Here is a 230,686-nt window from a genome sequence, read left to right as displayed (position 1 = left end):
GCCGATCTTTTCACGCGCCAGTTCGGAATCGCCCACCGTGATCTTGCGCGTGAGATGCCGGTTGAACTCGCTCGCCGCCTCCGCCACGGATTCGTCGAGGAAAACGATCTCGCCCATCCGCCATGCCATCAGCGAGGCCACCTGCTCCGTGCTGCGCGTTTCCAGGCGCGGCGAGCCGTCCTCGACCAGGATGACCGAATCGTTGCGGCGCAAGGTCAGGCCGCTCGCGGTCTGCGGCAGATGCAGCGCCGCGCCGTCCACCAGCGTCAGTTCCGCATGGCCGTCCTCGATCCTGACGTCGAACAGGCCCGGCGCCAGCGGCAGCGAAGCGTCGTTGGCGCGCAAGGTCGCCGCGCCGCCGTGCCGCAAGTCCAGCGCCATCTCGCCGCGGTCCAGCCGGAGTGTCCGCTCGTGGCGGCCGAACCGCCAGGACAGTGCACTGTCAGTATTGAGGTAGGCGACACTGCCGTCGGGCAAGGCCACGCGCTTCGTCTCGCCAATCCCGGTCTTCGCCGAATCCCAGGCATAAGCGCGCTCGGCCAGGAAGCCGGAGCCGAGCACGGCCATCGGCACGCCCACGGCGGCAACCTTGAGCCACTGCCGCCGACTGACGCGCAAAGGCACGGCCGGGGCGACCGGAGCCCCGGCGATGCCCTCCCATTTCGCGACGATCCGCGCATAGGCCACGGCGTGGGCAGGATTGCCGGTGCGCCACGCCTCGAACTCATCCGGACGCGCGGTTCCCGCGTCCAGCGCCGCGAACCAGCGCGAGGCTTCCGCAAGAAGGGCATCCTGACCCAGAGGATCTTTCGAATTCGTCATGTATCGCGGCGTCTGCAGTGGGTTGCGATCGGCTAAGTGTCGGTCCTGAGACCCTCGTCTATCAAGCTGGCGCAAATCAGAGAAGCATCTTCTCCCGCACGTCTTCCGATGGCGCCTCGCAAGTGCGGTCCTGCGGGGTCAAGGCGTGGGTCAGAAGTTCGACCGCGCGCGCCAGGCGTTTCTCGAAAGTGGACACGCTGATGCCGAGATCGCTGGCGATCTCTCGCGGGGTTTCCTCTGCAAAGCGGCGGCGCACCAGCGCGATCCGGCAACGCTCCGGCAGGGTTGCGATAGCTTTCTGGACATGCGCCATCTGCATCCGCGCGGCGACGGTGCGGAAACTGTCGGGCGTATCGTCCGCAACTTCGTGCAGCGACAGTTCGGGCAGCGGCTGCATGGTCACGACCCGGGCCTGGCGGATACGCTCGATCGCCTGGTTGTGGATCATGCGCATCACATAGCCCGGCGGATTGGCAATGGCGCTCCACCCATCGAGCGTGAACAGCTTGGCGTAGACGTCCTGCACGATATCGCCCGCCTCCTCGTCGTTGCGAACGGTGCGGCGCGCATAAGCGAGATAGGCCCGCTCATGCGGCAGGACTTCGTCGACGAACCAACGATCAATCGGGCGAACTTGAGGCGCGGTCACGGCGAATGGCTCGGCAGCGAGAAGAGGACGGCCCGCGACTAAGCGACTATAATGTAAGTTTTGCTACATGGACCGAGAATAGACGCTGCGTCGGTCTGGCGCGAATGGCATTGCACGGTTCTGCAGCCGGTCGAACCGGAAATGCTCTCACCGGCCGGCAGAAAGAATCGCGCCCTCGCGGCAGATCGCCGCGAGGCGCGGATCAGGCTTCGAAGCCCTTCAACGCGGCCGCAGCCTCATCGAATGCCTTCCAGACCGTACCGGCAAGCGCCGCGCCCACGCTGCAGCGGCGGGCGCCCAGTCGCGCGTAATCCGGGATGGTGTCGAAACTGGCGACCAGCACGTTGACCGGCTTGGGCGCGACGGCGGCGATCAGTTCGGCAACGGCGCCATGATCGAGCATGAAAGGCACGAACAGGACATCCGCGCCGGCTTCGCTATAGGCGACCGCACGCGCGATCCATTCGGCGGCCGGCGTTTCCGGCGCGCGGAAGAATTCGCTTCGCCCCACCAGCAGGACATCGGGATCGAGCGCTTCGCGCACGGCCGCGATACGTTCGGCCCCAAGGCTTCGGTCGTAGATCGCGCTACCCGACCAATCCTCGATCGACAGGGCGGCAATGCCGGTGGCCGCCGCGCGCACGGCATTGGCGGCGACCACATCAGGTGCGTCCGCGAACCCGTTCTCGAAATCCGCATTCACCGGCAGGCCGGTTGCCGCGACCAGCATTTCGAGATGCGCGACCGCTTCGTCGCAGCTCAGCTGGCCGTCATCCTTGCCCAGCGCCCAGGCCGCACCGGCACTGGTGGAGGCGATGGCCTGGAAACCCTGGGCTTCAAGCCGTTTCGCGCTGCCGGCATCCCAGGCATTGGGGAGAATGAAGAAGCCATCCTGGTGCAATGCGCGAAAGCGGGCGCGTTTTTCCTCGGTGTTGAGCATGACGATTCCCGTTGAAAGTTCTCGTCATGTTCTACCTCGCCGAACAGGATGCTGCAACCGGGATTGGACGCCGTCATGCTTCCGGCACCGCAATCGCCGCCCCCCCCGCAAGGGCCCGCGGGATTACCGCAGCGGTTCGATGATCGAGGCGATGTCCTGTTCCCCATGTCCGGCCGCCGCCGCATCGAGGAACCGCCCCCGCGCCGCCTCCGCAATGGCGGACGGAATTCCGGCCTCGGCAAGGGCCTGACCGGCGTAGCTCAGGTCCTTGGCCATCAGCGGCACGAAGAAGTGCGGATCGTAGGCCCGGTCGAGCATGCGACGCGAGACGGCCTTGAGCAGCGGACTGCCCGGGGCGCCTTCGGTGAGGACCGAGACGGCCTGCTCCACGTTGAGTCCGCGCTTTTCGAACAGCGCCAGGGCTTCGGCCAGGCTGGCCGCCTGGACGCCGCAGAGGAAGTTGTTGGCGAGCTTCACCGTGGCACCGCTGCCGACCGGGCCGAGATGGACCGTCGCGCTTCCCATCGCGTCCAGCACGGGACGCGCGGCTTCGAGGACGTCCGCTGCCCCGCCGACGAGAAAGCGCAGCGCGCCTTGCGCCGCCTGATCGCGGCTGCCGGTCACCGGTGCTTCCAGGAACCGCACGCCGCGCGCCTCGGCCAGCGCCGCCAGTTCGGTCACCCAACCGCCAGTGAGCGTGCTGGAATCCAGGGCGATCGCCCCTTCGTGCATGGCCGCCAGAGCGCCGTCTTCGCCGGTCCAGACCGCGCGGGACACCGCATCGTCGGCCAGCATGGCGATGACGATCGCAGCCCCGTTTCCGGCATCCGCCGGTGAGGCCGCAATCCGCGCGCCCTCATCCGCCAGCGGCTGCGCCTTGTCCGCGCTGCGGTTCCACACGGCGACCTCGAAGCCCGCTGCCAGCAATTGCCGCGCCATGCCGGAGCCCATGATACCCAGGCCGAGCACGGCCACTTTCATCCTCGTCATCCGATCACCTTGAAGCGCGAGAGGGCATCCTCGTCGATTTCGAGGCCGAGCCCCGGAAGATTGTCGTCCAGGTCGATGTACCCGTCCACCGCCTGCGGCTCACCCTTGAAGATGTACCAGAAGAGCTCGTTGCCGACTTCTACGTCCACCATCGGGAAGTACTCCGCAATCGGAGAATTGAGGCTGGCCATCACCACATGGTAATTGTGCATCTGCCCGGCATGGGGGACGACCGGGATGGAATAGGCTTCCGCCAGCGCCTGGATCTTGCGCGCGGCGGTGATGCCGCCCACCCGGTTGGTGTCGAACTGGAAGTAGTCGAGCGCCCTGGCCTCGATCATCTGGCGGAAGCCGAAGCTGGTGAATTCGTGCTCGCCCGCCGCGATGGGGGTAGTGCCGAAGCGGCGCAGCTCGTGATAGCCGTTGATGTCGTCGGGGATGATCGCCTCTTCCAGCCAGCGCAAGTTGAACGGCTCTATCAGCCGCATCATGCGCTTCGCATAGTCGAGGCTCCAGCCCATGTAGGCATCGGCCATGATGTCGATCTCGTCCCCCACGGTCTCGCGCACGGTGCGGAGCAGTTCGACGTTGTGGGCCATGCCCTCTGCGCCGTCGATGGGCCCCCAGCCGAAGCGCAGCTTCATCGCCTTGTAGCCTTGCGCCTTGTAGCGGGCGGCTTCTTGGGCGAGTTCGTCCAGCGGGACCGAATAGAGACGGCTGGCGTAGACCGGGATCTTCGCCTTGGTGCGCCCGCCCAGCAATCGGAATACCGGCTGTTTCGCAGACTTGCCCATGAGATCCCAGATCGCGATATCGAGCGCGGAAATGGCCACCAGCGCCACGCCCTTGCGCCCGAAGGCCATCGTCTTGCGGTACATGTGCTGCCAGAGAAACTCGCTGTCCCACGGATCCTGCCCGATCAGCAGGGGCGCGAGGTACTGGTCGATCATCTGCTTGGTGACGAGCGGCGCCAGCGCGGCATTGCCGATCCCGACAAGCCCCTGATCGGTGAATATCTCCACGATCAGCCAGCCATGGAACGTGAAGGTGCCCATGGTCTCGGGCGACAGCATGGGGGACACGAGGTCCATGGGATTGGTGCAGAAATGCGGTGGCAGCGGCACGGTATCGCCCTGCCACTGGACGACGCGGGTGCGGACTTCGGTGATCTTCAAGGCAGGACCTTTCCTGAAAAATCAAGTTGCGAGATGCGGGGAATGGTGAGGCAGATCAGCGCGAAGGCGATCAGGTGGAGCATGGCGGCCACGGTCAGCACGGGCGGGTAGCCCAGCCCCATGTCGAGCGCCAAGCCTGCCGCCTGCCCCATGACGATGCCGCCGAAAGCGCCGCCCAGGCCGACCAGCCCGGCCAGCCGCCCCAGCGCGCGGCGCGGAACCAGGTCGGTCGGCAGGGTCATGACCAGGGTGGACCAACTTTGCTGGCCGAAGAAGGCGAGGCTGAAGATCGCGATCACGGCGGCGACCGAAGCGGTCGCCGGCACAAACATGACCCAGGGCATGCAGGCGGCGCTGGCGGCGAGCGCGATCTTGCGGGCGGCGTTGACCGAATGACCCGTCGAAAGCAGGCGGCTCGACAGCCAGCCGCCGCAGAGGCTGCCCACGCCCGAGGCGGCATAGGGAATCCAACCGATGGTGGCGGCCTGCTTGAGGTCGAAGCCATGCGCCTCGAACAGGTACTTGGGCAGCCAGAACAAGTAGAAGTACCACGCGCCGTCGCTGAGGAACTTGGCGCAGACGACGCCGCGCACCTCGCGGCGGGCGACCAGCCCGGCCAGCGTCGGCGCGGGGCCGCTCGTCACTTCCGCGTCCGCGCTCTCGGGCGGCGTGCGATAGGTCAGGAACCACCAGACCGCCCAGGCCAGGCCGAGGCCGCCGGTAAGAAAGAACACCCAGCGCCAGCTCGCCAGGCCGAACCAATGGCCATAGGCCAGCACGCCTGCGATCAGCGGCGGTGCGATGACCGCGCCGACCGCCGTGCCGGCATTGACCAGTCCCATGGCCGCCGCGCGGTGGCGGGGCGCGAACCATTCGGCGATGGCGCGGGTGGCGGCGGGGAAGCCCCCGCCCTCCCCCATGCCCAGCAGCAGGCGGCTGACGACCAGCGCCACGATCCCGCCCGCAAACCCGTGGCTGGCGCAGGCCAGGGACCAGAACACCATGATCGCCAGAAAGCCGGCACGCGTTCCCACGCGGTCGAGCAGCCAGCCACCACCCAGATACATGAGGCCATAGGTGGTCAGGAAGGCGGAATCGAGGAAGGCCTTGGTCTGGTTGCCGATCGGGATATCGGCTTCGATATACTTGATCGCCCAGGGCAGGGTCTGGCGGTCGAGATAGCTGATGGCGATGGCGACGGCGATCATGGCCGCAATCGCCCAGCGTCCCCGTATCGGACCTGATCCTGTCTCAGGCCTTGCCCCTGTCCCGGCCACGGCTTCCACGTCCGCCATCCTCACTGAGCGTCGAGCATGACCAGGGCGACACCCTGACGCGGCAGGCGCAGCGAGACACGGGCATCCTTGCCGCTTGCGCTCACGGCGATCCGCTCCGCCTGCATGCGCGACGCGGCTTCCAGCTGGGCATATTGGTTCTGGTCGGGAGACTGGGGCGATCCCATCTTCTGCCAGGCCGCGAAGGCATTGGCGTGGTCGCGGTCCACCCGCCACAGGCTCGCCCCGGCGGGCGGGACCTTGAGGCCCTTGAGGTTGACGGTCACCTGGGCGTCGGGCCCGGCGACGTCATCGTCGTGATAGTGCCAGAGCAGCAGCGCCACTTTGCCCTCGGCGGTTCGCGTGGCGATGGAGCCGATGTCGGCATTGCCTTGCACGCCTTGCGCCATCACGGCTTCGAGCGGGATCTGCGCGGCGTTGACCGTCGCCAGCTTCGTCTCGCCAAGCTGGGCGAACATGCGGAATACGTTGAGCACCGGCAGGTCGACGCCATTCGTGGAAAGCTGGCGATAGCCGGCGAACCAGGGCTGGTCTTCGAACTCGAAGGACCAGGACAGCACGCCTTCCAGGTTGACCTTGCGCTTCTGCGCCAGTTCCCAGATCCGCGCGAAGCTGGCCGCCGTGTAGCTGGAATACATCGTGCCGTTGCGATAGTCGTTCTGCGGGCCGGGGCAGGCCGCGCAGCCCTCCGGATCGCTTTCTCCGATCACCACCGGCTTGCCCGCCAGCGCAGGGATCGACAGCACTTTGGTGAAACCGCCATCGGTCTCGCGCAGATGCGTGGCTATGCCCATGCGGACATGCCCGTCCACGAAGGAGGGCTTGCCCTTGGCATGGAACGAGAGAAAATCGGTGGGCGTGCCGGTCTGGCCGGTCGCATAGTTCTTTCCCGAGGATACGTGCTTGAGGAAACCGTCCATGAACGTGCCGCCGGGCCCCGCCACATCCGGCCCACCCACGCGCGCGCTCGGCAGGGCCTTGCGGATCGCTGCAATGGCGTAGTCGTGCAGCTTGTAGAATTCCTCGGGGCTTGCCGACCAGTAGAAGTTGGAATTGGGTTCGTTCCAGACTTCGAAGTACCAGCTTTCCACCTCCGCCTTGCCGTAGCGCTCGATATTGTGGAGCGTCCACTGGCGCACCAGTTCCGCCCACTTCTCGTAATCCTTCGGCGGATAGGTCCAGCCGGTGGCGATCAGTTTGTAGTCGAAGCCTGGGCGCCAGCTATGCTGGTAAGGCGTGCCCTTGGGCGCGCTGGACAGGGCCTCCGGCATGAAGCCGATCTGGAGATAGGGCCGCACGCCGCGCGCCAGATAGGCGTCGATGATCCCGTCCACCACCGTCCAGTCGTAGACCGGCTTGCCGTCCTGGCCTTCGCTGTAGGCATTGGTGCTGCCCCACTTGAAGGCCGGCGTGCCATCGCCCGAACTCAGGAGGTTATGAGCGCGGAAGTAGACCTGGCCGGACTTCAGTTTGCCCAGTTCGACCAGCAGCTTGCGGCCGTCCTTCATCGTCGCGTAGTTCGGCTCGTCGGCACCGAAGAACCGCCACACGGGGGGCAGCTTGCCCTCGGCCCGGGCGGTATCGACGGTGACGGTCACGTCCCTAGCGGTATCGGCCAGCGCCGTCCCGGCCTTGCCGGCCGCCGTCTGCGCATGGACCGGCAGGGGAAGCGTCATGAACGCGGCCATTGCAGCGATCGCCCTGGATATCGTCATCGGGTCATCCTCTTGAATGGGAGCATTGCCAAAGTCCTCACATCTTGGCCCGGAAACCGAGCGCGATGGTGCGGGTGTAAAGGACCGTATCGCGCGGGAAGAGCGCCGGGTCGTTGAAAGAGGTCTTGTAAAGGTTCTTCAACACATTGGTCGCGTCCAGCACGACCGTGAAGTCCGGATTGATCTCATAGGAGAATGACAGGTCAAGGTTGCTGATCTGTCCATTGGTGATGAAATTCGGATTGATGCCGGTGAAGTGCAGTCCGGCGTTGTACTTGTCGCGCCAGACGTAGGATGCGCGGCCCGAGAAACCGCCCTTCTCATAGATCAGCGTCGCGCTGGCGGAATACTTGGAGACGTTCTGGAACGGGATGTCCATGTATCCGGTGACGCCCGGCAGGGGAGAGAGCGCCTTGTTCTTGCCGTCGATATAGGTGCCGTTCGCGCTCACGCCGATGCCGTCGAGCCAGGTGGGCAGCCCCTTGGGGAACAGGGTCACACCGCCCTCGATCCCCTGGATCTTGCCCGAGCCCGAGTTTTCCGGCCGGGTAATCTGGTAGACGCCGTTGTCGGCCCCGAGGTAGTCGATATCGAAATTGCTGGTGACGGACTGGATGAAGCCCGTCACGTCGCGGCGGAACAGGGTGGCGGTGATCGAGCTGGACCGATCAATGTACCATTCCAGCGACAAGTCGTAATTGTCCGAGCGGATCGGCTTCAGGTCGGCATTGCCGCTGCTGCCGCGTCCGAAAGGCTGCTGTCCCGGGACGGGCGGCGTCAGCGTCACTGCCGGGTTGAGCTGGGCGAAGCTGGGCCGGGTGATCGTCTTGCTGGCGGCGAAGCGCAGGAACAGATTGTCCTTCAGCTTGTAGCGCAGCGCCAGGCTGGGCAGGACGTCGGTGCTCTCATTGCGGATCGTGACGGGCGAGGTCGCCCCGCGCAGGACCAGGAAGGCGTTCGACGTGATGTCGGTGCGGATAACCCGCAAGCCGATCTGCCCATCCAGCCGCCCCGCCTCGATATTGGCCTGCAGATAGCCCGCATAGTTCTTCTCGGTGATGTCGAAGTGCTGCGTATCCTGGAAAGCCGGATCGGCGGCGGCCAAGCCGAAGGTCTGGCGCAAGTCGCCGATCCGATCGAGCAGGTAGCTGGTGGAAGGCGTCGCCCATTGCCGCGCATAAGGCCGCGTGCCCTTGTAGAACCCGCCGGGAGTCAGCGTCATCAGGCCGGGCAGATCGTCCGCCTTGATGGAGTAGCATTTGACCGCGCCGGTGGCGGAGCAGTTGACGGTCTGCACGAAGGAGTCCGACCTCGCATCCCGTTTGCTGATGCGGGCGCCGGCGTCGATCCCGGAAAAGATCAGGAATGGCGAGCGGTAGGAGACGTCCGCACGCCACGCCAGCTCCTTGCCGTCACCCACGGTGCGCGTCGTCGAGAGGCGCGAAAGATAATAGCGTGACGGATCGGCGATGTCGTCGGCGGGGAGCACGAAAGTCGGCGTTCCCGAACCATTGTTGAACACCGCATCCGTGCGCGCCGCGATGAAATCGACATCGAGGTTGTTGGCGATGTCGGTGGCCTTGGAGCGCGTATAGGAAAACTCGCTCGATGCCTCCCAGTCGCCGCTCTTCCAATCCGCCCCGAGCGCGCCCTGGTAGCGGTCCGCGGTGTTCTGGTAGGCCTGCCCGAACTGCGCCACGCGCCCGCCGGCGATGCTCAGCGACTGCACCAGCTTGGTGTCGTCCACGAACTGGAGCGGCGAGAGCAGCGTGCCGTTCATCGAGGTGAAGTTCTGGTTGCCGTTGCCCTTTTCGCGGTAGCCGTAGAACAGGCCGTCGGCATGGACGCTCAGCCGGTCGTCCGGCGCCCATTGCAGCGCGGCGTTCACGGCGGGCCGCTTGCGCGTGCCGATCCGGTCGAAGGCACCGATGACATCGGTGCGGAACACCCGGGGGTCGGCGGCGCCGGTTCCGCGCGGGTCGAGCGGTACGCCGGGCGTGTAAGGCGCGCGGCTGTTGTCCAGATTGTAGCCGAAGTAGCCGCCGCCGAAGATGGTCTCGTCGCGGTAGCGGGTCTGGTGGAATGAAACGCTCACCAGCGCGCCGATCTCGCCGATGCCGGTGGACCAGCGATCGGTCAGCAATGCGCTGGCATAGGGGTCGATCTTGTCGGCCTGTTCGCTGTAAACCTCACGGCCGGCCAGCGCGAGCTGGAAACCCTTGAAGTCGAACGGCCGCCTGGTCCGCACGTCGATAAGACCGGCGATGCCGCCTTCGAGCTGCTCCGCGGAACGGGACTTGTAGACGTCGACGCCGGCCACCAGATCCGCCGGAACGTCTGCAAGCGAGAGCGAGCGGCCGGTGGTGGTGAAGATGTTGCGCCCATTGATGAGCGTCACCACGTCGGGCAGCCCGCGGATCAGCACGGTGGCGGATTCCCCGCGGGCGCGCGGAGCGACCTGGACGCCGGGCACACGCTGGAGCGCTTCCACGACATTGTTGTCCGGCAGCTTGCCGATGTCCTCGGCCACGACCGAGTCCACCAGTTGCTGGGCGTTGCGCTTGATGTTCTGCGCGGAAGAGAGGCTGGCCCGCATGCCGGTGACGATGATGTCCTGGCTGGAAACGCCCGGGTCCGGCGCTTCGCCCCCGCGCCCGGCTGCCACGGCCTGAGCGGCATCCTGCGCAGAGTCTGGCCCGGAAACCTGTGCGGAGTTCCGCGCCGCGTCCTGAGCGGCGTGGGCGGTGCCTGATAGCGTGAAAAGGATGGCGATCGCGGATGCGCTGCCCAGACCAAATCCAGTTTTCATGATATCCCCTCCGAGTCTGTCTTTTATTTCTCATACTAGATTGCCGATCATTCCCGGCATGACAAGCCTGATTCCGGCATATCGCTGCTTCAAAGCCAAATTTGGTATTTTTTTCTCATACTAGATGTGCGCGACAACGTCGCTCCGGGCTTGACGTCAGCGCGAGGACCGCAGACGAGGGGTGGATGAGCGTTGAAGACGACCATCCCCTGTCGCGGCACGCGACGCAGCCGACACGGGCGATCCATGATCGGATCGCACACGACCTGGCGATCGCGATCGTCGGAGGCCGCTACCAGCCCGGCGAAATGCTTCCGGGGGAAGAGCGCTACAGCGCGGAACAGGGCGTTTCGCGCACCGCCTACCGGGAAGCCGTGCGTGTTCTTTCCGCCAAGGGCCTGGTCTATAGCCGCACCAAGAGCGGCACCCGCATCAACGAGCGTCTGCGCTGGAATATCCTCGACCTCGATGTTCTGGCCTGGATGTTCGAGGCCGGGCCGACGCCGGAATTCCTGCGGGACATCTTCGAACTGCGCACCGTGGTCGAACCCGCCGCAGCCCAGTTCGCGGCGATGCGCCGCGACGGACAGGACATCTCGCGCATGGGTCACGCCCTGGAGGAAATGCGCCGTTTCGGGCTACAGACCTCGGAAGGCCGTGCGGCGGACCAGAGCTTTCACAACCTGATCCTGATGGCCACCCGCAACGAGGCGCTCATCAATCTGGCCACTTCGGTGACCGCCGTGGTCGCCTGGACCACTCGCTTCGCCCGCGACGAACGCAAGGAATCGCGCGATCCCATGCCCGATCACGATGCCGTGTTCGACGCCATCCTGCGCGGGGACCCCGAAGACGCGCGGCTCAAGATGCTCGCCCTCATCGGCAATGCCTCGCGCGATGCGGGAATGTCGGGCGCTTAGAGGCCAGGACCTCTTCTATTTTCCATACGGTATTCGGCGCTTGCGACAGTACCGTCAGCGACCCGTTCCGCTGCCGCCCGACGTCTTGCGGATGAAGGCGGCCACGTTGTCGTGAAGGGCGTGAAGTGACGGCAGGTGCGCGTAGACCATGTGGCCAGACTCGTAATACTGATACTCGACATTCGCCTGCAGGGCGGGTGGCACCGGCAAGTGCCGCATCTCGAACACGCCTTCGAAATAGGGCGTCGAAACGTCGTAATAGCCGCCGTTGACCATGACCTTCATCGTCGGATTCTGCTTCATCGCGATGGCCAGGTCCGGCAGCACATTGGGCAGCGCGATCAACGGCTTCCCGGCGGCGGGCGGCTTGTGCCGATAGTCCCAGCTGCCATAGATGCCGATGCCGGGCTTGAACTGCTTATCGCCGCCCTCGCCCGCCGCGTAATGCAGGGTGCCGCGCGCATATTGGTTGAAAGCGGCAACGTAGGCGCCCTCCAGCGCCGCGCTCTGCGGGTCGTAGTCCGCCACCTTGCTGAGCGGATCGAGCGTCACCCCGGCGAAGCGCGTGTCCAGAGTGCCGGTTGTCAGTCCCTGGTCCGACAGCAGTTCCTTCTGGAAAGCGCCATATTCGATCCTGAGATTGGTCTTCAGGAGATAGTCGGCCGATAGGCCCGTATAGGCCGCCAGTCGGTCCGCGATTTGCCGCCGCTCGGCGTCGGTCAGCGCATTGCCCTTCATCAGCGCCTGGGCATATTCCCCGGTGGCGAAGGCCTCCACTTGCGCCAGAAACGCCTTGAGATCGTCCGGCCGGTCAGCCAGCTTGCGATGATACCATGCCGTCGCCGCGTAAGTCGGCAAGGCGACGATATAGGGCAGATCGACTGAGGGATTGGACTGCGGATCGTCGGGCATCAGATCCCAGTTCAGGATGTCCGACAGCAGGATCACGCCGTTCAGGTCGATCGAACGCGCCTGCAGCGCCAGGGTCATGCCGGCCGCCCGCATCGTGCCGTAGCTTTCGCCGAACAGGTACTTCGGCGAATTCCAGCGACCGTATTTCGAGAGGAATTGCTCCACGAATTGCGAAAAGACGTCGATGTCCTGGTCCACGCCGTAAAAGGCCTTGGCCTTGTCCTTCCCCGCGATGCGGCTGAAGCCGGTGCCGGGTGCATCGATGAACACGAGGTCGCTGGCGTCGAGCAGGCTCGCGTCGTTATTGACGGTATTGTACGGCGCCGGCCCGGTATGGGCGCTGTCGGCGGTTTCCACCCGCACCGGACCGAAGGCGCCCATGTGGAGCCAGACGCTCGACGATCCGGGACCGCCGTTGAAAAGGAAGGTGATCGGGCGTCCGGGCGTTCGCACGCCGTCCTTGAAATAGGCGGTGTAGAACATCGAGGCCTCGGCCTTGCCGCCCTTCTTGTCGTCCTCGTCTTCGGACGAACGGGCATCGAGGGCGTCGGTGTCTTCCCATCCCTTGGCATGAACCACCAGCGTGCCCGCCACGGCGTGATAGGCCAGGCGCGAACCCGCGATCGAAACCGCGCCCGTGGACTGCACCGCTTCGGGCTGGAACAGCGCGGGGTTTTCGGCATCGCCTGCAGGCACGTCCGGCGCGCTGGCCGCAGGTGCGGCAAAAGCGGCAGACGCGGCAAGGAGCGAGGCGAGCGGCAGGGCGGCCAAAGAATACTTCATCCAGCGTCTTTCGGGAAAATGCGGCCGCATCGTCAGGCCGCGATACCATTTTCGATGACACGCCCGCCCCGTTTCCGAATGGCCGGTGCGCCGCAGTCCGTCCGGTGGGAGGGGATCATTCGTAATGCGGATCCTGGAGCGCGTTCATCCAGTCGGGACACTTGTTCTCCGCCTCGCCGCGAAAGGCTTCGCTGTTGAAGGCCATGAAATCGTGAGCGGCGTCCCGCGCCGTCATGTCGGCGGGGATGCGGTAGCTCGCCGCCACCGCGTCACCGCAAGCCGCGGTCCAGCCGGCGACGTCTCTTTCCCGCTGCATCCAGAGCTGGACCAGCCAGAGAAAATCGTGGCGCTTGTCCTGCATCGTCGGCATCATGCAAGTCCTTCAAAAGTGACAGAGACGCTTGGTTGCATGGCGGGATCGCCCGTGCAACCTCCCGCAGGCCCCGCTTCGAAAAATCGGCCTGTTCCCGAAGCCGCGATATCTCAGGCACCATGACCGGCCGCCTCGCCTGCCGCATTGTGCAGGCCCGCGCCCAGGGCGAGAACGGTGCGGGCGTGCCTGCCCGCCACGGCGGCGCGGTCCGCGCCGTAGCCGCCGCCCAGAGTGCTCGCCAGGGGGAGGCCCCGCCGCCGCGCTTCGCGCGCGACCATCCGGTCCCGCGCGAGCAGGCCGTCATCGGACAGCGCCAGTCGGCCCAGTCGGTCGTCGCCATGGGCGTCGACACCGGCCTGCATGAGGATCAGGTCCGGCATGAATTCATCGAGCACACCCGGCAGCGTGCGGCCGAGGGTATCCATGTAGGCGGCATCGCCCATCCCGTCGGGCAGCGCGATATCCAGGGAGGAGCGCGCCTTACGGGTGGGGAAGTTCTTCTCCGCATGGAGGGACAAGGTGAATATGTCGCCGCGACCGGCAGTCAGCGCCGCGGTGCCGTCTCCCTGGTGAACGTCGAGGTCCAGGATCAGGATACGGGCGGCATCGCCCTCCTCGATCAGCCGGTTCGCGGCCACGGCCAGATCGTTGAACACGCAGTAGCCCGCCCCGGTATCCGCCAGCGCGTGATGACTGCCGCCCGCGCTGTTGGCCGCATAGCCGTGCCGCAAGGCGAGCTTCGCCGCGAGCCAGGTGCCGCCGACGGAAAGCTGCGATCTCCGGGAAATGCCCGCGTCCACCGCAAACCCGATCCTGCGCACCTTCGCGGCCGGAACGGTGCAGCTGAGAACTTCCTCGACATAGTCCGGGTCATGGACGGCTTCGAGCCAGCGGCGCGGCATCTCTTCCGGCACGTGCTCGGTCATGGGCGCATGGCTGGCGCGAAGCGCGTGCATCACCAGCGCATACTTGTCGTGAAGAAATGTCCCGGCCGCCCTTGTCGGGACCACATATGCGGGATGGTGGACGACATGCAGCATCGCCCGGCAGACTAGCGGTCCCGGCAGGGGCCGTCGAGCCCGCGCACCAGAGCCGGCGCGGGCCCGCTTGCCGATCGCCCGGCGCTAGAGCCCCGGACTGCCGATTGCCAGCAGGGCAAACGTCGCCAGCCAGTGCTCGCCCATATAGTCGCCCGCGACATGAGGCAGTGCGGCCTCCAGGTGTCGTTCGGCGATCGCGGCGCCTTCGCGGCGGACGAAATGGCCTTCCGGCAGCCGCGCCGCAATCTGGCGCCAGCACCAGGCCCGGCTGAGGTTCAACCCGTCGAGATGCGCGATCTTGCCGTCAGTGCGGTCCGAGACGAAAGCCGGAACCGTGAGAGTCCGGGGCTGCCCCTCGGCAATGTCCGGGAGGAAAGCATCGAACCAGAGCGCGAAGGCGGCCGGGGGCAGGACGCGGCTCATGGCCAGGGCCTCGGTCAGTGTCGGCGAGAGGAACTCGTCGCCCGACGGCTCCCAGGCCTGGGCCGCCCGGTCCTCGGCGAACCAGTCCTGCAGCCGGCTCTCGATCAGACCGGCCAGGTCGGCGCGCCGCGATGCCGCCCATTCGTGGGCCAGGACAAGCGCGAAGGCCGAATTGCTGTGGATGCCGTGGCGGATCGGGTAAGTGAGCTTCGGCAGGTAGCCCGCGAAACGCTGCGCGAAGATATCCGCCAGCGGCGCCAGGGCCTCCGCCCAGGCGCCATCCTCATGCAGCGAGAGTTCGTGATGGAGCGCCAGCAGCCATCCCCAACCGTAAGGCCGTTCGAAGCCCTGCGACAGGGGGCGGGCCAGATAGGCGATCTCGCCGGCGATCTTCCCGGGCACCAGCATCGCATCCGCATGCGCGCGAATGGCCGGCGCTTCCGGGATCTGGGGGAACTGGCGCAGCAGCCGCATCACCTGCCACCAGCCATGGACGCAGCTGTGCCAGTCGAAACTGCCGTAGAACACGGGATGCATCGCGGAAGGCGTCTGCGCGTCCTCCGGCCCGGCTAGCACATGGTCGAGCTTGTTGGGATATTCGCGGCCGAGGTGGCCAAGGGTGAGCTGCGCAAAGCGCGAGGCGTGTTCCGCCGTCAGGATCGTGGTCATCGCGAGAACCCCAGGAAGTAGAGAAGGAATATATTGGCCACCAGCATGGCCAGCGCGGTGGGCGCCTGCGCGCGAATGACGCCGTAAGTGTCGCGCAAGTTCAGAAGGGCCGCCGGCACCAGGTTGAAATTCGCCGCCATGGGCGTGAGCAGCGTGCCGCAGAACCCGGCCAGCATGCCGATTGCGGCCACGGCTGCCGGGTCGCCGTGCTGCACGTTGACCAGCAGAGGCGCGCCCATCGCCGCGAACATCACCGGAAACGCGGCCAGGGCATTGCCCATCAGCACGGTGAGCAGCGCCATGCCCGTGCAATAGAGCGCCACTTGCGCCAGCAGGCTGCCGCCGGTGTCGACGTAGTCCAGCAGGTGCCCCACCGCCGAACCCATTCCCGCCGCGGCGTAGATGATGCCAAGGCTGGCGAGGAGCTGAGGCATCAGGATCGCCCAGCCCAGGCCGTCGGCCAGCCGCACGCCTTCGCGCAGCGGCGCCTGCGCCTTCGTCCGGAACCAGACCATGCAGATCACGGTCGAGACCACCGCCCCCAGCGCCAGCGAGACCAGGGTGGCGTCGGAAGCCTTGACGATCCCGGGCACCGACTTGAACAGCACCGTTCCTCCCAGCGCTATGGCCGGGATGGCCAGAGCGGGCAGGAACAGGCGGTTGCCGTAGCGCCGGGCAGAGGCTTCCAGCGCGGTTGCGCTCGCGGTGCCGTCACTCTCGGGCGGCGCGGCTCCGGTACGTCCCGAAGCCGCGACGACGACGATGACGATGGCGAGCAGACCGTTGGCCATGTCGCCGATATAGTCGCCCAGCAGGAAGCTCAGCGCGATCAGCCCCCAGAGGAGCGCCGTGGCGCGGCCCTTGCGGTCCCGGCGGTGCCACGCCGTGACCAGCGCGAAGCCAAGGAACATGGCGCCCGCCAGCGCATAGACGAGTTCGAGGCCGATCACGCTGCTGAATCCGTCGATGAATCTGCAGCAGCATCCGCACCTGGGCGCTTCCGGCGATCCAGCAGCATCACCCGCGTGCCATGGATCAGCAAGGCCGCGATCGCCGTCGGCACGGCCCACATCGAAAGCGCGAAGGGCTCGGCCTTCATGCCATAGCCTTCCATCACGCCTTTCATCAGCAGGATGGAGCCGATCGCGAGGAAGATGTCCTCCCCGAAGAACAGGCCGATATTGTCCGTCGCCGCCGCGAGCGCTTTCGCGCGGTCGCTGTCGTGCCCGGATCCGTCCTTCTCGGCCGCCGCTTCCGCCATCGGCGCCAGCATGGGGCGCACCATCGTCACTTGTCCGCCAAGTTGCGTCAGGCCCACGGCGGAAGTCAGCTGGCGGGCGAGCAGGTAAGCCAGCAGCAGGCGGCCCAGCGTGATGCCGCGCAAACCGCGCATGAGCTGTTTCGCGCGCTCCTGCAGCCCGTGGCGTTCCAGCAGCCCGATGGTGGGGATCACCAGGAAGACCGCCGTGACGAACTTGTTGGCATTGAAGGCGGCGCCGAACCGGGCGAGCAGGTCGAGGAACGGCAGGCCCGCCGCCAGCCCCGCCGTAGCGGCCGAAGCCAGCACCACGGCCAGCGGATTGACCCGGACGACGAGCCCGGCGACCAGGACGACGACGGCTAACAGAACCAGCATGTCATGCTTTCCCCTCGAAGCGGTTCAGACCGCGGCGTCGGAATCGGCCGGCGCCCCGAAGCCGCCGCCGCCCGGCGTTTCTATGACGATGGCGTCGCCGGGTGCCAGCGGCGTTTCCGCCGTGCCGGCCAGATCGCTCCGCGATCCGTCCCGGCGCTCCACCCATTGCCGGCCCGGCTGCCCCGCCGCGCCGCCGTCGAGACCGAACGGCCCTTCGCTGCGCCGCGACGAAACGATGGTGGCGGTCAGCGGCTCCAGCGCCATGATCCTGCGCACCACGCCGTCACCGCCGCGATGCCGCCCCTCTCCGCCCGATCCCTTGCGGATCGCGAACGTTTCGAGCCGCACCGGGTAGCGCATTTCCAGCACTTCGGGATCGGTGATGCGCGTGTTGGTCATGTGGGTGTGAACGGCAGAAGCCCCGTGCGCGCGCGGACTGGCCCCGGCGCCTCCGCATATCGTCTCGTAGTACTGCACCCGCTCGTTGCCGAACAGGAAGTTGTTCATCGTCGCCTGCGCGCTGGCCGTGGCGCCGAGCGCGCCGAGCAGGGCATTGCAGACCGCCTGGCTCACCTCGGTATTGCCGGCCACCACCGCCGCGCCGGGATGGGGCGAGAGGAAGGTTCCCTCCGGCACGACGATGTCGAGCGGCACGAGGCACCCTTCGTTGAGCGGCAGGTCGGCATCTACGAGGCAGCGGAAAGCATAGAGCACGGAAGCGCGCGTGACGGCAGGCGGGGCGTTGAAGTTGCCCGGCCGCTGTGCATCGGTGCCGGTAAAGTCGATCGTGGCGCTGCGGCGCGCGCGGTCCACCGTCACGCTCACCCGCAGGCGGGCGCCGTCGTCCATGCGGTAATCGAATGCACCGTCGCCGATGCGGTCGATCACCCGGCGCAGGCTCTCTTCGGCATTGGCCATCATGTGGCCGACATATGTCGAGACCGTCGGCCAGCCATAGCGGCGCATCAGGCCCAGGATCTCGCGGATGCCGGTCTCGTTGGCCGCCACCTGGGCCTTGAGATCGGCGACGTTCATGTCGGGATTGCGCGCCGGATAGCGGGCAGAGGACAGCAGTTCGCGCAGGGCCGCCTCGCGGAATGCACCGCCTTCGAGCAGGAGGAAATCGTCGATGACGACGCCTTCCTCCTCCAGGCTGGTCGAATCCGCTGGCGTGGAGCCCGGCGCGATGCCGCCGATGTCGGCATGATGGCCGCGGTTGGCCACGAAGAAGCGGATGTGCTCGCCCGCCTCGTCGAAGACCGGCGCCACCAGGGTGACATCGGGCAAGTGAGTGCCGCCGCGGTAGGGATCGTTGAGCGCGACCATGTCCCCGGGCTGGAGGCTGTCGCCCCGCGCGGCCAGCACCGCACGCACGCTCTCGCCCATCGCGCCGAGATGGACCGGCACATGCGGGGCATTGGCGATCAGCTGGCCGCCCGCGTCGAAGAGCGCGCAGGAGAAATCGAGCCGCTCCTTGATATTGACGCTGGTGGAGGTGTGCCGCAGCACCGCGCCCATCTGCTCGGCAACCGCCATGAACATGTTGTTGAACAGTTCGAGCATCATCGGATCGGCCACGCCGCCATCGTCGCGGCGCTTGCGGTCTGCCGATGCGCCTCCCTGCCGCAGGACGAGGTTGCCCCAGTCGTCGGTCGTTGCCGTCCAGCCGGGTTCGACCACCGTGGTGGCCAGCGGCTCGCGAACGAGCGCCGGGCCGACGATGCGGTCCCCCGCCAGCAAAGCCGCGCGGTCATGAACGTCGGCCAGGGCCTCCGCGCCGTTCGCCCAGAGCGGCATGCGCGTGAGCACCGGCGGCAGCGCGCCGTCCGGCCGCCGCGCCAGTCGCGGCATCGCCGCCGGTTCGCCCGGCAGGATCACTTCCACCTCGATACTGTCGATCACCAGCCCGCGACCCGGCGTGGAGAACCCGAAACGCGCGACATGCGCCGCATCGAAGGCCAGGGTCATGGCGGCGTCATCGTCCAGCGCAACGGCAATGCCGGTATCCGTGCCTTCGTAGCGCAAGTGCACGCGGGCCTCGGTCCGCAGCAGCGCTTCGTCGCCGGACTGCACGATCGAGCGGGCCAGGTCCGCCGCGATCTGCCGCGCATCCGCGCTTGCCGCGGCGGCCGCAGCGCCATCGAGCGGACGCTCCACGGCCACGCGGCGCACTTCGCTGCGGTCGGCCAGGCCCATGCCATAGGCCGACAGGACGCCCGCGAAGGGATGGATGAAGACCGTGGAGATGCCCAGTTCCTGCGCGACCATGGAGGCATGCTGGCCGCCAGCGCCGCCGAAGCACTGCAAGGTGAAATCGGCAAGGTCGTGCCCGCGCTCGGTGGAGACTTCCTTGATGGCGCGCGCCATGGCGGCCACGGCCACGCGCACGAAGCTCTCTGCCACTTCGCGTGGGTCGGAAGACCGCCCCGTCGCCGCCGCGACCTCCTGTGCGAGCGCGGCAAAGCCCTGTTCCACCACCTCGCGGTCCAGCGGCAGGGTTCCTTCCGGCCCGAAGATCGCCGGGAAGAACGCGGGCGCGATCCGGCCCAGCATGACATTGGCGTCGGTTACCGTCAGCGGGCCGCCGCGGCGATAGCAGGCCGGCCCCGGATCGGCCCCGGCACTGTCCGGCCCGACGCGGTAGCGCGCGCCGTCGAAGTGCAGGATCGATCCGCCGCCCGCCGCCACCGTATTGATCGCGATCATCGGCACGCGGACTTTGGCACCTGCCACTTCGGCGTCGACCACCCGCTCCAGCGCCCCGGCATAAAGCGCCACGTCGGTGGACGTGCCGCCCATGTCGAAGCCGATGATGCGATCGAAGCCTGCCGCCTGCGCGGTCCGGGCCGCGCCGATCACGCCTCCTGCCGGGCCGGACAGGATCGCGTCCTTGCCGTGGAACTTGTCATGCTCGGTGAGGCCGCCGTTGGACTGCATGAAATAGAGCGGCACATCGCCCAGCCGGTCTACCACGCGGCCCACGTAGTCGCTCAGTACGGGCGAGAGATAGGCATCGACCACGGCCGTCGACGCGCGCGGCACCAGGCCCAGCAGCGCGCTGGTGCCGTGGCTGGTGGAGACTTGCGTGAAGCCGGCCTCCCTGGCCAGTTCCGCCAGCCGCTGCTCTGCCGCGGGGTATTTCCAGCCATGCGCCAGGGCGATGGCGCAGGCCGATATCCCCTCGGCCCGGTGGCGGGCGAACATCCGCGCCGCCGCGTCCTCGTCCAGTTCCGAGATCGTCTGGCCATGTACGTCGCAGCGCCCACCCACTTCCTCGACAGCCGTATAGAGCTGCGAAGGTCGCCGGATATCCAGCGCGAACAGGTCGGGACGGCTCTGGTCGCCGATCTCCAGCAAGTCGCCGAACCCTTCGTCGAGGACCAGGAGCAGCGATGCGCCCTGCCGCTCCAGCAGGGCATTGGTGGCGACGGTGGTGCCCATCTTCACCTCGGCCACCAGTCCGTGGGGCAAAGGCTCGTCCGCCTCCAGCCCCAGCAGGCTGCGAATGCCGGCAGTGGCGGCGTCGCGGTAACGCTGCGGGTTTTCGCTGAGCAACTTGGTGGAAACGAAAGTGCCGTCCGGCCTGCGGCCGACGATGTCGGTGAACGTGCCGCCACGGTCTATCCAGAACTGCCAACCCGACGACATCGCACACTCCGATATTTTATCGATAAATTATCAATGAGGGGTCTTGGCCCCGCCTGTCAAGCTGGGTGCAGGCAGGCCCGGCATCATTGACAAGCGCTCCGCCGGGATTTCATAAAACCGCATGAGCGCCATCGAACCGGGTCCGATCATTTCCTCCGCCCATCTGGCAGATGGCGCGTCTCCCGCCCTTTCCGAGCTGGAATTCAGCCTGACGCTGGCGGCCAATGCCTACCAGAAATGGATCGTGCGCTGCGCCGCCGCCGCCGGCCAGCAACTCGCGCCCCTGGAAGTGCTGGTGCTCCACTCCGTCCGCCACCGCGACCGCCCGAAGCGGTTCATGGACCTCATGCTGGTGCTTCATGTCGAGGACGCACATCTGGTGAACTACGCCGTGCGCAAGCTCTCCCGCGCCGGACTGGTGGAGACGCGCAAGGTCGGCAAGGAAAAGGTCATCGAAGTGACTTCTGCCGGCATCGCATTCTGCGACGCCTATCGCGCAATCCGCGAGAAAGTGCTGGTCGGCGACGTGAAGTCCTCCCTCAGCGAGGAAAAGCTCTCGCAGATGGCCGAAGCGCTGCGCATGCTCTCGGGAGACTACAGCCAAGCCGCCCGCGCCGCCGCCACGTTGTGACCGGCTGAACCGGCCGGACGCGCTGCATCCGCGTCCGCGGGATCCGTCTCCGAACGAAAATGCTGATAATGCGATTGATTCGCATATGCAAAATAGCCTATTGCGCTGCAGCATTTTGACAGGGGCGCGACATTTCCAGGTTAGCAATTCTGAAGTCACTGGCGCTGGCGGCGCCGGTCCTTTCCACTGCGGCATGGGCTGCCGAAGAAAACGGCCCGATCGTCGTGAATGGACGGTCCGAAGGAATCTACGGCATTTCCACCGCAAGCACCGGCATGAAGATCGACGTGCCCGTGCTGAAGACGCCGCAATCGATCACGGCGATCTCCAACGCCGTGATCCTGGAGCAATCGGCCGAAACGCTGACCGACGTGCTGCGCAACGTCAGCGGCATCACCGAGGCCAATTCGTTCGGCAACACCGGCGACAATTTCATGATCCGCGGCTTCGAGAGCGGCCAGGGCTCGGTCCTGCGAGACGGCTACCTGAGCGTGCAGGTGCGTGCGCTCAATGCCTCGACCGAGCGGGTGGAAGTGCTCAAGGGCCCGGCTTCGCTGCTTTACGGCCGTTTCGAGCCCGGCGGCCTGGTGAACGTGGTGACCAAGAAACCGCTCGACAGTTTCCATTACAACATCAGTGCCAATGCCAGCACGCGCGGACAGAGCCGGCAGATGGCCGACGTTACCGGCCCGCTTGGCGGCGGCTTCGCATTCCGCCTGATCGGCGAGCGCGAGGACAGCGACTACTGGCGCCCGCACGGACATGACATCGAACGCACGTTCGTGGCCCCCAGCCTCTCGTGGAGCGGCCATGGCTTCAGCCTTCTGGCCACTTACGAATATACCGACAGCACCCAGCCCTTCGACCGCGGCCGCGTATACTACAACGGCAAGCGGCTCGACACGCCCGCCACGCGGTACTTCGGAGAAGCGTTCACCACGCTGAAGCAGAGGCTTCATTCGGGGAACGTCCTGCTTGGCTACGCTTTCGCGCCGGGCTGGCGAATGGAGGCGAAGTACGCCATCCAGCGCACTTCGGGTTCCGACCTTCAGGTGCGCCCGCGCAGCCTGGTGGTCGGCGACGATGGCGAAGCGACCGGCGAACTCATCCGCAGTCTCGACGGCAACCGCGACCTTCACGACAACCGTGACTATCTCTCGCTCAACCTGCACGGCGATGTGCAGATGCTGGGCATGCGCCACAAGCTGCTGTTCGGCGCGGATTACGAGACTTACGAAAGCCTGCGCGGCTTCCAGGTGGATTCGCCGCGACGGGGCGGTTTCAACATATACGATCCGGTCTACGGCCTGCTGGACCAGAACCTTGCGGAGCTGACTGTCACCCCCAATTCGGCAACGGTCGATCGCTACAGGACGGCCGGTCTCTACGTTCAGGACCTGGTGATGCTGGACGATGCCTGGACACTGGTGCTGGGGGGCCGCTACGAGACCTTCCGGGACTTCACGCAAAGCGGCTCGAACGTCAGCGACCGTTCGAAGACCGATACTTTCCTGCCGCGGCTGGGACTGGTCTTTCAACCTCGCCCGAACATGTCGGTCTACGCCAGCTATTCGCGCGCCTTCGCGCCGAACCCCTCGGTTCCCGCCGAGGGCAGCCAGCCGGCCTCCGGGCCCTTCCCGCCCGAGCGCAGCCGCAGCTACGAAGTGGGGCTGAAGGCCGAGCTGTTTTCCGGGGTCACCACCACTCTGGCCGTCTACGACATCCGGAAAAACAACGTCCTGGAAACGGTGGATATCGGCGACGGCAATACGATCACCGAAGCCCGCGACAAGGTCACCTCGCGCGGGGTGGAATTCGATCTCGCCGGTGAGATCACGCGCCGCCTGAGCGTGATCCTGTCCTATGCCTATACGGACGCCCGGGACCCGCAGAGCACATTCCAGGACAATGTCGTGAACGTGGCGCGGCATACCGGCAGCCTGGCGCTGTCCTACCGGCCCGGCGGCGCGCTGGACGGTCTTTCGCTCGGCGGCGGCGCCTATCGCGTCGCCCGGCGTTATGGCGGGCTGTCCCAGGCCCCGAACGGATCGACGAGCGTGCCCTTCTTCCTGGACGGCTACACGACGTTCGACCTCAACGCCGGCTACGCCTTTGAAGTCGCCTCCGGACACAGCGCTTATGCCCGCATGACGCTGCGAAACCTGACCAACCGCAATTACGACCAGTCCGCCGGCAATGCCCTGCGCGTCGTTCCCGGGCAGGCGCGGACGCTGTTCGCCGCGATCGGGATGCGGATGTAGGGGCCTTGAAGAAAGGGCCGCGTTCGTTCCGGCGCGGCCCTCTCACGGTTCGATCGGAGCGCCCGCTTACCAGACGACGATGGGGTTGCGCGCCTTCAGCTCGTCGATCCGCCGCTTGGCCGCGAGCATGCCGGCCATTTCGGATGCGCCCTTCGGATAGGCCATGGCCTGCCAGTTGCTCACCCCGCCCCGGGATGTCGGCGGATAGGGCCCGTCGATCCAGTAACCGGGAATGCTCGCTTCCAGAGCATCCAGCAGTTCGCGAAGGGTACCGCGGCTGATGGTGTCATTTGTCATGACTCAGAAAACGATGAGGCGGCCGAAGGCTGCCTTGCCCTGCCTCGCCTTGTCGATAAGTGTGCCGGGCAACAGGAACCCGCGGTTCGTCCGCTCCGGGGCGCGATCGTCCCGCTACCGTAAAACCTCCGGGTTTATCCGCGCCTTGCGATCTGCCACAGCTTGCGCCGATGACTGCGCTCCCACACCATCATGACCGCCGGATAAAGGGGCGAATGATAGATTTGCGGGCGAGCGATCTGCCTCTGCTGGTCCTCTACGCGCTCGCGTTCGCGCTGCTGCACTGGACGGCCAGCCCCTGGAGCGGTGCGGGCTTCTTCTCGCTATGGTACCCGCCCGCTGGTCTGCGTTTCGCGGTGCTGTGGAGCCGGGGCGCCCGCTTCGCGCCCTGGCTGGTCCTTGCCGAACTGGCCGCAGACTTCAGCGCCGGCGTCATCGACATCGGGGCTCCGGGCCTGCTTCAGGCGGTGATCGGCGCGATGCGGCCGGGGCTGACGTATGGCTTGGCGCTGGCCGTCACGCGCGGGATTGCGCGGAGCAAGGACGACACCTTTTCGCTGCCGCCGATGATGATGGGGCTGGCCGCGGTTGCGGCACCGGCGCTCAATGCCCTGCTCGTGGCGCCCATCGACGCCCTGCTGCCGGCCGATGCCGGGCGATACCGCATCGGTGTGGACATCGCGATCTCGCTTACCGGGCTAGCCGTGGGAGACCTGCTCGGCATCCTCGTGCTGGCGCCGCCCCTGCTGTGGATCGCGGCGTTGACGGGCGGCCCGCGGCAGGCTCTGCCCCGGCCGCCCGCGCGGCGTGCGGTACTGGAGGATGCGCTCGTCCTGTCGGGCTGCCTGCTGCTGACGATTGCCCTGTGGCGCGCCGGGCTGGGCGCGCAGCCGGCGCCGGGACTGCTGGCGGGCGCCTGGATCGGCCTGCGCCACGGCCGCATTGCCGCCTGGCTGGCGATCGTGGCGCAAGTCCTGGCCTTCCTTCCCTATTCGTCCGGCCGGTTGGACGATGCGACGCGGCTGGAGCTGCATCTGGGCATTGCCGCGGTCGTGCTGGTCACCTGGCTCGCGGGGAGCTTCTCCGACGCGCAGAAGACCGCGCGGATCATGCTGGAGAGACGCAACCGCCTGCTGTTCCAGGCCGAGCGACTCAAGACCCTGAGAGCGATGTCGGTGGCGGTGATCCACGAGATCAGCCAGCCGCTCTCCACCCTGGCCATCGAGGCCGGCCACCTCGCCCGGGCGACCGAACATCTTGACGCCGACATCGCCGAGAGCGCCGCGCTGGTCGATCGCAAGGCGCGCGACTTATCCGACCTCGTGCGCCGCCTGCGCCGCTTCGGCGGCCGCGACGTGGACGAGCCTTCGCTGCTGCCCGTTTCGATGTTGCTGCAGACCGCCTGCCAGATCGTCGCGGCCGAGTTACGCGCGTCAGGCGGCCGGATCGATTGTCTCGGCATCGCCCCGGACCTTGCCGTTCAGGCGCAGGAGATCGAACTGACGCAGGCCCTTGTGAACCTGCTGCGCAACGCCGTCGCGGCCAGCCCCGGCGAAGCGATCGCGCTGCGCGCCGGGGCCGTCGCCGACGAAGTCCGCATCGAAGTGACCAATCCGCTCCTGGCCGCACGGAAAACCGACGCTCAGCCCCTGGGGGCGGGCATGGGGATCGGTCTCGTCATTGCCCGCACCATCGTGGAGGCGCATGGCGGCACGCTCGTCCGGCAGGACGACGTCGATACCGCGCGCTTCGTTCTGTCCCTGCCCCTCGTCGCCGGACCCCTGCCATGACCGACCCCGCCACCTCTCCCGCCGCCCCTCTCGTCGCCGTGCTGGACGACGATGCCGATCTCGGCGCCAGCGTGGCGCGATTACTGGCGCGCAACCGGATGGATGCGCGGGCCTTCACGGACCCCCGGGCGCTTCTGGCCATCCTGCCCGATTGCGCATTCGGCTGCGTCATCAGCGACATCCAGATGGGCGAGATGGACGGCTTTGCCTTCGCCGACGTCTTGCGCGCCCGCGATCCGGCCGTGTCGCTGGTGTTCATGACCGCCTGGCCGACGACCGCCCATGCCGTCGATGCGGTGCGCCGCCACGGCGGGATCGACTATCTCGAAAAGCCGATCGACGAACCGCGCCTGATCGCCGCCGTGGCCGAAGGCCTGGGCTGGTCCGCGCGGGAGCGGCGCATCGCCGCCATGACCGCCGCCTTCACCCGGCGCGAGCGCGACGTGTTCGACCTGCTGGTGCGCGGCCACTCCAACAAGGAGATCGCCGAGCGCCTGGCGATCTCCGCGCGGACGGTGGAAGATCACCGCGCGGCCATCTTCACCAAGACAAGGACCAACGGCCTGGCCCAGCTCATCGCTCTCAGCCGCGGGGAAGCGGTCTAGGTTTCCGGCCCCCAATTTCGGAACACCGGGAATTTCCCGGATCGACCCGGCACTTGCCCCGCGCCAGTTTCCCCATGCGACCCGAAGGCCTGTCCGAATTCCACAATGGACCAGGCTGCCCTGGCCGGCCAGGCTCCCGAGCCTGCGCCGGCCTTTTCGCAAGCTCCCGGTCCATCGTGAAGTCCGGTTTGCCGAAGGCGCCATCGCCGGGCCGGGCGATGGTGCCGTCAGTAGGGTCAGGCCGCGTTCTGCAGACCGGCGGCACCGTCCCGCGCCAATGCCTGCTGGGCGGCGGGGCGCTTGCGGCACCGCGCGACATAGGCGTCCATCGCGGCATCCTCGGGGAACGCCCGGCGGGCGAAGTTCAGCGCGCTGCCGATGAGAATGTCGGCAGCCGTAAACTGCTCGCCCATGACGTAGGGACCCGCCGCAAAGGCACTGGCCAGCTTTCGCAGCACCGCATCGTAGCCGCGCCGCTTCTCTGGCGATCCTTCGAGTTCTCCCGTAAATCCGGCAAAGAGAGCCGGCTCCATTTCCGCCACATACCAGGCCATCCAGGTCAGGTATTCACCGCGGCGCGGATCGCCGGGCTTCGGCGCCAGGCCCTGCTCGGGAAAGGCATCCGCGAGGTAGAGGGCGATGGCCTGCGATTCTGCCAGAAAGACACCGTCGTGGTCCAGCGCCGGCACGCGCTTCTCGGGATGGGGGTTGGATGCGTCCGGAGTGCCCTCTCCCGTCATCGGGCGAAAGATGGTCACTGGCCGGATTTCGTAGGACGCGCCCAATTCCTCCAGCATCCAGACGATGCGGGAGGAACGCGAATTCGGCGCATGGAACAAAGTGAGCATCGGTAGGTCTCCTGGAATTCTCGCGGTGCATGGTCACGCCGCGAAGTTCCCGATAGAGAAGCCCTACTGACAGCATATTGTCAGTAGGAGGCATGCGATGCGACGGGCGGACCGACTTTTCCAGATCATCCAGATCCTCAGGCGGTCGTCGCGGGCGGTGACGGCGGGAGAGATCGCCGGCGAACTCGAAGTCTCGCAGCGCACCGTCTATCGCGACATCGCCGACCTCGTCGGGCAGCGCGTGCCGATCCGCGGCGAGACCGGCTTCGGCTATATCCTCGACGACGCGTTCGACATGCCGCCGCTGATGCTGACGACGGACGAGATCGAGGCTGCCGTGCTGGGCGCACAATGGGTGATGGGCCGCGGCGATCCGGTGCTGGCCCGCGCCGCGCGGGACCTCATCGCCAAGATCACCTGCGTCGCGCCCGAACGCTTGCGCTCGGTCATCGCCACGCCCTCCATCGGCACGCCGTCCAGCGGGCAGTGGCCGGGCCGGTCCATGGCGCCTGACGGCATCGACCTGGCCCGCACCCGCACCTGGATCCACGAGGGGCGCAAGATCGTCCTCGACTATCGTGACGAGCAGGGCCGGACCTCCCGGCGCACCATCTGGCCGGTGATCGTGGGCTTCATGGAAAATGCCCGCATGCTGGCAGCCTGGTGCGAAATGCGCGAGGACTTCCGCCACTTCCGCGCCGACCGCGTGCTCCAGGCGGAGTTCCTGGACGATCGGCACGGAGTCCGGGCCAGCACCCTGCGCCAGCGCTGGAAACGGCACATGGCGGAGGCGAGCCGCGCCCGTCAGCGCGCGGCCGCCGAAGCGTGAACCCGTGACAGCTTCGGTCCGCGCTTATTGCCCGGGCATGGTGCCCGGCCGGAGGTAAGGGAACATGTGCGCGACATAGTCCGCCTTGCCCAGGTCCACGCCTTGGGCGCGAAGGATGGCGTAGGCGGTCATGACGTGGAAGTAGAACTGCGGCAGCGCCCAGTCGCGGACATATTGGGCCGCGTCCAGATCGAAGACCATGCCCTGCGGCAGGGCGTGAGCGATGGCGGCTGCCGGATCGACCTCAGGCATGCCGACCGCCGCCTGCTCCACGATCGCCACGGTCTCGGCGATCCTGGTGCGCGCCTCGGCAATCGAGCCGGGCTGCTCTCCCCCTTTGCGTCCTTCGTCGAGCAGTTCCGCGATCGAGGGCGGAAGAGGCTCCCCGCGCAGCCTGAACATGCCTTCCTGTGCCTGGACGCAGGCGAAGCGGACCTGGGTGGACAGAGGAAACATGTCGGGAGCCAGGCGCGCCGCCATCAGCGCATCGGCCTGATCGCCGGCTTCGGCCTTGCCGAGCCATGCCGACAAGGCGCCGAGCATCTGGAGGTAGGTAGGCACTAGGATATCCGGCAGCGTCATGATGGTCTTTCCGATCGTTGGGGCCAGGCGGCACGGCTTGCACGGGCGCTGGCGGCAGGACATAGTGAACGCCATCCGGCCGCCTTTCGACGCGATATCGAACACTTGGTCATGGACGAACAAGCATGCGGCGAGACAATGAACAATAGCAAAGCGGGCAACGGCGGCACGGATCGCAGCAAGACCGGCGACAAAGGCGCCGTGAAGCTCGGACCCAGGGCGATCCCGATCCCCCGGTCGATCAGCGAAGAGGCGCAGGCGGCGCTGGCTCGTCTCGTCGGCGAGGACGGCATCCCCCTCCATGCCCACTACGAGATGCCGCAACCGGACGATTTCGCGGGCTGGATGCGCATGAAGGCCGCAGCGGACGCGCAATACGCCGCCGCCGTGCAAGGTCTCGCCGGCAGCCTGCGCGCCGCCGCAACGACCATGGAACAGGGCGGTGCCACGATGCACGTCGCGATGCCGGAGGCTCCGGCCGAAGACAGCAGGGCTTTGATCGACTTCCACGGCGGCGCCCTCGTCGTCGGCGGCGGAGAGGCCTGCCGCATCGGCGCGTGCCGCCAGGCCGATCAGCATGGCATCGCCTGCTACGGCGTCGATTACCGGATGCCGCCCGGGCATCCCTATCCGGCCGCGCTGGACGATTCCCTGGCGGCCTATCGCGTCGTTCTGGAACGCCATGCTCCGGGCAGCATCGCCATCTGCGGCCGCTCCGCCGGAGGCAACCTGGCTGCGGCCATGCTGCTCAGGGCGCGGGAGGAAGGCCTGCCGATGCCGGCCAGCCTCATTCTGCTCTCGCCGCAAGTGGACCTGACCGAATCCGGGGACAGCTTCGAGACCAACCGCATGCTCGACGTGGTGCTGCCACGCCCGCTGCCCTCGAACAACCGTCTCTATGCAGGCGGCGCCGATCTCGCCGATCCCTGCCTCTCCCCGCTGTTCGCGGACCTGCAGGGCTTCCCGCCGACATTCCTGCAATCCGGCACGCGCGACCTTTTCCTGTCGAACACCGTCAGGATGCACCGCGCGCTGCGGCAGGCGGGCGTGGCGGCCGAACTTCACGTCTTCGAGGCGATGCCGCATGGCGGCTTCATGGGCGGCACTCCGGAAGACGCGGAACTGGAGGCGGAAATTCGGCGCTTCATTCAGGCGCATTGGAACGAATAAGGGGGTGCTGCTTGCGCCTGATCCCATGATGACTTGACTGGAGAGGAAGCAAACGTCGCCCCGCCGATCATTGGCTTCCGGTCGATTGACACAAAATGCCTGTCCACCAACCCTCGCCGTTCATGTGCGGCGGAGAGAAGACGATGGACAGGCAACAACTGGCGGTGGGCTTTGCCGCGGCAATTCTCGGCATATCTCTCACCTCGCCTGAAGTCCGCGCCCAGGAAGCGCCTCCCAGTGCCGCCGCTGCCGGATCGGGCGAGATCATCGTCACGGCCCGCAAGCGCAGCGAACGCCTGCTGGACGTCCCGGTCGCGGTCTCGGCGCTGTCCCAGGAGCAGCTCCAGCGCTATGCCACGGTCACGCTCACCTCGATCAGCCAGCAGGTGCCGCAGCTCGTCATCGCGGAATCGCAGAACCAGGTGGGCGGCTCGATCAACTTGCGCGGTATCGGCTCCGGCATTTCCAATCCTTCGACCGAAACGGCAGTCACCCTCAACATAGACGGCATCCCGATCAGCTACGGAAACGCGATCCGCCTTGGCCAGATCGACCTCTCCCGCGTCGAAGTGCTCAAGGGGCCGCAGGCCCTGTTCTACGGCAAGAACAGCCCCGGCGGCATCATCTCGCTGGTATCCCAGGATCCGGGCTCCAGTTTCGAGGCGAAGCTGCGCACCGGCTACGAATTCGCAGCCGACCAGCGCTTCGTGGAAGGCTCCGTCTCGGCGCCGCTGACCGAGACTGTCGGCGCCCGCGTGGTGGGCTACTACTCGAAGGAGGATGGCTGGTTCCGCAATGTCGCGGTGCCGATCGCCGGCGTCACGCCCGGCCCGGCGGCAGACAGCTACAATGCCGAAGACGTGTTCGTGCGCGGCACGCTGTCCTTCCATTCGCCGAGCGGCGCCACCAGGGCCACCGCCAAAGTCGCTTATGGCCGCCGCACCCGCGACGGTGTGGGGCCGACCGGCGGGTCGCAGATCGTCTTCTGCCCGGGCGGCGTCAGCCGGCTGTCCGGCGCCATCGACTGCAAGCTGAACCGCAAGTTCTACAGCGTGATCCTGCCCGCCCGGATGACGGCGCTGGACCCGACGCTGGGTGACGGCGTCCCCTTCGTGAAGTCGACCCAGTTCCTCGCCTCCCTGTCGATCGACCAGGACCTTACCGACGAACTCACGCTGTCGTCGGTAACCGGCTATTACCGCCTCGGGGAAAAGTCGGTCGATCCCTTCACCTTCTCCAATGTCCCCTATTTCGGCGCATCGAACGACATCGTCGCGGACGGGGTGAGCCAGGAAATCCGCGTCGCGACCGACTTCGACGGGCCGTTCAACCTGCTCTTCGGCGGTTTCTTCCAGGACGCGCACTTCAAGATCCGGCAGGCCTTCGCCGTCGACTTCGGCGGGACGACCCGGCCTTTCCTCGTCGGCTCCACTTTCTATGACGTGCATACCAGCGCCTATTCGGTCTTCGGACAAGGCCGCTACAAGCTGGCCGACGACCTCGAACTGGCGGCGGGTGGTCGCTATTCGTGGGAGGACAAGTCCCTCCAGGGCACTTCCTTCGCCAGCCCGATCGACGTGCTGAACCCGCGGCGGACTTACGAGGACTTCTCGCCGGAAGTCACCCTCACCTGGCGGCCGAGCAACGACCTCACGCTCTATGCGGCCTATCGCGAGGGCTTCACTTCCGGCGGCTTCAACACAGTGCCCACGACACTGCGCTCGCAGGCGAACCCTTCGCTTCCCCGCGTGGATTTGTCCTATGGCCAGATGACCGCGAAAGGCGGCGAAGCCGGGATCAAGGGATACCTCGCCGGACGACAAATCCTGTTCGACCTCGTCGGCTACTACTACAAATATTCCGGCCTCCAGCTTTCGCGCTACGACAATGCCTCCTTCACGCAGCTGACGCAGAACGCCGGGGGCGCGGAGATCGAGGGCGTGGAGGCCAGCGTGACCCTGCGGCCGGACGCGCTTGCGGGGCTCTCGCTCAATGCGGCGGCGGCCTACAACCACTCGCGCTACACCGACTTTATCGGCGGATGCTACGCCGGCCAGTCCGTGGCCGCCGGCTGCAATCTCAACCCCCGCAATCCGAGCCTCGCCGCCTCCACATACGGCACGGCAGCGAACCCCTATCAGGATCAGGACCAGACCGGACAGCGGCTGTTCCGCGCACCGCTGTTCACGCTGACCGCGGGCGCCGCCTACGACCACAGTTTCTCCGAACGTCTGGGCGGCACCCTGGCCGTCGATACCAGCTATTCGAGCAGCTACATCACCCAGACGGAAGCCAATCCGCTGAACCGCCAGGGCTCCTACTGGCTGCTCAACGGTGCGGTAACCCTGAACGGCGGGGAGGACAAACCGTGGGAACTGGCGCTGATCGGCCGCAATCTCACGAACAGGCTCTATGTCGTCGCCGGCTCGGTCGTGGGCGCCACCGCCAGCGGGACGGGCACCGCCGCGACGGTTCAGGGCGACGTGCTGGGCACGGCCAGCCCCCCGCGCTCGGTCACGTTGCAGCTGACGCTCAAGAGCAGCCTGCTGCAGGGCCGCTGACGGCAGGCGCGCCCCTTCAAACGGCGGGCGGTGCAGACCGGCTCGCGGCCTCCTCCTCGGGAAATGCCATGCTGCGCCGCCCATCCAGCATCGCGATCCGCGCCGCGACGCGCTCACCGTCCAGGATCGCATCGAGCGGCGCGGCCATGCGGCGGCGCCAGTTGGGGTGTTCGTCCACGGTGCCCGGAAGGTTCGGCTGTTCCTCCAGGCCGAGGATATCTTCCAGCGGCACGATAGCGAGGTCGGACCCCGCCCGCGCAATCTCGCGGATCGCCGCGTCGACGGCGTCGGCCGGTTCGCTCGGCAGAGGCTGAGGCTTTCCTTCGCCGATCGTGCGCCACAGCGCCGCCCGGTCGGCGGATCGCCGGTCGTCCGCAGCCTCGCCTGCCGCGCCGCGCCCGAGGGCACGGTTCCATTCGAGGTCACGGCCGGACCACCAGCCTGCCACGGTCGCCGTGTCGTGCGTTCCGGTCATCGCCGCACTCGAACGGTCGTAGCGGGACGCGGCCTGGAAGCCTCCGTCGTCGTCACGTTCGAACCAGAGCACGCGCATGCCCAGAAATTCCCGGTCGCTCAGCAGATGGTCGAAGCCCGGAGGCCGCGTGCCCAGGTCTTCCGCCACGATCAAGGCCTGGGCACGGTACGATTCCAGCGCGACCAGGCGCGTCAGGTCGTGAATGGGATAGTTGAGGTAGGCGCCCTTGCTGGCCGGCTCACCCTCCGGGATCACCCATAGTCGCGCCAGCCCGAAGGCATGGTCGATCCGCAAGCCGCCCGCATCGCGCAGCCCCGCGCGCAGCATGGCCAGCCACGGTTCGAACCCGCTGGCCACCAACCCACGCGGCGAGAAGCTGGTCAGCCCCCAGTTCTGCCCATCCGGGCCAAGCGGGTCCGGCGGGGCGCCGATGGTCAGCCCGGAAAGGACACTCTCCTGCATCGCCCAGGCATCGCTGCCTAGCGGATCGATCCCGACCGCGAGATCCTTGACGATGCCGATCTTCATCCCGGCCTCCAGCGCGGACTGCTGCACGCACTTCATCGACCGCGCGGCAAGCCACTGCGCGAAGAGGTGGAACCGGATCTCCTCCGCATGGTCCCCGGCAAACCGTTTCGCCTCCCTGCCGGAGGGATCGTGATAGCCGGAGGGCCAGTTCTTCCAGCCCCGGCCATGCGCCGCAAAATGCAGCGAAAGCGCATCGAACAGGGCATGACCATAGGCACCCGCTACCTTTGCAGCCCAGGCATCGACTTGTTCCCGTACCTCGCTGCCGCAAGCGGCATGGAGCTTTCGCATCGATGCCAGGCGCCGCGGCAGGGCTTCGTCCCAGTCGATCAGGGCAGCACCCTCCGGCTCCGCGTAAGGCTCCAGGCCCGCGAGTTCGGGCGCAGCCAGCGCGGCGTTCAGGAACAGGCGGCTCGATGGGGCATAGGGGCTGAACCCACTCGACTGACCGGCGAAGACCGCATGTACCGGACTGATCGCGAGCGCGTCGGCGCCAAGCCCTGCAAAGCGGACCGCGGCATCCGCCAGCGCCCCCAGGTCGCCGAATGGCGCGGGGCCGTGCTTCCTCAGCGAAGGGATCTGGATGGCCGCCCCCCATGTCCTCAATCCATGAAGGTCATGGCCGAGCGAGAAGGCACGGTGCGGAGCGACCGCCAACCGAACCGACTGGCCACCGGCATGGAGGTGATAATAGCCGGGCTCCTCGATCGCCATGACCAGCCCATCGTGCGCAGGCAAGGCGCGCGAAGTGCAGCTGTCCTCCGAAACGAGATCCACCCGGTGCAAGTGGGCAAGCGCCTTGGGCAAGCGGACGGGCGATCCTTGCTCCGCCGTTATCAGACCGGGAAGCGCCAGAGCCTCTTCCCGCCAACGGGAGAAGCTCTGCCTGATCTCGTCGTCCGACCCGGCCGCATAGCCCAGCGCACCCAGCACCGAGACGAGCACTTCGTCGGCAACCAGACACTCGGTTCCCTCGGCGCTTCGCCAGGCGCGCATGACGCCCACTGCTGCGGCAAGATCATGGAGCGGGGTGCGCGGCTCCCACTTCGGCGCGGCGCCGACGTCTAGAGACAAGGGGGCACCTTCAAACGCCGAACCCTTTCCGGTCTCGGACCTGCACCGAAAATGTTCCGTCGCATCTCGCCTCCTCGCTCAAAGGCAAAGCCGCAAGACCGGCAAGGTTCCGAACCAGGTCCCGGCGCCGAAAGAGAGCGTGTGGTTCGGGCGCCTTCCCGGTCGCCCGCTTGCCCGGCCGCCTGTTTATCGCGGTAGCTTCCCGGCTTTCACAGACGGCGGTGCTCTCGCCAGCGCATGGTTTGGACAGGTCGAACGGCTTGCCGGTTAAAATGCAAGTTCCGACGCCCACCGCGCTCTCGCCCCGGCCGCGCAGGAACTTTTTGCCCTTTGCCAACCTTAACCGTCGAAATTTTAACCAGAATCACGCTTTACCGGTTGCGTGCAACGACATCCGGTTAGCTGGAGCCACGTATGAAGACCTATACCTTGAAGTTCTCGGACGATGATATCGGCGTGGCTCGGCGTCTCGAATTCAAGGCTTCGGACATGACCGGCGCGCTCGTCATCGCGCACCGCGAGGCTTCGAAGCGTTCGGCGGAACTTTGGGAAGGCGCCCGGAAGCTCTGCTCCATTCGCCGTCCCGCGAACGACGTGTGGATGCCTGCCAGCCTCAAGGCCTGACAGGGCGGGCTGCGGTTGCCCTCAGGCGGCTAGACGGTCTCCGCCAGCTTGAGCATCATCGCCCCCGCCTCCGCAGCCGGAACCGCCCGCGAATAGTGGAAACCCTGTCCCAGCAGGCAGCCGAGCGCCAGCAGCTCGCGGGCCTGGTCGGCATTCTCGATTCCTTCGGCCACCACCTTGATGCCCAGCCGCTTGGCAATGCCGATGACGCCCTCGACGATGGCGGCGCTCGGGCCTCTCGAAACGAGGTCTTCCACGAAACTCCGGTCGATCTTGATGATGTCCACCGGCACCGTCATCAGATGGGTGAGCGAGGCATAGCCCGTGCCGAAATCGTCCAGCGCCAGCCGGATGCCCCGCGAACGCAGCGCCTGCATGGACTTGCGAACGATCCCCGCGTCGTCATCCATGCAGACCACTTCGGTCACTTCCACGATCACATGCTTCAGCGGGACATTCTCCCGGTCGAAGCTCTCGGCTAGCACCGCGTAGATCGTGCCGCTGTGAAAGTCGGCCGACGAGACATTGATGCCGACATGCTGGAATGCGATCCCCAGATCGAGCCAGCCACGGACGTCCCTGGCCACTTGTGAGATCACCTGCCTGGTCAGCGCCGTCGCCACGCCGGCGTCGGACGTCGCCTCATGGAAGGCGGAGGCCGACACCAGCTGGTCGCCGCTGCGCATGCGGCAAAGCGCTTCCACGCCGACGATCTCACCGGTCTCGATCAGGACGATCGGCTGATAGAACGTCTCGATGCGGTGCTCGCGCAAGGCGACGTCGACCTCGCGAACGGCAGCGAGCCTGCGGGTGATGCGCGATCCGATTTCGTCGGAGTAGGGAACGTGGGAACCGCGGGCGGTATCCTTGGCGTGATAGAGCGCAAAGTCGGCCTTCTGTCGCACGCGCTCCGGCAGCAGGTCGCCCGGGGCCAGTTCGGCATAGCCGATGGTGGCACGCGGCACGATGGGGTTGTCCACCTGCCCGCCGGCGCGGGCCAGCGCCGCGAGGTAGCCGGCCATGGTCTCATCCAGCGCGCGCAGGGCGGCCGGGTCCTGGACGATCACGGCGAACTCGTCCCCGCCGATCCGGAACAGCGGCTCCGGCGCGGCTGCACGGGAGAGACATTTGGCCACGAGTTGCAGCAGGCTGTCCCCAGCCTGGTGGCCGAAGGCGTCATTGGTGACTTTCAGGTTGTCGAGATCGATCACCGCCAGTGCCCAGGCGCCCGGGATCTCGCAGCTCAGGCCGGAAAGCGCGGCATTGAAAGCCGCCCGGTTCGGCAAGTCCGTCAGGGCATCAGTATGGGCGCGGCGGTTATGGTCTTCCACCCGCCGTTCCCGGTCGAGCGCGATGGCGCACAAGTGGACGCATTGATCGACGATCTCCCGCTCGCTCTGGGTCGGCCCGCGTTTCTCTCCGAAGTAGAAGGCAAAAGTGGCTATCGGCTCGCGGTTCGCCCCCAGGATCGGGCTCGACCAGCAGGCGCGTATTCCCAGCGGCAGGATGAGATCGCGAAAGCCCTCCCAATGCGGATCTTCCGCAATGTCCTGGGAAAGCACCTCGGTCCCGAAATAGAGCGCGGCCCCGCAGGCCCCGATGGTCGGTCCGATTTCAACGCCGCTGACCAGATCGCAAAAGGCAGGAGGAAGCCCCGGACCCGCCAGCGGACGGAGGCATCCATCGGCATCAGCAGTCACAACGGAGCAGATTACATCCGGCGCCAGGCGATTAACTTCACGGCAAAGACGATACACCGTCTCGGATAGCGGCTGACCCTTGGCAATCATCTCCAAAATAGTGCTTTGAAAGTCAATCACATGAGACATCCGCTGTTTTGCACGCAAGGCCACTGTATCTATGGAAACTTAATTTCCCCGTGATCGGGCATGAAGGGAAACAGCCGATCCGGTTGCTTTCCCGTTTCTGCCGCCCGCTCGGGGACGTTCTCCACCCCTTAGGAAGGGCTCCGCGCAGTCGAAGTTCCGCTGGCCGTGACAAAGTCCATGAACATCGCGGGCCACTATCCAAGTAACGTGCCACTGCGCGCGCCCGGCATCATGGCAGGATCAAGACCTTGACGAGAGGGCCAAAGCGCTACTTTAAGGGCCTCATGAAATTGCGCGGCGCCGGTTCCTCGCGGTTTCGCTTTAGGGGGTTTAATCCATGAAGTTTGTGCTGGCTTCCGGCGCGGCCGCTCTTGCCGCCTTCCTGTCGCTGCCATCTGCAGCCCAGACCTCGACCTGCTACCTTCTGGGTAATGTCTCCAGTTGCAGCGTCCGATCCGGCGGGGCCAGCGACAACCCGGCCTGGCAGCGCTATTCCGCCTTCCAGGAACTGGAGCGGCAGCGAAACGAAAACCAGCAGCGCCGGGAGGACGAGGAAAATCTCGCGCAGGCCCGCAAGGGGCAGGAACTTCGCGAGACGGTGGGCGCACTCGTGGCCGATGGAAAATGTGCCAGCGCGAAGCGTGCAGCGCTCCAGGCCGGTGACTTCGCGCTGGCCGAGCAGGCAGCTTCGCTTTGCGAGCCGCCTTCCCGCGCCGGACACTGAGCCGCCCGCCAGCGGCGGGAACCGGCGGCCGGAATTTCGCAACGCTCCGCAGGCTCTCGGCGCCGTGGCACTTTAGAAAGGGAAATTCACGCTTGCCGTCAGGCGAATTTCGGCCTCTCAGAGTTGCGACCAGGATCTCCCCGATCCGCCGAAAGGATATGCGCCTTGCTTGACGGCCCCCGCCTTGCCCCCCTCTCCGGCTCCAGTGCCGATGCGCTCGTGGTCCTGATCCACGGCTATGGCTCCAACGGCGATGACCTCATCGCGCTGGCGGCCGCGATGCAGCCCATGCTTCCCGGCGCGGCCTTCGTCGCGCCCAATGCCCCCTCTCAGCTGCCGCACATGGCCGCCGCCTACCAATGGTGGCCGATCGAGACCTTCTCGATGGCCGAGCGCGCCGCGGGTGCGGCGGCGGCCGCGCCCGGGTTGGACGCCTTCATCACGGCGGAACTGGAAAAGGCCGGCCTTTCCAGCGACCGCCTGCTTCTCGTCGGCTTCAGCCAGGGAACGATGATGGCGCTTCACGTCGGCCTTCGGCGCCCCGATGCAGCAGCCGGCATCGTCGGCATTTCCGGCATGCTCGTGGCGCCGGAAAGCCTGCAGGCGGACATCCGCAGCCGCCCGCCGGTCCTGCTCATCCACGGCACCGAGGATGAAGTCGTGCCGTTCCGCTCGATGGAGATGGCCGCCACCGTCCTCACCGAAACCGGCGTGCCGGTAGAGACGCATGTCTCGCCGGGGATCGGCCACGGCGTGAGCCAGGACGGTCTCGTCGCAGCCACGAACTTCGCGCGGCGCGTCCTGACCTGACTCCGGCACCCGCTCAGGCGAGCGCGCCGAGCCTTCGCCATCTCGGCAAGTCACGGTCCAGGAATGTCCGCGCGCGGCTGCGTGCCTCGCGGCGTTCCTGGACGCCTTCGAGCGGGCTTCCGCCGCGCTGCAGCGTCCTGCCGGATCCGGCGAGCGAAAGGACCAGCCGTTCGGACAGCGCCGTCTCGTCGGCCAGGCCGCCAAGCGCGAGCCAGGCATCGATGAGCATGAGGTCGGCAAAGTCGACAGGCACGGCGCCGCCGATCGCCGGCGCCGCGAGATGGTCGTAAGGCATGCCGCGTACCGCTTCGCGCGCTATGGCCGCATTCAGGCGCTGGGCGGGTGCGTGGTCAGTGCGCGGCGCCTCAATGCCGAGCGTTCCGGCATGTAGCAGCATCAGCACCAATTGCAGCACTTCCGTCAGATCCTTGCCGCCGGCCTTCGGCAGCACTGCCAGTTCCGCCAGTGTCAGCGATCGTTCCGCCAGAGCCTCGACGATCCCGGCATAGGCAGGCGGTTGCAGCGCGAGTTCGCCGAAGGGCGTGCGCACCGACAGGGTTGCCCCGGGTGCAGGGGCATCGAGCAGAAGGAAGCGGGTCTGCGCCGCCCGCTCGCCGGGCGTGGGCGTGAGCGTGGGCGTGGGCGTGGCAGGCGCTTCGCCGCGCCGGTAGACGTCGCGCCGATAGAACTGGTTGATGACGAAGTCCTGCACGTCCTGCCGCAGCAGCGGATCGCCCTGTGCCAGGATCGTGTCGCGCAGAGCCGAAGGCAGGAAGGCGGGCAGCAGCGCTTCGGGCAGCGTTGCCGAGCCCGCAAAGGCCAGCCCGGCCCCGGCCACCTCGCGGGCGACTTGCGAATGCCACATCGGCTCCCACCCTTCGTGCAGATATTCGTGGGCCAGTTGGGCAATGTCGCGCTTGCGCAGCGAATCCAGCCTCGCGCCGAGCCCGGGCAGCAACTGGAAGGTGGCAGCGCCCCCGCCGCGCAGCTGTTCGAACAGGGAGATCGAACGGTCCAGCACTTCCGCCACCGGCGCCGCCCCTTCTTCGTGGATAAGCCGCGCCATGTGCCGGAAGGGCATCGTCGCCAGCCAGCCGGGCTGCGCATTGTAGCCGATGTAGACCAGCGCCCCGGGCGCGCTCGCCTGCCCGATGCACTGCAGCAGCGCCTGGCGCACCGGCGCCGTGACCCAGCTGTAGACGCCGTGGAGCGCGACATGATCGAACCGGCCCAGCGCCTCCGGCCAGGATCGTGCCAGCTCGACGAAGTCTCCCTGGACGAATTGCACATTGGCAAGACCGGCCGATGCCGCGATCCCGTTCGCATGGTCGACATGCTCGGCCATCAGGTCGATGCCGACGAACGCCCTGCCCGGATTGGCCGCCGCCAGCAGGCACAGTCCGAAGCCCTGCCCGCACCCGAGTTCCAGGAAGCGCCCGCCCCCTGCCGCCGAAGTCTCGCCCGCTCCCGCGGCAAGATCCATCCAGGCAGGCGCCATTTCCCGGCAATAGCCGTAAGTGTAGCCTACCGAGACGTCGTAGCCATGCGTCCGGTCATCCATCTGTCGCACCCCGATCATAATTCGCCAGTGCCCGGCTTGGCACGCCAACCGTGACGGTTTGACGAAACGGACCTTGCGCGGCCTGGGGCCGATCGGCGGCCTGCTTAGGGATAGCGGTCGCCTCGCGGCGCCTCGCCCGTGTCAGCGCAGGTTCGCGGCGAGGAAATCGACGAAGACGCGGATGCGCGCCGGGGTGCTGTAGCCGCCGACGAACACGGCGTGGATGAACTCCACGTCTCCGGGATTGAACGCCTCCAGAATGGGCACCAGCCGCCCGTCCGCGATCTCCCGCTCCACGCTGAACCGCCCCACCCGCGCCAAGCCGACCCCTGCCGCCGCGAGCTGCCCCAGCGTCTCTCCGTTGTTGGCCTCGATGCTGCCTTTCACGGACAGCGCGAATTCGCGCCCCTCGCGCAGGAACGGCCAGACCGGCTCGGCCCTGCGAAAGTTGAAGTTGAGACAGTTATGGCCGTGGAGATCCTCGGGTTCCTGCGGCGTGCCGTTCCGCGCGAGGTAATCCGGCGCGGCCACGATCACCCGGCGCGTTTCGCCCAGCTTCCGCGCCGTCAGCGTGCTGTCGGCCAGCGGTCCGAACCGGATGGCGATATCCGCCTGCCCTGCCGCCACGTCGACCAGTGTGTCGGTAAGCGCAATGTCCACCAGGATATGCGGATGACGCGCTGCGAACGCGCCGAGCAAGGGCACCACGCATAGCCGTCCGTGCGAGAGTGCGGCGCTGATCCGCAAGCGCCCGCGCGGCGCGCCCTGATCGGCGATGAGCTGTTCGGCATCGTCGAGATCGGCCAGGATACGGCGCGCCATCTGGAGATAGGACTGACCTTCCGACGTCAGCGCCAGCGCCCGGGTCGAGCGCAGCAGCAGCCGCACGCCCAGCCGCGCCTCGATCCTGTCGATCGCGCGGCTGACGGCGGAAGGGCTGAGGTCCAGCAGCCGGCCGGCACCCGAAAAGCTGCCCTGCTCCACCACCGCCACGAACAGTTCGAGCGCACGGGCCCGGTCAGTGCCGCCCGCGAGCTTGGCTTCGCTCAGCATCTTTGCGTCACAGTCAAAATTCCTTCGCGTTCGCGGGCAGTACCGCCTTCGGTATTTTGCCGTCATCTATGCGCCTGCATAGCAAATTCACCGCTGCCGCGAGAAGGATTGTTCATGGAATATCGTCAACTCGGCTCATCCGGCCTGCGTGTCCCCGCCCTGAGCTTCGGGACCGGCACTTTCGGCGGCCAGGGTCCGCTCTTCGCCGCCTGGGGCAGCAGCGATACCGCCGAAGCGCGGCGCCTGCTCGACATCTGCCTGGAGGCCGGCGTCACGCTGTTCGACACGGCCGATGTCTATTCGAACGGCGCCTCGGAGGAAATCCTCGGCCAGGCGCTCAAGGGCCGCCGCGACGACGCCCTGATCTCCACCAAGACCGGGCTGCCCACCGGGGACGGACCGCAGGACTGGGGCGCCTCGCGCTCGCGCCTGATCGGCGCGGTGGAGGCCGCGCTGCGCCGTCTCGATACCGACCGGATCGACCTGCTGCAGCTCCATGCCTTCGATGCCCATACGCCCGCGGAAGAGCTGATGATCACGCTCGACCGGCTGATCGCCGCGGGCAAGGTCCGCTACGCCGGGGTCTCGAACTATCCCGGCTGGCAGGTGATGAAGGCACAGTCCGTCGCCGACCGCCACGGAATGCCGCGGCTGGTGGCCCACCAGGTCTATTATTCGCTGGTCGGCCGGGCCTACGAGCACGAACTCATGCCGCTCGCGGCGGATCAGGGCCTGGGCGCGCTGGTCTGGAGCCCGCTCGGCTGGGGCCGCCTCACCGGCAAGATCAGCCGCAGTCGCCCCGTACCGGCGGGGAGCCGCCTGCACGATACCGAGCAGTTCGCGCCGCCGGTCGAAACGGAGCTGCTCTACGCCGTGGTCGACGTTCTGGAAGCCATCGCCGGGGAAACCGGCAAGAGCGTGCCGCAGATCGCCCTCAACTGGCTGCTGCGCCGCCCGACCGTCTCCTCGGTCATCATCGGCGCGCGCAACGAGGAACAGCTGCGCCAGAACCTCGGCGCGGTCGGCTGGTCGCTCACTGCCGAGCAGGTCGCCCGGCTCGATGCCGCCAGCGAGGTGCTGCCGCCCTATCCCCACACCCCCTATCGCCAGCAGGAAGGGTTCGCTCGGCTGAACCCGCCGCTGGTCTGAGGACCATCCGATGAAGCTCAATCCCGGCCTTCTGGCCCTGTCCGTCGGCGCTTTCGGCATCGGCGTCACCGAATTCGCACCGATGGGCCTGCTGCCCGTCATTGCCGGAGATCTGGGCGTCTCCATCCCCGCCGCCGGGCTGCTGATCAGCGCCTATGCGCTGGGCGTGGTGCTGGGCGTGCCGGTGATGACGCTCACCACCGGGCGGGTACCGCGCCGCACGCTGCTGATCGCCCTGGCCGGGATCTTCACCCTGGGCAACCTGCTGGCAGCGGTATCCGGCAGCTACGGCATGCTTCTGGCCGCCCGCGTGCTGACCTCCTTCAACCACGGCGCCTTCTTCGGCGTCGGCTCGGTGGTCGCCGCCAGCCTGGTCCCGCCGCACCGCCAGGCCGGCGCGGTGGCCGCGATGTTCATGGGGCTGACGATCGCCAATGTCGTGGGCGTGCCCTTGGCGACCTGGGCGGGCGAGCACCTCGGCTGGCGCGCCTCGTTCTGGGGCATCGCGGCGCTGGGCGGTGTCACGATGGCGGCGCTGCGCCTGACCCTGCCTCCCTTGCCCTCTACGGACGGCGGCGATGTGGCGGCCGAACTGCGCGTCCTGATCCGCAAGCCCGTTCTCGGCGCGCTGGCCCTGACGATCGTGGGTTCCAGCGCGATGTTCACCGTGTTCACTTATATCACCCCGATCCTGCGCGAGGCGACGGGCGCCTCTCTCGGCTTCGTCACGGCGATGCTGGTGACTTACGGCCTCGGCCTGACGGTGGGCAACTGGCTGGGCGGCAAGTTCGCGGACCGTTCGGTCGATCGCACGCTGATCGTCACCCTGGCCTCGCTTGCCGCGATTCTGATCGCTTTCGCCATGACGATGACCCATGCCGCGCCTAGCGCGATCGTGATCTTCCTGTGGGGCATCGCCAGCTTCGCCCTGGTGCCGCCGCTCCAGGTGCGGGTCATGGACGCGGCCAGCGACGCGCCCAACCTGGCATCGTCCATGAACATCGGCGCCTTCAACCTGGGCAATGCGCTGGGCGCGGCGCTGGGCGGCGGCGTGATCGCTCTCGATCTGGGCTATCCTGCCGTAGCCCTGGCCGGCGCGGCAACCTCCGTCATCGGCCTGGCGGCGCTGCTCCTGACGAGCGGCCGGAGCGCGGCACGCCAGAGCGGCGAAATGGCGGCCGAATGCACCGGCGGCGCACGGCTATCGTGAGATCTACCAGGCCGTAGCCCCTGCATCCACGGCAATGTCCGCTCCGGTGACGTAACGCGCCTCCGGGCTAGCAAGCCAGGTCGCGGCCCAGGCGATGTCCTCCGGCTCGCCCAGCCGCTTCAGCATGTTTCCGGCCAGGACCCGGCGCCCGAAGTCGGGATCGGCCTCCAGGTGCCGGGCCGTGGCCGCCGTCCTGATGAAACCGGGCGCAATCGTATTCGCGCGAATGCCGTGCGGGGCGCCTTCCATGGCAAGTTGCCGCGTCATCGCCAGCACGCCGCCCTTGCCCGCGCAGTGCGCCAGCGCCGGGGAACCCTCCAGCGCATGGCGCGCATTGGCCGATGCGAAGTTGACGATGCTGGCCGTGCCGCTCGCCTTGAGCCAGGGCCAGGCCGCGCGGGTTGCCAGGTAGACGATGTCCAGCTCCCCCGTCAGCGTCCGTTTCCAGTCGGCATAGCTCAGGTCCTCGATCCACGAGAAGACTGCGAATGCTGCCGCGTTGACGAGAACGTCGATCCGGCCGTGCTCCGCGCCGATCCTGGCGAAGAGCGCGCGGGTGGCCGCCTCGTCGATGAGATTGCAGGCCTCGTCGGTTCCCGAAAGGTCGACGCCGATCACCCGCGCGCCCTCGTGCCGGAAGATGCGCGCGACGCCTTCGCCTATGCCGTTCGCGGCACCGGTGACCACGGCGATCCTGCCCGCAAGACGATCAGCCATGCGCCATCGCCCCATTGCCGCCGTGCGATGCGCGCGAAGCGATCAGCGCCACGACGACCCCGCCCAGCGCGGCGAGCGACAGGACCGAAAAGGCCCCCAGCAGGCCGCCTGTGTGCCGTCCCGCAAAAGTCACCACCAGCGGGGAGAGGAACTGCCCGAACGCGAAGGCCGATTGCCAGAAGCCCGTCCCCCGGCCGCGAAATTCGAACCTGAGGATCGACATCGACCAGACCAGCAAAGTCGGCAGCAGCAGCCCTGCCCCGATCTGGTTGACGAAGCATCCGGCAAGGAAGCCCGGAACGGTGCCGGACCTTGCCATCAGCATGAAGCCGATGGCCAGCAGGGCGAATTCGAGGAGCAGCAGCCGTCCCACTGCCAGCCGCGTGCCAATGCGCGAATAGATGAAGGTCCCCAGCGGCACGCCGATAGAGGCGATGGATGTCAGGAACCCCCGCTCCGCCGGACTGGCCAAGCCGAGTTCGGCCAGCCCGCTGGGCGCCTGGATCTGCACCGTATAGAAGAACACCGAGCCATAGACCGTGATTACCACGATCATCGCCATCGTCACCCAGGGAAAGCCCGCCCAGGAGCGGTTGTGCGGCGGCGCATCGGCCTCGTCATCGGCGGTGCCATCGCGCGATGGCTCCCATGTGAACTTCCAGACGAGCGCAAACATGACCAGCGCCGAGGCATAGGCCCAGAACGGCGTCCGCCAGCCGCCTTCTCCCAGCACCCCGCCGAGGTTGAAGAACAGCAGCGCCGACATCGAGGCGAAGGCCGTCTGCGCAGCCAGCCACTTGTCCCGCGAGGCACCCTTGTAATAGTCGCCGATCATCGTCGTCGAGAGCACGTAGATCAGGGCCTCGGCAATGCCCACGCCCACGCGCGAGATCAGGATATGGGTGAGATCGTCGAGAAACACGGGCATCACGCCGACGACCGCATAGAGCAGGAATGCCGCCAGCAGCAGCCGGCGCCGCCCGAACCAGTCTCCCAGTATCCCCGCCAGCGGACAGAGCAACGCCACGCAGAGCGAAGGCAGCGTGAGGATCATCGGCACCCAGTATTCATGGCCCGGCACCGCGGCGTAGTGTGCCATCAGATCCGGGATGATCGGCGCCAGCAGCACGATGGCCATGGTCGTCAGCGTGATCGGCAGCAGCAGCGATATGCCGGTCAGCAGGCCCGGCTCGGGATGGCGTGTCATTATCTCCCTTTCTTCGGCCGCCTGTCTCCGGGCCGATAGAAACACAGTTTTCAGCTTCCGTCGGTGATGAGCGTACCCCCGTCCACGACGAGATTATGTCCAGTGACGAAAGCCCCGGCATCGGAGGCGAGGAACACGGCGGCGCCTGCCACTTCCGGCGGCGTGCCGGGTCGGCGCAGCGGAGTCATTGCCATGCGGCGGGCCATGAAAGTCTCGTCCGCCAGCAAGGGTGCGGACAGTTCGGTGGCGATGAAGCCGGGCGAGATCGCGTTGACGCGCACGCCGCGCGGCCCCCACTCCACCGCCAGATTGCGCGCCAGTTGCGCCACGCCCGCCTTGGCGAGGGCATAGGCATTGATCCGCCCATTGCCCCTCAGGCCCGAGAGGCTGGAAACCAGCACCGCCGCGCCGCCGCCCTGCGCCGCGATATGCGGCAGGGCAAGGTTGCAGAGCGCAACCTGACTGGTGAGGTTGATCGCCATGACGCGGGCATAGTCGGCCATGTCGAGATCGGCGAAGGCTCCCGCCTTGCCGGTGATCCCGGCATTGCAGACAAGAATATCCAACCCGCCGAACTCCGCCACCGCGCGGTCCACCAATGCGGCCAGCGCGGCATCGTCGGTCACATCGCAAGGCTGGCCGGGCATACCGAGTTCGGCGGCGACGCGCGCGGTATCCCCTGCATCCTCGCTGGAAATCACCACGCGCGCGCCTTGGGCGATCAGCCCTTCGGCAATGGCGCGACCGATCCCGCGCGTGGAGCCGGTGACGATCGCGCTCTTGCCGGTAAGGTCGAACATCAGGCCTTACTCGCCGCCTCGTTGTAGACCGGGTCGACCTGCTCGGGCTTGGCCTCATCCAGCGGCACGCCATCGTGGAGGTAAGCGGGCGCTTCGATCAGAATGAAGGCGATGCGGCAGACTTCTGCGGTGGTGTTGCGCCAGAGGTGGTTGGTGCCGCGCTGAATTATGATCCCACCTTCGCGCACCGTCTTCTTGCAGCCGTCTTCCAGTTCCAGTTCGATCTCGCCCTTCAGCACGATGCCGTAGTCGATCGAGTTGGTGCGGTGCATCGGGCTCTGCTTGCCCGGCAGCATGTCCACCACCCGGATCACCGAGCCGCCTTCCAGCGTGGTGCCGGTAGGGCGTTCGCGGCCCTCGGTCTCGTCATTGTTGTCGGCAGGGACGGTGGCGGTGGTCCAGATCGTCAGGAACGAGGCATCGCCAGAGGGCACCATCCTGGTCGGCGTCACGTCTTCGGAGCGGAACACGGCACGGCCATTCTCGTCATGTCCGGTGACGACGCGCTGGACCGGCGGCAGACCGGAATCGGAAAGAACCTCGCTCATGCCTTCACAACCTTCTGTTCGATCACGCCGAACGGCGCGCGGCCGTCGGCAAGGGTTCCCTGCATGCGCACACTGTCGCCAAAGCGCATGAATTCCGTGCGCGGCTCACCGAAATCGACCAGTTCGATCCCGCGCCGCTCGGCAATGCAGGAGGAGCCGATTTCGCGGTAATTCTCGTTGGAGACGGTACCGGATCCGATCACCGTGCCCGCCACCAGATCGCGCGTGGCGCAGGCATGGGCGACAAGCTCGTGGAAACCATGGCCCATCGGCTCGCCATTGGCGGCGCCGAAGCGCTTGCCGTTCCAGTCCACCAGCAGGTCCATGCAGACGCGGCCATCGCGCCACTGGTCGCCCAGTTCCTCCGGCGTGACCGCGAAGGGCGCCATCGAGCAGGGCGGCTTGGCCTGGACCCAGCCGAAGCCGGTCTTCATCTCCGGCCCGGCCAGCTTCCGCAGCGACCAGTCGTTGATCTGCACGATCAGGCGAATGTGCTTCATGCAATCCTCGGCGGAAGTGCCCATCGGCACGGCATCGACGATCACGCCGAACTCGCCCTCGAAATCGATGCCGTTCTCTTCGGTGAGGTAGCGCACATCCTCGGCAGGACCGTAGAACTTGTCCGAAGTCCCCTGATACATCAGCGGCTTGCCGGTCTTCACCGGCACCACGCCCAGCGCCTTGTCCATCAGTTCCCCGTGGCAGGCGAAAGCCGAACCATCGAGCCACTGCCACGCACGCGGCAACGGCGCACGCAGCAGCGCGGCATCGAGCGCTTCGGGAAATTCGGAAATCTCGGCCAGTACGGGCGCGACGAAAGCCCAACTTTCCATCGCCTGTTGCAGCGTATCCACCGGCGCGTGGGCATAACGATCGCCTTCGGGCGAAACGACGACGAGGCGCCCGTCCGGGGTGCCGTCATCGAGAGTGGCGAGGCGCATTGTTCCTTGTTCTCCCAAGAATGCCGTGTCGAAAGCTTTGTGCTTGGGAACCGGGCTAGCGAAGCCCCCGTGCGGCAACAACGGCATAGGATCGATAGCAAGGCATCGATAACATGCGATGGTCCCCGCTCGCTCCCCGGCGCTAGGTCCGGTGAAAATCACGTCACACCGGATCGGGAGAATATCATGGCCATCTGGCTGAAGCGCGGCGCCACTGCCGAGGCAAAGGCAGACGCAGACCGCAAGGTCCGCGACATCGTCGAGGCGGCGCTCGCCGATATCGAGAAGCGCGGCGATGAAGCGGTGCGCGACATGTCGATCAAGTTCGACGGCTGGGACCGCGACGACTATCGCCTCAGCCAGGCCGAGATCGACGCCTGCGTCGACAGCCTGACCCCGCAGGAACGCAAGGACATCGAGTTCGCGCAGGCACAGGTGAAGAACTTCGCCCAGATCCAGCGCGATTCAATGAAGGATGTCGAAGTCGAGACGCTGCCCGGCGTGGTGCTGGGCCACAAGAACATCCCGCTGGGTTCGGCCGGTTGTTACGTGCCCGGCGGCAAGTATCCGCTGCTCGCTTCCGCGCACATGTCGGTGATCACCGCAAAGGTCGCGGGCGTGAAGCGCGTCATTACGTGCGCCCCGCCGTTCCAGGGCCAGCCGGCACGCGCCATCGTCGCCGCGCAGGCCATGGCCGGGGCCGATGCGATCTATGCGCTGGGCGGCATTCAGGCGGTGGGCGCGATGGCGATCGGCACGCAGAGCATCGATCCGGTCGACATCCTGGTCGGCCCCGGCAATGCCTTCGTCGCCGAGGCCAAGCGCCAGCTTTTCGGCCGCGTCGGCATCGACCTTTTCGCCGGACCGACCGAAACCCTCATCATTGCCGACGAGATCGGCTGCGATCCTGAAATCGCCGCCACCGATATCCTCGGGCAAGTCGAGCACGGCCCGGACAGCCCCGGCGTGCTGCTGACCAATTCCGAGAAGTTCGCCCGCGCAACCATGGCCGAGATCGACCGCCTGCTCCAGATCCTCCCCACCGCCGACCATGCGCGCAAGGCGTGGGAAACCTTCGGCGAAGTGATCGTGGCCGACAGCTACGAGGAAATGGTCAAGGTCGCCGACGAGATCGCCAGCGAGCACGTGCAGGTGATGACGGCTGACCCGGACTACTTCCTGAACAACATGACCAACTACGGCGCGCTGTTCCTGGGCAATCGCACCAATGTCAGTTTCGGCGACAAGGTGATCGGCACCAACCACACCCTGCCCACCAGGAAGTCCGCGCGCTACACGGGCGGCCTGTGGGTCGGAAAGTTCCTGAAGACCTGCACTTACCAGCGCGTCACCACCGATGAGGCTTCGGCGCTGATCGGCGAATACTGCTCGCGCCTCTGTGCGCTGGAAGGCTTCGCGGGGCATGGCGAACAGGCCAATATCCGCGTGCGCCGCTTCGGTGGCCGCAACGTGCCCTATGCCGGGCAGGCCGAACCGACACCCGAAACGGCGGCGTGACCGTGAGACTTCCGAAGACGCCAAGCCTGCGCCTTGACGGGCGACGGGCTGTGGTGACCGGAGCGGGCCGGGGCATCGGCCTCGGCGCCGCTGCCGCGCTGGCCGCCGCGGGTGCCGAGGTCACGCTCGTCGCCCGCACCTCGGCCGAGATCGAGGCCGCCGCCGCCGAGATCGGCAATGGCGCGGAGGCCGCGACGCTCGACGTCTCCAACCTCGACGCCGTCGCCGCGTTCTTCGAAAGCCGAGAGCCGTTTCACGTCCTCGTCAACAACGCCGGCACCAACCGGCCCAAGCCGATGTGGGAAGTGAGCGAGGACGATTACGACGCCGTGCTCGATCTCAATCTCAAGTCCGCCTTCTTCGTGGCGCAGTCCTGCGTGAAGCGGATGCTCGCCACGGACACCAGGGGCAGCCTGATCCACATGGGCAGCCAGATGGGCCATGTCGGCGGGCCGAACCGCTCACTCTACTGCGCCAGCAAATGGGCGCTGGAAGGCATGAACAAGGCCATGGCGCTGGACCTTGCCCCCCACGGCATCCGTTCCAACACCATCGCTCCGACTTTCATCGAGACCCCGCTGACCAAGCCGTTTTTCGAAGACGAAGCGTTCAAGGCCAGCGTCCTTTCCAAGATCAAGCTGGGCCGCATCGGTCAGGTGGAGGATCTGATGGGCGCGGTGCTGTTCCTCGCTTCCGACGCTTCCGCGCTCATGACCGGCACCAGCCTCGTCGTCGATGGCGGCTGGACTGCCGAATAATCATCTCAAAATCGCAGGATAGATCATGTTCGAACCGTTTCCCGGAAACTACGTCTGGAACCTCGCCACCAACCTCGCGCTCGCCTGTGGCGGCAACTATGGCGAGATCGACGAGGCCAACCGCCCGATCATGGAAGCGAGCAAGGCCGGCGCCGATGCCGGCTCCGCGCAGATGTTCGATAGCTGGATCGCCGTGGCCGATCAGGTCTGCGCCAATGCCGACGCCGACGAGGCGGCAGGCTACCTGCTCTCCGCCGGCACCAAGTACCTGCGCGCCTCTGGCTACTATCTCGCTGCCGAGCGCATGCAGAGCCGCGACTACGCCCCGCGCTGGGCGGCTTACGACAAGGGACTGGAACTCTTCCACAAGGGCGCCAGGCTGCGCGGACTGCACATCGATAAAGTGGAAATCCCCTACGAGGACGGCGCCTATACCGGCATCTTCGTCCACGACGGTTCCGGCACGCCGCGCCCCACGCTTGTCTCGGTCAACGGGCTCGATTCGATGAAGGAGCAGGTCTGCATGGCGGGCCACGGCCAGTCGAACCTGGAGCGGGGCATGAACACCCTCTTCGTCGACCAGCCTGGCACTGGCGAGGCGATCCGCAAGCGCGGGCTTCCCGCCGTGTTCGACGGCGAACGCTGGGGCACACCCGCGCTCGAATACCTGCTGACGCGCGATGATGTTATCCATGACCGGATCGGCATTTTCGGCCTCTCCTTCGGCGGCTACCACGCCCCGCGCATCGCCGCGAACGAGCCGCGCTATGCGCTTTGCGCGGTGATGGGCGCCAACCACGTCTGGGGCCGTCGTCAGCGCGAACGCCTCGCCAACGAGGGCGAGAACCCGGTGCCGCATTACTGGGACCACGTCATGTGGGTGTTCGGCATCGAGGATCGCGACGCGTTCCTCGAATATGCCGACCAGATCACGCTGGACGGTCAGGTGGAGAAGATCCGCGTCCCCTTCCTCATCACCCATGGCGAGAACGACCGCCAGATCCCCGCCTTCAATGCGCAACTCAGCTACGATCAGGCGGTGAACAGCCCCAAGCGCAAGCTTCGCGTCTTCACCAAAAAGGACTTCGAAGTGGAGCATTGCGGCGCCGACAACGGCACCGGCATGCGCGACTACATTGCCGACTGGTGCGCGGAGACTTTCGCGGAAATGGGCTGACCCGTTACGCCTGAACAACGATAAAGAGGTCTGGGGAGAGGCCGCGAATGGAACGATATCTGCGCAATTGCTGGTACATGGCCGGCTGGTCCGACGAAGTAGGCGAAACCGGCCTGTCCCGCCGCATTCTCGACCGGCCGGTCTATCTTTACCGGCTGGAGGACGGTTCGCTGGCCGCTCTGCTCGATCGCTGCCCACACCGCTTCGCGCCGCTGTCGAAGGGATCGCGCGAGGGGGACGTGGTGGTCTGCGGCTATCACGGCCTCGCCTTCGCGCCGGACGGGCACTGCGTGCGCAATCCCTTTGCCGACCGCATCCCGGCGGGATCGACCATACCCCGCTTCGCCGCCGCCGAACGCGACGGCATCGTCTGGCTCTGGGGCGGCGATCCGGACACGGCCGATGCAGCGCTGATCCCGGACTTCTCCTTCGTGCCCGATACCCCGCACAGCCGCACCGTACGCGGCTACACGCTGATGAAGGCGAACTACGAATACGGCACCGACAACCTGCTGGACCTCTCCCACATCGAGTTCGTCCACAAGGGCACCTTTGCCGGGCAAGGCGTGATCTTCGCCGGCAAGCACGCGGTGGAAGTTGAGGATCGCACGCTCCATTCCAACTGGTGGATGCCCGATATCCCGCCGCCCTCCGTCGCGCGGCCGTATTTCCCGGCCGATGCGAAAGTCGACCACTGGCTGGATATGCGCTGGAACGCGCCCGCCGCGATGCGGCTCACGGTCGGCGTCTGTCCGCATGGCACGGAGCGGGAGAGCGGCTTCGAAGTGCCACAGGCACATATCCTGACCCCGGCAAGCGAGCACGAAACCCACTATTTCTGGTCCTCTACCCGCTACGACGATCTCGATTCCGAAGAGACGGATGCCGCGCTTCGCGCCCTGTTCGGAGAGGCTTTCGATTTGGAGGACAAACCGATGATCGAGGCCGCCTACGCCAACGTGAAAGGCCGCGATTTCTGGAGCGAGAAACCCCTCTCGCTCGGCATCGACCAGGGCGGCACCCGCGCGCGGCGACTGCTGGAACGCTTCATTTCACAAGAGAAGAGCCATGGCTGAATTCACTTTCCACCACGGGGGCGTCTCAGTCCCAAGCCTTGACGAGGCGATCGACTGGTACGGCCGCGTGCTGGGGTTCGAGGTCGAGAAGACGTTCTACATAAAGGCGGCAAAGTCCCGCACTGCGATGGTCCGCAAGGGGCCGCTGCGGTTCGAGATCTTCGAGGTGGAGGGCGCCGCAGCCCTCCCCGAAGACCGCCGCTTCCCGCCGCGCGATCTCAAGACGCACGGCAACAAGCACGTCGCCTTCCGGGTGGAAGACCTCGAAGCATTCCTGACGGAGATGGAAGAGAAGCAGGCCGACATCGCCTTCGTCGTGCGCGAAGCTTTCGGAAAGGGTTGCTTCATCCGCGACTGTGCGGGCAATCTGATCGAATTCGTCGAGGAGCCGAACCTGTGATCCACGAGATAGCCACTCTGACCATCGACCCTGCCCGCGCCGCCGAATTCGAGGCTGCCGTGGCAGAAGCCCGACCGCATTTCGAAGCGGCAAAGGGGTACGTCTCCTTCGCGCTCCATCGCTCGGTGGAGAATCCCGAACGCTATCACCTCGTCGTCGGCTGGGAGAGTGTGGAGGCCCACATGGTCGACTTTCGCGAGTCCGAAGGTTTCCAGGCCTGGCGCGCGCTGGCGGGGCCGTTTTTCGTCGGCACGCCCTCGGTCGAGCACTTCGCGTTGATTTAACGCGGTTCTGCCCTCGCACTTCCGCAGGCCGTTCCTACATGGCGTGCGGAGGTCGCCCCCGCATGCCAGATCGCAATCGCTACTATACCGGACCCGTCACCGACCATTTCGACGGAACGCGCTTTCTCAATCCTGCCGGTGAACCGGAAACCGATCGTTCCTTCAGCGATATCCTGCGCTGGCGCCGTACCGCGCCCGCCACGAAATGGCCCAAGACGATAGCCGTCACCCCCGTCGTTCCCGAAAGCCGGGTGGAGGGCCTGCGCGTCACCATGGTAGGTCATGCCACGCTGCTGATCCAGGTCGGCGGGCTCAATATCCTCACCGACCCCGTCTGGTCCGACCGCGCGAGCCCGGTCCAGTTCGCCGGGCCGAAGCGGGTGACGGCGCCGGGTATCCGCATCGAGGACTTGCCGCCGATCGATGCGATCCTGCTTTCGCACAACCATTACGACCACCTCGACATCCCGACGCTCAAGGCCCTCCATGCCCGGCACGCGCCGCTGATCGTCACGCCCCTGGGCAACGACAGCACCATCCTGCGCCACATTCCCAAAGCGCGGGTATCGGCCGGCGACTGGGGCGACGCCTTCGACATCGCCCCCGGCGCACGGGCGCATATCGTCCCTGCCCTGCACTGGTCGTCACGCGGGATGGGCGACCGGCGGATGGCGCTGTGGGGCGGCTTCATGCTGCGCGTGGGGGAGCGGTTGATCTACTTCGCGGGCGATACCGGATACGGCACCGGCAATATCTTCCGCCGCCTGCACGAGGAGTTCGGCCCGCCCGATCTCGCCCTGCTGCCGATCGGCGCCTATGACCCGCGCTGGTTCATGGCCGCGCAGCATACCGACCCGGAAGAGGCGATCCAGATCATGCGCGACCTTGGCGCCCGCGCTGCCGTGGCCATGCACTGGGGCACCTTCAAGCTGACCGACGAGCCCCGCGAAGACCCCGCGCTGCGGCTGCGCGCGGGGCTGGTGGAACGCGGGATCGACCCGGCCGCATTCGTCCCGCTGCTGCCTGGCGAATGGGCCGCGTTCGACCATCTCTTGGTCTTGTGAGCGCCGTCAGAGGGCGTGCTCATCGTCCTCGGTCAACTCGCTCAGCTTGCCTTCTATCGGGCGCTTGCCGGGCCTGTCCTTGCGGAACGGTTCGAAGCTGGCGCGGTCGGCGTCGAAAGCCATGTCCCAGGGAATGTTGTCGCCCCTGAAGATCGGCGGCGCATTGTTCGACCAGAGCAGCGATCCGAACCGGAAGTCCCAGGCCCGCGGCACCCAGTTGTCATCGAGATAGTCGGTATCGGCGTGATACTCGGCCTCGCCCGCCTTGCCGGGCATGTCGCAGTAATAGTAAATCGCGCTGGAAATGCGGTGGCGGGAGATACCGCCCGAGCTGTTCATGCTCTCGTTCTTCCAGCCCTTTCGCTCCATGATGTTGGCGCCCAGCATCACTTCGTCGATATCGTCCATGCCGAAGGCAATGTGCATGAACTTGAAGTGGTCTGGTGCGATGGGCAGGTCGCAGTTCACCCAGAAGATCGAGTGATGCTCGTAAGTCCCCCCGGCCCGGGCGAAGATGCCCGATCCCTTCGAATGATCGACGTAGCGGAAGCCGAAATGGCGTTCGTAGAATTCGAAGCTGCCGACATAGTCGGGCGAGAAGAACACGACATGGTTGATCGTCTTGGGAACCGCCTTGCTGCGCCAGATGCGGTGCTGGTTGAAGCGCGGATAGCTGGCGGGGGTATTGACCGGGCTGGCTGCCGAATGGAACGCGCGCTTGTCCCACACCCGCAGCGCCAGCGGCTGGCCGTCCGGGCAGACGGCATGGATGGTGCCGTCCGCATCCCGCGTCACTGGGACTTCCGCCGCCAGGCTCGCCGTGATCGTCTGGAGATTTTCGGCGGTATCGACGCCCCAGACGGTCTCCTTGAGGCCGTCTCCCGGGAAAGGATCCGGACTCGGCAAGCGGGCATCGCCGTGACGCAGGACGATAACCCGGCTGCCCGAGGCCAGGCGGAACACCGCTTCGTCCGCGCTGGCGCTTTCCAGCGGCAGGCCGAAATCGGTCCAGAACCGCGTGTGCTCCGCGACGTCCGCGACGCCGAACAGGACGCTCTCAACTCCCAGAATGCTCATGCTTGTTTCTATCCCGGCTGCTTGAGCCTTCCTTATGGAGGCCGCGGGCCGCGCCGAAAAACGCATGGAATGGGATCGGTGCTATCGAGCGGGCCGATGCGGCCAGCCTTCACCGGCGCCTGCGGAACAGCAGACTGACGATAAACAGGATCGTCCGCGCATCGAGCAGCTTCAGCGCGGCGCGCGCCTCCTCGGGCGTCACTTTCGCCACCATCGGCATGGCCCCGAAGATCTTGCCGCGAATGACGAGGTTCTCCCCGTCCCGCTCGATCCGGCGCACCGCCATCAGTTCCTTGTCCTGCGCGTCGAGGATGCGCATGACCGGCGCTTTCTTCTTGGCATCGGCCATCACACCCGCTCCCCGCAGACCTTGTCGAATTCGATGTCGAGGTCGTCCATCATCTGGATCGCCGTTGCCCGGCCCGCGCCGAACACGCCGCCGCCCGGGTGCATGAACGGCCCGACGAGGTAGAGTCCGTCGATCTGCGGCACCCGGAACGAGCCGAGATCCGGCGTCGGACGGTGGCCCACCGACTGGTAGAAGAACGGCGCGCAGCCGTGGATATCGCCCTTCAGGAAGCTGGCCGGGCTGTCGCGTTCATGATCGACGGGGGATCGGATCAGGCGGCCGGTGATGTTGTCGTCATCAAGGTTCGCGTAGAACTTGCGGTACTGCGCCAGCGCCTTGTCGGCGATCTCTTCCTTGCGTTCGTCCCACGAAGCCGGTCCGCCGGGCCAAAGATCGTAGGGAGCGAAGTTCACGCCGTAGAACACGCCCGCGCCTTCGGGGGCGCGGCTGGGATCGAAGATCGTGTTGTCCCCGCCCGCGATCAGCCGTTCGGACACTTCGCCGCGCCGCAGCTTGTCGTACTCCAGCAGCATGTCGCGCATGGTGTAGAAGTCCATCAGCTCGGTCATCATGGCATTGGTTTCATTGCCGACCTTGAGCCTGAGGCGCTCCTTCAGCGTCAGGTGCGTGAGGTTGATCGAGAAAGTGGACTGGGTGACCCGCTCCGCCCGCTCAAGCACCGGCTCGGGCGTTTCGGCCACGAACTTGCGCAGGACGTGCGGGTGGATCGCGCCGATCACGCCGTCCTTCGCCATGAAAGTCTCGCCGTCGATCAGTTCGAGGCCCGTGGCTTTGCCACCAGAGACGATCACCCGGCGCACTTCGGCATTGCAGCGCACTTCGCCGCCGAAATGCCCGATCGCGCGGATCAGCGCGTGGCTCAGTTGGCCGGAGCCGCCCTTGGGCATCGAGCAGCCATAGGCATGGATGATCCCCGGCATCAGGAAAGCGCCCATGCCGGTGCCCAGTTCATCGGGCATCTGCAGGTTCTCGGTGACCATGCGGACGATGTGAATGCGCAGCAGGTCGCTTTCGAAATACTGGTTCACCACATCGAGCGCGGAACGCTGCATGACGTCGAGCAGGAAGCGCCCTTCGTCCGACTGGTCCATCATCGCCACGAAAGCGCCCATCGGGAACGGCGGGGCGTAGAGGCCGGACATGAACATCGGCAGCGCCGCCATCGATGCGGTGGCGAACTTGCGATAGGCCTCCGCATCCCGGGGCGAGAACATGGCGATTTCCTCGCAAGTGCGGTCCAGATCGCGCCAGGAACGCACCATCGTCCCGTCTTCCCAGATCGAGGCGTGGGGCAGTTCGGGGTAGATGTATTCCAGGCCGAATTTGCCCAGCAGGCCCAGCTCGTCCTCGCGCAGCATCGGGTTGCCCTGGATCATGATGTGCACGTTGGAGTGCTCGTCATGCCAGAAGCCGGGCTGGATCAGTTCGCGCGTGGAAACGCCCCCGCCGTAGTGGGGCTTACGCTCCAGCACGATCACCTTCTTGCCCGCCTTGGCCATGTAGGCGGCGGCGACGAGGCCATTGTGGCCCCCACCCATGACGACGATGTCGTACTGGCTCATCACTGTTCTCCCGAAAAGAAGGCCCGGAACTGTGCGATTCCGGGAACGTGGCTGGCGCAGCCGCCATCGGCGACGAGCACTTGCCCGGTAATGTTGCGCGCCGCGTCGGAGGCGAGGAAGGCGACTGCCTCGGCAATGTCCTCCGGCTCACCCAGACGGTCGCGCAGGGTTTCGTCCTCCACCGCCTGGCGCAGCACGGGCGGGAACGCTTCGCGCAGCGCCGGGGTCATCGTCATGCCGGGGGCGACCGCGTTGCAGCGCACGCCGTGGAGGCCGTGGCTGGCGGCGATGGCGCGGGTCATCTGGATCACCGCCGCCTTGGACGAGGAATAGGCCGCCTGGATCATGTGGCCCTGCAGCGCCAGGTTGCTGACGGTGTTGACGATGTTGCCGCGTGTCTCGCGCAAGTGCGGCAGGGCGGCGCGGCAGGCGATCATCGTGCCGCGCACGTTGACCGCGTAAGTCCGGTCCCAGAGCGCGGTGGCCATGTGCTCCACGTCGCCATCGGCCTGCGCGATGTCGGGGCCGAGCAGCGCGGCGTTGTTGTGCAGCACGTCCAGCCGGCCGAAATGCGCGAGCGTCCGGGCGATCAGCGCCTCGATCGAGGCTTCCTGCTCCAGATCGAGAGGCACCGCAATGGCACCGGGCAGTTCCTCGGCGAGCGCCGCCGCGGCCTCTTCCGCAATGTCCGCGATGACGACCCGCGCGCCGCGCGCCGCCATCAGCCGCGCTGTCGCCGAGCCGATCCCTCCTGCCCCGCCGGTGACGACGGCCACTTTCCCGTCGAGGCGGATGGCGTCGATGGCCATGTTTCTCTCCCGTTTGCGAGCCAGCGATTGACCCTGTCCTCACTGGTCATAAAGTGGCCTTCGATGGTGAGAAGACGGCACTTTTTTGTACCCTCGGGCGGACCGGCGCGATGATGGCAGAGGCGGAGGACGACCTGCCCACGCGGCCGGGCATCGTCGCGCTGGCGGCCGACATGGCGGCGCATGGCACCGCCCGCGATGCGCCGGTGCGCAATGTCATGGGGGCGCTGGGAGACCGCTGGACCACGCTGGTGCTGCTGGTGCTGACCACCGGGCCATGCCGCCATGCCGCGCTGCGCCGGTTGCTGTCGGACTTGTCCAACGAAGGCGACGTTTCGCAGCGTGTGCTGACGCAGAAGCTGCGCGCCCTGGAACGCGACGGCTTCGTGGAGCGGAGCATCAGTGCGGACGTACCGCCGCGCGTCAGCTATGCCCTCACCCCGCTGGGGAGGGCGCTGGCCCTGCAGGCGCGGGCGATGATAGACTGGGTCAATGCCAACGAGGGTTCCATCCTTGCCGCACGCGTCGCTTTCGACGCGCGCGAGGCGGAGGACTAGGCCGTCAATTCCTGGACCGCAGGCCGCTCAGCGCGGCGGCTGAGGGTGGTTCATCCGATACTCGACTTCCAGCGCGTCGCGGTCGATCCGCTGCGCGGCGAACGCCACGACATTGCCGGGTTCGTCGACCTTGCGCGCGGCGATGAGCTGGAGGCGCTCGACGATCCAGCGCAGGGCGCGGTCGTTGCTGTTGGACAAGTGCCACTGCAGAGCCTCGCGGATCGGCGGGAAATCGAACGGGATCTCCCGCATGATGAGAGGCATGTTCTGCACCACCTGCTCGGCCAGGCGCCGGTGGATCGTGGCGATCCGGTTGGTATTGATCACCAGGCCCGAGATCGAGAGGAACGTCGGCGCCACCACCTCGACGCGCCGCTGCTGCTTCTGGCGGCGCACGAACCAGTCGTCGAAGGCGGGGACCCGCGCCTTGCCGAACCGCGCCGTGACGTGGCCGAGTTCGAAGTAGACGTCCTTGGTCATCGGCCCCTGCATCGCCGGATTGCCCTCCCAGCCGACCACGACATAGTCGTCCTCGAACAGGATCAGGCTGGGGTGATCGGCGGAAATCGCGTAATCGATGGTCAGCAGGAGATCGATGTAGCCGCGTTCGAGCGCCTCGATCGGAAAGTCGTTCATCGGCTGGATCTCGAAGCGCATCTGCGGGGCATCGCGCTCGAATTCCGACAGCGCCTCGGCCAGCAGGACCTGCGTGGAATAGTCGGAGGCCATGATCCGCACTTGCCGGTCGGCGGTCATGGGATCGAAGGCCGGGGCGACCGAGATGGTCGTGCGGATCTGCTCCAGCACCGCGCGGACCGGTTCGATCAGTTCCTCGGCGCGGGTGGTGAGGATCATGTTGCGGCCCTTCACCACCAGCAGATCGTCTGCGAAATACTCGCGCAGGCGGCCCAGCGCGCTGGAGGTTGCCGATTGCGAGAGGCAGAGCCGGTCCGCCGCGAGCGAGACGCTCTTCTCGCTCAGCAGCGCATCGAGCGCGACCAGCAGGTTGAGGTCCAGTCTTCCAAAACGCATTGCCATCTCCCGCTCCCCGTTTCGCTAGTGGTTATTCCAAAGTCGAAAGGGCGCTGGCGACGAGACTAGCAGCATCGCCGTCATGCGCGAAGCCCGCATGATCCGCCGCCGGCGTGGCAAGCGGCGGCTGCGCGGCAAAGGCGGCCTCCAGCGCAGCGTCAGGCTCGTAGCGCACGAGATCGGCGGAGACGCCGCACTGGCGCGCGATCTCGGCGGCAAGCTCACCCATCGTCAGGCGCAGCGCCGGCAGCGTCACCGCGCGGGTCGGCGGCAGCAGCGCGGTATCGAGCGTCAGGGCGTGTACGAAGTTTCGCGCCGCGCATTCCAGCGATTCCGCCCAGATCGTGCCCGCGGCCGAGACCGGACACGTGAAGGCCTCGCCCGCCTTCAGGGCATGGAACAGGTTCGACATGAAAGCCGATTTCATGCCCGAAGGCCCTTTCGGCCGCGCGAGGATGCCGGGCAGGCGCACCGTCACGCCGTCGATCAGCCCGCGGTTGGAGAACATCGCCACGGCATGCTCCATCATCGCCTTGTGCCCGCCGTAGATCATCCTGGGCGAAAGCGGGGTCCGGTCGTCGACATGCGCCGGCAGCGGATCGCCATAGACCGCGATCGAGCTGGCATAGGCGACCCGCAAGCCCGGCGTGCGCGCGCTTGCCTCCAGCAGCAGGTCGTACATGGCATCGATGTTGATCCGGCGCGAAGCCAGAGGATCGGCCTCCGCCGCACCGCCCGGCACGGTCGCGAGGTGGACGAGCGCGTCGCAGCCCTCCGCCAGAGCTTGCGCCCGCACGGCGGCATCGCCCAGATCGCCTTCCACCGCCTGCGCGCCGGCGGGAATGGCCCCTGCATGGCTGTCGATCCCCACGACCGCGTGGCCCGCATCCAGCAGGCGGCGAACCAGTTGCCGGCCGACGAAACCGCCGGCGCCGGTGACGAGCACTTTCACGTTCTTCTCCTAGTATCTGTCCGAGTACGCCTTGCGCACGTCCTCGGAATATCCATCGACGCGGTAGGGCAGCATCTGGGCATTCCAGCCGTCCCAAAGGCTTTTCAACTCGGCCAGCTTGGCGGGCTCGGCAGCAGCGCGTTCGGCGCGTTCGTGCTCGTCCTCGGCCAGGTTGTAGAGGTGTTCCTTCCCGCCGAGTTTCACGTATTTCCAGTTGCCCTGGCGCACGGCGGCCTGCTCGTTCGCCTTGAAGCGCCAGAACAGGGTGCGCGGCACCGATGCCGCCTTGCCGGTCAATTGGGCGGAGAGGTCAACACCGTCGAACTTGCCCGCCTTGGCCACGTCACCCCCGGCCATCGTCAGGAACGTCGGCAGGAAATCCATCGAGGCCATGACCTGATCGGAGATCGATCCCGGCGCGATCTGCCCGGGCCAGCGCATCAGGATCGGCACGCGAATGCCGCCTTCCAGCACTTCTCCCTTGTGGCCGATGAAGGGCCAGGTTTCCGAGAAGCGCTCGCCCCCGTTGTCGCTGGTGAAGACGACGATGGTGTTGTCCGCCTTGCCGGTGCGTTCCAGCGCGGCCAGCACTTTGGCGACGTTCTGGTCCATCGCCTCCACCATTTCCTTGTACTTGGCGAGATTGCCCCCGTCATAGTGGAAGGAATTGGGCAGGACTTTGGCCACCGCCGCATCCTCGCGCCCTTCCCAGGGCCAGTGCGGGGCGTTGAAGTGGAGGGACAGGAACAGCGGTTTGTCGCCTGCCCCCTCGATGGTCTTGACCGCCTCGTCCCCGAACAAGTCGGTGAGGTAGCCCTCGCGCCGTTCGGGCGCATTGTTCTGGGCAAGGCCCACGCCGACGTCCTTGCCGCCCATGACCATGTGATGCCGGAAATAGTCCGCCGCGCCTTCGACGACGCCGAAGAACTCGTCATAGCCGTGCTGGAGCGGGCCGTGTTCGGGCGGCTCGCCCAAGTGCCACTTGCCGATCAGCTTGGTGTGATAGCCCCGGTCGCGCAGGACCGAGGCGATCGTCGGACGGTCCAGCGACACCCCGATATGCGGCGGCGCGCCGGGGCCCAGCGGTTCCTCGATACCGATGGCGAAACGCTGGGCGTAGCAGCCGGTCAGCAGCGCCGTGCGCGTGGGCGAGCAGATCGGCGTGCTGGCATAACCCTGCGTCAACCGCACCCCGTCACGGCCGAGACTGTCGATGGCCGGCGTGCGGATCGCATGCGATCCGGTGGCGGAAAGGTCCGCATAGCCGAGGTCGTCAGCCATGATGTAGACGATGTTCGGCAGGCGTCCCGAAGGAGGGGCCGGGCGGGCAAGCGCCCTTCCCGGCCCGGCAAGCGCGACGAGTGCGGTCGTCGCGCCCAGCCATCCCAGCACCCGGCGGCGATCGGCAGGCATCCTCGTTTCCTCGGCCATATTCTCAGAAGCTCGCCGAGAGACGCAGGCCATAAGTGCGCGGCGCGGTATAGCGCGCCACGGCGAAGCCGATGGGCGAAGACTGCGGCGTGGCGATCCTGCGCTTGTTCTCGATATTCTGGATATAGGCCCCGATCGAGAAGCCGCCGTCCGCCATGCGCAGGGTCAGGTTGGCGTCAGTCAGCCAGTAGGGCCGGATCTTCTCGAAATCGAGGTACTCGAAGGCGCCGTACTGCGAAGAACGCCAGGACGTGTTGACGCTGCCGACCAGTTCGTACTTGTCACCCAGCGGCACGATCTGTTCCGCGCCCAGGTTGATCGTCCACTTGGGCGAATAGAGCAGCGGACGTCCCGAACAGTCGAACGCCAGGATCGGGGTGCTCCCGTCGCTGAGGAAGTTGCCCGTGGCGGTATAGGGACAATTGATGTTGTTGCGCGGCGATGCGGTTGTAAGCGTCAGCTCCTTGTACTCGGTGTCGAGATACTGGACCTTGGCGGAAAGCGTGGTGCTGCGCATCGGCTTGACCATGAGATCGACGTCGAAGCCCTTGATGTCGGCACGGCCGGCATTGTCGATGGTGTTGATAAGGACGGAATCCGGCGAAACCGTGAAGTAGTTGATCTGCTGGTCCTTGTACTTCCAGTAGAAGGCTTCGAGGTTGAGCTGGACACGGTCGTTCAGGAAGCGGTTCTTCGATCCGATCGTATAGGCCGTGATGAATTCGGGATCGTAGCTGGGATTGCCTTCGGAGAGCTGGAAGCCGCCGGCACGGTAGCCGCTTTCCACCGAAGCATAGAGCAGCGATTCCGGCGCAATGTCGAATTCGGCACCCGCCTTCCAGGTCACGCGGCTGAACTTGCCGGAATCGACCACAGGATAATAAGTCTTCTGGATGATCCCGGCCCCGTTCAGCAGCGGATAGAACTGCCCGTTCGCATCGTCGGTGCTGCCGGGCGCGATATAGCCGTTTTCGATCAGCCAGTTCACCGTCTCGCCCGTCGTGGTGAAATTGGGGAAGTGAGGGAGATTGCCCGGCACCGCGCAGCCCTGCGCGAACGATCCCGGCGGCGTGACGGGCGGCAGCCCGCCGCAATAGGCGATGAAGTTGTTGATGATGCCGTTGATCGACTTCTTGTCGTGCGTATAGCGCAGGCCGCCGATCAGCCGGAACTGGTCGGTGACATGGGCGGTGAGCTGGCCGAAGGTGGCCCAGCTGGTGGTCTTGTGGGTATAGCGCTGGATGGGCAGCACGAATTCCTGGTTGTATTCGCCGACGTTGCGGATCTTCTCGTCGAAATAGAAGCCGCCCACGACGTAATCGAACATCCCCACTTTGCCCGCAAGGCGCGCTTCGAGACTGGCCTGGCGGTCCTGCTCGTCGTTATAGGCAGTGTTGAAGGCGGGTCCGTAGAAGTAGGTCGTGAAGTCCGTCTTGCGATAGGCTGGCAGCACCGTCAGCGTGCCGATTCCGGTTTCCAGCGTGACTTCGGCATTGAGCCCCCAATAGGTCGCGTCGATCATCTGCTGCCGGTTAAGCGCATTCAGGAAGCCGAAGCCGGGCGCGCCGAGCTGGGTCTGGCGATAGGCATTGGCCGCATCCGTGTTGAAGCCCTCGGACGATCCCAGCCCCGTCGCGGGCGCGAAAGTGAAGCCGTTGGGGCCGGGCGTGAAGGCGCCGATATAACTCGATCCCGCGCCCACGCCGCCGACATGGGTATAATCGCCGCCGAAACGGATGCTGAGCTTGTCGGTAGGCTCGAACAGCAGTTGCGCGCGGATGCCGCTGCGGTTGGCATCGTCGCTGCCGTCGCGATTGTAGCCGTCGTGGTACTGGTGGGTGGCGGCGACGCGCAAGGCGGCGTTGTCGCCCAGGCCAAGGTTGAAGAACCCTTCCGCGCCCACGGCGTCGTAATTGCCCACCGAAAGCGTGAAACCGCCGGAATTGCGGCCGAGTTCGGGACGGTTGGGAATGATGTTGACCGCGCCGCCGGTAGCGTTGCGCCCATAGAGAATGCCCTGCGGCCCCTTCAGCACTTCGACGCGCGCGAGGTCGTAGAAGGCCGAGCCGAAGGCACCGGCCGCCCGGCCCAGCACCACGCCATCGTAGCTGGGGGTGACGGCGGGATCGTTGTAGCTGTTGTTGGTGATATTGCCGACGCCGCGCAGGAAGATCGAGGTGTTGGATCCGCCGCCATTGGTCACGGTCAGCGCGGGAACCGCCTTGTTCAGGGCGTCGGCCTGGGTGATGCCCTGCCGGATCAGGTTCTCGCCGCCCACGGCATCGATGGCGATGCCCGCGCTCTGGAGCGTTTCCGAGCGGCGCTGCGCGGTGACGATGATGTCCCCGATTCCCGCGTTGTCCGGCGCCGGCGGGCTCGCGGCGGGTGCCGCCTCCTGCGCCGCGGCCGGCGCGGCGGCTGCGGAAACGGCGAGCGCCAGGACGGCCAGACTCGATGAATGGATAAGTCGATTGCGCATGGCGCTCCTCCCGTTGTGTTTGTTCTTGGCCACAGGGCTAGCCAAGCCATCGCTCCCGGTCACACCGATTGTATCGATGGCCAGGCATCCACAGTTCGGATTTGTCTGGCGGAGCGGGCGCGCTACCTCTCGTCGTCATGATACGGGAGAGCATCAGCAGCATCGCCACGGCACTGGTCGTGGGCGGGGGGATCGGCGGCATGGCCACGGCCATCAGCCTTGCGGAACGCGGCGTCAGGGTGGACCTGATCGACCTCGATCCGGAATGGCGGGTCTATGGCGCGGGCATAACCATAACCGGGCCGACCTTGCGGGCCTATCGGCGGCTCGGCCTGCTGGAGGAGATCAAGAAGGCCGGCGCCATCACGAACAAGACCCGCCTGTTCCGCCATGACGGCACGCATCTCCACGATCTCGACGAACCCGTGATCGAGGAAGGTCTGCCCGCAACCGGCGGCATCATGCGCCCGGTGCTGCACCGGATCATGCAGCGCCGGGTGCAGGACCTTGCCATCCCCGTCCGCCTGGGGCTGACCGTTACCACGCTCGAAACCGACGAAACCGGCGTGGACGTCACCTTCTCGGACGATAGCACGGGCCGCTACGACCTCGTTGTCGGGGCCGACAGCGTCTATTCCACCGTACGCGAGATCGCTTTCCCCCACATGGCCCCGGCGCAGCCGACCGGCCAGGGCTGCTGGCGCATCTCGATCCGCAAGCCCCCCGGTCTGGAGGCGGGGGAATTCTTCCTGGGCCACGACAACCCCTGCGGCATCACCGCCTGCAGCCCGGACAGTGTCTACATGTGGATGCTCACGCCTCACGAACCGCGCGAAACCTTCATGGACGAAGAGGAACTCTATACCACCCTGAAGGGGCTGCTCGCGGACTTCGGCGGCAATGCCGGATGGATCCGCGACAACATGACGCGGGGGGACTGGATCAACTACCGCCCGCTCTCCGCCGCGCTCCAGCCCCGGTCCTGGAGCAACGGGCGGATCGTGCTGGTGGGCGATGCGGTTCACGCCACCACCCCCCATCTGGCCTCCGGCGCCGGGATGGCGGTGGAAAGCGGCGTCGTCCTGGCCGAGGAACTGGCCCGGGCAGACACGGTCGCAGAAGGTCTGGCTGCCTACGAGGAACGCCGCTTCGAACGGTGCCGCGATGTGATCGAAAGCAGCGTGGGCATCGGCAGGTTGCAACTGGAGCACGGCTCACCGGACCGGCACAAGGCCTTGCTGGAAGGCGCGCTGGCCCGGCTCAACGAGCCGTTCTGACCGCGCGCGCGAGGGATGGGGGCGCTTCGGCGCCCCCCTTTCGCACAGGCACGCCCGGCCAAGCCCGGGCGCCGTGGGTCAGGCCGGGATCGGCGGCAGCTTCATGGTCGCCAGCATCGCGTCCTCCAGCAGGGCGGGAAATTCGTCGCTTTCGAGGACGAAAGGGCCGGGCCGGTTGATCAGGGTATTGTTGAGCACCCCGTACATCACCTGGAAGGCGAAGCGCACCCGTTCCAGGCTCACGTGCTCCGCGTCGATTGCCGGCAGCGCCAGCAGGCGCTCGATATAGGCGCTCGCCAGGTTCTGGGCATTGCGGCGAAACGGCTCCCACGCCTGTTCGGCATCGAGGCTGACCTTGAAGGCAGACCTGAAGAAGGTCGACTGGCGCAGATAGCGGTCGACTTGCGCCTTCACCAGCCTGGGCAGGATCTCCTCGAAGGGCGCCTCGCGCACGATGCCTTCCAGAAGCGGGCCCGATTCCGCCGCGGCGAAGACCATGACCGCCTTGAACAGCGTGATCTTGTCTGGGAACCGCGAATAGAAGGCCCCCGTCGAGCAGCTTGCCGCCGCGCAGATATCGATGATGCTGACATCATCGAAGGGCTGGTTGCGCGCGATGGCAAGCGCCTCGCGAATGAGGCGATCGCGCAAGGCGCGGCTGCGCGATTGCACGGCGGGCGTCACCCCTACTTTCGCCAGGTCATCCTCGATCTCGATCGCCACCGCCGCCTCCGTCATGGACAGAGGCATTGCCGATAGCGCGCCGCTTGTCCACGTTTCCATAAACCGAATGAGATTCGCATTCTGGTTGACTCGCTCTGCGGGGCGATGTTAGGCGAAGGCCAACAAGCCCGATCAGGGCTGGATCCCAGAGTGGAGAGGAGTTCCATGAATTTCGCGTCGCGCATCCCCATGCTCAACCGCCGCGGCCTGCTGCAGGCGGCCATGACCACCGCTGCCGGCGGCCTGCTGGCCGGTTCCGCCTTTTCGCTGCTCGCCCAACCGGCCAGCACCGCCAAGGCCTCGGCAAAGGGTGCGAAGCTGGTGCTGCTCGGCACCAAGGGCGGTCCCCGCGTGGGCGGCACCCGCTCCAACCCGGCCAATGCCCTGGTGGTGGACGGCAAGGTCTACGTCATCGACACCGGCATGGGCGTGACCGCGCAAATCGTGAAAGCCGGGCTCGGCCTCGCCGATATCCGCGCGATCTTCATCTCGCACATGCATTCGGACCACCAGCTCGAATTCGGCAATCTCGTCTACAACATGTGGGCCGCAGGCGCGCTGCGCAGCCCGGTCGACGCCTATGGCCCGGTGGGCATAGAGGCGATGGCGGCGGACTTCTGGCGCCTCAATCACATGGACATCGCCACCCGCATGTCGGACGAGGGCCGCGTCGATCCCGCCACGCTGCTGCGCGCGCATGATTTCGCCCCGAAGCAGGGGCCGGTCATGTCTGACGGCGGCGTGAAGGTCTCCGCCTTCACCACCCCCCACCCCCCGCTCGACAACCTGGCCTATCGCTTCGAAACGCCTTACGGCAGTGTCGTCTATTCGGGCGACACCGCCTACAATCCCGCCCTGGCCGATTTCGCCAAGGGCGCCGACGTGCTGGTTCACGAAGTGCTCTACGTCCCCGGCGTGGACGAACTGGTGAAGCGGGCCAACGGCACTCCCACTTTCCGCAACCACCTGATCGAGAGCCACACCACCGCCGAACAGGTCGGCCGGATCGCCGCCCGCGCCGGAGTCGGGAAGCTGGTGCTCAGCCACTTCGTGCCCGGCGACATGGAGTGGATCACGGACGACATGTGGCGCAGCGAAGTGGCCAGGCACTTCAAGGGCGAGATCGTGGTCGGCCGCGATCTCATGGAAATCCCCCTCGGATAAGCCGCGAGAGGACGATCATGCGCAACCGGACTTTTCCGCTGCGCGATCGGGGCCTCACCGGATGCGTGACGATCGGACTGCTCTTGCCGGGCTGCGCTTTCGCAGCCACGGGCGATGACGTGCAGCCGGTTCCCGCGCAGACGGTGGTCGCCGCGTCGCCGCAGCCCGTCATTCCCGCCGGCACCCCGGCACGCGATCCGCTGAAGTCGCCCTATCCGGCCGAAGCGGACGGACAGGGGCCGCGCACCGGACCCAACTACATGATGCTGCGCGGGGCGGAAGACTGGCGCTTCCTGCGAAGCCAGAAGGCGAAGCGGGAATGGGCCTCTCCGCTCAAGTTCATTCCGCTGGCGGCGGACGGCGACGTCTCGCTGACCCTGAACGGCGACCAGCGCGCCAGCGTCAGCCTTTCCACCCGGCCCCTGCTTTCCGACACGACCAACCGCGTGGAAGTGCTCTCGCGCACGACTCTGGGCGCCGACCTCAGGATCGGCCCCGCGGTACGCTTCTACGGCGAACTGGCGTCAGGCCGGATCTTCGGGAAGAACGAGAACCGGCACATTGCGATCCAGCAGAACGACCTGATCGTCCAGCAGCTCTTCGCCGAAGTGCGCGCGCCGGTCGGCGCGGGCACGGCACGGGTGACGGTGGGCCGGCAGGAGTTCTTCGACGGCCCCCGCTTCATCATCAGCCCGCGCGAAAATCCCAACATCCGCGTCTCGATGAACGGCGCCCGCCTGTCGATGGACTGGCGGCGGTTCCGCTTCAGCGCCTTCCACTTCGTGCCGACCGAGCAGGGCACCGGCCTGCTGGACGACAAGATCGGCAACGGCGAGACCCTGAGCGGTATCTACTCCAGCTTCGTGGTTGCCGGCGGCGCGCCCAAGGGCCGCACGGCGGTCTACCTCGATCCTTTCTACTATCACTTCGAGGACGACGACCGCACCCTAGGCCGCCTTTCCGGCAAAGACCGGCGCGAGACCTACGGCGCGCGGCTCTGGGGCCACCTCGGCCCGGTCGCCTTCGACTGGACGGCGATGAAGCAGGACGGCCGTTTCGGCGCCCGCGCCGTCGATGCCTGGGCCGTGAGCACCAACCAGTCGGTCGCGCTGGCCAAGGGCGCCTCGTCGCCCCGGCTCGGTTTCCATGCCGATTATGCCTCGGGCGGCGGCACTTTCGACAGTTCGGGCAAAGTCGGCTCGTTCAACTTCCTCTATAACGCCACGATCATTTTCAGCGACGACAATTACCTGGGCGCGGTCAACCTGATGGGCGTGGCGCCGACGCTGGTGGTGCCGGTGACGAAGACATTCTCACTGACCGGCGAAACCGGGTTCTACTGGCGCCCGGACCAGAACGACGCCGTCTATCGCGGCAACTCGCAAGTCTACGCCGGCACGCAGAACGTGGCGGGCAAGCATGTCGCCAATGTCGCCCGCCTCAAGGCGAACTGGGCGCTGAACCCGCATGTCGCACTCACCGGCTTCGTAAATTACGTAGACGCCGGAAAGGTCTTACGCCGCGCGGGTTATGGCGATAACCTGTTCGTCCAGACAATGATGACCCTGCGGTTCTGACGCGGTGGCCGGTTCCGCTTTCCCGATGGTCGCATCTGCCGGGACGGGGGCCTGCCCCCCGTGGCGCGGCCGGGCGGCGGGAGACGGTGTGCGGGTGGTGCGGTCCAAGGGACGCGAACGGCAAGTGGTCCTCTACTGCGCCATGGCCCTGTTCGTCAGCGGCTATGCGTTCCAGGCCCTGAGCTTCTCGATGCCCGGACTGGTCCACGACTGGCAGCTCGAAAGCGCGCTGATCGGCCCGTTGCTGTCCTCCGCGATCTTCGGACTGCTCCTGGGCTACATCTTCGTCGCGCCGTTGGCCGATCGCGTGGGCGAAAGGCCGGTGCTCTGCGGGGCCATGCTGGGCCTGGCGCTGGCAACGATGGTCTGCGTGGTCGCGCCGGGGTTCGAAGTGCTGTTCCTCGGCCGGGTGCTGACCGGCATCGCCATAGGCGCCGCCCTGCCCAGCGCGGTTTCCATCGCCAGCCAGCATGGGCGCATGCGCTGGCGCGGCGCGCAAGTGGTGGGGATCTATGTCGCCTTCTCGCTCGGCTTCCTGGCGGCAGGGCTGGTAAGCGGCTGGGTCGTCCCCCGCTCCGGCTGGCGCGCGCCCTGGGGAGCGACCGTGCCCCTGGCCCTGCTCATCGCCGCGATGCTCAGCGCGGCGCTGCCCGTCGAGGAGATCAAGCCACGGAGCGCCAGCCCCCTCGCCGCCCTCTTCGCGCCGCGCCTGCGCGCCGGAACGGTGCTGTTCTGGATCATGTTCTCGATCGGGCTGGGCCTGTTCTACGCGCTCCAGTCCTGGCTTCCGCTGCTGACCGCGCGCGAGGGGCTGTCCTATTCCAGCGCCGTCGCGGCAACCAGCATGTTCACGCTGGGCACCGCGCTGGGCGCCTTGCCGATGATCTGGTGGGCGGACCGCATGGGCCCGTTCCGCGCCCTCGTGGCGATGAGCGCGGTAGGGCTGACCGGCATCGTCTTCCTCGGCACTTTCGCGGCCAGGGGCGGCGCACCGTTCCATGCCGCCGCCATGCTGGCCGGGGTCGGCATCGGCGGCGGGCAGAAGGGCATGATCGCCGCCGCCTCGCTGTTCTATCCCCCCGCCGCGCGCGCAACCGGCCTGGGCTGGGCACTGGGCCTGGGACGGATCGGCGCGGCCTGCGGGCCGCTGCTGATCGGCTACCTGACGATGCGCGATGTCGAAAGCGGCACCTCGCTGCTGTGCCTCGCGCTGCCGGTGCCCCTGGTCATGATGGCCGCGGGGTGCCTGGAACGAACCTACGGCCGGATCGACCGCGCCGTTCACCATCCGCCGTCGCTTTAGGGCGTAAACGCGCAAGACCGGACATGACGATGACCAGAGATCCCCAATCCATCCTGTCGCCCCAGACTATCCTGTCCAAGGGAACGATGCGACCCCTGCAAATCGCGGCAGTGACGCTCTGCGTGCTGCTCAACGCGCTTGACGGGTTCGACGTGCTGGCGATCAGCTTCGCCTCGCCGGGCATCGCCTCGGAATGGGGGATCGACCGGGCCGCCCTTGGCCTGGTGCTGTCGATGGAACTGATCGGCATGGCGGTGGGCTCGGTGGCGCTGGGCAACCTGGCCGACCGGATCGGACGGCGGCCGACGGTGCTGGCCTGCCTCGTCATCATGGCGGGCGGCATGGCCATGGCGACGACGGCCAGTTCGGTGGTGAACCTCTCGATCATCCGGCTCGTCACCGGGCTGGGGATCGGCGGCATGCTGGCCTGCACCAATGCCCTGGTGGCGGAGTTCTCCAACGACCGCCATCGCAACCTGGCGGTGGCGATCATGGCGGCAGGCTATCCGATGGGCGCCATCGTCGGCGGCTCGATCGCCACCGGCCTGCTGGCGACCGGCCACTGGCGCGACGTCTTCATGTTCGGCGCGGTAGTGACGGCCGTGTTCCTGCCGATCGCCTGGTTCCTCCTGCCGGAATCGATCGGCTTCCTGCTGCAGAAGCGCGGCCCCGGCGCGCTGGAGCGGATCAACGCCACCTTGCGCCGCCTCGGCCACGAAACGGTCGACGCGCTTCCGCCTGCGCCCCTCACCGCCGCCAGAGCGTCCATCGCAGAGCTTTTCGCCCCCGGCCTCGCGCGCAGCACCGTCCTGCTGACGCTCGGCTACTTCTGCCACATCATGACCTTCTACTTCATCCTGAAGTGGATCCCCAAGATCGTCGTGGACATGGGCTATGCCGCATCCAAGGCGGGCGACGTATTGGTCTGGGCGAATGTCGGCGGCCTGGCCGGAGCCACGCTGCTGAGCCTGCTGACTTACCGGATCGCGGTGCGCAAGCTGGTGATCGTGGCCATGCTGGCCTCCACCGTACTGGTTTCGCTGTTCGGCCAGGGACAGGAGACCCTCGCCGGACTGGCGCTGATCGCCGGAGCGGCGGGCTTCTGCACCAATGCCGGCGTGGTCGGCCTCTACGCCCTCTTCGCCAGGGTCTTCCCCACACAAGTGCGCGCGGGCGGCACCGGCTTCGTCATCGGCATCGGCCGGGGCGGTGCCGCGCTCGGCCCGATCGTCGCGGGCTTCCTGTTCAATGCCGGGTTCGGCCTGTCGATCGTCTCCGTTCTGATGGGCATGGGCTCGCTCGTCGCGGCAGGAGCATTGCTCCTGCTGCGCGAGCGGGACGACCAGCCCTCGGGCGAGCCGTCCGCTCAGGCCTGAGAGGCCTCCAGGCCCTTACCGAACCGATGCGAGGTCCGCCGTGCAGTCCGCCAGGTCCTGACCGGCATGCCGCACCGCATTGCACCGAACCGGCGCGCCGCCCGGCAGCGACACGCGGTATCCCGGCAGGCGCGGGTCTTCCCAGAGATAGTCGGTCGAGATGTACTGCGCGCCGCTCCCCAAGGCCGCGCGCAGACGCGCCAGCGTTCCCGCGCGCGCTTCCCATGTATCGGCATCGGCGCGGGTCCGCACCATGAACCCCGCCTTCACGTCGCGCGCGATGCGGTCGGCCTCGGCGATGGGATCGTTGAGGGTGAGATAGGCGGCAGCCGGTGAGTTCTCGTCGGTGTTCACGAAGAAGACCCGCCCTTCCAGCGACTTGCGCTTGCCGCGGTAGATCGCGACTTTGGCCTCGTGCTCGTCGAGCGCGAAGAAGATCTTGCCCCGCGCCGCGGCAAGGCTGGGCCAGTTTCCGGCCAGCACGCCCTCGCGCAGGGTCGGATAGCGGCCCTGTACGTCGTCAGGCAGGATCAGTTTCCCGCGCGGGATGACCGAGAGAATCTCGCGGTCCAGCGCGTCGAAGGCCTTCTCGTCGAAGCGCAGCGCCGCCTTGCCGTGCTCGGGATCGGCGTCTTCCTTGGCGTTGAACATCAGCATGATCGGCGCATGATCGGGATGGGCGTCGGACCAGTCGCGGATCTCCGCCAGGCAGGTGACGAGCCGTTCGCAGCTGCTGGCCGCATCGCTGAAGGCCATGTGCAGCACCTTGAAGCCCGGCTTCAGCAGTTCCGCGTCGGAAGCGCCCTTGGCGTAGTAGCCGCCCGCGGGATCGTAGTTGACGTCGATCTCCAACTGGCGCGCGCCATGGTCGAGCTGCTCCGACAAGGGGCGGTGGGAATAGTCGAGCGCCATTTCCAGTTTCTCGCTTTGCGCCGCGATCCGGGCGCGGACGGCATCGCTCATCGCCTGCTTGTAGCTATTGTGCGTGCCAACGGCCTGGATATCGTTCATCTTCGGCGCATGTGCAGGAACAGGGGCAGGCTGGGCGGCAATCGCGGCGGCGGCAAGGACGAGGACGGACAGGGTCATGAAGGCTCCGAAAAAATGCCGGTCTGGCGCAAGGCCCCTTCCCGCCTTCGGTTACAGGCATTTGACGAAGCGCGCAGATCGGCGCGACAAGGCGCTGAAATTGCGGATTGCGACAAGGGTGCATCCGCGCACCGGCCCGCTGCGTATATCATGCGAATTCGCCCGGAAGCCCGGGCAGCCAATTGCGCCGTCGGCCGTTGATCGGGGAAGGCTTGAGGTCAGGACGGACGGATGAGAGAGACAGCCGTGGCAGACGAGCGGGCAAGACTGGTTTCGGCCATGGATCTGGCCGCCGCTGGCGATCCTGCGGGTTTGCGCCGAGTCTACGACATGACGTGCGCGAAGCTTTTCGGCATTTGCCTGCGCATCTGCGGAGACCGGGAGGCGGCGGAAGACGTGCTTCAGGACGTCTATGTCAAGGTCTGGCGCCGCGCCTCGGCCTTCGATCCCGCGAAAGCCAGCCCGATCACCTGGCTCGCCGCCATTGCGCGCAATGCCGCGATCGACTGGCGCCGCTCCGACCGGCGCTTCGACGCGGCGCCCGAGGGTGTCGTGGAAGCCATAGCCGATGAAAGCCCGCTGGCGGATGCGGTGATCGAGGGAGACGACGAGCACCGGCGCTTGCGGCTCTGCCTGGAAGGGCTGCAACCGCAGCAGGCGCAGGCGATCCGCCGCGCGTTCCTGGAAGGGCTGACGTATCAGGAACTGGCGGAATGCACGGATACGCCGCTGGGGACGATCAAGAGCTGGATCAGACGGGGAATGCAGAAATTGAAGGATTGCCTGGGCGATGGTTGAGATGCCCGAAGATCAGGATCGCGACGGCCTGGCGGCCGAACTTGCGCTCGGCCTCCTTGACGGCGCTGATCGCGCCGCCGCCTTGCGCCTCTGCCTGAGCGACCCGGCCTTCGCGCGGCGGGTGGAACAATGGCAGCTCCGGCTTTCGCCCATGCTGGCCGCAGTTCCCGCCGCCGAGCCTTCATCCACGGTGTGGAACGCCATTGCGGCGCGGATCGGCGCGCCGGTCGCCGCGGCTCCGCGCGGGCTGCGTGCCTGGCGGGCCGCCGCGCTGGGCGCGGGCGCCCTTGCCGCCAGCCTAGCGCTGTTCGTGGCGATGCGACCGGCGCCCACCGTGCCCGACGGCAGCATGGCGGTGTCGCAGATGTCCGGCGTGGAAGGCGGCGCGATCATGGCCGTCGCGTTCGATCCCCGCCGCGGGGTCCTGCGCTTCGACGCCGGTTCTCCCACCGGCACCGGCAAGAGTCCGGAACTATGGGTTATCCCGAAGGACGGCGTACCGCGCTCGCTGGGGCTCATTCAGGCCGGTAGCGCCGAAATGCCGGTCGCCGATCCCATGCGGCCCTTCCTGAAAACCGGGGCTACGCTGGCCATCACCATGGAGGATCCGGCCACCGCACCGCACCAGGCGCCCAGCGCCGCGCCGGTCATGACCGGAAAAATCTCGGAAATCTGATCGCCTCTGCATCCGGGCCGTGCGCCGTACCGTATCTGGAGCGCATCCCAGGAAACGGAATGCGAAACGGAAGAGAGGATGTCAGACATGCACGCCCTACCCCGCACGCTTGCAACCGCATTCACCGCCGCCCTGTTGCTTTCCGGCGCCGCTTCGGTCGGTGCCAAGGCGCCCGCCGACAAGGCGATGGCCGGCAAGTCGATGGCCAGCAATCCGATGGCCAGCAATCCGATGGTAGGCGGCGCTGCCATGTATTCCACCAAGGACATCGTCGACAATGCGATGAATTCCAAGGATCACACCACGCTCGTCTCCGCCGTCAAGGCTGCCGGGCTGGTGGACACTCTCAAGGGACCGGGGCCCTTCACCGTCTTCGCACCCACCAATGCCGCCTTCGCCAAGCTGCCCGCCGGAACCGTGGACATGCTGATGAAGCCCGAGAACAAGGCGATGCTCACCAAGGTCCTGACCTATCACGTCGTGGCCGGACGGATGACCGCCGCCGACATCGCCGCCAATGCGATGGCGCACGGCGGCAAGGCCATGCTGACCACGGTCGAGGGCGAGAAGCTCACCGCCTGGAAGGACAAGGCCGGCGCCTGGTGGCTCACCGATGCCAAGGGCGGGAAGTCCAGGATCACCATCGCCAATGTCATGCAGTCCAACGGCGTGATCCATGTCGTCGACACCGTCCTGATGCCCTGACACCGGTTTTCCCGCATGGGGCCGACTGACAAGAGTCGCTGCCTCATAACCCTCTCCCGGTCCCATGGCCGGGAGAACCACACCGCCGCAGTCCTTCGGGTCGCACGATCGACATAGCGGCGCAGTTTCAGGCCCGTGACCGAGGTTATTCCCCATAACTTCCGGTCGCGGGCCTGAGCTGTAAGCGGGCCTTGCAAAAGAGACCGGTGGCCGGGACGACAACGGGATCACCTCCGAAATTTAAGTGATGTTGCAACATATCATTGACGCGCGAAAGGCGCACTGACAGAAGCCCCTCGTCAGGAGCGTTTGCGCGCTTCCGCCGCAACGTCACTACCGGGGGTCATCATGTTTCGTTTCGCCAAGGACGGCCGCCTGCTGGCCGGAACCCTGCCGCTCGCCTTTGCGATGGCGCCCTTTCCTGTCTCTGCGGAAACGGTCGAGGAGGAGCAGCGCCGGGAAGAAGAGGTTTCGGGCGAAGAGCGCAGCGGCGCCATTACCGTCACCGGCGTGCGCCAGGCCTATCGCGGCGATTTCGCCTTGTCCGAAATCCCGCAGTCGATTGCCGAAATCGATGCCGAGACCCTGCAACGCAACACCATCCAGCGGCTCAGCGACGCGCTGGACCTCAACGCATCGGTCGCCCGCCAGAACACGCTCGGCGGGCTGTGGGACGCTTTCGCCATTCGCGGCTTCACCGGCGATGAGAACATGCCGAGCGGTTATCTCGTCAACGGCTTCAACGGCGGACGCGGCTTCGGCGGCCCGCGCGACGTGGCCGGGATCGAACGCGTGGAAGTGCTCAAGGGCCCGGCGGCTGCCCTCATCGGGCGCGGAGAGCCGGGCGGCACCATCAACCTGGTGACCAAGCAGGCCGAACTGGGCCGCTCTTACGGCACTGCCTCGGTGCAATACGGCAGCTTCGACCGGCTGCGCGGCGAGGCGGACGTCAATCTGGCGCTGACCGGCGGCCTCACCGCGCGGCTGATCGGCTATGCCGAGGACGGCGACACCTTCCGCGACCATGTCCACCAGAAACGCTGGGGCTTCCTGCCGTCCATCGGCCTCTCGCTGGGCGAGCGCACCCGCCTGACCTATGATTTCGAGAAGAGCCGGGTGGAAGTGCCGTTCGATCGCGGTATCGTGGTTCTGGACGGCAACTTCCACACCGTTCCACGCTCCCGTTTTCTGGGCGAGCCGGGAGACGGAGACACGATCGCACGCGCCACCGGCCACCAACTGCGCCTTCAGCACGAGCTTGGCGGCGGCTGGAGCCTGCTTGTCGGCGGCAGCATCCGCAAGACCCTGCTGACCGGCTTTTCCTCCGATGCGGAAACGGTGGCTTCGCGCCAGGCGGTCTATAGCGATGGTCGCTCGCTGTCGCGCCAACGACGCTCGCGTTACTACGATGCGGACCATTCCGTCGTCCGCGCCGAACTCGCCGGCCTGTTCGATACGGGCAGCCTGCGCCACCGCGTCCTCATCGGGGCCGACTACGACTCCTTCACGTACGACCAGGTGTTCCGCCGCTTTCGGCCGCCGCTCCTGGCATCGAACCCCGGCGCTGCGGCAGGCTACGTGATCGACATTCTGGATCCCGTCTACGGACAGTATCCCCTGCCCGCCACCGCCGTCATCACTGACAGGGTCGACCGGCAACGCGCTGGTGGCGCTTATGTCCAGGACCAGATCGAACTGACCGATCGCCTGCAGGTTCGTCTGGGCGGGCGCTACGACAGCGTGACGCTGGAAACCGACAACCGCCTGACCGCCACCCGGAGCAAACGGACCAAGGGTCGATTCAGCCCCCAGGCCGGGCTTGTCTACAAGCTGAGCGCGCCGGTCACGTTCTATGCCGCTTACGGCCAGGGTTTCCACGCCAATGTCGGGACCGACGCGGCCGGGCTGATCTTCGATCCCGAGACCAGCGAGTCCCTGGAAGCGGGCGTGAAGCTCTCGCTGCTGGGCGGCAAGCTGAATGGAACCCTGGCCATGTTTCAACTCGAAAAGTCCAACGTGCTCGCCAGCGACGCCAACAACCCCGGCTTCTCGGTCGCGATCGGCAAGGCCCGCAGCCGCGGCGTGGAACTGGACCTTGCCGGGCGGCTCCCCGGCGGTTTCGACCTTCTGCTGAGCTATGCCTATATCGATGCGGAGGCCCGTTCGAGCGTTCTCGACCCCGCCTATTCCTTCCAGGTCAATCCCGGCGATCCGCTGGCGAACATCCCGGACCACAACGTCAACATGCAGATCGCCCGCACATTCGCCATCGGTTCGCGCGAAGCGACACTGGGGGGCGGCGTGCAGCATGTCAGCCGGCGGCGCGGCGAAACCGGCACCGATTTCACGCTGCCCGCGCATACGCTGGCCCGCGTGTTCGGCGAACTGGAACTGACGGAAACAGTCGCGCTGTTCGGCAGCGTGACCAATCTCTTCGACGCGGACTGGTACGCCAACAGCTATACCCCGCTGTGGGTGCAGCCGGGCGCCCCTCGCACCGCCACCGTCGGCCTGCGCGCCCGCTTCTGATATCTTCCGAGAGACCCTCCTCATGCTGAAGACTTCCCTCGCCCTCGCGGCGCTCTCCATGCTTGCCTCGCCCGCACTCGCGCAGCCTTCCGCGCAGGCGAGCCACGCGCCGCCCCATGTCCTGCCCCCGGCACTCGCCTGGTCGGGCGCCAGCGAGAAACTGGTCGCGCGCGAAGACGACCCCTGGATCACCCCGGCCGAAGTGTCCGACTTCGCAGCCACGCCGCGCTACGCGGAAGTGCGCGCCTGGCTCGAACGCCTTGCCCAGGCGTCGCCGCTCATCGCACTGGAGACATTCGGCAAGACCGGCGAAGGTCGCGACATGCTGCTGGTCCGCGCGAGCAAGGGCCCTGCCGCCGATGGCAAGTCCAAGCCCGTGGTCCTGGTCCAGGCCGGGATCCACGCGGGCGAGATCGACGGCAAGGACGCCGGCCTGATGCTGCTGCGCGATATCGCCGTGCGCGGCAAGGACCGCCTGCTGGACAAGGTGGACCTGGTCTTCGTTCCGATCCTCAACATCGACGGCCACGAGCGCATGAGCGTCTGGAACTTCCTCCATGTGCGCGGGCCGGACGAAAAGGGCACCGAGGGCAATGCGCGCGGCATCAATCTCAACCGCGACTATGCCAAGGCCGATGCGCCTGAAACCCGTGCCATGATCGCCCTGCTGCGGCGGCTCGATCCGATTCTTTACATCGACTGCCACGTCAGCGGCGGCTTCGACATGCAGTACGACATCACGTTCACTTATGCCGGGTGGGGCCGCTATGCGCGCCACCGCGCGACGGCGAACTGGCTGGAGCAGCGCTTCGGCCCCGGCGTCACCGCAGCGCTTGCCAAGGCGGGCCACACCCCCACGATCTACCCCAGCCCGATCGACACGCGCCGCCCGGAGAGCGGCATCCGCCAGAGCCCGGAAGGGCCGCGCTACTCGACGGGCTATGGAGACTTCATCGGCGTGCCCACGGTGCTGGTCGAGAACCACATGCTCAAGCCCTATCGCCAGCGGGTGCTCGGCACTTACGTCCTGCTGGAAAGGGCGATGACGCTGGCGGCGCAGGATGCCCCCGCCATCGCCGCGGCAAAAGCGGCGGACCGTGCCGCCCGCCCGGAAACCCTGCTGACCCGCTGGCAACCGGCGAAGGAGCCGGTGGGCTGGGTCGAAGGGTTCAAGGGCGTCGCCTTCGAAAGCTATGCCTCGCCCGCTTCGGGACGGATGGAGCAGCGCTGGACCGCCCGGCCGCAGACCCTGCGCATGCCGATCGTCGGCCAGGAGCCGGTGGAAACCGTAACCCTGCCCAAGGCCTGGCTGGTGCCGGCCGCGCAAGCCGAAGTGATCGACCGCCTGCGCCTTCACGGGATCCGCATGGAAATTCTCGAACAGGCCCGCGCGCTGGAACTGGACCGGGTGCGCCTGAAAGATCCCGCCCTCCAGGCCCCGCACGACGGCCGGGTGCCGCTGCAGGCAAGGTTCGAGCATGCCCGGGCAAGAGAGACAGTGCCCGCCGGCACCATCCGCGTACCGTCCGACCAGCCGCTCGGGCTTCTGGCCGCGGCCCTGCTGGAGCCGGAGAGCCAGGACTCGTTCCTGGCCTGGGGCTTCTTCCCCGAAGTGCTTTTCCCGCCAGCGGGAAGCGAGGACTTCGTGCTGGCGCCGATCGCCGATGCGCTGCTGGCCCGCGATGCGCAAATCCGCACCGCTTTCGAAGCGCGGGTGGCAAGCGATGCTCACTTCGCGCAGGACCCCGAAGCGCGGCTGGAATGGCTGATGGAGCGCACGCCCGCGCCCAACCGGGAAACCGGGGTCTATCCGATCCGCCGGGAGACCTGATGCAGCGCCGGGGCCGACGGGTTTGGAGCGCGGACGCGCCCGGCCCTTCGGCCCTGCTCACTGATAGCGCAGGGTTTTCTCGAAGCCTTCATTGGCCTTGGTCATCTTCGCCAGTTTCCTCAGATGACCGCGCACGTTCCGTTCGAACCGCGTGTCATCGTAGATGCCCGTCACCTTGTACTCGTCCTGAGCGATCAGTTCCTTGATACGCTGGGCGAAGGCGGCCTGCTCGTTCGTGCAGTCGGCAGACTTCAACGTGCGGCAGACCCATTCCTCGGCCGCCGCCTTGTCGTAATCGTCCTGCGCTTCATACCCGCGCCGATCCGCCGCGGCCTGATCCAGCCGGGAAGCCTCGAACCGGCGCTCCAGCCATTTGCGGACCTGTTCCCCATCCCATGCCTTCGACGGATCGCTCATCTCTATCTCCAATTCCCGCCGCCCTAGCCAGGTTCGGGGCGAAAGGACAGAACCCAAGGTCGGTCCTGACGGGATCGCAGCCGGTCGGGCACGGAACCATCGGCGGCCCCGCTCGCTATTTTCTCAGAAGGAGACTGTTGAATGCTAGGCAAGATCATCGGAGGAATCGCGGGCAAACGGATCGCCCGCAATGTGGCGGGTGTCGATGAAACCGGCGGCGCGATTGCCGGGGTCGTGGCTGCAACCGTGCTGCGCCGCTTCGGCCTCGCCGGGATCGCCGCCGCGGCCGTGGGCGCCTATGCGGCCCGGAAACTCAGCGAAAAGCGGCGGGACAGCAATCTGCCCTGATATCCTCGCGCCCGCGTTTTCATCGGCGGCGCGCCGGCAGTCCCAGCGCGCCGAACGATGAGAAAAGGGCAAGTCCCGAAACTCCCATTGCACGGCCCATCCGGCCTTGCGCCGGTTGCGGCCATGGCCTCGGCTTCCGATATGGTCGGTCCGGCCGAGCGCGGTTTCTTCCGGCGCCGGCCCCGCCTAAAGGAGTGCAGCAATGGCCTATCCCGATACCCAGCTTTTCATCGATGGGGCGTGGCGCGATGCCGCCGGTGGCCGGACGCTGGCGGTGCAGAACCCCGCAACCGGGCAGGAAATCGGCCGCGTTGCCCATGCCGACCGCGCGGATCTGGACCTCGCGCTCGCCTCGGCTGAGCGCGGGTTCGAAGTCTGGCGCGATTTCACGCCCGCCAGGCGCAGCACGATCATGCGCAAGGCCGCCGCGCTCCTGCGCGAGCGTGCCTCCGACATTGCCGGGGTGATGACGCTGGAGCAGGGCAAGCCGCTGGCGGAAGCCAAGGGCGAGACCATGGCAGCGGCCGACATCATCGAATGGTTCGCCGAAGAAGGCTTCCGCGTCTACGGCCGTCTCGTGCCGCACCGCAGCGACCTGTCGGTCCGCCAGATGGTGATCAAGGACCCGGTCGGCCCGGTCGCCGCGTTCACGCCCTGGAATTTCCCGATCAACCAGGTCGTCAGGAAAATCGGCGCGGGCCTGGCCGCCGGATGCTCGATGATCGTCAAGGCGCCGGAGGAAACCCCCGCAAGCCCGGCCGCGCTCATTCGCGCGTTCCAGGATGCCGGTCTTCCCGACGGCGTGCTCAACCTGGTCTATGGCGACCCTGCCGAGATCTCGGAATACCTGATCGCCAGCCCGGTGATCCGCAAGATCACTTTCACCGGATCCACGCCCGTCGGCAAGCTGCTCGCCAGCCTCGCCGGCAAGCACATGAAGCGGGTGTCGATGGAACTCGGCGGGCATGCGCCCGTGATCGTCTGCGAGGATGCGGACGTCGACCTCGCCGTGCGCAGCGCCGGGCGCGCCAAGTTCCGCAATGCCGGGCAGGTCTGCATCTCGCCGACACGCTTCCTGGTCCACAACAGCGTGAAGGAGCAGTTCGCGCAGGCCATGGCCGAGCTGGCCAAGGGCATCTCCGTAGGTGACGGTCTGGACGCGGAAACCCAGATGGGCCCGCTCGCCAACGACCGCCGCCTGACGGCCATGGCCGAGTTCCAGCAGGACGCCGTGGCACGCGGCGCGCGCCTGCTTGCGGGCGGCGAGCGGATCGGCGAAGTCGGCAACTTCTGGCAGCCCACCGTGCTGGCCGATGTCCCGCTCGATGCCCGTCTGTTCAACGACGAGCCCTTCGGTCCGGTCGCCGGAATTCGCGGCTTCGACAAGCTGGAAGAAGCGATCGCCGAAGCCAACCGCCTCTCCTTCGGGCTGGCCGGCTATGCCTTCACGCGGTCGCTCGCCAATGCCGACCTGCTGACGCGGCGGGTCGAAGTCGGGATGCTCTGGGTGAACACGCCCGCGGCTTCCTCGGCGGAACTGCCCTTCGGCGGCATCAAGGATTCAGGCTACGGCACCGAAGGCGGCCCCGAAGCACTGGACAACTATCTCAACACGCGCGCCGTCGTAGTGGCGAACGTCTAAGCACCGGCTTCGCGCCCGGCATGACCGACAGAAGATCGCGAGAGCGCCCGCCGGCGCTTTCGCGATTGTCGCGTCAGGCCCATTTCGCCGTCACCGGGCAAACGCAGCCACTACCGCGCGGGAGCATCGTCAGCCGAAAGCGCGGCAAGTTCGCGCCGATAGGTTTCGAGCATTCCCCTATAGCGAATGCACCCTCGTGCTCCGAAATACACAGCGTATAATAAGATATTGAACGCCGCTTAATTTTGCGATAGCTGTCGGGACAAGCAGCAGACGCGAGAGGACAGCGATGAACAGCCCCCAAGATTCCGCGATCCCGCAACATGGGGCCGCCTCTCCCGAAGCCGAGGCGGGCGAATGGCCGCTGCGATCCTGGGGCCTTGCCCTGCTGGGGGCAGTGGTGGGCCTGGCGATCTACTGGATCGTCCGCCCGGACAAGCATCACGGCGATTACGACCTGATGCAGACCCGCATGGCCTTGGCCACGTTCCTGGGCATCGGGTCGCTGATCTTCGGTTTCCTCGTGGAGCGCACGCGTATCCATTGGAGCGCCGCCTGTGCCGCGATCGGCGGAGCGGTGGTCGCGCTGACGATCTATTGGAACGGCCCTTTCGGCAGTCAACATGGCGAAGAGCCCTGGCGGATCGTCTGCGCCGTGCTGGCCGTGGTGATCGCGGCGCCCCTCTTCCAGGCCTGGCGGGACGCCCGCCTGATGCCGGGCTCGTCTGCCGATGGGCAGCGGGGACGCCCCCGGTCATTCACCATTCCCTATCCGGAAGCGCATGGCCACGCCTGGACCAATGTGGTGCTGTGGTGCGCGGCATGGGTCTTCGTCGGCGTGGTCTGGGCGATGGTGCTGCTGCTGTCCGAACTGTTCCGCCTGATCGGCATCAGCCTGCTCAAGGACCTGCTGGCAAAGGATTGGGCAGCGCTCCTGCTCACGGGCGCCGCGCTCGGCGCCGGGATCGGCCTCCTGCGCGAGCGTGACGGCATCCTGCGCCTGCTGCAGCGCGTGGTGACGACGATCCTGTCCGTACTGGCGCCGGTGCTCGCGCTTGGCCTGGTCGTTTTCCTGGCGGCGATCCCCTTCACCGGCCTCGCGCCGCTGTGGGACGCGACCCGTTCGACCAGCCCGATCCTGCTCGGCTGCGTGATCGGCGCACTATCCCTGGCCAATGCCGTGATCGGGGACGAGGCACCGCACGAGGCGCGCAGTCCCCTGCTGCGCGGCAGCGTGGCCGCGCTCGGCATCGCCATGCTGCCGCTCGGCGCGATTGCCGCGATCTCCACCGGCCTACGCATCCAGCAATATGGCCTGACGCCGGACCGGCTCTGGGCCGTGGTCTTCACGGCCATCGCCTGCGCTTATGGCCTGGCCTATCTCGTCGTCCTCGTGCGCTGGCGCATCCGCGCGGCACCGCACTTGCGCACGGCCAACTTGCGCCTGGCGGCCGGGCTCTGCCTCGTGGCGCTGGTACTCTCCACGCCGCTGATCAATTTCGGCGCCCTGTCCACGCGCGACCAACTCGCCCGGCTGCAGAGCGGACGGACACCGCTGGCCAGGTTCGACTGGCGCGCCATGCGCTTCGACTTCGGCCGCGCCGGTGAAGCTGCCACCCGCCGCCTCGCCGAAACCGGCCGCACGCCGGAAATCCGCGCCGCCGCGAAGAAGGCGCGGGATGCCAAGAACCGCTGGTCGCTCGACCCGGTCTCGATCGAACCTCGGCAGACGCCCATCGACCCCGCGCGCCTGCTGGTGCTGCCACGCGGCACGGTGCTGCCCAAGGCGCTCCACGACCAGCTCCAGGACTACAATGCCTGCGGATACTCCGGCGCCTGTACCGTTCTCTTCGAGAAGAACAGCGACGAGGCCGTGATCGTCACCAACGACCGGAGCTTCCTCTGGAAGGGCGAGAACGGCACTTGGAACCCCGCACCGGGGCGGCCCAACGTGACCGGCCAGGAGGCCGTCGAGCGCCTCGAAACCGCGCTCAAGGCCGGACGCGTCGAGATCCGCAAGGTCACGCGCCGCCAGGTCTTCGTGGATGGCCAGCCGGTCGGCAGCGAGTTCGAGTGACGCCCTGAACCCGGATCAGCTGCCGGTCTTGCGCAGCCCCCGCCAGGCCTCCCGCACTTTTGCGATGCCGAAGCGTACGACCTGGGCGGGTTCTATGTGCGGCATCGTCGGCAACTCGTCGGGATCGACGATGGCGTGGAGGATGGCCGGCCCCGGCGCCACCAGGAACTGCGCCATCGTGGCGTCGAGCCGCGCCGGGTCGCTGACGGTGAAGCCCTGCGCGCCGCAGGCCCGCGCGAACAGGGCGAAATCGACATTGGGGAAAGTGGTTCCTTTCGCGGCCGGAAGCGCGGCCGCCTCCATTTCGAGATGGACGAGACCCCACTGGGCATTGTCGTAGACCACGATCTTCACCGGCAAGTCGTGCTCTACGCTGGTCATGAACTCCCCGAGCAGCATGGTCATGCCGCCGTCGCCGACATGGGCGATCACCTGCCGCCCGCGATCGAGCAACTGCGCCCCGTTGGCGAGGCCCAGCCCGGTGCCGACCGCTGCATTGTTGAACGAGCCGGTGCCCCGCTGCCGCCCGCTCTGGCGCCACCAGTTCGCGGCCCATAGCGTAACCTCCCCGGTATCGGTGACGATGATCGCATCATCCGCGGCGTGGTCGCTCACGGCGCGTGCCACCGCCGGGGGATGCAACTTGCCCGGCGTCCGCGCCGTGTCCGCACGCTTGTCGAGCATGGCGTTCCAGTCCGCCCGCGCGGCCTGCGCCTTGGCCAGGAACGCCGTGTCCGTCCGCGCGGGAAGCTGTTCCAGCAGCATCGTCAGCGCGGGGCGAACCGATCCGACGATGCCGAGCGCCACCGGAGCCCGGCGCCCCAGCGCAAGCGCGCGTTCGTCGATCTGGATCACATGGCCGTGGCCGGGCAGGAACTCGGAATAAGGATAGTCCGTGCCCAGCATGATCAGCAGGTCGGCCGCGTTGATGGCATCCACACCGGCGCGGGAGCCGATCAGCCCCACGCCGCCGATCCAGTGCGGGTGATCGAACGACAGGATGTCCTTGCCGCGGAAGGTGTGCATGAGCGGCGCCTTCAGCCGTTCCGAGAGCTGCTCCAGCTCGCCCGCAGCGCCGTGACAGCCGTTGCCGCAGAACACCGCGACGGTCTTCGCCTCGCCGATCAGGCGCGCGGCTTCGGCAATGTCGGCAGGCGCCGGCGCGATCTGGGGGCGGGGGCGCAGGGTGGCCAGGCTCTGTACCGGTCCCGGCACGGCCGCGGAGAAGACATCCGGCGGCACGTTGATATGCGCCACGCCGCGCTCGGCATAAGCCGCCGCGATCGCCTCGCGGATCACCGCCGGGGCCTGTTCCGCGGCGGATATGACCTGGCTGTAGACCGACACGTCCCGGAACAGCAGCGCCGGATCGTCTTCCTGCAGATAGTCCGTGCCGCGCTTCTCGGCCGGCACGCCGCCGGTGATCGCCAGCACCGGCGCATGGTCCTTGCGCGCCTCGTACAGTCCGGCGACGAGGTGATTGCCGCCGGGACCGGTGGTGCCGCAGCACACGCCGAGCCGCCCGGTCAGCTTGGCCTGCCCGGCTGCCGAAAGCGCGCCGCCTTCCTCATGCCGCACGCCGATCCATTCCACCCGGTCATCGGCATCGAGCGCGTGAGTGAACGGATTGAGGGCATCGCCGACCACCCCGAACACATGTTCCACGCCAAGCTGTGCAAGCGTATCGACCAGAAGTTCGGCAACGGTTTTCGACATGATGGCTCCTCGAATGACCAAACCTTCCCAACGCATCGCCGCCCCATGCGCTCCTCGAAAAGTGTCCGCCCGGCAGGATAGGGCGCACCGGCCCGAACCGATGGGACAATGGAAATCTTCGGCATGGCTTCAATTGCATTCGTGCGGGCAAGTGGCGTAGGCTTCCGCCGCAACAAAGCGGGAGCCGCCATGATCGACCGTCGCCATTTCCTTGCCACCGCGTCCGCGGGGGCCGCACTCGCCGCCGCCGGTCCGGCATTTGCCCGCATATCCGCGCCCAAGGGCGCCGCTGCCGGTTCGGCCGATCCCGCCCTGGCCGCCTTCATGGACAAGTATTTCGAAGCCCAGGTCGATGCCTCGCCGGAAACCGCGACGCAGCTGGGGCTGGATACCGGGGCCCGCGCCGCGCTGAAATCCCGCCTCACCGTGCCTACGCTGGAGCAGGAAGAGAAGGACCGCGCCCGCGTCCGCGCGGCACGCGCCGAACTGGGCACTCTGAACCGCGCCTCGATGACGGCGCAGGACGCCATCTATTACGACACCGTCGCGGCGAACCTCGATGCCATCATCAAGACTTACGCCATCCCCTATGGGCAGGGCGGATGGCCGCAGGTCTACCGCGTCAGCCAGGGCGGCGGCGCCTATCTCAACACCGGCGACTTCCTCGACAACCAGCACACCATCAAGACTGCGGCCGATGCCGAAGCCTATGTGGCCCGCGTCGGAGACTTCGCGGATGTCCTTGCCGCAGAAACCGACCGGATGAACGAAGACTTCGGCCGGGGCGTGATCCCGCCCGACTTCATCCTCAAGAAGACCATCGGATTGCAGGCGGGCATGCTGGGCACGAAGCCCGGAGAATCCACGCTCGTCCAGTCGATCATGCGGCGCACGCACGAACAGTCGATCCCCGGCGAATGGGGCGCGCGGGTGGAAAAGCTGGTTGCCGAGCGGGTCTATCCCGCCCTTCAGCGCCAGAACGACGCCCTGAAGGCCGTTCTGCCCAAGGCCGGCCACGAGGCTTCGGTATCGCGCCTGCCCCAGGGCGCGCAGTATTACGCCAATAGCCTGAACTACATCACCACCACCCGCATGACTGCCGACGAAATCCATCGCATCGGCCTGGAGCAGGTGGCGGACCTGACCGCGCGTTCGGACGAGATGCTGAAGAAGCAGGGCATGTCGCAAGGCACGGTGGGCGAACGCATGGCCTCGCTGATCGCCAACCCGGCCAATGTCTATCCCAACACCGACGCCGCCAAAGTCGAACTCGTCGCCCATCTCAACGAACAGATGGCGGCGATGCAGGCCCTGCTGCCCAAGGCTTTCGGCCGCCTGCCCAAGTCCGGCGTGCAGATCAAGCGCGTCCCGCCGGAGATCCAGGAAGGCGCCTCGCAGGGGTATTACAATTCGCCCAGCCTCGACGGCACGCGGCCGGGGATCTACTGGATCAACCTGACCGACACGGCCAACTGGCCCAAGTTCGGCCTGCCCACCCTCACTTATCACGAAGCCATTCCGGGCCATCACCTGCAGATCGCCCTGCAGCAGGAAAGCCCCGCCGCGCCCAAGCTGATGAACCTCATGTTCTTCTCCAGCTACGCCGAAGGCTGGGGCCTCTATGCCGAACAACTGGCGGACGAACTGGGCGCCTACGACAACGACGCCCTCGGCCGCGTCGGCTTCTACCAGAGCCTGCTGTTCCGCGCGGTGCGACTGGTGGTCGATACCGGCATCCATTCCAAGGGCTGGAGCCGTGAACAGGCCATCCGCTATTTCATCGACAATACCGGCCGCGCCGAAGGCGGGGCGACCTCGGAAGTGGAGCGCTATTGCTCGTGGCCGGGACAGGCCTGTGCCTACAAGGTCGGGCACAACGAATGGGTCCGCCTGCGCGAGAAGGCGCGCACGGCGCTCGGCAGCCGCTTCGACATTCGGGGCTTCCACGACACCGCCCTGGCCGGCGGCGGCATGCCGCTGACGGTCCTGGAACGCGTGGTCGACAACTGGGTATCGGCGCAAAAGGCCGCCGGCTGAACCCCGGGACCAGAGGGGCAGCGTAAGCTGCCTTCGCTGCCTGCCCGTAAGCAAAGGGGAAAAGCGGCCTGGATGCACATCCAGGCCGCTTTTTCATGGACAGGGCAAGCTGGCCGGGATCAGTCCTTCCAGGTCCGGCCCTTGAGGCGCGCCGTCGTTACCGGGCCGAGATGCTCGGCATCCTCACCCAGCGCGAAGCCGTAATCGCCGGGAGCGAGCACCCAGCTGCCCTCGCGCCAGTCGGCGAGCAGACGCGGGTCGATGGTCATGGCCACTGCCTTGCCCTGCCCCGCAGCCAGTTCCACGCGCTGGAAGCCGACCAGACGCTGCACCGGCTTGCCCGCGCGGGATACCAGGTAGAGCTGCGCCACCGTGGCGCCGGCGCGCTTGCCGGTGTTCGTGACACGGGCCGTCGCCTTCGCGCCGTCGGTCTTCAGCGCGTCAGCCGCGAACCGGGTGTAGCTGAGACCGTAGCCGAAGGGGAACAGCGCCTTCTGGCCCTTGCCCGCGTTCCAGCGATAACCGAGATTCGCGCCTTCGATATTGTAGTCCGCCACCAGCCTCTGCCCGTGCACGTCGGGCGCTCCGGCAAAGTCCGGCTCGACCGTATCGAAGCCCTCGATCGTGGCGCGCGGCAACTGGTCGATGCCGGTGGGGAACGTGATCGGCAGCTTGCCCGAAGGATTGGCCTGGCCGAACAGCACCGCGGCAATCGCTTCCGCGCCCCTTGCCCCGGGGTACCAGGCTTCCAGCACCGCGGCCGTCTTGTCCAGCCAGGGCATCAGCACCGGCCCGCCGGTTTCCAGCACGACGATGGTATTGGGATTGGCTGCGGCGACAGCGGCGATCAAGGCATCCTGGCCGTTGGGCAGCGACAGATCGGGCTGGTCGAAGCCCTCGCTGGACCACTGCGTGGCGAACACGATGGCGATGTCCGCCGCCTTGGCCTGAGTCACGGCTTCGGAGATGTAGCGGCCGCTGCGATAGTTCACCTGGGCCTGAGGCGCGGCGGCGCGGATGGCCTTGATCGGCACCGACCGATGATAGGCTTCGAACAGGAAGGGCGAGAAATCGTCCTCGCCTCCTTGCGGCACGTTCACGGCGGCGCCGCCTTCGCCCTGCACCTGGCTGGAGCCCGCGCCGGACAGAACGCCGCTGTTCGCATAACCGCCGATCACGGCGATGCGCTTGGCCGAAGCCGCCAGCGGCAGCACGCCGCGCGCGTTGCGCAGCAGCACGATACCCTGCCGCGCCACCGCCTCGGCAACGTCGCCGTGCGCCTTGAAATCGATGGCACCGCCCGGCTTCACGGGATTTTCGACCAGGCCGTTGTCGTAGACGGCCCAGAGGATTCGCCGGTTCATATCATCCAGCCGCCGGGCATAGGCCGGGTCCGCCTTCGCCGCAGCGCCCAGCTTCGCGGCGAAGAACACGTCCTTGTCCAGCTCCGAGCCGGACTGCTGGTCCAGTCCGTTCAGCGCCGTGCCGAGCGAAGGCACCGCGCCCCAGTCCGACATGACGAAGCCCTTGTAGCCCCAGGCCTGCTTGAGAACCTTGTTGAGCAGCCAGTCGTTGTCGCAGGCCGAATGGCCGTTGACCTTGTTGTAAGCGCACATCACCGCGCCGGGATTGCCGATCTCGATGCCGATCTTGAACGCCAGAAGGTCGCTTTCGTGGGCATTCGCCGGAGAGATGACGCTGTCGACTTCCTTGCGCGCGGTTTCCTGCCCGTTGAGCGCGAAGTGCTTGATGGTCGCGATGATGTGGTTCGATTGCACGCCGCGAATGGCATGGCCGGCCAGAGTACCGGCCAGGAGCGGATCCTCGCCGAAATATTCGAAATTGCGACCGTTGCGCGGATCGCGCATCAGGTTCACGCCGCCCGCCAGCAGCACGTTGAAGCCTTTGGCGCGGGCCTCCGCGCCGATCATCCGGCCGCCCTGCTCGGTCAGTTCGGGGTTCCAGGTGGCCGCCTGCGCCAGGCCCGAAGGCAGCGCCGTGGCGCCGTCCTTGCGAAGGCCGAACACATAGGACACACCCAGGCTGGCGTCGGTTTCCAGAAGCGCCGGGATGCCGAGCCGGGGGATGCCGGTGATATAGCCCGCGCCGGGAACGGCTTCGGCCGGCGGCTCGGGCGAAGTCGGCGTCAGCTTGATGGGCATGATGCCCACCGTGAGCACGGTCTTCTCTTCCGGCGTCATCGCCTCAAGCGTCCGTTCCGCGCGCGCGGAAGCCGCCGCGCCGCGATCCTGCGCGGCAGCCGGCATGGCCGTGGACGCGGCAACCGCGCCGGCGAAAAGAAACGAATGGCGAAGGGTCATGTCGGCGATCCTGATTTCAAGCGGCGGTGGTCGGCCCGGATGGCAGGACGAACGCCGCCATGGCGTGTCTCGAAACCATCGGTGAAGGCGGAGAAGCGCGCCGAAAGACCAGCCGATCGCGACATCACAAACCCCCTCCCCTGTTTTCGTCCATCTGGACGAAAAGAAATGCGGGCGAACGCCAGCCGCGTCAAGCGGCTTGTTGCGCCGCGCCGCGGGTCAATGGATCAGCTCGGAGATTTCCTTGTCGCGGGGTCGTGAACCGAGCCCGTCAGAAGCCTGACCACGGCCTCGGCATGGGCCTCCACGGCCTCGTCCGTCATGAAGTCGTAACCCATCGCGAGCTGCGCCTCCTTCTGCAGCATGAAAGGCAGCTGGATCATGCCGACCATCGCGTAGAGCAGCGAGGGCAGCGGCATGTCCGGCACCAGGCCGCGGTCCAGCAGTTGCGTCAGATTTCCGGTCGTGGCGGCCTGGTTGGCGCTGACGAACTCCCGCACCATCCACTCCAGCCTTTCGCCGCCCGCAATCGTTTCGGAAACGGTGATGCGGGCATGCTCCGGATGCTCGGCACTGTAGCGGGTGTAGAGGTGGACCAGCTTGCGGAACCGCTGTTCGAAATCGAGTTCCGCCTCGGCTTCCACCGGGTCGATGACCTGACGCTGGAGCAGGGCGAACATGTCGCGCACGGCCTCACGCCAGAGTTCGTCCTTGCTGCCGAAGTGGTAGGTGATCATCGAATGGGTCGTGCCGGCGGCGCGCGCGATGTCGCGCACATTGGCCGCGGCAAACCCGTGCGCGGCGAAAACCTGGCGCGCGCAATGCAGGATGCGCGACCGCGTGGCCTCGGCCCGCGCCTGCGACAGCCGCCGACGGCCGCCCGAAGCTTCGCCCTGTTTCGCCGCCCGTTCCGAAGCGGTGGGCGCGTCCGATGGCTGCTTGTGAATGATGCTCTCCATGCCTTGCCCGATCCGCCGGGGCCCGTGATCGCCCGAAAGGATGCACGAGAGGCCCGACATGCGAAACCCCGCCGCGATGGGCGGCGGGGTCAATTCGGCCGTGACGATGGCAATCCCGATTGCTCGGCGGTCCCTGCGAATACGCGGGGAGGACAGCCAGTCCCGGACGGATCCTGCCTTACATGGCCTCGCCGATAGCTTCCAGCGATCTGCGCTTGGTCTCCGGGAAGAAGGCCAGCACGATCACGAACTGCAGCGCCATCATCGCGCCGAACAGCCAGAACGGCAGCGCGCGGGCATGCGCGGCAGCGAGCGGGAAGCCGAAGGCGATCACCGCATCCATGAACCAGTGGACCGAGGAGCCGAGGCTCTGACCGCGTGCGCGCACGTCGGTAGGGAAGATCTCGCTGATATAGACCCAGATCACCGCGCCTTGCGAGAAAGCGAAGAAGGCGATGAAGCCGATCAGCAAATAGAGCAGCCAGCCCTGATGAGTGCCACTGCCGAAAATCGTCGCCACCCCCGCCAGCGCGGCCGTCAATCCCACGGAACCGATCAACAGCAGGGTCTTGCGGCCGATCCGGTCGATCACGGTGAGCGCCAGCCCGGTGAAGAGCAGGTTGCAGGCGCCGATGACGATGGCCTGCCGGTCCGCCGAAACACCCGTGAAACCGGCAGCAGCGAAGATGTCGTTGAGGTAATAGAGGATCGCGTTGATGCCGGAGAGCTGGTTGAACGCGGCAATGGCGATCGCCAGCAGCATCGGCCGGTGGTGTCGCTTCCAGCTGAGCCGCGGGGCGTGGCTTTGCTCCTCCGCCCGGCGCCAGACGGCCATCTCGCCCGCCACATCGGCATTGCCCAGCTTGCCGAGCACGGCGGCGGCCTCCGCCTCGCGGCCCTTGGCGAAGAGCCAGCGCGGGCTGTCGGGGATGGTTCGCATCATCACCAGCAACAGCACGGCCGGAAGCGCGGTGACGCCGAACTTGACGTGCCAGTCGAGCGCGCCGAGATGAAGGCTCGATACGAAATAGTTGCTGAGATAGGCGACCAGAATGCCCAGCACGACATTGAGCTGGAAGGCGCCCACCATCATGCCGCGCCGCTCGGCCGGGGCGATCTCGGCGATGTAGACCGGCGCCAGTACCGACGATGCGCCCACCGCAAATCCCGCCAACACCCGCATGATGAGCAGCATCGGCCAGTTCACCGCCAGCAGGCAACCGATCCCGGACACCAGGTAAAGCAGCGCGATCACCGACAACGACGCGCGCGCACCGTAGCGGTCCCCCGGAATGCCTGCGAGCAGCGCGCCCGCAAGCGTGCCCCAGAGCGCGCTGGAGACGGTCACCCCGACGCCGGTGGCGTCGAGGCCGAAGGCGGTCCGGATGCCTTCCGTGGTGCCGGCGATCACCGCCGTGTCGAACCCGAACAAGAGCCCGGCCAATGCGCCGACCAGCACACCCCGGAAAAGCGTCGCATTCATCAGGATGTGTCCTTTCCAACCAAACTCACGATTTGGAGCCGAATTTTCCCGCTAAAGTCGAACGCACGCCAATACGCCCCAGCTTCAGCCCATCAGCCACCTCGGGAAAAATCCACGACACCTAAGGAGAGGGCAAATGCTGCGGGGATAACACGGTAATCGCGGATCTGGCGCTGCCCTGGTTCTCGCTCACGATGCTCTCTCCCGGCCAAAGACCAACCGCTTCCGCCTCGTCAGGAATTGCTACGAAGAGGCAGCGCTTAAGTCCATCGTGAATGATGCAGCGATCCGCGATGCGTGCCAAAATCGATCGGCATGGACAAGTTCCTGCGGATCCGGCACGCCCTCCGCAATCCCGGGCAAAGGCTTCCCACGCTTGAGCGTTTCAGGGGCAGCGCGGCCGAACAAGGCAGAATGCGAAGGACACAAGATCATCTGTGCAAACAAGGAACCCGTCCGATCATTGAACCGGACGGGTTAGTGGCTGCAGGCGCGGAAGGTTGAATGGCGCCTGCAAGTCCTCAGAAGCGGAAGCGCGTGCCCAATCCGAAATAGCGGCCTTCGTATCGGATATCCCGCGGGTAGGTCTGGGTCTGGTTGAAGTACCGGTAGTTGTTGAACGGCTTGCCCAGGATGTTGCTGACGTCCGCCGTGATCGTGATGGCCGGAATGACGGTGTAGGAAAGGGAGTAGTCCAACCGTGCGATCGGCTTGGTGCCTTCGCCTACGTAGAGATTTCCATTGGCATCCGGCGAATAGAAATTGGTGAATTTCGAGCGATAGTTGTAAGAAAGGCGGGTCGAGAGCTTACCCCGCTCGTAGAACAATACGGCGTTGTAGCTCCACTTCGACACGCCGGGAATGGCCACCATCTTGGTGTCTTGCCCTAGAGCGTTGGGAAGCTGGTTCTTGCCGTCCAGATAAGTTGCGTTCGCTTGAACGCCAAACCCGGAAAGCCAGCCCGGCAGGAAGTCGAAGAAGCTGTGGAACCCGGCCTCGATGCCCTTGATACGTCCGGAACCCGCGTTTTCAGGGCGCACGACCTGGATCAGGCCATAGACCGGATCCTGTACATCGCGGGTATAGTCGCTGATGAAGCCGTCGAGATCGCGATAGAACACCGAGATCCCTGCCGCCGCCCGGGGTGAGAAGTAGTATTCGATCGTACCGTCGTAATTGCGCGAGGTCAGCGGCGCGAGATCGCGGTTGCCGGCGCGCCCGAAAGCGTCATAGCGCCCCGGCGTGCCCCCGGTGTTCTGCGCGCGCGTGATGTTCACCGCCGGATTGAGCTGGCCGAAAGTCGGCCGGGTTCGCGTTTCGGTATAGGCCAGTCGAACCTGAAGCTTGTCGGTGGGACGAATGCGCATGCTGACGTTGGGCAGGACGTCGACGTAGTTCTGCCGGTTCTGTTCCGGGGTCTGAACTCCGTCCACCAGTGACGTGCCCGAATAGACGCCGTCGGTGTTGACGATGCGCACGCCGACAAGGCCGCCGACATCCACTCCGCCGATGTCGAAAGCATATTTGCCCTGGGCATAGGCGGCATATGTCTTTTCGCTGGCCTCCCACGATGCCAATGGGTCGATCGGCACGTCGGTGCTGGACCAACGCGCGACGTTGTCGGCAAGCCCGGCATCGTTCGGATTGAGAGCCGAGAGTTGCTGCAAACCGGCAAGGGCGATCGCTCGCAGGCCATCGATGTTGCTGCGGATGGCCGACCGTTCAGGGGCAAGCCATTGCGTGAAGCCCTGCACGCCGCCCCGGAAGCTGTCGTCCACCAGCGACATGGCGCCCAGGCCGAGTTCGTTCATGCCGATGCCAAGGTCCATGAGGTAGGCATAGCGCGAACCTGAGCGGACCGAAGAATTGCGCGTGGTCACGCGGCTGCCGACCTGCAACTGCGGAAGAAACGGGATGTCGGTTTCGAGCGAAATGTCGCCCCGCCACTGGATGCCGTTTCCTTTGCCGACATATGTGCGGTCGAAGAACCCGCGGAACTGGTAATGGCTGGGGTCGGTTGCATCGAAGCCAGGCAGGGAGAAGGCAGCCGATCCCTTCACGTCGAACGCAGCATCCACCGTCGGGGCCGATGTCAGGGCGGAATCGAGGCTCCATTCGGTCTGCTTGAAGGTACTGTCGGTATAAGCGAAGTCGGTTGAGATCGTCGCCTTGCCGGTCGTCCAGATCGCGCCGATCGCGCCCTGGTAGGTGTTGGTGTCGCCATTGACGGTCGAACGATAGATGTCCGGGCGCCAGCCTCCGGTCTTGGTCAGACTTGCGACCTTGTTCGGTTCGTCGGGATCGAGCACGACATTGCTGAGCTGCGCGCCGGCAAAGCGAAGCGATGTCGCGAAGAAGTCGTTGGCGTCGCGGCCGCGATAGGCCTGCCACAGGCCATCGACGTAGATTTCGAGATTGGGCGCCGGCTTCCACTGAAGCGAGGCATTGATCGACGGACGCTTGCGGATGCCGCTGTTGTAGAAGACGCCGACGGCCTCGGGAAACACGAAGTCGCGGCCGACCGATTCCGGTTCGACCGTATTGGCGACATCTGGCGCCAATACGTCGGCACTGTTCCACCGGGCAGCATTACGGAACTGTTGCTGCGTATAGGCGAAGTTGATGAGCGCGCCGATCTCGCCGATACCGGTCTGCCAGCGGTCGGTGATCTGGAGATTGGCATTGGCCGGATCGTACTTCTTCGACTGGTCGTTGTAAGTACCGCGAACGGCGCCTGCGATTTCGAACCCCTTGAAGTCGAACGGGCGCCAGGTGCGGACGTTGATGAGACCGGCCAGCCCGGGCTCGACCAGATCGGCCGTGCCGGATTTGAAGACTTCAAGCGCGCGCAACGCGCCCGGAGGGAAGTCCCAGAGCGCGACCCCGCGAGATTCCGCCGTGAATATGTCGCGTCCATTGAAAGTCGTGGCGACATCGGGCAGGCCGCGGACAAGAACCTGGTTGGCTTCATCGCCGGACCGGCTGACCTGGACGCCCGATATCCGCGCAAGCGATTCCGCTGCGTTGTTATCCGGCAGCTTGCCGATGTCTTCCGCAACGATGGCATCGACGATCGCATCGGATTCCCGCTTGATCTGCGCCGCATTGTACAGGCTGGCCCGGAAGCCCGTGACGATGATGTCCTCAGCCGAGACAGGATCCGAAGCCGCAGTATCGGCCTTGTCCTGCTGCGAAGACTTCTGATCCGTTTGATTGGCCTCATCGCGTGCGATGTCCTGACCATAAGCAGGCGCCGCGAACGCGGCACAGGCGCACGATAGATACAGTCCGACTTTAAGCATCTGGCATCTCCCCCGTTTCCCCAATTCCGCTGATCTAACGACCCACTAAAGGTCCGTATGATCGGGAATATCTGTATATTTGAGTTTCATTTATCTTTCTCAAATCGATTCGACAATCAAAAATTAGTCTGAGTATATCGCCTGCGTCAGATAATGTCGCAAAGCCGTGCGCTGACCGGCCATCGAAGTGGCGACAAAGGCGGCGGCTCCGGCTCGGCGGCTGTTGGATTAAATCTTTGAAGGGTAGCGGCCCGGTACTGATGACCGGAATGCCGCCACCCTCTGGAATGTCCCGTCGCCGGACGCACCAACCGTGACAGGCTGCGCACTGTCTGATGAACTTGCCGCTGCGGGGAGATCAGGCGCTTTGCGATTGATCGGGATCAGCGAGCCAGCCCGACCGTGAAACAACGCCGGGGCGAAGTCCCATCGCGCGCTCCGGCGTGGATTGACCTGCGAGGTTTCGGATTTTACGTTATTCCTAATAATGTAAAAGGACTCGATATGGGACGAGTGACAATCGTGACGGGCGCTGCTTCCGGCATCGGCCTGGGTGTTTCGCAGTGGTTTGCCGCCAAGGGGCACCGGGTGGCGATGATGGACCGCAATGGGGATGAGGTGCGGGCAGCCTCGGACACGCTCAATGCGCGGGGCTTCGACACGCGTCCCTTCACCGTCGATGTGGCGGATCGCGATCAGGTGGAAGCGGCTGTCGCCGAAACGCGCCAGGCGTTTGGACCGATCGAACTGCTGATCGCCAATGCCGGCATCTCGGAATACAAGCCCTTCGTCGAAATGACCGTGGCAGAATGGCAGCGCATGCTGGACGTCAACCTCTCCGGCATGTTCCACTGCATCCAGCTGGCCATCCCCGACATGATCGCGGCCAAGTGGGGGCGGATCGTCACGATCTCGTCCATGAGCGCGCAAGTCGGCGCGCCCAGCATGGCGCATTACTCGGCATCGAAAGGCGGCGTCACGTCGCTGACCAAGGCGGTGGCACGCGAATTCGCGGAACTGGGCATTACGGCCAACACGATCCCGCCGGCGATCGTCTATACCGGGCTGAGCCGCCGTACCGAGGTCGACGGCAGCAACCCGCGCATCGATGCGATGGTGCAGGGCGTCCCCCTGAAGCGGATCGGCATGCCCGAAGACATTGCCTCTGCCTGCGACTGGCTATGTTCGGACCATGCCGGATACGTGACCGGGCAGGAGATCAACGTGAACGGCGGCATGTACTCCTGAGCCGGCCGATGACGGGCAGCCTAGTCCAGATGGATCGCGATCGGCCGCGTGAACGCGCGCACGACCAGCGTGTCCAGCAACTTGACCACGTTGCCAACGGGATAGTCCTCGTCCTGGCGCAGCCACCAGCGCAATATGTCGAATATGGCGTTGGTGACGAGTTCGGTAACGAGGTCGGCCGGCAAAGCCGGGTTGGCGCGAGGCCTGCTCTCCGCGATCTCGTTGGCGATGCGCGAGAATTCCGCGCGCATCTTCTCGTTCGCGCCGGCTGTCAGCAGGGTCGACCAGAGTTTGCGATGACCGTTCACGTAGCGGCACAAGTCATCGAGCGAGCTGGTGGCCTTGCGCTCGAACGCGGGCTGCGAATGGCGCAGCAGATGGCGCACCTGTTCGGTCGCGACATCGGCCAGCAGGTCTTCCTTGCTGGCGAATTGCCGGAAGAACACCGGGTAGCTGACTTTCGCTTGCGCCGTGATCTCCTTGATGGTGATGAGATCGAGGGGCTTGGTGTCTATGAGTTCGAGCAGCGCTGTCTTCAGCGCTTCGCGAGAGCGCGTCACGCGGGCGTCGTGCGGTCTGCTGATGCGTTCGCGGGCGCGGTCTGGAATCGACACTCGAACAATCCTCTGTTGCACGCTGACGGTAATACGCGGCGTGCCGAAACGGCAAGGCGGCCTGCTCATTCATCGACGCGGTGGTATCGGCGTCATCATCGAATGGCCCGCCGCGTCAAGGCATTTGCCGGCCTTCATATGCCTAAAATCATTCGAAGCGGCGCCGATGGGCGGCGGTCCTGCCCCGTGCGGACCGAGACCCTGGCCCTATCTGACGGGAGAGCATCATGAACACGACGGAGCGCGACTATTACACCGACCGCACGGTCCTGCTGGATCCTTACGACTGGTTCGAGGAAATGCGCGCCAAGGGGCCGGTATGCCGCATGGCCAACCGCGACCTGGTCCTCGTCACCGGCTTTGCGGAAGCGGTCGAGCTGCTCAACAACGCGGCCGACTGGTCGAACGCGATCAGTGTCAGCGGCCCGCTTCTGCCGTTGCCGTTCGAACCCGACGCCGAGGACATCTCCGGGCAGATCGAGGAGCACCGCGGCGACATCCCGCTTGCCGATCTCCTCGTGGCCAAGGACGGCACGCCGCATGTCCAATCGCGGGCCTTGATCTCCGCCCTCTTCACGCCCTCGCGCCTCAAGGCCAACCAGGCCTACGTCACCGCGCTCGCCGATCGCATGGTTCGCGGCGTCGTCGCGCAGGGCGGATGCGAGTTGATCGGCGAGATCGCCAGCCCCTTCGTCACTTTCGTGGTATCGGATATCCTCGGCGTGCCGGAAGCCGACCGGGACGATTTTCGCCGCATCATCGACCTTGCCCCGCCGCCCGGAAACATGGAGGCCGCGCCGCCTCCGGGCAAGGAAGCGGAATGGGCTGCAAGGCCGCGCGAGACCGAAGAAGTCAATCCGCTCGAATATATGGCCGCCTATTTCTACCGCTACATTTCCGAGCGCCGGGCCCAGCCGCCCCGGGACGACGTCCTTTCCGAGTTCGCCCACTCCCGCTATCCGGACGGCACCCAGCCCGACATCCCGGAACTGATCCGTCTCGCCACTTTCCTGTTCGGAGCGGGGCAGGACACCAGCGCCAAGCTGATCGGCAATGCCATGCGCTATCTCGTCGACGTGCCGGGCCTGCAGCAGCAACTCCGCGACGATCATAGCCTGATCCCGGCGTTTCTCGAGGAGGTGCTGAGGCTCGAAGGCTCGACGAAAGTGGTCAAGCGCCTTGCCAGGCGTGCCATGCGGGTCGGCGACATGGAGATCGAACCGGGGACCAAGGTGGTGATCGCCATTTCCGCCGCCAATCGAGATCCACGCCGGTGGGAGGAACCTCACGCATTCAGGCTCGGGCGGCCGGGCATCAAACAGCACCTCGCCTTCGGCCGCGGCGCCCATACTTGCGCCGGGGCGCCGCTGGCGCGCTATGAGGTCCGCATCATCTTCGAGAAGTTCCTCGAACACACGCGCTGGATATCGCTGTCGGAAGATCGCCACGGCACCGCCGAGAACCGCATCCTGGATTTCGAGCCCACTTATAGCATGCGAGGCCTCGCGAACCTCCATGTCGAACTGGAACCCGCGGTTTGAGTTCGTCCGGCTGAATCACGGGAATCAACCGGCCGCTCATCCTTCCAGCTGATAAGTCATGGGCACAAGGAACTGCCGTCCGGCACGCGGGAGGCCTTTGGGGGGACGCGGATAGGGCACTGCGTCGCGCACTTGTTTCAGCGCGAGGCCGTCCAGGGGCGGATGGCCGCTGGAGCCAACCAGTTCGGCCGTTTCGAGGCGGCCGTTCTCGTCGATCAGCAGGCGCACCAAGGCCGTGCCCTCCCAGCCCTTGCGGGCGAGACGCCCCGGATAACCCTTGTGGCGGCCGATCCATGCAAAGACCCGGCGCGCATAGGAATCCTCGCCCCGGCTACCCGCAGACGGCGGCGCGGCACGGTCCTGCGCGGCTGCCTTGCCCTCGCCGGATGACGACCCCGCCGTCAATCCACTCCCAGGGTTCGAAGACGGCGGCCGAGATGCCGCGAGAAGCGGAACGGCAGGTGCCTGAGCCATGTCGTCCGACAGGCGCAGCGGGGAAACCGGGGCGACCACCTGTACCAGAGGCCTGACGGTCGGCGCGGGCACATCGGTCGCATTCGCTACGGCAAGGGACTTGCGAGGCGGATCCGGCGCGGGCTCGGCCTGCGGCGTCTCGTCCGGCCGGGACAGGTCCACGGAGCGGAACGACACGACGCCCCTGTGCCCGGGTTCGCCCACTTGTCTGGAGGGACCAAACGCCATCCACGCCAGTCCGAGAACAGTCACATGGACGGCGCAAGTCAGAGCAAGCGACGAGATTCGGAACGAATTCATTGCGCGTCGCCTGTTTTTATTGCTATCGTGTCGCAATAGCATATCGGGAAACTGCGATGAAATTGCGCTGGCTGGATACCTTGGCCCTTTCCGTGAATAGCGCTTACGCGCTGCTTTGCCTCGGGTTCGTCGGCAAGTTGCTGTCGCTGCATGCGCTCGGCAATTCTCCCGAGCATGCTCTGGTGGCGGGTTTCGCGCTGCTGGCGCTGCTCTGGCTCGGCAATGTCGCCCGCATCCTGTGCCCGCTTCGCCGCCGCATCGTGTTTCAGACCCTCGTGAACGGCGCCGCGCTGGTTTTCGGCCTGTTCGGCCTGCTGTTCGGCTTTGCCGATCCATTCGCCTGGATCGCACCGGTGGCGATCCTGCCGCCCGCGCTCACTTATCTCGTAGCCAGACGCGCTCACGCTAAAGCGTCCTGAGAAAGGCAGCGAGCGCGGCCTGCTCGTCTCGCGTCAGACCGAGCTTCGAAACCAGCGGGTCGGGTATCGGCGCCGGTGCCTCGCCCATTCGCCTCGCCCGATCCCGTCCGCCCCCGCCGTCATAGAGCGCAACGACATTCTCGAGCGTGGGGAACAGACCATTGTGCATATAAGGCGCGCTGCGGCTTACGCCCAGCAGGGAGGGTGTGCGGAACCGACCGACATCCGCCGGATCGCGCGTAACCTCGTAGCGCCCCAGATCCTCGCGAGACCGCCCATGGAAACTGATGCCGAGATTGTGGAACTGCCCGTCACTCAGCAGCGGCCCATTGTGGCAGGCGGCACACCCCGCCCTCGTTCGAAACAGATGCAGGCCCGCGAGTTCCTGATCGGTCAGCACCGAGACGCCCCGCTCCATTACCCGGCTCCAACGCGAACGCGGGGGCTGCAAGGTCCGCTCGAACGCCGCGATCGCGGCGGCGGCGTCCTGCAAGGTCACGCGGCGATGGCCATTCAATTCACGAAACGCGGCGCGGTAGTCCTTGTCGCGGTTGATGCGCGGTTCGATCAGGCGCGCGCTGCCCGCCATCTCCTTGCCGTCGAGCAGAGGGTGGAGCGCCTGCTCTTCCAGCGTTGCCGCGCGGCCGTCCCAGAACAAGGGCGTCATCCAGGCCGCGGCATAGAGCGACTGGGCATTGCGCCGCCCCCGCTGCCGGTCATGCCCGAACGCGGTGCGCAGCCCGTCCGCCAGGCCCAGTTCCGGGCTGTGACACGAGGCGCAGGCGATCTGGCCGGAACGCGACAGCGCCGGATCGTCGAACATGCGCCTGCCGATCTCCGCCAGCGCCTTTTCGCGCGGAGAGGCTTCGGGGAGCCGGGGAAGCGGGCCGAACTCGGTGAAGCGAGCCCCCTCCCCCAGGCGCGGGCGCGGCCATGTTGCCGGACCGCCCGCATAGAGCGCCCGCAGTGCCCCCACTGCCGGAACTCCCTCCCCGCCCGCCTGCTGCGCGCGGCCCACGACACTCCCCCCGACCGCGAGGATCGCGAGTGTCAGAACGATACGCGGCAGCAGGCGGACACCGGACATCGAGACGATCAGAACCGATAGTTGAGGCCGACCCAGAACGAGCGTCCATATTGGTAGGGCTGCGCGGTCGCCGTGCTGTTCGGCGAGGGAATCCGGTCGAACAGGTTCGCCACGCGCACGTCCGCAGTCAGCACGCCATAGCTGGGGCGGACGAGTTCGGCCTGCGCATTGAGGTTCACGTCGATCGAGCGCGGATACTTCACATAGTCGTAGACATCGTAACTGGCGCCATCGATGGTCTCGTTCCTGCCGGTATCCTCGATACGCTTGAACTTGTCCGTATAGCGCAGATTGACGTTGGTGGTGATCCGGTCGTCCAGCCAGAGCGCGGTCCAGGTCATGTTGGCCATGAACGGCACCGCCATGTCGGGCCGCTGGTTGAGGGCAATGACCTCGGAATAGCTCAGGACCTGTCCCTGGAACGACACCATCAGGTTCGCCAGGTCGTCGTCCACCTCCACCATGTAGTCGTCGTTGGTGGATGTGGTCTTCGAGAAGTTGGTATTGAAGGCGACCGAGTGCTTGCCGAAGCTGCGCGTCCATTCGAAGGAGGCGCCCCGGTACTTGCTGTAGCCGTCGTTAGTGAGGACGTACTGCGTATAGGTCGAGATTTTACCGTTATCGAGAGTCTTGCTCACCTTCTCACCCGCCGAGCGGGTGAACTCGTCATTCCCCTCGCGGTAGATGCCCTTGATCCTCAGGCTGCCGCCCAGCAGGCGTGCCGACAGTGCGGCCGAAAGTTCATCCGAATAGGGCGTCTTCTTCTTGCCGTCCGAATAGCTGGCCGTATGGCTGGTGCTGGACAGATACCAGTCCTCGTCGGAATAGGTGGTGATCCCACTGCTCGTGACGCCGGTGCGCGTATAGATGTAGTTGTCCGGGTACTTCTCGCGCAGCGCATAACCCAGCATGGAGCGTCCGTAATAGCGATTGGCGCCCAGCGTCACGCTCCAGCCGTCCCACGGCAGCGCATACGTCGCGGAAAGGCGCGGGGAAAAGTTGCTATTGCCGAGGAAGCTCTCGTAATCGTAGCGCAGCCCGCCGCGCAGCGTGAAATCGCCGATCTCGGCCGTGTATTCCGCCCATCCCGACACGCTGTCCAGGTTCACGCGGGCGCGATAGGCCTGATAGAGCGAAGCGGTCGTCAGCGCATATTCACCGGTGGTGCAAGTCAGGCTGTCCGGCTGTGCGCAGGCGATGGTCGCCGCGTCCGATTGGTCCGTCGTTCCCCGGTAGGAATAATTGTCCTCCAGGCGGCTGCGCATGGCCTCGATCCGCTGGTAGTCGAAGCCGGCGGCAAGACGGCCCGGCCCCAGCGGCATCGACCAGCGCCCGGTCAACGCATAATTGTTCTGCCATTGCCGGATATCGCCGAAGCTGCCGATCGCGCAGTTGGCGGAGGTGGAACATCCGCTGCCCACTTCGGTCCACGAAGAAATGCTGTAGAGCGTGCCGGGCGCATCGCGGCTCGTATCGCTGTGCGAGAAGCTGGCGGAAAGCGACCAGTTGGTCTCGCCCGATTTGGCCAGTTCAAGCCGGCTGGTCACGCCGCCCCCGTGTGACACCATCTGCGAATCGATAGAGTTGTTCACCTCGGCCTCGCTCTCGTAAGGCGTGTAGGAGAACTGCCCGGTCAGCTTCAGGTCGCCGGCAAGATCCGCATCCGCCTTGGCGAGAAAGTTGTCGCTGGTGCTGGACTGGCCGTAAGGCTTGCTGCCGTAGGCTTCCGCCTTGGTATACGTGACCCGCGACTGCGATCGGTTGTAGCCCAGGAGCAGGCCGATGGCGCTGCTGACGGGAAGGTCGACGGTCGCACCATAGCGCCACTTCTCGAACGAGGGCTTTGCGGGAAGTTCTCCGTCCAGGCTTTCGCGCGATCCCTCGGAGATCCTGAAATGGGTCATCGCGTCCGAACTGTAGGACACTGTGCTGGTAAAGCCGAACTCGCGCTTCGGTGCGCGGGTCTTGATGTCTAGCGCGCCGCCGGTGAAACGGCCGTACTCTGCCGAGACGTTGGAATCACGAAGCGTGATCTCGCCGATCAGATTGGTGTCGACCCAGAGCGCCTGCGCGGACGCGCCCACGGGTTCGGCAAAGTTCGCGGCCTTGCTCTCCGTGATATCCACCCGCGCATTGGCATCGATGCCGTCGAGCGTAATGAGGTTCTCGTAGTAGCGCCCGCCAGAGATCGAGATGTCGGACGGCCGGATATCCTGGATATCCTCGCGCGTTGCCATGTACTCGTCGCGCCGGAACTGCACGGTGGGCAACGCTTTCAGCAACTGGTTGGCATCGCCGGAGCCCGGCGCGCGGGCGCGAATTTCCTTCTCGGTAATCCGCGTCGTCCCGGCCTCCGCGCCGGTGCCCATGACATAGCTTTCATCGGCCCGCTCTCCGTCCGCGACGACTGCCGGCAACTGCTGCTCGACCGTGCCGGAGGCGGACTGGTCCTGCGCCTGCACCGGAATGGCAGGCACGACCATAGCCGTCGCGAACAACGCTCGCGCGAGTGTAATATGCATTGGGCGACCCCTGTTGTTTTGTTGGGGCGGCCTCTAGCCAGACAGGTCAGCTATTGCAACCGATTCTCATTAGCATATTTACTGCGTGGCTGGTGAGCGTCGGGACCGCGCGGTGACGGGGCGACAATCACGCGCCCCTCGTCTCGGTGGGCATCCATACGGGGAAAGCTGTAGGCCCTGCCCTAAACCAGCGCCAGCCTCTCGCGCAGGATCCGGGCAATGGCGGCATCGATCATCGCGCGCTTGCTGCCGAAGATCTGGCTGTCCTTGCGCGTGCAGAGCGAAATCCTCAGCGTGAACAGGGGATCGTCGATCCGTTGCACGCGCATATTCCCGTCCTGCGCGCCGATGTAGGCCAGCGGCAGCAGGGCGTGGCCCATTCCGGAAAGCGCCAGATCCTTGATAAGCCGGGTGCAGTCCGCCTCGAACGCGATCCGGGGCTGCACGCGCGTTCGCATCGCGGCATCGTCTATGGCCGGGCGCATGCCCATATGGTGGGAAGGCACGATCAGGGGGAACGCGAAGGCCGCATCCGGGCTCAGAAGCGTGTCCGGCGCCTGCGACCCGAGTTCGGATGCCGCGCTTGCGCCGAACAGGCAGAACGGCAGATCGGCCAGCGGATCGACCACCAGCTGCTCGCTCTGGGAGGGCTGCTCCAGCACCGCCAGGTCGATCATCCCGCGCCGAAGCCAATCCTCCAGGCTGCCCGTCGGCCCTTCGCTCAGCCGGAAACGGACTCTCGGGAAAGTCGCGTGAAGTTCCTCGGCCAGCGGCCGCGCAATCAGATCGGCGATGCCCGGCGTCAGGCCGAGCGCCACGTTGCCGTCGATCTGCGAAGGGAGCGCGCGCATGTTCTGGATAGCCAGCTCCAGTTCGCGCAACGGCCCGGCAACGGCGGTTCGCAGCTGCGCGCCCTCGCTCGTCAGGCGCATGCCGCGCGGCGTTCTGGCGAACAGCGCGACGCCCAGTTCCTCCTCAAGCAAGCGCATCTGCCTGCTCAAGGCCGATTGCGCGATATTGAGAACCCCTGCCGCGCGGGTCAGCGAGGCATCTTCGGCGACCCGCACGAAGTAGCTCAGGCGGCGCATTTCCATATGACGACCTATCTCATTCTGCGATGACAGGAGCACGTAAATTGAAATGGATGCATGGGTACAGCCATTTTATGTCCCCATGAAACAACACGAGGGGGAGCGGCCTGCCATGGCATTTACCGAGAAGTACGGCCCTTGGGCGCTGATCGCCGGTGCATCCGAAGGAACCGGAGCGGCTTTCGCTCGCGAACTGGCGGCGCGCGGTTTCAACCTGGTGCTGATCGCCCGAAGGCGCGCGCCGCTTGAGGCGCTTGCCCATGAATTGGCGGCGACCCACGGCATCGAATGCACCGCCGAAACGATCGATCTGGCCTCCGACAGTGCCGCCGAACAGCTCAAGACTGTCAGCGCAGGGCGGGAAATCGGCCTGTTCGTCAGCAATGCCGGTGCCGATCCCAACAGTTCCAGCTTTCTCTCGAACGATCCGCAGGCCTGGCTCGATCTCGTGAAGCGCAATGTCGTGACGACGATGCTGGCCTGCCATCATTTCGCGGGGGCGATGAAGACCCGAAAGCGCGGAGGGATCATCCTGGTCGGCTCCGGGGCTTGCTACGGCGGCGCACGGGGGCTTGGCGTCTACTCCGGCACGAAAGCGTTCGACTTGTGCTTCGGGGAGGGCCTCTGGGCCGAATTGCGCGGGCACGGCGTCGATGTGCTGAACCTCTTGCTCGGCCGCACCGATACGCCGGAGCTGCGGCGCCTGCTGGAGAGCCGCGGCGCGCCCGTCCCCGGCGGCCTCGCCTCGCCCGAAGACGTCGCGCGGGTGGGGCTTGAGCGCTTGCCCCATGGCCCCGTCCATAACTGGGGGCTGGCCGATGACGAGCAGGGCTACGCGCCCCAATCGGCGGCAGCGCGGCGCGAGCGCATCCTGATGGTCGAGAAGGCCATGGCGGACATGGCCGGGAGCACACGAAATTGAGGTGTTCGGCATGACGGGGCGCAATGATATCCAGGCCCGCGACATTCAGGCCCTTCTGGACAAGCAGGCGATCACCGAACAGATCCATCGCTATTGCCGGGCCGTCGACCGGCTCGACATTCCGCTCGGGCATTCGGTCTGGCACGTGGATGCGACGGCCGAATACGGCGGCGGCTATTACAGCGGGCGCGGGCGGGATGTGATCGACAGGATCTGCGCCGATCACCGCAAACTGCTACGCCATTCGCACCAGATCGCGAACATCCTGATCGAACTGCGCGGCGACACCGCCGGCAGCGAGTCCTACGTCACCGCCACGCTTCAAGGCCTGCGCGGAGAGACGCCGTTCCAGATCACGACCTGCTCCCGTTACGTCGATCGCTGGTCGCGCCGCGATGGCCGCTGGGCGCTGGATCACCGCATGGCCATTCGCGATTTCGACGAGATGCGCGACATAGGCGGCCTCTCCGCCGACCCGCTGTCCCGGCGCGATGCAAAGGACCCTTCCTACGCGGTGCTCCGCGCGCAGCCCTGATCCGAAAGGCCCCGTCCCATGCGAGCCGCTTACATCCAGAACGGCCTGGTCCGCCTTGGCGACATGCCCGACCCCGTCCCCGGCAAAGGCCAGGCCCTGGTGCGAACGCATAGCTGCGGAATGTGTGCGTCCGACGCACACTTCCTCCACGCCGGCGAGACGATCATCGCCCTGTCCCGGTCGCACGGCGGGCCTTACGCCGGTCTCGATTTCGCGCGGCCCTTCGTGCCCGGGCACGAATATGTCGGCGAAGTCATCGATTACGGTCCCGGCAGTGCATGCAAGGTGAAGCCCGGGCGGAAGGTCACCTCCATCCCGATCATGCGGCAGTCGGGCGCCCATGCCATCGTCGGCTTCAGCCACGACTGCCCGGGCGGTTTCGGAGAATACATGCTCCTCGATGAGGACATGATGCTGGAAGTGCCGTCCGATCTGGACGACGATCTTGCGGCCCTCACCGAACCGCTCGCCGTGGGGTTGGAGCATGCGCGGCGCGGGCGGCCGACAAAGGAGGATGTCGTCCTGGTGCTGGGCTGCGGGGCGATCGGCCTGGGCGTCATCGCCGGGCTGGAGCTTCTGGGCATCGCGCCGGTCGTTGCCGCCGACTTCCATCAGGATCGCCGCGACCTTGCCATCGCCATGGGCGCGGAAATCGCCGTCGATCCGCGCGAGATCTCTCCTTATGCGCCGCTGCCGGATCTTGGCGGCCGGCGCGTGAACCTGGTCTACGAGAACGTCGGCATGCCGGGCATGCTGCAGCAGATCATCTCTTCCGTCGGGTTCGATGCGCGCATCGTCATGGGCGGCTACTGCATGGAGCCGGAACAGCTGCTGGTCTTCGCGGCCCAGAACAAGCGGCTCAACATCCAGTTCGCAGGGGGTGAGGAGCCGCAGGACATGCAGCTTGCCCTGCGCGCGATCGCCGATGGACGCATCGATGTGCGTCCCTGGCTTGGAGAACGGATCGGCATCGCCGGAGTGGCGCAGGCCATGGCGGACATGTCCGGCCCATCGGCACCGATCCGCACCATCGTCGATCCGCGCCTTACGCAGGGTTGAAGGGCCACAGTCGCAGCCGCCCCGCGAGCGCCCGCGGCACCCCCGCCAGATCATCGAATGAACAGATTTTCGTCATTATTAATGATGGAACTGGATCGGTGCAAAATTACAGCCGGTCTGACATCCAATATATTCGGGATCTCTATGGCACTGAACGAATTTATTGAGTTAGATAGGTGGTCTTCAACGACCGCAATCGAAGTCATATTGGATCATATCCATCTTCGGTGGTCCTGATAGGATTGAAGGCCATGAATGTGATTAACAACAATCGCTTGCGCCGTTCCTTAATGATCTTTGCCATGATGGGCTCTATTCTTCCTGTCGCCTCTGCCCATGCGGCAACACAGGGCGCGCTGGGAACGACATCCACCGGCACCGTCACCATCAACGCCACCATCGCGGGGCTGGTGCAGATCTCGAACCTGACCGACATCACATTCAGCGCGCTGACGGGTGCCGCCGACGCGCAGCAGACCGAAAACGTCTGCGTGTGGAGCAATACCTCCAGCAAGAGCTATACGATCAGGGCCACCGGCAATGGCACGACTGGCGCCTTCACACTCGCCAGCGGCACTAACGCGCCCGTGCCCTACACCGTCGCCTGGGCCAATTCGGCTAGCGCAACTTCGGGCACCGGGCTGACGACCAATGTCGCCTCCGCCGCCTTCACCAGCACGGCGGTCACCCCGCTCTGCGCCGCCGGCGCCAGCCCGACCGCGAAGCTCTTCGTGACCATCCTTGCCACCGACCAGAACTCCATGATCGCGAATGCGGCTTACACCGGGGTACTGACCCTGCTGGTGACGCCGCAGTAAGGCGCGCTCACCAGGGCCTGCCGCTTCGGCACATCGGGTCCCGCCCGATGCGGAAGCGGCAGCGGCCTCTCCAAGGGAAGGACCGTTCATGGCTTCGTCGATGGGGCGGGCGGCAGGCTGCGCTCTTGCGCTGACCGGCCTGCTCCTGCCTGTCTCCCAGGTGCAGGCGCAGCAATTCCAGATCAATGCGCTGAGCGATGTCTCCTTCGGCACGCTTTCGTCCCTGACGGCCAGCCAGACGAGATCGCAGACGGTGTGCGTCTATGCCAGCCTTTCGCGATATACGATCAGGGCCACCGGATCGGGCGCGAGCAATGCCTTCACGCTGGCAAATACCGCCAATGGCGCGGCCCTGCTGGCCTATACCGTGCAATGGTCCTTTTCCGGAGGGCAGACGAGCGGCATGGCCATGACATCCGGCCAGCCCCTCACCTCGCCCAACGGGATCAACATTCTCTGTTCGCTGGGCGGCCTGCTGGCGAGCAGTGCCAGTCTCATCGTCTCCCTGCCCGCCGCCAGTCTGAGTGCCGCCCAGGCCGGAACCTATACCGGAACGCTGACGCTCATGGTGTCGCCGAACTGACCGGCGGGGCATGGCGCGGGCACGCTTTCTCGTCGCTCTGGGCGGCATGGCCATCACCGGCGCGGGAGCGATCGCAAGCCCGGCCGCGGCCGCCCCCGCCCTCAAGGTGGACGCGCCGCCCGGCTTCGAGGACCTGACCGGTCCGCAGCAGGTGGTGCTCGATGTCTACATGGGCGGCGTGCGGATAGGCGAGGCCGTGGCGGTGGTGCAGCCCGGCCATTTCCGCTTCGTGGACGCGCAGAAGCTGGTGGAGAGCCTGCCCGACATCAGCGACCGCCCCCGGCTGACGGCCGCCCTTGGCGCGCCCGACCTCGATCCCCATCCCGAGGCGATCTGCCCGGTGGAGAGTTCCAGCCCCTGCCCCCGGCCCAAGCCGGACGTCGTTGCCATCGTCTTCGATCCGGCGCGCTACCGGGTGGATATCATCGTCGCCCCGCGCTTCCTCTCGGTTCAGGCGGCGGTGCGGATGCAGAACCTGCCGCCCCCCGCCGACACGCCCGCGCTGGTCAACTTCATATCGGGAACGATCACCGGCGCGCGCGGGCAAGCGGCCGAGTATTACCTTCAGGACACCGCCGTCATCGGGATCGGCACGGGCCGCATCCGCGCCAGTTTCCAGCAGGCGAGCTATTCCGGGTTCCAGACCGACACGCTGGCCGGCGAACTCGACCGTCCCGGACTACGCTATACCGCGGGCGCCTTCTGGATTCCGGGAGACACCCTGCTGGACCGCGTCAAGATGGTCGGCCTCGGCCTCGCCACGCAGTTCAACACCAGGCTGGATCGCGACCAGCTGATGGGCAGCCCGCTGATCCTGTTCCTCGATCAGCGCGCGCGGGTGGATATTCTGGTGAACGGGCGCATCATGGCATCGCAGATGTACGATGCGGGGAACCAGGCCCTCGATACGTCCGCACTGCCGGAAGGCTCTTACACGGTGATCCTGCGGATTACCTCGGCTTCGGGCGCGACGCGCGACGAGCAGCGCTTCTTCTCGCGCAGCAGCACCTTGCCGATGACGGGGCATGACGCGTTCTTCCTTTATGCGGGCGCGCTGGTGCGCAACAACCGGGGCCTGATCGGAGACATCACCCATACACCGCTGTTCCAAGGAGGCTGGGCGCGGCGCATCTCGCCCGCTCTGGCCGTCAACCTGGGCGTGATCGGCACTGACAAGCGCCAATGGGGCGCGGCGGGCGCCACGGTGCTCCAGGGCGACTGGCAACTGGACGCTTCGGTCCATGTCTCGAACAGCGGCGGCCTGGGGCTCTACGGCCACATTTCGCGCACAAGCGCGGGGCGGCTCAGTCTCGACCTCGACGCCCGCCATATCGCGAACCCGGGCGGAGGGCCGCTGCTGGCGACCACCGACCTGGTCCTGCCGGCACCGGGCGGCCTTGAATATGCCCCTTATTCGGGCGCCTACACCCAGTTCAGCGGCGCGGTGGGCTATCGCATCGGGCAAGGGCGGCTGTCCCTTGTCGGCACCTACCGCCGGCAGGAAGCCAGCCGCGACTATTCGCTTGGCCCGGCCCTCTATCTCCCGCTGAAGCGCTGGCGCTCGGCATCGCTCGATTTCAACGGGAACTACACCTTCACGAGCCTGGGGCGGCAGGCCTACTTCGGGTTGAACCTGATCGTCACCCGCCCCCGCACCAGCTACACGGTGACCGGCGCCGGCCAGGTCGGTCCGGGCAACGAGGGCCTGCGCGACGAGCTACAGGGCGGCATCAACGTCTCGCGCCGGTTCGACGACGTGGCGGGCGCGGAAGTCCAGGCCGACGGCGGCGTGCAGCACGCCAACGGCCTTACTTACGCCCAGGCGCAAGTCCAGGCGCGCAGCGATGTGGGCGGGGGTAACGTCAATCTGGTCCAGCCCTTCTCCGGCGGCGCAACCCAGTACGCCGCATCGCTGAACACGGCGCTGATCGTGGGCCAGGGCGGCGTCCGCTTCAACGAAGGCAGGAACGGCGATGCCATGGTGGTCGTCCACATCGACGACGGCGATGCCGACGCCTTCTTCGAGGTGCTGGTGGACAACCGGGTGATGGGAACCGCGCGCGGCGGCAAGGACCTCACCGTGACGCTGCCCTCCTATCGCGCCTATGCCGTGCGCGTTCGTGCCAAGGGCCAGGTTCTCAGCGATTACGACGCGAAGGCGCGGCAAGTGAGCCTCTACCCCGGCAATGTCGTTCAACTCGTCTGGCGCGCAAGGCCGGTCGCGGCAGTGTTCGGGCGACTGGTGCGCGCCGACGGCCAGCCGATCGTCCAGGCCGAGATCGCCGCCGGCGGCGACCTGGCCCAAAGCGACGAGCGGGGCCATTTCCTTATCCAGACCAGCCGGGGCGCGACCTTGATCGTCCGCAGCCGCGACGGCTCGGTCTGCAAGGTCGCCCTGGACGCCCTCGATCCCGTCGACGGCTATGCCGCCGTGGGCGACCTCATCTGCCAGCCGGTCGCGCGGCTGGCCGCCGATTCCGATTCTCCGCCCAGCCAAACCAAGGTCGAACCATGATGATGCCTGCTCCCAGCCTTTCGCAACCGCAGTTGCTGCGCCGCATCGCGATCCGGGCCGCCCTGCCCCTTGCCGCCATGGCCGGCGCGGTTCCCGCAGAGGCGGGCATCGCCTTGAGCAAGGTGATCGTGGACCTGCCCGCCGACACCCCGCCGCGCGACGACATAGAAGTGAGCAACGACAGCAACGAGCGCCAATATGTCCTGGCCGAGCCTGCCGTGATCCAGGCTCCGGGCACGCCCCAGGAAAAGCGCGTGGATTCCGCCGACCCTGCCGTGACGGGCCTGCTGGTCACGCCGCAGAAACTGGTGCTGGAACCCGGCGAGCGCAAGCTGGTGCGGGTAGCGCTGGTGGCGCCGCGCGGCAGGGACGAGCGGGTCTATCGCCTGGCGATCAAGCCGGTGGCGGGATCGATATCGGCAGAACAGAGCGCGCTGAAGGTTTTCATCGGCTACGACGTGCTGATTATCGTCCGCCCGGCAGTGGCCACCGGCAAAGTCACGGCCACGCGAACGGCCAGGGCGATCACGTTCCACAATGGCTCGAATGCCAGCGTGGAGATGTCCGAAGGCCGGCAATGCGACGCGGCGGGCAGGAACTGCGCATCGCTGCCTGCCATGCGCCTCTACGCGAACGCCGACTGGACCGTCCCCATAGAGCGCGACACCCCGGTGGAATACCGGCTCCAGACCGGCAAATCGTCGACGACCGACAAGTTCTGAACCACCGCTGCCGTTCTCCCCGCAGCGGCGGCTGTCGGCCTTTGCGGATACGGAAATGGCGGCCCCGAGGGACCGCCATTCCTTGCGCTTCGTCCGGTTGGCTCAGAAGCGAACCTTGGCGCCCATCGTGAAGTAGCGGCCGATGGTGTCGTAGTGGATCGCGCCGTACGTGGTCAGCGGCGGATCGCGGTCGAACAGGTTGTTGACGTTGGCGAAGATCGTGAACTTGTCGACGTTCACTTGCGCGCCAAGATCCACGTAGACGCGGGCCGAGATGTCGTTGTTGGCGATGTCCAGCGCATGGTTGAACTTGCCGCCGCCGACATAGCGCACGCGGGTGTCGAGCGAGAAGGTATCGCTCGTGTACGTGACGATGCCGCTGGCGCGCCAGTGCGGCGTGCCGAAGCTGACGTTGTCGCCCACGTCACCCGCGCGGTCCACGGTGGTGGTGCCATCGTTGATGAGCACCTTGGGCACGTAAGTCGCCAGGCCGCGCAGGCGCAGGTTGCCGCCCAGGTTGGACGCGATCGTGCTCATCGGGAACTGGTACGTGGCCTCGATGTCCACGCCCTTGGTCTTGTACTCCGCCAGGTTGATGTAGGTCGTGTAGATCGTGGTCGGCGCACCGGAGCTGTCGCGCACGATCTGGCTGCAGAGCGAGGTGTTGCCGTTGTTGCATCCCGTGACGATGTCCTGCGCGCCCAGCGAGGTGATCGCATCGCGCAGCTTGATGTCGTAGTAATCGACCGAGAGGTTGAAGCCGCGCAGGAAGGTGGGCGTGAACACCGCGCCCAGGGTCAGCGTGCTGCCGATCTCGGGCTTCAGGTTCGCATTGCCGCCGCCGAAGCGAGTGACCGAATAGGTGTTGCCGTTCTCCGCCACGGTCGAGAAGCTGGTCGTGGTGGTGGTGAACAGTTCGCTGAGGCTGCCCGAACGGATGTCGCGCGAACGCGAGACGCGCAGCAGCAGGTTGTCGAAGATGCGGTCGGTCAGGCCCAGCTTCCACGACCAGATGCCGCCGCTGGTGCTGTAGTGGCTGTAGCGGGCGGCGCCGTTGACGTCGATCTTGCTGAAGGGCTTGTCGAGCAGCGGCACGGCCACTTCGCCGAAGGCTTCCTGCACATTGAACCCGCCATTGAGCGGCGAGAAGTTGAAGCGGCTGAAGCCCTTGGCGGCCGAGACGGCGTCAAGGCCGCTGGTCACCTGTTCCTCCCAGCGTGCCTCGGCGCCGACCGCGATCGAGACCGGGCCTGCCCAGGTCGAGAACGGATCGCCGCGCAGGCTGGCGCCGGTCGTGTCCAGCTTGGTGGTGTAGACCGCGCGCGCATCGTTGCCGAACACATAGTCGACCGCCGCCTGGCTGGCAGTGCCGGTGCCCAGGATATTGAGCGGGGCGCAGGCGGTGGTGGGATCGGTCAGCGCCACGCGGCAGACGATGTTGCCGCTGGAATCGGTCACCGCGTCCAGCGCATTGGTCAGGTTCGCGCCGGTGATCTGGTTGTGGTAGCTCTGCATGTTGCGCATTTCGCCGTGGCTGTAATAGGCGCTGTAGCGCCACTTGCCGTCGGCAAAGCTGCCGTCCACGCCGATCGCGCCTTCCACGTTCTGGCGGTAGTAGTCGAAGGTGCGGTAGCCGTAGTCCTCGAACACGCGGCCGACCTTCAGGCTGGTTTCGCCCGCGGCGGCAAGCTGGCTTCGGATCGTGTCCGACACGTAGGGATTGCTGGCCGAGATCGTGTAAGTGCCGCTTTCCGCGTAGAACGGATAGCTGGCCCAGATGCGGCTGTAGCTGCCGTCTGCCCAGAACGTCGCGTCGCCCACTTCGAAGCTGGCGCGGGCGTAGGAATTCACGCGCTGGTAGGGATTGGTGAGGGCGTATTCGTCATTGGTGGCAACGCCTTCGCCGCCGACCATGGTGGTGCCGCTGATCTGGCTGCCATACTGGAAGGCGCGCAAGCTGCCGTCCGCATTGAAGGTCTGGCCCTTCAGCGTGCCCGAAGTGATCAGGCCGCCGAGGCTGGTGTTGGAGGCGTTGACGTCGCGCACCAGGACATAGTCGTGATCGCCGCCCACGGGCGAAAACAGGTTCGAGCTGCCGACGTTCTTGCGCGAATTGCGGTCGAGGATGCCTTCGTCGTTCTGGTATTCGGCGCCGAACATGAAGTGGCCGCGGCCGTCCGCGAACTTGGTGCCGAACGTGCCGTCGAAGCTGTAGCGATAGCCGTCGCCGCGCGTGGAGATGCCGTTCTGCGCGCCGATGGTCAGGCCCTCAAGCTCGTCGTCGAGGATGATGTTGACCACGCCGCCGATGGCGCCCGAACCCCATGCCGCCGACGCGCCGCCGGTGACGACGTCCACACGCTTCACCAGGCCCTGCGGAATGGTGTTGAGGTCGGCCGCGCCGGTGAAGCGGCGGTTGTTGAGCAAGGTCAGCGTGCGGGTCACGCCCAGGCCGCGAAGGTCCATGGCAGAAGCGCTGGAATTGGTGTTGGCCACCGTGCTGGCAGGCGTCTGCGTGGCGCGAAACTGCGGAAGGTCGTTCAGCACTTGTGCCAGGCTGGGCCGGGCGCCCAGGCGCAGCTCGGTTTCGCCGACGACCGTGGTCGGCGTCGGCGCGTCGAAGCCCTTGCGGTCGATGCGCGATCCCGAGACGACGATGTCGGGGCCGCTTTCTTCGGCGGCGCCGACGGGCGCGGTATCCTGCGCCATCGCCGGCTGGGCAAAGGCCATGGTCAGGCCGAGGGCGGCGGTGCCGCCGCTTAGCAACTGGCGAAACTTCCGGTTGGTATCACGCATTTTCTTGGACCCCTTTTTGAGATTATCCGGCCGCCCCTGAGCGGCTTCTTTTTTGGTGAGTTTTCTGGGAACGGGCTCAGCCGTCGGTGCGGCGGAACTCGACATCGTAGGCACGGCTTTCGCCGAAGCGCAGGCTGGTGACCTTGCCGCCGGCATCGCGCCTGAACTTGACGGTCATGGATGAGGACTGCGGCAGCGCGTCGCCGGTGAAGACATCGGCATAAGCCGCGGTCAGCGGACGGCCCGACCAGCGCGGGCCGTCATAGACCAGCGTATCGCCCTGCTGGCGGAAAGTCAGGCAGCCGCCGGTATCGACGCCGCAGAAACGGCCTGCGTAGTCCTTGGGATCGAAGGCGGAGACCTGCTCGACCTTGCGGTAGGCGATGCGCTCGCCCTCCCGGTTTTCGCGCACGAGGCCGCTCTTCGAGAAAGCAAACACGTCCTCGCGCAGGGCCCAGCGGCCGGGGCCTACCGGCTCCAGCGCGCGGCCGTCGGCCGTGAGCTGGCCTTGCGCATCGGCGGCGAAGCGAACCGGGAAGCCGGTCATGCCGTCGGCATAGAGCCCGGTCGGCAGCGGGCCCTTCGGCGTGTAGGGCCTGGACTTGAAAGCGGGCAGGAAGACGTCCGCGACATCGCGGCCCAGCGTCGGCGTATCGGCATTGCCGCCGTTGCACAGGAGCGAGACAGCCAGCTTCTGCCTGGGATAACGCGCCATCCACGCGCGGTAGCCGCCGGTCGAACCGGAGTGGCTGACTTCCTGCTCGCCGTGATGGTCGAGGTTCACGACGGCCAAGGCATAGGCGATGCGGGTTCCGTCGTTCAGCCGGGTCGGCTGCTGCATGGCCTCGGTAAAGCCCGGGCCGAAGCGGTCGTCATCCAGCGCGGCCTGCCACTTGACCAGATCGTCCACCGTGGTGAGCAAGCCGCCGTTGCCGTAGGCGTCCTCGATCACCTGGTCGTTGCGATAGACGCCGTTCTCGAATTCGTAGGCGCCGGTGCGGCCGGGGACCACTTCGCCATGGTCGTCGCGCCAGCGGGTGTGGCTCATGCCCAGCGGCACGAAAATGCGGTCGTGCGTGAAGTCCGCCAGCGACTGGCCGCTGACGCGCTGGACGATGATGGCCAGCAGGTTGAAGTTGCTGTTGCTGTAGAGGTAGTGCGCGCCGGGGGCGAAGTTCAGCTGCTTCTGGCGGACCAGAATGTCCAGCATGTCCTTGTTGTCTGCCGTGCGGCTGTTGCGCGGCCAGCCTTCGATCGCGGCGACGGAACCCCAGTCGCGCAGGCCGCTGGTGTGGTGCAGCAAGTGGCGGATGGTGATCGGCGCGCCGTAGTCCGGCATTTCGGGAACGTACTTGCGGATGTCGTCGTCAAGCGAGAGCTTGCCTTCGCGCGCCAGCATCAGCGTGGCAGCGGCGGTGAACTGCTTGGAATCCGATCCCGCCTCATAGATGGAATCCTGCTTTGCCGGCACGCCGAGTTCCAGGCTGGCCATGCCGTAGACGCGCTGGGCAAGGATCTCGCTGCCGCGCGATACGGCAACCGCGCAGCCCGGCGTATCCTGATGTGCCCAGCGTGCGAAGATCGCGTCGACTTGCGCGATCTGGGCTTCGGTGGCCGCAGCGGGCGTGACCGGCGCAGGCGCCGCGTAAGCCGCGCCGGCCATTCCAATCGCAGTCATCGCGCCGGCAATCGGCGTCAGGCTCAACTTCATGTCGCAAGATCCCTTTTCGATCCCGCAACCCGCACTCCAGGGCCAATCGACCTCCGGCGCAGGCGGTGTTGCGTTCGATAGGGGCGCTAGACGGTCTCGCTGTCACGAACCTGACATGTGCGCCCAGCGTCAAGCTTTTGTGCAATCATTTGCAAGAACATGTCGCAAAGGCTTGGCATTTGTTATGCGTAGAGCCATGCATGGCGAAATTTCACATCCTTGGGGGAGGGAAACGGGTCGCTGTTCGGGGATTTTTTGATGCGTTTGCTGCTGGTTGAAGATGATGAGAGGCTGGCGCGCGGCGTCGCAGCCTCGCTGGAGGCTGCGGGCTTTTCGGTGGACCGCCTCGAAAACGGCGAGGATGCGCTGCAGATGGCCGGCGCAGAGCCCTATGCGGCGATCATCCTCGACCTCGGCCTGCCCGACCTCGACGGTCTGGACGTGCTCTCGCGCCTGCGCGCGCGGGGCGAGGTGACGCCGATCATCATCCTCACCGCCCGCGACATGGTGGACGATCGCATCAACGGCCTGGACCGCGGCGCGGACGACTACATGGCCAAGCCCTTCGACCCGCGCGAACTCGAATCGCGGATCCGGGCGCTGGTCCGGCGCAGTCAGGGCACGCCCGATCCGGTGCTCCGCATCGGTACGCTGGTGTTCGACCGGTCCAGCCGCACCGTCTCCCTCGACGACAGCGTGATCGACTTGCGCCGCCGCGAACTGGCCGTGCTGGAAACGCTGATGGGCCGCCCGGGCAAAGTCATCCCCAAGGAACGCCTTTCCGCCCAGGTCTTCGCCTTCGACGATGCGGTTACGCCCAATGCGCTGGAGGTCTACGTCGGCCGCCTTCGCCGCAAGCTCCAGCCCGCCGGCCCGGCGATCCGGACCGTGCGCGGGCTGGGCTACATGATCGAAGCGGCCTGAACCGCCGCCAGACGCACCGACGCCAGACCCCATGCTTCACGTTCGTTCCCCCCGCGCGCCGTCCCTTCGGGTGCGCCTGACCGGCGCGGTCATGCTGCCGCTCGCCGCGCTCGTGCTGTTCTTCGGCGTGGTGACGGTGCTGGTCACGCACAATACCGAGGCTGATACGGTCGACCGCGTGCTGGTCGGCTCGGTCCGCACGCTCAGCCTGGCTTACGACAGTCCGCCGCAGGACCGCGTGCGGCTGGTCCCCCTGGCGATCCACCTGCTCAAGCGCCGCGCCCGGCCGGTGGTGCATTACAGCGTCTATCGCGGCGCCAGGGCGATCGCGGGTGACGCCGCCCTGCTGCCGCCCGCGGACTATGCGCGCCAGTGGAACGGCGTGACCGATGCGCATGCCCCGGCCACCTTCTACAATGCCTACCGCGAGCACCGGCTGGTGCGGGGCTACCTGGAGCCGGCCGACGCGCAGGCCGTCACGCAGGCGGCCTATCTGCGCGACGGGACGCTGCGCGGAAAGCCGGTGCGGATCGCCACCGAGATCCGCCGCGCCGCGGGCGACGACGGCCTGATCGCCATCCAGATCGCGGACTATGTGGACGACCGCGCCGCCTTCGAGAAGAACTTCACCTTGCGCGTCTTCCTCGTGGGCCTTGCCGCGCTCGCCGTGACGGGGCTGCTGTTCTGGTGGGCGATCCACTGGGGCCTGCGCCCCCTGCTGGATATGACGCGGCAGGTCGAGCAGGCCCGGCAGGACGCATCGCCCTCCTTCCGGCTGCAGGCGTCGCAGACGGCGCCGGTGGAGATGCGGCCCTTCGTTGCCGCGTTCAACGGCTTGATGGCGCGGCTGGACCGGGCGGCGGATTCGCTGCGCCAGTTCACGTCGAACGCCTCTCACCAGATGCGCACCCCGCTTGCCGTCGCGCGCGTGCAGCTGGACGTGCTCGACCGCTACGGCCCGGAATCGCCGCAAGGGCAAGCCGCCCTTCAGGACATTCCCTATGCGATAGATTCACTGGAGCAATTGCTGCGCCAACTCATCGCGCTTGCCCGCAGCGAGGATCAGGAAGGCACGCTGCTCGAACCCTTCGACTTGTCGGAGGTGACGTCGTCGGTCACCGCGGATCGAGCCGCGCTGGCGCCGGCCAATATCGACATCAGCTATGAGGACGAGAGCGAGGGCGCCGTCACCGCCATCGGCGAGCCGCGCCTGGCTGCCGAACTGATCGGCAACCTGCTGGACAATGCGATTCGCTACAACCGGCCCGGCGGCGCGGTTTCGGTCCATCTCGGCCGGCGCGGGGAAAATGTCTTCGTGGAGATCGACGATACCGGGCCGGGCATTCCCGCCGAAGAACGCGAACGGGTCTGGGAACGCTTCTACCGCGTGCGGGGGCAGAGCCAGGCTTCCGGCACGGGCCTCGGCCTGCCGATCGCCCGGGCCCTGGCCGAGCGGCTCGGCGCGCGGGTGACGCTGGGCGACGGCCGCACCGGGCAAGGGCTCTGCGCCAGGGTGGAATTTTCCGCCGCGGCGGCCTGACCCGGTTCCCGACTTTGCGGGCGCGACAGGTTCGTGTCAGCCCAAGGCGATAACCCGGAAGGCCAGCCATTATCGGGCCAGTCCAAGGGGAATTCCGTCATGCCTATCCGCCACCGCGCCTTCCGCGCCCTGCTTGTCGCGGGCGCCGCTGCCTTCGCCGCCGTCGCAATGCCTGCGTTCGCGGAAGAAGAAGAGGAAGGCGGCGCGCTGCCGGCCGTCACGACCGTCCCCAGCTCGCCCATCGCCGGCGACTTCACTTTCGCGGCCGTCGGCGATCTCATCTACTTGCGCCCGATGCTGGCGACGCTGGAGCGGCAGTCGCCCGACATGCTCCGCCTCCTGCGCAGCGCCGACGTGACTTTCGGCAATTTCGAGACGACCGCGCTCGATCTCAAGACGTTCAAGGGATCGCCGCAAGCCGAATCCGGCGGCACCTGGATGCTCGCGGACCCCAGAGTGCCGGCGGACGTGGCCGGCATGGGCATCGATATCGTCGGCCACGCCAACAACCATGCCACCGACTGGGGCGTGGAAGGCATGATCGATACGCTGGACCTGCTGGACAAGGCGCATGTCGTCCATGCCGGCACCGGCCGCTCGATGACCGCCGCGCGGGCGCCTGCCTACTTCGACGCCGGCCATGGCCGCATCGGTCTGGTTTCGGCGACCACCACGTTCACGCCGATGTCGCCAGCCGCCGATCCGCTGGGCCAGGTACCGGGACGCGGCGGCGCCAATACGATCCGCAGCACCGAAGTGGGGCTGGTGTCGCAGACCGACCTTGCCGTGATCGCTCGCCTGGCAGGAACGATGGACGGCGCGCCGGTGAAGATGAAGGGCCGCGAATACCGCCTCGCCGCCGATGCCGTCTCGCCGATGAAGATCGAGTACGACCTCAACCCGAAGGACGTGGCCGGAAACCTGCTGGCGGTCCGGCAGGCCAAGGAGAACGGCAACTTCGCGGTGTTCTCCCTGCACAACCATGAACCCGGCAACGCCAGCAAGACACCTGCCGGGTTCGCGCAAGGGCTGGCTCATCAGGCCATCGATGCCGGCGCGGATGTCTATGTCGGCCACGGTCCGCACCAGCTGCGCGGGATCGAGATCTACAAGGGCAAGCCGATCTTCTACTCGCTCGGCAACTTTGCGATGATGAACAACTCGCTCGATGACGTGCCGGCCGACATGTACGACCAGTTCGGCGTCACCCCCGGCACCGTCACGACGCCAGAACTTCTGGCCGCGCGCAACGCCAAGGAATTCTCCGACCCCAACCTCTACGAGACGGTGATCGCCACTTCCCGCTACCACGACGGCCAGCTTGCCGAAGTGCGGCTCTACCCCGTCGACCTCGGCGTGAACGCCAGCGGCGCCGGGCGCGGTGTGCCGCACATGGCCGATGCGGCGACCGGCGCCCGCATCCTTGCCCGGCTGCAGACGCTCTCGCAGCCCTACGGCACGAAAATCGTCATCGAGCGCGGCGTCGGTGTAATCCGGGTCGGCGCCTCGAACTGATCCCCGCATCGCCGAGGCGGGCTCCATGCGCTCTCATGCGTCATGGGGCCGCCTCGGCGCAGTTGGTCTTTCATTTGGGCGTGAGAAAGCCCTGCATGGCCAGCCACGCGGTGAACTCATCCATCACCAGCGTCGTCGTGGTATTCGGCTTGCCGAGCCCGAACCCGTGGCTTCCCTGCTGATAGCCGTGAATTTCGACGGGCCGCTTCGCCGCCTGCCATGCCTGGGCAATGGGGAAGCCCATTGCAGGGAACAGAGGATCGTCCAGGGCGATCGCATCGAACAGGGGCGGTGCATCTGCAGGCACCTCGATCCTGGCCTGCGGGCCATAGATGTACCCGAAGAACGCCGGACGTTCGCCCACCCTGGCGGCGAGCACGGTCTGCAGCGAAGTCATCGCGCCGGCCGAAAACCCGATCATGCCCACCCTTGCAGGATCGACGCGCCACTTCGCGGCATTGTCCCGCACCATCTTCAGCGCGGCGAGGCCGTCCTCGGTGGCCTTGGGATTGCCGAGCACGGGCATCTTAGCAGGGTCCGGCATCCCCTCGCTCATCTTCTTCCAGACATATCTGCCGGCCTCCTGCTCGTCCTTCGGCGTCGGGAGCAGCCGATACTTGAGGACGAAGGCCGCGATGCCGCGATCGGCAAGAGCCTTGGCAACGTCCCAGCCCTCGTGAGACATGGAGAGCGCCATGAATGCACCGCCCGGTGCGACGATGACGGCAGCGCCCGTCGCCTTGGCCGGATCGGGAAGCACCGGGGTGAGCGTCGGCCGCGTGACATTGCGGACCGAATAGTCCTTCCCGAAATAGCGGGCCCAGACTTCGGTGCCGGTCGAACCCGGGGTCTTGGCGCCGTAGAGCGGGATGGCGCCCGGCTCTGCCGGTGCCTGGGCCGGCGCGGGTGCGGGATAATCCGCCGGCTGCGCATGAAGGCCCTGCGAAACCAGCATGCTCACGGCCGCGAGCATGCGAAAAGCGTTCCTTGCCGGCATCGGCCTCTCTCCCCTCTGTTCTGTCTTGCCGTTCGGATGACATGCACCGCAGACAGGGTCAAATAGCCAGATTTTGCGATGCCATAGCCCCTTCCTATAGGAGTGCCGCGCGCCCTTCGCGCGCTTCGTCCAGCCATCGCCTGCCTGCCGGGACGCGGCGAATTGCCCCGTTGCGAGCAAGCGCCTGCAGGCGCCGATGTCCCCTGCCCCGCCAAAGGCCAGCGATTATCGATGGATCGGCCCGAAAACTTGTCCTAGGAAGACGGCTATGTCGCAAGTGTTCGATCGCCAGAATGCCAGGATCAGCGGTTCGGGCACCAGAACCATGCTTTTCGCCCATGGGTTCGGCTGCGACCAGAACATGTGGCGCTTCGTCGCCCCCGCCTTCGAAGACGATTACCGGGTGGTCCTGTTCGACCATATCGGCTTCGGCGGCTCCGACCTTTCGGCCTATGACCAGCGGCACCGCGAGCTTTCGGGCTATGCGGACGATGTTATCGCGCTGGCGCGCGCGGCCGGAGTCGAGAACGGCATCTTCGTCGGCCATTCGGTCAGCGCGATGATCGGCATCATCGCGGCCCAGCGCGCGCCTGAACTGTTCGACACCCTGGTCCTGGTCGGTCCTTCGCCGCGGTACATCGATGACGGCGATTACGTCGGCGGGTTCGCCGAGCACCAGATCGCCGAATTGCTGGAATTTCTCGACAGCAACCATCTCGGATGGTCGCAGGCGATGGCCCCCACGATCATGGGCAATCCGGACCGGCCGGAACTGGGGCAGGAGCTTACCGACAGTTTCTGCCGCACCGATCCGGCCATCGCGAAGCAGTTCGCCCGCACGACCTTCCTGTCCGACAATCGCGAAGACCTTGCGAACGTGAAGGCCCGAACCCTGATCCTGCAATGCCGCGACGACGTGATCGCGCCCTTGAGCGTGGGCGAATTCGTCCATGACGCGATTCCCGGCAGTGAACTCGTGATCCTCGAAGCCACGGGGCATTGCCCGAACCTGAGCGCCCCTGAAGAGACGATCGCAGCGATCAAGAGCTTCCTTTGAGCGGAGAAGAACGAACCGCCGTCGAGGGTCAGGCCGGGCTGGACGATCTCGAAGACCTGTTCGAGAACGCCCCCTGCGGCTACATCTCCGCCGACAAGGACGGCCGCATCCTGCGGGCGAACAAGACATTGGCGGACTGGATCGGAACCGTGCCCTCGGCGCTGAGGGGCAAGCGTCTCTCCGATCTGCTGACGATGGGCGGCAAGATTTTCTACGAAACCCATTTCGCCCCGCTTCTGCGGATGCAGGGATCGTTCACCGAAGTCGCGCTGGACCTGGCCTGCGCGGGCGGAGATAAACTGCCCGTCCTCATCAATGCCGCCGAGCGCCGCGATGCCGACGGCAATCCCCTGTTCGTGCGGATCACGATCTCCAACGCCGTCGAGCGCCGCCGCTACGAACAGAACCTGCGCACGGCGCGGGCGGCGGCGGAAGCGGACGCGCGTGAAGAGAAAGCCGCCTCCGATTTTCGCGAGCAGTTCATCGCGGTTCTGGGTCACGATTTGCGCAACCCCCTCGCCTCGCTGACGAGCGGGCTGCGCATGCTCGAAAAAGAGCCGATCAGCCCGCGCGGCCGCAAAGTCCTGGGCCTGATGGACGGCAGCATCTCGCGCGCATCGGCGCTGATCAACAACGTCATGGACTTCGCGAAGGCCCGGCTCGGGGACGGGATCGGCATCGTTCCCGACAAGGATACGGACATTTCACCGGTCCTCCACCAGGTCGTTGCCGAAATGCGGTCCATTGCCGGCCCGCGCGTGATCGAGGCCCTGATCGAGATCGACGCCCCCGTCGAAGCCGATCGCGGCCGCCTTGGCCAGCTGGTTTCGAACCTGCTTGGCAATGCGCTCACGCACGGCGCCGCGGATCGACCGGTTCGCCTCGGCGCCTTCACGCGGGACGGGATCTTCGAACTCTGGGTGGTGAACGGCGGCGATCCGATCCCGGCGGAAACCATGAGCCGCCTGTTCGAACCCTTCGTGCGCGGGCCCGGCAGATCCAGTCAGAGCGGCCTGGGCCTCGGCCTTCACATCGCGCTTGAAATCGCGCGGTCCCACGGCGGTGAACTCACGGCCGCGTCGGACGCCGTCGAAACCCGCTTCACTTTGCGCATGCCCTGCCGCCAGCCGGCGAAACGCCCGGACCTCTGACAGGCGCCCGAGCCGTCAGCGCCGGGGGCTTACCGTAACGATCGCGCGCCGGTAGCTGGTGAGCGCAGGTGCCCCCTTGTCGCGGGCTTCGAGGATGACGTGGAAGCGGGTTGTCTCGCTCACGTCGGGCACCACGAAACGGGTTTCGATGGAGTCTCCGCGTTGGAGTTCGACACGCGGGTTACGGTTGACCGCCTCGGACTCGCGGTACTGCCACCAGCCATAGTCCACCGTATCGCCGTCGGGATCGCGCGATCCTGCCGCGGAAAGACGCACCGTCTCGCCGGGCCGGGCGGCAATCTCCACCGGCGCGGTGCCGCCGGCGCCGTTCAGCACGAGCGTGGGGGCATGGTTGGCGCCCTTGAATGCGGACTGCAGAGTCCACTGGATGCGCGCGGCGAAATCGTTCTGGAAAGCCTCGCGCCAGCGCCAGATCGTCGCCTTGTTGGTCTGCCGGGGCTTGCCGTCGATCCCGGTGACGAGATCGCTGGTGTCGGTCCAGATGCCGTCCCACTCGGAGACCTTGCCGTAGCGCCCGCCCCAGCTTCCATAGTCGGGATGCTCGGGATCGCCGAGGCCGTTGGGGATCAGGTAGAGGAAGCTCGGCGTGTCTCCCTCCATGATGAATTCGTAGTTCGGATAAAGCGAACCCAGCGGGCCGATCTGCACGTTCTCGCGCAGCCATTCCTTCGATACGGTCGTGAAGTCCGGGCCGTCGAAGTAGTACATCCGGTCGCCCGAGATGCCGCCCCAGGTCGACAGGTTGTAGTGCCGATGCGCGGTCAGGCTGACGATCCAGAACACGTCCGGGAACTGCCGCCGCACCCAGGGCCCGGCGTTGTCCTGATCGGAGATCGAGTAGACGCGCAGCCTGGCCGCGAGCCTGGCCACCTCGTCCGCCGGGCGCGTTTCGCGCAGCGACCACAGCGCCTGCGCCAGATCCACCGCCCCGCCCCAGACGCAGATCCACAGCGGCCGGGGATCGGGGCTTTCCAGCGCGGCGACGATGGCGCGCGAGCCTTCGGTGTCCTTGCCCGCACCCACGCCCGTCATGCCGTATTCGGGCCGTCCGGGCTTCACTTTCGCGCGAAGGTCCGCAGCGGAGGGCCAGCCTCTGGCGTGAGCACGCAAGTTGGGGAGAACGGCTTCGTAAGCGTCGATGCGCCGCAGGATCTGCTCGGGGTGGACCGAATCCTTGAGATGCCGCGATGTGGAAGGGATCAGCGCCTCGACATCGAATTCATTGGTGTAGAGCAGGAACCGCACCATCGATTCCATGTCGTCCGGGTCCGATCCCACGTCGGTCAGGACGATCACGCGCGGCTTGGTGGCGGCGGTCTGCACGGCCGCCGCCGCCTCTGCCGGCGCTGTCCATCCCGGCGCCGTCCATCCCGGCAGGGCCAGTGCAAGCAGGGCCGGAGCCAGGCGCTTCATCAACATGCATGTTCCCCGGATGCGCGAAGGACCGGGAGCGACAGGCGCCCCCGGTCCACCACGGATGGTCGTCAGAATCGGACGCGGACACCGCCCGAGAAGCGGCGACCGGTCTTGCGGTACTCCTTGGTGCGATCGGTGCTGACGGAGTAGATGAACTCCTTGGCATCGTTAAGGTTGAGCGCATCCGCGAAGACGGTGAACTGCGGCGTCACTTCGTAGGACAGGCCCGCGTCAAGCTGGCCATAGGCGTCGAAATACTCCGGCTCGCCGTTACGGCCCGAGGCCACCTGCAGGAAGTTGTCGCGCCAGGTATAGGCGAGGCGGGCCTGCACGCCGTACTTCTCGTAGAAGCCGACGAGGCTGTAGGAGGTCTTGGAAAGCCCCTCCAGCCCGTAGGAGACGCCCGCCACCTGGTTCGTGTAGTTCGCGTTCGACTTGGTGTAGTTGAAGCTGGTCTGCACGCCGAGGCCGTCGAAAGGCGAAGGCAGGGTGGTGAAGGCCTGGCGATAGCCGAGTTCGAAGCCCTTTACGGTCGCGCCCTTGCCGTTGTCGGGCACGGTCACCTGGAACGTCACCTGGTCTACCAGCTGCGGCGTGGTCACCAGCGTCACGAACGAGTCGATCTTCTTGTAGAACACGGCCGCGGACAGCAGCGCGTTGCCGGTGAAGTACCACTCGATGTCGGCCTCCACCTGCTTGGCCCGGAACGGCTTGAGGTCGGGATTGCCGCGGCTGATCGTCTCGTTGCCGGGGTTCGTCTGGATCGACTGGCGCGGCGAGAGGTCGGTCAGCGTCGGGCGCGTCATCACCTTGGAGGCCGAGAGGCGCAGGATCAGTTCGTTGGTCGCCTCCAGCTTGATGTTCACCGAGGGCAGCCAGTCATGGTACTTGCCCTCGAAGCCGACCGGCACGATGGGCGAAACGACGATGATGTTCTGCCCCTGCCCATTGGGCTGGGCGCTGAGGACCGTGCGCGATGCGCCGGTCGAGGTGTAGGTCGTGCCTTCGTAGCGCACGCCGGCGTTGATGGTCAGCGGCATCGACCCGAGGTCGGTCGTGAAGTTGGCCATGAAATAGCCGATCTTCACCTTCTCATCGACGACCGAGGAGGCCGAAGGCGAGAATACGGCCGGGTTGAACGCCTTCCCGTCCGCGGCCGCGAACTGGTCGATCACGCCCACGAGCTGCTGCGGGCTGTAGATCACCCAGTCGCGGACGATGTTGCTGGGGCCGCTGCCCTGGAAGAAGTTGCGGTTGGTCGGGCTGAACAGCGAAGCCGGCAGGACGCGGTCGGAGCCGCAATAGGCGCACTGCTCGCCGAAGGGCATCTCGTCGCCCGTCAGCGTCTTGGTGCGCCGCGAATACATGGCGCCCGCGAAGAGCGAAAGGTTGGACGTGGCCTTCCACTCGTTGTCGAAGCGGTATTCCTCGATCTTGTCGTCGACATCGGTGCCGCCGCCCCAGATGTAATAGTGCGCGGTGATGCCGTTGGGGTTGGTCGAGGCATTGGGGTAGTTCGGGCTGGTGAAGCCGTATTCGTAGATCGGGCTGCCCGACCGGCGATCGAACCACAAGTCGATGTTCTTGCGCCGGATGGTGGTGAAGAGGTTGTCCTCCTTGCCGCGCCGTTCCGCCTTGGAACGCGAGGCGTCGAAGCTCATCTTGAGCGTCTCGGTGGGCTTCCACTCGATGTTGCCGCCGAACTGGTTGGTCATGACCTTGCGGTGGTCATACTGCAGGATCTGGTCGACGAAGCCGCCCTGGTAGCGCTGGTAGACGGCCTCGTTGTCCTCCACGACCTGCTCCACCAGCGTGCCGCCGGAGAAGTCGTAGGCAAGGCCGGTCTGCTGCTCGCGGAAGTCCGCCTTGGAGTAGAGGCCGTCGAACGACAGCGTCAGCGTGTCGGTCGGCCGGAACTGCAGCGAGCCGGAGAAGCCGTAGCGTTCGAGGCTGCGCTCGAAGAAGAACGGCGAGAGGTTCGACGGCATCGAGACGCGGCTGAACGGCGCCACGTTCGGCCCGATGCGCGCGCCCGGAACCCCGCCGGCGTTGTAGTAGGAGTCCGTGCTGGAGCGATAGACATGGCCCGCGCCGATGGTGAATTCGTCGTTGCGGGTGTCGCGCTTGGTATAGACCCCCGAAATCGACACGCCGATGGTCTTGTCGGCATTGCGCCAGGACGCCACGCCCGAAACCTCGGGATTGAACTTGTCGGCCAGCTCCGCCCACATCTGCCCGGCGGAGGCGCTGATGGCGAACTGGTCCTTCTGGTCGATCGCGCGCAGGGTCTTCACATCGACGGTGGCACCGATCGAGGCGCCGTTGATGTTGGCCTGGGGCGACTTGTAGACGTCCGCACCCGAGATGATTTCGGAGGGCATGACGTCGAACGAGAACTCGCGGCCGTTGTTGTCGGTGGCGAGCGTGCGGGCGTTGACGGTCACCGCGTTGAACTTCGGCCCGAAGCCGCGCACGGTGATGTAGCGGCCCTCGCCGCGGTTGCGCTCGATGGTCACACCGGCGATGCGCTGGAGCGATTCCGCGACGTTCTGGTCTGGCAGCTTGCCCAGGTCTTCGGCGACGATCGAGTCCACAACCGCGATGGAATCGCGCTTGATGTCGATCGCGACCTTCTGGCTGGCGCGGATGCCGGCAACGATGATGACGTTCTCGGCCTCGCTGTCGGCAGCCTCCGAAGCGCCCTGGTTACCCACGGCCTCCTGCGCCTGCGCCGAAGTTGCCAGCGCTAGCACCGATGCGGCAGAAAAAAGCAGCGCCGACCTGGCCGCACTGCGAAACCTTCCCTCGTTCGACATCTCGACTCTCCCTCCAAATTCTTTGCAGATCTTATGACCTGCTATCGTTTTCATGTCAACTTACATCATATGTATGATGTTTACCGCACCGACTTGATCGGCAGCACGCAGAGTGCGGAGCCGAAGACGAAGACCACCGCCGCGATGAAGATGGCCCGGTAGTCGCCGCCGAAGATCCCGAGCAGGACCGCGGCCATGACCGGGCTGATGATCTGCGGGATGTTCACGGCGGTAGTCAGGACGCCCAGGTCCTTGCCCTCATCGCCCAGCGCGGCCTTGGGCAGCACTTGCGTCATCAACGCCATGTCGATGGACATGAACATGCCGTAGCCCACCCCGATCACCGCCGCGTAGACCCACATCCCGGCCATCGAGGGTGCCAGCAGCGGCGCAACCATCGCCGCGCCCATGAAGAGGCTGCCGCCGATCACGAAGGGCTTGCGCCGCTGCAGACGGTCGGAAAGCCAGCCCGATGCCAGCGACGAGACGACGAGGCACACCAGCGTCACCATCGCCATGTTGGCAATGGCCAGGTTCGAAGCGTCGTCGCCCAGCCCCACGTAGTCGCGCAGGATATAGAGCAGGTAGGCCGCCACCGCCTGGTAGCCCATGTAGATCGTGAAGCGGCTTGCGAAGGCCCAGGCGAAATCGGGATGCTCGCGCGGGCTGATCCAGAAGCTCTTGAAGAAGGCGCCCCAGTGGATCGGGCGGCGCGGCAGGGCATCGCTGGGCGGTTCGCGGTTGAGCGCGACGAAAGCCACGCAGGATGCGGCGATGGCGCCCGCGAAAAGACCGTATGCCAGCATCCGCTGCGAGGCGAGATAGCCTGCCACCACCGTGCCTGCAGTCAGCCCCGCCGTCATGCCCGCGCCGACTATGCCGGAAACACTGCCCCGCGTCTCGGGCGCGAAGCGGTCCGCGATCAGCGTGGTCATCGCCGGCTGCATCGAATTGTAGGCCACCGCCGCCATGACCCAGAGCACCATGAGCGACCAGAACCCGGTCATCATCGACACCCCGAACAGCGATGCAGAGCCGATCAGCGAGCCGATGGCGATCCACGGCGCGCGCCGTCCCCAACGACTGCGCGTGCGGTCCGACAGAGCCCCCGCGATCGGCGTCGCCAGCGTGGAGAATACCGAAGTGATCGCGAAGAGCAGCGCGAGGTTGTTCTCCTTGGACGCGGGAGAAAGCTCCGCGATCTGGTTAGGGAGCAGCACGCCCAGCACACCGCTGTAGAGCCCCATCAGCAGGAAGAAGTTCACCATGAGCGACAGTTGCAGGCGCCAGCGCGCCGCACCCTGGACCCAGGGCGTTCGGGCCTCTGCGCCCTGGGTTGCAGAGCCGTGCATCATTCCGCCGCCCGCCGCGTATCGGGAACGAGCCGAAGCCCCGCGCCGGCCGGCCGGCGATGCGGGCCGCCGCGCTCGCCCCAGCCGATGGCAGTGACGGACTGGGCCACCGCGGCCTCGTCGATCGAGATCCCGAGGCCCGGCGCGTCACCGAGGATGATGCCGCCCTCGGCGATCTGCTGGTCGACCGTGAAGCCGGTCGGGAAGCCGAAGTCCTGCACTTCGATGCCGATCATGTTCGGCAGTGCGGCCGCCGCATGCGCGACCGGATTGGCGTTGTAGGCCACCGGCGATACCGGCAATCCCCGCACATGGGCGGCCATTGCGACGCGATTGAAATGTGTGATCCCCCAGACGCTGCCCGCCTGGACGATATCCACCGCCTGCGCATCGAACAACGGTCCGTACTGCTCCAGCCCGGTGAGATTCTCGCCGGTCGCCACTGCCGTCCGCGCGGCGCGGGCGATCTGGGCATGCCCGGCCGCGTCCCATCGGCGCACCGGTTCTTCGATCCACGTCAGGTCGACGCGCTTCTCGATCTCGGCAAGGTGGCGGATCGCCTGCTTGGTGTTCCACGCTTCGTTGACGTCGAGCATGACCGCAGGGCGCGTGGTGTTGCGCGAAAGAATGCCGCGCACCGTTTCGAGCCGGGCGATGTCGCGGTCCAGGTCGCGTCCGCCCTTGATCTTGGCGGCGGTGAATCCGCGCTCGGCCCAGAGGGTGTAATGCGTCGCGAAAGCCTGGTCATCGAGGCCGTAGCACAGGCCCGAGGCATAACCCGGCACGAAACGGTCCCCGGCCCCGAGCGTGCGCCACAGCGGCTCGTCCGCCATCTTGGCCTTCAGGTCCCAGAGTGCCATGTCGATGGCCGCGATCGTTCCGAACGTGGCGCCGGCATGGCCGCTCTTGAAGACATGCGAGAGCATAGCATCGTAGAGCGTAGCGACCCCGCGCGGATCCGCGCCTTCCACGGCGGGAAAAAGCCGGTCGATCTCGCGGTGCGATCCCAGCCCGATGCCGGTCAACCCGCCGTCGGTCTCGACCAGCAGGACCGGCACTTCGGTAATGCCCGATTCGACGATGCCGTTGACGTCGCCCACGGGGCGCTGCCAGTCGTGGAAGGCGGTGAGGCTGCGGTAGCCTGTGATCTTCATTCGGGAATCCCCTGACCTAAGGCCTGTTCGTAATTCGTATTATGTATGATCTATGTCGTTTGACAACCCTTGACGCGCTTGGTCAAGTCGGTTCAGCGTAAATCAGGCGCCAAGAACGCGCGTCACCATGAATCAAGGGCGTAAAAGAGCATGCAGGATAGGGTTGTCGGCCTCGGAGCGCCCGCGAAGACACGGCGGCGTCCGCGCCTTGCGGAAGCAGTGGTCGAGGAACTGGTCAGCGCCATCGTCACCGAAGTCTATCCCGCCGGTTCGGCCCTTCCCCCCGAAAACATGCTGTGCGACCACTTCGGCGTCAGCCGCACCGTGGTGCGGGAAGCGACCACCGCGCTGACTGAAAAGGGCCTCGTTGTCTCGCTGCAGGGACGCGGCACCATCGTGCGCGAGCAGAGCGACTGGAACCTGCTGGACCCGATGATCCTGGCGGCGCTGTTCCGGCGCGAGGACGGCCTGGCCTATCTCGACAACCTTTCGGAAATCCGTTCCTCCCTCGAAGCCTCGATGGCGGCCAAGGCGGCGAAGCGCGCCACGGCAGAGAGCCTGGCCGAACTCAAGGCCCAGATCGACAAGCTGGAAAGCCTGGTGGAAATCCCCGCAGCCTATGTGCACGAAGACGTGAATTTCCACGATGTGATCATGCGCATGTCGGGCGACCGCCTGAGCAAGGCGATCATCGACGGCATCCAGTCGCGCGCCCTCAACACCCACGGCTATTCGGGCACGCTCAATGTCGAGCACGTCCGCAACACCCATGCCGCGCATCGCAAGGTCTACCAGGCGATCGTCGATGGCGATGCCGAAGCGGCGTCGAAAGCCATGCGCGAACATATCGAATCGTCATGGGCGCGGCGCCGGGCGAGCGGCCCTCAGGCCTAGCCGCCCGGGTCGGGTCCTCCGGCTCGGCCATGCGCGGCCGCCTTCAGGGCTGCTCCGAAAGCGCGTAGATCCGCTCCATTTCGGCCCAGGTCCGGTCCGGCGCGAAAGGCAGCGGGCGCTGGAAAGTGCGCATGAGCGCATCCCACGCCTGCACTTCCGGATTGGCCGCATCGCGCGCCGCCTTGCCTTCCGCATCGGCGGCCGTGGCCGCATCCTGCTCCATCGTCATGAACATGCGGTCGCCCACCAGCCAGATCTGGAGATCGCGCACCCCATCGGCGCGGATCGCTTCGGTCACGGCCGCGGGCGGGCCGCCAGGCGCATGCCAGGCGCGATAGCGCGCGATCATTTCCGGCTCGTCCACCAAGTCCACGGCGAAGCACCTGCGCACGAATTGGCTCATTCCACTCTCCCGGTTGACGCCCCCCATCTCCTTACGTATTCATCATACGTCTTACAAGATGGAGAGGGCAGGCATGGCCTTGCTATATGGCGCGCAGATGTCGAGACGGCATCTCGCCGAGCGTACCGGATCCCTGTCGCAGTTCGCGGGCGTGCGCCTGATGACGCTGGGCGACGGCGTCGAGCGCGGCGTGCGCCTGCTGGAATTCCGCACCGGGTCCGGCCTGCGCTTCACGGTGCTGGTGGACCGCGCGATGGACATCGCCGAGTGCGATCACGCCGGGCGCGCGGTTGGCTGGCATTCGCCCTCCGGCTTCCGCAACCCGGCCTTGCACGACTACGAGGGTGAAGGCGGCCTCGGCTGGTTCCGCTCGATGTCGGGCCTGAACATCACCTGCGGCCTCGACCATATCCTGTTCATGCACGACGATCCGGCAGGCCACTACAACTACGGCCCGCGCGAGGTCGTTTCCTCCTCCCTCCACGGCCGCGTCGGCACCATCCCCGCGCAGCTCACCGGCTACGGCGAGCGCTGGGAGGGGGATTCCTGCACCTTCTGGGCCGAAGGCGTGGTGCGCCAGTCCACCGTTTTCGGCGAGGACCTGCACCTCATCCGGCGCATCGAGGCGGACCTCGGCAGCGACGAGATCCGCATGACCGACCGCGTGGTGAACCACGGCTTCTACACCACGCCGCACATGTTCTGCTACCACATCAACGTCGGCCATCCGGTCGTCGCCGAAGGCGCGCGCTACGTGGCGCCGGTGCGCGAAGTGCTCTGGGCCGCCCATGCCGACGACTACCGCCGGCAGGGCGTGGGCTACCGGACAATGCCGGCGCCCATCGTCAACTTCCACGAGCAGGTCTGGCAGCACGACATGGCGCCCGACGCGGCAGGCCGGGTCGAAGTCGCCCTGGTCAACGAGGCCATCGGGTTCGGCTTCTCCGTCACCACCCGCAAGGATCAGTTCCCCTGCATGTTCGAGTGGCAGAACCTCCACGCCGGCCACTATGCGGTGGGTATCGAGCCGGCCACCAATCATGTCCTCGGCAAGGACTTCGCCCGCGAGCGCGGCGAACTGATCCTGCTCGATCACGGCGAGGAGCGCCGCTACGACACGGTCCTGCAGGTCCTGCCGGATGAGGCCGCCGTCTCTGCCGCCATCGCGCGAATCGACGGAGCAGCGCGTCAGCCCGAGGACGAGTATCCGGTTCCCACCGGCAACTTCCCCGCCATCGGAGGCGCCGCGTGAAGGGCCGCACCATCCTCTATACCGGCGCCGCCGGCGGGCTCGGCCTCGACACCACGCTGCTGCTGATCGAACGCGGCGCCCATGTCATCGCCCTCGATAACGACGATGCCAAGATCGCCGCTCTCGTGGCTGCAGCCGAAGGGCGCGGACCCGGGCGGCTGACCGTCTCGCGCACCGATCTCGCAGACCTGCCCGGCCTGCGCGCCACGCTCGATGCCCTGGCCGCGCGCCACGGCGGCATCGACGTGGTCATCAACAACGCCGCGATCTATCCCTCGAAGCCTTTCGAGGACTACACGATCGAGGAGCACCAGTTCGTCCAGCGCATCAATGTGGACGCCGGAATCGTAGCGGTGCAGGCCGTGCTGCCGGGGATGCGTGCGAAAGGCTTCGGGCGGATCGTCAACATCTCCAGCATCACCCTTTCGGGCGGCTGGGCGAACCTGTCCCCCTATGTCGCCTCCAAGGGCGCGCTGGTCGGCCTGACCCGCGCCTGGGCGCGCGAATTCGGACCCTGGGGCGTGACCGTCAACGCCATCGCCCCCGGCGCCTTCCCCACCGATGCCGAAAAAATCCACCCCGATCCCGAGGGGTACGACCGCATGGTGCTGGATGCGCAGGCGATCAAGCGGCGCGGCACCGCGTCCGACATTGCCCACGCCATCGCCTTCTTCGCCGCCGACGAGGCGGGTTTCATCACCGGACAGACGCTGCAGGTCAACGGCGGCTGGACCATGTCCTGAAGGACCAGAAAATGACGATCCTCTATGGAATCCGCGTGCTCGACTGCTCGATCGCCATGGCCGGGCCTTTCGCCGCCCAGCGCCTGGGCGACATGGGCGCGGACGTGGTCAAGGTAGAGCCTACCAGCGGCGAATGGCAGCGCCATGCCTCGGCGGGCGGCGCGGCGGGCAACAGCATCAACGTCTCGTTCCTCTCGCTCAACCGCAACAAGCGCTCGCTGGCGATCGATCTCAAGTCGCCCGAGGGCAAAGCCGTGCTGCTGGACCTCGTGAAGGACGCCGACGTCTTTCTCCAGAACTACCGCCCCGGCGTGGCCGAGCGCCTGGGTGTCGATTACGCGACCCTGAGCGCCATCAACCCGCGCCTTATCTACGTTTCGATGTCGGGCTACGGCGAGGACGGACCCTATCGCATGCTGCCGGGGCAGGATCTGCTGCTGCAGGGCATGTCGGGCGCGATGCTCTCGGCCGGCAGCGAAGGCGCGCCGCCTTCCCCCGCCGGCCAGTACCTCGTGGATGCCATCGCCGCCTACAGCGCCTTCGAAGGGGCGCTGGCGGCCCTGTTCCACCGCGAACGGACCGGCGAAGGGCAGCTCGTGCAAGTCAACATGCTCGATGCCATCACCACGATCCAGATGCAGGAGCTGTCGGTGTTCACCGTCGGCGGCAAGCCGCAGACCCGCTCGGCCGAGCCTCATGCGCACAGCTACATCCGCGCGCCTTACGGCGTGTTCGAGACGGCGGACGGCTACATGACACTGGCGATGGCGCGCTTCGAAACGCTGGCGCGCGAACTCGACGACCCCTTCTTCGCCGGCATGGAGGAGGAGCGCGACGGCTGGACCCAGCGCGATGCCATTTTCGCCCGCATCCGGGGCCACCTCGTCCGGCAGCCCACGGCACACTGGCTGGAGAAGTTCCGCGCCGCCGACATCTGGTGCGGCCCGGTCTACGGTTATGCCGACCTCGTCGAGGATCCGCAGATCAAGCACAACGGCACGTTCGTCGAGTACGATCACCCCACCGAAGGCCGCGTCAAAGTGCCCGGCTTCCCCATTCGCTTCTCGCGCACGCCTTCCGCGATCACGCGCGGCGCGCCGCTGGTGGGCGAGCATAGCGAGGACATCCTGCGCGAAGCCGGCCGCAGCGCCGAGGACATCGCACAGCTCATCGAGTCCGGCGTGGTGCGCCAGCACACATGAGCGACGTCGAAACGGCCGGGCCTGCCTACCGCGGCCTCACCTGGGACCATCCGCGCGGCTACCGCGCGCTGGAGGCGGCCGCGGCAAGCGTCGCGCCAGCGCAGGGGCTGTCGATCGCCTGGGACCGCCATCCGCTCGAAGGGTTCGAATCCCATCCCATCGCCGACATTGCCGAGCGCTACGACCTCATCGTGCTCGACCATCCGCACGTCGGAGAGGCAGTGGCGCAGGACTGCCTGATCCCGATGGCGCAAGTCGTCGGCGCGGAAGCCCTGGCCGCGCTGGAAACCGCCGCGATCGGCCCTTCGCTGGCAAGCTACCACTATGCCGGCGCGCACTGGGCACTGCCCCTCGACGCGGCAAGCCAGGTCATGGCCTATGCCCCCTCACGGATCGGGACGCCGCCCACGACATGGCAGGCGGTCGTGGACCTTGCCCGGCGTGAACCGGTGGCGCTGTCGCTGTCCGGCCCCCATGCCGCGCTCACCTTCCAGTCCATCGCGGCGTCGCTGTCTTCGAACGACCGGCCCGGGGACCGCTTCGTCGATCCCGAAACCGGCCGCGAAGCTTACGAATGGATGGCCGCGCTGACGGGCGATGCCACCCGCGCCCGGATCGACCAGAACCCCATCGCCCTGCTCGAAGCCCTGTCGGGCGGGGAGGACCTCGCGCTGGTCCCGCTCGTCTACGGCTACGTGAACTACGCCAAGGAAGGCGCCGCCTTCGCCGATGCCCCGCGCGGGCGCGCCGGGATCGGCTCGATGCTCGGCGGCACCGGCATTGCCGTCTCGCGCCGCTGCACGGTGACCGACGAACTGCGCGCGCATCTGTCGTGGCTGATGGGCGAGGAAGCCCAGCGCCGCTTCATCCCGGCCCACGATGGCCAGCCCGCCTTGCGCCGGGCATGGGACGATCCGGCCGTCGACCACGAGTGGCGCGGCTTCTACGCCGCCACCCGTGCCACGCTGGAAGCGGCCTCGCTGCGCCCCCGCCATGACGGCGCCATCGCCTTCCAGACCGAAGCCTCCGCCCGCCTGCGCGAAGGCCTGCTCGCCCATGAACCCGCCGCGCCGGTCCTCGCCGATATCGAGGCCGCCTTCGCCCGCCACCACATCGAGGGAACCGAGACATGAGCGCCAACTTGCGCTTCGAAATCGCCGATCACATCGCCACGATCACGCTCGACCGCCCGGAAAAGCTCAACGCCATGACGCCGGACATGGCCCAGGCGCTGGTCGAGGCCGTGGCCACCTGCAACACCTCGAACGAGGTCCGCGTGGCGATCGTCACCGGGGCGGGGGCCAAGGCGTTCAGCGCCGGCTCCGACATCGCGACTCTCGATGCCTATGCAACGCCGTGGGACTTCCGCAACCGGCAGGACTACTGCGACGCGCTGCGGGCCTGCCGAAAGCCCGTGATCGCGGCGATCAACGGCTATGCGCTCGGCGGAGGGCTGGAAACGGCCATGGCCTGCGACATCCGCATCGCCTCGGTCCATGCCCGCTTCGCCGCGCCGGAGATCAAGCTCGGCTGGATCGGCGGCGGCGGCATGGCAGTGGGATTGACGCATTCCGTCGGCATGTCGAACGCGGCGCTGATGCTTTATACCGGCGAGATGATCGACGCCGCCCGCGCCGAGGCATGGGGCCTCGTCAGCGAGGTCACCGAGCCGGACGCCCTGCTGCCCCGCGCCCGCGAAATCGCCGGCCAGATCGCCGCGCGCGCGCCGATCGCGGCAGAGACCGCCAAGCTCAACTTGCGCGCCGCCCACCAGATGCCCTACGAAAAAGCCATCGAGTACGAGCGCGACTTGCAGGCCATCTGCTTCGCCACTGCCGACGCCGCCGAAGGCCGCGCCGCTTTCGCGGAGCGCCGGGCGCCCGTGTTCGAAAGGCGCTGAACATGGACCTCTCGCCCGCGGCCATCCTCCCGGCCGACCCCCACGCCCTGCTGTTCGGCCGCGTCTGGCGGCCCGAGGCGGAAGGCCCCTCGCTGGTGCGTATCGACGGCGAACGCGTGACCGACATCAGCGCCGCTTTCCCGACGGCGCGCGACTTGTGCGAAGCAGCCGATCCGGCAACCGCTCTGCGCCAGGCTCAGGGCGAGGACCTCGGCCCGCTGGCGGCGATCCTTGCCAACAGCGATCCGGCAAGGCGCGATGCCGCGCGCGCCTGGTTGCTTTCGCCGATAGACCTCCAGGCCGTGAAGGCGGCGGGCGTCACTTTCGTCACGTCCATGCTCGAACGCGTGATCGAGGAACGCGCGCGCGGCAATCCCGAGGCCGCCGCCGGGATCCGCGCGCAAGTCCGAGGCCTCGTCGGTGACGATCTGCGCGCCCTGCGGCCCGGCTCGCCCGAGGCCATGGCGCTCAAGCGGACCCTGATCGAGGCCGGCGCCTGGAGCCAGTACCTCGAAGTCGGTATCGGTCCCGATGCGGAGATCTTCACCAAGGCCCAGCCCATGGCCAGCGTAGGCACCGGCCACGAAATCGGCGTCCACCCCGCCTCGACCTGGAACAATCCGGAACCCGAAGTGGTGCTCGTCATCGCCTCGGATGGCCGGATCGTCGGCGCGACGCTGGGCAACGACGTCAACTTGCGCGACGTGGAAGGCCGCTCCGCCCTGCTGCTCGGAAAAGCCAAGGACAACAATGGCGCTGCCGCGATAGGGCCGTTCGTGCGCCTGTTTGACGGAGCGTTTGACCTTGCCTCGGTAGAGACCCTAAGCCTCACGCTGACAGTGACCGGCGAGGATGGCTTCGTGATGCAGGGACGTTCGGAAATGCGCGAGATCAGCCGGGCGCCGGCAGACCTCGCGGCGCAGGCACGCAACGCGCATCACCGTTATCCGGACGGCTTGGTCCTGTTCCTGGGCACGCTGTTCGCGCCGACGCAGGACCGTGACGAGCCGGGGCATGGCTTCACGCACAAGACGGGCGACGTGGTGCAAATCGCCGCCGGCCCGCTGGGCGCGCTGGTGAACCGGGTGACCGCCACGGACCGCTGCGCGCCCTGGGACTTCGGCGCCGGCGCCCTGATGCGCAACCTGGCGGGGCGCGGGCTGCTATGAGCGCGAAGCCGAAAATCCTGCTCACCCGCCGCTGGCCGGAAGCGGTCGAGACCCGGCTTGCCGCCGCTTACGACGTCACCCTGAACGATACCGACATACCGCTGGGCGAGGCCGAACTGGCCGCGGCGATGCGCGAGCATGACGCGCTTTGCCCCACCGTCACCGACCGCATCACCCGCGCGGTCATGGAAGTAGACGATCGCCGCGCGCGCATCATCGGCAATTACGGCGCCGGCTTCGAGCACATCGATCTCGCCGCCGCGCGCGCCCTCGGCATTGCCGTCACCAATACCCCGGACGTCCTGACCGAGGCCACCGCGGACATCGCCATGACCCTGCTGCTCATGGCCAGCCGCCGCGCCGGAGAAGGCGAGCGCGAGCTTCGCGCCGGGGCATGGACGGGCTGGCGGCCGACGCACCTTGTCGGCCAGTCGCTTTCGGGCAAGCTGCTGGGGCTCGTCGGATTCGGGCGGATCGCACGGGCGACAGCGAAGCGGGCCGAAGCTTTCGGCATGCGCATCGCCTACCACAGCCGCCGCCCTGCGCCGGACATGCCGCAAGACGCCTACTTCGCGGACCTCGGCGAACTGGCCGAGCGCGCCGACATGCTGTCCCTTCACGCGCCCGGCGGCGCCGAGACGCGGCACATGGTCGATGCCGCCCTGCTGGCGCGAATGCCTGCCCACGGCGTGCTGGTGAACACCGGGCGCGGCACCCTGATCGACGAAGCGGCGCTGGCCGAGGCCCTCTCTGCCCGGCAGATCGCCGCCGCGGGCCTCGACGTCTATGAAGCCGAACCCAAGGTCCACCCCGCGCTCGTCGACCTTCCCAATGTCGTCCTGCTGCCGCATCTCGGCAGCGCGACGATCGAGGCGCGTACCGCCATGGGCATGAAAGTCGCTGACAACCTCGACCGCTTCTTCGCGGGGGAACCACTGCTTGACCCAGTCGTCTGAGCGGGTCGCCGCGGCCGTCCGGGGCTGGCTGGAGGCGCCGCGCAGCGGCCCACTGGTACTGGGCCTCTGCGGATCGCAGGGCTCGGGCAAATCCACGCTGGCCGAAGACCTCAAGTTGCGGATAGAGGCGCTGGGCCGCCGCGTCGCGGTCCTCTCCCTCGACGACCTCTACCTCGGCCGCGCCGCGCGCGCGGATCTGGCGCGCGAAGTCCATCCGCTGTTCGCCACGCGCGGCGTACCCGGCACACACGATGCCGCGCGCGGCACTGCCCTGCTCGACGCCATCCGCGCCGGTGCGCCGGTCACCCTGCCCCGCTTCGACAAGGGCCGGGACGAACCCGTGCCCACCGGCGATCCCGTTCCCGCCGGGCTAGACCTGCTCGTTTTCGAAGGCTGGTGCCTGGCTGCCCGCCCTCAAGGCGAATCCGCGCTGGCGGCGCCGATCAACGCCCTCGAACGCGATGAGGATCCGGACGCCGTCTGGCGCGGCCATGTGAACAGCTTGCTGGAAAGCACTTACGCGGCGCTTTTCGCGCGCATCGACCGTCTCGTCCTGCTCGCTGCGCCCGGCTTCGAGGTTGTGCGCGGCTGGCGCGGACAGCAGGAGGACGTCCTGCGAGACCGCATCGCCCGCGGCGAAGCGCAAGGCTCGCAGGTCATGGATGACCCCGCGCTCGACCGTTTCGTGCAGCATTACGAGCGCCTTACCCGCCACATCCTCGCCGAGATGCCGGACCGGGCCGACCTCGTGCTTCACCTCAATCCCGACCGCAGTCTCAGGGACCCTTCATGATCGTTTCCTCTCCGCTCGACTTTCGCGAAGCGGCGCGCCGCCGCCTGCCGCCGTTCCTGTTCGACTATGTCGATGGCGGGGCCTTCTCCGAGGAGACGATGGACGCCAACCGCGCGGCGCTGAAAACCGTGCGCCCGCGCCAGCGCGTGCTGCGCGATGTCTCCGCGCTCAGCCTCGAGACCCGGATCCTGGGCGAGACGATGGACATGCCGGTCATGCTGGCCCCGATCGGGCTTGGCGGCATGATGCGGCGGCGCGGCGAATTGCAGGTGGCCCGCGCCGCGCGGGCGGCGAACGTGCCCTATATCCTCTCCACCGTCAGCGTCTGCCCGCTGGCCGACGTGATCGCGGCCAGCGGCGCGCCGATCTGGTTCCAGCTCTACGTGCTGAAGGACCGCGGTTTCATGCGGCACGCGCTGGAACGGGCGCAGGCGATGGGCGTGACCAAGCTGGTGTTCACCGTGGACATGCCGCTGCCGGGTGCCCGCTACCGCGATGCCCATTCCGGCATGAGCGGCCCCGCCGCGCCGATGCGCCGGATGCTGCAAGCGGTCACGCACCCGCGCTGGGCCTGGGACGTGGGCCTGCTGGGCCGACCGCACGATCTCGGCAATATTTCCCACTACCGGCAGAAGCCGACCGACCTTGCCGACTACATCGGCTGGCTGGGTGCCAACTTCGATCCATCGATCACCTGGTCCGACCTCGAATGGATCCGCGACTTCTGGCAGGGCGAGATGATCGTCAAGGGCGTGCTCGATCCGGCCGATGCGCGCGACGCGGTGCGGCTCGGCGCCGACGGGGTGATCGTCTCCAACCACGGCGGCCGCCAGCTCGACGGCGCGATCTCGACCGCGGAGGCCCTGCCCGCCATCGCCGATGCCGTGGGTGACGAACTGACCGTGCTGGTCGACGGCGGCGTCCGCACCGGCCTCGACGTGGTGCGCATGCTGGCGCTCGGCGCGCGCGGCGTGTTGCTGGGGCGGGCCTATATCTACGCGCTGGCGGCGGAAGGCGAGGCCGGCGTGACCAGGCTGCTCGACCTCATCGCCCAGGGCATGAAAGTCACGATGGCCCTGAGCGGCGTGACATTGGTGAAGGATATTACCCGCGACATGCTGGTGTAACCGGCCGGAAAGAGTTGGCAGCGCCCCTCGCTTATGTAATACGTCATACAACATAAGTTTGAGGGAGCAGGAATGGACCGCGTTATCGAACGGGCGGAATTCAGCCGCCGCGCCGTGACGCTCGGCTTTGGCGCGGCCTTTGCGATGAGCGCCGTGCCGGTGCGCGCGGCAGGCGCTCTTTCCGGATTCCACGACGTTCGCGACCACGGCGCCAGAGGCGACGGGGCGGCCATCGATTCCGACGCGTTCAACCGCGCCATTGCCGCCGCGAGCGGTGCGGGCGGGGGCACCGTCGTGGTGCCTCCCGGCCATTACTTGTGCTTCTCGATACGCCTGCGCAGCCACGTTACCTTGCTGCTGATGCCCGGCAGCGTCATCGAGGCGGCCGACCCGCGCCGTCACAAGGGCGGGTACGACCTCCCCGAAGGCGTCTTCGAGGAGCAATACGTAGACTACGGCGTCGCCCATTTCCGCAATGCGCTGATCTACGGCATCGACCTGAGCGACGTTGCGATCATCGGGCGCGGCCTGATCCACGGCCTCGGGCTGGACCGCGAGGGACCGGCGCCGCGATGGCACGGTATCGCAGGCTGGAAATCCCCCCGCGAGCAGGGCCTGTCCCCCGATGCCGCCCGCCGCGCCATCCCGCGCGAGATGGCCTACGAAGGGCGCGGCAACAAGGCCGTGGCACTCAAGCGCTGCCGCAACGTGCTGCTGCGCGACTTCACGATCCTGCAAGGCGGTCACTTCGCCTGCTACGTGCTGGGATCGCAGGGCGTCACCATCGACAATCTCACCGTCGATACCGACCGCGACGGCATCGACATCGACTGCTGCCGCGACGTGCGGGTGACCGGCTGCACGGTCAACGCCCCGAAGGACGACGCCATCGTCCTCAAGAGCAGCTATGCCTTGAACGCGCCGGTGTTCTGCGAGGAGATATCGGTGATCGGCTGCAAGACCAGCGGCTACGACCTCGGCTCCTTGGTGGACGGCACGTATCGCCCCTCGCCCTATCGCTCGGTGGACGACGTGGGCGTGCTCGGACGGATCAAGCTCGGCACCGATTCCGCCACCGGCTTCCGCAATATCCTGATCGCGGACTGCACGTGCGAGAACACGCGCGGATTGCAGTTGGGGGCGATCGACGGCGGCATTCTGGAGGACGTGACCTTCCGCGACATCAACCTGAAGAATCCCGTGAACCATCCGATCTTCGTCCGCCTCGCCGCGCGCAACCGCGCGCCCGTGGGGACCGGACCCTCGAAAGTGCGCCGCGTGCGGTTTTCGGGCATCAACGTCTCGGGCGCGCCCGGTCCCTATGCCTGCGGCATCGTCGGCAATCCCGGTGCGCCGGTGGAGGACGTGACCTTTTCCGACGTCCACGTTCGCGCGGCAGGCGGCGGCACGGCCGAGGACGCCGCCCGCGCCATCCCGGAACGGCCTGCCTCCAGTCTCGAACCCAGCTTCATGGGCACGTTCCCGGCCCACGGCCTCTACGTGCGCCATGCCCGCAACGTGGTGCTGCACGACGTGACGTTCGATGTCGCCGCGCCCGACGCGCGCCCTGCCGTGCTGTTCGACGACGTGGCCGGCGCAATGGTCGATGGCCTGCGATCCCCCCACGCGCGCGGCGAAGCGATCCGCGCCACCGCCAGCAGCGACATCGCCATCGGCGCCGTCGTGAAACTCGCCTGAGAGACCGACCATGATCCAGAGATCCCTGCGCCCCCTGCTCGGCCTGCTTCTCGCCGGAGCGCCGGTTCCCGTGCTGGCCGCCAGCGAGCGACCGCTGGCCGAGGGCTGGCATTTCGTGAAGTCCGATGCCGCCGGTGCCGAGGCCCCCGCCTTCGACGACCGCGCCTGGCAGAGCGTCTCGGTGCCGCACACCTACAATGCGCAGGACTCCGGCATCGGCGGCGCCAAGGCGCGCGGCGAGCCGGAGGGAGTCTACTATCGCGGCCCGGCCTGGTACCGCCTCGGCTTTGCGGCCAGCCCGCAAGCGGGCAAGCGCTATCTGCTGAACTTCGGCGGAGTTTCGCTGAAGGCCGAGGTCTGGCTGAACGGCCGCCGGCTGGGCCAGCACAAGGGCGGCTACGGCGCCTTCCGCTTCGACGCCACCGAGGCTCTGCGCAGCGGGGACAATGTCCTGGCCGTGCGCGTCGACAATGCGCGCGACACGCAGATCGCCCCGCTCAACGGCGACTTCAACGTTTTCGGCGGCCTGGCCCGCGCGGTCGGCCTGATCGAGGAAGACGCGCTCGCGTTCGACCGGCTCGACCATGCCGGACCCGGCGTGCAAGTCCGCACCACCTCGCTGAAGGGCCGCGAAGCGGCGGTGGCGCTCACCGCCGCGCTGAGCAACGCGCGGGCCTCGGCTGCACGCTTCAGCCTCGACACCCGCGTGCTCGACGCCGCAGGCAAAGTCGTCGCCCGCGCCTCGCGCACCGTCATGCTTGGGGCAGGTGAGAAAACCAGCATCGAGCAGTCGCTGGCCTTGCACAATGCGCGGCTCTGGCAGGGCGTGAAGGCCCCCTATCTCTACCGCGTGGTCACCGAGATCGCCGAATCCGGCCGCGTGATCGACAGCGCCAGCGTACCGCTCGGCGTGCGTACCGTGGCGGTGCGCAAGGACGGCACCTTCCTGCTGAACGGCGCGCCCTACCCGCTTCACGGCGTCAACCTGCAACTGCCCACCCGCTTCGGCCGCGGCCCGGTCGTGACCGATGCCGAGATCGACGAGGACCTGGGCCTGTTCGCGGAGATGGGCGCGACCGGCCTGCGCCTGGCGCATATGCAGCATCCGAGCCGGGTCTACGAACGCGCGGACGAACTGGGGCTGCTGGTGCTCACCGAAGTGCCGCTGATCGACGATCACGATCCTTCCGACGCCTTCCGCGAGAACCTGGTCGAACAGATGCGCGAGCTGATCGCGCAGACCGGCAACCACCCCTCCGTGGCGCTCTGGGGCATCGGCAACGAGATCCGCAAGTCGGATGCAGCTTCGAACCGCATTCTGTCCGAACTCCAGGCCACGGCAAGAGCCCTCGATCCCACGCGTCCGACAACTTACGCGCATTGCTGCCTCGACGACAGCGATCCCATCGCGCAGCACAGCGATACGGTGTCCTACAACCGCTACTTCGGCTGGTACTGGACGAATTCGGAGGACATCGGCCCCTGGGCCGACGCGCTTCACGCCAAGATGCCGGGGCGGCCGTTCGGCGTCAGCGAATACGGCGCGGGCGCCAGTGTGCTGCACCAGGAAGACCCGGTGATGAAGCGCCCGGAATCGAACGGCTACTGGCACCCCGAGCAGTACCAGACCGACTTCCACATCAAGCACTGGCGCGAGATGAAGAAGCGGCCGTTCCTCTGGTCCAGCTTCGTGTGGGTGGGCATCGACTATCCCTCGTTCAAGCGCAACGAGGGGGATCGTCCCGCGATCAACGACAAGGGCCTCGTCACCGAGGACCGCAAGACGCGCAAGGATGCCTGGTACTGGTATCAGGCGAACTGGTCGGACACGCCGATGCTGCACCTCGCCAGCCGCCGCGACGTGAACAAGCGCACGCAGCGCGTCGTGGCGCAGGCTTTCACCAACCGCCCCGAAGTCGAGATGCGCCTCAACGGCGGCGCCTGGACGAAAGTGCCGGTGGACGACCATATCGCCGCATGGACGGTGGACCTCGCGCCGGGCAGCAACCGCGTGGAAGCGCGCGCCGGGACATTGATCGATACCGTAACCTGGAACTGGACGACCCGGCCCTGAGCGTCCCCCTCGCCCCGGATCAGCTCCGGGACGAGGGGCCCTGGGCCGTGAAACGGTACTCGCCCGAACCGACCTCGATCACCAGGCGATCGCCGCGCATGCCGACGATCTCCACGCCCGGTGCGTCCGGGAGCGCGCGCCCGCTCTCGCGAACGGCATCGGCCGAGCCGGCCGGCAGGCAGACTTCCGCGCGCGAGTTCGCCGGCACCACCAGCCGCGCATCGAACTGCCCGGCCGCGTTGCTCCACTCCGTGACGATACGGCCGAGCACGCTTTCGTAGCTTGCCCCACCGCGCGGCAGGCGCGGGTCCAGCACCGGGTCGAAGCGCCACTTGAGGAAGCCCGCGTCGAGCGGGTCGATCCCGGCCACGCGGCGGAACACGAAACCCGTCACCGCGCCCAGCGCATAGTGGTTGTACGAATTCATCGAAGCGTCCGCCATGTCGGCGTTCCAGCGCTCCCAGATCGTGGTCGCGCCCTTGGCGATCATGTAGCCCCACGAGGGAAAGGCGGTGCGCAGCAGCAGGTCGTAGACCAGCGCATGCTCGCCTTGGTCCGCCAGGGCATCGAGGCTGAACGGCGTGCCCAGGAACCCGGTCGAGAGCAAAGTGCCGCGCCGCCGGATATCCGCTGCGAGCTTCGCCGTCGCCGCCGCGCGCAGGCCCTCGGGCACCAGTCCGAAACGCAGCGCGAGGATGTAGCCGCATTGCGACCCGTTGCCGACACTGCCGTCCGGCCGCACGAAGGCCGCGGCGAAAGCGGCGGTGATGTCCTTCGCCAGTTGCTCGTAGCGTTCCGCCTCGGGCTGGCGCTTCGCCCCGCGCGCCATCTGCGCCATGGCATCGGCCGAGCGTTTCCACATGGCCGTCGCGATGAGGTCCTTGGGCGTGGTCTCGTCCCCCGGCTCCTTGGCGTCCAGCGCCACCCAATCGCCATAGTCGTAGCCGCGCAAGTGACGCCAGACATGGTCCGGGTTGCTGTCGGCGATGAAGCGCATGTAGCGCGTCATCGCCGACCAGTTGCGCTCGACGATCGCGGTGTCCCCGTAGCGCTGCCAGACCGTCCAGGGCAGGATCACCCCGGCATCCGCCCAGCCCGGCGAGGCGCCGAGCAACTGGTCGCGCCAGCCGGAAGGCGCATAGTCCGGGAATTCCCCGCGCGGCCCCTGAGCGTCGCGCATGTCGCCCATGAAGCGGCGGGTGAACGGGCCGACGTCCATGGTGAAGGCCGCCGCGTCCCAGAACACGTTGGCGTCCCCCGTCCAGCCCAGCCGCTCGTCGCGCTGCGGGCAGTCGGTAGGCACGCCGAAGAAGTTGGAGCGCTGGCTCCAGCGGCTGTTCTGCCACAGGCCCTGGATGATCCGGTTCTCGATCAGTGGCCGCCCGGTTTCGGGCAAGGCGCTGGATACGACGATCCCCGCGATCTCGTCTGCGGTGGGTGCGCGGCCCAGTCCGCTGACTTCGACATAGCGGAAACCGAAATAGGTGAAGTGCGGCTGGTACGTCTCGCCCGCCGGATCGCCGCGCAGGGTATAGAGGCAGGCGCAGCGCGCCGACCGCAAGTTCGCCTGATCGACATGACCGTCCGCGCCGAGGATTTCGGCAAAGCGCAGCGAAACCTGCTTCCCGGTCGCCCCGCGGGCCTTCAGTTCCACCCAGCCCGCGAAGTTCTGGCCGAAGTCGATGACGTGCCGGTCGCCGTCGAAGCTGGTGATGGATTTCGCCGCCATGCGCTCGATCGGGCGGATCGGCGGGCCGACGTGAGCGACCAGCGCACAAGGCGGGGTCTCGCCGATCCGCACGGGCACCCAGCCTGCGCCCCGGAACCCCGGCTGCGACCAGCCGGGCTGCTCCAGCCGGGCGTCGTAATCCTCGCCGTAGTAGATTTCCGCCTGCGTCACCGGACTTTCGGGGCGCAGCTGCCAATCCTTGTCGGTCGCGACAAGCGAGCGGGTGCCGTCGGTGTGCTCGACCTCGAGCTGCGCGAACAGCCGCAGCGGCGGATTGCCGAAAGCATAGCGCCCGGCCGGGGCATGGTAGCTGCCATACCATCCCTCTCCCAGCATCGCGCCGATGGCGTTGGCGCCCGGACGCAGGAGTGCCGTCACGTCGTAAGTGCGGTAGAGCGCGGTGGAACGGAAATCGCTGCTTTCCGGCGCAAGGCAGACATCGCTGATACGCGCGCCGTTGATTTCCGCCAGATAGGCGCCGAGCGCCGTCATCCGCAGCCGCGCCTGCCGCACCGGCTTGGCCAGCCGGAACTCACGCCTGAGCATATAGGCACCGCTCCTCGGCCAGGCCTGGGGCTGGTCGGCGGAGCGGGTCGCCGCGGCCCAGCGCGCATCGTCGAAAGACGCCTCGGACCACCCCTCGGGCGCATGGACGGCCGTACGCATCGTTTCGCTGGTCAGGCGCCGGCCAGCGGTACGGATCATCGCGGTAGCGGCGATCTCGTGGATTTTCGGCCCATTGAAGCCGCGCGGATTTTCCACCCGGAAGCCCAGCACATGACGCCCCGTCGCCAGCTGCCGCGTCGTTACCGCTACCGGATCGATACCGAAACGCTTGAAACCCACGGGGACTTCCACTTGCGCCCCATCCAGCCAGAGCGTCGACTTGAAGTTCGCCGCCGTGAACAGCGTCACGTCCCCGGGTTCTGCCAGATCGAAGGCGAGACGGAAGAAGCGCGGGGACTCGTCCGCCGTGCGGTCGCCGCGCATCCACACGAAACCGGCCGCGCGGTCGGCGCGTTCCAGTTCGGTCTGCGCCTCGATCCACTGCGCCTGCCAGTCCGCCTTGTCGAGCAGGCCCATTTCGAACGTGGCGACCGGACTGGTCGCGCGCAGGCCCGCATCGTCGCGCACGAGGACGCGCCAGTAGACCTTCTGCCGCGACTTCAGCGGCGCACCGAGCCAGCCCATGTCCATGCTGCGGCGGGTGAGCACTTCGCCCGCGTGCCACAAGTCCGGCGTGCCCGCCTCCAGCAGCGCGGCGCTCGACGCGGCCTGAACCTCGCAGCGGGTCTGGGTCACGCCGCGCCGGTCGCTTTCCAGCCGCCACGAGAGCCGCACGTCCTGCTGGTCGAGCCCGATCGGCGCGACCAGTCCCTCGGCGCGAAGATCGACCACGCGCAGCGCCGCCGCCTCCTGCGCCAGGGCCGAACCCAGCGGCATCCCTGCGGCTGCACCCAGCGCGCCGGCGCTCTTGAGCAGCGCACGGCGGTCAAGGCCGGCCCCGCTCACTTGCGCACCCCGGCCGCGTCGATCACGGCCTGCGCCTCGGCGGGCCAGTTCCGGTCGGGCACCAGCGGATTGTCCCGCGCGACGTTGCCGATCTCCTCCAGCCAGCGCCCGCCGGTGGTGTTGACCGTGTGCCAGTTGCCGGTGGCAAGGTTGTCAGTGGAGATGCGCCGCTTGTACATGGCGCCCGCGGTGTTGATATTGAGCCACTTGCCGCCCGTCTCGACGACGTTGCCGGCGATCCTGAAGTGCTTCGAGCCCTCGTCGAGATAGATCGCGATGCGGTTGCCGATGTCGAAGATGTGATTGCCCCGGATCACCGAGTCCGGGTTGGCCGAAAGGTTGTAGATCGCGCCGCCGTCCATGAACCAGGTCTTCACGCCGTGGATGCGGTTGCCCTCCACCACGGTATCGCGCAGCGTCGTGGGCGTGGTGAACCTGGTGTTGTGGACGTAGCCCTTCGCGTTCTCGTCGTAATTCGGGTTGCCGCCCGCATCGTTGTAGCCCCAGCCCCAGCCGACGGCGATCCCGTCATAGGGGGCATCGCTGATGTCGTTATGAGCGATGCGCGCGCCGGTCACGTACGTGGTGAGGATCGCCGCGTTGTCGCGGTAGTCCTGGCTGACGGTGACGACCGTATTGTCCTCGATCGCGAGGTCGCGGTTGACGAGGCGGGGATCGGCCGGGTGGTGTGCCTCGACCCGGACGCCGCCCGCCATGATCGCGCTGCCCGAGAGCACGGCGAAGCGATTGCGCGTCACACGCACACCCTGCGCCGCCAGCCCCACGCCCGAAAGGTTGGCATTGGCGTCATTGCCGATGCCGAGCGCCACCTGGCCGAGCTGCGAGAAGGTATTGCCCGTAAAAGTGACGTCGCGCGCCGCGGAGACCTGCACGGCGGCAGGCATCTGGTGCCATTTCTGGCGCATCGATTCGAACTCGGTACAGCCCCAGCCGCAGCTTTGCCAGGCATCGGCGGGGCGGATCGGAGAGGTCTCGTAGAGGAACGCGCCGCTCTGCTGGTTGGCATAGCCGGTGGGGCGCGAGGGGCCGAGCCAGCTCGTATGCGAAAAACGCAGGCCTTCGAAGCGCAGCCGCTCCACCGGCGCCTCGGGCGTGCCCGCGATGGAGACCAGCGCCTCCAGCCGGGGCACGATCACCTCGCGCCCGGCGATGTCCTCGTCCAGGCCCATGCGCAGATAGAGCTTGCCCGCCTGCGGGTCGATCACCCACTGATAGGGACGCGAGTGCCACTCGTTCGCCTTGCCGACGAATTCCAGCGCATTGGTCAGGAACAGGCGGCTGTCGTCGGGGAAGATAGGCTTGGAGATCGTGTCGTAGCCCCAGGTGTTGTTGTCCCAGGCGGGCTGCTGCATCGTCACGCGGCCGCCCGCGATGGCCTTCACGGGAGAGAAGCGATCGGTGAAGAAGCCGGTCGCCTCCAGCTCCACCCGGTCCGGCCGGGCCAGCGTGGAGAGCCAGTCCAGCTTGGGGTTCACCACGTTGAAGCCCTGCGCATCGAACTTCACGTCTGCAGCGCGGATCTCCACCCAGGGCCGCTCCGCCAGCGTGCCGTCGACCCAGACCTGCCGGGTATCGAGGCCCTTGGGCACGTCCGCGACCCAGATGCGGCGCTCCGCATCGTAAGGCTTGAACCCCGTCACCGCCATGCCGCCGGAAATCGTGGGATGCGCGCCCGGCGCCGCCTTCCATGTCACCGCATGACCGCCCAGCCCTCCATCGCCGCGCCGGAACGAGAGCGGCGCCTCCAGGCGGTAGGTCCCCTCTCCCAGCAGCACCGTTACATCCGCCTTGGCATTGCTGCGTTGCACCAGGGCCTGTGCGCGGGGAAGCGAGCGGACCGGCCGCGCCGCCGTGCCGGGATTGCGGTCGTCGCCTTGCGGAGAGACGTGCACTTCGACGGCGCGCTCCTGGGCGATGGCCGGCAGGGCGCTGGCGCCCGCCGCCAGCAGGGCCAGAAGGCGCGCGATGCGGCGGGCCTCGATCATAGTTCCGTCTCCCTTTTCTTGTTCTTGCCCGGATTCTTGTTCTTGTGCGGAATCAGCTGGTCCAGCCGCCGTCGATCACATGGATCCCGCCGGTGGTGAAAGCGGACTCGTCCGAGGCCAGATAGACCGCGAGCGCTGCCAGCTCCCCCGGTCGGCCGAAGCGGCCCATCGCCTGCCTTGCCGTGAATTCCGCATAGGCTTTCTCGAAATCGCCGGTGTCGCGCAGGCGCTGGAGCAGCGAGGGCGTTTCCACCGTGCCGGGGCAGATCGCATTGCAGCGGATGCCCTGAGTGACGAAGTCCACCGCGACCGATTTGGTCAGCCCGATCACCGCCGCCTTGGTGGTCGAATAGGCGAAGCGGTTGGGCACGGCCTTCACGCTGGATGCCACCGACGACATGTTGATGATCGAGCCCCGCCCGAGCGCGATCATCTGCGGCAGCACGGCCCGGATCATGCGGTATTGCGCCGTGACATTGAGCGCGTTGGAAAAGGCCCAGGCCTCCTCGTCGCAGTCGAGAATGGTGCCGGGATGGACGAAGCCCGCGCAGTTGAACAGCACGTCGATGTCGGGGTGCGCCGCCGCAGCAGCCTTTACGGCATCGGCGTCGGTCACGTCGAGCACCAGCGTTTCCGCACCCTCGAAGTCCGCCAGCACATCGGCGCGGATGTCCGTCGCGATCACCCGCGCGCCTTCGCGCAGGAACGCTTCGGCACTGGCGCGGCCGATACCCTGTCCGGCCGCCGTCACCAGTGCAGTCTTACCAGCAAGACGCCCCATACTCTCTCCATCATCACGTAATACGTATGATGAATTAAGCGCATGGGGCGCATGCTGTCAATCAGTCTATCGCGACGAACTCCTGCCGCTGCGTGCCCAGCTTCTCGATGCCCAGGGTCACCACGTCGCCCGCCTTGAGGTACCAGGGCTCCGGCTTCTGGCCGAGGCCGACGCCCGGCGGGGTGCCGGTGGTGATGACGTCGCCGGGAAGCAGCGTCATGAACTGGCTGAGGTAGGACACGATCTGGGCGACGGTGAAGATCATCGTCGAGGAACTGCCGTCCTGCACACGCTTGCCATTGACCTCCAGCCACATGCCCAGCGCCTGCGGATCGCCCACTTCGTCAGCGGTGACCAGCCAGGGTCCGATCGGCCCGAAGCCGGGGAAGCCCTTGCCCTTGTCCCAGGTGGCGCCGCGCTCCTGCTGCCACTCACGCTCCGACACGTCGTTGACGACGCAGTAACCCGCGACATGATCGAGCGCCGAAGCTTCGTCCACATGGTAGGCCTCTGTGCCGATGATCACGCCGAGTTCGACTTCCCAATCGGTCTTTCGCGAGGCGCGCGGGATCGTCACCGGATCGTTCGGCCCCTGGATGCAGCTCACCCACTTGTTGAAGACCACCGGTTCCTCGGGGATCGGCAGGTTGGATTCGGCGGCATGGTCGGCATAGTTGAGGCCGATGGCGACGAACTGGCGCGTCCCGCCCACGCAAGGGCCATAGCGCACGGGGCCTTCGATCAGCGGCAGTGAAGCCGGGTCGATCTGGGCAAGGCGCGACAAGGCGTCCGACGAAATCGCACCGGAATCGATGTCTCCCACATGGCCGGACAAGTCGCGGATGCCGCCCTCGGCATCGATCATCGCTGGGCGCTCGTTTCCGGCTTCGCCGACGCGGCAGAGTTTCATTCTTGGCATCCTTTCGTCTTGATTTGTCAGGGCGGCATGGACAGCCGCATCGCATGTTGTATGATGTCGTATGTTTATTCAGGGCGCAAGGCCGGAAGGCAAGGGAGAGGACATGACCGCCGCGTTTCGGACGACCCGCTGCAGAGCCGCGGCGCGCCGTCGGCCCCATCCGGGGCGGCGCCGGTGACGCGTCCGCGCATTCTCGATTCGCATCAGCACTTCTGGCGCATTTCAGCGCCGGAATGTAGCTGGCCCGATGCCGACTGGCCACTGTTGAACCGCGATTTCCTTCCGCCCGACCTTGCCGCGGCCACCACGGGTGTCGATCTTGCGGGCACGGTGCTCGTCCAGTCCCAGCCCGACGACCGCGATACGGACTGGCTCTTCGCCCTTGCCGCCGAAGAACCCATGGTGCTGGGCATCGTCGCCTGGGCCGCGCTTGACGCGCCCTGCGCGCCGCAGCGCATCGCCGCGCTGGCCCGGCGCCCCAAGTGCGTGGGCCTGCGTCCGATGCTCCAGGCCCTGGCCGACAGCGAATGGCTCCTGCGACACGAACTGCACCCCGCCATCGCGGCCATGGCCGAGCAGGGCCTGCGCTTCGATGCCCTCGTCGAGCCGCGGCACTTGCCCGCCCTCGCCCGCTTCGCAGAGGCCTGGCCGCAGATTCCCATCGTCATAGACCACGCCGGCAAGCCCGGCGCGGCCGCCCTTGCCATGGACCCCTGGCGCGCGGACCTTGCCGCCCTCGCCCGGCTGCCGAACGTGTGGTGCAAACTTTCGGGTCTGCGCACGCAGCAGGCAAAGGGGCAGGACGCCGCCGCACTGGCGCCTTATGCCGCGCATGTGTTCGAATGCTTCGGCGCGCGCACCATGTGGGGCAGCGACTGGCCCGTGCTCCTGCACATGGGCGACAGCTATGCCGACTGGATCGACGATACCCTGATGCTGGTGGGCGATCTTGGCGCGGCCGACCGGCAACGCCTGTTCGAAGGCGCGGCACGTCAATTCTACGGACTGGAGTAACCATGGCGACGCAATCGTTCCCGGCACCGCTGAGCTTCGGCTCGGCCGCGATCGGCAACCTCTATCGCCCGGTCCCCGACGCGGAGGCCTTCGCGGTGATCGAGGCTGCCTGGGAGGCGGGCCTGCGCTACTTCGACACTGCACCGCACTACGGCTTCGGGCTGAGCGAAAAGCGGCTAGGCGAAGCGCTGGCCACGCTGGACCCGGCAGGTGAAGCCGTCATCTCCACGAAAGTCGGCCGCCGCCTGGATCCGGCCCCCCTTGCCGATCTCACCGCCCTACGCCAGGGTTTCATCTCGCCCGAGCCTTTCGAAAGCGTGTTCGACTACGGCTACGACGCCGTCCTGCGCTCGCACGAGGCCAGCCTGAAACGCCTGCGACGCGATCGCGTGGACATCCTGCTGGCACACGACATCGGCAGCTATGCCCATGGTGCCGACCATGCCGAAAGGATGCGGCAGTTCCTGGACGGGGGCCTGCGCGCCATGCAGGAACTGCGCGACGGCGGCGCGGTGGTCGCGATCGGGCTCGGCGTGAACGAAACCGCGGTCTGCGAGGAAGTCCTGGACCACGCCGATCTCGACGTCATCCTGCTGGCCGGGCGCTATACCCTGCTGGAGCAATCGCCGCTCGATCGCCTGTTTCCCCTATGCGCCGCGCGCGGAGTGCGCATCGTCGCCGGGGCACCCTTCAACTCCGGCATTCTCGCGCGCGGGGTGCGGAATGGCCTGCCCGCGCCTTACGAATATGGCGCGCCCTCTGCCGATATCATCGCGCGGGTGGGCCGCATCGAAGACTTGTGCGCCGAATTCGGCATTCCGCTGGCGGCGGCGGCATTGCAGTTTCCGGTACGCCATCCGATCGTGGACGCCGTGATTCCCGGCATCGCCACGAAGGCCGAACTGGATGCCGCGCTGGCGTTGATGTCCACGCCGATCCCCGAGAGCTTCTGGAGCGCCCTTGCCCAAGCCGGGCTGGTCGACAGCCGCGCGCCTCAACCCGCCTGAGCCGAACCTTTCCGCACGGCCGTCAAACGATGGAACCGAACGCCTAGCCCGCCTCCACGCCTCGGCGCACCAATTCGAAACTGCGCGCCATATGCTCGGAAAAACCGTCCTCGGCGGGGTGGAAGGTCCACTGGCGGGACATGTCGCGGATCTCGCCGATTTCCGCCGCCACGCGGTCGATGGTCCAGTCCGGCCGGTAGACGCCCTCGGTCTCGGCGATGAAGGCGCGGGCCACGCGGCCACCCATCGAGACGTACATCTCGCCCGTCACCGAGCAGCTTTCATGCGCCAGCCAGCCCACTACCGGGGCGACCAGTTCCGGGCCCATCGCGGGATATTGCGAGGTATCCAGCCCTTCGGCCATGCGCGTCACCGCGCCCGGCAGGATGATGTTCGATTTCACCCCATGCGCCGCGCCCTCGATGGCGACGATGTTGTTCAGCCCGATCATGCCGGATTTGGACACGGCGTAGTTGACCACGCTCGGCATCGAATAGAGCCCACCGATCGACCCGGTGAGCACCACCCGGCCGTAGCCCTGCTTCACCATGCGCTCGAAAGCCGGGCGCACGACGTGGAAAGCGCCCAGCAAGTGCACGTCCACCACGCTGCGGAAATCGTCGTAGCTGATCTCGTCGAGCATCGCGAAGCGGTTGTTGCCCGCGTTGTGGATCACCACGTCGACCCGCCCGAAGGCATCCAGCGCGGCCTCGACAATGGCTTTGCCGCCCGGTTCCGTGGCCACGCTCTCGGTGCAGGCCACCGCCTCGCACCCGGCGCCGCGAAGGGCCTGGGCGGCCTGCTCGGCCGGGCCGGCATCCGATCCGGAGCCCGAGAGCGCGCTGCCGTTGTCGGCGACCACGATCCGCGCGCCCAGCCCGCCCAGCAGTTCGGCATAGGCACGGCCCAACCCGCGCGCACCGCCGGTGATGACGGCCACTTTTCCATCGAAACGGCGTTCGGTCATGGCCTGCTCCAGGTGGTTTCGCCGGCGCTCCACAGCGGCGCCCCGCGCGTTTCGCGCAGCGAGGGGATCGTGCGGCCGTCCTTGTCCGTCACGCCATATTCGGCGGCGAGTTCGGCATTGATGAAAGTCCCGCCCGACCGCGCCTGAACCTGCGGGTCCATTGCCAGCGCGGCGATCACCCGCCCCGGGAACTCGGGCGAGGAGCCGACCGCGCTGTTGAGCTGGCCGGCCATGCCGGGCACCGTCTTCAGGTTTTCCCTCGCCCGCTCGGTATACGTGAAGCCCTGCCAGAGCGAGACGGCGCTGACGCCGGTATCGCGCAGCTCGTGCCCCATGTCGCGCATCATCCGGTCCGTGGCGGTCTTGGTGGTGCCGAACACGACATCGTAGGTATAGGTCACGCCGACATAGCCGGAGAGCGCGGCGATCAGGCCGGAACCCTGCGGCACCATGATCCGCGCCGCATGCCAGGCGGCAATATAGGCGGCACGCATGCCGGTATCCCAGATTTCCCACGCATCCAGCGGCTTTTCCCAGAACCCGTCGCGGCGGGTCATGGCCTCCGGAATGGCCATGGCATTGTTGGCGAGGATATCGAGCCGCCCTTCGTCCCGGCGCACTTGCGCGAACAGTGCGGCGATCTGCGCGTCGTCCTTGAGGTCGATCGCGACGGCCACGCCCTTGCCGCCGCGTGCCTCCACCTCCGCCACCGTTTCCGCAAGCGTTCCCGGCAAGGGGTTCTGGCCCGCGCCCGTCGTCCTGCCCGTGACGTAGACGGTCGCGCCATGCTCCGCGAGCGCGCAGGCGATGCCCTTGCCGATTCCCCGCGTGGCCCCGGTCACGACCGCGACTTTCCCGACAAGTCCGTCGGAGATCCGGCCCACCTCGCTCACTTCCTTGCCGGATTGCTGGGCGCGCGGCGGTTGACGAGCGGCCGCTGGTAGGACGGATCGTCCTTGTCGCGACTGGACACGCCGTTCAGCGCGATGCCCGGAACGTCGGAGAAGGGAACGGCCATAGGCGGCGGCATGGAACCCCATTCGATGACATTGGTGCGCAGCGCGATCCGCCAGACATCTCCCCGCCGCTCCAGCCGGTCGATGTAACGGCCGCCTGCGATCCACAGCAGCTCGCCGCGATTGCGGCCGACGAACTGATAATAGGTTTCGGTATGGGCGGTGTCGCCGTCGAGATCGATGGTGGTCTGGAGCAGCGCGTGATGGGTGAGGATCTGCCCGGCCTCGTGCATCGGCACCGCCCAGTCCCAGCAATCCGCCGCCGACCCCACGAAAGGCCCGGCCGCCATCGTCGCATCGTCCCAGAACGCCGAGAGGTATATGTCCCGGTCGAACCGGTCCATCCCGCGCGAGAAGCGGGCCAGGCATTCGCGAATGTCCTGCTTGTCCAGCAGTTCGTCCAACCGCGCCGCGCGGTCTCGGGGGGTGTCACTTGCCACGGTAGTCTACCTCCGCAATGGGCTTCCATAGGGGCGAACCGCGCGAGGCGCGGGCGGATTGGATCACTTGGCCGTCCACGTCGGTCAGGCCGTATTCCTGCGCGAGTTCGGCCGTGACGAATTCTCCGCCGGAGCGCTTCATCACAGCGGGATCGGCGGCCAGCGCGGCGATCACCCGGCCCGGATGCTCCACGCTGCTGCCGTGCATCTGGGTGATCGAGGCGGTCATCTTGTCGCCCATCCTGGCAAGATTGTCCTGCGCCTTCTCGGTCAAGGTCAAGCCCTGCCAGAGCGTCAGCGAGGCGACGCCGTGCGGTTCCAGTTCGATCGCCATGTCGCGCGCCATGCGGTCGACCGCCGACTTGGACGTGCCGAAGATCACGCTGTACGTGTAAGTGACGGCCGCGAAGCCGGAAATCGCCACGATCAGCCCGGATTTCTGCGGCGCCATGATCCTGGCAGCGTGCCAGGCCGCCACGTAGTTGGACCGCACGCCCACGTCCCACATCTCCAGGTTGGAGAGCGGTTTTTCCCAGAAGGCCTTGGGCTCCAACAAGTCGTCCGAGAGCGTGAAGGCATTGTTGACGAGGATGTCGAGTCGTCCCTGCTCGGCGGCTATCCGCTCGAACAGCGCGGCCACGGCGGCATCGTCGCCATGATCGCAGGCCACCGCAACACCGCGCCCGCCGCTCTCCTTGCCGCGCGCATCGCATTCGGCGGCCGTTCCACCGACGGTGCCGGGCAGGTAGTAGTCCCCCTCCCGCACGGTGCGCCCTGTGACGTAGACGGTCGCGCCCTGTTCGGCCAGGACCAGCGCGATCCCTTTGCCGATGCCGCGGCTGGCGCCGGTGACCAGCGCGACCTTGCCGGCCAGCGGCGCGCTCATGCCGTTTCTCCGGCGAACCAGCGCTCGCTGAAGTCGTCCTTGGCGCGGCCGGGGAAGTGCTCGGCGGTGAAGGGATAGCCCATCACGCCCTTCGACCAGTCGGCGGCGGCGCCCCAGTCCTGCTCCCAATCGTAGAGCATCACCCGGTCGGCAATGCGCCATTGCCCGTCGCGCTTCTCGAACGTGTCGAGGTAGCGGCCGCCGATGCAGGTGTCGCGATCTCCCTCCCCCATGTCCACGCGGTGATAGGAGAAGACATGGCTTTCGACGCGCGCGCTATCGCCGTCCAGTTCGATCACCGACTGGCCGATCAGGTGCTGCGTATCCTTGATGGCATCGGCGCCGGGCACGACCCAGGCCAGATAGGCGTCGAAATCGCCGGCATAGACGCCGTAGTCGAACCGCGCCTCCGGCCACCAGCAGGAGCGGATCAGGTCCGCGCTGCGCCGGTCCTCACCGCGCGCAAGGCGGGCAACGCAATCGCGGATCGCCTCGCGGTCGAGCAGGGTCTGGATGTCTGGCGTCATTGGTCCTCTCCGTTTTCGGTGTCAGCCCGAATTCATTCAAATTTCGATGCAGATTTTGCCCACCTGCTGGCCCGAACGCATGTGCGCGACGGCGTCTTCCAGGGCGTGAAGCGGGAACACCCGGTCGATCACCGGATGAATATCATGCGCCTCGATCGCGCGAACCATCTCGATCTGGTCGCGGTGGCTGCCGACCGTCACCGCCTGAAGGCAGAGGCGCTTGGCCTGGACCGCGGCGAAGGGCATCGTATCGACATCGAACCCGGCTACCGCCCCGATGATCGCGATGTGGCCGCCGGTCCGCGCCGCCTTGAAGCTTTGCGCAAGGGTATTGGGTCCGCCCACCTCGATCACATGCTCGACGCCTAGGCCGCCGGTCAGTTCCAGCACGGCGTCTCCCCAGTCCGGCGTGGCGATGCGGTCTATCACATGGTCCGCACCCAGTTCGCGCAGGCGCTCCTGCTTTTCCGGGGTCGAACCGATGGCGATGACGGTGGCACCCGCCGCCTTGGCGAATTGCAGCGCGAACAGCGAAACGCCGCCGGTGCCCTGCACCAGCACATGCTGACCGGGGCTGACGCGTCCATCCGTAACAACCGCGCGCCATGCCGTCACGGCCGCGCAGGGCAGACATGCAGCTTCCACCAGCGAGAGATTGCCCGGCGCGCGCGTGAAGTGCGAGGCCGGACGCACCGCTTCCTCGCAAGCGAAGCCATTCGCGGGACCGCCCGGCGCATTGTCGAGTTCGGCGCGGTAGACATGGCCGTCGCGCCAATTGGGGTGGAAGGTGCTGACCACCCGGTCGCCCAGGGCAAACTGCGTCACGCCCGCAGCGACTTCCACCACTTCGCCCGCGCAGTCGGACAGCGGGATCAGCCCCGGCGGCGAGGGAAACACGCCCCCGATCACCAGCCCGTCGCGAAAGTTCAGCGAGGCGCCGTGCACCCGGACGCGTATCTCGCCCGGCCTCAGAGCCTCCGCTGCCGGCAGCTCCACCAGTTCGAGCTGCCGTTCGCCGCTGGCGGGCGCAAGGCGCATGGCCTTCACCGGAACTTCGCGCCCAGCTGGATGCCGTAGGTCACCGGCGCGTTCCAGACCGAGCCCGTCCCCAGCGTGTTGAACAGCACCTGCGTGCGATAGCGTGTGTTGGTCACGTTATCGCCGAACACCGCCACGGTGTAGCGCTCCGACGGATCGGTCCATTCCGCCCGCAGCGCCAGCACTTCGTAGCCCTTCTGCTTGAACTGCTGCTCGGGATCGAAATAGAAGCTGGAGGTGTAGTAGAGATTGCCCGACAGCGTCAGCCCGCCGCCGGCGAGGTCCAGCCGGTAGCTGGCGCCGATATTGCCCGTGAAATCGGGCGCGCGCTGCATCTTGTAGCCGGAGGCGTCGGTGGAGGTCTGCGTGATCGCGCCGGGTCCGAAACCGCCCAGAGCGGTGGGGATGCAGGCCATCGCATTGCTCAGGTCCGCAATCGCCGGATCGCAATAGCTATAATAGGGCGCGTTGGTAAACGACTTGTACCGCGCATGGGTCCAGGCCGCGCCGCCCAGCAGCGAGAAGGCATCGCTGACCTTGTAGCGAAGCTGCGCCTCCAACCCGTAGATTTCCGAGGACGCCGCATTGCGGATCTGCGCCGCGCCATTCTGATAGCTGGACACCTGCAGGTTCTTGTAATCGTAGTAGAAGCCCGCAAGATCGGCGGAGAAGCGGCGATCGTCGTACTTGAAGCCCACTTCGAAGGCGTCGATCTTCTCGGGCTTCACCGGCTGCTGCGAATAGCCGCCGACGTTCAGGATGCCCGCCTTGTAGCCCCGCGTCCACGATGCGTAGACGCTCGATTCCTCGCTGGGCTTGTAACGGACCACCACGCGCGGCGTGAAGCTGTCGTTTTTCAGCCTGTTGACCGGGATGCGCACGCCCGCGCCGCCCGAATAGGACACCGGCAGACCGTCCGGCCCGATGTAGGACGTGGTCGTCGCGTTGGTGACGAAGTAGGCGTCGCCCACCGTGTCATGGCTGTACCGGCCGCCCAGCGTGAAGAACAGCTGGTCGCTCACCGCATATGTCGCGTCCAGGAATGCGGCGTAGGACTTGGTCGTCGTGCTCGATCCGCCGAACGGGCCATAGGGCGATCCGCCGAAACTGGCGCCGATGTCCCAAGTGTCGCGGATCTGGAAATAGTTGAGGCCCGCCGTCCACTGCAATGGCGATCCCGCCTTCGAATTGACGAGGAATTCCTGGCTCCAGGTCTCGTCATTCACGCCGACGAAGATGTTGAAGAACGGCAGCGCCGTCGCGTCCAGATCGCCGTGATAGGGCGACAGGTCCTTGCGGTACTGGGTGTAGGAGGTGAACTCCGCAAGGCCCAGATCGGCCTTCAAGGTTGCCTGAAGCGCGTCCGAATTGGTGCGGAAATCGACCGGGGTGTTGAGCAGGACCTGCCCCGGCTTGGTGGCATAAGTCGATGACGGCGCATAGAAATAGACCAGCGGCAGCCCCTGGGAGCTGGACGCCCCGTAGATCGCCTGACCGGCGGGCGAAACCTTGTCGAGGAAGCCCGCGCCGCCGCTCTTGTCGACATAGGCGTTCACCAGCTGGGTGGTCGGATCGTCGGTTTCCGCATGGACCCAGCGCAGCAGCAGCGAGACGTCGTCGGTCAGATCGGCCTTCATGCCCACGCGCAGCGACCAGTTTTCGTACCTGCCGATATCGTCGTCATCGGTGGCCAGGTCGGTGAAATAGCCGTCGCCGCGGCGATAGAGCCCCTCCACGTCGATCGCGACGCGGTCGCTGATGCCGAAGGTGGCATAGGCCTGCGCTTTCAGCGCATTGAAGCGGCCATAGCTGACCTTGGCCTCCGCGCCGGTATCCGTGCTGGGATCGGCCGTGGTCACCAGGATCGCGCCGCCCGTGGTGTTGCGGCCGAACAGCGTACCCTGCGGTCCCTTCAGCACCTGGATATTGCGAACGTTGAGCAGGTCGAAGTCCGACATGTAGGTGTTGGCCTGGAAGAACCCATCGACATAGATGCCGACATTGGGACCGCCGCCCGAAGTGGTTATGGCCGTGCCGACGCCGCGAATGGTGGGCTGCACCGCGGGTCCCTGGCTGTCGAAACGCAGGCCCGGCGTTACCCGCGCGGTATCGGAAAGCTGCTGGACATTGGCAGTCGCCAACTGCTCCGCCCCCAGCGAGGTGACGCTGATCGGCACGTCGCGCGACTGTTCGGCGCGGCGCTGCGCGGTGACGATGATCTCGGAGGAGGCGGCTGCCGGCTGCGGCGCGGCCTGATCCTGCGCATGTCCGACTTGCGGAAACATCAGCACTGCCGCCATCAATCCATAAAACGATGCAGCGCCCGCGAAACGCGCTTCAGCCATGACACTCTCCCCTGTTGCGCCTGACCCCGTGATCGGATCTGGCACCCCCGCAGCCGACTCCGGCCGGACCGCCAGAGCCTTGCCGGGCATTCCCGCGCCCGACTTGCTGGATCGGGACAATCCGTCCGGCGCGCGTTCCGACTTCGGCCAGGCGATGAAACGCGGTGGAGGCGCGCGAGCGCTTGATCGAAACGCGCGGAGAAAGCATGCCGGAAAGGCGTGTCCCCCATCGTTCGAGGTTTGCGGATGGAAATGGAAGCAAGGCACCCGGCTCCTCAGGGCGGAAGGGCTTCGAACAGCGAAACCGGCGGCCATCTGCTGGGCGCGCGCCTGCTGCGCCACTTTCCCGAACTCGTCCGCGAACTGGGCGGCCAGCCGCAGGTCATGCTGGCCGGATCCGGGCTCGACGAAGCCGACTGCGAACGGGAAGGCGCCGCCTCTTACGAGCAGTGGATGGCCCTGGTGGACCGCGCCGCGCGGGAACTGGGTGCGGCCGACTTCGGCATGCGGCTCGCCCTGCGGCAGGGCGGCCGCGGCGTCTACGGTCGGCTCGGGACGCTCATGGCCCATGCCCGCACTTTCGGCGAAGCCACGACGCTGGCGGTGGTCCACAACAATGCCCACTCGCTTGCTGCCCGGGTGTGGAAAGCCGCGACCGCTTCCGGCGCCCATGTCTTCCTGGGACACGACGTGCTGGTCGGCACTCTGCTGGGCCGCTGTCAGGCCGTGGAGCAACTCATGTTGCTGGGCCACCTCGGCGCCATGGTGCTCACCGGCGGCCGGGCGCGGGCCAGGGAAGTGCATTTCCGGCACGGCAACCTGGCGACACTGCGCAGCTACCGCCGCTATTTCGGCTGCGAGGTGCGTTTCTGCCGCACCGAGGACGGCATAGCCTTCCGCGCCGCCGACATGGCTTTCCCCATCCATGACGCGGATGCCCACGCCCGCACCGAAGCCATCGCCCATTTGCGCTCGACCTTCCGGGATGTCCGTCCCTCGGTGAGCGCGCGGGTGCGTGGAATCGTCATGCAGTGGCTCAGCACCAACGAATGCACCAGCGAACGCGTCGCGCGGTTGCTGGCGCTTCACCCCCGCACGATGAACCGGCGCCTCCACGATGAAGGGACGAGTTTCCAGCGGATCAAGGACCAGGTCCGCTGCGATTACCTGGCCTATTACATCGGGCGAACGGACGTCGAATTGCAGGTCATTTCACGCCGGCTGGGCTTTGCCGAGCAATCCGCCCTGTCCCATTTTTCGCAGCAGATGCTGGGTTCCAGCCCCCGCGACTTGCGGGCGCGCGCCTTGCGGGAAAGCGCGCTGGCCAGACTGTAAATCCGGCCGGGCCATGATTGTCCGGATACGACAAGTCTGATCCGGGCCGGTGCAGCATCTCTCCTTTGCATAACGAACGGAGGATGCACCTTTGGCTGAAACGGCAGAAGACGCGATCATGGACATCAGCGACGTCGAATGGCGGCTGGGCCATCAGGTCGGCGGCGGCGAGCTTTGGGAGCCCTGCAACAAGACGGATATCCGCCGCTGGGTCATGGCGATGGACTACGTCAACCCGCTGCACTGGGACCAGCGCTTCGCCCAGCAGAGCAAGTTCGGCGATCTCATTGCGCCGCAATCGATGCTGGTGGCGCTCGACTACGGCCATGGCAACAATCAGGCCTGCGTCGGACGCATCGAAGGCCAGCACATGATCTTCGGCGGCGAGGAATGGTGGTGGTACGGCACCAACGTGCGCCCCGGAGACCGGATTTCCCACGAGCGCATCTTCACGGGTTACAAGCTGACCGACACCCGCTTCGCCGGCCCCACCCTGTTCCAGCGCGGCGACACGATCCACCGCAACCAGCGCGGCGATCTCATTGCCAAGTCCTGCCCCACGGTCATCCGCTATCTTGCCAAGGAAGCGGAAAAGCGGGGAATGTACGCCTCCACCGCCGGCACCCCGCACAAGTGGACCCAGGCCGAACTTGCCGGGATCGACCAGGCGCGGCGCGATTGGTTCCTGTCCAACCGCGACGGCGTCTCCCCCCGGTTCGAGGCGGTCGCGGTGGGCGACAAGCTTCCGCGCCGCGTCATCGGCCCTCACTCGATCGCCAGCTTCACCACCGAATACCGCGCCTTCGTGTTCAACATCTGGGGCAGCTTCTACTGGCAGGGCATCGAAGGCGTGCCCGATTGCTGGGTCAATCAAGACATGGGCTGGATCGAGGGCTTCTCGTTCGACGAGGAAGGCGCCCTTGTCGACCCGCGCCTGCGCGACGGCCTCTACCTCGGCCCCTCGCGCGGCCATATCGACGACGGCCGCGCCAGCGAGATCGGCATGCACCGTGCCTATGGTTACGGCGCCACGATGGCCGCCTGGAACACCGATTATCTGGCCTTCTGGGCCGGCCACGACGGCATGGTCCGCCACGCCAAGAGCGAGTTCCGGGGGCCCGCCTTCGAAGGCGACGTAACCTGGATCGAGGGTGAGGTGATCGAGAAGATCGAGAATTCCGAGTGGGGTTTCCCCGTCGTGCGCATCGAGGTCCGCATGACCAATCAGGACGGGAAGGTCGTGGTGACTTCGGTCAACGAGGTGCAACTGCCACTCTGAATCGTCTCGATCAGATCAAAGCTGACGAGACGGATTTGAAGACGGATTCCAAACATTTTTCCAGGGGAGGAAACAGGAAATGGCAAACATCTACACGCGTTCGGCGACCCGGCTGGCACTGGGAGCGGCAACCATCGCGCTGCTACCCGCCGCAGCGATGGCCCAGACCGAGGCTCAGGCACCAGCTCAGGCACCAGCTCCGGCGCCCGAGCAGCCGCTGGCAGACCAGGTGACCAGCGAACCGATCGTCGTGATCGGCACGCTCATTCGCGGCATCGCTCCGGCCGGCAACAACGTCATCAATGTCGATACCGACCAGATCGCGGCCACCGGCGCGGCCTCGACCAGCCAGGTGCTCAGCACCATTCCGCAAGTCGGCAACTTCTTCAATGCCTTGCCCGCCGGCATATCGCAGCAGCCCGGCTCCAACGGGTCGAACCCGATCAACCGTCCCAACTTGCGCAACCTGCCCGGCGCCAACACCAGCGGCGGCGCCCAGACGCTGGTCCTGTTCGACGGCCAGCGTGTCGTCGGTGCCGGCATCCAGCAGGTCGCGGTGGATCCCGACATCATCGCGCCCGGCGTGATCGCGCGCGTCGAGGCCATGACCGATGGCGGCTCGGCGGTATATGGCTCGGACGCGATCGGCGGCGTCATCAACTTCGTCACGCGCGACCGGTTCGACGGCATCCAGGCAGACGCCCGCTACGGCATCGGCGAGGACTACCAGTCGATCGAAGCCAGCGCGCTGGCGGGCAAGGACTGGGGCTCGGGCGGTTTCTACGTCGCCTACGGCTACTCCCATCACGACAGCGTCTACGGCGCGGATCGGGACTGGGTGAAGCAGGTCGACTGGAACACCGACATCCCCACCGGCCGCAACTGCGCCGCGCCCAACGCGACCATCGGCACCACCGCCTATGTGCCTTCCGGATCGGGCCTCGTCGCGGGCGGGCCCAATGTCTGCGATTTCTCGGATCCGGTCGCCATCTATCCGACTTCGACACTGCATACCGTGTTCGCCCGGCTCAACCAGAGGCTTTCCGGCGGCGTGAAATTCGACATGACCGCGCTCTACGCCAATCGCGCGATCAGCCAGGTCAACGGAACCCTGGGCACCGGCGCCCTGGGCACGGGTGCGGCAGGGCAGGCCACGCTGACGGCCGCCTCGCCGTTCTACCGCCCGACCGCAGACGCCAATGCCGGGCTGCCGCAAGTGGTCAGGTTCGACTACAGCCCGCTCTTCGGAACCCGGTCCGCCACCCAGCAGACCGATCTGGAAACCTGGCGCATTGCCCCTTCCGTCTCGGTGGAGCTTGGCTCGGACTGGGAATTCAGCGGTCTGTTCAGCTACGGCATCGCCACGACGTCCTTCAACAACGCCCAGATCAGCGCGGCCGCCCAGTCTGCCGCGCTCGCGGCGCGCACTCTCAATCCCTACGACGTCGGCGCCACCGCGCCCGGCGTGGCATCCGGATTGCTGCGCTATGCCAGCGGCAGCGGACGGAACGAGTTCTACGACTACCGGGCCATCGTCAACGGACCGCTCTTCGCACTGCCGGGCGGCATGCTGCGCGCGGCCGCGGGCTACGAGCACATGCAGGACAATTTCACCCGCCGCACCACGAATGCGTCCACTTATGCGCTCCAGAACCCGGCCACGTATATCCAGAAGGTGGATTCGGTATTCGGAGAACTGTCGATCCCGATCGTCGGCGATGAAAACGCGATGTCCTTCATCAACGAGCTGACCCTTTCCGCATCCGGCCGCTACGACAAGTACAGCGACTTCGGCGACACCTTCAATCCGAAGCTCGCCGCCACCCTGCGCCCGGTCGAATGGATCGCGATCCGCGGCAACTGGGGCAAGTCGTTCACGGCGCCTTCCCCGGTCGACCAGCTCGGCGTCCTGGCCTCGGCCGTGGCGACGGTGCCGGCTGCATTCCTGCGCACGCCCCCCGGCGTGACCGCGGCTCCGGGCGAAATCGGACTGTTCGTTTCGGGCACCGCGCCGGGCCTTCAGCCGCAGAAGGCCACCAACTGGTCGATCGGAGCCCAGATCGAACCGCCGTTCCTGTCGGGGCTGACGCTGAATGTCAGCTATTACAACATCGATCTGAAGGGAACGATCGGAAGGCCCGTCACCGGGGCCGACCTCAGCGACTACTACGCCAATTTCCCGCAGCTCTATTCGGTGCGGCCCAGCGGCCAGGAACTGGCGGCCTATCTCACGCAGTTCGATCCGGCCAATTTCAACTTCACCGTGGCCAACCCGACCTCCACGGGCCAGGCGCTCATTACCTCGGGCGGCACCAGTTCACCGGTGCTGGTGGCGCTCGACACGCGTTCGCGCAACCTGGGCACCGCCACGCTGGACGGGATCGACTTTTCCGCGAACTACGTGCTCGACACCAGGTTTGCCTCGTTCGATGCGAGCGTGAACGGCAACTACCGTCTTTCGCAGGAATCGCGTGCCCTGCCCTCGCTGCCGCTGTCCGACGATCTTGCCTTCAACACCCCGGTGTTCCGCATCCAGGGCACTCTGGGCACCAGAGTTGGCGGGCTGCGCGCGCAAGTGATCTGGAACCACACGTCCGGTTACAAGCGCGGGCTTGTCGAATTCGGTCAGACCAAGGTTTCGGCCTTCGACACGATCAACCTGTTCTTCAAGTACGACGTCAAAGCGAAGTCCGCCTGGGCCAGCGACCTGTCGTTCACGCTGAATGTCCAGAACCTGTTCGACGTTTCGCCTTCCGAGTTCCGCTCGGCCGCAAGCCTCGGTTTCGACACTACCCAAGGGACGGGCTTCAGCATCGGCCGCATCGTCCAGTTCGGCGTCAGCAAGAAGTTCTGATCCGCAGGGCGCACCGTCCGGGCCAGGGCGCTCGGACGGTGCCGCTCCGAACCGTCAAGACCTGGACCGGTCACCGTCACTCCGCAAATGCCAGCGATCCGCGTCTGCTGACAAAACGCCAGACGCCGTCGGGCTCCAGGTGCAGTTCGTCATCGAAGTCACCCACCAGAACGGTTTCCCCGCGCTCGCCGCTATAGAGCACGACATAGCTGCGCGCACGGGCGCGCGACGCGCCCAGCACGTCGACGACGGTGTTGGCCATGACGTGGCGGGTACGCCGCGCCGGCCGGTCGCGAAAGAAGCCGCGTATGGCCTCGCGTCCGCAGACCGGGGCGCCGGGTGCCGTCGGCCGAGCGAACGTGCCGTCCTGCGTGAACATGGCAGCCAGGGCATCGTGATCGTGCGCATCGTTTGCCTGGGCAAAGCGATGGATCTGGCGCACGACGGCCTGCTCGATCGCCAGGCTCCCGGCAGCGCCGGGTGTCTCCGAAGCGTTTGAGATATCTTGATCCTCGCGTGTCATGCGGTTCCCGCTTCCTTGTCCAGGGGCAATGCCATCCATCGTTCCAGCGCCGCGGTCACGGCTTCGGGCGCTTCCATCGGCGCCATGTGGCCGCTGCCATCGAACACCACGTAGAGCGAGCCCGGCAGCGCCGCGAGGATCTCCTCATGCTGGGCGGGCGGGCTCCACGCATCCTCGCTGCCGACGCCGATCAGCACCGGGCAGCGCACTGCGGCAAGGGCGGCCACCGCGTCGGGCCGTCCCAGCAGCGCGGCGATATGGCGGCGATGGACCGCAGCGCCCATCCGGTGCACCATCGCATGAAGACGCGCGTTCAGTTCCGGATCGGCATCGAGGCGGCCCTTGCGCACCATGGGCGGGAGCCAGACGTTTGCCAGGGCCTCCATGCCTTCGCGCTCGCCAAGCTCGATCAGCGCCTGACGCCGCTCGGCCTCGCCCGGGCGGATGGGATGAATGCCGGTGTCCAGCAGCGCCAGTCGCTCGACCCTGTCCGGCGCCATCCGCACCGTTTCCAGCGCGACCCGCGCGCCCATCGAATGGCCGGCCAGCGAGAAGCGCGCGGGCGCTTGCTCCAGCACATGGCGCGCCATGGCCGCGATACTGTCGAAATGCCGCAAGTCGGGCACTTGAACCTCGTAGGATCGGCCGAGGTGCTCCACCTGATGTTCCCACACGCAGGCATCGCACAACAGGCCGGGAAGCAGGATGATCGTCTGTCGCACAAGCGCTCGCTGGTTGCCGGGTTGTCCCACCGGGTAGAGCACTGCGGGACGATCCGGTCCTATTCAATTGCCGCGCCACGTTATGCGCTTCCGGCATGTCGCCGCTATCGCAATTGGTGATAGCGGCCTCGGCGGAAAGCATACGCCCTATGGCCGGATCGATGCGTAACCTCTGCCCATCGGTTCCATCGGAGCCGCGAAGATAGAAGCGACCTGCACAGCAGGCGGAAGAGGATGCACCATGACAGCCGCACTGCGTTAGCCAGGCCCTTCGTGCCCGCCCTCCCCTGCATCGTGACGGGGAAGGCGCCGGGCATGTGCCCGCACCGACATACCCTTCCGATAGACGAGGATTCCCGAATGGCCCTTGGGCTTTTCCCAGAGATGACGGCTGCCTGCGCCCTGCTGGCGCTGGCCCAGCCCGCCTTGGCGCAGCAGGCCAGCGGCGAGGCGCCGAACCGCGATGCATCTTCCGCCGCGCCCACCTCTGCAGTCCCCTCTGCGCCGGGCGCCACGTCTGTCCTCACGCCTGTCCCCGTGCCCGTCATCGTGACTGCTGCCGCCGCGCAGGAACGCGCCATGCGCCCCCTTCCCCCCGTGGAGATCGGCGCCCCGCCGCCGGTCCCGCCGCCCGCCTCGCCGCCTATCCCGGAGCCGGTACCGGGCGGGCGGACGGCAACGCCCTGCACCCCGCAGAGCCTGCGCTGGACCGAGGACTGGACCTGCCTGGCCAATCCCGCCAAGCGCACTTCTCCGCTGGAAGCGCTGCGCTATCTGCCGCTGGGCGACGATCCCGAGGTCTATCTCTCGATCGGCGGCGAGGCCCGCTACAACTATACGTACTGGAGCGCGCTCAACCTCGGCGCCAAGGGCAAGGACAAGCTCTCCGCCCTGCAGCAGCGCCTTCGCCTGGTGGCGGACCTTCACCTGGGCCGCAACGTGCGCGCTTTCCTCGAACTGGGCGACAACCGCGAATTCTTCGAGACATTCGCCACGCCGCCCAACCGCGACAAGCTGGACATTAACCAGGCCTTCATCGACGTGACGCTGCCGCTCGGCGACACCACCAAGCTCACGCTGCGTCCGGGGCGTTTCGAAATGCCGATCGGCAATGGCAAACTCGTCGGCCTGCGAGACGGCGTGAACGTGCGCTACGTCTATCAGGGCATTCGCGGCACCTTGATCGAGGAAGGGAAGGTCCGGGTCGACGCCTTCGCGGTCAAGCCGGTGACGTTCGAACCCGGCATGTTCGACGACGGCCCCGAGAATGGGCGCCACTTCAACGGCGTATACGTAGCCACCGCGCCGGGGCTGCTGGCGCCCAACCTGGCGGTCGACCTCTACTGGTACGATCTCTACCGCGAGAATGCCCGCTATACCACGCTGACGGGAACCGAAAGCCGCCAGAGCTGGGGCCTGCGCCTCTCCGGGCGCGCCAGCGGCTTCGACTGGGACGCGGAAGGCACCTACCAGAGCGGCAGCTTCGCCGGCCAGAAGATCCAGGCCTGGGGCATGCTGCTGGAGGGGGGCTACACTTTCGCCGATCTTCCGATGAAGCCGCGCCTCGGCGGCCGCTTCAACTGGTTCAGCGGCGATGACGATCCGAACGACGGCAAGATCGGCACTTTCGCACCGCCTTTCCCGCGCACGCCGCTCTACAGCGATGCGGGATGGCTCAACATGTCCAACCTGATCGACGTGACGCCCACGCTGACGCTCAAGCCGAGCAAGAAGCTCACGCTGGTCGGCGGACCCGAACTGTTCTGGCGCGCCACGGCGGCCGACGCGGTCTATGCCGGGCCGACCAACTTTCCGCTTCTGCGCCCGACGGACGGCGGCCGCTTCGTGGGGACGGGGCTGAACCTCCAGGCCGATTATCTGGCGACGAAGAACCTGAGTTTCCACGCCTATTTCACGCACTTCATCGCCAGCGATTCGTTGCAGTCCGGCGGCGGACGCAGTTCGGACTACTTCGGCTTCTGGGCCGATTTCCGCTTCTGATGTCGGGTCAGGCCACGCTTTCGACGATGTCGCTTTCCTCCAGCCGGGCAACTTCGCGTTGCAGTTCCGCCAGCAGCAGCTTTCCAGCCTCTCCCAGCGGTCCGCGGTGGATGATGCCGGCCGGGCGCGGGGCTGACGGCACTGCCACCGGCAGGATGCGCATCGTGTCGCGCGCGAGGTCGCCCGCGACCAGGACTCGCGGCACGGCACTGACGAACGTGCCCGAAAGCAGCAGTTCGCGCATGAAGCCCACCGATGTCGATTGCACGGCCGCATCGGTATCCAGCCGAAGCTGTTCCAGTATCTCGCGCACGTCGCGTTCCATCAGCGTGCTGACCGACGGCAGCACCAGCGTATAGCGCTGCACGTCCGCAGCGCTGACGGAGGGAAGCGCGAAAAGCGGATGGTCGCTGCGGGCCACCAGCGAGATCGGCTCGTCGTAAAGCACGCGCCGGACCAGATCGTCAGGCTGCGACGGGGGATAGAGGCGGCCGACGATGACGTCGATTTCGCCTGACAGCAGCGCCGGGATCATCTGGTCGGTCTTGCCCTCGATGACGGAGATCGTCAGGCGGGCGGCCTGTTCGCCGGCATTGGCCAGAACGGCAGGCAGCAGGCCATGCGCAGCCACCGGAAGCGCGCCGACGCGGATGGTTCGCCGCTGGCCATCGGAAAGCCGGTCCAGCTGCCCTTCCAGCTCGCGAATGGTGGTCAGCAGCTTGCGCGCGCCTGCGGTGAGGACCGCGCCCGTGGCATTGGGCCGCACGCCGCGAGGATGGCGCTCGAATATTTCGGCGCCGATGATTTCCTCCACCTCCTGCAAGGTGCGCGACAGGGCGGGTTGGCTGACCCGCAACGCACGCGACGCGCGGAGCAGGCTCTTGTGCTGCTCCAGCGCGTCGATCACCCGCAGATGGCGGATCTTCAGCCTTTGTTCGAGATAGTGCGCCAAATCAGGATGCCACCATGCCATGGGGGTCGATGACGAACTTGGCGGCGGCGCCCTTGTCGAAAGTCTCGTAGCCCTTGGGGGCATCCTCCAGCGAGATCACTTGCGCGTTGACGATGTCAGCGATGGGCAGACGATCGTGCAGCAGCGCCATCATCAATTGCCGGTTATATTTGAGCACGGGAGTCTGCCCGGTGTGGAAGCTGTGCGACTTCGCCCAGCCCAGCCCCAATCGCAGGCTGAGATTGCCGGTCTTCGCCTGCGCCTCGTGCGCGCCGGGGTCTTCGGTGACGTAAAGCCCCGGAATACCGATGGAGCCGGCCGCGCGGGTCACTTCCATCATCTGATTGAGCACGATGGCGGGCTGCTCCTTGCCGCCGTGGCCCACCGCCTCGAAGCCGACCGCGTCGATGGCGCTGTCCACTTCGGGCACGCCGATTACCTGCTCCACCAGGTCGCCCAGCCGATCGTGGCTGGAGAGATCGATCGGCTCGAAACCGACCTTCCTGGCATGGGCCAGGCGATCCGGGTTGAAATCGCCGATCATCACCACGGCCGCACCCAGCAGGCGGGCGGAAGCCGCCGCAGCGAGGCCCACCGGCCCCGCGCCGGCCACATAGACGGTCGAGCCCACGCCCACGCCTGCGTTGAGCGCGCCGTGGAAGCCGGTGGGCAGGATGTCCGTCAGCATCGTCAGGTCGCGGATCTTCGCCATGGCGCGGTCGCGGTCGGGAAACTTGAGCAAGTTGAAATCGGCATAGGGCACCATGACGTAGCGCGCCTGTCCGCCGATCCAGCCGCCCATGTCCACATAGCCGTAAGCCCCGCCGGCACGGCCGTCGTTCACGGTCAGGCACACGCCGGTGTCGCCGTGGCGGCAGGTGCGGCAGCGGCCGCAGGCGACGTTGAACGGCACCGAGACCAGATCGCCCACGTCGAGCATCTCGACATCGGCGCCTTTCTCGATCACTTCGCCGGTGATCTCGTGACCCAGCACCAGACCCGCCGGCGCGGTCGTCCGGCCGCGCACCATGTGCTGGTCGGATCCGCAGATGTTGGTGGTCACGATCTTGAGGATGACCGCGTGATCGATCTTCCGGCCGCGCGGATCCTCGAACTTGGGGTCGGGGATGTCCCGGACCTCCACTTTGCCGGGTTCCAGATAGACGACGCCGCGATTGCTGCTCATGCAGGTTCTCCCATGGAAAGTTCAGGTCCGCCGAAAGCAAAGGCATCGTCGCCTCGCCACGCCGGTTCGATCGTCACGCTGCCGCCCGCCACGCGCGAGACACAGGCGCACATCTGGCGGTTTTCGCGGTGCTGACGCGAAGAGAAGAAGACATCGCGGTGATCCATCTCGCCTTTCGCCTCGACGATATCGACCGCGCAAAGGCCGCATTCTCCGCGTCTGCACTCGAAAACGACCTCGACGCCTGCCGCTTCAAGCGCATCCAGCATGGATTCGTTCTCGCGGACCAGCACTTCTGCGCCAAGGCGCGGGACCTTCACGGTGAACGCCTGAGCCGCGTGGCTGCCGCTCGATCCGAACGTCTCGTAGCGCAGCCCGGCGCGCGGACGGCCAGCTTCTTCCCAGGCGCTGCGTACCGCTTCCATGAGCCCCAGCGGCCCGCACATGTAGAGTTCGCCGTCCGCGGGCAGGCGGCGGATCTCGTCCGCGATGTCGATCTGCTCGCCGCGATCGGACGCGAAAAGGCTCAGCCGATCACCCAGGAACCCGGCCAGTTCCTCGCCATAGGCGAACTCGTCGGCCGAGCGCGCCGCATAGACCATGCGCAGGCCTGCTCCGCGCACGGCGAGCTGCGCGGCCATCGCCACCATCGGCGTGATCCCCACGCCCCCGGCCACGAGCAGGTAATGCGGAGCGCCATGCATGAGCGGAAAGTCGCAGCGCGGGGGCGCGACGGCCAGGGAGTCACCGGGCTGGAGGCGCCACATATAGGCCGAGCCGCCGCGGCTCTCCGGCTGGCGCTTCACGGCGATGCGCAAGGTGGAACCCTCCTGGCCGACGACCGAATAGGACCGCTGGTCGATCCTGCCGCCGACATCGACCTGCACCTTGACGTGACTGCCGGGCGGGCAGGCGGCGGCGCGATCGAGGACGATGCCGAACTCTCGAATGGTCGGCGTGACATCGCGAATGGAGGTCACGCGGCCAGATTGCCAACCGGCCGGAATCTCGCCGCTCATTCCGCAGCCTCCGCCAGGACCGGCCCATTTTCCGCTGCTATCATGCGATCGATCGCGCGACGCGCCCACATCGAGCCCGCATCGATGTTGAGGTTGTAGAAGACATGATCGGGATGCTCGTCGATGGCGCGCTGCTGCGCTTCGATCACCGTCTCGTCTTCCAGCATGATGCCGCCGCCTGCATTGAGGACGCGGCGCGTATGGCCCTGATCGCCTATGTTGTAGTTCCGGAGATGGGCCCAGAAATAATAGCAGGTCTTGTCGGTCGAGGGGGTGGGCAGATGCAGCACCCGCATGTCCACGCCTTGCGAGCGATCGCCCTCCGGCGCGCCGGTTCCGGCGGGTGCGACGCCCACTTCCAGATAGATCACCGAAGGCGCCAGGAAGTTGATGACCTGCCAGCGATCGGTCTTGCCGGGCTTGCCGAGCTGCCCCGCCCAGAACGGCGGCGCCTCCTCGTCCAGCACCCAGCGTTCGACGCGCGCAGTGCGTTCGCCGTGGTAGGCATCGAACGGAGCCTCGGCGAGCGCCTCGTTGCCGATGCTGGAGGAATGGACGAACGTCTCGTGAGTCAGGTCCATGAGGTTGTCGATCACCAGGCGGTAGTCGGCCTTTACCTCGGTCATGCTGCCGTCGCCCGCCCAATCCGGATGGTCCGGCCACGGCAGGTCGGGGATGAGCGCCGGGTCGGCCAGCGCCGCGTCGCCCGGCCAGACCCAGACGAAGCGGTGGCGCTGCGCCACCGGAAACGCGCGCACGCAGGCCGAGGGGTTGATCGTCTCCTGCGAGGGCATGTGCGTGCAGCGCCCGTTGGGGCCGAACACCAGCCCATGATAGCCGCAGCGTACGTCGTCACCCTGCAGGGTACCGATCGAGAGCGGCACCAGCCGGTGCCAGCAGGCATCCTCCAGCGCCACCGGCGTGCCGTCCTGCCGGCGATAGAGCACCATCTTGCGGTTGCAGATCGTGCGCGACAGCAGGCTGCGCCCAACTTCCGCGTCCCACGCCGCGACATACCAGGCGTTCATCGGAAATGTCTGTGTTGTCATGGTTTGTCTCCCAAGCCCCCGCTTCACCGTGCGTGCGGCACGGCGCGGGTCTGCATGAATTCCTCGAAGCTCTCGCCGCGCATGATCGCGTAGACTTCCAGATTGGTTTTCCTGACGACGCGGGCCCACTTTTCGAGGACGAAGAAGTTGACGCCGGCCTGGACGATGCCCAGCCAGTCGCGTGCGCGCACCAACGCCATCTCCTCGTCGTCGAGACCCGCCGCGCGCATCGCCGCTTCCTCGTCGTCCCAGAAGGCCTGGCGCGCCTCGGGCCGGATCATGTTCCAGAAGAAACGATTGAACGCGAGGCGGCGATTGCAGGTGCGCAAGTCGAAGACGTAAGTGCCCTCGGGCATTCCCACGGTCTGCGGGTTCTGCGTGAACATCAGGCGACCTCCTGCTCGCGTTGCTGCTCCGAAGCAGCATTTTCGCGCTCCTCGTAAGTGACGACGGTCATGGCGGTGGTGGTCATGAGGTAATAGTTGCGGTGCATCTCCTCGAGCGAAGCGCCCAGCGCGCCGCGCATCGCCAGCCACATGATCTGCTCGACGCTTTCCGCGCCGCCCAGCCGCACGTAATCCGCATGGGTAAGCTGAGTCAGCCGCTCGGGATCGTCACGCAGGGTTTCAAGGAAATCGAGATCCCACTCGGTATTGTTGAAGCCCGTGCGCTCGCCGTGGATCTGGTGCGAAAGGCCGCCGGTGCCGACGACGACGACCTTCAGATCCTCAGGGTAACTTTCCACCGCGCGGCGCACCGCCTGCCCCAGCCGGTAGCAGCGCCGGGCCGTGGGCAAGGGATATTGCAGGACGTTGATGGCGATGGGCACGACGGTGCCGGGCCAGTCCGGCTCATGCGGCCAAAGCAGCGGCAGGGGCGAGGCGATACCGTGGTCGATCGGCTTGTTCTGGAAGAACGCCAGGTCGAATTCCTCGTTCACCAGCGCCTCGCCGATATGCGCCTGGAAGTCCACGTCCCCCCGGATATCCGGCAATCCGCGCAGGCCCGCGCCTTCGTCGGCAATCGGGAAGCGCTCGCCCACGCCCAGTGCGAACGTCGGGTAGAGGTCGAAGAACAGCGTGGTCGCGTGGTCGTTGTAGAAGAACAGCAGGACGTCGGGCTGCTTCTCGGCCAGCCATTTCGCGACGGGCTTGTAGCCCTCGAACAGCGGGGCCCAGACCGGGTCCTCCTGTCGCCCCTTGTCGTAAGCGACGCCGATGGTGGGTACGTGCGACGTGCCGATACCGCCGATTATTCTGGCCATGTCTGTCTCCTCAGAGCCCGCGGGCCTGCTCGGCCTCGGCCCGTTCGAAGATCGAACGGCGCATCAGCAGACCGGGCTTGTCGGGGGCGAAATTCAGGTCGAACTGCGGTTCGGCATCCTGCGCGACGGTCTGCGCGATCCATTCCAGCGCATCCACGTCTTCCAGGTACGCCTTCTCGGATGCCGTGCGCAGGAACGCGTCCGCTTCCGCATCGTCCAGCTTGCGGTCGCGCGAGTTGAACCACCAGTAGTGGAGCGAAGTCTGCGTCTCCGGCGTGATGAGATGAGTGATGTTGAAGCGGTACTTCTTCGGCGCGCCCGAAGCGTCCGCGTTGTCCGTGACGCTGGCATAGGCGGTGTGCAGCGCCGGGGAGACGTACCGCGCTTCCGAGAAGCGATCGACGCGCTTGTCCATCAGCCCCATCGGCACGCCGTAGATGCCCGGCGGCGGCGCGTCCCTGAGCGCGCGGTAGATGACGACGACATCGCCCTCCAGCCGCACGTCCAGCTTGGACCGCGCGAACTCCGGCGTGCCCACCGTGCCGGGATGAAGGAACGGAAAATGCGTCTGGTCGAGCAGGTTCTCGTGCATCGCCACATAGTCCGACTTGATGTGATAGGCCCCGCGCACGCTCTTCCATTCGGGGCTTGCCAGCCAGGACGTATCCGGGATCAGCGCTTCGTCCGCATGGTCGGGGTCGCCCATCCAGATCCACACCAGCGGGCCGCGCTCCGCGGTGGGGAAAGCGGCGACATTGGCATTGGTCGGCACGATCGGCATCGAGGGCATGGCCAGGCAGCGCCCCGAAGGATCGAACTGCATGCCGTGATAGCCGCAGACGAGCACGTCGCCCTCCAGCCGCCCCTTGGCGAGCGGGAAGGAACGGTGCGGGCAGCGGTTGCGCACCGCCACCGGCTCTCCCGCCAGTGTCCGATAGAGCGCGACGTCCACGCCCAGCAGCCGGCGGCTGATGATGTCGCGGCTGATCTCGTCCGCGAAGCCTGCAACATACCAGCAATTGCGCACGAGCGGCGTGTTCTGGTCGGCAAAGCGGCCCATTTCCAGCGGCGAGGCGGCGGCGGGGATGGCGGTCATCTGGTTCATGTCGGGTCTCCGGTCAGGCGTCGAGTACGAGGGTGCCGCCGGGCAGGCGCGACACGCAGATGCACAGCGTGTCCCCGGCGGCGCGTTCCTCGTCGGAAAGATAGCTGTCGCGGTGGCTGATCCGCTCTCCCCCTTTCAGGACGGGGAGCGGACACAATCCGCATTCCCCGCGGCGACAATCCGAGAGGACATCGATGCCGGAGGCGGTCAGGGCGTCGAGAATGCTGGTATCGCGGCCGACCTCGACAGTGCGACCAGTGCGCCGCAGTTCGACGGCGAAAGGCGCATCGTCGGGAGCGGGACCGGCGGTGAACCGCTCCGAACGCACGCGCGCATCGGGCCAGCCCAGGGTCCGCGCGGCAGTGTGGACGGCCTCGATCATCGGCAGGGGACCGCAGACGTAGACCGTGGTGTCGTCGCTCTGCGCGGCGAGCAGCGCGGCCATATCGAGGTGGTCGGTCGCAGGATCGCCGCTGACGTGCAGCCTGCCCGCCGCACCTGCCAGTTCCATCGCTTCGGCGGCATAGGCGAGCTGGTCCTGCGTGCGGCCGGTATAGACGAATGCGAAGGGCCGCCCTCGCCGCACCACGCTTCGCAACATCGCGTAGATGGGCGTGATGCCGATGCCGCCGGCGATCAGGAGACTACGGCGGTCGCGCAAGTCGAGCGGGAAGTTGTTCTTGGGCCGCGAGACCTTGAGCCGCGTTCCCGGGGCGAAAGTATCGTGGATATGCGCCGACCCACGCTGGCGATCCTCGCGCTGGACGGCGATCCGGTAATGATCGGCCCGATCGTCCGCGAGCCCCTGCCCGCCGACAAGCGAATAGTGCCGCACGATCGGCCCGCTGAGATCGGAATGCGTGTGCAGTTCCACATGCGCACCCGGCGCGCCGCGAGGCAGCGGAGAACCGTCTGCCGAGGCCAGGACGTACTCCCGGATGCGCGGCGTGAGCTGGCGCACGCCTGCCACCACCATGTCGATCAATTGCCCGTGCACCGGCCTCTCCTTGTTAGCCCATTCCTGTGGAACCGATTGCGATCTCAGCCGCGATTCGATGCCTGGATAATCACTTTGGATCCAAAATACGTCAATACCTTTCGATAATTGTCGATTTATGGCGATTTTGGATCCCATAATTGGATCCACGGAACTTGGCGGGTCCGCAGCAGGTGTGTAGGTTCGCCGCCATGACCAGCTCTCTTCCGGATGACGCCACCACCCTTCGTGCCAAGTCTTCGGCGCTGACCCGGCTGCGCGAAATGATCCTGCGCGGCACGCTGAAGCCGGGCGAGCGGCTGCGCGAGGTCGAGCTGGCGGAGCGGCTTGCGATGTCCCGCACGCCGATACGCCAGGCGCTTCCGGCGCTGGCGCTGGAAGGCCTGCTGGTCCAGGCGGGGGTGCGCGGCTATGCGGTTCGTTCGTTCACGCGCGCCGAAAGCCTCCAGGCCCTGCATCTCCGCGCCATGCTGGAGGGCTATGCCGCGCGCAGCATCGTGCTGGCCGGGCGAGGCAAGGCGATTGCCGATGCGCTGGCCCCGCTGATCGCCGAAGTGGACGAACTGCTGCAGGCCGGGACATTGTCGGAAGTGCTGGAAGAGCGTTACGGCGAACTCAACGAGCGCTTTCACACCGCTGTCGTGGAAGGCGCCGACGATCCCCTGCTGCGGGACCTCATCGCCCGCTGCAACGTCGTGCCTTTCACATCGCCGGCGGTCATCGCTTTCGAAGAACTGGAGGACGCCGAGATCATGGACCTCATGCGCTATGCCCAGCGCCAGCATCACGCGATCGTCAATGCGCTGCGCGCGGGCGACGCCCTGCGCGCCGAAATGCTGTTTCGCGAACACGCGACCACGCAGGAGAGCAGCATGGCGATGGGCGAAACGCTTCGGCGTTCCCTCTAGCCACCGCGCCGCTATAACAGGAGCGGCATAGCTCCCAGCATGAATGCGATACGGGCGTTCGCGGGCAGCATGCCTAGCATCCCCCTCAAAGCACCGCTTCAGCGGATGCTGACTGGAGAGGATGACCATGGCAAGTGTCACGGCGGCAGGGCCGCCCACCATCGGGACGGACGATCGGGAGACGATGTCCGTCTTCCAGATCGCCGCTATCGGCGTCTGCGTGTTGATCAATGCGCTTGACGGCTTCGACGTGCTGGCAGTGGCCTTCACCGCGCCGGCCATATCGCGCGAATGGGGCCTGGCACCGACCCAGGTGGGAGGGCTGTTCAGCGCCGGGCTGGCGGGAATGGGCATCGGCGCGTTCACCATCTCTCCGCTCGGGGACAAGCTGGGGCGGCGGCCGGCGATCCTGTTCTGCCTGGTACTGCTGGCCGCCGGCATGTTCGCCTCGGCCTTTGCCGGCGATCTTGGCCAACTGGCGGCGACCCGCGTGCTGACCGGCCTCGGCATCGGCGGCATCCTGGCGAGCATCAACACGGTCGTGGCGGAATATGCGTCTCCGCGCCGCCGCAGCCTTGCGATCTCCTGCATGGCGCTGGGATATCCCGTCGGCGCGACTGTCGGCGCTCTGGCCGCCGTGCCGCTGATCGGGGCTTTCGGGTGGAGATCGATCTACCTGCTCGGCGCGGCGGCGGCTGCCCTGCTCGTCCCCCTGGTGCTCTGGCTGCTGCCTGAGTCCATCCAGTTCCTTTCGGCGCGCCGCCCGGCAGGCGCGCTGGACAAGATCAACCGGGTCCAGCGCAAACTCGGCCGCGCGCCGCTCGACAGGCTGCCGCCGCTCGCGGCCCGGACGGCCGAGAACCGCCCGGGCTTTGCCGATCTGTTCCGCGGCCGGATGCTCGCCGCCACTGTCCTGGTCATGCTGCTCAACATGTGCGTGATGGCAACGGTCTACTTCGCGATCAGTTGGACGCCGAAGATACTCTCCGAACTGGGCTTCAGCGACAGTATCGGTATCTACGCCTCCATGATGATGAACGTCGCGGGCGCCATCGGCTGCCTTCTGTTCGGATTGCTGGCGAACCGCTTCGGCCTTCGCAACTTGTCCGCAGCGGTATTCGTGGGCATGGGGCTGGCGCTCACCGCCTATGGACTGGCGCCGCCGCGCGCCGTCGCCCTGATCGCGGCGGCCTTCATCACCGGCTTCTTCCTCAACACCGCGATCACCTGCCTCTATACGATCCTGCCGCAAGTGTTCCCGCCCGAGATGCGGGCCACGGGGACGGGGATCGGCCTGGGGGGCGGGCGGATCGGCGCGGTGGCCGGGCCCTATCTGGCCGGCATGCTGATGGCCGCCGGCTGGAGCCGCGCGGCCTATTGCATCGCCCTGGCAGTGCCGATGATCGCCGCCATCGTCATCCTCCCCGCTCTCCCCCTCGGGCGCGGGGCCGGTCGGCGCGAAGAGCGATAGCGCCCCGTGGACGCACTGTCCGGCCCCGCCGACCTGCCGGAAGATCAGGCGATCAGCCAGGTTCCGTCGGGTTCCTTGTGCACCACATTGTTCCAGAGATAGCTCTCGCCGCTGTCTTCCGCCGTGAACAGGATGTCGAACCTGAACTCGTTGGCGGCGACGCGCTTCCAGTTCTGGATGCGGGTGACCGTGACGCATCCCGACATGTCGTGGTGGCGCATGCGCTTGGCCGGGGACATCGCACCGGCCCAGCCATTGAACATGGCGGTCCCGCGCGATCCGACGAATTTCTCGACCAGTCCTTGCGTGGCCCTGTCGTCCTGCACGCACATGAGGGTGGCGATGTAGGGGCGCAAGGTGGGCAGCGCTGCGGCCACGTCCGCCTTCAAGGCCGGAGGCGCCGAGGCCAGCGCCTTTTCGAGCGCCTGCACTTGTGCCTGCTCGGGCTGCGCGAGCAGCGGGGACCGCGCCGCGTCTGCCTGTGCCGGAAGGCCCGCAAATCCGGCGATCATCAGCGTTGCCGCAAATCGAGTCTGTATCATTTCAAATTCCACCGTGGGGCCGATCCGAGCGGAAGCCGGTCGGTCGGTCGGTCGGTCGGTTTTCCATCGAGGCCCCGCTTTCCATCCAGGCGGGGCGCCCCGGCGGGCAGGTCGACGCGGATCGTCGCCCTGCCCGGCCTGCGTCAGATCCAGGTGCGACCGTCCGCACCGCCGCAGCCATAGGGCGGCAATTGACTTTCGAAACGGGCCTTCAGCTTGTGGCAACCCCAGGTCCGCAGCGGGCCCGGCATATAGCCGTTGAGAGCGATGCCCACTTCGTCATAGGGGCTCTCGGCCTGGGCGACATACATGTACCAGCGTCCGCCGAACATGACCGTAAACGCGACCAGCACGACGACGATCACTTGAATTACCTTCTGAATTTCCATTCTCCTCAAGAGCTTAATGGGGGCAACACGGTCCGTTGGACCTAAATCAGGAAGCCTGCAAGGGGCTGGCCGCCAGAGGCCCGCGCGTATCGGCACGGGCTTCCGGCCCTGCGGCCGCGATCCGCGGCCATGCCGCGGCCAGATCCTCCGGCGTCGCGGCGGCGAGCGCGTTCAGGTCGCGGGGATAGGTCACGCCTGCCGCCTCACGGGCCTGCGTAGCGGTAAATTGACCGTTCGCGGCGCGCAGGACCCATCCGCTGGCGGTGCAATCGGGCGCCACGAGATAGAGCGCACCGGGCGCGACGGCGTCGGGCCGCAGTTCGTCCGGCTCGCCTTCGACGCCCCACATGCGGGTCTTGGCCACGGGCGAGATCACATTGGCGGTAATGCCGTAAGGCCGGCCTTCGTGGGCGAGCATATTGGCGATACCGATCGCCGCCATCTTGGCCGCGCCATAAGAGGCCAAGCCCGCCTGCGCATATTGCGGGTAGATCGCCCGATCGGACGTGGTGAGCAGGATGCGCCCGAACGCCGCTTCGCGCATGGCCGGCCAGGCCGCCTGCACCAGCCACAATGGCGCATCGACGCCGACCTGCATCATCCGCGCGTGGAAATCGGGCTCCAGTTCCTCGATCGGCTGATAGCCTACCCACCCCGCGTTGTGGATGAGGATATCCAGCCGGCCGTGGACGCCTATCGCTTCGGCCACCAGATCATGGCAGGCCGCGCGGCTCGCCGTGTCGCCCGGCGCCGCGAAGACCGTTGCGCCGGCTTCCCGCAGCGGCTGCGTCGCAGCTTCCGCCACTGACGGATCCCGGCCCGAACCATCCGCCAGCGTGCCGCTGTCCTGCAGGATGACGGTCGCTCCGCGCGCGGCCAGGCCTTTTGCATAAGCAAGGCCCAGCCCGCGTCCGGCGCCGGTCACCAAAGCTACTCGTCCGGAAAAATCGATCATGCCTGTCCTCGTTCGCGGCCGAAATGGCGGGCAGGCACGGCCCGGTCCAATATCGATGACAGGCCGCCGTGATAGGCGCAGGCTATCGAAGCAGCGCGGCCTCCAGTCGGGACGTCGCTGCCGGGACGCTGCCTTCGGGACGGCAGAGCAGAAGATCGAAGCGCGCAGTGTCCCCGGCAATCGGGAAATAGGCGATTTCGGCGGCGCGCACCTGCCGCATGCTGGCCGGCACGATCGCCACGCCCGCCTCCACCGCGACCAGCGAAAGCACGGCATGCATGCTGTGCGCCTCCTGCTCCACTTGCGGCGCGAAGCCCTGCTCGCCGCACAAGTTCACGACCTGGTCATGGAAGCCCGGCCCTTCGCTTCGCGGCCAGCATACGAAGGGCTCGTCGACGAGACGGGAGACATCGACGGCGTCGCCGCCTGCCAGCGGATGACCGACCGGCAGGGCGATCGCCAGCCTGTCCTCGTCGAAAGAGGCCGTGCGCAGCCCGGCAAGGTCGAACAGCGGCGGAACCACGATCCCCAGATCGAGCGTGCCCTCTCGCAGCGCGCGAACCTGGGCGACCGTGGTCATCTCATGCAGGTCCACCCGCAGATCGGGGCAGGCCCTGCGAAAGGCGCGCAGGGCGGCGGGCAAACGTCCGTACATGGCGCTGCCGACATAGCCGAGCCGCACTTTGCCGCGCTTGCCTTCCGCCGTGTCGCGCGTGAGCGCCAGCGCTTCTTCCGCCGCCCGCATCAGCCGCCTGGCCTGCTCCAGCATGACCAGCCCCGCAGGCGTCAGTCGCACGGTCTTGCGGCCGCGCTCGATGAGCGTGGCGCCGACTTCCTCCTCCAGCCGCCGGATCGCTGCCGTCAGCGGCGGCTGCGACATGCCGAGCCGGGTGGCCGCCCGCGTGAAATGCAGTTCCTCCGCAACGGCCACGAATTGCCGCAAGAGGCGCAGATCCATGCGGGGCGGTTCGTATCCTGCCATGTTCGCCCATCATCCTTTCACCGAACGATCGGGCGCGATAGTCGGCTTGGGGCGAATTGGCGACCTTGCAATCGAGTGGGACGGCCGGAATGCGGCAATCCCGCTTGCCGGGCGGGCGGCGCTGGTCCACTTTCGGCATGCGGCCGGACACCGCCTCCTGGGAGTTTTCATGGCGCTGCATCATCGGCTTCTCGGCAAGGCGGCGCGGATCGTCTGGAAAGTGACCAGGCCCCGGACCATCGGCGTCCGCGCCGTCCTGCTGGACCGGGACGACCGTGTCGCCTTGGTGCGGCACACTTATATGGACCAGTGGTACCTGCCGGGTGGCGGCGTGAAGAAGGGAGAGAGCGTGGAAGCGGCCCTGCTGCGCGAACTCGAAGAGGAAGTGGCGATCTCCCGCCCCGCGATCGAACGCATACTGGGCGTCTACCACAGCCGGGCCGAGGGCAAGGACGACCACATCGTCATCTACGTCGCCCGTACTCCGCACGGAAGCGCGGACGGCCTGAAGCGCAACGATACGGCCGAGATCGCCCAGGCAGGCTGGTTCGCGCTGGACGGCCTGCCGGCCACGACTTCCCCCGCAACCTTGCGCCGGATCGCGGAATATCGCCAAGGTGCGCTGGGCGGCGGCACCTGGTAGGCAGCTTGCGCTTGACGGCGATGGCCGCGGATGATGGAATCGCCGCCGTGAACGACAGCGCCCCGGATTCCGATTCCACACCCGACCCCAAGGCTAGCGCCGCAGCCGAAGCCCGTGCCAACGAGGCCGCCGCGATCCGGCGCCGCTGGATAACCCTGGGCGAAGTGCTGACGGTGATCGCCGTCACCATTTCCGGCCTGACTCTATGGAACAGCTGGAGCCAGCGCAGCGAAACCGAGGCGTCCAAAAGCGCCGATGCCCGCCGCGCGTCGACGCAGGCGGCGACGCTCGTGCTCGTATCTTCAGGCTCCGGCGGCGATCAGATCGCGCTCAGGCCCGCCTCTGCCGACCAGTCCGTCCAGAGCCAGCGCCTCGCCTTCCCCTCGCCGCTCGGCATCTCGCCTGCCGAAACCACGGGAGAGCCCCGGATCGAGGCTTCCTGGTTCGAGCGGGCACTGAAGAAAGCCCGCAACGAAGCCCGCCTGCCCGATGACAGCCGAGGCGACGAACGGCTGCCCGTGGCCATCACCACGCGCTTCCTGGTGGACGGCACCGCGCACGAGGACGTGGCGATCTACGATGTGGGGTACAGCATCTCCGGCCACTGGCTGGGCGGCCACAGCATTACCTTGCGCGGCGTGTCGCTGGTCTCGCGGGTGAGCGCGCGGGGCGCTCAGGCCGCGCTGGACGCACGCTGGGCCCGGTTGCTGCCCGCGAAAGAAACCGCGGGCAAATAACGCCGGACGGGCGACGCCCCCGCGCCTACCCCGGCCGTGACAGCCCGGATCCGGCGAGGTGTCAGCCCTTCAGGAACGGCTGGCCTTCGTGCGCCACGAGCAGGTCGTGCATGTCGGCCGCGTGATCTTCTTCGTCGGCCAGGATGTGCTCCAGCATGATGCGCGTCGTGGGATCCTTGTCGCCGAAATAGCGGATCAGCTCCTGATAGTGCTCGATCACCAGCCGTTCCGCGATCAGGTTCTGCTTGATCATCTCCACGAGATTTCCGCCGTCGCCATATTCCGTCGCCGAGCGCGACGCGAGGCCCTCTGGGTTCAGGTTCGGCTCGCCGCCCAACTGATCGATGCGGTTGGCCGCCATCAGCATGTGGTCGTGCTCGCTCTTGGCGTGTTCCTCGAACTCGGCCGCGACGCTCTTCGAGGTGATGCCGTCGGCCGCGATGGCGTGCATCTGGTAGCGCAGGACGCAGACGAGTTCCGTTGCCACCACCGTCTGCAGCAACTCGATCGTCTTTTCGACATCGCCCTGATAGCTGGGCATCACCGCCCCGTCGTCCAGCGACTTGCGGGCACGGGCCCGCAGGGTTTCCACGTCGGTCAGAAAGGCGCTGCGGTCCTGGGTCGTCTTCGTCATGGTCGTTTCCTCGCTAGGGGATTGTTGGCGTTGCAATGGTTGCGCAGGCGCGCTTGTTCCCCGCGAACGACTCTCAAGACGCATCGCCCGGAAAGCCCGCTTCGCTGCGGTTCCGACCGGCTTTCGCCCCAGCGCGCCCGGGCGGCACCACCCGCGCCCCTGATCCCGCGACGATGACGCCAGCCGGCGGAAAGAACTTCGCCATGACGATCATCGGGCCGCGATCGGCCATTTTTACAACAGGTGTGTTGGAAATATAAAATACCCCCGGTACACCCGCGATCATCCGCAACGAGAGGATCGCTCCGTGCCTGACGCCGCTTCGAGTTTTCAGCGCATCCCGCCCGATGAACTGGCATGGCTGGGCACCGGGCCGATCCCGGCGCGGGCCTATCACGATCCCGCCTACTTCGAGCTGGAACGCCAGGCGGTGTTCCTCAAGAGCTGGATCCATGTGGCGCATGTCTGCGAATTGCCGGAACCGGGCTGCTTCGTGCGCCGCGATCTGGAATTTGCGAGAGCTTCCCTCCTGATCGCGCGCGGCAGGGACGGCGTGCTGCGGGCTTTCCACAATGTCTGCACGCATCGCGGGACGCAGCTGGTGGAGGAGGCGTCGGGCCGCCAGTCGAAATTCACCTGCCCCTACCATATGTGGACTTACGGAACCGACGGCGCGCTGCTGTCCGCGCCGGACTTCGAGGCATTCCATCTCGACAAACCCGCCTGCGCGCTTCCCCAGGTCGCGCTTCAGGAATGCGGCGGCATGCTCTTCGTCAATTTCGATCCGGATGCGCCGCCCCTGCGCGCATGGCTCGGCGCCTATGCCGAACGGCTGGAGCAGATGCCGGCGGCGCGGGCCACGACCTTCAGCCAATACTCCTACGAGATCGACGCCAACTGGAAGCTGACGTACGACAACTTCCAGGAAAACTACCACTTGCGGTTCATCCACCCCCGCTCCGGCGGCGCCGGGATCGGCGGCGACAATCCCTTCGGATACCCGGCCAGCCTGGGCTTCGACGGTCCGCACCGCACCCAGCGTATCTGGTCCAACCCCGCGCCGGATCTCAAGCCCTTCCAGCGCGCCGCCGCGATGCGGGGCCTTCCCGCCGTGGCCGAACAGGGCTTGCTCGACCTGCCCTTCGGTCGCGACTACCTGGCGTTCTTCCCCAACCTCTTCGTCATCGGCACGCCCACGCAGCCCTTCTCGCACACGGTCTACCCGATCTCGGCCGAGCGCTCCCGCGGCGTCGTGCGGCTCTACTGGGTGGGCGAGGACGGGAACGCCAGCACCCGCTTCGCCCGCGAATATGCCCTGGCGCAATTGCGCGACATCCACTGCGAGGACATCGCGATGATCGAACGCGGGCAGAAGGGCCTGGCCAGCGGTGCGCTGGACCATATCCATTTCCAGAGCATGGAAGCGCTCTGCCGCCATCTCTTCAATGAAGTGGACTCCCGCGTCCAGGCCCACGCCAGTTCGCTGGGAGAGAGGCCATGAACCAGGCGTCAACCCTGCCCGACGGCTTCTCCGCGCTGGAGCCGTTCGTTGCGCAATGGGGCTTGTCCGGCACCGCGAGGCGGGCGGCGCAGCGCACGGCATCGAGCCCGGAGGCCCGCGAAGCCTTCTTCGAGGCGGCAAGCCCGCTGCTGGAGGCCGCGCTCACCTGGCTCGACGACCGGGACCTCGCCACGCTGCCCCCCGCCGGGCGGCGGTTGATGGACCTGATGCTGTCGCTCGGCCATGTCGCCCTGGCGGTGGAAATCCAGGGACCGGACGAAGTAAAAAGTGCCGTCTGGCGAGACCGGATGCGGATCGATCGCTCCACGGCGGATCAGGGGATTTCATCATGTTCGAACTGAGCGGCAAGACGATCTTCATCACCGGCGGCGGTGGCGGCATCGGCGGCGGAATGGCCCGGGCCTTCGCCGAACGCGGCGCCCGTATCGTGCTGGCCGACCTGAGCCCGGACTTCGCGCAGGAAGAAGCGGAAACGCTGCCACCGGGCTCCGAAGTCCTAATCGTGAAGCTGGACGTCCGCCATCCCGATAGCTGGCAAAGGGCCAAGGACGCCGTGGCAAAGCGCTTCGGGGAGGTCGACGTGCTCTGCAACAACGCCGGCATCTCCACGGGCTTCGGCCCGTTGCTGGACGTGACCCCGGATGCCTTCGAGAATGTCATGGCGATCAACGTCGCCGGGGTCTTCCATGGCATCAGGACCTTTGCGCCGGAAATGGTGGCCCGGCGCGCGGGGCATATCGTCAATACCTCGTCGATGAACGGTCTCACGCCATTCGGCAGTTTCGCGGCCTATTCGGCCAGCAAGTTCGCCGTACTGGGGCTGTCGGACGCGCTGCGTGAGGAACTGGCGCCGGCCGGCGTCGGGGTCTCCACCCTGTTCCCCGGCCTCACGCGCAGCCGGATGGCGCAGCACGATGCGGCCGCCAGCGCCGCCGACGATCCCGAACGCGCCGCGATGATCGAGGCCAACATGATGGATCCGCTCTGGCTTGGCCGGGCCGTGGTGAAAGCCGTACAGAACGACGAGGCCTATATCGTCACGCACCCCGCCTATCGCGACAGCCTGGCCGCGCGCCAGCAGCGCATCCTCGCGGCCTTCGGCGATCCCGCGCAGCCGGACTACCGCCACGGCGCCTCCGCGACCCGTACCCCGGCAGCGGCCAGCTCTGGGATCGGCAGTTCCTAGAACAGACCGTCGTCGAAATCGTCGTCATCGAGGGCGAGGTCGAACGGATCGGCGGCAGGGGCCGTATCCGCCACGCCGCCCGGCTGGAAGGCGCGGTGTATTTCGCGCTCACGGGCCATCGTATAGCGCGATCCGATCGCGCCCAGCAGCTGGCCGAGCGCTTCCGCACCGTCCTCTGGCATGTCGTCCGCCTCCCGGCCGAGCAGGGCAAGCCGCTCTGCAATAGCCGCGAGCGGACCGCCGACCTCGGCCTCGCAATCGATCCTGCCGGTGGTTTCCTCCAGGATGGCGGTCACGGAAACCGCACCCTCATCGAGTTCCGAGAGGCCGGAGCGCATGCGCTCTCCGCCATCGCGGATGCAATCCAGCGATTCCGCCAGTGCCGCCCCGGCGTCGACCGGCGCATCCTCCTCGGAGCCACGAATGACGCCGGCCGCGGCGGTCAGTCCGTCGAAGGACTGCGCGATGCCCAGGGCGATCGTCGCCAGCGTGGCCGCGAAGCCGCGGATCTCGGAAGCGATAACGGCAAGGCCCCGCCCTTCCTCGCCCATGCGGTAGCAGCGCAAGTCCGTGTTCCAGGCCATCTGCTGGACTTCGCCGGTGATGCGGTGGACGGTCGCCAATCGCTGCGCGAGGTTTTCCGCCGTCGTCGAGGCCAGGCTGCTCAGGCGGCTGGAACGGGCATCGGCCTCGCGCAAGCGCTCGGTGACAGTCGCCACTTCGGCCACGCTGCGTTCGAGCCGGTGAAGGAACACGCCCTCACCCCCACCTGCGCCCCGATCTGCGCCCCCATCTGCACCTTCGCCCGAACCGTCATCGGTCTCGCGCAGTTCGAGCAGGCTGGCCGCGCTCGGTCCGATCCCGCGCAGGCTGGTGGCGAGCAGGCGCGATTCCCGCTGGAACGTGTCCAGCGTATCGAGCGTCTGCGCCGAAAGCAGGGCCAGGGCATGATCCGCCACCGTTCCGGCGACCTCTGCGCAAAGTGCGCCCGGCGCGGCCATGAAGGCACTCACATCGTGGAGCCCGTCGGCCAGATGTTCCAGCCTCTGCCGCGTGCTGTCGCCTACCTGCAACGCGCCCAGGGCCGTGCCGACTTGCGCGCGGATATGGCGGGCCACTTCCGCGATCCGCAAGGCCCGTTCCGCCAGCTCCAGCTGATGCTGCTGGAGAGCGACGGCATCGTCGGACAGCTTGCGGGGGATATGCGGTATCACCAGCGCGCATTCGCCGGCCAGCTGGCGTTCGACCTCGAACATCGCCGGCACCGCTTCCGACAGCCAGCCGATCTCCTTCGAAAGACCCTCCATCTCGGTTTCGCCGAGGTCCAGCTTGACGAACATGGTATCGGCGAACCCGGAGAAGTCTCCCGCTCCGGCCGCCGCGACCTTGATGTTGAGGCCGCAGATGCGCAGGAAACTGAGGGTGCGATTGACCTGATCGATCTGGTTGGCCAGCGCCGCGCTGGCGCGCTCGATCGACACCAGCGCCTCCTTCCGCGCGGCCTGGATCGCGGGCAGGCGTGTCAGCCGGTCGGCCGTGCCGCGCATATTGCCCACGGCGGCATCGGCGGCATCGCGCTCGAAGGCATTGGTCACGCTTTCGAGCGCACCGATCAGGCCTTCGACGATCTCGTAGGCACGGGCAAGCGCCGTGCCCGCGGCCACGAAGCGCGCATCGAGGCCGCCCGCGATCCTGGCAATGGCCTCGGCCAGTTCGCCAAGCGAAGCACCGGAAACGACGGGGGCAACCGGGCCATCGGGCGAGAGAACGGCAGGGTTCACGCCCCTGTGGAGATCGGCCTCGGCCGGTTCGTCCAAAGCCGGTTCGGGGAAATAAGCACTATCGGTCATCGGCCAGCCATGTTCTTCCATCGTCATCATCGGTTGGTTGCCGCAAGCAGTTCGCGGGCGATGGCGCCAAGCGGCACCACCCGGTCCGCCGCGCCGCGCGCGATGGCTTCCTTGGGCATGCCGAACACGATCGAACTCGCCTCGTCCTGCGCGAATGTGCGGGCGCCGGCCTGCTTCATTTCCAGCAGGCCCCGCGCGCCGTCGTCGCCCATGCCGGTCATGATGACGCCCACCGCGTTCGATCCGGCCGAGCGCGCGGCGGAGCGGAACAGCACGTCCACCGAAGGGCGATGGCGGGAGACCAGTGGACCGTCCTTGACCGCGACGTGATAGCGCGCGCCCTGCCGCTCCAGCATCAGGTGCTTGCCGCCCGGCGCGATCAGCACATGGCCGCGCAGCACCGGATCGCCGTCCACGGCTTCCTTCACGTCCACTTCGCAAAGGCCGTTGAGACGCTTGGCGAAAGCGCGGGTAAAATTCTCGGGCATGTGCTGGACCACGACGACACCCGGCGCATTGGCGGGGAGCGCCTCCAGCACTTCGCGCAGCGCCTCGGTGCCGCCGGTAGAGGCGCCCAGGCAGACCACCATCTCGGTTGTGCGGCTCATCGCCCGGCCGCTCGGCGGCGGCAGCACGGCATCGGCGGTCAGCTTCTTCTGCGGCGCTTCGGGCTTCGCCTCACGAACGGCAGGCCGGCCGCGAACGCGAGCGCGGGAGGCGCCCTTCACCACGTCGCGGATCTGGAGGTTGTGCTCGGCAAGATGGTCCGCCACGCCGATGCGCGGCTTCAGGATAACATCCACGGCGCCCGCTTCCATCGCCTGGAGCAGCGTTTCGGAACCTTCTTCGGTCAGCGAGGAGCACATGACAACGGGCACCGGACACTGCGACATCAGCTTGCGCAGGAAAGTGATGCCGTCCATGCGCGGCATTTCCACGTCCAGCGTGATGACGTCGGGCACTTCCTCCTGGATGCGCCGCGCGGCGCTGAAGGGATCGGGGGCGGAGCCGATCACCTCGATCTCCGGATCTTCCTGGAGGATCGCGGTCATCGTCTGACGCACGCTGGCGGAATCGTCGATGACGAGAACGCGGATCTTCTTGCCCATGACCATTGCCTCAGCCCTTCCGGAACACGGTATTGGCCACCTGCGTCAGCGGCAGGTCGTGCCCGGTGATCGATTCCGAATGGCCGAGGAACAGATGGCCGCCCGGCTTCAGGCAATCGACCAGCCGCGAGACGACCTGCTTCTGCGTCGGCTTGTCGAAATAGATCAGCACGTTGCGGCAGAACACCAGATGCATGGGCTCACCCACCGGGTAGCAATCGTCCATCAGGTTTAGCCGGGCGAAGCCGATCGCGCTGCGCAGTGCGGGCACCATGCGCACGTCGTTCCGCGCCGGATCGCGCGGGAACATCACATATTTGCGCTGGAGAGTTTCCGGCACCGGATCGACGAGTTCCGCCGGATAGATGCCGGCCCGCGCGGTTTCGAGCACGTCGGTATCGAGATCGGTGGCCAGGATGCCGTAGTCCGGCCCGCCCTGGGTCTCGGCATGATCGTCCAGTACCATGGCCAGGGTATAGGGTTCCGGCCCGGTCGAGCAGGCCGCACTCCAGGCGCGAATCGAACGCACACCGCGCGCGGTCATTTCCGGCAGGATGACCTTGCTCAGGTAGTCGAAATGGCCGGGCTCGCGGAAGAAGTCGGTCTTGTTGGTGGTGACCGCATTGATCAGCGAGAGCCCTTCCTGCGCCAGGTTTTCACCGGCAAAGATGTAGTCGCAGTAGTCGTCCAGCGTGCGCGACCCGCTTGCCCGCTGGCGGCGGCGCAGGCGGCCTTCGAGCATGGTCTTCTTGCTCTCGGGCATCTTGATGCCGGAATATTCGTAGATGTAGGCCGCCAGCCGCGCGAAATTGCGCTTGCTCATCGGGTCGCTGCCATGGTGCCCTGCGGCGAGGGCACTGGACGAAGTGCGATTGGCCAAGGCTGTCGTTTGCGCGGTTGCGGTCATCTGCGCGGCTCCGGAATTCGAATTGAGGGTCAGGCAGCGAAGGACGTCAGGCAGCGAACGACAGGCGCGACGCTTCCTCGGCCGAGAAGATGCGCGGCATGTCCACCAGCACGGTGAAGCCCTCTTCGCGCTTCACCACGCCGCCGATATATTCGGACGGCCAGCGCACGCCGACATCGGGCGCGCCGCCCATCTGGTCCGCCCGGAAGCTGGTGACCTCGATCACCCGGTCCACCACCAGCCCCAGCACCAGCACGCGGTCCTCCAGCGGAATGTCCACCACCAGGATGCGCGTCGCCGGGGTCGGTTCCGTCTGCGGCAGGCCCAGCCGCAGGCGGAAGTCGATCGTGGTCACGCCTTCGCCGCGCATGTCGGTGAGGCCGAGCAGATAGTCCGGCCCGCCCGGAATGCGGAAGGTTTCGCGGTAGTCCAGGATCTCGCGGACCAGTGTCACCGGCACCGCGAAGATCTCCGCTCCCAGGCCGAAGGTAACGGCCTGGATCTCCTGGACGTCGCTCATGCCGCGTGCATCCCGAAGGCGTCGTCGCGGTCGTCCGGCCCGCCCATCGCGAGGTCGAGCGCGAAGCCGTTGGTGCGGGCCTGGCCATTGGCGGCCGCAGGGCGCTTCGCGGGCGCCTTCACCGCCGTCTTGATCGATGCGGAGATCGAGCTTGGCTTGCGGACCGGGGCGGCGGCACGGGGCGCCTTGCCGGCATCGTCGACGCGGAAGTAGGCGATGGAGGCCTGGAGTTCCTCGGCCTGGGCCGCCAGTTCTTCCGACGTTGCGGAAATCTCTTCCGAGGCCCCGGCGTTCTGCTGGGTGACCTGGTCGAGCTGCTGGATCGCCTGGTTGATCTGGCCCGCGCCAATGTCCTGTTCGCGGCAGGCAGCGCTGATTTCCGAGATCAGTTCGGCCGTGCGGCGAATATCGGGCACCAGCTTCGAAAGCATCTCGCCCGCCTCGGTGGCGGCATCGACGGTATTGGACGAAACCGCGCCGATTTCGGCGGCCGCGCCCTGGCTGCGTTCGGCCAGCTTGCGCACTTCCGAAGCGACGACGGCGAAGCCGCGGCCATGTTCGCCCGCGCGCGCTGCCTCGACGGCTGCATTGAGCGCGAGCAGGTCGGTCTGGCGGGCGATTTCCTGCACGATGCCGATCTTCTCGGCGATGGTGCGCATGGCGCCTACCGCACGGTCGACGGCAATGCCGCTGGCTTCGGCGTCCTGGGCCGACTGGCGCGCGATCTTCTCGGTCTGGGCGGCGTTCTCGGCGTTCTGCTTGATGTTGGCCGACATCTCTTCCATCGAGGCCGAGGCCTGCTCTGCCGCAGCGGCCTGCTCGGTCGCGCCCTGCGAGACCTGTTCGGAAGTCGAGGAGAGTTCCTGGCTGCCGCTGGCGACATTGTTGGCCGCCACGGTGGCATCGCCCACCACGCCGCGCAGGCGCTCGATCATGCGGACGAGGGCATGGCCCAGCTTGTCCTGTTCCGACAGGGGCTTGTGGCTGACGGTCAGGTCGCCGTCAGCGATCTTGTCGGCCAGGGCGGCGCTGACGCGCAAGTTCGCGGTCATCTTGTTGACGGTGTCGACAAGGTCCTTGATCTCGTCGTTCGAAGTCACTTCCACGTCGTTGTCGAGGTCGCCGATGGCCACCGCATTGATCGCAGTGCCGACCCGGCCAAGACCGCGCGAGACGATCAGCGAGATCCACACCGCGCCCACGAGCGCGCCGATGAAGGCGACGGCGGCGACGGTCAGCAGCGTGGCGCGTGCCGAGGCATAGAGCGCGTCGGTTTCCTTATCGACCTTCCCCATGTCTTCACGCGCGCGGGCGACGAGGTCCTCGGTCAGCTTGGTGACGCGGTCCAGGGAATCGCGGGCGCTGCCCAGCGCCAGCACGGCGGCTTCGTCGTTCTGACCGGCCCGGGCCATCGCCCTGATGCGGGCGTCCAGCGGCTTGAAGGTCTCGTACGAGCTGCGCATTTCGCGCCAGGCCTGCTTGGTTTCGGCCTGGGCATTCGCCTCGCCTTCTTCCAGCAGCCGATCGAATTCGGTCATCGAGCGGCTGGCCTTGTCGTCGAATTCCTTCACCAGCTCCGGATCGTTCGTCATCGTCATGTTGCGCTCGTTGCGCGCCAGCGTGCCGAACACGACCTGGACCTGCTGCGCGCGGTCGAGGCGGGCGGCCGGGCCGCTGATGAGGTCGGTGATGGCAGTGTTGAGCGTGCCGAGGCGCGTCAGGCTGACGCCGACGACGACTGCAAGCAGGATCAGGATGATGGCGAAGGTCACGCCCAGTTTCATCTTTATGGTAGCGCGCATGGCAATGGGAATCCTGGAAGGCGGATTGGGGGGAAAGTCGGTAATCTGAAGTGGGTTGGTCGGCGGGGCCGTCAGGCCGCGTGGGTGCTGAACGCCTCGTCCTCGCTGTCGGGACCGCCGGTGGAGAGATCGAGCGCAAAGCCGCGGGCGCGGGCCTGCTGGTCGGCCACCGAAAGCGCGCGCGGCGGCCGGGCCGGTGCCCTGCGCGGCACGGCCGCCGCCTGGACCGCCTGACGGACCGCCACCGGCGCGGCCTTGCGGCGATTGACGTGATCGGAGACGCGGAAGTAAGCGATCGAAGCCTGAAGCTCCTCGGCCTGCGCGGCCAGTTCCTCGGAAGTCGTGGAGATCTGCTCGGAAGCGCCGGCGTTCTGCTGGGTCACCTGGTCGAGCTGCTGGATCGCCTCGTTGATCTGGGAGGCGCCGATATCCTGTTCGCGGCAGGCGACGCTGATTTCAGAGACCAGTTCGGCCGTGCGGCGAATGTCGGGCACCAGCTTGGAAAGCATCTCGCCCGCCTCGGCCGCTGCCTGCACGGTCTCGGTGGAAACCGCGCCGATCTCGGCTGCCGCGTGCTGGCTGCGTTCGGCCAGCTTGCGCACTTCGGATGCGACCACGGCAAAGCCCCGGCCATGCTCACCGGCACGCGCCGCTTCCACGGCCGCGTTGAGCGCCAGAAGGTCGGTCTGACGGGCGATTTCCTGAACGATGCCGATCTTCTCGGCAATCGTGCGCATGGCGCCGACCGCACGGTTCACGGCAACGCCGCTGCTTTCCGCATCCTTGGAGGACTGACGCGCGATCTTCTCGGTCTGCGCGGCATTGTCGGCGTTCTGCTTGATGTTGGCGGCCATCTCTTCCATCGAGGCCGAAGCCTGCTCGGCAGCGGCGGCCTGTTCGGTGGCGCCTTGCGAGACCTGCTCGGAATTGGCCGAAAGCTCCTGGCTTCCCGCCGACACGTTCTCGGCAGCCACAGTGGCATCCCCGACCACGCCGCGCAGGCGCTCGATCATGGTGTTCACATGGCCCAGCAGGTCGCCGATCTCGTCGTTGGACCTGACTTCCGCGGTGCGGGTAAGGTCACCGTCGGCCACCTGGCGCATCGCATCGCCGGCCGCCTTCAGTCCGCGCGAGATCACCAGTCCCAGATAGGCCGCGGCGATCACGGTGATCAGCACGGCTGCAAGCCCCATGCCGATCATCAGCGAACGGGCCGCGCCATAGGTCACTTCGGTGTCGTCGTCGGCCTTCGCCATCGTCCGCTGCTCGACCTGGACCAGGCCTTCGACGGTCTTGGTCACGGCCTGGACCCGATCGCGCGATTCGCCCATGGTCAGCGCAGCGGCGGCAGCCTTGTCGCGGCTGCTGAGGTCGCTCACCTGCTGGTTCACCGGCTTGAACGCGGTCCACTGCTCGCGAAGCTGCGCCCAGGCGCTGCGCGTCTCGCCCGAGGCGGCGGTATTGCCCTGTTCCACTTCCTGGTCGACCCGGTCTCGCGTGGCGGCGATGCGCGTTTCCAGTTCGCGGCGCTCCACCGCATCCTCGGTGAGGACCAGGTTCTTCTCGGCGCGCACCATCATACTCACGCCGCTGTCGATGGCGCGGGCGCGGTCGAGCTGCCGCGCGGGGCCTGTCACCAGGTTGCCGACAGCGTCGTTAAGCGTGGTGAGGCGGGAAACGCCGACCACGATAGTCGCCGTCATGATGATCAGCAGGAGCCCGAAGGTCCCCCAAAGCTTCAGCTTGATGGTTGCGCGCATGGTGGCTCCGCGGTTTGTCGGCGCGGCCGATCGGCTCGGTTGATCGGCTGGGCTCAATGGACGGTGGACGGCTGGCTGGCGGCATCGGTGCCGCCGACCAGCGAGTGGAAAATCGCGGCCAGATCGGGCAGGACGACCACGCCGTCCTGCCGGCGAACCAGCTCGCGAACGAAATCGCGGCGCCAGCGCATGCCGACGGCGGGCGGTTCCTCGCTGGCGGCGCGCTGCAGCGTCGCCACTTCGTGAACCTTGTCGGTGCGAAAGCCGATCTGGAACGTTTCGCCCCCGGCATCCGTCTCGACTTGCGTCTCGATCACGACGATGCGGCTGTCGACGGTCGCTTCGGCGGCCGGCATGGCGAAGGCCAGCCGAAGGTCGGCGATCGGGATGATCTTGCCGCGAAAGTTGACGACACTGCCCAGCAGCGGCGCCGCGCCGGGGACGCGGGTTTCCGGCAGAAGGTCCAGGATTTCGCGGACCAGCGTGGCTTCCAGCGCGAAAGTCTCAGCGCCCAGATTGAAGGTCAACACTTCGAGATTGCCCTCGGCATCCCACTGCGTGGCGGTTGGTTGTGCGCTCATGAGTGCTTATCCGGCGGCGCGAAGCCGCTCCTCCTGGTTCTGGCCGAGCATGACGAGCTGCGCGACGTCGAGGATCAGCGCGACACCGCCGTCGCCCAGGATCGTGGCGCCCGCGAACGTCGCCACGTCGCGGTGCAGCGGCGACATGGATTTGATGACCGTCTGGTGGCTGCCGATGATCTGATCCACCACCAGCCCGACACGCTCGGTGCCGGTGGCGATGACGACGATCTTCTGGTGCGGATCGGGCCGCGTGCCGGTGTCGAAGATCTCGCGCAGGCGCAGGAACGGCACCAGCCGGTCGCGCAAGGTAATGAAGCTGCGACCGCGCGAGCGCAGGTCTTCCTCAAGACTGAGTTCGAGGCATTCCTCCACCGCGCCCAGCGGGATCACGTAGCGGCCCTCGCCCACGCGGACGAGCAGCCCGTCGATGATCGCCAGCGTCAGCGGAATGCGCAGCACCACGGTGGAACCCTCGCCGGGCGCCGAGGTGATGTCGATGGCGCCGCGCAGGCTCTCGATCGTGCGCTTCACCACGTCCATGCCGACGCCGCGCCCCGAAAGGTTCGTCACTTGCGCCGCCGTGGAGAAGCCCGGGTGGAAGATCATCTGCAACAGATCGTGATCGGACACCTGCTGGCCGGGCTGGATCAGCCCTTGCGTTTCCGCCTTGGCGCGCACGCGGGCGCGGTCGATACCGCGTCCATCGTCGCGGATGGTGATGAGCACTTCGCCGCCCGCCTGATGGGCGGAAAGGCGAACCTGTCCGGCCGCAGGCTTGCCGGCGGCAAGGCGATCCTCGGGGGTTTCCAGCCCGTGATCGCAGGCGTTGCGGATCAGGTGGACCATCGGATCGGCCAGACGCTCGATCATGGTCTTGTCGACTTCGGTGGTCTCGCCTTCGGTCGAAAGCTCGATGGTCTTGCCGGTTTCGCGCGCAAGATCGTGCACCAGGCGGCGGAAGCGGCTGAACAGGCTGGCAACGGGCACCATGCGCAGCACCATCATGGTATCGCGCAATTCACCGGCAAGCCGTTCGATTTCCTCGGAAATCGAGCGAAGCGCCAGTTCGTTGCCGACGGCCGAACCCTGCCCGCTGGCAAGCTGCGACAAGCGGCTCTGCACGATCACGAGTTCGCCCACGCGGTCCATCAGCTCGTCCAGCCGCTCGGCCGGAACCCGCACGCTTTCGCCAGCGGGCTTGGTGCTCGGGTTGGCGCTCGGGTTGCCGGCGGCACGGTTGGCGGGACCGTCCTGCGCGGTGGCAGGCGCCTCCACGACAGGCATTTCCTCGGCGATTTCGGGCGCAGCCTCGGCGCCCTCGTCACCAAGCGGCTCGACGGTCAGTTCCATGTCGTCCATCACGAAGATGAAGACGTCGTCGATATCGTCACGCGAGATGTCGCCGCGCAGTTCGACGTCCCAGCCGATGTGGCATTCGGTCGGAACCAGTTCGGCAAGTGGCGGCACCGTATCGGTGCGCGCGACGATCTTGCATTCACCCAGTTCGCGCAGCTCGTCGAGCAGCATCAACGGGTTGGTGCCATTCGCCATGGCGTCGGCGGGGAGCCGGAAGAACAGGCGCCAGCCGCCGCACGCGACCTGCTTCGGTTGCGCCGTCGGCGCGGCAGAAGCAGCAGGAACGGATGTCTCGCCCCCGGCCCCGTCGATCGCCGCCTGAAGCTGCTGCAGGATTGCCGCACCAGCGTTTTCCAGCCCGGTGCCGTCGCCCTCGATCAGCGCGCGCATGTGATCGCGCGCGGAGAGGATCACCGCCACCAGTTCCTGCGTCGCCGGGGCCAGCCCCTTGCGCACGCGGTCGAACGCGGTTTCGCAGTGGTGGGTGAAATCGGCCAGCGCGTCGAAGCCGAACATCGCGCCGGATCCCTTGAGCGTATGCAGCCCCCGGAACACTTCATCGATCAGCGCGCGGTCGTCCAGCCGGTGACCCAGGTCGAGCAAGCCGTGCTCGATCTGGTCCAGCAGTTCGCCCGCCTCGACGCGGAACGCCGCGACCGGGTCCTGCGTGCTCACCGGCCCAGCACCTTGCGCGAAACCTTGATCAGCTGTTCGGGCACGAAGGGCTTCACCAGCCACCCGGTGGCGCCGGCCGCCTTGGCCTGCTGCTTCATGGCATCGTCGCTTTCGGTGGTGAGGAAGATGATCGGCACGCCGGCCTGTTCGGGCGCCTTGCGCAGTTCGCGGATCATCGTTAGCCCGTCCATGTTGGGCATGTTGAGATCGGTGATGATCAGGTCGAACCGCTTTGCGCCCGCTGCGGCAAGGCCTTCCACGCCATCGCCGGCTTCGGTGACATCATAGCCCGCGCCGGTCAGCGCGATGCGGATCGCCATGCGCAAGCTGGGGGAATCGTCGACAGTGAGGATAGAGGCAGTCATTGCGGCAGTTCTCCGTGGAACCAGAATTCGATGTCCGGGGGGGTGAGGTCCGTCAGGAAGCCCGCGCGCTGGAGCAGAGCGACTACGGCGCCGCTGGCGGGCTGCGTCAGCCGCAGATCGCGGCCCGCACGCGCCCGTTGTCCGCGGGCAGAGTAAATAATCTCGATGAAAGCAAGATCAACTTCGGCCAGTGAAGACAGATCAAGATCGACGTCCTGATCTTCTTCAAGCTTCGCGCGGAGAACTGCCACGAATTGGTGAGCGGATCGAACCGTCACCGAATCCGGAACTACCATGGCGTGGCGCATCACTTCCTCTGGGATTTCGCCAAATGCGTGAACCGCTTCGGCGCGAACGGGGGGATGCTTTGTTTTTAGAGGAAATCCGGCACAAATGGACTTTCCCAGCCGATTTTTTTCGCCTGAAGCCACAACGAAGCCTGGCCGTAATGCTTCCCGAACACATCCCTTCGTGCGTGGCCGACGGCGATACCGGCCGACATGAAAAAAGGGGCCGACGCACCCCAGCGCGCCGGCCCCCTATCTTGCGGATCGCCCTCTATCAGGAGACGGCGCTTCGCGTTTCCATGCTTACCAGCGGATCGAAACACCCGCGCGGCCGGCGATGCCGCTGGTGCCGGAACCGGTCACACCTTCCACCTTGGCGAAGGCGGAAAGCCCCTGCGAGGCGCCCTGAATGCCGGCCTCCCAACGTGCACGTCCGCCTTCCGAAGCATCGCGGAAGTAGAGATCCTGACCGCCCGAAGACAGCGTGGCGCCCGGTCGGCCATTCATCTCGCCTTCCCAGTTCACGCCCAGATAGGGCTGGAGCGCCCAGTCGCCCGAGTGGGTTTCCACGCCTGCACGCATGCCTGCCCGGCCGTAGAAGCTCTGGACATGGTCGAACTTCGCGCCGACGCCGCCCGCTGCGGCAAAGCCGTCGAGGTCTGCGTCAGACCACGAAGCGCTGGCGGAAGGCTCGAAGAACACGCTGCCGGTGCGGATGTGATATCCGGCCTCGATTTCGACGCCGTAGCTGGTGCCGTTCGAATTGGGTGCGCTGGCGCCGTTGCCGAGGTCGTACTTGAGCGAATAACGGTCGAGCTTGGCCAGGGCGTGGGCGAAGAGCCCGTCAGCACTGCGGTAGCGGGCGTAGAGGCCAAGGTTGCCGCCGTCGAGCTTGATGCGGTCGCCAGTCGACTTGACCTTGCCTTCCTGCGAGACGGAACCGCCGGTCACGCCGACGGACCAATCGCCACCACGGCCCCAGTCGAGGCCGAACTGACCACCCCACCAGCTGTCGCGCACGTCGAGATTGGGCGCGAAGCTCGTGGCCGTGCCCAGCACCGTTTCCGAATAGATCGGACGCGAGCGGTTGGTTTCGCTGCCGCCCAGGATCTGGCCCCAGAGCGCCATGCCATCATGCGGCGCGGTGGCGCGCATCTGGTCCGACCAGGCATCACCCGAACGACGCCAGTAGTGGCGCACTTCGGCGCCGGTACGGACGAGTTCGAAGGCCTGCGTGCTGGGCACGCCGACGAGATCGAGGTTGCCGTCCGCATCGGTCAGAAGCTGGTAGTCGACGAAGCCCTTGTTGACCGCGCCGCCTTCGAGGACGAAGGCCCCGGTAGCGACCGAAGCCGCGTTCACCAGGCGAATGCCCTCGAAATTGAACTGCGCGCCGGTGGCGCCGCTCAGGTCCTTGATGGCAATCGTCGTGGTGCCCGAAACCGCGCCGACATTGAGCTGATCCGCCGACTGAGCCGCATTGGCGCCCACTGCACTGGCGCCGAGGTTGGCTTCCAGCACGACACGCGAATTGCCGCTGCCCACGAAGGCCGCGTTGCCCAGATCGAGCACGTCACCGGTGTGACCGTTGACGAGGCTGATCGTGCCCGAATTGCGCAAGGTGGTGAGACCGGTGATCTTCATCGTGGCAGCCGCGGCGGCCGCCGGATTGATGTTGATCGTGCCGCCGTTGACCAGCGTGGCGTTGCCGGCAAACGCAGTGTCCCCGCCGAAGGCGTTCCAGGTGCCGCTGTTGGTCAGCGTGGTCGAGACGGTTTCGAAGGTCATGTAGCCGTTGATCGTGCCCGAGTTGGTCAGCGTGGCGACGCCGCCCGAAAGGGCAACGGCGTGGTTGCTGCCAGCCCCCACCGTGCCCGCGAGCAGGACATCCTGGCCGCCATCGGCGTCCGAGGACAGGCCGAAAGTCGCACCATGAAGCGTGCCGCCACTGGCCAGCGTTACCTTGGCGCTGCCGCCGGTAACGATGGCAAGGCCCGCGCCGGTTGCAGAGTCGATCTTGCCGCCCGCCAGAGCCGCCGAGATGTCGCCGCTGGAGGAGGTCAGTTCGATGGCATTCCCGGAAGCCGTCACCGTCCTGGCCGCCAGACCGATTACGCCGCTGCCGGTCGTCGCGGCGATACCGCGCGAACCGTTCCCGCTGGCGATGACGCTCTGCACCGTCAGTGTTTGGGCGCCCGTGCCGGTCTGGACTGAAATGCCATCCGAACCCGCGCCCGTGGTCGTCACGGCCGCGCTGTCGAGGACGATCGATCCGCTGCCGCTGGCTGTTGCCGCGATACCTGCGGCATTGACGCCGGTGGTCGAGATGGTGCCGAGGTTGGTCAGCGTGCCCGTGCCTTCGACGACGGTGAGCGTGACGCCATTGGCATTGGCACCCTGCGTGGAGACGCCGTTCGTCACGGTGGCAGCAAGGGCGACCCGGGCCTGGGCCGGAGCGGCGCTCTTGCCCAGGGTCAACGAGACATTGCCCGACTGCCCAGCCTGCACGGTGACGCCCGCCGCATCGGCGCCGGTCGTGACTACCGAAGCGAGGCTGGCAGCGATGTCGCCGCTGGAACCGGCGCCGGTCTGGGCGAGGTTCACGCCGGTTACGCCGTCGCCCGACGTCTGGACATCGGCCAGCGAAACCGAGATCGCGCCGTCGGTGCCGGTACCTTCGACCGAGACGCCGAAACCGCCCGTGCCCGAAGCGACGATCGAACCGGCATCCGCCAGGGTGATCGCGCCGTTACCCGAGAGGCCGACGCCGAGGACGCTGCCGCTACCCGCGATGGCGGCGACATTGCCGAGCGCCACATCCTGCGCGCCGGTGAAGCCGGTGGACTGTACGCCGGTGGCAGCGGTGGCCGCCGAGACGGTCACGTCGCCGAGCGCGTCGATCCCCAGGCCCGCGCCGCTGGCGGCGGAAATGCCGGTGGCATCGGCCGCGCCGCTGGAGACAGAGAGGGGCGCCGGCAGGTCGAGGCTGGCGATGCCGGTGCCATTGGCGAGTACCACGCCCGTGGCGGTGCCCGCGCCGGAGACGGTCAGGCCGCCGCTCAGCACCGCGTCCTGGTCGGCGCCGCCGTCGATCGAGAGACCGAGGGCATCGCCACTGGCGCTCGCAACCGTGACGAGACCGGTTGCAACCAGATCGATTGCGCCGGTGCTGCCCGTAAGGTCGAAGCCGGTGGCCGAGCCATCGGCCGAAACCGTGACCGGGCCGCTCGACGCGACGGATTGCGCGCCGCTGCCGAACAGCGCCAGGCCGGTGGCGCTGCCGCCGGTCGAAGCCGCGTCGTTGGTTACGCTCAGCGCGCCGCCCAGCACAATCTGCGCGTCACCCGTGAGGTTGGCCGAAAGACCCGTGGCATTGCTGCCCGCGGCCGAAACGGTCATGCCCTGGGCCAGCGAGACCGAGGCACTGGCGCCGTCGAGAACGATGCCGCTGGCGGAACCCGCGGCCGCGGTCACATCGAAGGCACCCGCCACGGTGAGGCTTGCGCTATCGCCGGCGCCGGACTGGACGACGCCCAGGACATCGCCGGTGGCCGAGGTCAGCGAGAAGTTGCCGGCCAGATCGATGGACTGGGTCGTGCCCGCGAACTGGAAGAGGCCCTGCTGAAGGTTGGTCCCGGTGAAATCACCCCCAACGGACAGCGATACCGGTCCGCTGGCATTGACCTGGAGCGCGCCGACGCCTGCAGTCGCCCCGGACAGTGTGACATCGCCATCGAAGCGCGCCACTTGCGCGGTGCCGCCCAGCATATATCCGCCGATGGCCAGGCCGCTTTCGGAAGTCACCACGAAGTCCTGTGCCGAGACCAGCGACAGCGCGCCGCTGCCCGCCACGAAAGCGCCGCCGGCACCGAGCTTGCCCTGGACGTTCAGCCCCTTTGCAAGCTCGACGCTGACGTCACCGTCGCCCCGCGCCTGCAGACCGACAGCAGTATCATCGGTGCTTGTGACCTGAACAGTGTCGGCGGCGTCGATCGAGATGGTCCCGAGGATATCCTGAATATCGATACCCCGCGTCGCACCCGCGCCCGAAACGGTCAGTGCGCCGTCCATCGCAAGCGCCAGGCTGGCACCGTCACTGACGCGGATGCCGTCTGTTTCGCCCGTGCCGCCAGCGACAGTCAGAGCGCCATTGCTGGTCACGGCCAGCGCGCCGCTACCGCCGCTGAGGCGGATGCCGGTTGCATCGGTTCCGCCGGTCACCGTCGCGCCCGAAGCGAGCGAAACGGTCTGGTCGGTGCCGCCGTACAGGCTGGCGCCCGTGGCCGCACCCGCACCGGTAACCTGAAGGGCGCCGGTGAGCGTCACGCTCTGGCTGGTACCATCGCTGACGGTCACGCCGAAGGCGTCGCCGGTGCCGCCATCGATGATGAGCGCACCGTTGCTGGTCACGGCCAGCAGGCCGCTGCCGCCTTCGAGACCGATGCCGGTCGCGCCTGCCGAACCCGTGACGGTCGCGCCATGATCCAGCGTGACGATCTGGTCGGTGCCGTCAGCCAGAGTGATGCCGGTGGCCGATCCTGCCGTATTGGTGACGCGGAAGGTGTCGCCGATCTGCACGTTCTGCGCAGCAGTCGCGCCCGAAGTGGCAATGCCGATGGCCTCGCCGCCCGCTGCGGAGACCGCGAACGTCGCGCCGCTGCCGTTGCCGGGAATCACCGAGATGTCGACCGAACTGCCGCCGGCCACGTCAATCCCGGTCGCGCCGGCACCCGTGCTGGTAGCCAAGAGGCGCGCGCCGGTGAAGTCGACCGAAACGGCATCCGTCGCGCCGCTCAGGGCTACGCCCAGGGCCTGGCCTCCCGCATTGACGTTCACGTCGCCCGCATCGGCCGTGCCGCCCACGGTGGCGGGGGTGAAAGCGACGCTCTGGGTCGTGCCGCCCGCGACCGAGACTCCGGTGGCAGAGTTGGATCCGGTGACCTCCACGGTCTGGCCGGTGCCGACAACGCTGACCGCGCCGGTCGCCCCGGTGACCTGGAAGCCCGTGGCATCGACGCCGGAGACCGTGAAAGCGCTCGCGGCGCTGGTGCGCGTGGCCGCCAGGGCGACATCGCTGCGATCCGCAGCCGACATGCCGACAGCCAAGCCGTTCTGCGACGTGACGGAAAGCGCGCCGGTATTGGTCACCACCGTCGTGCCGGCCGTCCCATTGCCCACCGCGCCAAGACCGGTTGCCTTGCCAGACCCGGACGTCACGGCGAGGCTGCCGTTGTTGGCGAGGACGAGGTTCCCTGCGCTAGCGGGTGTGCCGATGCCCAGTGCATCGCCGTCCGTGTTCGTGACGGTGACGCTGTTGGCGTTGGTCAGCGTGATCGTACCGCCGCCAAGCCCCATGCCGCCGATACCGTAAGCAGTCGAGCCGGCCGCGCCTATCGCGTCCACCCTGACGGTACCCTGGTTGACCGCGCTGCCGGTCTGCCCGGTAACGGCGAGACCGGCGGCACCGATACTGGCCGAGGGCTGCGTGACGGTGATCTTGCCGTCGCTGGCGTTGACAATCGATGCCGTGCCGGTGCCGAAAGCGAGTGCCTGGGCGCCGACGAAGCCTGCCGCCACCGTGCCGTGGTTTTCGATGCCGGCACTGCCGGCGCCGGTGGTCTGCGTTTGAAGACCAACCTGCGTCGCGGTGATCTTCGCGCCGTTGCGCGCGCCGATCAGCGCGTCATGGTCGGTGGAGCCGTTGACGTTGACTCCCGTCGTACCGGTGGTCGCGTTGACGACCACGGTTCCGTAGAGATCGACCTTGAGATTGGCCGGGGTACCGTAAGTCGACTGGTCGTATTTGATGCCGTCCTGGAACTGGGTCGAATCCGAAATACACGAAGCGACGTTCGGGTTGGCCGAGGTGTTCGGCACGCCGCACTCGCCGTAGGGAGCCGCGAGGGACACGCCGGGGGCGATCATTACGAGTGTCAGCGCCGAGGCGCCGGCCATGAGCTTGGTCTTCAAGGCAATTCTCCTGTTAGCGCAGTTCTGTGGGGCGGGTCAGAACGGACCTGCCCAAGATCGAAAGAAAGCTGGAAAGGATGGAAGCGAGGGGCATCGGGATCACATGTGGAACCGGACGCCCGCCATGGCGGTGAGATCGTTGTAGCCCTTGCCGAGATTGGCCCCGACGCTGAACTGGAGGTCGACCTTGCGCATCTGCAGGGTCGAACGCAGGTCGATCCGGCCGCTGTCGCCCACCGCCTGGGCACCGGTGGTGACGAAGCGGAAGTCCGGCGCCCCGGCGAAGGCCGCGGTGACCGAGCGGTCGGTGTCGAAGTCGTGCACCCAGGCCGCGCGCAGCGTCGTGACGAGGGCCTTGCCCTGCGGCAGTTCGATACGGCCCGCGACATTGCCGCCCGCGAACGTGCGGGTCCGCGTCCAGTCCTTGCCGAAGAAGGCGAGGCCGAGCGCCGCGTCTTCCTGACCTTCGGCCTGGTTCTCGACATAGCCCGGCAGCGACAGGCGAGTGACTTCCACGGCCGCGAAGGGCTGGAACACCAGGTTGCCGCTGCCGAACTGGCGCGCCACCTGGGCCCGGCCGGACCAGGCATGCATGGTGAAATCGCCATGCGCCTGCACGTTGCCATCGGCATAGAGCCACATGTCGCGCACGGTCGTGGTATTGGCCGCGCTGTAGAGCAGGTCGGCGCTGAGCGTCCAGGCGCCCGGATGGAAGCCCGCATAGGCGCCGAAGGTGTAGACCTTCGCCTTGCCCGAGGTGCTCACGTCCGGAACCGAGAAGCTCTGCGGATCGAAGCCAAAGGTGGCGCCGACCACGCTGCGCGCGTCCGGGCGATAGTCCCAGCCGCCCTGCACGACATAACCGCTGGTGCGCACGTCGTGTGCCCCGTCGGTGCCGTCCAGACGCTGGCGGCCGCCCTGCACGGCCATCCAGAGGTTGCCCAGCGGCTCCTTGCGCCATGCCGAGGCAAAGGTGCCGACGCGGCTGACGATCTGGCCGTCGATCACATCGTGGCTGTTGCCGATCGCGGAAAGCGCCGCGCTCTGCGCCGCCACCACGCCTTCGCCGGTCAGGCTGTCGTAGACCGTGCCCAGCGCACCCACCGTCGGGATCGAGATGATCGCGGCAGCCGTCGGCGCGAAAGCGTCGCTCGGGGTTTCCTGGATGCGGTCGAGCAGGTTGCCGATCATGGCCTGACGCTGGGTCAGACCGCTGGGCGCATACTCGATCACATAGTGGATGACCTGCTGGTTCGCCGAAGAATAGTCGAGCCCGAAAGTCGCGACCGCCGATGTCGGCGCAACCAGCTTGACCAGGTCCTGGCCGGTGATGCCGCCGGCCGCTTCCAGAATGACCACGTCGTTCGCCCCGGCCCGGGCATAGCCCAGGTTGAGGAGATTGGTCGTGACCCGCCCGTTGAGCGATGCCGCGCCGGAGACGACGACCTTATCCGCCGTGTTGGTCTTCAGGTCGAGATCGAGGTTGTACTCGCTCTGCGCCGTCAGGGTCAGGCCGCCGCTCACGGCAAGCTGCGACACGACGCCGCCGCCGCCCGGATTGAGGATGCCCGAGTTCACGAACGAACCCGCACCGACGTTGACCAGCGAACCGGCCAGGAAGATGCCGCCATTGACGTTGGTGAAGCTGCCTACACCCGCGCCGAGATCGATCGAACCGACGATCGTGCCGGAGTTGACGATCGTGTTGTCGCCGCCTTCCGCGTAGATCACCAGGCCTTCCTGCCCGTCCATGGTCTGGAGCGTACCGGCATTGGTCACGGTGTTGGCCGCGCCGCCGAGCAGCGAGACGGCATGACCGCCCAGACCGCCGACGACATTGACCTTGCCGATGTCCAATACGATCGCGCCGCCGCCAAGGCCGCCGGTGCTCTGCGCGACCAGCGCGCTCGAACCGGCGCCCGAAGTCACGACATCGGCATTGACGGTGAGGTTCACCGCATTGCCCGCGCCGGAGCCTGCCAGCACGCCCGTTCCCGAGCCCGTGGCCGCACCGCCGCCGCCGACCGACTGGACGACCACGCCGTTGGCATTGGCGCCGCTGGTGCGGATCGCCGCGCCCACCGTGACGTCCACCGCGCCTGCGTCGACCGAGCCGCTCGAGGCCGCCAGCGTCATGAGGCGGGCCATGCGCAGCGTGCTCGTCGCACCGGCATTGACCACGTCGAGCGTCTGGACGGTGCCGTCCGCGCCGACCACCGAGGCCGCGCCGCCGCCGCCGCCGATCGACTGCACCAGCAGGGCCGTCGAGCCTGTGCCGGTGGTGGTGATCGTCTGGTTGATCGCCACCGAAACGTCGCCGCCATTGCCGGTCGCGCCGTTCGAGGTGCCGAGCGTCAGCGTGCCCTGGGCATTGGCGCCCACGGCGCTGGCGTAACCGCCGCCGCCGCCGATGGACTGCACGACGACACCCGCCGCACCCGCGCCGGTGGTCTGGACACGGCCATCGAGCGCGAAGTCGATAGTGCCGCCCGAACCGCTGGCCGCGCCGCCGAGATCGACGTTCGTGACCGTGCCGGTGCCGCCGGTGTTGTCGAGGGTCGCCAGACCGCCGCCGCCGCCGATGGACTGCACGAGCACCGCATTGGCGCCGGTGCCGCTGGTGACGACATCCGCCTTCTGGTCGAGCGTGATGTTGCCGCCGTCACCGCCCGCACCGCCGGTCGCACCGGCTGCCAGGGTGATGTCGCCCAGCGCGCCGCCTTCCATCGGGGACAGGGTGGCAACGCCGCCGCCGCCACCGATCGACTGGACCACCAGTGCCGAGGCGAGGTTGCCCGACGTGCCGATGGCGCCGGTCGATGTCGTGAAGGTCACGTCGCCGCCGTTACCCGCCGTGGTCTGCGCACCGCCGACATTCAGCGAAGCCCCCGCCAGCGAACCGTCGGCAAGGCCGAGCGCCATCGTGCCCACGCCGCCGCCGCCGCCGACCGACTGGGCGAGCAGGCCGATAGCCCCGTCGCCCTCGGTAACGATCGTCGCGCTGTTGGCGATGTTGATGGCCGCGCCCGAACCCGCCGAGTCTCCGCTGCCGCCGACCACGGTGGACCAGACGGCATCGCCGCTGCCCAGCACCACGTCGCCGGTAACACCTTCGGTGCCGCCGCCGCCGCCGATCGACTGCGCCGCGAAGCCGATGGCGCCTGCGCCCGTGGTCTGGACCTCGTTGGCGTTGGTCACGTCGATCACGTTCCCGTCACCGGCCACGCCGCCGGTGCTGCCGAGTTGCAGGGTCAGGCCGTTCGAGCCGACTTCCAGCGGATCGGGCACGGAGAGCGCGACGTTGCCGCCGCCCGCGCCGATGGCCTGGGCCAGCAAGCCGTAGGAAAGCGCGCCCGCCGTCTGGAGCATGCCGCCCGAGAGGTTGACGACGACCTTGCCCTGCTTGCCGCTGATCCCTTCGCCCTGCGCGCCCAGCGTCAGGTTGACGCCGTCGAACGCGCCCGCCTGTGCCGCGATGGCATAGGCCGACTGGCCGCCGCCACCCGCGATGGACTGGGCGAGCACGGCGATGGAATCGTCCTTGAGGGTAACGATGCTGCCGGTGGAAGTAACGGTGACGTCGCCGCCATCGCCGCCCGCGCCGCCGGTGGCGCCCACTTGCGTGTTCAGCGAACCGCCGGTGACGGCCAGCGAGCCGGTGAAGCCGCCGGCACCGCCGCCGCCGCCGATGGACTGGGCAAGAATGCCGACCGAAGCCGCGCCTTCCACCAGGATCGTGCCGGTGTTGGTGATGGTGATGTCGCCGCCATTGCCGCCCGCGCCGCCGCTGCCGCCGAGCGCGGAGGTCATGCCGCCAAGCCCGGTGCTGAGCGTGCCGGAGACCACCATGCCCGCCGTGCCGCCGCCGCCGCCGATGGACTGGGCGAAGACGCCATAGGACAAGTCGCCCTTGGCATCGATCACGCCGCTGTTGCTGACCGTGATCGTGCCGCCGTCACCGCCCGCGCCGCCCGAACCGCCGAGGCTGGTCGTGGTGGAGCTGCCGGTGCTGAGCGAGCCGGAGATGGACATCCCGCCAAGGCCGCCGCCGCCACCGATCGACTGCGCGAAGACACCGATCGAGTTGGCTTCCAGCGTCTGGATCGTGCCGCTGTTGATGACTGCGATGTCGCCGCCGTTGCCGCCGCCGGCACCCGCGCCGCCCACGCTCTGGCTGATCGCGCCGCCCGCGCCGACGGAAAGTCCGCCCGCGAAGCCGCCCGAACCGCCGCCGCCGCCGACCGACTGGCCGAAGACCGCGACCGAACCCGCGCCTTGCGCCAGCACGTTGCCGCCATTGGTCAGCGTGATCGCGCCGCCATTGCCGCCACCGCCGCCGGAGCCTGCGCCGAGGGTCGAATTGACCGCGCCGCCGGTGGCAATCGTGCCGTCGACCGCGAAGCCGCCGGAACCGCCGCCGCCGCCGATCGACTGCGCGAAGACGCCGTAGGACAAGTCACCATCGACCACGATGGTCGCGCCCGCCGCGTTGGAGACGCTGATCGCGCCGCCGTCACCACCCGCGCCGCCCGAACCGCCAAGCGTGTTGGACAGGCTGGAGACCGCACCGCTCGCCGCCAGCGAGAAGCCGCCAAGGCCGCCGCCGCCGCCGACCGACTGGGCGAAGACGCCCGCCGCATTGGCACCGGCTGCATGGATCTGGCCACTGTTGCTGACGGCAATGTCGCCGCCCTGGCTGGCATCGCCACCGGCACCGCCGATGGTCGAGCCGAAAGCGCCGTCGCCCGAGCCGGTGAGGCCGCCGGCGAAGCCACCGGCACCGCCGCCACCGCCCACGGACTGGGCGAAGACCGCAACCGCGCTGGCGCCCAGCGTTTCGATCGTTCCGCTGTTGTTCAGCGTGATCGTTCCGCCCAGGCCGCCGCCACCGCCGGCACCGCCGCCGATGGTGGACTGGGCATCGCCGGTAAGCGCCACGGTCGCGCCGGCCGCGAAGCCGCCGTTACCGCCGCCGCCGCCGATGGACTGCGCCTGAATGCCGTAAGCGAAGGCGCCTTCGGTGTAGACCGCGCCGCTGGTGTCCACGGTGATGTCACCGCCGATACCGCCAGCCCCGCCGCTGCCGCCGATCGTGTCGGACACGGCATCGAGCTGCGAAGCCGCGCCGCCGACGGCAAAGCCGCCAACACCACCACCGCCGCCGACCGACTGGGCAAGGATCGCCACCGCCTGGTCGCCTGCCGTCGCTACGAGGCCGCTGTTGGACACCGTGATCGTGCCGCCTGCGCCACCGTCGCCGCCGGCTCCGCCGACCGACGAACTGGCCGAAGCGCCTTCGGCCGAGAGGCCGCCGCCCGCGGCGAAAGCACCGGCACCGCCGCCGCCGCCGATCGACTGCGCGAAGATCGCAATCGAGGCGTCGCCCAGCGTGACGATCTGACCGGCATTGTCGACCGCGATCGTGCCGCCAAGGCCGCCCGCGCCGCCGATACCGCCGCCGACGCCGTTCTCCACGTCGTCGCCCAGCGCCAGCGCGCCACCGGCCGCAAAGCCGCCCGCGCCGCCGCCGCCGCCGACCGACTGCGCAAAGACGCCGTAGGAAATTGCGCCATCAGTCTCGATCTTGCCACCGGCTGCGTTGCCGACCGTGATGTCACCGCCGTCACCCGCCGTGCCGCCGTCGCCGCCGATCGTCTGCGAAACCGCACCGGCCTTGGAGGCCGCGCCGCCGGTCGAGAAGCCGGCGACACCGCCGCCGCCGCCCACCGACTGCGCGAAGAGCGCAGTCGCATTGCTGCCGAGCGTCAGGATCGAACCGCCGTTGTCCAGCGCGATCGTGCCGCCGCTGCCGCCTGCGCCGCCCGAGCCGCCCACCGTGTTCGAGGTCGCGCCGCCTTCGGCCGAGAGACCGCCGCCGGCAGCGAAGCCGCCCGCACCGCCGCCGCCGCCGATCGACTGCGCGAACACTGCAATCGCGCCCTCGCCCGCCGTCTGGATCGCGCCGAGGCTGGAAAGCGTGACATTGCCGCCGATACCGCCGCCGCTGCCCGCGCCGCCGCCGACGCTGGAGTCCACATCGCCTTCGAGGCTCAGCGCACCGCCGGCCGCGAAAGCACCCGAACCGCCGCCGCCGCCGACCGACTGCGCGAAGACCGCGTAGGAGAAGTCACCCAAGGTGGTGATCGCGCCGTTCGCGCCGTTGTCGATGGAGACTTCGCCGCCGTCGCCACCGGCGCCGCCCGTGCCGCCCACCGTGTTCGAGGCGCTGTCCGCCTTCGACGCACTGGCGCCGACCGAGAAGCCGCCGGCACCACCGCCGCCGCCCACCGATTGGGCATAGACCGCCGTGGCATTGGCGCCTTCGGTGCGGATCGATCCGGTGTTGACCAGCGAAACCACGCCGCCCGCGCCGCCGTCACCGCCAGCACCGCCGACCGCGTTGGAGGCCGCGCCGCCTTCGATGGTCAGGCCGCCGCCCGCCGCGAAGCCGCCCGCGCCGCCGCCGCCGCCCACGGACTGGGCGAAGACCGCGATGGAGCCGTCTCCGGCCGTACCGATCTTGCCGCCATTGCTCAGCGCGACCACGCCGCCGATGCCGCCACCGGCACCGTCGCCCGCGCCGACCGACGAATTCGCGTCGCCCTCAAGCGAAAGCGCGCCACCGGCCGAGAAGCCGCCCTGGCCGCCGCCGCCACCGACAGACTGTGCGAACACGGCGTAGGAGAGCGTGCCCAGCGTGACGACTTCGCCGTCCGCGCCATTGGCCACAGTCACTTCGCCGCCGTCGCCGCCCGCGCCGCCGCTGCCGCCGACCACGGTCGAGGCGCTGTCCGCCTTGGACGCCGAGGCGCCCACGGCAAAGCCGCCCTTGCCGCCGCCGCCGCCGACCGACTGCGCGAAGATCGCGGTCGCATTGGCGCCTTCGGTCTGGACCAGGCCGTCGGTCGTGATCGAAACCACACCGCCGGCACCGCCCGCCCCGCCCGATCCGCCAACGCTGTCGGATGCCGAGCCGCCCTGCGCGGTCAGGCCAGCGCCCACCGCGAAGCCGCCCGCGCCGCCGCCGCCGCCCACGGACTGGGCGAAGACCGCCACCGAGCCCGCGCCCTTGGTCGCGATCGTGCCGGTGTTGTCGAGGCTGACGAGACCGCCAGCACCGCCGCCGCCACCGCTGCCGCCGCCCACGCCGGATTCGGCTTCGCCTTCGAGGCTGAGGCCCGCGCCGGTCGCAAAGCCGCCCGAACCGCCGCCGCCGCCGACCGACTGCGCATAGACCGCGTAGGACAAGTCGCCATCGGTGGTGATCGTACCGCCGTTGTTGGCGATCGTGACGTCGCCCCCCGCACCTGCCGCGCCGCCGCTGCCGCCGACGAGGTTGGAAGCCGCATCCGCGCTGGCCGCTGCCGCACCGGCGGAGAACCCGCCCGTACCGCCGCCGCCGCCGACCGACTGGGCCAGCACTGCGGTCGCATTGGCGCCCAGGGTCTGGATCGTGCCGCTGCTGGTGACCGAAACGAGGCCGCCGTCACCGCCGCCCGCGCCTTGGCCGCCGATGGCATTGCTGGCCGCGCCGCCCTTGACGCTGAGGCCGCCCGAGACGGCAAAGCCGCCCGAACCGCCGCCACCGCCGATCGACTGTGCCAGCACTGCCAGCGAACCGTCGCCGCGTGTGCCGATATCGCCCGCGTTGTCGATCGAAACCACGCCGGCCGAACCGCCCGCGCCGCCCGAACCTGCGCCGACTTCCGAGCTGGCATCGCCTTCGAGGGCAAGGCCCGCGCCGACCGAGAAGCCGCCCGAACCGCCGCCGCCGCCGATCGACTGCGCCTGCACCGCAATCGACATCGCGCCTTCGGTAACGATCGTGGCATTCGCCGTGTTGACGAGCGTGACATCGCCCGCCGAACCCGCCGTGCCGCCGTCACCACCGATGGAGCTGTTCGCCGCGCCGCCCTTGGCCAGTGCACCGCTGACCGCGAAGGCACCGTTGCCGCCGCCGCCACCAATCGACTGCATCAGCACCGCCGTCGCGTTGGCGCCCTGCGTCAGGATCGTGCCGTCGTTGTAGAGCGAGACCGTGCCCGCCGAACCGCCGCTGCCCGCGCCGCCGCCGATGGCGTTGAAGAGCGTGCTGTCGCTGCCACCCGCGAGACCCGCGCCGACCGCGAAGCCACCCGAACCGCCGCCGCCGCCGATCGACTGCGCGAAGACCGCCACGGCGCCGTCGCCGCTGGTCTGAATCAGGCTGTAGTTGTTGACGCCGACATTGCCGCCGTCACCCGCCGCACCGCCTGCGCCGCCGCCGACCGAGGACGTCGCGCCTTCGGACAGCGAGAGCGCGCCGCCCGTGGCGAAACCGCCCGAACCGCCGCCGCCGCCGATCGACTGGGCGAGGATCGCATAGCCGAAGTTGCCGGTGGTCACGACCGTGCCGGTCGAACCGTTGGCGACTTCCACCGTGCCGCCGGAACCGCCCGCGCCGCCGCTGCCGCCCACCGCGTCGCTGGCAGAAGCCGCCTTCGAGGCTGCCGCGCCCAGCGAGAAGCCCGCCGAGCCGCCGCCGCCGCCGATCGACTGCGCCACGATGGCCGTGGAGCGGTCGCCCAAGACCTGGATATTGCCCGTGGTCACGACCTTGACCGCACCGGCATCGCCGCCGACGCCGCCCGAACCACCCAGGCTGTTGGCGACCGCTTCCGAGGTCGAGGAGATCGTCAGCGAGCCGGAGAAACCGCCGGTGCCGCCGCCGCCGCCGATCGACTGCGCAACCACGCCGTTCGATGCTGCGCCGAAAGTATAGATGTCGCCGGTGTTCTGCACGGTGACCGTGCCGGCGTTCTGGCCGGAACCGCCCGCGCCGCCGGTGGCGCTCGATGCCGCCTTTTCGCCCAGCGCCAACGTGCCCGCCACGGCAAAGCCGCCCGAACCGCCGCCGCCGCCGATCGACTGCGCCAGCACGCCGTCGGACAGCGCGCCGTGGGTCTGAATCAACGCGCTGGTCGAGACGAGGACATTGCCGCCCACGCCGCCGTCGCCGCCCGAACCGCCGGTGACTGCGCTCGCGCCCTCACCGTCCGAAGCCGCCGCAAGGCCGAGCGAGAAGCCGCCCACGCCGCCGCCGCCGCCGATCGACTGGGCGACGACTGCCGCCGAGCCATTGCCCAGCGTGCCGAGCGCGCCACTCAACGTCAGGTCGAGATTGCCCGCGTCGGAGCCCACTCCGCCCGCGCCGCCGACCGAGCTGACCGCCGAGCCGCCGCCCAGCGCCGCCGCAAGGCTGCCCGAGAAGCCGCCCGCGCCGCCGCCGCCGCCGATCGACTGGGCCAGCACCGCATTGGTGGCGTCGCCCGAGGTCAGGATCTGGCCCGCCGAAACGACCGTGACATTGCCCGCAGCATTGCCTGCGCCGCCCGCGCCGCCGACACTGTCGGACGCGCCCGAACCCTTGGTGGCGATCGCGCCGGAGACCGAGAAGCCGCCGGTGCCGCCACCGCCGCCGATCGACTGCGCGACGATGCCGCGGCTGTGGTCGCCATCGACCTTGATGTTGCCGATGGAAGTGACGCTGACGTCGTCGGCCGAGCCGGACGAACCACCCGCACCGCCGGTCGAGCTGGACACCGCATCCGCCCCCGAAAGCGCGAGGCCCGCCGAAACCGAGAAGCCGCCGTTGCCGCCGCCGCCGCCGATCGACTGTGCCACCACGCCGGTGGAATTGGCGCCGTGCGTGAAGATGTCGCCGGTATTGGCCACGTCCACCGTGCCGGCGTTGCCGGCCGATCCGCCCGCGCCGCCGCCGATGGTGGAGTTCGCCTCACCCTCGACGCTCAGCGCGCCGCCGACCGAGAAGCCGCCCGAACCGCCGCCGCCGCCGATCGACTGCGCAAGGATCGCGCCCGATTGCGCGCCGAACGTCTCGATGCCGCCGGTGTGGGTGACGCTGACATTGCCTGCGTCGCCCGCCGAGCCGCCATCGCCGCCGGTCGATTCCGCCGTCGCGCCGCCGCTAGAGGAAAGCGCCGCGCCGACCGCGAAGCCGCCGGCACCGCCGCCGCCGCCGATCGATTGCGCCAGCAGCGCCACCGATGCCGCGCCCTTGGTGACGACATTGCCGTCCACCGCCACGCTGACGTCGGCCGAATTACCCGAGGAGCCGCCTGCGCCGCCGCCGGTCGCGGATTCCGCGTCGCCCTCGATCGAGGCACCGGCGCCGACGGCAAAGCCGCCCGAACCGCCGCCACCGCCGATCGATTGCGCCACCACACCGCGCGCCTGGGCGCCGTCGGTCTGGATATCGCCCTGGACCGAAACGTTCACCGTTCCGGCATTGCCCGAGGAGCCACCGGCGCCGCCGGTCGAATCCGAGGCCGCGCCGCCCGAGGAGGAGAGCGCCGCCGAGACCGAGAAGCCGCCGACACCGCCGCCGCCGCCGATCGACTGGGCCAGCACGCCGTTGGCCGCCGCGCCCGAAGTGATTACGGTACCGGTCTGCTCAACCGTGACGTCCGAAGCCGAACCGGCCGCACCGCCAGCGCCGCCGCCGACGCTGGACTTGGCGTCCGAATCCATCGAGGCGCCGAGGCCTACGGCAAAGCCGCCGACACCGCCGCCGCCGCCCACGGACTGCGCGAAGATGCCGTTGGCCGAAGCGCCGGAGGTCTGGATATCGCCGTCATGGCTGACCGCAACCGTACCGGCGCTGCCGCCCGCGCCGGCCGAACCGCCAACGCTGGTGCTGGTCGCCCCGCCTTCGAGGCTGAAGCCCGCGCCGACCGAGAAGCCGCCCGAACCGCCACCGCCGCCGACCGACTGCGCGAAGATACCGTTGGAATTGGTGCCGCTGGTGACGATCGTGCCCACTTCGGAAACGATCACGTCCGCGCCGTCACCGGCAGTGCCGCCACCGCCGCCGCCGACGCTGGACGTGGCATCGCCCTTCATCGAGGCGCCCAGGCCCACGGCAAATCCGCCGTTGCCGCCGCCGCCGCCCACAGATTGGGCCAGGATGCCGTTCGCATTGGCGCCGCTGGTGCCGATGTCGCCCGTGCGGTCCACGGTGACGGTGCCGGCATTGCCGCCGCCGCCGCCAGAGCCACCCACGCTGTCGCTGGTCGCCGTACCGTCGAGGCTGAGGCCCGCACCGACTGAGAAGCCCCCGTTGCCGCCGCCGCCGCCGACCGACTGCGCGAAGACGCCGTTGGCCTGGTCGCCCAGTGTGACGATCGTGCCGGTTCCGGTCACGGTCACATCGCCCGCGTCCGAGCCGTTGCCCGCGCCGCCGCCGCCAACCTTGGAATCCGCGTCGCCCTTGATCGAGACACCGAGGCCCACGGCGAAGCCGCCGTTACCGCCGCCGCCACCGATCGACTGCGCGAGGATACCGTTCGAGCCGGTGCCCTTGGTCTGGATATCGCTGTCCGCATGGACCGAGACGTTGCCCGCGATCGCGCCGCCCGCACCGGCACCGCCGACGCTGGTGGACGAGGAGCCGCCCTCGCTGGAGAAGCCCGCGCCGACCGAGAAGCCGCCGTTGCCGCCACCGCCACCGACCGACTGCGCGAAGATGCCCGCTGCCGCCGCGCCTTCGGTCCAGATCGTGCCTTCGGTGGTGACAGAAACGTCGCCGGCCGTGCCGCCGAGCGAACCGGCGCCGCCGCCAACGCTCGACTCCGCGTCCCCCTTGATGGAGACGCCGAGGCCCACGGCGAAACCGCCCGACCCACCGCCGCCGCCGACCGACTGGGCGAAGACGCCGTTGGAACCATCGCCCTTGGTGGTGATCCCTTCGCGCGCCACGACCGTGACGTTGCCGGCGTTGCCGCCGGAACCGCCGCCGCCGCCGACGCTGTCGCTGGTAGAATCGCCTTCCGCGCTGAAGCCGGCACTGACCGAGAAGCCGCCGGTGCCGCCGCCGCCGCCCACCGACTGCGCCAGCACGCCGTTGGACGCGGCGCCTTCGGTGTAGATCGCGCCAGTGGTGTCTACGCTGACATCGTCCGAATTGCCCGCCGCGCCGCCTTCGCCGCCGCCGACGCTCGATTCCGCGTCGCCCTTGATCGAGACGCCCGCGCCGACGGAGAAACCGCCGTTGCCGCCGCCGCCGCCAACCGACTGGGCGAACACGCCGTTGGCGATGTTGCCGCTGGTCTGGATCTTGCCGACATTGACGACATCCACGGTCGAGGCGTTACCGCCCGCGCCGCCGCTGCCGCCCACCTGGTTCGAGGCTGCGTCGCCCTCGCCCGAGAACGCACCGCCGACCGAGAAACCGCCCGAACCGCCGCCGCCGCCGATGGACTGCGCCAAAATGCCGTTGGAACCCGTTCCCGATGTGACGACGGAGTAATCCACGATCGCTGCATTGGCGCCCGCCGTGGCGGAGACGCTGACCATGCCGGCATCGTTGCCGGTGCCGCCATTGCCGCCGACGCTTTGGGTATCGGAATCGCCCTTGGCAGACAGGCTGGCGCTGACGGAGAAACCGCCATTGCCGCCGCCACCGCCGACAGACTGCGCGAAGATGCCGTTGGCGATTTCGCCGGTGGTCTGCACGGTGCCGAGGCTGGTCACGTCGACATTGCCGGCAAGGCCGCCGCTGCCACCCGTGCCGCCGCTGCTGTTGCCGATCGACTGGCCTTCGACCGTGGCCGAAGCGGTGAGGCTGAAGCCGCCGTTGCCGCCGCCGCCGCCGATCGACTGGGCCTGGATGCCCGCCGCAAGGTTGCCCGAAGTGGCGACATTGCCGGTCGAGTTCAGCGAGACGTTGCCCGCCGTATTGCCGGTGCCGCCCGAGCCGCCGATGCCCACGGCCACGGCATTGCCCACGGAGAGCGAGAGCGCGCCCGCGAAGCCGCCATTGCCGCCGCCGCCGCCGACCGACTGGGCAAACAGGCCCACCGCGCTGGCGCCGCTGGTCGAGATATCGCCGGTGCTGACCAGCGAAACGTCGCCCGCCTCGCCGCCCGAACCGCCCTTGCCGCCGATGGCCACCGAAGCCGAAATGCCGTCGCTGCTGGTCGTCAGCGTGCCGGAAATGGCGAAACCGCCGTTACCGCCGCCGCCGCCGATCGACTGGGCCAGAATGCCGTCCGCCTGGTCGCCCAGCGTGGTGATATTGCCTTCGGAGACGACGGAGACCGCCTTGCCCGCGCCGCCCGAGCCGCCCGAGCCGCCGAGCGCCAGCGCCGCCGATGCGTATTGCGCACCTGCTACCGCGACCGAAAAGCCACCGTTGCCGCCGCCGCCGCCGACCGACTGCGCGAAGATACCATTGGAGAGCGTGCCCTCGGTGTAGATGTCGCCGGTGTTCGCCAGCGTGACCGTGCCGGCATCGTTGCCGGTGCCGCCGGTGCCGCCAAACGAGAGCGCCGCCGCGCCGTACTGCGCGCCCGCCACGGCGGCCGAGAAGCCGCCATTGCCACCGCCCCCGCCGATGGATTGCGCGACGAGGCCGCTTGATTGGTCGCCCAGCGTGCCGATCTGGCCAGTGGACGTCAGTGTTACGTCGCCCGCCGTGCCGCCCGCGCCGCCCTTGCCGCCGAAGCCGATGGCGACCGCGCCGTACTGGCCGCCCGCCGCGCTGACGCTCCAGCCGCCATTGCCGCCGCCGCCACCGATGGACTGGACTTGCGCGCCGGCGCTGAAGTCGCCCTTGGTGACGATGTCGCCGGTGTTGGTGAGATCAGCGTCGCCTGCCGCGCCGCCGGTGCCCCCGGTGCCGCCAAACCCAATCGCTGCTGCGCCATACTGTGCGCCCGCCGCGCTGACGGAGAAGCCGCCGTTACCGCCGCCGCCGCCGACCGACTGCGCGAACAGGCCCTGCGAATAGTTGCCTTCGGTCCAGATGTCCCCGGTCGAAACGAGCGTGACATCGCCCGCCGCGCCGCCCGTGCCGCCGTTACCGCCGAAGGAAAGGGCAACGGCGCCGAACTGGGCGCCCGATGCAGAGATCGCGAAGCCGCCGTTACCGCCGCCGCCGCCGATGGACTGCGCGCGCACACCGGCCGAGAAGTCGCCCGACGTCGTCATGTCGCCATCGGAATCGACCGAAACATCGCCCGCGGAACCGCCGACACCGCCCGAGCCGCCCATCGACAGGCTGACCGCGCCGAACTGGCCGCCCGCCGCCGAAATCGCGAAGCCGCCATTGCCGCCGCCGCCGCCCAGAGACTGGGCGAAGATCGCATCGGCATTGTCACCGAGAGTCTGAATGTCGCCAATGCTGCGGATGCCGACATCGCCCGAGGAGCCACCGTCGCCGCCCTCGCCGCCGAACGAAGCGGAAATACCGCCGCCCTGGCCGCCCGAAGCCGCGATGGCGCCGCCGCCATTGCCACCGCCGCCGCCGACCGACTGGGCGAACAGGCCTTGCGCGCTGTCGCCCTCGGTCAGAATGTTACCGGTGCTGACAAGAGTGACCTTGCCGCCGGTGCCGCCATTGCCCGCGCCGCCGCCGAACGCCAGCGAGGCCCCGCCTGCCCAGCCGCCGCTGGCCGAAATCGCCAGGCCGCCGTTACCGCCGCCGCCGCCGACCGATTGTGCGAGGATGCCCGCCGAAGCCGCACCCTGCGTCCAGATGCCGCCGTCCGAAGTGACCGAAACTTCGTCACCGTTGCCGCCATTGGCGCCCGCGCCGCCCATGGAAACGCCCGCGGCGCCGATCCCGCCGCCCGAGACTGCGGCCGAGAAGCCGCCATTACCGCCGCCGCCGCCAATCGACTGGGCGAGGATGCCATTGGAGAGAGCGCCGATCGTGGTGATCGTGCCGGTGCTGTCCACCGTCACCTTGCCGGCCATGCCGCCATTGGCGCCGCTACCGCCGAATGCCGCCGACATCGCGCCGACGCCGCCGGCCGAGCCGGACACCGCGAAGCCGCCGTTGCCGCCACCGCCGCCGACCGATTGCGCGAAGACGCCGTTGGAGCTGGCACCCTCGGTCGCGAGATCGCCGGTCGAGGAGACATAGACGTCATCGCCCGCCCCGCCATTGCCGCCGCCGCCGCCGAACGTCAGGCTGACAGCACCTGCAGCGCCGCCGGCCAGGCCGACCGCGAAGCCGCCGTTACCGCCGCCGCCGCCGATGCTTTCGGCGAAGATCGCGTCGGATTGGGTGCCCTTGGTGGAGATATTGCCAACCGAAACGACCCTGACGGTCGAACCGTCGGAACCCGCACCGCCAACGCCGCCGAATGTCGACGTGATCGCGCCGACACCGAGGGCCGCGCTGGCCGCGAAACCGCCGTTGCCGCCGCCGCCGCCGACCGACTGCGCGAAGATGCCGCGCGACTGTTCGCCTTCGGTGGTGATCTGCGTGGCACTGGCGACATCGACGAGGCCGCCCGTGCCGCCCACGCCGCCCGCACCGCCATAGCTCATCGTCAGCGATCCGCCGAGCGAGGCGCCCGCGGCGACCGAGAAGCCGCCATTGCCGCCGCCGCCGCCGACCGAGCTGGCGAAGATACCGTCGGAAAGGTCACCCTTGGTGGCGATGGAGCCCTGAAGGCCGAGACGCACCGCACCGCCCGAACCGCCCGAACCGCCCGATCCGCCGAACGCGATGGAGGCCGTCGCGCCAAGGCCCGCGGAGGCCGAAAGCGCGAAGCCGCCGTTACCGCCGCCGCCGCCGACCGACTGCGCGAAGAGGCCTGTCGAACGCTCGCCAAAAGTCTCGATATAAGCCGAGCCCATGCTCGAACTGGCCGTGGTGCAGGCCGAATTGGTGTTGACGCAAATGTCGCCGCCGGCGCCGCCGCCGCCACCCGAACCGCCGAAAGCGGCGCTCACGAAGAGCCCCGCCGAAACCGCCGAACCGCCGTTGCCGCCGCCGCCGCCGATGGACTGCACGAAGATCGCCGTCGCGTCGTCGCCGGAGGTCGACACGAGGCCGGTCTGGTTGAGAACGACCTTGCCGCCCTGGCCGCCGTTGCCGCCGTCACCGCCGATGGCGAGCACGCCCGTCGTCGAGCCGCCGTTGCCGCCGCCACCGCCGATGGACTGGGCGATGATACCCAGCGCCTTGTCGCCCTTGGTGGTGATCGTACCGCTGTTCGAAACGGTGACCACGCCGCCGTTGCCGCCGCCGCCGCCCGATCCGCCGATGGAGATCAGGCCGGTCGAACTGCCGCCGTCGCCGCCGCCACCGCCGACCGACTGGGCCTGGATACCGATCGAGCGTACCCCGGCGGTCGAGATCGAGCCGCCATTGGTCACCGAGACATTGCCGCCGGGGCTGGTGCCTGCGCCGCTACCGCCGATGCCGACGAGCCCGGTCGAATTGCCGCCCGCGCCGCCGCCGCCGCCCACCGATTGCGCGAAGATCCCGCGGGCGTAGTCGCCCGTAGTCTTCAACGCGCCCTGATTGTCGACGATGACGGTGCCGCCAAGACCGCCGCTCGCACCCTTGCCGCCCAGCCCCACGAGACCGACCGAGCCGGAGCCCGAACCGCCGCCACCGCCGACCGACTGCGCGAAAATCGCATCCGCCCAGGCCCCGGACGTGGTGATCGAACCGCCCGAGGTCTGCGTGATCTGAACCAGCCCGCCATTGCCGCCGCCCGCGCCGGACCCACCCAGAGACACCAGGCCTCCGGTGCCCGAAGCCGAGCCGCCGCCGCCGCCAATGGACTGCGCGAAGATGCCCTTGCCGGATTCTCCCGTCGTCACCATCGTGGCGCCCGAAGACACCGTGACGGTGCTGCCGTTGCCGCCGCCCGCGCCGGTACCGCCCAGCGCCGCGAGACCGCCGGTGACGCCCGCACTGCCGCCGCCGCCGCCGATCGACTGGGCCATGACACCGTAGGAGCCGAGGCCCGCGGTAGATACGAAGGCGCCTTCGGCAATGGCGATGTTGACCGTGCCGGCATCGCTGCCCTGGCTGCCGGCGCTGCCCAGCGCGACTGCGCCGATGGTCGTGCCACCGTTGCCGCCACCGCCGCCGACCGACTGCGCGAAGAAGCCATGGGCATAATCGCCAGTCGTCTTCGTGGAGGAATTGGCGCCTGCGTTGATCGTGGCATTGCCGCCGGGGCCGCCTGCACCGCCCGAGCTGGAATCGGCGAAGACGCCGCCGCTGGTGCCGCCGCTGCCACCGGATCCGCCCACCGACTGCGCGAGAACGCCGTGCGCGCCTTCGCCAGAGGTCTGGACCACGCCGTTCTGGTTGACGACGACGTCGCCGCCCTTGCCGCCGAAGCTGCCGCCGCCACTGGACGCGACTAGGCCATAGCTGTCGCCGCCGCTACCGGCCGTGCCGCCCAGGCTCTGGGCGAGGATGCCGATGGAGCCCGCGCCGCTGGTGGCCACGGTGCCGTTGTTGGTGGCACTCGCATTGCCGCCCACGCCCGGCGAACCGCCACCCGAGCCGCCGCCGGAAAGGAACCCGTCGCCGCCCGCACCGCCCTTGCCGGCCGAGCTGCTGACCAGGATGCCGTAAGCGCTGGTGCCCGTGGTCACCACATTGGCAGTGCTGACCAGGCTGACATTGCCTCCCACGCCTGCCGTGCCACCGGTGCCGCCGTCCGATCCGAGATAGCCGTCGCCGCCGTTGCCGCCGTTGCCGCCGATGCTCTGAACGATGACCGCTGCCAGGCCGCTGGACTGGGACGAGATGGTGCCCGAAATGTTATCGGTGATCGCCGGGCCATTGGCACCCGAACCACCGTCGCCTGCCGATATGAACAGCAGGCCGATATGTCCGTTGCCGCCGCCGCGGCCGCGCTGGACGTTGCGGTAGGTGCTGTCGCCGGGATTGCTCGGCAGCGAAATCGGGTCGGCGCCGGTCGCATTCGCCGCCGGGGCGATCGAGGTGACGACCGCGTTTTCGCTGATCTTGTCGTTGACCGAATTGGACAGCTTGACCGAAGTCACGACGCCGTTGGTATCCGTCTGGACTTCGGTAACGGTGTAAGTCGTGCCGGAAACTTCGAACGTCTGGCCGACTTCGCTTGCCAGCAGGATGACGTTGTCGGCATCCGTCTTCACTTGCGCGGGTGACAGCTGTTCGGTCACCGTTTCGAAGGCCCCGGTGACGGGGTTCTTGATCTGCGCGCCTACCGGAGGCGTGACGATCGGGGTGGGGGTAGGTGTGGGGGTCGGGCTGGGCGCCGGCGACGCCTGGGCCCAGGCCTGGACCGGCATCACGCCGCTCATCACCATCATCGCTGCAAGAGTGGCGACCGAGGCGCTTGCGCGCCAGGTGCGCGCGCGGCGCGCTTCACCCTTGCTCGCGGTGGAACGGCCAGCGAAAGGTTCAGAAGTGTTCACGGTAAGCCCCCAGGGTGCCTATTCGGCAAGTCGCCCCGGCCCCGCCCCTCGGGAGCGGGATTCCCGTGCTGTACGCCAGCTCTGGCGCAGCAGGAATCCGGAACAACACATAGAAAATGACGAAATAATTTCCTGCTTATCAGCGTGTTAGGAAATTATTTCCGACTGGTTTCGGCGCCCCGATGCGCCGAGTCCGCCCTTCCCGCGCCGCATGGACGGCGCAGGTTGGACGGCCTTCGATCCGGCAGGGATCAGGTCGCGCGGGTGACGGCGGCCAGAGCGTCCCACTTCGCCTGCGAGGCGATCTGCGCGTGGATGGCGGGCAGCGCACCGGCGTCGCGAAGGCGCAGGAACTGCTCGGCCGAAAGCGCTTCGAAGCGGGTCCGGTCGATGGTCCGGAATTCCACCAGCAGGCTGGGCTCGGCAGCTTCCGGTGCCGTGTAGTGAACGCGCTTGATCTCGAACAGGTCAAGCTCGTCCAGCAGCGCGATCAGCACGCCGGTACGGGCCTGTGCGGCCTCGTAGCTCTCGCAAAAACGCAGCGCCTGCAGCGTCAGTTCGGTCGCCTCGGCGCCTTCGAACAGACGGACCGCATCGTCGGCATCCTTGTCGCCGACCCGGCCCGAGGCGTGGTCGAGGCAGAGGATCAGGCGATCACTGCCTTCGTCGCGCGCGAAAACGAAGGGGTAACGACGCAGATAGGCCGGGATGTAGGCGCCATTCTGATAGCGGCCCTCGGAAACGAACAGGTTGTGTTCGGCTTCCAGGCCGGTGACGGCGTAGGGCTGACGATCTTCGCCGAAGAACAGGATCGGATAGTCGAGTCCGGCCCGCTCGAACTCGTCGACCGTCAACTGGACCATCGGCGCGCCGGCTGCGAATCCGAAGTCGGTCGGCGCGACGATCACGGCCGCATCGGCGTGCGTCGCGCTGTTGACCGGGCGCGGGTCCCGATAGAGCGGAAGGCTGCCATTGACCTGCGGCCCACTCGTTGCCGGCGCCGCGGTGCCAGCGCTCTTGCGATTCTTCTGCTTGGATTCCGTCATGTGCCCCACCAAAAATCTAACCCCATTTCGTCATTGCCGGACGGATCGCACCCCAAATTGCTAATCCGCCGTAAATCAATGACTTACAGGCATTGTGCGCCTTTCAAAGGTAAATGGGCGCGCAAGCATGTAACGCGGCGGGCCTATCCACATGTCCGCACTCCCTTGCAATAAGGAAGTTTACGTAGCGCTTTTATGTCGACGGATTAATCGTTTGGCAGGTCCTTCATGCTACGCGCGCGCAGCTAATGGCGGGACCTGCGTTGGACCTGTCCGGGTGCGTTGCAGCGGCCGAAAAAAATTTTCGAGGCTACGCTCGGCTACCCGCAATTGGGGAATTCGACCTGCGAATCATCGGCAGTCGTGACACCCGGTCGGTGAGAATGCCGAATCGGATTCGGCGCGCCTTGTCGGCTGTTCCGGGGTTCGGCTGCGTCTAGACGGCAACCCGCGCGCAAGTCAAAAATTGACTGCAGCGGCAACGTACCAAAACTGGAACGGCAAAGCTGGTGGCATGCGGGATCGGCGCTTGACCGGGGAACCATCCCCTCCTGAAACGGCCTGGCGCGGCGCTGTTGTTTCGGCATCGGAAGCCGCGAGACAACCTTCGGCCGAAACCGGAGCTGGATCGAAAAGAGGATGATCGCTGGCGATGCAACTCGACGATTATCGCCTGCTGGGGCGCTCCGGCCTGCGGGTCTCGCCGCTGGCCTTGGGCACGATGACCTTTCGCGTGGGCGCGGGCGCGTGGGGCAGCAGTGACGAGGAGGCGCGCCGGATGGTCGATCTCTATATCGATCGCGGCGGCAACTTCATCGACACCGCAGACTTCTACGGCCAGATGGGCCAGTCCGAAGTCCTGCTGGGTGAACTGCTGAAGGGCCGGCGCGATCGCCTGGTGGTCTCCACCAAGTACTCGCTGACGACGAGGCCCGGCGACCCCAATGCCAGCGGCAATCACCGCAAGAATATGATCCGCTCGGTAGAGGACAGTCTCAGGCGGCTGGGTACCGACTATATCGACTTGCTCTATCTCCACATGTGGGATTTCAACACGCCCGTGGACGAGATCCTGCGCAGCTTCGACGATCTCGTCCGCCAGGGCAAAGTGCTCTACATCGGCCTGTCCGACACGCCGGCCTGGCAGGCCTCGCGCATGCAGGCCATTGCCGAGTTGCGCGGCTGGACGCCGTTCTGCGCGCTGCAGATCCCCTACAGCCTGATCGAACGCACCGTCGAACGCGAGCTGATCCCGATGGCCCGGGAGATGGGCCTGGGCGTTTCGCCCTGGGCGCCGCTGGGCCAGGGTCTTCTCACCGGAAAATACACGCGCGCCGATCTTGGCGGCGGCGACATGGACGAACTCGGCTCACGCAAGGCGATCAATGCCGCCACGGGAAAGCTGACGGCACGAAATCTCGATATTGCCGACCGGGTCGTCGAGATTGCCGGCGAAATCGGCTGTACCCCGGCGCAACTCGCCCTGGCCTGGACCCTGACTCATCCGGCCGTCGCCTCGCCCGTGGTCGGGGTGCGCACCCCGGCACAGCTTGAGGACAATCTCGGCGCACTGGCATTGGAGATCGCGCCCGAGCAACTCGCGAGGCTCGACGCGGCCAGCGCGGTGCCGCCGGTCTTCCCGATCGATGTGCTGCACGGACCGGCCCGGAGCATGATGTTCGGCAACGTGAAGCTGCGTGATCGGGTATAGACGGGGATCGGAATCCTAAGCGGCGGAGAGCAAACGCGCGGCGCCAGCCAGTTGGCCGCCGAGCAGCGCGCGCCGTTCAGGGCCAAGGCGCTCCGAAGGGCCGGTCAGCACCAGAGTGCCGAGCGGTCGCTCGTCCGGCCCCAGCACGGCCGAGGCGATGGCGACCGCCCCGGCGACGATGTCCCCGTCATTCACGGCATAGCCCCGCGCACGCGTTGCCGCGAACTGCGCCAGCAGATCCGCGTCCGGCGGCGCGGAGAGCAAGTCGCGCTGTTCCGGCGCGCTGAGATAGGGCAGCACCGCGCGCGCCGTGGCGCTCCCGTGCGAAGGCACGACCATGCCGACCGGCGGAGCCATGCGCAGCACTTGCGGGCTTTCCAGAGCATCGATCACCACGAAATGGCCGCCGTCGGGCACGGTGAGATAGGCCGTCTCCCCGGTTGCCGACCGCAGCGTTTCGAGCACCGGACGGGCGCGCTGGCGCAAGTCGTTGCTGGAGTGCGGCGTGCGCGCCAGGGTGAGTATGCGCAGCGTCAATTCCCACTTCGCATCGCCTGCAGAGCGGATCCAGCCCGCATCGGCCAGCGTCATGAGGTCACGCTGGACCGCGCTTTTGTCCGCCCCAAGCAGGCGCGCCAGCGCACTGACGCCGATCGGCTGCGCCGCGGCCACCGCTTCGAACACCTGCAGCATCCGGCCACCACTCTGGCCCCGCTTGACGGCCATGGGGGAAATCTCCTATCATGTCACTATTCAATACATCGTATCACTTAGTAATACAATAAGTGAGCGATGCAAGGAGAGTGTTGCATGACCAGGCCTCACGCATTCACCGTCAGCCCCCTTGGCGAGGATCTTCCTTTCGGCATCCGGATCGGCGCCCTCACGCTCGCCATGCTGGAGGATGCCGATACCCGCCAGCAGATAGACGCCCTGTTCGTCGAGCATGGCATGATCGTGTTCGAGGACGTGGAACAGAGCGACGAGATGCAACTGGCGATCAGCAGCTGCTTCGGCCCGCTCAAGGAGCATCCGGTCAAGGCGGTCAGCCGCGTCGATTCCAGCCGCCTTCCCGGCGTGATCGAAATTCGCAGCCGCCGCGGGCAGGGCATTGTCGAAGTCGACGGCAAGCAGCTCTCGCACTGGCTGCCGTGGCACTTCGACCATTGCTACAACGACGAGCTGAACCGTGCGGGCGTGCTGCGTTCCGTCGAGCGGGTGGAAGAAGGCGGCATCACCGGCTTCCTCGACGGCGTGGCACTATACCGCATGTTTCCCGAGGACTTGCGCGCGCGGATCGAGGGCACGGAAGTGGTCTACAAGCTCTCCACCCAGTACGACCGGCTCAAGTTCGGCAAGCCGGCCCGATATCGCATGATCGAACCCAAGCCGATCCCCGCATCCTTCGACGAGCAGGTGGCCAGGATGTCGCGGGCGATCCACCCTTCGGTCTGGACGCGCGCCAGCGGCGAGAAAGTGCTCCATGTCTCGGCCTATATGGCCGAGGGCCTGGTCGGCAACGAGACGCCCGAGGGCGATGCCCTGCTGGAAGCGGTCTGCCAGGAAATCAACCGCCTGGGCGGCGCCTGCAGCTACCATCACAAGTGGCGCGAGGGTGACATGGTGATCTGGGACAACACGCGGATGCTGCACTGCGTTTCAGGCAATAACCCGGACGAGGAGCGCCTGATGTATCGCACCACCATCGCCGGCGATTATCGCCTCGGCCGCTGGGAAACGACGCCGGTGGAACAGAATTCCGCCGACGCCATGGCCTGACGGCGAAACAGCGAAGAAGCGGGAGAGCATCGGTGGCCAGAATCGACGTGGACGGGCTCATGCTGGACTACGAGCTGCTCGGCGAGGAAGGCGCGCCTCCCTTGGTCATCACGCCGGGCGGGCGCTACGCACGCGACACGGCCGGCGTACCCGAACTGGGGTCGGAGCTGGCGCAGGCCGGCTACCGGGTGCTGCTCTGGGACCGTCCCGGTTGCGGCGCATCCGACATCGCCTTCACCGCGCCTTCCGAATCCGTGATGAACGCGCAGGCGCTGGTCGGGCTGGTCGAGGCGCTGGGGCTCAGGGACATCCGCATGGCGGGTGGTTCTGCGGGTTCGCGGATAACGCTGATGGCGGCGGCGCGCATGCCGCAGAACGTCCGCAAGATCGCGATCTGGTGGCTCAGCGGCGGCCCGGTGGGGCTGGCCGGGCTCGCCTGGTTCTATTGCGGAGACCAGATCGCCGCCGCCTCGAAAGGCGGGATGAAAGCAGTGGCGGCGCTGCCGAGCTGGGCCGACCAGACCGCGCGCAATCCCCGGATCCGCGACATCCTCCTGGCGCAGGATGCGGAAGCCTATATCGATACCATGCAGCGCTGGGGCAAGGCATTCGCCTATAGCGACGAGACTCCGATACCGGGCATGGCGCCTGCGGACTTCGCGGCGCTGACGATGCCGGTCATGACCTTCCGCTCAGGGCAAAGCGACATGGCCCACACGCGGCGCACCTCCGAATGGGTGCACGAGCTGCTGCCTTGCTCTTCGCTGGTGGAGCCACCGTGGAGCGATCAGGAGTGGAACGACGTCTCCACCTTCCCGATCGACACCGCAAAGCGCCGCGGCCGCTTCGAACGCTGGCCGCTGCTTACACCGATGCTGACGGAATTCTTCCGGGACTGACCGGGCCGCCCTCCGCCCCCAATACGTGATCGAGCGCAGTCCCCAGATCCGCCTTCGACCAGAGCGTCAGCAACACGGTGTAGATGTGCAGGACGGTGCGGAGGCCCTCCTCTTCCGCCACCAGGGGGTCGTGCGGGCCCAGGATCGGCGCCCCGCCGGGCAGCCGCCGCCGCAGCACCTTGTGGAGAGCCAGCACCCGCGCCGCGCCCATGACCCCGATGTGGACGAAGAAGTGGCGCTTCAGTTCCTCGGCGTCGATCCCAGCGCCGCCCTGCGCGCGGTATTCCTGCAGGAACAGCATGAGCAGCGCGTCGAGATCGTTCTCCAACATCCCCGCATGGGTGGCGCTCAGACAGCCCCATAACGCGGATCCGAAGGTGATCTGCGCGACCCCGCCCCAATCCAACAACCCGCAATGAAGAACCTGCCGATCGTCGCGCCAGAACCAGGCATTGTCGATATGGGCATTCCAGTGGCAGAGGGCGATCAGGTCCCGGTTGCCGAGCAGATAGGCCGCGAGCCTTTCGCGGTTTTCCCCGATGCGCAGGACATCGCGCAGGACGCGGTCGTAGAATTCGGGCGCCCGTAGCGCCGGCGGCAGAAGCTGCGGCAGGTCCGCCGCGAACTGGCGGCATCCCTCCACTGTCCTGCGCAGCGCTGCCGCGTCGCCGGTCACGCGCTCGACGCCGGCGCCAGCGGGATCGAAGGGGAAGCGCTGCTCCATATCCGCGGTCAACCGCCCGGCCTTGTGCGCAGCGGCGAGGCGCGCGAGCGCGGCGATCAAGGCGCGATAATAGGGCAGCGGATCGTCGATCTCGTGATCCCGGCATTTCTCGCGCTGCGGCTCGATGTCGTCCCGGCCGAAAGCCACGCGCGCGGTGATGAGCAGGCCGGTGCCGCTGGCATGGTCGAAGTCACCGAAATAGGCCCTCGGCACATGAATGGGAAAACCCGGCGTGCGCGAGACGGATGCGAAGCGCGCCTCGCTTTCCATCTCGTGGCGCGCATGATCGCGGCCACTGTCGGTGAAATCGCGCGAGAACTTCACGAAGAGATCGCGCTGCAACCCCGGCTCCTCCAGCGCATAGGCCACTGACAGGAACAGCTTGTGCCCGGTGCTGCCACCCGGACAAGGCTCCAGCCGGGTGATCCGGGTGACGCTGTTGGCAGGAGAAATCGAACCGAAGGCGTGAAAGGCCCGCGTGAGGAACGCCGCGCCGCCAAGACGCAGCGCCGCCTCGTGCGCCGGCATGAGGACGCCGGTGTCGTCCCCCCGCGCATGGCCGGTCGCCTCGACCGCGCCGCTGACGGCGCCAATTTCCGCTTCGCCCATGCGGTCAGGCCGTCGGCGGCAGACGGTCGAGGCGGAAGTCGCAATGGGCGGCGGTCTGCTGCAGTTCGATCACATTGCCCTCGGGGTCGCGGCCATAGACCGATTTGACATGCCCCATGTCGATCGGGGCGGGCGCGCCGAACGTCATGCCCAGCGCTTTCAGGCGAACGTATTCGCCTTCGATGTCATGCGTCACGTCGATGCAGAAATGCGTATAGCCCCTGTCCTGCGGGGAAAGCGGCTCGGTGCGACCCGGCGGCGCCTGGAACTCGAACAGCTCGACATAGCAGTTCCCCGTCCGCAGCATGGCCCCTCGCGCCGCAGAGCCAGGCACGTCGATCAGAGCGTCCAGCACCGGCTCTTCCTTCCAGGCGAAGGGCTCGCCCACGAGTTCGAAACCGAAGGCATCGCGGTAGAACGCGATCATCCGTTCGAGATCGCGGACGTGGACGGAAACGTGGTGAATTCCTCGGATCATGGCTGCCTCTTGCGGGTCCTGCGTCCCGTCGATTGCCCCAGCCCCCGCCCCGGAACAACCGTGTCGCCGCGTGCTGGCGCGGGCAGACAAGTCGCGGTGCATGTCCCGTCATCGGGCAGCGAGGCGCCAGCCGGTAAAGGATGATCCGGTAAGCCGATGGAGAAAGGTCATCCAATGGGCAGCACAGTGATTCAGGGCGCCAGCATCTGGGATGGCACCGGCGCCGATCCGTTCACCGGAGACGTGCTGATAGAAGGCAACCGTATCCGCGCCGTCCTGCGCGGCGGCGGACCGTGCCCGCCGGGAGCGGAAATCGTCGATGCTTCCGCCCTGTTCCTCATGCCTGGCATGACCGAGGGCCATACGCATCTTTCCTTCGAGAACGTGACGCGCACGGAGGATCTCATCACCCCCTCGCCGGAGCGGCAGGTCTTCACTGCCGCACGCGGCGCCAAGGCCCTGATCGATGCGGGTTTCACCAGCGCCTATGGCGCTTCGGAAGCGAAGCTGCGGCTTGCCGTGGCGGTGCGTGACGAGGTCGAGGCCGGGCGGCTTCCCGGCCCCCGCATCCGCGCGGGCGGACTGGAGATCAGCGTCACCGGGGCAATGGGCGACGAGGGCAAGGAACACGATCCCCGCATCGGCCCTGCCACGATCGTCGACGGTGTAGAGGAAATGCGCCGCGCCGTGCGCCTCCATTGCCGCGAGGGCGTGGACAATGTGAAGCTCGATGTCTCCGGCGATCCCTTCTATCCCTCCACGCCCGCCCACACCACGCCGATGACGTTCGAGGAGATCCGCGTCGCGGTGGAGACGGCGCATGCCTACGGCCGCAAGATCAACGCCCACACGCGCTCGATCGCCGGCTCCAAGGCCTGCCTGCGCGCCGGGGTCGATGCCCTGTTCCACTGCGAATATGCCGACGAGGAACTGCTGGACATGATGGAGGAGGCCCGCGACC

Annotated in this window: 178 protein-coding genes (2 of these 178 running past the window's edge); 79 read left to right on the top strand and 99 right to left on the bottom strand. The window is 67.0% G+C overall.

The genetic code is table 11. The features are described 5' to 3' along the window. From ACZ1J6_RS02775 to ACZ1J6_RS02740, 8 genes are all read right to left on the bottom strand, one after another. On the bottom strand, positions 1-822 hold the 5' portion of the coding sequence (locus tag ACZ1J6_RS02775) for a FecR family protein (protein WP_134094389.1). 105 nt of this gene lie to the left of the window's left edge; 822 of the gene's 927 nt are visible here — the first part of the coding sequence; its start codon is at positions 820-822; the stop codon falls past the left edge of the window. A gap of 76 nt (positions 823-898) precedes the next feature. After that, positions 899-1,471: an RNA polymerase sigma factor gene (locus tag ACZ1J6_RS02770; protein ID WP_132266766.1), complete on the bottom strand. Its 573-nt coding sequence runs from the start codon at positions 1,469-1,471 to the stop codon at positions 899-901. A 202-nt stretch (positions 1,472-1,673) separates the two neighbouring features. Then, positions 1,674-2,411: an isocitrate lyase/PEP mutase family protein gene (locus tag ACZ1J6_RS02765; RefSeq protein ID WP_134094388.1), complete on the bottom strand. Its 738-nt coding sequence runs from the start codon at positions 2,409-2,411 to the stop codon at positions 1,674-1,676. Between the two features lie 123 nt (positions 2,412-2,534). After that, positions 2,535-3,401 (bottom strand): NAD(P)-dependent oxidoreductase, encoded by an 867-nt coding sequence (locus tag ACZ1J6_RS02760; RefSeq protein ID WP_134094387.1) that lies wholly within the window; start codon positions 3,399-3,401, stop codon positions 2,535-2,537. Further along, the gene (locus ACZ1J6_RS02755) at positions 3,398-4,576 is read right to left on the bottom strand and encodes an L-rhamnonate dehydratase (protein ID WP_134094386.1); all 1,179 of its coding nucleotides are present in this window, start codon (positions 4,574-4,576) and stop codon (positions 3,398-3,400) included. The genes ACZ1J6_RS02760 and ACZ1J6_RS02755 overlap by 4 nt, the downstream gene beginning before the upstream one ends. Next, positions 4,573-5,784, bottom strand: coding sequence for an MFS transporter (locus ACZ1J6_RS02750; protein WP_134094385.1), 1,212 nt, complete (start codon positions 5,782-5,784; stop codon positions 4,573-4,575). The genes ACZ1J6_RS02755 and ACZ1J6_RS02750 overlap by 4 nt, the downstream gene beginning before the upstream one ends. Positions 5,785-5,873: 89 nt before the next feature. Further along, the gene (locus ACZ1J6_RS02745; protein WP_134094384.1) at positions 5,874-7,586 is read right to left on the bottom strand and encodes a GH39 family glycosyl hydrolase; all 1,713 of its coding nucleotides are present in this window, start codon (positions 7,584-7,586) and stop codon (positions 5,874-5,876) included. Positions 7,587-7,623: 37 nt separating this feature from the next. Continuing rightward, positions 7,624-10,395 carry a TonB-dependent receptor gene (locus ACZ1J6_RS02740; protein ID WP_134094383.1) on the bottom strand — a complete coding sequence of 924 codons (2,772 nt, stop codon included), beginning with the start codon at positions 10,393-10,395 and terminating at the stop codon, positions 7,624-7,626. A 185-nt stretch (positions 10,396-10,580) separates the two neighbouring features. Here ACZ1J6_RS02740 and ACZ1J6_RS02735 point away from each other — a divergent pair, with 185 nt between their 5' ends. Further along, on the top strand, positions 10,581-11,315 hold the full coding sequence (locus tag ACZ1J6_RS02735) for a FadR/GntR family transcriptional regulator (protein WP_132266778.1): 735 nt from the start codon (positions 10,581-10,583) through the stop codon (positions 11,313-11,315). 54 nt (positions 11,316-11,369) lie between these two features. On the opposite strand, the gene ACZ1J6_RS02730 is transcribed toward ACZ1J6_RS02735, so the two are convergent. The 7 genes from ACZ1J6_RS02730 to ACZ1J6_RS02700 form a co-directional block, all read right to left on the bottom strand. Beyond that, entirely contained in the window at positions 11,370-13,010 is a 1,641-nt protein-coding gene (locus tag ACZ1J6_RS02730; RefSeq protein WP_134094382.1) for a S10 family peptidase, read from the bottom strand. 115 nt (positions 13,011-13,125) lie between these two features. Beyond that, complete coding sequence (locus ACZ1J6_RS02725) at positions 13,126-13,380, bottom strand: hypothetical protein (RefSeq protein WP_134094381.1); 255 nt, start codon at positions 13,378-13,380, stop codon at positions 13,126-13,128. Positions 13,381-13,493: 113 nt separating this feature from the next. Further along, entirely contained in the window at positions 13,494-14,423 is a 930-nt protein-coding gene (locus ACZ1J6_RS02720; protein WP_134094380.1) for a histone deacetylase family protein, read from the bottom strand. Positions 14,424-14,507: 84 nt separating this feature from the next. Further along, a complete protein-coding gene (locus tag ACZ1J6_RS02715; RefSeq protein ID WP_134094379.1) occupies positions 14,508-15,515 on the bottom strand; it encodes a DUF2891 domain-containing protein in 1,008 nt (335 codons plus the stop codon). Further along, positions 15,512-16,465, bottom strand: a complete 954-nt coding sequence (locus tag ACZ1J6_RS02710; protein ID WP_132266788.1) for a DUF979 domain-containing protein — start codon at positions 16,463-16,465, stop codon at positions 15,512-15,514. Before ACZ1J6_RS02710 ends, ACZ1J6_RS02715 begins: the two co-directional genes overlap by 4 nt. After that, the gene (locus ACZ1J6_RS02705) at positions 16,462-17,151 is read right to left on the bottom strand and encodes a 5-oxoproline transporter, DUF969 family subunit (protein ID WP_134094378.1); all 690 of its coding nucleotides are present in this window, start codon (positions 17,149-17,151) and stop codon (positions 16,462-16,464) included. The genes ACZ1J6_RS02710 and ACZ1J6_RS02705 overlap by 4 nt, the downstream gene beginning before the upstream one ends. A 24-nt stretch (positions 17,152-17,175) precedes the next feature. Further along, positions 17,176-20,799 carry a hydantoinase B/oxoprolinase family protein gene (locus tag ACZ1J6_RS02700; RefSeq protein WP_134094377.1) on the bottom strand — a complete coding sequence of 1,208 codons (3,624 nt, stop codon included), beginning with the start codon at positions 20,797-20,799 and terminating at the stop codon, positions 17,176-17,178. A 121-nt stretch (positions 20,800-20,920) separates the two neighbouring features. Here ACZ1J6_RS02700 and ACZ1J6_RS02695 point away from each other — a divergent pair, with 121 nt between their 5' ends. Beyond that, positions 20,921-21,430, top strand: a complete 510-nt coding sequence (locus ACZ1J6_RS02695; protein WP_134094376.1) for a winged helix DNA-binding protein — start codon at positions 20,921-20,923, stop codon at positions 21,428-21,430. Positions 21,431-21,654: 224 nt separating this feature from the next. Further along, on the top strand, positions 21,655-23,691 hold the full coding sequence (locus ACZ1J6_RS02690) for a TonB-dependent siderophore receptor (protein ID WP_465127384.1): 2,037 nt from the start codon (positions 21,655-21,657) through the stop codon (positions 23,689-23,691). Positions 23,692-23,757: 66 nt separating this feature from the next. Here ACZ1J6_RS02690 and ACZ1J6_RS02685 read toward each other — a convergent pair whose 3' ends face one another. Then, the gene (locus ACZ1J6_RS02685) at positions 23,758-23,988 is read right to left on the bottom strand and encodes a hypothetical protein (protein WP_132266798.1); all 231 of its coding nucleotides are present in this window, start codon (positions 23,986-23,988) and stop codon (positions 23,758-23,760) included. A gap of 215 nt (positions 23,989-24,203) precedes the next feature. Here ACZ1J6_RS02685 and ACZ1J6_RS02680 point away from each other — a divergent pair, with 215 nt between their 5' ends. Together ACZ1J6_RS02680 and ACZ1J6_RS02675 are read left to right on the top strand one after the other, a co-directional pair. Further along, positions 24,204-25,778: a sensor histidine kinase gene (locus tag ACZ1J6_RS02680; RefSeq protein WP_208324851.1), complete on the top strand. Its 1,575-nt coding sequence runs from the start codon at positions 24,204-24,206 to the stop codon at positions 25,776-25,778. Beyond that, positions 25,775-26,383, top strand: a complete 609-nt coding sequence (locus tag ACZ1J6_RS02675) for a response regulator transcription factor (RefSeq protein ID WP_431567536.1) — start codon at positions 25,775-25,777, stop codon at positions 26,381-26,383. Before ACZ1J6_RS02680 ends, ACZ1J6_RS02675 begins: the two co-directional genes overlap by 4 nt. Positions 26,384-26,619: 236 nt before the next feature. Here ACZ1J6_RS02675 and ACZ1J6_RS02670 read toward each other — a convergent pair whose 3' ends face one another. Then, a complete protein-coding gene (locus ACZ1J6_RS02670; RefSeq protein ID WP_134094373.1) occupies positions 26,620-27,231 on the bottom strand; it encodes a glutathione S-transferase family protein in 612 nt (203 codons plus the stop codon). A 97-nt stretch (positions 27,232-27,328) separates the two neighbouring features. Here ACZ1J6_RS02670 and ACZ1J6_RS02665 point away from each other — a divergent pair, with 97 nt between their 5' ends. Beyond that, positions 27,329-28,060: a helix-turn-helix transcriptional regulator gene (locus ACZ1J6_RS02665; RefSeq protein ID WP_134094372.1), complete on the top strand. Its 732-nt coding sequence runs from the start codon at positions 27,329-27,331 to the stop codon at positions 28,058-28,060. Between the two features lie 24 nt (positions 28,061-28,084). On the opposite strand, the gene ACZ1J6_RS02660 is transcribed toward ACZ1J6_RS02665, so the two are convergent. Then, positions 28,085-28,642 carry a DUF1993 domain-containing protein gene (locus ACZ1J6_RS02660; protein ID WP_134094371.1) on the bottom strand — a complete coding sequence of 186 codons (558 nt, stop codon included), beginning with the start codon at positions 28,640-28,642 and terminating at the stop codon, positions 28,085-28,087. 138 nt (positions 28,643-28,780) lie between these two features. Between ACZ1J6_RS02660 and ACZ1J6_RS02655 the strand changes: the two genes are divergently transcribed. Together ACZ1J6_RS02655 and ACZ1J6_RS02650 are read left to right on the top strand one after the other, a co-directional pair. Next, positions 28,781-29,812, top strand: coding sequence for an alpha/beta hydrolase (locus ACZ1J6_RS02655; protein WP_134094370.1), 1,032 nt, complete (start codon positions 28,781-28,783; stop codon positions 29,810-29,812). Between the two features lie 143 nt (positions 29,813-29,955). Then, on the top strand, positions 29,956-32,373 hold the full coding sequence (locus ACZ1J6_RS02650) for a TonB-dependent receptor (protein WP_134094369.1): 2,418 nt from the start codon (positions 29,956-29,958) through the stop codon (positions 32,371-32,373). Between the two features lie 16 nt (positions 32,374-32,389). Here the strand turns inward: ACZ1J6_RS02650 and malQ are convergent, their stop codons facing one another. After that, positions 32,390-34,450: a 4-alpha-glucanotransferase gene (malQ, locus tag ACZ1J6_RS02645; protein ID WP_243841020.1), complete on the bottom strand. Its 2,061-nt coding sequence runs from the start codon at positions 34,448-34,450 to the stop codon at positions 32,390-32,392. Positions 34,451-34,864: 414 nt separating this feature from the next. On the opposite strand from malQ, the gene ACZ1J6_RS02640 reads away from it, so the two are divergent. Continuing rightward, the gene (locus ACZ1J6_RS02640; protein ID WP_132266810.1) at positions 34,865-35,074 is read left to right on the top strand and encodes a hypothetical protein; all 210 of its coding nucleotides are present in this window, start codon (positions 34,865-34,867) and stop codon (positions 35,072-35,074) included. 29 nt (positions 35,075-35,103) lie between these two features. Here ACZ1J6_RS02640 and ACZ1J6_RS02635 read toward each other — a convergent pair whose 3' ends face one another. Then, entirely contained in the window at positions 35,104-36,864 is a 1,761-nt protein-coding gene (locus ACZ1J6_RS02635) for a putative bifunctional diguanylate cyclase/phosphodiesterase (protein WP_243841019.1), read from the bottom strand. 376 nt (positions 36,865-37,240) lie between these two features. Here ACZ1J6_RS02635 and ACZ1J6_RS02630 point away from each other — a divergent pair, with 376 nt between their 5' ends. Beyond that, complete coding sequence (locus ACZ1J6_RS02630) at positions 37,241-37,627, top strand: hypothetical protein (protein WP_134094367.1); 387 nt, start codon at positions 37,241-37,243, stop codon at positions 37,625-37,627. A 165-nt stretch (positions 37,628-37,792) separates the two neighbouring features. Then, a complete protein-coding gene (locus ACZ1J6_RS02625) occupies positions 37,793-38,437 on the top strand; it encodes an alpha/beta hydrolase (protein WP_134094366.1) in 645 nt (214 codons plus the stop codon). A 13-nt stretch (positions 38,438-38,450) separates the two neighbouring features. Here ACZ1J6_RS02625 and ACZ1J6_RS02620 read toward each other — a convergent pair whose 3' ends face one another. Continuing rightward, complete coding sequence (locus ACZ1J6_RS02620) at positions 38,451-39,998, bottom strand: class I SAM-dependent methyltransferase (protein WP_166675252.1); 1,548 nt, start codon at positions 39,996-39,998, stop codon at positions 38,451-38,453. A 141-nt stretch (positions 39,999-40,139) separates the two neighbouring features. Next, positions 40,140-41,051, bottom strand: a complete 912-nt coding sequence (locus tag ACZ1J6_RS02615; protein WP_132266818.1) for a LysR family transcriptional regulator — start codon at positions 41,049-41,051, stop codon at positions 40,140-40,142. A gap of 114 nt (positions 41,052-41,165) precedes the next feature. Between ACZ1J6_RS02615 and ACZ1J6_RS02610 the strand changes: the two genes are divergently transcribed. Both ACZ1J6_RS02610 and ACZ1J6_RS02605 read left to right on the top strand, forming a co-directional pair. Next, positions 41,166-42,200 carry an aldo/keto reductase gene (locus tag ACZ1J6_RS02610; RefSeq protein ID WP_134094364.1) on the top strand — a complete coding sequence of 345 codons (1,035 nt, stop codon included), beginning with the start codon at positions 41,166-41,168 and terminating at the stop codon, positions 42,198-42,200. 10 nt (positions 42,201-42,210) lie between these two features. Then, positions 42,211-43,410 carry an MFS transporter gene (locus ACZ1J6_RS02605; protein ID WP_134094363.1) on the top strand — a complete coding sequence of 400 codons (1,200 nt, stop codon included), beginning with the start codon at positions 42,211-42,213 and terminating at the stop codon, positions 43,408-43,410. A gap of 3 nt (positions 43,411-43,413) precedes the next feature. Here the strand turns inward: ACZ1J6_RS02605 and ACZ1J6_RS02600 are convergent, their stop codons facing one another. The 5 genes from ACZ1J6_RS02600 to ACZ1J6_RS02580 are packed head-to-tail and all read right to left on the bottom strand — an operon-like array spanning position 43,414 to position 47,623. Beyond that, positions 43,414-44,127 (bottom strand): SDR family NAD(P)-dependent oxidoreductase, encoded by a 714-nt coding sequence (locus ACZ1J6_RS02600; protein WP_134094362.1) that lies wholly within the window; start codon positions 44,125-44,127, stop codon positions 43,414-43,416. Beyond that, entirely contained in the window at positions 44,120-45,334 is a 1,215-nt protein-coding gene (locus ACZ1J6_RS02595; protein ID WP_134094361.1) for an MFS transporter, read from the bottom strand. Before ACZ1J6_RS02595 ends, ACZ1J6_RS02600 begins: the two co-directional genes overlap by 8 nt. Before the next feature lie 50 nt (positions 45,335-45,384). Then, the gene (locus tag ACZ1J6_RS02590; RefSeq protein WP_134094360.1) at positions 45,385-46,134 is read right to left on the bottom strand and encodes an SDR family NAD(P)-dependent oxidoreductase; all 750 of its coding nucleotides are present in this window, start codon (positions 46,132-46,134) and stop codon (positions 45,385-45,387) included. Next, a complete protein-coding gene (locus ACZ1J6_RS02585; RefSeq protein ID WP_134094359.1) occupies positions 46,134-46,682 on the bottom strand; it encodes a cupin domain-containing protein in 549 nt (182 codons plus the stop codon). Before ACZ1J6_RS02585 ends, ACZ1J6_RS02590 begins: the two co-directional genes overlap by 1 nt. Beyond that, a complete protein-coding gene (locus tag ACZ1J6_RS02580) occupies positions 46,679-47,623 on the bottom strand; it encodes a fumarylacetoacetate hydrolase family protein (RefSeq protein WP_134094358.1) in 945 nt (314 codons plus the stop codon). Before ACZ1J6_RS02580 ends, ACZ1J6_RS02585 begins: the two co-directional genes overlap by 4 nt. A 186-nt stretch (positions 47,624-47,809) precedes the next feature. Here ACZ1J6_RS02580 and hisD point away from each other — a divergent pair, with 186 nt between their 5' ends. From hisD to ACZ1J6_RS02545, 7 genes are all read left to right on the top strand, one after another. Beyond that, on the top strand, positions 47,810-49,141 hold the full coding sequence (hisD, locus tag ACZ1J6_RS02575; RefSeq protein WP_134094357.1) for a histidinol dehydrogenase: 1,332 nt from the start codon (positions 47,810-47,812) through the stop codon (positions 49,139-49,141). Positions 49,142-49,143: 2 nt separating this feature from the next. Next, on the top strand, positions 49,144-49,899 hold the full coding sequence (locus tag ACZ1J6_RS02570) for an SDR family NAD(P)-dependent oxidoreductase (RefSeq protein WP_134094356.1): 756 nt from the start codon (positions 49,144-49,146) through the stop codon (positions 49,897-49,899). A 25-nt stretch (positions 49,900-49,924) separates the two neighbouring features. After that, the gene (locus ACZ1J6_RS02565) at positions 49,925-51,076 is read left to right on the top strand and encodes an alpha/beta hydrolase (RefSeq protein ID WP_134094355.1); all 1,152 of its coding nucleotides are present in this window, start codon (positions 49,925-49,927) and stop codon (positions 51,074-51,076) included. A 47-nt stretch (positions 51,077-51,123) separates the two neighbouring features. Then, complete coding sequence (locus ACZ1J6_RS02560) at positions 51,124-52,152, top strand: aromatic ring-hydroxylating dioxygenase subunit alpha (RefSeq protein ID WP_134094354.1); 1,029 nt, start codon at positions 51,124-51,126, stop codon at positions 52,150-52,152. Continuing rightward, positions 52,145-52,552 (top strand): VOC family protein, encoded by a 408-nt coding sequence (locus tag ACZ1J6_RS02555; RefSeq protein WP_134094353.1) that lies wholly within the window; start codon positions 52,145-52,147, stop codon positions 52,550-52,552. The genes ACZ1J6_RS02560 and ACZ1J6_RS02555 overlap by 8 nt, the downstream gene beginning before the upstream one ends. Beyond that, positions 52,549-52,836: an antibiotic biosynthesis monooxygenase family protein gene (locus ACZ1J6_RS02550; protein ID WP_132266839.1), complete on the top strand. Its 288-nt coding sequence runs from the start codon at positions 52,549-52,551 to the stop codon at positions 52,834-52,836. Before ACZ1J6_RS02555 ends, ACZ1J6_RS02550 begins: the two co-directional genes overlap by 4 nt. 62 nt (positions 52,837-52,898) lie before the next feature. Then, the gene (locus ACZ1J6_RS02545; RefSeq protein WP_431567540.1) at positions 52,899-53,900 is read left to right on the top strand and encodes an MBL fold metallo-hydrolase; all 1,002 of its coding nucleotides are present in this window, start codon (positions 52,899-52,901) and stop codon (positions 53,898-53,900) included. A 6-nt stretch (positions 53,901-53,906) separates the two neighbouring features. On the opposite strand, the gene ACZ1J6_RS02540 is transcribed toward ACZ1J6_RS02545, so the two are convergent. The 4 genes from ACZ1J6_RS02540 to ACZ1J6_RS02525 all read right to left on the bottom strand — a co-directional run bounded on the left by ACZ1J6_RS02540 (position 53,907) and on the right by ACZ1J6_RS02525 (position 57,718). Continuing rightward, positions 53,907-54,977 carry a VOC family protein gene (locus tag ACZ1J6_RS02540; RefSeq protein WP_134094351.1) on the bottom strand — a complete coding sequence of 357 codons (1,071 nt, stop codon included), beginning with the start codon at positions 54,975-54,977 and terminating at the stop codon, positions 53,907-53,909. A 109-nt stretch (positions 54,978-55,086) separates the two neighbouring features. Next, positions 55,087-55,326, bottom strand: a complete 240-nt coding sequence (locus tag ACZ1J6_RS02535; protein WP_134094350.1) for a hypothetical protein — start codon at positions 55,324-55,326, stop codon at positions 55,087-55,089. Next, positions 55,326-56,909: a phytoene desaturase family protein gene (locus ACZ1J6_RS02530; RefSeq protein WP_134094349.1), complete on the bottom strand. Its 1,584-nt coding sequence runs from the start codon at positions 56,907-56,909 to the stop codon at positions 55,326-55,328. Before ACZ1J6_RS02530 ends, ACZ1J6_RS02535 begins: the two co-directional genes overlap by 1 nt. Next, positions 56,909-57,718, bottom strand: a complete 810-nt coding sequence (locus tag ACZ1J6_RS02525) for an SDR family NAD(P)-dependent oxidoreductase (protein WP_134094348.1) — start codon at positions 57,716-57,718, stop codon at positions 56,909-56,911. The genes ACZ1J6_RS02530 and ACZ1J6_RS02525 overlap by 1 nt, the downstream gene beginning before the upstream one ends. Before the next feature lie 113 nt (positions 57,719-57,831). Here ACZ1J6_RS02525 and ACZ1J6_RS02520 point away from each other — a divergent pair, with 113 nt between their 5' ends. Beyond that, entirely contained in the window at positions 57,832-58,275 is a 444-nt protein-coding gene (locus ACZ1J6_RS02520; RefSeq protein WP_134094554.1) for a winged helix-turn-helix transcriptional regulator, read from the top strand. 27 nt (positions 58,276-58,302) lie between these two features. Here the strand turns inward: ACZ1J6_RS02520 and ACZ1J6_RS02515 are convergent, their stop codons facing one another. The 4 genes from ACZ1J6_RS02515 to ACZ1J6_RS02500 are packed head-to-tail and all read right to left on the bottom strand — an operon-like array spanning position 58,303 to position 64,169. Next, on the bottom strand, positions 58,303-59,307 hold the full coding sequence (locus tag ACZ1J6_RS02515; RefSeq protein WP_132266850.1) for a LysR family transcriptional regulator: 1,005 nt from the start codon (positions 59,305-59,307) through the stop codon (positions 58,303-58,305). 31 nt (positions 59,308-59,338) lie between these two features. Continuing rightward, the gene (locus ACZ1J6_RS02510) at positions 59,339-60,259 is read right to left on the bottom strand and encodes an NAD-dependent epimerase/dehydratase family protein (protein ID WP_134094347.1); all 921 of its coding nucleotides are present in this window, start codon (positions 60,257-60,259) and stop codon (positions 59,339-59,341) included. A gap of 9 nt (positions 60,260-60,268) precedes the next feature. After that, positions 60,269-61,672 carry a sulfatase-like hydrolase/transferase gene (locus tag ACZ1J6_RS02505; RefSeq protein WP_134094346.1) on the bottom strand — a complete coding sequence of 468 codons (1,404 nt, stop codon included), beginning with the start codon at positions 61,670-61,672 and terminating at the stop codon, positions 60,269-60,271. A gap of 22 nt (positions 61,673-61,694) precedes the next feature. Continuing rightward, a complete protein-coding gene (locus tag ACZ1J6_RS02500; RefSeq protein ID WP_134094345.1) occupies positions 61,695-64,169 on the bottom strand; it encodes a TonB-dependent receptor in 2,475 nt (824 codons plus the stop codon). A gap of 137 nt (positions 64,170-64,306) precedes the next feature. Here ACZ1J6_RS02500 and ACZ1J6_RS02495 point away from each other — a divergent pair, with 137 nt between their 5' ends. Beyond that, a complete protein-coding gene (locus ACZ1J6_RS02495; protein ID WP_134094344.1) occupies positions 64,307-65,446 on the top strand; it encodes an FAD-dependent monooxygenase in 1,140 nt (379 codons plus the stop codon). Between the two features lie 78 nt (positions 65,447-65,524). Here the strand turns inward: ACZ1J6_RS02495 and ACZ1J6_RS02490 are convergent, their stop codons facing one another. After that, entirely contained in the window at positions 65,525-66,184 is a 660-nt protein-coding gene (locus ACZ1J6_RS02490; RefSeq protein ID WP_132266859.1) for a TetR/AcrR family transcriptional regulator, read from the bottom strand. A gap of 150 nt (positions 66,185-66,334) precedes the next feature. Between ACZ1J6_RS02490 and ACZ1J6_RS02485 the strand changes: the two genes are divergently transcribed. From ACZ1J6_RS02485 to ACZ1J6_RS02470, 4 genes are read left to right on the top strand one after another with little or no spacing between them, the layout of a single operon-like run. After that, positions 66,335-67,333: an MBL fold metallo-hydrolase gene (locus ACZ1J6_RS02485; protein WP_208324850.1), complete on the top strand. Its 999-nt coding sequence runs from the start codon at positions 66,335-66,337 to the stop codon at positions 67,331-67,333. 17 nt (positions 67,334-67,350) lie between these two features. Further along, the gene (locus ACZ1J6_RS02480; protein ID WP_134094343.1) at positions 67,351-68,910 is read left to right on the top strand and encodes an alginate export family protein; all 1,560 of its coding nucleotides are present in this window, start codon (positions 67,351-67,353) and stop codon (positions 68,908-68,910) included. Between the two features lie 25 nt (positions 68,911-68,935). Beyond that, the gene (locus ACZ1J6_RS02475) at positions 68,936-70,213 is read left to right on the top strand and encodes an MFS transporter (protein WP_134094342.1); all 1,278 of its coding nucleotides are present in this window, start codon (positions 68,936-68,938) and stop codon (positions 70,211-70,213) included. 29 nt (positions 70,214-70,242) lie between these two features. Beyond that, entirely contained in the window at positions 70,243-71,589 is a 1,347-nt protein-coding gene (locus ACZ1J6_RS02470; protein WP_279587442.1) for an MFS transporter, read from the top strand. A 15-nt stretch (positions 71,590-71,604) separates the two neighbouring features. Here ACZ1J6_RS02470 and ACZ1J6_RS02465 read toward each other — a convergent pair whose 3' ends face one another. Beyond that, positions 71,605-72,678 carry a Ca2+-dependent phosphoinositide-specific phospholipase C gene (locus tag ACZ1J6_RS02465; RefSeq protein WP_134094340.1) on the bottom strand — a complete coding sequence of 358 codons (1,074 nt, stop codon included), beginning with the start codon at positions 72,676-72,678 and terminating at the stop codon, positions 71,605-71,607. A gap of 231 nt (positions 72,679-72,909) precedes the next feature. Between ACZ1J6_RS02465 and ACZ1J6_RS02460 the strand changes: the two genes are divergently transcribed. From ACZ1J6_RS02460 to ACZ1J6_RS02440, 5 genes are all read left to right on the top strand, one after another. Further along, positions 72,910-73,476: a sigma-70 family RNA polymerase sigma factor gene (locus ACZ1J6_RS02460; RefSeq protein WP_134094339.1), complete on the top strand. Its 567-nt coding sequence runs from the start codon at positions 72,910-72,912 to the stop codon at positions 73,474-73,476. Further along, positions 73,469-74,152 carry an anti-sigma factor gene (locus ACZ1J6_RS02455; protein ID WP_134094338.1) on the top strand — a complete coding sequence of 228 codons (684 nt, stop codon included), beginning with the start codon at positions 73,469-73,471 and terminating at the stop codon, positions 74,150-74,152. The genes ACZ1J6_RS02460 and ACZ1J6_RS02455 overlap by 8 nt, the downstream gene beginning before the upstream one ends. Before the next feature lie 186 nt (positions 74,153-74,338). Beyond that, a complete protein-coding gene (locus tag ACZ1J6_RS02450; RefSeq protein WP_134094552.1) occupies positions 74,339-74,857 on the top strand; it encodes a fasciclin domain-containing protein in 519 nt (172 codons plus the stop codon). A gap of 348 nt (positions 74,858-75,205) precedes the next feature. Continuing rightward, the gene (locus ACZ1J6_RS02445; RefSeq protein WP_134094337.1) at positions 75,206-77,386 is read left to right on the top strand and encodes a TonB-dependent siderophore receptor; all 2,181 of its coding nucleotides are present in this window, start codon (positions 75,206-75,208) and stop codon (positions 77,384-77,386) included. A 22-nt stretch (positions 77,387-77,408) separates the two neighbouring features. Then, complete coding sequence (locus ACZ1J6_RS02440) at positions 77,409-79,217, top strand: M14 family metallopeptidase (RefSeq protein WP_134094336.1); 1,809 nt, start codon at positions 77,409-77,411, stop codon at positions 79,215-79,217. Positions 79,218-79,274: 57 nt separating this feature from the next. On the opposite strand, the gene ACZ1J6_RS02435 is transcribed toward ACZ1J6_RS02440, so the two are convergent. After that, a complete protein-coding gene (locus ACZ1J6_RS02435; RefSeq protein WP_134094335.1) occupies positions 79,275-79,634 on the bottom strand; it encodes a hypothetical protein in 360 nt (119 codons plus the stop codon). 141 nt (positions 79,635-79,775) lie between these two features. Between ACZ1J6_RS02435 and ACZ1J6_RS02430 the strand changes: the two genes are divergently transcribed. From ACZ1J6_RS02430 to ACZ1J6_RS02420, 3 genes are all read left to right on the top strand, one after another. Next, the gene (locus ACZ1J6_RS02430) at positions 79,776-79,982 is read left to right on the top strand and encodes a hypothetical protein (RefSeq protein WP_134094334.1); all 207 of its coding nucleotides are present in this window, start codon (positions 79,776-79,778) and stop codon (positions 79,980-79,982) included. Positions 79,983-80,184: 202 nt separating this feature from the next. Continuing rightward, the gene (locus ACZ1J6_RS02425) at positions 80,185-81,624 is read left to right on the top strand and encodes an NAD-dependent succinate-semialdehyde dehydrogenase (protein ID WP_134094333.1); all 1,440 of its coding nucleotides are present in this window, start codon (positions 80,185-80,187) and stop codon (positions 81,622-81,624) included. Between the two features lie 289 nt (positions 81,625-81,913). Continuing rightward, complete coding sequence (locus tag ACZ1J6_RS02420) at positions 81,914-83,701, top strand: DUF4153 domain-containing protein (RefSeq protein WP_134094332.1); 1,788 nt, start codon at positions 81,914-81,916, stop codon at positions 83,699-83,701. Positions 83,702-83,716: 15 nt separating this feature from the next. Here the strand turns inward: ACZ1J6_RS02420 and ACZ1J6_RS02415 are convergent, their stop codons facing one another. Further along, positions 83,717-85,417, bottom strand: a complete 1,701-nt coding sequence (locus ACZ1J6_RS02415) for a thiamine pyrophosphate-binding protein (protein WP_134094331.1) — start codon at positions 85,415-85,417, stop codon at positions 83,717-83,719. 189 nt (positions 85,418-85,606) lie between these two features. Between ACZ1J6_RS02415 and ACZ1J6_RS02410 the strand changes: the two genes are divergently transcribed. After that, on the top strand, positions 85,607-87,454 hold the full coding sequence (locus ACZ1J6_RS02410) for a DUF885 domain-containing protein (RefSeq protein ID WP_134094330.1): 1,848 nt from the start codon (positions 85,607-85,609) through the stop codon (positions 87,452-87,454). Between the two features lie 119 nt (positions 87,455-87,573). Here the strand turns inward: ACZ1J6_RS02410 and ACZ1J6_RS02405 are convergent, their stop codons facing one another. The 4 genes from ACZ1J6_RS02405 to ACZ1J6_RS02390 all read right to left on the bottom strand — a co-directional run bounded on the left by ACZ1J6_RS02405 (position 87,574) and on the right by ACZ1J6_RS02390 (position 95,519). Beyond that, the gene (locus ACZ1J6_RS02405) at positions 87,574-89,775 is read right to left on the bottom strand and encodes a glycoside hydrolase family 3 C-terminal domain-containing protein (protein ID WP_134094329.1); all 2,202 of its coding nucleotides are present in this window, start codon (positions 89,773-89,775) and stop codon (positions 87,574-87,576) included. Positions 89,776-90,002: 227 nt separating this feature from the next. Continuing rightward, a complete protein-coding gene (locus tag ACZ1J6_RS02400) occupies positions 90,003-90,827 on the bottom strand; it encodes a TetR/AcrR family transcriptional regulator (RefSeq protein ID WP_134094328.1) in 825 nt (274 codons plus the stop codon). Positions 90,828-90,912: 85 nt separating this feature from the next. Beyond that, positions 90,913-92,217, bottom strand: a complete 1,305-nt coding sequence (locus ACZ1J6_RS02395) for a sugar porter family MFS transporter (RefSeq protein WP_134094327.1) — start codon at positions 92,215-92,217, stop codon at positions 90,913-90,915. Between the two features lie 521 nt (positions 92,218-92,738). Continuing rightward, positions 92,739-95,519 (bottom strand): TonB-dependent receptor, encoded by a 2,781-nt coding sequence (locus tag ACZ1J6_RS02390; protein ID WP_134094326.1) that lies wholly within the window; start codon positions 95,517-95,519, stop codon positions 92,739-92,741. Positions 95,520-96,032: 513 nt separating this feature from the next. Between ACZ1J6_RS02390 and ACZ1J6_RS02385 the strand changes: the two genes are divergently transcribed. Next, complete coding sequence (locus tag ACZ1J6_RS02385) at positions 96,033-96,767, top strand: SDR family NAD(P)-dependent oxidoreductase (protein WP_208324849.1); 735 nt, start codon at positions 96,033-96,035, stop codon at positions 96,765-96,767. A gap of 20 nt (positions 96,768-96,787) precedes the next feature. Here ACZ1J6_RS02385 and ACZ1J6_RS02380 read toward each other — a convergent pair whose 3' ends face one another. Further along, the gene (locus ACZ1J6_RS02380) at positions 96,788-97,381 is read right to left on the bottom strand and encodes a TetR/AcrR family transcriptional regulator (RefSeq protein ID WP_166675250.1); all 594 of its coding nucleotides are present in this window, start codon (positions 97,379-97,381) and stop codon (positions 96,788-96,790) included. 227 nt (positions 97,382-97,608) lie between these two features. Here ACZ1J6_RS02380 and ACZ1J6_RS02375 point away from each other — a divergent pair, with 227 nt between their 5' ends. Continuing rightward, the gene (locus tag ACZ1J6_RS02375; protein ID WP_134094323.1) at positions 97,609-98,922 is read left to right on the top strand and encodes a cytochrome P450; all 1,314 of its coding nucleotides are present in this window, start codon (positions 97,609-97,611) and stop codon (positions 98,920-98,922) included. Between the two features lie 36 nt (positions 98,923-98,958). Here ACZ1J6_RS02375 and ACZ1J6_RS02370 read toward each other — a convergent pair whose 3' ends face one another. Further along, a complete protein-coding gene (locus tag ACZ1J6_RS02370) occupies positions 98,959-99,573 on the bottom strand; it encodes an energy transducer TonB (RefSeq protein ID WP_166675249.1) in 615 nt (204 codons plus the stop codon). Positions 99,574-99,752: 179 nt separating this feature from the next. Here ACZ1J6_RS02370 and ACZ1J6_RS02365 point away from each other — a divergent pair, with 179 nt between their 5' ends. Next, positions 99,753-100,115 (top strand): hypothetical protein, encoded by a 363-nt coding sequence (locus ACZ1J6_RS02365; RefSeq protein ID WP_166675248.1) that lies wholly within the window; start codon positions 99,753-99,755, stop codon positions 100,113-100,115. On the opposite strand, the gene ACZ1J6_RS02360 is transcribed toward ACZ1J6_RS02365, so the two are convergent. The 3 genes from ACZ1J6_RS02360 to ACZ1J6_RS02350 all read right to left on the bottom strand — a co-directional run bounded on the left by ACZ1J6_RS02360 (position 100,102) and on the right by ACZ1J6_RS02350 (position 104,818). Continuing rightward, positions 100,102-101,202: a cytochrome-c peroxidase gene (locus ACZ1J6_RS02360; protein WP_134094321.1), complete on the bottom strand. Its 1,101-nt coding sequence runs from the start codon at positions 101,200-101,202 to the stop codon at positions 100,102-100,104. The genes ACZ1J6_RS02365 and ACZ1J6_RS02360 overlap by 14 nt on opposite strands. An 8-nt stretch (positions 101,203-101,210) precedes the next feature. Further along, positions 101,211-103,724, bottom strand: coding sequence for a TonB-dependent receptor plug domain-containing protein (locus ACZ1J6_RS02355; protein ID WP_134094320.1), 2,514 nt, complete (start codon positions 103,722-103,724; stop codon positions 101,211-101,213). Positions 103,725-103,906: 182 nt separating this feature from the next. Next, positions 103,907-104,818, bottom strand: coding sequence for a LysR family transcriptional regulator (locus ACZ1J6_RS02350; RefSeq protein ID WP_134094319.1), 912 nt, complete (start codon positions 104,816-104,818; stop codon positions 103,907-103,909). Between the two features lie 109 nt (positions 104,819-104,927). On the opposite strand from ACZ1J6_RS02350, the gene ACZ1J6_RS02345 reads away from it, so the two are divergent. From ACZ1J6_RS02345 to ACZ1J6_RS02315, 7 genes are all read left to right on the top strand, one after another. Continuing rightward, complete coding sequence (locus tag ACZ1J6_RS02345; RefSeq protein ID WP_134094318.1) at positions 104,928-105,737, top strand: SDR family NAD(P)-dependent oxidoreductase; 810 nt, start codon at positions 104,928-104,930, stop codon at positions 105,735-105,737. Between the two features lie 10 nt (positions 105,738-105,747). After that, entirely contained in the window at positions 105,748-106,272 is a 525-nt protein-coding gene (locus ACZ1J6_RS02340) for a nuclear transport factor 2 family protein (protein ID WP_134094317.1), read from the top strand. Positions 106,273-106,290: 18 nt separating this feature from the next. Beyond that, complete coding sequence (locus ACZ1J6_RS02335; protein ID WP_134094316.1) at positions 106,291-107,331, top strand: alcohol dehydrogenase catalytic domain-containing protein; 1,041 nt, start codon at positions 106,291-106,293, stop codon at positions 107,329-107,331. A 302-nt stretch (positions 107,332-107,633) separates the two neighbouring features. Further along, positions 107,634-108,149, top strand: a complete 516-nt coding sequence (locus tag ACZ1J6_RS02330) for a hypothetical protein (protein ID WP_134094315.1) — start codon at positions 107,634-107,636, stop codon at positions 108,147-108,149. An 88-nt stretch (positions 108,150-108,237) separates the two neighbouring features. Further along, positions 108,238-108,732, top strand: a complete 495-nt coding sequence (locus tag ACZ1J6_RS02325; protein ID WP_134094314.1) for a hypothetical protein — start codon at positions 108,238-108,240, stop codon at positions 108,730-108,732. A gap of 10 nt (positions 108,733-108,742) precedes the next feature. Further along, complete coding sequence (locus tag ACZ1J6_RS02320; protein WP_134094313.1) at positions 108,743-111,247, top strand: TcfC E-set like domain-containing protein; 2,505 nt, start codon at positions 108,743-108,745, stop codon at positions 111,245-111,247. Beyond that, positions 111,244-111,969, top strand: a complete 726-nt coding sequence (locus ACZ1J6_RS02315; RefSeq protein WP_134094312.1) for a fimbrial biogenesis chaperone — start codon at positions 111,244-111,246, stop codon at positions 111,967-111,969. The genes ACZ1J6_RS02320 and ACZ1J6_RS02315 overlap by 4 nt, the downstream gene beginning before the upstream one ends. A 102-nt stretch (positions 111,970-112,071) precedes the next feature. Here the strand turns inward: ACZ1J6_RS02315 and ACZ1J6_RS02310 are convergent, their stop codons facing one another. Further along, entirely contained in the window at positions 112,072-114,765 is a 2,694-nt protein-coding gene (locus ACZ1J6_RS02310) for a TonB-dependent receptor domain-containing protein (protein WP_134094311.1), read from the bottom strand. Between the two features lie 76 nt (positions 114,766-114,841). After that, positions 114,842-116,476: a serine hydrolase domain-containing protein gene (locus tag ACZ1J6_RS02305; RefSeq protein WP_134094310.1), complete on the bottom strand. Its 1,635-nt coding sequence runs from the start codon at positions 116,474-116,476 to the stop codon at positions 114,842-114,844. Between the two features lie 258 nt (positions 116,477-116,734). Between ACZ1J6_RS02305 and ACZ1J6_RS02300 the strand changes: the two genes are divergently transcribed. From ACZ1J6_RS02300 to ACZ1J6_RS02290, 3 genes are all read left to right on the top strand, one after another. Then, on the top strand, positions 116,735-117,400 hold the full coding sequence (locus tag ACZ1J6_RS02300; protein WP_134094309.1) for a response regulator transcription factor: 666 nt from the start codon (positions 116,735-116,737) through the stop codon (positions 117,398-117,400). A 31-nt stretch (positions 117,401-117,431) separates the two neighbouring features. Further along, positions 117,432-118,940, top strand: a complete 1,509-nt coding sequence (locus ACZ1J6_RS02295) for a sensor histidine kinase (RefSeq protein ID WP_134094308.1) — start codon at positions 117,432-117,434, stop codon at positions 118,938-118,940. A 99-nt stretch (positions 118,941-119,039) separates the two neighbouring features. Next, positions 119,040-120,455, top strand: a complete 1,416-nt coding sequence (locus ACZ1J6_RS02290; RefSeq protein WP_134094307.1) for a CapA family protein — start codon at positions 119,040-119,042, stop codon at positions 120,453-120,455. Positions 120,456-120,525: 70 nt separating this feature from the next. Here ACZ1J6_RS02290 and ACZ1J6_RS02285 read toward each other — a convergent pair whose 3' ends face one another. Beyond that, positions 120,526-121,428 carry an alpha/beta hydrolase gene (locus ACZ1J6_RS02285; RefSeq protein ID WP_243841015.1) on the bottom strand — a complete coding sequence of 301 codons (903 nt, stop codon included), beginning with the start codon at positions 121,426-121,428 and terminating at the stop codon, positions 120,526-120,528. A 292-nt stretch (positions 121,429-121,720) separates the two neighbouring features. On the opposite strand from ACZ1J6_RS02285, the gene ACZ1J6_RS02280 reads away from it, so the two are divergent. Together ACZ1J6_RS02280 and ACZ1J6_RS02275 are read left to right on the top strand one after the other, a co-directional pair. Then, positions 121,721-122,509, top strand: coding sequence for an alpha/beta fold hydrolase (locus tag ACZ1J6_RS02280; RefSeq protein ID WP_134094306.1), 789 nt, complete (start codon positions 121,721-121,723; stop codon positions 122,507-122,509). Further along, a complete protein-coding gene (locus ACZ1J6_RS02275) occupies positions 122,506-123,660 on the top strand; it encodes a PAS domain-containing sensor histidine kinase (RefSeq protein ID WP_208324848.1) in 1,155 nt (384 codons plus the stop codon). Before ACZ1J6_RS02280 ends, ACZ1J6_RS02275 begins: the two co-directional genes overlap by 4 nt. Before the next feature lie 15 nt (positions 123,661-123,675). Here the strand turns inward: ACZ1J6_RS02275 and ACZ1J6_RS02270 are convergent, their stop codons facing one another. The 4 genes from ACZ1J6_RS02270 to ACZ1J6_RS02255 form a co-directional block, all read right to left on the bottom strand. Beyond that, positions 123,676-125,100 carry a DUF1593 domain-containing protein gene (locus ACZ1J6_RS02270; RefSeq protein WP_134094305.1) on the bottom strand — a complete coding sequence of 475 codons (1,425 nt, stop codon included), beginning with the start codon at positions 125,098-125,100 and terminating at the stop codon, positions 123,676-123,678. Positions 125,101-125,165: 65 nt separating this feature from the next. After that, on the bottom strand, positions 125,166-127,913 hold the full coding sequence (locus ACZ1J6_RS02265; RefSeq protein ID WP_134094304.1) for a TonB-dependent receptor: 2,748 nt from the start codon (positions 127,911-127,913) through the stop codon (positions 125,166-125,168). Positions 127,914-127,993: 80 nt separating this feature from the next. Beyond that, complete coding sequence (locus ACZ1J6_RS02260) at positions 127,994-129,265, bottom strand: MFS transporter (RefSeq protein WP_243841013.1); 1,272 nt, start codon at positions 129,263-129,265, stop codon at positions 127,994-127,996. After that, positions 129,265-130,419 (bottom strand): mandelate racemase/muconate lactonizing enzyme family protein, encoded by a 1,155-nt coding sequence (locus ACZ1J6_RS02255; RefSeq protein ID WP_134094302.1) that lies wholly within the window; start codon positions 130,417-130,419, stop codon positions 129,265-129,267. Before ACZ1J6_RS02255 ends, ACZ1J6_RS02260 begins: the two co-directional genes overlap by 1 nt. Positions 130,420-130,569: 150 nt before the next feature. On the opposite strand from ACZ1J6_RS02255, the gene ACZ1J6_RS02250 reads away from it, so the two are divergent. Continuing rightward, the gene (locus tag ACZ1J6_RS02250) at positions 130,570-131,313 is read left to right on the top strand and encodes a FadR/GntR family transcriptional regulator (protein ID WP_134094301.1); all 744 of its coding nucleotides are present in this window, start codon (positions 130,570-130,572) and stop codon (positions 131,311-131,313) included. A 43-nt stretch (positions 131,314-131,356) separates the two neighbouring features. On the opposite strand, the gene ACZ1J6_RS02245 is transcribed toward ACZ1J6_RS02250, so the two are convergent. Then, the gene (locus ACZ1J6_RS02245) at positions 131,357-131,716 is read right to left on the bottom strand and encodes an L-rhamnose mutarotase (RefSeq protein ID WP_134094300.1); all 360 of its coding nucleotides are present in this window, start codon (positions 131,714-131,716) and stop codon (positions 131,357-131,359) included. A 73-nt stretch (positions 131,717-131,789) separates the two neighbouring features. Between ACZ1J6_RS02245 and ACZ1J6_RS02240 the strand changes: the two genes are divergently transcribed. The 11 genes from ACZ1J6_RS02240 (at position 131,790) to ACZ1J6_RS02190 (ending at position 144,630) form a co-directional block, all read left to right on the top strand. After that, the gene (locus ACZ1J6_RS02240; protein WP_134094549.1) at positions 131,790-132,968 is read left to right on the top strand and encodes an aldose 1-epimerase family protein; all 1,179 of its coding nucleotides are present in this window, start codon (positions 131,790-131,792) and stop codon (positions 132,966-132,968) included. Further along, on the top strand, positions 132,965-133,711 hold the full coding sequence (locus ACZ1J6_RS02235) for an SDR family NAD(P)-dependent oxidoreductase (protein WP_134094299.1): 747 nt from the start codon (positions 132,965-132,967) through the stop codon (positions 133,709-133,711). The genes ACZ1J6_RS02240 and ACZ1J6_RS02235 overlap by 4 nt, the downstream gene beginning before the upstream one ends. Positions 133,712-133,722: 11 nt before the next feature. After that, a complete protein-coding gene (locus ACZ1J6_RS02230; protein WP_134094298.1) occupies positions 133,723-134,913 on the top strand; it encodes a CaiB/BaiF CoA transferase family protein in 1,191 nt (396 codons plus the stop codon). Further along, positions 134,910-136,046 (top strand): extracellular solute-binding protein, encoded by a 1,137-nt coding sequence (locus tag ACZ1J6_RS02225; protein ID WP_134094297.1) that lies wholly within the window; start codon positions 134,910-134,912, stop codon positions 136,044-136,046. Before ACZ1J6_RS02230 ends, ACZ1J6_RS02225 begins: the two co-directional genes overlap by 4 nt. Continuing rightward, positions 136,043-136,813 carry an enoyl-CoA hydratase/isomerase family protein gene (locus ACZ1J6_RS02220; protein WP_132266946.1) on the top strand — a complete coding sequence of 257 codons (771 nt, stop codon included), beginning with the start codon at positions 136,043-136,045 and terminating at the stop codon, positions 136,811-136,813. The genes ACZ1J6_RS02225 and ACZ1J6_RS02220 overlap by 4 nt, the downstream gene beginning before the upstream one ends. 2 nt (positions 136,814-136,815) lie before the next feature. Further along, on the top strand, positions 136,816-137,982 hold the full coding sequence (locus tag ACZ1J6_RS02215; protein WP_134094296.1) for a fumarylacetoacetate hydrolase family protein: 1,167 nt from the start codon (positions 136,816-136,818) through the stop codon (positions 137,980-137,982). Continuing rightward, complete coding sequence (locus tag ACZ1J6_RS02210; protein ID WP_134094295.1) at positions 137,979-138,938, top strand: 2-hydroxyacid dehydrogenase; 960 nt, start codon at positions 137,979-137,981, stop codon at positions 138,936-138,938. The genes ACZ1J6_RS02215 and ACZ1J6_RS02210 overlap by 4 nt, the downstream gene beginning before the upstream one ends. After that, positions 138,922-139,731 carry a kinase gene (locus ACZ1J6_RS02205; protein ID WP_134094294.1) on the top strand — a complete coding sequence of 270 codons (810 nt, stop codon included), beginning with the start codon at positions 138,922-138,924 and terminating at the stop codon, positions 139,729-139,731. Before ACZ1J6_RS02210 ends, ACZ1J6_RS02205 begins: the two co-directional genes overlap by 17 nt. Beyond that, complete coding sequence (lldD, locus tag ACZ1J6_RS02200) at positions 139,728-140,858, top strand: FMN-dependent L-lactate dehydrogenase LldD (RefSeq protein WP_134094293.1); 1,131 nt, start codon at positions 139,728-139,730, stop codon at positions 140,856-140,858. Before ACZ1J6_RS02205 ends, lldD begins: the two co-directional genes overlap by 4 nt. Positions 140,859-140,930: 72 nt before the next feature. Further along, positions 140,931-142,556, top strand: coding sequence for a rhamnogalacturonidase (locus ACZ1J6_RS02195; protein WP_134094292.1), 1,626 nt, complete (start codon positions 140,931-140,933; stop codon positions 142,554-142,556). A 10-nt stretch (positions 142,557-142,566) separates the two neighbouring features. After that, on the top strand, positions 142,567-144,630 hold the full coding sequence (locus tag ACZ1J6_RS02190; protein ID WP_134094291.1) for a glycoside hydrolase family 2 protein: 2,064 nt from the start codon (positions 142,567-142,569) through the stop codon (positions 144,628-144,630). 19 nt (positions 144,631-144,649) lie between these two features. On the opposite strand, the gene ACZ1J6_RS02185 is transcribed toward ACZ1J6_RS02190, so the two are convergent. From ACZ1J6_RS02185 to ACZ1J6_RS02170, 4 genes are all read right to left on the bottom strand, one after another. Continuing rightward, positions 144,650-147,871 (bottom strand): alpha-L-rhamnosidase, encoded by a 3,222-nt coding sequence (locus tag ACZ1J6_RS02185; protein WP_243841011.1) that lies wholly within the window; start codon positions 147,869-147,871, stop codon positions 144,650-144,652. Next, complete coding sequence (locus ACZ1J6_RS02180) at positions 147,868-149,877, bottom strand: right-handed parallel beta-helix repeat-containing protein (protein WP_134094290.1); 2,010 nt, start codon at positions 149,875-149,877, stop codon at positions 147,868-147,870. The genes ACZ1J6_RS02185 and ACZ1J6_RS02180 overlap by 4 nt, the downstream gene beginning before the upstream one ends. 52 nt (positions 149,878-149,929) lie before the next feature. Continuing rightward, positions 149,930-150,658, bottom strand: a complete 729-nt coding sequence (locus ACZ1J6_RS02175) for an SDR family oxidoreductase (RefSeq protein WP_132266962.1) — start codon at positions 150,656-150,658, stop codon at positions 149,930-149,932. Between the two features lie 61 nt (positions 150,659-150,719). Beyond that, on the bottom strand, positions 150,720-151,568 hold the full coding sequence (locus ACZ1J6_RS02170; protein ID WP_134094289.1) for a fumarylacetoacetate hydrolase family protein: 849 nt from the start codon (positions 151,566-151,568) through the stop codon (positions 150,720-150,722). Between the two features lie 183 nt (positions 151,569-151,751). Here ACZ1J6_RS02170 and ACZ1J6_RS02165 point away from each other — a divergent pair, with 183 nt between their 5' ends. After that, a complete protein-coding gene (locus ACZ1J6_RS02165; RefSeq protein WP_243841010.1) occupies positions 151,752-152,591 on the top strand; it encodes an amidohydrolase family protein in 840 nt (279 codons plus the stop codon). 2 nt (positions 152,592-152,593) lie between these two features. Further along, entirely contained in the window at positions 152,594-153,598 is a 1,005-nt protein-coding gene (locus ACZ1J6_RS02160; protein ID WP_134094287.1) for an aldo/keto reductase, read from the top strand. A gap of 43 nt (positions 153,599-153,641) precedes the next feature. Here ACZ1J6_RS02160 and ACZ1J6_RS02155 read toward each other — a convergent pair whose 3' ends face one another. From ACZ1J6_RS02155 to ACZ1J6_RS02125, 7 genes are read right to left on the bottom strand one after another with little or no spacing between them, the layout of a single operon-like run. After that, complete coding sequence (locus tag ACZ1J6_RS02155) at positions 153,642-154,565, bottom strand: SDR family NAD(P)-dependent oxidoreductase (protein WP_134094286.1); 924 nt, start codon at positions 154,563-154,565, stop codon at positions 153,642-153,644. Beyond that, a complete protein-coding gene (locus ACZ1J6_RS02150) occupies positions 154,562-155,449 on the bottom strand; it encodes an SDR family NAD(P)-dependent oxidoreductase (RefSeq protein WP_134094285.1) in 888 nt (295 codons plus the stop codon). Before ACZ1J6_RS02150 ends, ACZ1J6_RS02155 begins: the two co-directional genes overlap by 4 nt. Positions 155,450-155,454: 5 nt before the next feature. Next, positions 155,455-156,021 carry a nuclear transport factor 2 family protein gene (locus ACZ1J6_RS02145; RefSeq protein ID WP_134094284.1) on the bottom strand — a complete coding sequence of 189 codons (567 nt, stop codon included), beginning with the start codon at positions 156,019-156,021 and terminating at the stop codon, positions 155,455-155,457. Next, positions 156,011-156,907, bottom strand: a complete 897-nt coding sequence (locus ACZ1J6_RS02140; RefSeq protein WP_134094283.1) for an SDR family NAD(P)-dependent oxidoreductase — start codon at positions 156,905-156,907, stop codon at positions 156,011-156,013. The genes ACZ1J6_RS02145 and ACZ1J6_RS02140 overlap by 11 nt, the downstream gene beginning before the upstream one ends. Next, positions 156,904-157,434, bottom strand: coding sequence for a nuclear transport factor 2 family protein (locus ACZ1J6_RS02135; protein WP_134094282.1), 531 nt, complete (start codon positions 157,432-157,434; stop codon positions 156,904-156,906). Before ACZ1J6_RS02135 ends, ACZ1J6_RS02140 begins: the two co-directional genes overlap by 4 nt. A gap of 36 nt (positions 157,435-157,470) precedes the next feature. Further along, on the bottom strand, positions 157,471-158,472 hold the full coding sequence (locus ACZ1J6_RS02130) for a zinc-dependent alcohol dehydrogenase family protein (RefSeq protein ID WP_208324847.1): 1,002 nt from the start codon (positions 158,470-158,472) through the stop codon (positions 157,471-157,473). A 5-nt stretch (positions 158,473-158,477) separates the two neighbouring features. After that, positions 158,478-160,817, bottom strand: coding sequence for a TonB-dependent receptor (locus ACZ1J6_RS02125; protein ID WP_243841009.1), 2,340 nt, complete (start codon positions 160,815-160,817; stop codon positions 158,478-158,480). 252 nt (positions 160,818-161,069) lie between these two features. On the opposite strand from ACZ1J6_RS02125, the gene ACZ1J6_RS02120 reads away from it, so the two are divergent. From ACZ1J6_RS02120 to ACZ1J6_RS02110, 3 genes are all read left to right on the top strand, one after another. Further along, complete coding sequence (locus tag ACZ1J6_RS02120) at positions 161,070-162,152, top strand: AraC family transcriptional regulator ligand-binding domain-containing protein (RefSeq protein ID WP_166675247.1); 1,083 nt, start codon at positions 161,070-161,072, stop codon at positions 162,150-162,152. A 91-nt stretch (positions 162,153-162,243) separates the two neighbouring features. Continuing rightward, positions 162,244-163,431 (top strand): MaoC family dehydratase, encoded by a 1,188-nt coding sequence (locus ACZ1J6_RS02115; RefSeq protein WP_243654273.1) that lies wholly within the window; start codon positions 162,244-162,246, stop codon positions 163,429-163,431. A 79-nt stretch (positions 163,432-163,510) separates the two neighbouring features. Further along, positions 163,511-166,285 (top strand): TonB-dependent receptor domain-containing protein, encoded by a 2,775-nt coding sequence (locus ACZ1J6_RS02110; protein ID WP_134094279.1) that lies wholly within the window; start codon positions 163,511-163,513, stop codon positions 166,283-166,285. Between the two features lie 76 nt (positions 166,286-166,361). On the opposite strand, the gene ACZ1J6_RS02105 is transcribed toward ACZ1J6_RS02110, so the two are convergent. Both ACZ1J6_RS02105 and ACZ1J6_RS02100 read right to left on the bottom strand, forming a co-directional pair. Next, complete coding sequence (locus ACZ1J6_RS02105; protein ID WP_134094278.1) at positions 166,362-166,808, bottom strand: nuclear transport factor 2 family protein; 447 nt, start codon at positions 166,806-166,808, stop codon at positions 166,362-166,364. Beyond that, positions 166,805-167,530 carry an alpha/beta fold hydrolase gene (locus ACZ1J6_RS02100; protein ID WP_134094277.1) on the bottom strand — a complete coding sequence of 242 codons (726 nt, stop codon included), beginning with the start codon at positions 167,528-167,530 and terminating at the stop codon, positions 166,805-166,807. Before ACZ1J6_RS02100 ends, ACZ1J6_RS02105 begins: the two co-directional genes overlap by 4 nt. Positions 167,531-167,890: 360 nt before the next feature. Between ACZ1J6_RS02100 and ACZ1J6_RS02095 the strand changes: the two genes are divergently transcribed. Then, the gene (locus ACZ1J6_RS02095; RefSeq protein WP_166675246.1) at positions 167,891-169,531 is read left to right on the top strand and encodes an alginate export family protein; all 1,641 of its coding nucleotides are present in this window, start codon (positions 167,891-167,893) and stop codon (positions 169,529-169,531) included. A gap of 7 nt (positions 169,532-169,538) precedes the next feature. On the opposite strand, the gene ACZ1J6_RS02090 is transcribed toward ACZ1J6_RS02095, so the two are convergent. The 8 genes from ACZ1J6_RS02090 to ACZ1J6_RS02055 are packed head-to-tail and all read right to left on the bottom strand — an operon-like array spanning position 169,539 to position 177,103. Continuing rightward, on the bottom strand, positions 169,539-170,483 hold the full coding sequence (locus tag ACZ1J6_RS02090; RefSeq protein WP_165921430.1) for a LysR substrate-binding domain-containing protein: 945 nt from the start codon (positions 170,481-170,483) through the stop codon (positions 169,539-169,541). Between the two features lies 1 nt (position 170,484). Next, the gene (gene fdhA, locus ACZ1J6_RS02085; RefSeq protein WP_431567546.1) at positions 170,485-171,669 is read right to left on the bottom strand and encodes a formaldehyde dehydrogenase, glutathione-independent; all 1,185 of its coding nucleotides are present in this window, start codon (positions 171,667-171,669) and stop codon (positions 170,485-170,487) included. Next, positions 171,666-172,688: a PDR/VanB family oxidoreductase gene (locus ACZ1J6_RS02080; protein ID WP_431567547.1), complete on the bottom strand. Its 1,023-nt coding sequence runs from the start codon at positions 172,686-172,688 to the stop codon at positions 171,666-171,668. The genes fdhA and ACZ1J6_RS02080 overlap by 4 nt, the downstream gene beginning before the upstream one ends. After that, positions 172,685-173,737, bottom strand: coding sequence for an aromatic ring-hydroxylating dioxygenase subunit alpha (locus tag ACZ1J6_RS02075; protein ID WP_134094273.1), 1,053 nt, complete (start codon positions 173,735-173,737; stop codon positions 172,685-172,687). Before ACZ1J6_RS02075 ends, ACZ1J6_RS02080 begins: the two co-directional genes overlap by 4 nt. Before the next feature lie 23 nt (positions 173,738-173,760). Next, the gene (locus tag ACZ1J6_RS02070; protein ID WP_134094272.1) at positions 173,761-174,123 is read right to left on the bottom strand and encodes a protocatechuate 3,4-dioxygenase; all 363 of its coding nucleotides are present in this window, start codon (positions 174,121-174,123) and stop codon (positions 173,761-173,763) included. Then, a complete protein-coding gene (locus ACZ1J6_RS02065; protein WP_134094271.1) occupies positions 174,123-175,001 on the bottom strand; it encodes a gallate dioxygenase in 879 nt (292 codons plus the stop codon). The genes ACZ1J6_RS02070 and ACZ1J6_RS02065 overlap by 1 nt, the downstream gene beginning before the upstream one ends. A 10-nt stretch (positions 175,002-175,011) precedes the next feature. After that, positions 175,012-176,106 (bottom strand): aromatic ring-hydroxylating dioxygenase subunit alpha, encoded by a 1,095-nt coding sequence (locus ACZ1J6_RS02060; RefSeq protein WP_166675244.1) that lies wholly within the window; start codon positions 176,104-176,106, stop codon positions 175,012-175,014. 13 nt (positions 176,107-176,119) lie between these two features. Beyond that, positions 176,120-177,103 carry a PDR/VanB family oxidoreductase gene (locus ACZ1J6_RS02055; RefSeq protein ID WP_134094270.1) on the bottom strand — a complete coding sequence of 328 codons (984 nt, stop codon included), beginning with the start codon at positions 177,101-177,103 and terminating at the stop codon, positions 176,120-176,122. A gap of 191 nt (positions 177,104-177,294) precedes the next feature. On the opposite strand from ACZ1J6_RS02055, the gene ACZ1J6_RS02050 reads away from it, so the two are divergent. Next, positions 177,295-178,011: a GntR family transcriptional regulator gene (locus tag ACZ1J6_RS02050; RefSeq protein ID WP_134094269.1), complete on the top strand. Its 717-nt coding sequence runs from the start codon at positions 177,295-177,297 to the stop codon at positions 178,009-178,011. A 127-nt stretch (positions 178,012-178,138) separates the two neighbouring features. Then, entirely contained in the window at positions 178,139-179,482 is a 1,344-nt protein-coding gene (locus ACZ1J6_RS02045; RefSeq protein ID WP_166675243.1) for an MFS transporter, read from the top strand. 44 nt (positions 179,483-179,526) lie between these two features. Here the strand turns inward: ACZ1J6_RS02045 and ACZ1J6_RS02040 are convergent, their stop codons facing one another. The 4 genes from ACZ1J6_RS02040 to ACZ1J6_RS02025 form a co-directional block, all read right to left on the bottom strand. Beyond that, entirely contained in the window at positions 179,527-180,024 is a 498-nt protein-coding gene (locus ACZ1J6_RS02040) for a hypothetical protein (protein ID WP_134094267.1), read from the bottom strand. Positions 180,025-180,167: 143 nt separating this feature from the next. Then, positions 180,168-180,413 (bottom strand): hypothetical protein, encoded by a 246-nt coding sequence (locus ACZ1J6_RS02035; protein WP_243841008.1) that lies wholly within the window; start codon positions 180,411-180,413, stop codon positions 180,168-180,170. 46 nt (positions 180,414-180,459) lie between these two features. After that, positions 180,460-181,368 carry an SDR family NAD(P)-dependent oxidoreductase gene (locus ACZ1J6_RS02030; RefSeq protein ID WP_134094266.1) on the bottom strand — a complete coding sequence of 303 codons (909 nt, stop codon included), beginning with the start codon at positions 181,366-181,368 and terminating at the stop codon, positions 180,460-180,462. Positions 181,369-181,450: 82 nt separating this feature from the next. After that, the gene (locus ACZ1J6_RS02025; protein ID WP_208324846.1) at positions 181,451-182,350 is read right to left on the bottom strand and encodes a LysR substrate-binding domain-containing protein; all 900 of its coding nucleotides are present in this window, start codon (positions 182,348-182,350) and stop codon (positions 181,451-181,453) included. Between the two features lie 169 nt (positions 182,351-182,519). Between ACZ1J6_RS02025 and ACZ1J6_RS02020 the strand changes: the two genes are divergently transcribed. Beyond that, on the top strand, positions 182,520-182,993 hold the full coding sequence (locus ACZ1J6_RS02020; protein WP_134094265.1) for an NUDIX domain-containing protein: 474 nt from the start codon (positions 182,520-182,522) through the stop codon (positions 182,991-182,993). A gap of 20 nt (positions 182,994-183,013) precedes the next feature. Continuing rightward, entirely contained in the window at positions 183,014-183,730 is a 717-nt protein-coding gene (locus ACZ1J6_RS02015) for a hypothetical protein (RefSeq protein WP_465127383.1), read from the top strand. A gap of 61 nt (positions 183,731-183,791) precedes the next feature. Here ACZ1J6_RS02015 and ACZ1J6_RS02010 read toward each other — a convergent pair whose 3' ends face one another. Next, complete coding sequence (locus ACZ1J6_RS02010; protein ID WP_134094264.1) at positions 183,792-184,364, bottom strand: ferritin-like domain-containing protein; 573 nt, start codon at positions 184,362-184,364, stop codon at positions 183,792-183,794. A 73-nt stretch (positions 184,365-184,437) separates the two neighbouring features. After that, positions 184,438-184,656 carry a hypothetical protein gene (locus tag ACZ1J6_RS02005; RefSeq protein WP_134094263.1) on the bottom strand — a complete coding sequence of 73 codons (219 nt, stop codon included), beginning with the start codon at positions 184,654-184,656 and terminating at the stop codon, positions 184,438-184,440. A gap of 15 nt (positions 184,657-184,671) precedes the next feature. On the opposite strand from ACZ1J6_RS02005, the gene ACZ1J6_RS02000 reads away from it, so the two are divergent. The 3 genes from ACZ1J6_RS02000 to ACZ1J6_RS01990 are packed head-to-tail and all read left to right on the top strand — an operon-like array spanning position 184,672 to position 187,072. Then, positions 184,672-185,865: an aromatic ring-hydroxylating oxygenase subunit alpha gene (locus tag ACZ1J6_RS02000; RefSeq protein WP_134094262.1), complete on the top strand. Its 1,194-nt coding sequence runs from the start codon at positions 184,672-184,674 to the stop codon at positions 185,863-185,865. Continuing rightward, the gene (locus ACZ1J6_RS01995; RefSeq protein WP_134094261.1) at positions 185,862-186,227 is read left to right on the top strand and encodes a hypothetical protein; all 366 of its coding nucleotides are present in this window, start codon (positions 185,862-185,864) and stop codon (positions 186,225-186,227) included. Before ACZ1J6_RS02000 ends, ACZ1J6_RS01995 begins: the two co-directional genes overlap by 4 nt. Then, positions 186,215-187,072 carry an SDR family NAD(P)-dependent oxidoreductase gene (locus tag ACZ1J6_RS01990; protein ID WP_134094260.1) on the top strand — a complete coding sequence of 286 codons (858 nt, stop codon included), beginning with the start codon at positions 186,215-186,217 and terminating at the stop codon, positions 187,070-187,072. The genes ACZ1J6_RS01995 and ACZ1J6_RS01990 overlap by 13 nt, the downstream gene beginning before the upstream one ends. On the opposite strand, the gene ACZ1J6_RS01985 is transcribed toward ACZ1J6_RS01990, so the two are convergent. The 13 genes from ACZ1J6_RS01985 to ACZ1J6_RS01925 all read right to left on the bottom strand — a co-directional run bounded on the left by ACZ1J6_RS01985 (position 187,069) and on the right by ACZ1J6_RS01925 (position 223,525). Then, complete coding sequence (locus ACZ1J6_RS01985; RefSeq protein ID WP_134094259.1) at positions 187,069-188,949, bottom strand: hypothetical protein; 1,881 nt, start codon at positions 188,947-188,949, stop codon at positions 187,069-187,071. The genes ACZ1J6_RS01990 and ACZ1J6_RS01985 overlap by 4 nt on opposite strands. Beyond that, on the bottom strand, positions 188,949-190,031 hold the full coding sequence (locus tag ACZ1J6_RS01980) for a protein-glutamate methylesterase/protein-glutamine glutaminase (RefSeq protein ID WP_208324845.1): 1,083 nt from the start codon (positions 190,029-190,031) through the stop codon (positions 188,949-188,951). Before ACZ1J6_RS01980 ends, ACZ1J6_RS01985 begins: the two co-directional genes overlap by 1 nt. Before the next feature lie 10 nt (positions 190,032-190,041). After that, positions 190,042-190,854, bottom strand: a complete 813-nt coding sequence (locus ACZ1J6_RS01975; RefSeq protein WP_134094542.1) for a CheR family methyltransferase — start codon at positions 190,852-190,854, stop codon at positions 190,042-190,044. A 130-nt stretch (positions 190,855-190,984) separates the two neighbouring features. Continuing rightward, positions 190,985-191,458 carry a chemotaxis protein CheW gene (locus tag ACZ1J6_RS01970; RefSeq protein ID WP_132267019.1) on the bottom strand — a complete coding sequence of 158 codons (474 nt, stop codon included), beginning with the start codon at positions 191,456-191,458 and terminating at the stop codon, positions 190,985-190,987. Beyond that, complete coding sequence (locus tag ACZ1J6_RS01965; protein WP_134094257.1) at positions 191,455-193,260, bottom strand: methyl-accepting chemotaxis protein; 1,806 nt, start codon at positions 193,258-193,260, stop codon at positions 191,455-191,457. The genes ACZ1J6_RS01970 and ACZ1J6_RS01965 overlap by 4 nt, the downstream gene beginning before the upstream one ends. Positions 193,261-193,331: 71 nt before the next feature. After that, positions 193,332-195,020, bottom strand: a complete 1,689-nt coding sequence (locus ACZ1J6_RS01960) for a methyl-accepting chemotaxis protein (RefSeq protein WP_134094256.1) — start codon at positions 195,018-195,020, stop codon at positions 193,332-193,334. A 53-nt stretch (positions 195,021-195,073) separates the two neighbouring features. Next, positions 195,074-195,601 carry a chemotaxis protein CheW gene (locus ACZ1J6_RS01955; protein WP_465127382.1) on the bottom strand — a complete coding sequence of 176 codons (528 nt, stop codon included), beginning with the start codon at positions 195,599-195,601 and terminating at the stop codon, positions 195,074-195,076. Between the two features lie 6 nt (positions 195,602-195,607). Then, complete coding sequence (locus tag ACZ1J6_RS01950; protein ID WP_134094255.1) at positions 195,608-197,635, bottom strand: chemotaxis protein CheA; 2,028 nt, start codon at positions 197,633-197,635, stop codon at positions 195,608-195,610. Then, a complete protein-coding gene (locus ACZ1J6_RS01945; RefSeq protein ID WP_086492540.1) occupies positions 197,632-198,000 on the bottom strand; it encodes a response regulator in 369 nt (122 codons plus the stop codon). Before ACZ1J6_RS01945 ends, ACZ1J6_RS01950 begins: the two co-directional genes overlap by 4 nt. Beyond that, the gene (locus ACZ1J6_RS01940) at positions 197,997-198,431 is read right to left on the bottom strand and encodes an STAS domain-containing protein (protein ID WP_243841006.1); all 435 of its coding nucleotides are present in this window, start codon (positions 198,429-198,431) and stop codon (positions 197,997-197,999) included. The genes ACZ1J6_RS01945 and ACZ1J6_RS01940 overlap by 4 nt, the downstream gene beginning before the upstream one ends. Before the next feature lie 159 nt (positions 198,432-198,590). Continuing rightward, positions 198,591-204,257, bottom strand: a complete 5,667-nt coding sequence (locus ACZ1J6_RS01935; RefSeq protein ID WP_134094254.1) for an autotransporter outer membrane beta-barrel domain-containing protein — start codon at positions 204,255-204,257, stop codon at positions 198,591-198,593. 99 nt (positions 204,258-204,356) lie between these two features. Continuing rightward, positions 204,357-222,479 (bottom strand): autotransporter outer membrane beta-barrel domain-containing protein, encoded by an 18,123-nt coding sequence (locus ACZ1J6_RS01930; protein ID WP_134094253.1) that lies wholly within the window; start codon positions 222,477-222,479, stop codon positions 204,357-204,359. A gap of 251 nt (positions 222,480-222,730) precedes the next feature. Next, positions 222,731-223,525, bottom strand: a complete 795-nt coding sequence (locus ACZ1J6_RS01925; RefSeq protein ID WP_134094252.1) for a SapC family protein — start codon at positions 223,523-223,525, stop codon at positions 222,731-222,733. Between the two features lie 652 nt (positions 223,526-224,177). Between ACZ1J6_RS01925 and ACZ1J6_RS01920 the strand changes: the two genes are divergently transcribed. After that, positions 224,178-225,236: an aldo/keto reductase gene (locus ACZ1J6_RS01920; RefSeq protein ID WP_134094251.1), complete on the top strand. Its 1,059-nt coding sequence runs from the start codon at positions 224,178-224,180 to the stop codon at positions 225,234-225,236. A 15-nt stretch (positions 225,237-225,251) separates the two neighbouring features. Here ACZ1J6_RS01920 and ACZ1J6_RS01915 read toward each other — a convergent pair whose 3' ends face one another. After that, positions 225,252-225,962, bottom strand: coding sequence for an IclR family transcriptional regulator (locus ACZ1J6_RS01915; RefSeq protein ID WP_132267038.1), 711 nt, complete (start codon positions 225,960-225,962; stop codon positions 225,252-225,254). An 84-nt stretch (positions 225,963-226,046) separates the two neighbouring features. Between ACZ1J6_RS01915 and ACZ1J6_RS01910 the strand changes: the two genes are divergently transcribed. Then, complete coding sequence (locus tag ACZ1J6_RS01910; protein ID WP_134094250.1) at positions 226,047-227,015, top strand: TauD/TfdA dioxygenase family protein; 969 nt, start codon at positions 226,047-226,049, stop codon at positions 227,013-227,015. A gap of 32 nt (positions 227,016-227,047) precedes the next feature. Next, positions 227,048-227,914 carry an alpha/beta fold hydrolase gene (locus ACZ1J6_RS01905; protein WP_243841005.1) on the top strand — a complete coding sequence of 289 codons (867 nt, stop codon included), beginning with the start codon at positions 227,048-227,050 and terminating at the stop codon, positions 227,912-227,914. Here ACZ1J6_RS01905 and ACZ1J6_RS01900 read toward each other — a convergent pair. Both ACZ1J6_RS01900 and ACZ1J6_RS01895 read right to left on the bottom strand, forming a co-directional pair. Continuing rightward, positions 227,880-229,247 (bottom strand): hypothetical protein, encoded by a 1,368-nt coding sequence (locus tag ACZ1J6_RS01900; RefSeq protein WP_134094249.1) that lies wholly within the window; start codon positions 229,245-229,247, stop codon positions 227,880-227,882. The two genes, ACZ1J6_RS01905 and ACZ1J6_RS01900, sit on opposite strands and share 35 nt — an antisense overlap. A 4-nt stretch (positions 229,248-229,251) precedes the next feature. Next, positions 229,252-229,725, bottom strand: coding sequence for a VOC family protein (locus ACZ1J6_RS01895; protein WP_134094248.1), 474 nt, complete (start codon positions 229,723-229,725; stop codon positions 229,252-229,254). Positions 229,726-229,899: 174 nt separating this feature from the next. On the opposite strand from ACZ1J6_RS01895, the gene ACZ1J6_RS01890 reads away from it, so the two are divergent. Continuing rightward, a protein-coding gene (locus tag ACZ1J6_RS01890) for a metal-dependent hydrolase family protein (protein ID WP_134094247.1) crosses the window boundary here: on the top strand, positions 229,900-230,686 show its 5' portion. Its footprint extends 509 nt past the window's final position; the window shows 787 of its 1,296 coding nt (coding positions 1-787); its start codon is at positions 229,900-229,902; its stop codon lies beyond the right edge, outside the window.

Source organism: Novosphingobium sp. BL-S-21, from assembly GCF_055521655.1.
This window is presented reverse-complemented; position numbering and strand designations above follow the sequence as displayed.

Excerpts from the sequence above, each read along its gene's own strand:
- ACZ1J6_RS02765 (WP_134094388.1), bottom strand. The coding sequence starts at position 2,411 with ATGCTCAACACCGAGGAAAAACGCGCCCGCTTTCGCGCATTGCACCAG.
- ACZ1J6_RS02760 (WP_134094387.1), bottom strand. The coding sequence starts at position 3,401 with ATGACGAGGATGAAAGTGGCCGTGCTCGGCCTGGGTATCATGGGCTCC.
- ACZ1J6_RS02750 (WP_134094385.1), bottom strand. The coding sequence starts at position 5,784 with ATGATCGCCGTCGCCATCGCCATCAGCTATCTCGACCGCCAGACCCTG.
- ACZ1J6_RS02745 (WP_134094384.1), bottom strand. The coding sequence starts at position 7,586 with ATGACGATATCCAGGGCGATCGCTGCAATGGCCGCGTTCATGACGCTT.
- ACZ1J6_RS02740 (WP_134094383.1), bottom strand. The coding sequence starts at position 10,395 with ATGAAAACTGGATTTGGTCTGGGCAGCGCATCCGCGATCGCCATCCTT.
- ACZ1J6_RS02735 (WP_132266778.1), top strand. The coding sequence starts at position 10,581 with ATGAGCGTTGAAGACGACCATCCCCTGTCGCGGCACGCGACGCAGCCG.
- ACZ1J6_RS02730 (WP_134094382.1), bottom strand. The coding sequence starts at position 13,010 with ATGAAGTATTCTTTGGCCGCCCTGCCGCTCGCCTCGCTCCTTGCCGCG.
- ACZ1J6_RS02725 (WP_134094381.1), bottom strand. The coding sequence starts at position 13,380 with ATGCCGACGATGCAGGACAAGCGCCACGATTTTCTCTGGCTGGTCCAG.
- ACZ1J6_RS02720 (WP_134094380.1), bottom strand. The coding sequence starts at position 14,423 with ATGCTGCATGTCGTCCACCATCCCGCATATGTGGTCCCGACAAGGGCG.
- ACZ1J6_RS02715 (WP_134094379.1), bottom strand. The coding sequence starts at position 15,515 with ATGACCACGATCCTGACGGCGGAACACGCCTCGCGCTTTGCGCAGCTC.
- ACZ1J6_RS02705 (WP_134094378.1), bottom strand. The coding sequence starts at position 17,151 with ATGCTGGTTCTGTTAGCCGTCGTCGTCCTGGTCGCCGGGCTCGTCGTC.
- ACZ1J6_RS02700 (WP_134094377.1), bottom strand. The coding sequence starts at position 20,799 with ATGTCGTCGGGTTGGCAGTTCTGGATAGACCGTGGCGGCACGTTCACC.
- ACZ1J6_RS02695 (WP_134094376.1), top strand. The coding sequence starts at position 20,921 with ATGAGCGCCATCGAACCGGGTCCGATCATTTCCTCCGCCCATCTGGCA.
- ACZ1J6_RS02685 (WP_132266798.1), bottom strand. The coding sequence starts at position 23,988 with ATGACAAATGACACCATCAGCCGCGGTACCCTTCGCGAACTGCTGGAT.
- ACZ1J6_RS02680 (WP_208324851.1), top strand. The coding sequence starts at position 24,204 with ATGATAGATTTGCGGGCGAGCGATCTGCCTCTGCTGGTCCTCTACGCG.
- ACZ1J6_RS02675 (WP_431567536.1), top strand. The coding sequence starts at position 25,775 with ATGACCGACCCCGCCACCTCTCCCGCCGCCCCTCTCGTCGCCGTGCTG.
- ACZ1J6_RS02670 (WP_134094373.1), bottom strand. The coding sequence starts at position 27,231 with ATGCTCACTTTGTTCCATGCGCCGAATTCGCGTTCCTCCCGCATCGTC.
- ACZ1J6_RS02665 (WP_134094372.1), top strand. The coding sequence starts at position 27,329 with ATGCGACGGGCGGACCGACTTTTCCAGATCATCCAGATCCTCAGGCGG.
- ACZ1J6_RS02660 (WP_134094371.1), bottom strand. The coding sequence starts at position 28,642 with ATGACGCTGCCGGATATCCTAGTGCCTACCTACCTCCAGATGCTCGGC.
- ACZ1J6_RS02655 (WP_134094370.1), top strand. The coding sequence starts at position 28,781 with ATGAACAATAGCAAAGCGGGCAACGGCGGCACGGATCGCAGCAAGACC.
- ACZ1J6_RS02650 (WP_134094369.1), top strand. The coding sequence starts at position 29,956 with ATGGACAGGCAACAACTGGCGGTGGGCTTTGCCGCGGCAATTCTCGGC.
- ACZ1J6_RS02640 (WP_132266810.1), top strand. The coding sequence starts at position 34,865 with ATGAAGACCTATACCTTGAAGTTCTCGGACGATGATATCGGCGTGGCT.
- ACZ1J6_RS02635 (WP_243841019.1), bottom strand. The coding sequence starts at position 36,864 with ATGATTGCCAAGGGTCAGCCGCTATCCGAGACGGTGTATCGTCTTTGC.
- ACZ1J6_RS02630 (WP_134094367.1), top strand. The coding sequence starts at position 37,241 with ATGAAGTTTGTGCTGGCTTCCGGCGCGGCCGCTCTTGCCGCCTTCCTG.
- ACZ1J6_RS02620 (WP_166675252.1), bottom strand. The coding sequence starts at position 39,998 with ATGGATGACCGGACGCATGGCTACGACGTCTCGGTAGGCTACACTTAC.
- ACZ1J6_RS02615 (WP_132266818.1), bottom strand. The coding sequence starts at position 41,051 with ATGCTGAGCGAAGCCAAGCTCGCGGGCGGCACTGACCGGGCCCGTGCG.
- ACZ1J6_RS02610 (WP_134094364.1), top strand. The coding sequence starts at position 41,166 with ATGGAATATCGTCAACTCGGCTCATCCGGCCTGCGTGTCCCCGCCCTG.
- ACZ1J6_RS02605 (WP_134094363.1), top strand. The coding sequence starts at position 42,211 with ATGAAGCTCAATCCCGGCCTTCTGGCCCTGTCCGTCGGCGCTTTCGGC.
- ACZ1J6_RS02600 (WP_134094362.1), bottom strand. The coding sequence starts at position 44,127 with ATGGCTGATCGTCTTGCGGGCAGGATCGCCGTGGTCACCGGTGCCGCG.
- ACZ1J6_RS02595 (WP_134094361.1), bottom strand. The coding sequence starts at position 45,334 with ATGACACGCCATCCCGAGCCGGGCCTGCTGACCGGCATATCGCTGCTG.
- ACZ1J6_RS02590 (WP_134094360.1), bottom strand. The coding sequence starts at position 46,134 with ATGTTCGACCTTACCGGCAAGAGCGCGATCGTCACCGGCTCCACGCGC.
- ACZ1J6_RS02585 (WP_134094359.1), bottom strand. The coding sequence starts at position 46,682 with ATGAGCGAGGTTCTTTCCGATTCCGGTCTGCCGCCGGTCCAGCGCGTC.
- ACZ1J6_RS02580 (WP_134094358.1), bottom strand. The coding sequence starts at position 47,623 with ATGCGCCTCGCCACTCTCGATGACGGCACCCCGGACGGGCGCCTCGTC.
- hisD (WP_134094357.1), top strand. The coding sequence starts at position 47,810 with ATGGCCATCTGGCTGAAGCGCGGCGCCACTGCCGAGGCAAAGGCAGAC.
- ACZ1J6_RS02565 (WP_134094355.1), top strand. The coding sequence starts at position 49,925 with ATGTTCGAACCGTTTCCCGGAAACTACGTCTGGAACCTCGCCACCAAC.
- ACZ1J6_RS02560 (WP_134094354.1), top strand. The coding sequence starts at position 51,124 with ATGGAACGATATCTGCGCAATTGCTGGTACATGGCCGGCTGGTCCGAC.
- ACZ1J6_RS02555 (WP_134094353.1), top strand. The coding sequence starts at position 52,145 with ATGGCTGAATTCACTTTCCACCACGGGGGCGTCTCAGTCCCAAGCCTT.
- ACZ1J6_RS02545 (WP_431567540.1), top strand. The coding sequence starts at position 52,899 with ATGCCAGATCGCAATCGCTACTATACCGGACCCGTCACCGACCATTTC.
- ACZ1J6_RS02540 (WP_134094351.1), bottom strand. The coding sequence starts at position 54,977 with ATGAGCATTCTGGGAGTTGAGAGCGTCCTGTTCGGCGTCGCGGACGTC.
- ACZ1J6_RS02535 (WP_134094350.1), bottom strand. The coding sequence starts at position 55,326 with ATGGCCGATGCCAAGAAGAAAGCGCCGGTCATGCGCATCCTCGACGCG.
- ACZ1J6_RS02530 (WP_134094349.1), bottom strand. The coding sequence starts at position 56,909 with ATGAGCCAGTACGACATCGTCGTCATGGGTGGGGGCCACAATGGCCTC.
- ACZ1J6_RS02525 (WP_134094348.1), bottom strand. The coding sequence starts at position 57,718 with ATGGCCATCGACGCCATCCGCCTCGACGGGAAAGTGGCCGTCGTCACC.
- ACZ1J6_RS02520 (WP_134094554.1), top strand. The coding sequence starts at position 57,832 with ATGGCAGAGGCGGAGGACGACCTGCCCACGCGGCCGGGCATCGTCGCG.
- ACZ1J6_RS02515 (WP_132266850.1), bottom strand. The coding sequence starts at position 59,307 with ATGCGTTTTGGAAGACTGGACCTCAACCTGCTGGTCGCGCTCGATGCG.
- ACZ1J6_RS02505 (WP_134094346.1), bottom strand. The coding sequence starts at position 61,672 with ATGCCTGCCGATCGCCGCCGGGTGCTGGGATGGCTGGGCGCGACGACC.
- ACZ1J6_RS02500 (WP_134094345.1), bottom strand. The coding sequence starts at position 64,169 with ATGCGCAATCGACTTATCCATTCATCGAGTCTGGCCGTCCTGGCGCTC.
- ACZ1J6_RS02495 (WP_134094344.1), top strand. The coding sequence starts at position 64,307 with ATGATACGGGAGAGCATCAGCAGCATCGCCACGGCACTGGTCGTGGGC.
- ACZ1J6_RS02490 (WP_132266859.1), bottom strand. The coding sequence starts at position 66,184 with ATGACGGAGGCGGCGGTGGCGATCGAGATCGAGGATGACCTGGCGAAA.
- ACZ1J6_RS02485 (WP_208324850.1), top strand. The coding sequence starts at position 66,335 with ATGAATTTCGCGTCGCGCATCCCCATGCTCAACCGCCGCGGCCTGCTG.
- ACZ1J6_RS02480 (WP_134094343.1), top strand. The coding sequence starts at position 67,351 with ATGCGCAACCGGACTTTTCCGCTGCGCGATCGGGGCCTCACCGGATGC.
- ACZ1J6_RS02475 (WP_134094342.1), top strand. The coding sequence starts at position 68,936 with ATGGTCGCATCTGCCGGGACGGGGGCCTGCCCCCCGTGGCGCGGCCGG.
- ACZ1J6_RS02470 (WP_279587442.1), top strand. The coding sequence starts at position 70,243 with ATGACCAGAGATCCCCAATCCATCCTGTCGCCCCAGACTATCCTGTCC.
- ACZ1J6_RS02465 (WP_134094340.1), bottom strand. The coding sequence starts at position 72,678 with ATGACCCTGTCCGTCCTCGTCCTTGCCGCCGCCGCGATTGCCGCCCAG.
- ACZ1J6_RS02460 (WP_134094339.1), top strand. The coding sequence starts at position 72,910 with ATGAGAGAGACAGCCGTGGCAGACGAGCGGGCAAGACTGGTTTCGGCC.
- ACZ1J6_RS02455 (WP_134094338.1), top strand. The coding sequence starts at position 73,469 with ATGGTTGAGATGCCCGAAGATCAGGATCGCGACGGCCTGGCGGCCGAA.
- ACZ1J6_RS02450 (WP_134094552.1), top strand. The coding sequence starts at position 74,339 with ATGGCCGGCAAGTCGATGGCCAGCAATCCGATGGCCAGCAATCCGATG.
- ACZ1J6_RS02445 (WP_134094337.1), top strand. The coding sequence starts at position 75,206 with ATGTTTCGTTTCGCCAAGGACGGCCGCCTGCTGGCCGGAACCCTGCCG.
- ACZ1J6_RS02440 (WP_134094336.1), top strand. The coding sequence starts at position 77,409 with ATGCTGAAGACTTCCCTCGCCCTCGCGGCGCTCTCCATGCTTGCCTCG.
- ACZ1J6_RS02435 (WP_134094335.1), bottom strand. The coding sequence starts at position 79,634 with ATGAGCGATCCGTCGAAGGCATGGGATGGGGAACAGGTCCGCAAATGG.
- ACZ1J6_RS02430 (WP_134094334.1), top strand. The coding sequence starts at position 79,776 with ATGCTAGGCAAGATCATCGGAGGAATCGCGGGCAAACGGATCGCCCGC.
- ACZ1J6_RS02425 (WP_134094333.1), top strand. The coding sequence starts at position 80,185 with ATGGCCTATCCCGATACCCAGCTTTTCATCGATGGGGCGTGGCGCGAT.
- ACZ1J6_RS02420 (WP_134094332.1), top strand. The coding sequence starts at position 81,914 with ATGAACAGCCCCCAAGATTCCGCGATCCCGCAACATGGGGCCGCCTCT.
- ACZ1J6_RS02415 (WP_134094331.1), bottom strand. The coding sequence starts at position 85,417 with ATGTCGAAAACCGTTGCCGAACTTCTGGTCGATACGCTTGCACAGCTT.
- ACZ1J6_RS02410 (WP_134094330.1), top strand. The coding sequence starts at position 85,607 with ATGATCGACCGTCGCCATTTCCTTGCCACCGCGTCCGCGGGGGCCGCA.
- ACZ1J6_RS02405 (WP_134094329.1), bottom strand. The coding sequence starts at position 89,775 with ATGACCCTTCGCCATTCGTTTCTTTTCGCCGGCGCGGTTGCCGCGTCC.
- ACZ1J6_RS02395 (WP_134094327.1), bottom strand. The coding sequence starts at position 92,217 with ATGAATGCGACGCTTTTCCGGGGTGTGCTGGTCGGCGCATTGGCCGGG.
- ACZ1J6_RS02390 (WP_134094326.1), bottom strand. The coding sequence starts at position 95,519 with ATGCTTAAAGTCGGACTGTATCTATCGTGCGCCTGTGCCGCGTTCGCG.
- ACZ1J6_RS02375 (WP_134094323.1), top strand. The coding sequence starts at position 97,609 with ATGAACACGACGGAGCGCGACTATTACACCGACCGCACGGTCCTGCTG.
- ACZ1J6_RS02365 (WP_166675248.1), top strand. The coding sequence starts at position 99,753 with ATGAAATTGCGCTGGCTGGATACCTTGGCCCTTTCCGTGAATAGCGCT.
- ACZ1J6_RS02360 (WP_134094321.1), bottom strand. The coding sequence starts at position 101,202 with ATGTCCGGTGTCCGCCTGCTGCCGCGTATCGTTCTGACACTCGCGATC.
- ACZ1J6_RS02355 (WP_134094320.1), bottom strand. The coding sequence starts at position 103,724 with ATGCATATTACACTCGCGCGAGCGTTGTTCGCGACGGCTATGGTCGTG.
- ACZ1J6_RS02350 (WP_134094319.1), bottom strand. The coding sequence starts at position 104,818 with ATGGAAATGCGCCGCCTGAGCTACTTCGTGCGGGTCGCCGAAGATGCC.
- ACZ1J6_RS02345 (WP_134094318.1), top strand. The coding sequence starts at position 104,928 with ATGGCATTTACCGAGAAGTACGGCCCTTGGGCGCTGATCGCCGGTGCA.
- ACZ1J6_RS02340 (WP_134094317.1), top strand. The coding sequence starts at position 105,748 with ATGACGGGGCGCAATGATATCCAGGCCCGCGACATTCAGGCCCTTCTG.
- ACZ1J6_RS02335 (WP_134094316.1), top strand. The coding sequence starts at position 106,291 with ATGCGAGCCGCTTACATCCAGAACGGCCTGGTCCGCCTTGGCGACATG.
- ACZ1J6_RS02330 (WP_134094315.1), top strand. The coding sequence starts at position 107,634 with ATGATGGGCTCTATTCTTCCTGTCGCCTCTGCCCATGCGGCAACACAG.
- ACZ1J6_RS02325 (WP_134094314.1), top strand. The coding sequence starts at position 108,238 with ATGGCTTCGTCGATGGGGCGGGCGGCAGGCTGCGCTCTTGCGCTGACC.
- ACZ1J6_RS02320 (WP_134094313.1), top strand. The coding sequence starts at position 108,743 with ATGGCGCGGGCACGCTTTCTCGTCGCTCTGGGCGGCATGGCCATCACC.
- ACZ1J6_RS02315 (WP_134094312.1), top strand. The coding sequence starts at position 111,244 with ATGATGATGCCTGCTCCCAGCCTTTCGCAACCGCAGTTGCTGCGCCGC.
- ACZ1J6_RS02310 (WP_134094311.1), bottom strand. The coding sequence starts at position 114,765 with ATGCGTGATACCAACCGGAAGTTTCGCCAGTTGCTAAGCGGCGGCACC.
- ACZ1J6_RS02305 (WP_134094310.1), bottom strand. The coding sequence starts at position 116,476 with ATGAAGTTGAGCCTGACGCCGATTGCCGGCGCGATGACTGCGATTGGA.
- ACZ1J6_RS02300 (WP_134094309.1), top strand. The coding sequence starts at position 116,735 with ATGCGTTTGCTGCTGGTTGAAGATGATGAGAGGCTGGCGCGCGGCGTC.
- ACZ1J6_RS02295 (WP_134094308.1), top strand. The coding sequence starts at position 117,432 with ATGCTTCACGTTCGTTCCCCCCGCGCGCCGTCCCTTCGGGTGCGCCTG.
- ACZ1J6_RS02290 (WP_134094307.1), top strand. The coding sequence starts at position 119,040 with ATGCCTATCCGCCACCGCGCCTTCCGCGCCCTGCTTGTCGCGGGCGCC.
- ACZ1J6_RS02285 (WP_243841015.1), bottom strand. The coding sequence starts at position 121,428 with ATGCTCGCGGCCGTGAGCATGCTGGTTTCGCAGGGCCTTCATGCGCAG.
- ACZ1J6_RS02280 (WP_134094306.1), top strand. The coding sequence starts at position 121,721 with ATGTCGCAAGTGTTCGATCGCCAGAATGCCAGGATCAGCGGTTCGGGC.
- ACZ1J6_RS02270 (WP_134094305.1), bottom strand. The coding sequence starts at position 125,100 with ATGTTGATGAAGCGCCTGGCTCCGGCCCTGCTTGCACTGGCCCTGCCG.
- ACZ1J6_RS02265 (WP_134094304.1), bottom strand. The coding sequence starts at position 127,913 with ATGTCGAACGAGGGAAGGTTTCGCAGTGCGGCCAGGTCGGCGCTGCTT.
- ACZ1J6_RS02260 (WP_243841013.1), bottom strand. The coding sequence starts at position 129,265 with ATGCACGGCTCTGCAACCCAGGGCGCAGAGGCCCGAACGCCCTGGGTC.
- ACZ1J6_RS02255 (WP_134094302.1), bottom strand. The coding sequence starts at position 130,419 with ATGAAGATCACAGGCTACCGCAGCCTCACCGCCTTCCACGACTGGCAG.
- ACZ1J6_RS02250 (WP_134094301.1), top strand. The coding sequence starts at position 130,570 with ATGCAGGATAGGGTTGTCGGCCTCGGAGCGCCCGCGAAGACACGGCGG.
- ACZ1J6_RS02245 (WP_134094300.1), bottom strand. The coding sequence starts at position 131,716 with ATGAGCCAATTCGTGCGCAGGTGCTTCGCCGTGGACTTGGTGGACGAG.
- ACZ1J6_RS02240 (WP_134094549.1), top strand. The coding sequence starts at position 131,790 with ATGGCCTTGCTATATGGCGCGCAGATGTCGAGACGGCATCTCGCCGAG.
- ACZ1J6_RS02230 (WP_134094298.1), top strand. The coding sequence starts at position 133,723 with ATGACGATCCTCTATGGAATCCGCGTGCTCGACTGCTCGATCGCCATG.
- ACZ1J6_RS02225 (WP_134094297.1), top strand. The coding sequence starts at position 134,910 with ATGAGCGACGTCGAAACGGCCGGGCCTGCCTACCGCGGCCTCACCTGG.
- ACZ1J6_RS02220 (WP_132266946.1), top strand. The coding sequence starts at position 136,043 with ATGAGCGCCAACTTGCGCTTCGAAATCGCCGATCACATCGCCACGATC.
- ACZ1J6_RS02215 (WP_134094296.1), top strand. The coding sequence starts at position 136,816 with ATGGACCTCTCGCCCGCGGCCATCCTCCCGGCCGACCCCCACGCCCTG.
- ACZ1J6_RS02210 (WP_134094295.1), top strand. The coding sequence starts at position 137,979 with ATGAGCGCGAAGCCGAAAATCCTGCTCACCCGCCGCTGGCCGGAAGCG.
- lldD (WP_134094293.1), top strand. The coding sequence starts at position 139,728 with ATGATCGTTTCCTCTCCGCTCGACTTTCGCGAAGCGGCGCGCCGCCGC.
- ACZ1J6_RS02195 (WP_134094292.1), top strand. The coding sequence starts at position 140,931 with ATGGACCGCGTTATCGAACGGGCGGAATTCAGCCGCCGCGCCGTGACG.
- ACZ1J6_RS02190 (WP_134094291.1), top strand. The coding sequence starts at position 142,567 with ATGATCCAGAGATCCCTGCGCCCCCTGCTCGGCCTGCTTCTCGCCGGA.
- ACZ1J6_RS02180 (WP_134094290.1), bottom strand. The coding sequence starts at position 149,877 with ATGATCGAGGCCCGCCGCATCGCGCGCCTTCTGGCCCTGCTGGCGGCG.
- ACZ1J6_RS02175 (WP_132266962.1), bottom strand. The coding sequence starts at position 150,658 with ATGGGGCGTCTTGCTGGTAAGACTGCACTGGTGACGGCGGCCGGACAG.
- ACZ1J6_RS02170 (WP_134094289.1), bottom strand. The coding sequence starts at position 151,568 with ATGAAACTCTGCCGCGTCGGCGAAGCCGGAAACGAGCGCCCAGCGATG.
- ACZ1J6_RS02160 (WP_134094287.1), top strand. The coding sequence starts at position 152,594 with ATGGCGACGCAATCGTTCCCGGCACCGCTGAGCTTCGGCTCGGCCGCG.
- ACZ1J6_RS02155 (WP_134094286.1), bottom strand. The coding sequence starts at position 154,565 with ATGACCGAACGCCGTTTCGATGGAAAAGTGGCCGTCATCACCGGCGGT.
- ACZ1J6_RS02140 (WP_134094283.1), bottom strand. The coding sequence starts at position 156,907 with ATGAGCGCGCCGCTGGCCGGCAAGGTCGCGCTGGTCACCGGCGCCAGC.
- ACZ1J6_RS02135 (WP_134094282.1), bottom strand. The coding sequence starts at position 157,434 with ATGACGCCAGACATCCAGACCCTGCTCGACCGCGAGGCGATCCGCGAT.
- ACZ1J6_RS02130 (WP_208324847.1), bottom strand. The coding sequence starts at position 158,472 with ATGCGCCTTGCGCCCGCCAGCGGCGAACGGCAGCTCGAACTGGTGGAG.
- ACZ1J6_RS02125 (WP_243841009.1), bottom strand. The coding sequence starts at position 160,817 with ATGGCTGAAGCGCGTTTCGCGGGCGCTGCATCGTTTTATGGATTGATG.
- ACZ1J6_RS02120 (WP_166675247.1), top strand. The coding sequence starts at position 161,070 with ATGGAAGCAAGGCACCCGGCTCCTCAGGGCGGAAGGGCTTCGAACAGC.
- ACZ1J6_RS02110 (WP_134094279.1), top strand. The coding sequence starts at position 163,511 with ATGGCAAACATCTACACGCGTTCGGCGACCCGGCTGGCACTGGGAGCG.
- ACZ1J6_RS02105 (WP_134094278.1), bottom strand. The coding sequence starts at position 166,808 with ATGACACGCGAGGATCAAGATATCTCAAACGCTTCGGAGACACCCGGC.
- ACZ1J6_RS02095 (WP_166675246.1), top strand. The coding sequence starts at position 167,891 with ATGGCCCTTGGGCTTTTCCCAGAGATGACGGCTGCCTGCGCCCTGCTG.
- fdhA (WP_431567546.1), bottom strand. The coding sequence starts at position 171,669 with ATGAGCAGCAATCGCGGCGTCGTCTATCTGGAACCCGGCAAAGTGGAG.
- ACZ1J6_RS02080 (WP_431567547.1), bottom strand. The coding sequence starts at position 172,688 with ATGAGCGGCGAGATTCCGGCCGGTTGGCAATCTGGCCGCGTGACCTCC.
- ACZ1J6_RS02075 (WP_134094273.1), bottom strand. The coding sequence starts at position 173,737 with ATGACAACACAGACATTTCCGATGAACGCCTGGTATGTCGCGGCGTGG.
- ACZ1J6_RS02070 (WP_134094272.1), bottom strand. The coding sequence starts at position 174,123 with ATGTTCACGCAGAACCCGCAGACCGTGGGAATGCCCGAGGGCACTTAC.
- ACZ1J6_RS02065 (WP_134094271.1), bottom strand. The coding sequence starts at position 175,001 with ATGGCCAGAATAATCGGCGGTATCGGCACGTCGCACGTACCCACCATC.
- ACZ1J6_RS02060 (WP_166675244.1), bottom strand. The coding sequence starts at position 176,106 with ATGAACCAGATGACCGCCATCCCCGCCGCCGCCTCGCCGCTGGAAATG.
- ACZ1J6_RS02050 (WP_134094269.1), top strand. The coding sequence starts at position 177,295 with ATGACCAGCTCTCTTCCGGATGACGCCACCACCCTTCGTGCCAAGTCT.
- ACZ1J6_RS02045 (WP_166675243.1), top strand. The coding sequence starts at position 178,139 with ATGGCAAGTGTCACGGCGGCAGGGCCGCCCACCATCGGGACGGACGAT.
- ACZ1J6_RS02040 (WP_134094267.1), bottom strand. The coding sequence starts at position 180,024 with ATGATACAGACTCGATTTGCGGCAACGCTGATGATCGCCGGATTTGCG.
- ACZ1J6_RS02035 (WP_243841008.1), bottom strand. The coding sequence starts at position 180,413 with ATGGAAATTCAGAAGGTAATTCAAGTGATCGTCGTCGTGCTGGTCGCG.
- ACZ1J6_RS02030 (WP_134094266.1), bottom strand. The coding sequence starts at position 181,368 with ATGATCGATTTTTCCGGACGAGTAGCTTTGGTGACCGGCGCCGGACGC.
- ACZ1J6_RS02025 (WP_208324846.1), bottom strand. The coding sequence starts at position 182,350 with ATGGCAGGATACGAACCGCCCCGCATGGATCTGCGCCTCTTGCGGCAA.
- ACZ1J6_RS02020 (WP_134094265.1), top strand. The coding sequence starts at position 182,520 with ATGGCGCTGCATCATCGGCTTCTCGGCAAGGCGGCGCGGATCGTCTGG.
- ACZ1J6_RS02015 (WP_465127383.1), top strand. The coding sequence starts at position 183,014 with ATGGCCGCGGATGATGGAATCGCCGCCGTGAACGACAGCGCCCCGGAT.
- ACZ1J6_RS02010 (WP_134094264.1), bottom strand. The coding sequence starts at position 184,364 with ATGACGAAGACGACCCAGGACCGCAGCGCCTTTCTGACCGACGTGGAA.
- ACZ1J6_RS01995 (WP_134094261.1), top strand. The coding sequence starts at position 185,862 with ATGAACCAGGCGTCAACCCTGCCCGACGGCTTCTCCGCGCTGGAGCCG.
- ACZ1J6_RS01990 (WP_134094260.1), top strand. The coding sequence starts at position 186,215 with ATGTTCGAACTGAGCGGCAAGACGATCTTCATCACCGGCGGCGGTGGC.
- ACZ1J6_RS01985 (WP_134094259.1), bottom strand. The coding sequence starts at position 188,949 with ATGACGATGGAAGAACATGGCTGGCCGATGACCGATAGTGCTTATTTC.
- ACZ1J6_RS01980 (WP_208324845.1), bottom strand. The coding sequence starts at position 190,031 with ATGGGCAAGAAGATCCGCGTTCTCGTCATCGACGATTCCGCCAGCGTG.
- ACZ1J6_RS01975 (WP_134094542.1), bottom strand. The coding sequence starts at position 190,854 with ATGAGCAAGCGCAATTTCGCGCGGCTGGCGGCCTACATCTACGAATAT.
- ACZ1J6_RS01970 (WP_132267019.1), bottom strand. The coding sequence starts at position 191,458 with ATGAGCGACGTCCAGGAGATCCAGGCCGTTACCTTCGGCCTGGGAGCG.
- ACZ1J6_RS01965 (WP_134094257.1), bottom strand. The coding sequence starts at position 193,260 with ATGCGCGCTACCATAAAGATGAAACTGGGCGTGACCTTCGCCATCATC.
- ACZ1J6_RS01960 (WP_134094256.1), bottom strand. The coding sequence starts at position 195,020 with ATGCGCGCAACCATCAAGCTGAAGCTTTGGGGGACCTTCGGGCTCCTG.
- ACZ1J6_RS01955 (WP_465127382.1), bottom strand. The coding sequence starts at position 195,601 with ATGAGCGCACAACCAACCGCCACGCAGTGGGATGCCGAGGGCAATCTC.
- ACZ1J6_RS01945 (WP_086492540.1), bottom strand. The coding sequence starts at position 198,000 with ATGACTGCCTCTATCCTCACTGTCGACGATTCCCCCAGCTTGCGCATG.
- ACZ1J6_RS01925 (WP_134094252.1), bottom strand. The coding sequence starts at position 223,525 with ATGACGGAATCCAAGCAGAAGAATCGCAAGAGCGCTGGCACCGCGGCG.
- ACZ1J6_RS01920 (WP_134094251.1), top strand. The coding sequence starts at position 224,178 with ATGCAACTCGACGATTATCGCCTGCTGGGGCGCTCCGGCCTGCGGGTC.
- ACZ1J6_RS01915 (WP_132267038.1), bottom strand. The coding sequence starts at position 225,962 with ATGGCCGTCAAGCGGGGCCAGAGTGGTGGCCGGATGCTGCAGGTGTTC.
- ACZ1J6_RS01910 (WP_134094250.1), top strand. The coding sequence starts at position 226,047 with ATGACCAGGCCTCACGCATTCACCGTCAGCCCCCTTGGCGAGGATCTT.
- ACZ1J6_RS01900 (WP_134094249.1), bottom strand. The coding sequence starts at position 229,247 with ATGGGCGAAGCGGAAATTGGCGCCGTCAGCGGCGCGGTCGAGGCGACC.
- ACZ1J6_RS01895 (WP_134094248.1), bottom strand. The coding sequence starts at position 229,725 with ATGATCCGAGGAATTCACCACGTTTCCGTCCACGTCCGCGATCTCGAA.